Origin of the sequence: Streptomyces sp. NPDC016562, from assembly GCF_043076955.1 — a bacterium.
In the GTDB taxonomy this organism is placed as follows: Bacteria; Actinomycetota; Actinomycetes; order Streptomycetales; family Streptomycetaceae; genus Streptomyces.
On sequence record NZ_JBIBRZ010000004.1, the window covers coordinates 1 to 226674 of the forward strand.

General features: G+C 71.5%; 201 protein-coding genes, 2 tRNA genes, 1 rRNA gene and 4 pseudogenes (1 of these 208 only partly in view). 91 read left to right on the top strand and 117 right to left on the bottom strand.

The window, feature by feature from the left end:
* Nucleotides 1-710 precede the first annotated feature (710 nt).
* A complete protein-coding gene (gene trpS, locus ACF059_RS18455) occupies nucleotides 711-1712 on the top strand; it encodes a tryptophan--tRNA ligase (RefSeq protein WP_361949501.1) in 1002 nt (333 codons plus the stop codon).
* Nucleotides 1713-1780: 68 nt separating this feature from the next.
* Here trpS and proC read toward each other — a convergent pair whose 3' ends face one another.
* The 5 genes from proC to ACF059_RS18480 form a co-directional block, all read right to left on the bottom strand.
* Nucleotides 1781-2590, bottom strand: a complete 810-nt coding sequence (gene proC, locus ACF059_RS18460) for a pyrroline-5-carboxylate reductase (protein WP_361949498.1) — start codon at nucleotides 2588-2590, stop codon at nucleotides 1781-1783.
* Nucleotides 2591-2714: 124 nt separating this feature from the next.
* Nucleotides 2715-3479, bottom strand: a complete 765-nt coding sequence (locus ACF059_RS18465) for an ABC transporter permease (RefSeq protein WP_392058184.1) — start codon at nucleotides 3477-3479, stop codon at nucleotides 2715-2717.
* A complete protein-coding gene (locus ACF059_RS18470) occupies nucleotides 3476-4300 on the bottom strand; it encodes an ABC transporter ATP-binding protein (RefSeq protein WP_392058187.1) in 825 nt (274 codons plus the stop codon). The genes ACF059_RS18465 and ACF059_RS18470 overlap by 4 nt, the downstream gene beginning before the upstream one ends.
* Nucleotides 4301-4386: 86 nt before the next feature.
* Complete coding sequence (locus ACF059_RS18475) at nucleotides 4387-4929, bottom strand: hypothetical protein (protein ID WP_392058190.1); 543 nt, start codon at nucleotides 4927-4929, stop codon at nucleotides 4387-4389.
* A 58-nt stretch (nucleotides 4930-4987) separates the two neighbouring features.
* Nucleotides 4988-5302: a peptidase gene (locus ACF059_RS18480; protein WP_392058193.1), complete on the bottom strand. Its 315-nt coding sequence runs from the start codon at nucleotides 5300-5302 to the stop codon at nucleotides 4988-4990.
* A gap of 105 nt (nucleotides 5303-5407) precedes the next feature.
* Here ACF059_RS18480 and ACF059_RS18485 point away from each other — a divergent pair, with 105 nt between their 5' ends.
* Nucleotides 5408-7540 carry a PQQ-binding-like beta-propeller repeat protein gene (locus ACF059_RS18485; protein ID WP_392058196.1) on the top strand — a complete coding sequence of 711 codons (2133 nt, stop codon included), beginning with the start codon at nucleotides 5408-5410 and terminating at the stop codon, nucleotides 7538-7540.
* 48 nt (nucleotides 7541-7588) lie between these two features.
* Here the strand turns inward: ACF059_RS18485 and ilvD are convergent, their stop codons facing one another.
* The 4 genes from ilvD to ACF059_RS18505 all read right to left on the bottom strand — a co-directional run bounded on the left by ilvD (nucleotide 7589) and on the right by ACF059_RS18505 (nucleotide 11769).
* Nucleotides 7589-9439 (bottom strand): dihydroxy-acid dehydratase, encoded by a 1851-nt coding sequence (gene ilvD, locus ACF059_RS18490; RefSeq protein ID WP_392058199.1) that lies wholly within the window; start codon nucleotides 9437-9439, stop codon nucleotides 7589-7591.
* Nucleotides 9440-9573: 134 nt separating this feature from the next.
* Complete coding sequence (locus ACF059_RS18495; protein WP_392058201.1) at nucleotides 9574-10188, bottom strand: TetR family transcriptional regulator; 615 nt, start codon at nucleotides 10186-10188, stop codon at nucleotides 9574-9576.
* Nucleotides 10189-10214: 26 nt separating this feature from the next.
* On the bottom strand, nucleotides 10215-11060 hold the full coding sequence (locus tag ACF059_RS18500) for a sugar phosphate isomerase/epimerase family protein (RefSeq protein WP_392058204.1): 846 nt from the start codon (nucleotides 11058-11060) through the stop codon (nucleotides 10215-10217).
* Between the two features lie 58 nt (nucleotides 11061-11118).
* Nucleotides 11119-11769, bottom strand: a complete 651-nt coding sequence (locus ACF059_RS18505; protein ID WP_392058207.1) for a hypothetical protein — start codon at nucleotides 11767-11769, stop codon at nucleotides 11119-11121.
* Nucleotides 11770-11850: 81 nt separating this feature from the next.
* Here ACF059_RS18505 and ACF059_RS18510 point away from each other — a divergent pair, with 81 nt between their 5' ends.
* Nucleotides 11851-12375, top strand: a complete 525-nt coding sequence (locus tag ACF059_RS18510; protein ID WP_392058209.1) for a hypothetical protein — start codon at nucleotides 11851-11853, stop codon at nucleotides 12373-12375.
* A gap of 72 nt (nucleotides 12376-12447) precedes the next feature.
* Here the strand turns inward: ACF059_RS18510 and ACF059_RS18515 are convergent, their stop codons facing one another.
* Nucleotides 12448-13377: a Ppx/GppA family phosphatase gene (locus tag ACF059_RS18515; RefSeq protein ID WP_392058212.1), complete on the bottom strand. Its 930-nt coding sequence runs from the start codon at nucleotides 13375-13377 to the stop codon at nucleotides 12448-12450.
* 63 nt (nucleotides 13378-13440) lie between these two features.
* On the opposite strand from ACF059_RS18515, the gene ACF059_RS18520 reads away from it, so the two are divergent.
* Nucleotides 13441-14301, top strand: a complete 861-nt coding sequence (locus ACF059_RS18520) for a hypothetical protein (RefSeq protein ID WP_392058215.1) — start codon at nucleotides 13441-13443, stop codon at nucleotides 14299-14301.
* Nucleotides 14302-14368: 67 nt separating this feature from the next.
* Here ACF059_RS18520 and ACF059_RS18525 read toward each other — a convergent pair whose 3' ends face one another.
* Nucleotides 14369-16132: a hypothetical protein gene (locus ACF059_RS18525; RefSeq protein ID WP_392058218.1), complete on the bottom strand. Its 1764-nt coding sequence runs from the start codon at nucleotides 16130-16132 to the stop codon at nucleotides 14369-14371.
* Nucleotides 16133-16338: 206 nt separating this feature from the next.
* Here ACF059_RS18525 and radA point away from each other — a divergent pair, with 206 nt between their 5' ends.
* Both radA and disA read left to right on the top strand, forming a co-directional pair.
* Nucleotides 16339-17751 (top strand): DNA repair protein RadA, encoded by a 1413-nt coding sequence (radA, locus tag ACF059_RS18530; RefSeq protein ID WP_392058221.1) that lies wholly within the window; start codon nucleotides 16339-16341, stop codon nucleotides 17749-17751.
* A gap of 182 nt (nucleotides 17752-17933) precedes the next feature.
* A complete protein-coding gene (gene disA / locus ACF059_RS18535) occupies nucleotides 17934-19058 on the top strand; it encodes a DNA integrity scanning diadenylate cyclase DisA (protein WP_361949463.1) in 1125 nt (374 codons plus the stop codon).
* A gap of 21 nt (nucleotides 19059-19079) precedes the next feature.
* Here disA and ACF059_RS18540 read toward each other — a convergent pair whose 3' ends face one another.
* Nucleotides 19080-19898: a hypothetical protein gene (locus ACF059_RS18540; RefSeq protein WP_392058225.1), complete on the bottom strand. Its 819-nt coding sequence runs from the start codon at nucleotides 19896-19898 to the stop codon at nucleotides 19080-19082.
* Between the two features lie 158 nt (nucleotides 19899-20056).
* Here ACF059_RS18540 and ACF059_RS18545 point away from each other — a divergent pair, with 158 nt between their 5' ends.
* The 7 genes from ACF059_RS18545 (at nucleotide 20057) to ACF059_RS18575 (ending at nucleotide 26571) form a co-directional block, all read left to right on the top strand.
* Nucleotides 20057-20653: a phosphatase PAP2 family protein gene (locus ACF059_RS18545; RefSeq protein WP_392058228.1), complete on the top strand. Its 597-nt coding sequence runs from the start codon at nucleotides 20057-20059 to the stop codon at nucleotides 20651-20653.
* A gap of 29 nt (nucleotides 20654-20682) precedes the next feature.
* Nucleotides 20683-21660 (top strand): A/G-specific adenine glycosylase, encoded by a 978-nt coding sequence (locus ACF059_RS18550; protein WP_392058231.1) that lies wholly within the window; start codon nucleotides 20683-20685, stop codon nucleotides 21658-21660.
* Between the two features lie 260 nt (nucleotides 21661-21920).
* Nucleotides 21921-22481 (top strand): SigE family RNA polymerase sigma factor, encoded by a 561-nt coding sequence (locus tag ACF059_RS18555; RefSeq protein ID WP_360894841.1) that lies wholly within the window; start codon nucleotides 21921-21923, stop codon nucleotides 22479-22481.
* A gap of 125 nt (nucleotides 22482-22606) precedes the next feature.
* A complete protein-coding gene (locus ACF059_RS18560; RefSeq protein WP_392058235.1) occupies nucleotides 22607-23242 on the top strand; it encodes a hypothetical protein in 636 nt (211 codons plus the stop codon).
* Between the two features lie 34 nt (nucleotides 23243-23276).
* Complete coding sequence (gene cseB / locus ACF059_RS18565; RefSeq protein WP_392058238.1) at nucleotides 23277-23999, top strand: two-component system response regulator CseB; 723 nt, start codon at nucleotides 23277-23279, stop codon at nucleotides 23997-23999.
* A complete protein-coding gene (gene cseC, locus ACF059_RS18570; protein ID WP_360894851.1) occupies nucleotides 23996-25312 on the top strand; it encodes a two-component system sensor histidine kinase CseC in 1317 nt (438 codons plus the stop codon). The genes cseB and cseC overlap by 4 nt, the downstream gene beginning before the upstream one ends.
* 71 nt (nucleotides 25313-25383) lie before the next feature.
* Nucleotides 25384-26571, top strand: coding sequence for a LamG-like jellyroll fold domain-containing protein (locus tag ACF059_RS18575; RefSeq protein ID WP_392058241.1), 1188 nt, complete (start codon nucleotides 25384-25386; stop codon nucleotides 26569-26571).
* A 64-nt stretch (nucleotides 26572-26635) separates the two neighbouring features.
* On the opposite strand, the gene ACF059_RS18580 is transcribed toward ACF059_RS18575, so the two are convergent.
* Together ACF059_RS18580 and ACF059_RS18585 are read right to left on the bottom strand one after the other, a co-directional pair.
* Nucleotides 26636-27241, bottom strand: a complete 606-nt coding sequence (locus ACF059_RS18580; protein WP_392058244.1) for a M23 family metallopeptidase — start codon at nucleotides 27239-27241, stop codon at nucleotides 26636-26638.
* Nucleotides 27242-27646: 405 nt separating this feature from the next.
* Entirely contained in the window at nucleotides 27647-30172 is a 2526-nt protein-coding gene (locus ACF059_RS18585) for an ATP-dependent Clp protease ATP-binding subunit (protein WP_266603452.1), read from the bottom strand.
* 476 nt (nucleotides 30173-30648) lie between these two features.
* Here ACF059_RS18585 and ACF059_RS18590 point away from each other — a divergent pair, with 476 nt between their 5' ends.
* Nucleotides 30649-31260 carry an SCO3374 family protein gene (locus ACF059_RS18590; RefSeq protein WP_392058247.1) on the top strand — a complete coding sequence of 204 codons (612 nt, stop codon included), beginning with the start codon at nucleotides 30649-30651 and terminating at the stop codon, nucleotides 31258-31260.
* On the opposite strand, the gene ACF059_RS18595 is transcribed toward ACF059_RS18590, so the two are convergent.
* From ACF059_RS18595 to ACF059_RS18625, 7 genes are all read right to left on the bottom strand, one after another.
* Nucleotides 31239-31577 carry an Lsr2 family protein gene (locus ACF059_RS18595; protein ID WP_360894862.1) on the bottom strand — a complete coding sequence of 113 codons (339 nt, stop codon included), beginning with the start codon at nucleotides 31575-31577 and terminating at the stop codon, nucleotides 31239-31241. The two genes, ACF059_RS18590 and ACF059_RS18595, sit on opposite strands and share 22 nt — an antisense overlap.
* Nucleotides 31578-31742: 165 nt before the next feature.
* Complete coding sequence (locus ACF059_RS18600; RefSeq protein ID WP_361949429.1) at nucleotides 31743-32273, bottom strand: amino-acid N-acetyltransferase; 531 nt, start codon at nucleotides 32271-32273, stop codon at nucleotides 31743-31745.
* 11 nt (nucleotides 32274-32284) lie between these two features.
* The gene (locus tag ACF059_RS18605; protein WP_392058250.1) at nucleotides 32285-32803 is read right to left on the bottom strand and encodes a BlaI/MecI/CopY family transcriptional regulator; all 519 of its coding nucleotides are present in this window, start codon (nucleotides 32801-32803) and stop codon (nucleotides 32285-32287) included.
* Nucleotides 32804-32936: 133 nt separating this feature from the next.
* Nucleotides 32937-33101, bottom strand: a complete 165-nt coding sequence (locus ACF059_RS18610; protein ID WP_366866351.1) for a hypothetical protein — start codon at nucleotides 33099-33101, stop codon at nucleotides 32937-32939.
* A gap of 13 nt (nucleotides 33102-33114) precedes the next feature.
* Nucleotides 33115-33717 carry a hypothetical protein gene (locus tag ACF059_RS18615; RefSeq protein WP_392058253.1) on the bottom strand — a complete coding sequence of 201 codons (603 nt, stop codon included), beginning with the start codon at nucleotides 33715-33717 and terminating at the stop codon, nucleotides 33115-33117.
* A 48-nt stretch (nucleotides 33718-33765) separates the two neighbouring features.
* On the bottom strand, nucleotides 33766-33957 hold the full coding sequence (locus tag ACF059_RS18620) for a DUF397 domain-containing protein (RefSeq protein WP_361952262.1): 192 nt from the start codon (nucleotides 33955-33957) through the stop codon (nucleotides 33766-33768).
* 123 nt (nucleotides 33958-34080) lie between these two features.
* Nucleotides 34081-35211 (bottom strand): threonine aldolase family protein, encoded by a 1131-nt coding sequence (locus ACF059_RS18625; protein ID WP_392058257.1) that lies wholly within the window; start codon nucleotides 35209-35211, stop codon nucleotides 34081-34083.
* 110 nt (nucleotides 35212-35321) lie between these two features.
* On the opposite strand from ACF059_RS18625, the gene ACF059_RS18630 reads away from it, so the two are divergent.
* The 7 genes from ACF059_RS18630 (at nucleotide 35322) to ACF059_RS18660 (ending at nucleotide 43730) form a co-directional block, all read left to right on the top strand.
* On the top strand, nucleotides 35322-36254 hold the full coding sequence (locus tag ACF059_RS18630; RefSeq protein WP_392058260.1) for a Rossmann-like and DUF2520 domain-containing protein: 933 nt from the start codon (nucleotides 35322-35324) through the stop codon (nucleotides 36252-36254).
* A complete protein-coding gene (gene panC, locus ACF059_RS18635) occupies nucleotides 36251-37243 on the top strand; it encodes a pantoate--beta-alanine ligase (protein WP_392058263.1) in 993 nt (330 codons plus the stop codon). The genes ACF059_RS18630 and panC overlap by 4 nt, the downstream gene beginning before the upstream one ends.
* Nucleotides 37240-38991 (top strand): L-aspartate oxidase, encoded by a 1752-nt coding sequence (locus ACF059_RS18640; protein ID WP_366866346.1) that lies wholly within the window; start codon nucleotides 37240-37242, stop codon nucleotides 38989-38991. The genes panC and ACF059_RS18640 overlap by 4 nt, the downstream gene beginning before the upstream one ends.
* 2 nt (nucleotides 38992-38993) lie before the next feature.
* Nucleotides 38994-39962 carry a carboxylating nicotinate-nucleotide diphosphorylase gene (gene nadC / locus ACF059_RS18645; protein WP_366866345.1) on the top strand — a complete coding sequence of 323 codons (969 nt, stop codon included), beginning with the start codon at nucleotides 38994-38996 and terminating at the stop codon, nucleotides 39960-39962.
* Between the two features lie 3 nt (nucleotides 39963-39965).
* Nucleotides 39966-40775: a type III pantothenate kinase gene (locus tag ACF059_RS18650; protein ID WP_360894895.1), complete on the top strand. Its 810-nt coding sequence runs from the start codon at nucleotides 39966-39968 to the stop codon at nucleotides 40773-40775.
* A 141-nt stretch (nucleotides 40776-40916) separates the two neighbouring features.
* Nucleotides 40917-42041, top strand: coding sequence for a DUF5937 family protein (locus tag ACF059_RS18655; RefSeq protein WP_392058267.1), 1125 nt, complete (start codon nucleotides 40917-40919; stop codon nucleotides 42039-42041).
* A gap of 141 nt (nucleotides 42042-42182) precedes the next feature.
* A complete protein-coding gene (locus tag ACF059_RS18660) occupies nucleotides 42183-43730 on the top strand; it encodes a M28 family metallopeptidase (RefSeq protein WP_392058270.1) in 1548 nt (515 codons plus the stop codon).
* Between the two features lie 120 nt (nucleotides 43731-43850).
* On the opposite strand, the gene ACF059_RS18665 is transcribed toward ACF059_RS18660, so the two are convergent.
* A complete protein-coding gene (locus ACF059_RS18665; RefSeq protein ID WP_392058272.1) occupies nucleotides 43851-44843 on the bottom strand; it encodes an SAM-dependent methyltransferase in 993 nt (330 codons plus the stop codon).
* A gap of 106 nt (nucleotides 44844-44949) precedes the next feature.
* Between ACF059_RS18665 and ACF059_RS18670 the strand changes: the two genes are divergently transcribed.
* Together ACF059_RS18670 and ACF059_RS18675 are read left to right on the top strand one after the other, a co-directional pair.
* A complete protein-coding gene (locus ACF059_RS18670; protein ID WP_392058275.1) occupies nucleotides 44950-46152 on the top strand; it encodes a sensor histidine kinase in 1203 nt (400 codons plus the stop codon).
* 17 nt (nucleotides 46153-46169) lie between these two features.
* Entirely contained in the window at nucleotides 46170-46844 is a 675-nt protein-coding gene (locus ACF059_RS18675; protein ID WP_360894910.1) for a response regulator transcription factor, read from the top strand.
* Between the two features lie 16 nt (nucleotides 46845-46860).
* Here ACF059_RS18675 and ACF059_RS18680 read toward each other — a convergent pair whose 3' ends face one another.
* Entirely contained in the window at nucleotides 46861-48219 is a 1359-nt protein-coding gene (locus ACF059_RS18680; RefSeq protein ID WP_392058278.1) for a PH domain-containing protein, read from the bottom strand.
* A complete protein-coding gene (locus ACF059_RS18685) occupies nucleotides 48216-48707 on the bottom strand; it encodes a PH domain-containing protein (RefSeq protein ID WP_392058281.1) in 492 nt (163 codons plus the stop codon). The genes ACF059_RS18680 and ACF059_RS18685 overlap by 4 nt, the downstream gene beginning before the upstream one ends.
* A 31-nt stretch (nucleotides 48708-48738) precedes the next feature.
* On the opposite strand from ACF059_RS18685, the gene ACF059_RS18690 reads away from it, so the two are divergent.
* The 3 genes from ACF059_RS18690 to ACF059_RS18700 are packed head-to-tail and all read left to right on the top strand — an operon-like array spanning nucleotide 48739 to nucleotide 51012.
* On the top strand, nucleotides 48739-49881 hold the full coding sequence (locus tag ACF059_RS18690; protein WP_392058289.1) for an NADH-quinone oxidoreductase subunit D: 1143 nt from the start codon (nucleotides 48739-48741) through the stop codon (nucleotides 49879-49881).
* 17 nt (nucleotides 49882-49898) lie between these two features.
* Entirely contained in the window at nucleotides 49899-50747 is an 849-nt protein-coding gene (locus tag ACF059_RS18695) for an arylamine N-acetyltransferase (protein ID WP_392058291.1), read from the top strand.
* 49 nt (nucleotides 50748-50796) lie between these two features.
* Nucleotides 50797-51012, top strand: a complete 216-nt coding sequence (locus tag ACF059_RS18700; RefSeq protein WP_360894922.1) for a hypothetical protein — start codon at nucleotides 50797-50799, stop codon at nucleotides 51010-51012.
* 56 nt (nucleotides 51013-51068) lie between these two features.
* Here ACF059_RS18700 and ACF059_RS18705 read toward each other — a convergent pair whose 3' ends face one another.
* The 4 genes from ACF059_RS18705 to ACF059_RS18720 all read right to left on the bottom strand — a co-directional run bounded on the left by ACF059_RS18705 (nucleotide 51069) and on the right by ACF059_RS18720 (nucleotide 54616).
* Nucleotides 51069-52106, bottom strand: coding sequence for a hypothetical protein (locus ACF059_RS18705; RefSeq protein WP_392058294.1), 1038 nt, complete (start codon nucleotides 52104-52106; stop codon nucleotides 51069-51071).
* 107 nt (nucleotides 52107-52213) lie between these two features.
* A complete protein-coding gene (locus tag ACF059_RS18710; RefSeq protein WP_392058297.1) occupies nucleotides 52214-53206 on the bottom strand; it encodes an ABC transporter substrate-binding protein in 993 nt (330 codons plus the stop codon).
* Nucleotides 53207-53238: 32 nt separating this feature from the next.
* Nucleotides 53239-53913, bottom strand: coding sequence for an ABC transporter permease (locus ACF059_RS18715; RefSeq protein ID WP_361952214.1), 675 nt, complete (start codon nucleotides 53911-53913; stop codon nucleotides 53239-53241).
* Nucleotides 53914-53917: 4 nt separating this feature from the next.
* Nucleotides 53918-54616 carry an ABC transporter permease gene (locus ACF059_RS18720; protein WP_361952211.1) on the bottom strand — a complete coding sequence of 233 codons (699 nt, stop codon included), beginning with the start codon at nucleotides 54614-54616 and terminating at the stop codon, nucleotides 53918-53920.
* A gap of 130 nt (nucleotides 54617-54746) precedes the next feature.
* Between ACF059_RS18720 and ACF059_RS18725 the strand changes: the two genes are divergently transcribed.
* A complete protein-coding gene (locus tag ACF059_RS18725) occupies nucleotides 54747-55709 on the top strand; it encodes an ABC transporter ATP-binding protein (RefSeq protein WP_392058300.1) in 963 nt (320 codons plus the stop codon).
* A gap of 77 nt (nucleotides 55710-55786) precedes the next feature.
* On the opposite strand, the gene ACF059_RS18730 is transcribed toward ACF059_RS18725, so the two are convergent.
* Nucleotides 55787-56896: an alpha/beta hydrolase-fold protein gene (locus tag ACF059_RS18730; protein ID WP_361946660.1), complete on the bottom strand. Its 1110-nt coding sequence runs from the start codon at nucleotides 56894-56896 to the stop codon at nucleotides 55787-55789.
* A 152-nt stretch (nucleotides 56897-57048) separates the two neighbouring features.
* Between ACF059_RS18730 and ACF059_RS18735 the strand changes: the two genes are divergently transcribed.
* The 6 genes from ACF059_RS18735 to ACF059_RS18760 all read left to right on the top strand — a co-directional run bounded on the left by ACF059_RS18735 (nucleotide 57049) and on the right by ACF059_RS18760 (nucleotide 61952).
* Nucleotides 57049-58896 (top strand): phosphatidylglycerol lysyltransferase domain-containing protein, encoded by a 1848-nt coding sequence (locus tag ACF059_RS18735; RefSeq protein ID WP_392058303.1) that lies wholly within the window; start codon nucleotides 57049-57051, stop codon nucleotides 58894-58896.
* An 81-nt stretch (nucleotides 58897-58977) separates the two neighbouring features.
* On the top strand, nucleotides 58978-59850 hold the full coding sequence (folP, locus tag ACF059_RS18740; RefSeq protein WP_392058305.1) for a dihydropteroate synthase: 873 nt from the start codon (nucleotides 58978-58980) through the stop codon (nucleotides 59848-59850).
* A 25-nt stretch (nucleotides 59851-59875) separates the two neighbouring features.
* Nucleotides 59876-60319 carry a nuclear transport factor 2 family protein gene (locus ACF059_RS18745; RefSeq protein ID WP_361946651.1) on the top strand — a complete coding sequence of 148 codons (444 nt, stop codon included), beginning with the start codon at nucleotides 59876-59878 and terminating at the stop codon, nucleotides 60317-60319.
* Nucleotides 60320-60449: 130 nt separating this feature from the next.
* Nucleotides 60450-60809 carry a dihydroneopterin aldolase gene (gene folB, locus ACF059_RS18750; protein WP_360894955.1) on the top strand — a complete coding sequence of 120 codons (360 nt, stop codon included), beginning with the start codon at nucleotides 60450-60452 and terminating at the stop codon, nucleotides 60807-60809.
* Nucleotides 60806-61414 carry a 2-amino-4-hydroxy-6-hydroxymethyldihydropteridine diphosphokinase gene (folK, locus tag ACF059_RS18755; RefSeq protein WP_392058308.1) on the top strand — a complete coding sequence of 203 codons (609 nt, stop codon included), beginning with the start codon at nucleotides 60806-60808 and terminating at the stop codon, nucleotides 61412-61414. Before folB ends, folK begins: the two co-directional genes overlap by 4 nt.
* A gap of 52 nt (nucleotides 61415-61466) precedes the next feature.
* Entirely contained in the window at nucleotides 61467-61952 is a 486-nt protein-coding gene (locus tag ACF059_RS18760) for a DUF3180 domain-containing protein (protein ID WP_361946645.1), read from the top strand.
* Between the two features lie 38 nt (nucleotides 61953-61990).
* Here the strand turns inward: ACF059_RS18760 and folE are convergent, their stop codons facing one another.
* From folE to dacB, 6 genes are all read right to left on the bottom strand, one after another.
* The gene (gene folE / locus ACF059_RS18765; RefSeq protein ID WP_392058312.1) at nucleotides 61991-62599 is read right to left on the bottom strand and encodes a GTP cyclohydrolase I FolE; all 609 of its coding nucleotides are present in this window, start codon (nucleotides 62597-62599) and stop codon (nucleotides 61991-61993) included.
* Nucleotides 62600-62712: 113 nt separating this feature from the next.
* A complete protein-coding gene (gene ftsH / locus ACF059_RS18770; RefSeq protein ID WP_361946639.1) occupies nucleotides 62713-64728 on the bottom strand; it encodes an ATP-dependent zinc metalloprotease FtsH in 2016 nt (671 codons plus the stop codon).
* Nucleotides 64729-64932: 204 nt separating this feature from the next.
* On the bottom strand, nucleotides 64933-65493 hold the full coding sequence (gene hpt, locus ACF059_RS18775; RefSeq protein ID WP_030010907.1) for a hypoxanthine phosphoribosyltransferase: 561 nt from the start codon (nucleotides 65491-65493) through the stop codon (nucleotides 64933-64935).
* A 66-nt stretch (nucleotides 65494-65559) separates the two neighbouring features.
* Nucleotides 65560-66627, bottom strand: a complete 1068-nt coding sequence (tilS, locus tag ACF059_RS18780) for a tRNA lysidine(34) synthetase TilS (protein ID WP_361946635.1) — start codon at nucleotides 66625-66627, stop codon at nucleotides 65560-65562.
* Nucleotides 66628-66803: 176 nt separating this feature from the next.
* Nucleotides 66804-67949, bottom strand: coding sequence for a zinc-dependent metalloprotease (locus ACF059_RS18785; RefSeq protein ID WP_392058316.1), 1146 nt, complete (start codon nucleotides 67947-67949; stop codon nucleotides 66804-66806).
* 56 nt (nucleotides 67950-68005) lie between these two features.
* Nucleotides 68006-69475: a D-alanyl-D-alanine carboxypeptidase/D-alanyl-D-alanine-endopeptidase gene (gene dacB, locus ACF059_RS18790; protein WP_392058319.1), complete on the bottom strand. Its 1470-nt coding sequence runs from the start codon at nucleotides 69473-69475 to the stop codon at nucleotides 68006-68008.
* Nucleotides 69476-69617: 142 nt separating this feature from the next.
* On the opposite strand from dacB, the gene ACF059_RS18795 reads away from it, so the two are divergent.
* Together ACF059_RS18795 and ACF059_RS18800 are read left to right on the top strand one after the other, a co-directional pair.
* The gene (locus ACF059_RS18795; protein ID WP_008742522.1) at nucleotides 69618-70112 is read left to right on the top strand and encodes an inorganic diphosphatase; all 495 of its coding nucleotides are present in this window, start codon (nucleotides 69618-69620) and stop codon (nucleotides 70110-70112) included.
* Between the two features lie 199 nt (nucleotides 70113-70311).
* Nucleotides 70312-71955, top strand: coding sequence for a threonine/serine exporter ThrE family protein (locus ACF059_RS18800; RefSeq protein WP_392058322.1), 1644 nt, complete (start codon nucleotides 70312-70314; stop codon nucleotides 71953-71955).
* Between the two features lie 72 nt (nucleotides 71956-72027).
* On the opposite strand, the pseudogene ACF059_RS18805 reads toward ACF059_RS18800, so the two are convergent.
* From ACF059_RS18805 to ACF059_RS18830, 6 genes and pseudogenes are all read right to left on the bottom strand, one after another.
* Nucleotides 72028-72699 (bottom strand): annotated as a pseudogene (locus tag ACF059_RS18805) (VTT domain-containing protein); the annotation flags it as partial.
* Between the two features lie 129 nt (nucleotides 72700-72828).
* Nucleotides 72829-73587: a MerR family transcriptional regulator gene (locus tag ACF059_RS18810; RefSeq protein ID WP_392058325.1), complete on the bottom strand. Its 759-nt coding sequence runs from the start codon at nucleotides 73585-73587 to the stop codon at nucleotides 72829-72831.
* Between the two features lie 78 nt (nucleotides 73588-73665).
* Nucleotides 73666-74178 (bottom strand): DinB family protein, encoded by a 513-nt coding sequence (locus ACF059_RS18815; protein ID WP_392058328.1) that lies wholly within the window; start codon nucleotides 74176-74178, stop codon nucleotides 73666-73668.
* 120 nt (nucleotides 74179-74298) lie between these two features.
* A pseudogene (gene mrdA, locus ACF059_RS18820) lies at nucleotides 74299-76380 on the bottom strand (penicillin-binding protein 2); the annotation flags it as partial.
* A gap of 40 nt (nucleotides 76381-76420) precedes the next feature.
* Nucleotides 76421-77878 carry an aldehyde dehydrogenase family protein gene (locus tag ACF059_RS18825; RefSeq protein WP_392058331.1) on the bottom strand — a complete coding sequence of 486 codons (1458 nt, stop codon included), beginning with the start codon at nucleotides 77876-77878 and terminating at the stop codon, nucleotides 76421-76423.
* 86 nt (nucleotides 77879-77964) lie between these two features.
* Nucleotides 77965-78825 carry a helix-turn-helix domain-containing protein gene (locus tag ACF059_RS18830; RefSeq protein ID WP_392058334.1) on the bottom strand — a complete coding sequence of 287 codons (861 nt, stop codon included), beginning with the start codon at nucleotides 78823-78825 and terminating at the stop codon, nucleotides 77965-77967.
* Nucleotides 78826-79212: 387 nt separating this feature from the next.
* Here ACF059_RS18830 and ACF059_RS18835 point away from each other — a divergent pair, with 387 nt between their 5' ends.
* Nucleotides 79213-79722, top strand: coding sequence for an ATP-binding protein (locus ACF059_RS18835; RefSeq protein ID WP_360894994.1), 510 nt, complete (start codon nucleotides 79213-79215; stop codon nucleotides 79720-79722).
* 130 nt (nucleotides 79723-79852) lie between these two features.
* Here the strand turns inward: ACF059_RS18835 and ACF059_RS18840 are convergent, their stop codons facing one another.
* Together ACF059_RS18840 and ACF059_RS18845 are read right to left on the bottom strand one after the other, a co-directional pair.
* Complete coding sequence (locus ACF059_RS18840) at nucleotides 79853-80098, bottom strand: DUF397 domain-containing protein (RefSeq protein WP_361946608.1); 246 nt, start codon at nucleotides 80096-80098, stop codon at nucleotides 79853-79855.
* A 207-nt stretch (nucleotides 80099-80305) separates the two neighbouring features.
* Nucleotides 80306-81487, bottom strand: coding sequence for a DUF2786 domain-containing protein (locus ACF059_RS18845; RefSeq protein WP_392058337.1), 1182 nt, complete (start codon nucleotides 81485-81487; stop codon nucleotides 80306-80308).
* A gap of 362 nt (nucleotides 81488-81849) precedes the next feature.
* On the opposite strand from ACF059_RS18845, the gene ACF059_RS18850 reads away from it, so the two are divergent.
* Complete coding sequence (locus tag ACF059_RS18850; RefSeq protein ID WP_392058340.1) at nucleotides 81850-83601, top strand: bifunctional 3'-5' exonuclease/DNA polymerase; 1752 nt, start codon at nucleotides 81850-81852, stop codon at nucleotides 83599-83601.
* Nucleotides 83602-83604: 3 nt separating this feature from the next.
* On the opposite strand, the gene ACF059_RS18855 is transcribed toward ACF059_RS18850, so the two are convergent.
* The 5 genes from ACF059_RS18855 to ACF059_RS18875 form a co-directional block, all read right to left on the bottom strand.
* Entirely contained in the window at nucleotides 83605-84879 is a 1275-nt protein-coding gene (locus tag ACF059_RS18855) for a hypothetical protein (RefSeq protein ID WP_392058343.1), read from the bottom strand.
* A gap of 111 nt (nucleotides 84880-84990) precedes the next feature.
* Entirely contained in the window at nucleotides 84991-85506 is a 516-nt protein-coding gene (locus tag ACF059_RS18860; RefSeq protein ID WP_392058347.1) for a SigE family RNA polymerase sigma factor, read from the bottom strand.
* A gap of 56 nt (nucleotides 85507-85562) precedes the next feature.
* Complete coding sequence (locus ACF059_RS18865) at nucleotides 85563-86057, bottom strand: GNAT family N-acetyltransferase (protein ID WP_392058350.1); 495 nt, start codon at nucleotides 86055-86057, stop codon at nucleotides 85563-85565.
* A gap of 626 nt (nucleotides 86058-86683) precedes the next feature.
* Nucleotides 86684-87676, bottom strand: coding sequence for a hypothetical protein (locus ACF059_RS18870; RefSeq protein ID WP_392058353.1), 993 nt, complete (start codon nucleotides 87674-87676; stop codon nucleotides 86684-86686).
* Nucleotides 87677-88455: 779 nt separating this feature from the next.
* Nucleotides 88456-89454, bottom strand: coding sequence for a hypothetical protein (locus ACF059_RS18875; RefSeq protein WP_392058356.1), 999 nt, complete (start codon nucleotides 89452-89454; stop codon nucleotides 88456-88458).
* Nucleotides 89455-89613: 159 nt separating this feature from the next.
* Between ACF059_RS18875 and ACF059_RS18880 the strand changes: the two genes are divergently transcribed.
* Nucleotides 89614-91035: a hypothetical protein gene (locus ACF059_RS18880; RefSeq protein ID WP_392058359.1), complete on the top strand. Its 1422-nt coding sequence runs from the start codon at nucleotides 89614-89616 to the stop codon at nucleotides 91033-91035.
* A 13-nt stretch (nucleotides 91036-91048) separates the two neighbouring features.
* Here ACF059_RS18880 and ACF059_RS18885 read toward each other — a convergent pair whose 3' ends face one another.
* Nucleotides 91049-93115 carry an ATP-binding protein gene (locus ACF059_RS18885; protein ID WP_392058362.1) on the bottom strand — a complete coding sequence of 689 codons (2067 nt, stop codon included), beginning with the start codon at nucleotides 93113-93115 and terminating at the stop codon, nucleotides 91049-91051.
* Between the two features lie 363 nt (nucleotides 93116-93478).
* Here ACF059_RS18885 and rrf point away from each other — a divergent pair.
* Nucleotides 93479-93595: ribosomal RNA gene (gene rrf / locus ACF059_RS18890) — 5S ribosomal RNA — on the top strand.
* A gap of 58 nt (nucleotides 93596-93653) precedes the next feature.
* On the opposite strand, the gene ACF059_RS18895 is transcribed toward rrf, so the two are convergent.
* On the bottom strand, nucleotides 93654-94631 hold the full coding sequence (locus tag ACF059_RS18895; RefSeq protein WP_392058365.1) for a BsuBI/PstI family type II restriction endonuclease: 978 nt from the start codon (nucleotides 94629-94631) through the stop codon (nucleotides 93654-93656).
* Nucleotides 94632-96179 carry an Eco57I restriction-modification methylase domain-containing protein gene (locus ACF059_RS18900; protein ID WP_392058368.1) on the bottom strand — a complete coding sequence of 516 codons (1548 nt, stop codon included), beginning with the start codon at nucleotides 96177-96179 and terminating at the stop codon, nucleotides 94632-94634.
* Between the two features lie 351 nt (nucleotides 96180-96530).
* Between ACF059_RS18900 and ACF059_RS18905 the strand changes: the two are divergent.
* Together ACF059_RS18905 and ACF059_RS18910 are read left to right on the top strand one after the other, a co-directional pair.
* Nucleotides 96531-97207, top strand: a pseudogene (locus tag ACF059_RS18905) (amino acid--tRNA ligase-related protein); the annotation flags it as partial.
* Between the two features lie 369 nt (nucleotides 97208-97576).
* Complete coding sequence (locus ACF059_RS18910; protein ID WP_392058371.1) at nucleotides 97577-99436, top strand: AAA family ATPase; 1860 nt, start codon at nucleotides 97577-97579, stop codon at nucleotides 99434-99436.
* Nucleotides 99437-100120: 684 nt separating this feature from the next.
* Here ACF059_RS18910 and ACF059_RS18915 read toward each other — a convergent pair.
* Both ACF059_RS18915 and ACF059_RS18920 read right to left on the bottom strand, forming a co-directional pair.
* On the bottom strand, nucleotides 100121-100603 hold the full coding sequence (locus ACF059_RS18915) for an NUDIX domain-containing protein (RefSeq protein WP_392058374.1): 483 nt from the start codon (nucleotides 100601-100603) through the stop codon (nucleotides 100121-100123).
* Between the two features lie 10 nt (nucleotides 100604-100613).
* On the bottom strand, nucleotides 100614-101837 hold the full coding sequence (locus ACF059_RS18920; protein WP_392058377.1) for a helix-turn-helix domain-containing protein: 1224 nt from the start codon (nucleotides 101835-101837) through the stop codon (nucleotides 100614-100616).
* Between the two features lie 206 nt (nucleotides 101838-102043).
* Between ACF059_RS18920 and ACF059_RS18925 the strand changes: the two genes are divergently transcribed.
* The 6 genes from ACF059_RS18925 to ACF059_RS18950 are packed head-to-tail and all read left to right on the top strand — an operon-like array spanning nucleotide 102044 to nucleotide 108246.
* Nucleotides 102044-103291, top strand: a complete 1248-nt coding sequence (locus ACF059_RS18925) for a methionine adenosyltransferase (RefSeq protein ID WP_392058380.1) — start codon at nucleotides 102044-102046, stop codon at nucleotides 103289-103291.
* Nucleotides 103291-104217, top strand: a complete 927-nt coding sequence (locus ACF059_RS18930) for an aminoglycoside phosphotransferase family protein (protein ID WP_392058381.1) — start codon at nucleotides 103291-103293, stop codon at nucleotides 104215-104217. The genes ACF059_RS18925 and ACF059_RS18930 overlap by 1 nt, the downstream gene beginning before the upstream one ends.
* The gene (locus tag ACF059_RS18935) at nucleotides 104214-104927 is read left to right on the top strand and encodes a histidine phosphatase family protein (RefSeq protein WP_392058383.1); all 714 of its coding nucleotides are present in this window, start codon (nucleotides 104214-104216) and stop codon (nucleotides 104925-104927) included. Before ACF059_RS18930 ends, ACF059_RS18935 begins: the two co-directional genes overlap by 4 nt.
* The gene (gene serS / locus ACF059_RS18940; RefSeq protein ID WP_392058386.1) at nucleotides 104920-106212 is read left to right on the top strand and encodes a serine--tRNA ligase; all 1293 of its coding nucleotides are present in this window, start codon (nucleotides 104920-104922) and stop codon (nucleotides 106210-106212) included. Before ACF059_RS18935 ends, serS begins: the two co-directional genes overlap by 8 nt.
* Nucleotide 106213: 1 nt before the next feature.
* On the top strand, nucleotides 106214-107236 hold the full coding sequence (locus ACF059_RS18945; protein WP_392058389.1) for a glycosyltransferase: 1023 nt from the start codon (nucleotides 106214-106216) through the stop codon (nucleotides 107234-107236).
* The gene (locus ACF059_RS18950) at nucleotides 107230-108246 is read left to right on the top strand and encodes a hypothetical protein (RefSeq protein ID WP_392058392.1); all 1017 of its coding nucleotides are present in this window, start codon (nucleotides 107230-107232) and stop codon (nucleotides 108244-108246) included. Before ACF059_RS18945 ends, ACF059_RS18950 begins: the two co-directional genes overlap by 7 nt.
* 612 nt (nucleotides 108247-108858) lie before the next feature.
* Here ACF059_RS18950 and ACF059_RS18955 read toward each other — a convergent pair.
* The 10 genes from ACF059_RS18955 to bldG all read right to left on the bottom strand — a co-directional run bounded on the left by ACF059_RS18955 (nucleotide 108859) and on the right by bldG (nucleotide 125294).
* Nucleotides 108859-108932, bottom strand: a tRNA-Thr gene (locus ACF059_RS18955).
* Between the two features lie 165 nt (nucleotides 108933-109097).
* Complete coding sequence (locus ACF059_RS18960; RefSeq protein WP_392058395.1) at nucleotides 109098-110666, bottom strand: alpha/beta hydrolase; 1569 nt, start codon at nucleotides 110664-110666, stop codon at nucleotides 109098-109100.
* A 237-nt stretch (nucleotides 110667-110903) separates the two neighbouring features.
* Nucleotides 110904-112118, bottom strand: coding sequence for a DNA polymerase III subunit delta' (locus tag ACF059_RS18965; protein WP_392058398.1), 1215 nt, complete (start codon nucleotides 112116-112118; stop codon nucleotides 110904-110906).
* 71 nt (nucleotides 112119-112189) lie between these two features.
* A complete protein-coding gene (gene tmk / locus ACF059_RS18970; protein ID WP_392058401.1) occupies nucleotides 112190-115474 on the bottom strand; it encodes a dTMP kinase in 3285 nt (1094 codons plus the stop codon).
* A 332-nt stretch (nucleotides 115475-115806) separates the two neighbouring features.
* A complete protein-coding gene (gene topA / locus ACF059_RS18975; RefSeq protein WP_392058404.1) occupies nucleotides 115807-118620 on the bottom strand; it encodes a type I DNA topoisomerase in 2814 nt (937 codons plus the stop codon).
* Between the two features lie 565 nt (nucleotides 118621-119185).
* Complete coding sequence (locus tag ACF059_RS18980; RefSeq protein WP_392058407.1) at nucleotides 119186-120712, bottom strand: methyltransferase; 1527 nt, start codon at nucleotides 120710-120712, stop codon at nucleotides 119186-119188.
* A gap of 226 nt (nucleotides 120713-120938) precedes the next feature.
* The gene (locus ACF059_RS18985) at nucleotides 120939-121505 is read right to left on the bottom strand and encodes a small secreted protein (RefSeq protein WP_392058410.1); all 567 of its coding nucleotides are present in this window, start codon (nucleotides 121503-121505) and stop codon (nucleotides 120939-120941) included.
* A 162-nt stretch (nucleotides 121506-121667) separates the two neighbouring features.
* Nucleotides 121668-124070, bottom strand: coding sequence for a sodium-translocating pyrophosphatase (locus tag ACF059_RS18990; protein WP_392058413.1), 2403 nt, complete (start codon nucleotides 124068-124070; stop codon nucleotides 121668-121670).
* Between the two features lie 317 nt (nucleotides 124071-124387).
* Complete coding sequence (locus ACF059_RS18995; protein ID WP_360895053.1) at nucleotides 124388-124828, bottom strand: ATP-binding protein; 441 nt, start codon at nucleotides 124826-124828, stop codon at nucleotides 124388-124390.
* A 124-nt stretch (nucleotides 124829-124952) separates the two neighbouring features.
* Nucleotides 124953-125294 (bottom strand): anti-sigma factor antagonist BldG, encoded by a 342-nt coding sequence (bldG, locus tag ACF059_RS19000; protein ID WP_030028781.1) that lies wholly within the window; start codon nucleotides 125292-125294, stop codon nucleotides 124953-124955.
* A gap of 81 nt (nucleotides 125295-125375) precedes the next feature.
* Between bldG and ACF059_RS19005 the strand changes: the two genes are divergently transcribed.
* Nucleotides 125376-127847 (top strand): DEAD/DEAH box helicase, encoded by a 2472-nt coding sequence (locus tag ACF059_RS19005; RefSeq protein ID WP_392058416.1) that lies wholly within the window; start codon nucleotides 125376-125378, stop codon nucleotides 127845-127847.
* 76 nt (nucleotides 127848-127923) lie between these two features.
* Here the strand turns inward: ACF059_RS19005 and ACF059_RS19010 are convergent, their stop codons facing one another.
* The 7 genes from ACF059_RS19010 to ssd form a co-directional block, all read right to left on the bottom strand.
* The gene (locus ACF059_RS19010; RefSeq protein ID WP_392058419.1) at nucleotides 127924-128277 is read right to left on the bottom strand and encodes an Rv3654c family TadE-like protein; all 354 of its coding nucleotides are present in this window, start codon (nucleotides 128275-128277) and stop codon (nucleotides 127924-127926) included.
* Nucleotides 128274-128660, bottom strand: a complete 387-nt coding sequence (locus ACF059_RS19015; protein ID WP_392058422.1) for a TadE family type IV pilus minor pilin — start codon at nucleotides 128658-128660, stop codon at nucleotides 128274-128276. Before ACF059_RS19015 ends, ACF059_RS19010 begins: the two co-directional genes overlap by 4 nt.
* Complete coding sequence (locus tag ACF059_RS19020; RefSeq protein ID WP_366866376.1) at nucleotides 128647-128844, bottom strand: DUF4244 domain-containing protein; 198 nt, start codon at nucleotides 128842-128844, stop codon at nucleotides 128647-128649. The genes ACF059_RS19015 and ACF059_RS19020 overlap by 14 nt, the downstream gene beginning before the upstream one ends.
* Before the next feature lie 85 nt (nucleotides 128845-128929).
* Nucleotides 128930-129706, bottom strand: coding sequence for a type II secretion system F family protein (locus ACF059_RS19025; protein ID WP_392058425.1), 777 nt, complete (start codon nucleotides 129704-129706; stop codon nucleotides 128930-128932).
* On the bottom strand, nucleotides 129706-130590 hold the full coding sequence (locus ACF059_RS19030; protein ID WP_392058428.1) for a type II secretion system F family protein: 885 nt from the start codon (nucleotides 130588-130590) through the stop codon (nucleotides 129706-129708). The genes ACF059_RS19025 and ACF059_RS19030 overlap by 1 nt, the downstream gene beginning before the upstream one ends.
* On the bottom strand, nucleotides 130587-131735 hold the full coding sequence (locus tag ACF059_RS19035) for a TadA family conjugal transfer-associated ATPase (RefSeq protein WP_361946033.1): 1149 nt from the start codon (nucleotides 131733-131735) through the stop codon (nucleotides 130587-130589). Before ACF059_RS19035 ends, ACF059_RS19030 begins: the two co-directional genes overlap by 4 nt.
* Entirely contained in the window at nucleotides 131732-132934 is a 1203-nt protein-coding gene (gene ssd, locus ACF059_RS19040; protein WP_392058431.1) for a septum site-determining protein Ssd, read from the bottom strand. Before ssd ends, ACF059_RS19035 begins: the two co-directional genes overlap by 4 nt.
* Nucleotides 132935-133384: 450 nt before the next feature.
* On the opposite strand from ssd, the gene ACF059_RS19045 reads away from it, so the two are divergent.
* Nucleotides 133385-134263: an HAD family hydrolase gene (locus ACF059_RS19045; protein ID WP_392058433.1), complete on the top strand. Its 879-nt coding sequence runs from the start codon at nucleotides 133385-133387 to the stop codon at nucleotides 134261-134263.
* A 370-nt stretch (nucleotides 134264-134633) separates the two neighbouring features.
* Here the strand turns inward: ACF059_RS19045 and ACF059_RS19050 are convergent, their stop codons facing one another.
* The gene (locus ACF059_RS19050; protein ID WP_392058436.1) at nucleotides 134634-135455 is read right to left on the bottom strand and encodes an oxidoreductase; all 822 of its coding nucleotides are present in this window, start codon (nucleotides 135453-135455) and stop codon (nucleotides 134634-134636) included.
* A 109-nt stretch (nucleotides 135456-135564) separates the two neighbouring features.
* On the opposite strand from ACF059_RS19050, the gene ACF059_RS19055 reads away from it, so the two are divergent.
* Nucleotides 135565-136644 (top strand): ATP-binding protein, encoded by a 1080-nt coding sequence (locus tag ACF059_RS19055; protein ID WP_392058439.1) that lies wholly within the window; start codon nucleotides 135565-135567, stop codon nucleotides 136642-136644.
* Here the strand turns inward: ACF059_RS19055 and ACF059_RS19060 are convergent.
* Nucleotides 136598-137908 (bottom strand): hypothetical protein, encoded by a 1311-nt coding sequence (locus tag ACF059_RS19060; protein WP_392058442.1) that lies wholly within the window; start codon nucleotides 137906-137908, stop codon nucleotides 136598-136600. The two genes, ACF059_RS19055 and ACF059_RS19060, sit on opposite strands and share 47 nt — an antisense overlap.
* A 235-nt stretch (nucleotides 137909-138143) precedes the next feature.
* Here ACF059_RS19060 and ACF059_RS19065 point away from each other — a divergent pair, with 235 nt between their 5' ends.
* The 5 genes from ACF059_RS19065 (at nucleotide 138144) to ACF059_RS19085 (ending at nucleotide 145826) form a co-directional block, all read left to right on the top strand.
* On the top strand, nucleotides 138144-140450 hold the full coding sequence (locus tag ACF059_RS19065) for a SulP family inorganic anion transporter (protein ID WP_392058444.1): 2307 nt from the start codon (nucleotides 138144-138146) through the stop codon (nucleotides 140448-140450).
* Between the two features lie 176 nt (nucleotides 140451-140626).
* On the top strand, nucleotides 140627-142624 hold the full coding sequence (gene acs / locus ACF059_RS19070) for an acetate--CoA ligase (RefSeq protein ID WP_392058447.1): 1998 nt from the start codon (nucleotides 140627-140629) through the stop codon (nucleotides 142622-142624).
* Between the two features lie 217 nt (nucleotides 142625-142841).
* A complete protein-coding gene (gene nhaA, locus ACF059_RS19075) occupies nucleotides 142842-144275 on the top strand; it encodes a Na+/H+ antiporter NhaA (RefSeq protein WP_392058450.1) in 1434 nt (477 codons plus the stop codon).
* Between the two features lie 133 nt (nucleotides 144276-144408).
* Complete coding sequence (locus ACF059_RS19080) at nucleotides 144409-144870, top strand: phage holin family protein (protein ID WP_361946059.1); 462 nt, start codon at nucleotides 144409-144411, stop codon at nucleotides 144868-144870.
* Entirely contained in the window at nucleotides 144867-145826 is a 960-nt protein-coding gene (locus ACF059_RS19085; protein ID WP_360895097.1) for an alpha/beta hydrolase, read from the top strand. The genes ACF059_RS19080 and ACF059_RS19085 overlap by 4 nt, the downstream gene beginning before the upstream one ends.
* A gap of 367 nt (nucleotides 145827-146193) precedes the next feature.
* On the opposite strand, the gene ACF059_RS19090 is transcribed toward ACF059_RS19085, so the two are convergent.
* Genes ACF059_RS19090 through nth form a run of 3 tightly spaced genes read right to left on the bottom strand, consistent with a single transcriptional unit; the run spans nucleotide 146194 to nucleotide 149064 of the window.
* Nucleotides 146194-147396: a MarP family serine protease gene (locus tag ACF059_RS19090; protein WP_392058455.1), complete on the bottom strand. Its 1203-nt coding sequence runs from the start codon at nucleotides 147394-147396 to the stop codon at nucleotides 146194-146196.
* A gap of 13 nt (nucleotides 147397-147409) precedes the next feature.
* Nucleotides 147410-148132 carry an NUDIX hydrolase gene (locus ACF059_RS19095; protein ID WP_392058458.1) on the bottom strand — a complete coding sequence of 241 codons (723 nt, stop codon included), beginning with the start codon at nucleotides 148130-148132 and terminating at the stop codon, nucleotides 147410-147412.
* Between the two features lie 59 nt (nucleotides 148133-148191).
* On the bottom strand, nucleotides 148192-149064 hold the full coding sequence (nth, locus tag ACF059_RS19100) for an endonuclease III (protein WP_392058461.1): 873 nt from the start codon (nucleotides 149062-149064) through the stop codon (nucleotides 148192-148194).
* 250 nt (nucleotides 149065-149314) lie between these two features.
* Here nth and ACF059_RS19105 point away from each other — a divergent pair, with 250 nt between their 5' ends.
* Together ACF059_RS19105 and ACF059_RS19110 are read left to right on the top strand one after the other, a co-directional pair.
* Nucleotides 149315-149989 carry a Crp/Fnr family transcriptional regulator gene (locus tag ACF059_RS19105; protein ID WP_003981529.1) on the top strand — a complete coding sequence of 225 codons (675 nt, stop codon included), beginning with the start codon at nucleotides 149315-149317 and terminating at the stop codon, nucleotides 149987-149989.
* Between the two features lie 158 nt (nucleotides 149990-150147).
* Entirely contained in the window at nucleotides 150148-150966 is an 819-nt protein-coding gene (locus tag ACF059_RS19110; protein WP_392058464.1) for a nucleotidyltransferase, read from the top strand.
* A gap of 38 nt (nucleotides 150967-151004) precedes the next feature.
* Here ACF059_RS19110 and ACF059_RS19115 read toward each other — a convergent pair whose 3' ends face one another.
* The 5 genes from ACF059_RS19115 to ACF059_RS19135 all read right to left on the bottom strand — a co-directional run bounded on the left by ACF059_RS19115 (nucleotide 151005) and on the right by ACF059_RS19135 (nucleotide 153789).
* A complete protein-coding gene (locus ACF059_RS19115; RefSeq protein ID WP_392058467.1) occupies nucleotides 151005-151304 on the bottom strand; it encodes a hypothetical protein in 300 nt (99 codons plus the stop codon).
* Complete coding sequence (locus ACF059_RS19120) at nucleotides 151301-152146, bottom strand: MBL fold metallo-hydrolase (protein ID WP_392058470.1); 846 nt, start codon at nucleotides 152144-152146, stop codon at nucleotides 151301-151303. The genes ACF059_RS19115 and ACF059_RS19120 overlap by 4 nt, the downstream gene beginning before the upstream one ends.
* Nucleotides 152143-153045, bottom strand: a complete 903-nt coding sequence (locus ACF059_RS19125) for an NUDIX hydrolase (protein ID WP_392058473.1) — start codon at nucleotides 153043-153045, stop codon at nucleotides 152143-152145. The genes ACF059_RS19120 and ACF059_RS19125 overlap by 4 nt, the downstream gene beginning before the upstream one ends.
* Before the next feature lie 112 nt (nucleotides 153046-153157).
* Nucleotides 153158-153631 carry a RidA family protein gene (locus ACF059_RS19130; RefSeq protein ID WP_392058476.1) on the bottom strand — a complete coding sequence of 158 codons (474 nt, stop codon included), beginning with the start codon at nucleotides 153629-153631 and terminating at the stop codon, nucleotides 153158-153160.
* On the bottom strand, nucleotides 153628-153789 hold the full coding sequence (locus ACF059_RS19135; protein ID WP_007264966.1) for a DUF4177 domain-containing protein: 162 nt from the start codon (nucleotides 153787-153789) through the stop codon (nucleotides 153628-153630). The genes ACF059_RS19130 and ACF059_RS19135 overlap by 4 nt, the downstream gene beginning before the upstream one ends.
* A 71-nt stretch (nucleotides 153790-153860) precedes the next feature.
* Between ACF059_RS19135 and ACF059_RS19140 the strand changes: the two genes are divergently transcribed.
* Together ACF059_RS19140 and ACF059_RS19145 are read left to right on the top strand one after the other, a co-directional pair.
* The gene (locus tag ACF059_RS19140; RefSeq protein ID WP_392058479.1) at nucleotides 153861-154844 is read left to right on the top strand and encodes an ArsA family ATPase; all 984 of its coding nucleotides are present in this window, start codon (nucleotides 153861-153863) and stop codon (nucleotides 154842-154844) included.
* A complete protein-coding gene (locus ACF059_RS19145; protein WP_392058482.1) occupies nucleotides 154841-156151 on the top strand; it encodes an ArsA family ATPase in 1311 nt (436 codons plus the stop codon). The genes ACF059_RS19140 and ACF059_RS19145 overlap by 4 nt, the downstream gene beginning before the upstream one ends.
* Before the next feature lie 29 nt (nucleotides 156152-156180).
* Here ACF059_RS19145 and ACF059_RS19150 read toward each other — a convergent pair whose 3' ends face one another.
* Nucleotides 156181-156531, bottom strand: coding sequence for a WhiB family transcriptional regulator (locus ACF059_RS19150; protein WP_030648100.1), 351 nt, complete (start codon nucleotides 156529-156531; stop codon nucleotides 156181-156183).
* A 385-nt stretch (nucleotides 156532-156916) separates the two neighbouring features.
* Here ACF059_RS19150 and ACF059_RS19155 point away from each other — a divergent pair, with 385 nt between their 5' ends.
* On the top strand, nucleotides 156917-159187 hold the full coding sequence (locus ACF059_RS19155; RefSeq protein WP_392058485.1) for a transglycosylase domain-containing protein: 2271 nt from the start codon (nucleotides 156917-156919) through the stop codon (nucleotides 159185-159187).
* A 99-nt stretch (nucleotides 159188-159286) separates the two neighbouring features.
* On the opposite strand, the gene ACF059_RS19160 is transcribed toward ACF059_RS19155, so the two are convergent.
* On the bottom strand, nucleotides 159287-159748 hold the full coding sequence (locus ACF059_RS19160; protein WP_392058488.1) for a GatB/YqeY domain-containing protein: 462 nt from the start codon (nucleotides 159746-159748) through the stop codon (nucleotides 159287-159289).
* 68 nt (nucleotides 159749-159816) lie between these two features.
* Here ACF059_RS19160 and ACF059_RS19165 point away from each other — a divergent pair, with 68 nt between their 5' ends.
* The 3 genes from ACF059_RS19165 to ACF059_RS19175 all read left to right on the top strand — a co-directional run bounded on the left by ACF059_RS19165 (nucleotide 159817) and on the right by ACF059_RS19175 (nucleotide 162659).
* Complete coding sequence (locus ACF059_RS19165; protein WP_360895144.1) at nucleotides 159817-160755, top strand: metallophosphoesterase; 939 nt, start codon at nucleotides 159817-159819, stop codon at nucleotides 160753-160755.
* A gap of 120 nt (nucleotides 160756-160875) precedes the next feature.
* Nucleotides 160876-160949: transfer RNA gene (locus tag ACF059_RS19170), tRNA-Pro, on the top strand.
* Between the two features lie 195 nt (nucleotides 160950-161144).
* Complete coding sequence (locus ACF059_RS19175; RefSeq protein WP_392058491.1) at nucleotides 161145-162659, top strand: SulP family inorganic anion transporter; 1515 nt, start codon at nucleotides 161145-161147, stop codon at nucleotides 162657-162659.
* On the opposite strand, the pseudogene ACF059_RS19180 reads toward ACF059_RS19175, so the two are convergent.
* Nucleotides 162645-163048 (bottom strand): annotated as a pseudogene (locus tag ACF059_RS19180) (SRPBCC family protein). The gene ACF059_RS19175 and the pseudogene ACF059_RS19180 sit on opposite strands and share 15 nt — an antisense overlap.
* 284 nt (nucleotides 163049-163332) lie before the next feature.
* Between ACF059_RS19180 and ACF059_RS19185 the strand changes: the two are divergent.
* The 3 genes from ACF059_RS19185 (at nucleotide 163333) to ACF059_RS19195 (ending at nucleotide 166177) form a co-directional block, all read left to right on the top strand.
* Entirely contained in the window at nucleotides 163333-163749 is a 417-nt protein-coding gene (locus tag ACF059_RS19185) for an SRPBCC domain-containing protein (RefSeq protein WP_392058494.1), read from the top strand.
* 11 nt (nucleotides 163750-163760) lie between these two features.
* Nucleotides 163761-164204 (top strand): SRPBCC family protein, encoded by a 444-nt coding sequence (locus ACF059_RS19190; protein WP_392058497.1) that lies wholly within the window; start codon nucleotides 163761-163763, stop codon nucleotides 164202-164204.
* A gap of 353 nt (nucleotides 164205-164557) precedes the next feature.
* Entirely contained in the window at nucleotides 164558-166177 is a 1620-nt protein-coding gene (locus tag ACF059_RS19195; protein ID WP_392058500.1) for an MFS transporter, read from the top strand.
* Here the strand turns inward: ACF059_RS19195 and ACF059_RS19200 are convergent.
* Both ACF059_RS19200 and ACF059_RS19205 read right to left on the bottom strand, forming a co-directional pair.
* Nucleotides 166137-166952: a helix-turn-helix transcriptional regulator gene (locus tag ACF059_RS19200; RefSeq protein ID WP_361942543.1), complete on the bottom strand. Its 816-nt coding sequence runs from the start codon at nucleotides 166950-166952 to the stop codon at nucleotides 166137-166139. The genes ACF059_RS19195 and ACF059_RS19200 overlap by 41 nt on opposite strands.
* 217 nt (nucleotides 166953-167169) lie before the next feature.
* A complete protein-coding gene (locus ACF059_RS19205) occupies nucleotides 167170-168225 on the bottom strand; it encodes a M4 family metallopeptidase (RefSeq protein WP_392058503.1) in 1056 nt (351 codons plus the stop codon).
* A 140-nt stretch (nucleotides 168226-168365) separates the two neighbouring features.
* Here ACF059_RS19205 and ACF059_RS19210 point away from each other — a divergent pair, with 140 nt between their 5' ends.
* The 4 genes from ACF059_RS19210 (at nucleotide 168366) to ACF059_RS19225 (ending at nucleotide 173015) form a co-directional block, all read left to right on the top strand.
* On the top strand, nucleotides 168366-169187 hold the full coding sequence (locus tag ACF059_RS19210) for an RNA polymerase sigma factor (RefSeq protein WP_392058506.1): 822 nt from the start codon (nucleotides 168366-168368) through the stop codon (nucleotides 169185-169187).
* A complete protein-coding gene (locus tag ACF059_RS19215; RefSeq protein ID WP_392058509.1) occupies nucleotides 169184-170101 on the top strand; it encodes a hypothetical protein in 918 nt (305 codons plus the stop codon). Before ACF059_RS19210 ends, ACF059_RS19215 begins: the two co-directional genes overlap by 4 nt.
* A 14-nt stretch (nucleotides 170102-170115) precedes the next feature.
* A complete protein-coding gene (locus tag ACF059_RS19220) occupies nucleotides 170116-170661 on the top strand; it encodes a hypothetical protein (protein WP_392058512.1) in 546 nt (181 codons plus the stop codon).
* 71 nt (nucleotides 170662-170732) lie between these two features.
* Entirely contained in the window at nucleotides 170733-173015 is a 2283-nt protein-coding gene (locus ACF059_RS19225) for a bifunctional polysaccharide deacetylase/glycosyltransferase family 2 protein (RefSeq protein ID WP_392058515.1), read from the top strand.
* A 27-nt stretch (nucleotides 173016-173042) separates the two neighbouring features.
* On the opposite strand, the gene ACF059_RS19230 is transcribed toward ACF059_RS19225, so the two are convergent.
* The 6 genes from ACF059_RS19230 to ACF059_RS19255 all read right to left on the bottom strand — a co-directional run bounded on the left by ACF059_RS19230 (nucleotide 173043) and on the right by ACF059_RS19255 (nucleotide 179643).
* The gene (locus tag ACF059_RS19230) at nucleotides 173043-176378 is read right to left on the bottom strand and encodes a HEAT repeat domain-containing protein (RefSeq protein WP_392058518.1); all 3336 of its coding nucleotides are present in this window, start codon (nucleotides 176376-176378) and stop codon (nucleotides 173043-173045) included.
* The gene (locus ACF059_RS19235; RefSeq protein ID WP_392058521.1) at nucleotides 176375-176803 is read right to left on the bottom strand and encodes a hypothetical protein; all 429 of its coding nucleotides are present in this window, start codon (nucleotides 176801-176803) and stop codon (nucleotides 176375-176377) included. Before ACF059_RS19235 ends, ACF059_RS19230 begins: the two co-directional genes overlap by 4 nt.
* Nucleotides 176804-176843: 40 nt before the next feature.
* Nucleotides 176844-177356, bottom strand: coding sequence for a DUF5956 family protein (locus ACF059_RS19240; protein WP_392058524.1), 513 nt, complete (start codon nucleotides 177354-177356; stop codon nucleotides 176844-176846).
* Between the two features lie 120 nt (nucleotides 177357-177476).
* The gene (locus tag ACF059_RS19245; protein WP_392058528.1) at nucleotides 177477-178061 is read right to left on the bottom strand and encodes an HD domain-containing protein; all 585 of its coding nucleotides are present in this window, start codon (nucleotides 178059-178061) and stop codon (nucleotides 177477-177479) included.
* 6 nt (nucleotides 178062-178067) lie between these two features.
* Nucleotides 178068-179417 (bottom strand): cytosine deaminase, encoded by a 1350-nt coding sequence (codA, locus tag ACF059_RS19250; RefSeq protein ID WP_392058530.1) that lies wholly within the window; start codon nucleotides 179415-179417, stop codon nucleotides 178068-178070.
* A gap of 58 nt (nucleotides 179418-179475) precedes the next feature.
* Entirely contained in the window at nucleotides 179476-179643 is a 168-nt protein-coding gene (locus ACF059_RS19255; protein ID WP_361942569.1) for a hypothetical protein, read from the bottom strand.
* 100 nt (nucleotides 179644-179743) lie between these two features.
* Here ACF059_RS19255 and ACF059_RS19260 point away from each other — a divergent pair, with 100 nt between their 5' ends.
* Both ACF059_RS19260 and ACF059_RS19265 read left to right on the top strand, forming a co-directional pair.
* Nucleotides 179744-181549, top strand: coding sequence for a S9 family peptidase (locus ACF059_RS19260; RefSeq protein ID WP_392058534.1), 1806 nt, complete (start codon nucleotides 179744-179746; stop codon nucleotides 181547-181549).
* Between the two features lie 34 nt (nucleotides 181550-181583).
* Entirely contained in the window at nucleotides 181584-182351 is a 768-nt protein-coding gene (locus ACF059_RS19265) for an SURF1 family protein (protein ID WP_392058537.1), read from the top strand.
* Nucleotides 182352-182428: 77 nt separating this feature from the next.
* Here ACF059_RS19265 and ACF059_RS19270 read toward each other — a convergent pair whose 3' ends face one another.
* The 7 genes from ACF059_RS19270 to ACF059_RS19300 form a co-directional block, all read right to left on the bottom strand.
* Entirely contained in the window at nucleotides 182429-183517 is a 1089-nt protein-coding gene (locus ACF059_RS19270) for a hypothetical protein (protein WP_392058540.1), read from the bottom strand.
* Nucleotides 183514-184248 (bottom strand): SigE family RNA polymerase sigma factor, encoded by a 735-nt coding sequence (locus tag ACF059_RS19275; protein ID WP_392058543.1) that lies wholly within the window; start codon nucleotides 184246-184248, stop codon nucleotides 183514-183516. The genes ACF059_RS19270 and ACF059_RS19275 overlap by 4 nt, the downstream gene beginning before the upstream one ends.
* 170 nt (nucleotides 184249-184418) lie before the next feature.
* Complete coding sequence (locus tag ACF059_RS19280) at nucleotides 184419-185492, bottom strand: aspartate-semialdehyde dehydrogenase (RefSeq protein ID WP_392058547.1); 1074 nt, start codon at nucleotides 185490-185492, stop codon at nucleotides 184419-184421.
* A complete protein-coding gene (locus ACF059_RS19285) occupies nucleotides 185489-186763 on the bottom strand; it encodes an aspartate kinase (RefSeq protein WP_360900612.1) in 1275 nt (424 codons plus the stop codon). The genes ACF059_RS19280 and ACF059_RS19285 overlap by 4 nt, the downstream gene beginning before the upstream one ends.
* 139 nt (nucleotides 186764-186902) lie before the next feature.
* Nucleotides 186903-187550 carry a DUF5063 domain-containing protein gene (locus ACF059_RS19290; RefSeq protein WP_392058550.1) on the bottom strand — a complete coding sequence of 216 codons (648 nt, stop codon included), beginning with the start codon at nucleotides 187548-187550 and terminating at the stop codon, nucleotides 186903-186905.
* Nucleotides 187543-188142, bottom strand: coding sequence for a recombination mediator RecR (gene recR, locus ACF059_RS19295; RefSeq protein WP_073917308.1), 600 nt, complete (start codon nucleotides 188140-188142; stop codon nucleotides 187543-187545). The genes ACF059_RS19290 and recR overlap by 8 nt, the downstream gene beginning before the upstream one ends.
* A gap of 66 nt (nucleotides 188143-188208) precedes the next feature.
* The gene (locus ACF059_RS19300; RefSeq protein ID WP_392058554.1) at nucleotides 188209-188553 is read right to left on the bottom strand and encodes a YbaB/EbfC family nucleoid-associated protein; all 345 of its coding nucleotides are present in this window, start codon (nucleotides 188551-188553) and stop codon (nucleotides 188209-188211) included.
* 254 nt (nucleotides 188554-188807) lie between these two features.
* Here ACF059_RS19300 and ACF059_RS19305 point away from each other — a divergent pair, with 254 nt between their 5' ends.
* Nucleotides 188808-189554, top strand: a complete 747-nt coding sequence (locus ACF059_RS19305) for an SLATT domain-containing protein (protein ID WP_392058557.1) — start codon at nucleotides 188808-188810, stop codon at nucleotides 189552-189554.
* A 236-nt stretch (nucleotides 189555-189790) separates the two neighbouring features.
* Here the strand turns inward: ACF059_RS19305 and ACF059_RS19310 are convergent, their stop codons facing one another.
* The 3 genes from ACF059_RS19310 to ACF059_RS19320 form a co-directional block, all read right to left on the bottom strand.
* A complete protein-coding gene (locus tag ACF059_RS19310; RefSeq protein ID WP_392058560.1) occupies nucleotides 189791-190441 on the bottom strand; it encodes a hypothetical protein in 651 nt (216 codons plus the stop codon).
* Nucleotides 190442-190562: 121 nt separating this feature from the next.
* Nucleotides 190563-191228, bottom strand: a complete 666-nt coding sequence (locus tag ACF059_RS19315) for a GntR family transcriptional regulator (RefSeq protein ID WP_361942593.1) — start codon at nucleotides 191226-191228, stop codon at nucleotides 190563-190565.
* A gap of 167 nt (nucleotides 191229-191395) precedes the next feature.
* Entirely contained in the window at nucleotides 191396-192757 is a 1362-nt protein-coding gene (locus ACF059_RS19320; protein WP_392058563.1) for an aspartate aminotransferase family protein, read from the bottom strand.
* A gap of 185 nt (nucleotides 192758-192942) precedes the next feature.
* On the opposite strand from ACF059_RS19320, the gene ACF059_RS19325 reads away from it, so the two are divergent.
* The 4 genes from ACF059_RS19325 to ACF059_RS19340 all read left to right on the top strand — a co-directional run bounded on the left by ACF059_RS19325 (nucleotide 192943) and on the right by ACF059_RS19340 (nucleotide 195328).
* Nucleotides 192943-193572 carry a DJ-1/PfpI family protein gene (locus tag ACF059_RS19325; RefSeq protein ID WP_392058566.1) on the top strand — a complete coding sequence of 210 codons (630 nt, stop codon included), beginning with the start codon at nucleotides 192943-192945 and terminating at the stop codon, nucleotides 193570-193572.
* Nucleotides 193565-194044: a MarR family winged helix-turn-helix transcriptional regulator gene (locus ACF059_RS19330; RefSeq protein WP_392058569.1), complete on the top strand. Its 480-nt coding sequence runs from the start codon at nucleotides 193565-193567 to the stop codon at nucleotides 194042-194044. Before ACF059_RS19325 ends, ACF059_RS19330 begins: the two co-directional genes overlap by 8 nt.
* A 256-nt stretch (nucleotides 194045-194300) precedes the next feature.
* On the top strand, nucleotides 194301-194690 hold the full coding sequence (locus tag ACF059_RS19335) for a nuclear transport factor 2 family protein (protein ID WP_366866250.1): 390 nt from the start codon (nucleotides 194301-194303) through the stop codon (nucleotides 194688-194690).
* Between the two features lie 17 nt (nucleotides 194691-194707).
* Nucleotides 194708-195328 carry a LysE family translocator gene (locus ACF059_RS19340; protein WP_392059535.1) on the top strand — a complete coding sequence of 207 codons (621 nt, stop codon included), beginning with the start codon at nucleotides 194708-194710 and terminating at the stop codon, nucleotides 195326-195328.
* Nucleotides 195329-195374: 46 nt separating this feature from the next.
* Here the strand turns inward: ACF059_RS19340 and ACF059_RS19345 are convergent, their stop codons facing one another.
* On the bottom strand, nucleotides 195375-195854 hold the full coding sequence (locus tag ACF059_RS19345) for a diadenosine tetraphosphate hydrolase (protein ID WP_392058574.1): 480 nt from the start codon (nucleotides 195852-195854) through the stop codon (nucleotides 195375-195377).
* Nucleotides 195855-196011: 157 nt separating this feature from the next.
* On the opposite strand from ACF059_RS19345, the gene ACF059_RS19350 reads away from it, so the two are divergent.
* From ACF059_RS19350 to ACF059_RS19380, 7 genes are all read left to right on the top strand, one after another.
* Nucleotides 196012-197097, top strand: a complete 1086-nt coding sequence (locus ACF059_RS19350; protein WP_392058577.1) for an alpha/beta hydrolase — start codon at nucleotides 196012-196014, stop codon at nucleotides 197095-197097.
* On the top strand, nucleotides 197090-198304 hold the full coding sequence (locus tag ACF059_RS19355) for an acyltransferase (RefSeq protein ID WP_392058580.1): 1215 nt from the start codon (nucleotides 197090-197092) through the stop codon (nucleotides 198302-198304). The genes ACF059_RS19350 and ACF059_RS19355 overlap by 8 nt, the downstream gene beginning before the upstream one ends.
* Nucleotides 198297-199658: a sensor histidine kinase gene (locus tag ACF059_RS19360; RefSeq protein WP_392058583.1), complete on the top strand. Its 1362-nt coding sequence runs from the start codon at nucleotides 198297-198299 to the stop codon at nucleotides 199656-199658. The genes ACF059_RS19355 and ACF059_RS19360 overlap by 8 nt, the downstream gene beginning before the upstream one ends.
* Nucleotides 199655-200326, top strand: a complete 672-nt coding sequence (locus ACF059_RS19365) for a response regulator transcription factor (RefSeq protein WP_360900571.1) — start codon at nucleotides 199655-199657, stop codon at nucleotides 200324-200326. The genes ACF059_RS19360 and ACF059_RS19365 overlap by 4 nt, the downstream gene beginning before the upstream one ends.
* An 89-nt stretch (nucleotides 200327-200415) precedes the next feature.
* Nucleotides 200416-201765, top strand: a complete 1350-nt coding sequence (locus tag ACF059_RS19370) for a sensor histidine kinase (protein WP_392058586.1) — start codon at nucleotides 200416-200418, stop codon at nucleotides 201763-201765.
* Nucleotides 201762-202421 carry a response regulator gene (locus ACF059_RS19375; protein ID WP_392058589.1) on the top strand — a complete coding sequence of 220 codons (660 nt, stop codon included), beginning with the start codon at nucleotides 201762-201764 and terminating at the stop codon, nucleotides 202419-202421. Before ACF059_RS19370 ends, ACF059_RS19375 begins: the two co-directional genes overlap by 4 nt.
* A 41-nt stretch (nucleotides 202422-202462) precedes the next feature.
* Nucleotides 202463-203671, top strand: a complete 1209-nt coding sequence (locus ACF059_RS19380) for a cytochrome P450 (RefSeq protein WP_392058592.1) — start codon at nucleotides 202463-202465, stop codon at nucleotides 203669-203671.
* Between the two features lie 24 nt (nucleotides 203672-203695).
* Here ACF059_RS19380 and ACF059_RS19385 read toward each other — a convergent pair whose 3' ends face one another.
* A complete protein-coding gene (locus ACF059_RS19385; protein WP_392059538.1) occupies nucleotides 203696-204529 on the bottom strand; it encodes a diacylglycerol kinase in 834 nt (277 codons plus the stop codon).
* Nucleotides 204530-204713: 184 nt separating this feature from the next.
* Between ACF059_RS19385 and ACF059_RS19390 the strand changes: the two genes are divergently transcribed.
* The 4 genes from ACF059_RS19390 to ACF059_RS19405 all read left to right on the top strand — a co-directional run bounded on the left by ACF059_RS19390 (nucleotide 204714) and on the right by ACF059_RS19405 (nucleotide 208688).
* Nucleotides 204714-205997, top strand: a complete 1284-nt coding sequence (locus ACF059_RS19390; RefSeq protein ID WP_360900559.1) for an adenylosuccinate synthase — start codon at nucleotides 204714-204716, stop codon at nucleotides 205995-205997.
* 168 nt (nucleotides 205998-206165) lie between these two features.
* Entirely contained in the window at nucleotides 206166-206654 is a 489-nt protein-coding gene (locus tag ACF059_RS19395; protein WP_392058594.1) for a carboxymuconolactone decarboxylase family protein, read from the top strand.
* A gap of 130 nt (nucleotides 206655-206784) precedes the next feature.
* On the top strand, nucleotides 206785-207690 hold the full coding sequence (locus ACF059_RS19400; protein WP_392058597.1) for a PP2C family protein-serine/threonine phosphatase: 906 nt from the start codon (nucleotides 206785-206787) through the stop codon (nucleotides 207688-207690).
* A gap of 44 nt (nucleotides 207691-207734) precedes the next feature.
* Nucleotides 207735-208688 (top strand): MASE1 domain-containing protein, encoded by a 954-nt coding sequence (locus ACF059_RS19405; RefSeq protein ID WP_392058600.1) that lies wholly within the window; start codon nucleotides 207735-207737, stop codon nucleotides 208686-208688.
* Nucleotides 208689-208698: 10 nt separating this feature from the next.
* Here ACF059_RS19405 and ACF059_RS19410 read toward each other — a convergent pair whose 3' ends face one another.
* From ACF059_RS19410 to ACF059_RS19460, 11 genes are all read right to left on the bottom strand, one after another.
* A complete protein-coding gene (locus tag ACF059_RS19410) occupies nucleotides 208699-209583 on the bottom strand; it encodes an alpha/beta hydrolase family protein (protein ID WP_392058603.1) in 885 nt (294 codons plus the stop codon).
* Between the two features lie 171 nt (nucleotides 209584-209754).
* Complete coding sequence (kynU, locus tag ACF059_RS19415) at nucleotides 209755-211032, bottom strand: kynureninase (RefSeq protein WP_392058606.1); 1278 nt, start codon at nucleotides 211030-211032, stop codon at nucleotides 209755-209757.
* Nucleotides 211025-211873 (bottom strand): tryptophan 2,3-dioxygenase, encoded by an 849-nt coding sequence (locus ACF059_RS19420; protein ID WP_361942644.1) that lies wholly within the window; start codon nucleotides 211871-211873, stop codon nucleotides 211025-211027. The genes kynU and ACF059_RS19420 overlap by 8 nt, the downstream gene beginning before the upstream one ends.
* Before the next feature lie 165 nt (nucleotides 211874-212038).
* The gene (locus tag ACF059_RS19425) at nucleotides 212039-212452 is read right to left on the bottom strand and encodes a DUF3151 domain-containing protein (protein ID WP_361942647.1); all 414 of its coding nucleotides are present in this window, start codon (nucleotides 212450-212452) and stop codon (nucleotides 212039-212041) included.
* 102 nt (nucleotides 212453-212554) lie between these two features.
* The gene (locus ACF059_RS19430; protein WP_392058610.1) at nucleotides 212555-213268 is read right to left on the bottom strand and encodes a ScbR family autoregulator-binding transcription factor; all 714 of its coding nucleotides are present in this window, start codon (nucleotides 213266-213268) and stop codon (nucleotides 212555-212557) included.
* Nucleotides 213269-213422: 154 nt separating this feature from the next.
* Nucleotides 213423-214445: a class II fructose-bisphosphate aldolase gene (gene fbaA / locus ACF059_RS19435; protein WP_360902484.1), complete on the bottom strand. Its 1023-nt coding sequence runs from the start codon at nucleotides 214443-214445 to the stop codon at nucleotides 213423-213425.
* A 270-nt stretch (nucleotides 214446-214715) separates the two neighbouring features.
* Nucleotides 214716-215255 (bottom strand): orotate phosphoribosyltransferase, encoded by a 540-nt coding sequence (gene pyrE / locus ACF059_RS19440; protein ID WP_366866232.1) that lies wholly within the window; start codon nucleotides 215253-215255, stop codon nucleotides 214716-214718.
* Nucleotides 215256-215286: 31 nt separating this feature from the next.
* A complete protein-coding gene (locus tag ACF059_RS19445) occupies nucleotides 215287-216075 on the bottom strand; it encodes an aldose 1-epimerase (RefSeq protein WP_392058613.1) in 789 nt (262 codons plus the stop codon).
* 60 nt (nucleotides 216076-216135) lie between these two features.
* Nucleotides 216136-216996, bottom strand: a complete 861-nt coding sequence (locus ACF059_RS19450) for an SRPBCC domain-containing protein (protein ID WP_392058616.1) — start codon at nucleotides 216994-216996, stop codon at nucleotides 216136-216138.
* A gap of 48 nt (nucleotides 216997-217044) precedes the next feature.
* Nucleotides 217045-218691: a polyamine aminopropyltransferase gene (locus ACF059_RS19455; protein ID WP_392058619.1), complete on the bottom strand. Its 1647-nt coding sequence runs from the start codon at nucleotides 218689-218691 to the stop codon at nucleotides 217045-217047.
* A gap of 153 nt (nucleotides 218692-218844) precedes the next feature.
* The gene (locus tag ACF059_RS19460; RefSeq protein ID WP_361949685.1) at nucleotides 218845-219393 is read right to left on the bottom strand and encodes a DUF2617 family protein; all 549 of its coding nucleotides are present in this window, start codon (nucleotides 219391-219393) and stop codon (nucleotides 218845-218847) included.
* Nucleotides 219394-220083: 690 nt separating this feature from the next.
* Here ACF059_RS19460 and ACF059_RS19465 point away from each other — a divergent pair.
* Together ACF059_RS19465 and ACF059_RS19470 are read left to right on the top strand one after the other, a co-directional pair.
* Nucleotides 220084-221274 carry a pyridoxal phosphate-dependent aminotransferase gene (locus ACF059_RS19465; protein WP_392058622.1) on the top strand — a complete coding sequence of 397 codons (1191 nt, stop codon included), beginning with the start codon at nucleotides 220084-220086 and terminating at the stop codon, nucleotides 221272-221274.
* A 133-nt stretch (nucleotides 221275-221407) separates the two neighbouring features.
* Nucleotides 221408-222598 (top strand): hypothetical protein, encoded by a 1191-nt coding sequence (locus tag ACF059_RS19470; protein ID WP_392058625.1) that lies wholly within the window; start codon nucleotides 221408-221410, stop codon nucleotides 222596-222598.
* A gap of 3 nt (nucleotides 222599-222601) precedes the next feature.
* On the opposite strand, the gene ACF059_RS19475 is transcribed toward ACF059_RS19470, so the two are convergent.
* Both ACF059_RS19475 and clpB read right to left on the bottom strand, forming a co-directional pair.
* A complete protein-coding gene (locus tag ACF059_RS19475; protein ID WP_366866226.1) occupies nucleotides 222602-223144 on the bottom strand; it encodes a YbjN domain-containing protein in 543 nt (180 codons plus the stop codon).
* 214 nt (nucleotides 223145-223358) lie between these two features.
* A complete protein-coding gene (clpB, locus tag ACF059_RS19480) occupies nucleotides 223359-225959 on the bottom strand; it encodes an ATP-dependent chaperone ClpB (protein WP_392058628.1) in 2601 nt (866 codons plus the stop codon).
* Nucleotides 225960-226095: 136 nt separating this feature from the next.
* On the opposite strand from clpB, the gene ACF059_RS19485 reads away from it, so the two are divergent.
* Nucleotides 226096-226509, top strand: a complete 414-nt coding sequence (locus ACF059_RS19485) for a TIGR03618 family F420-dependent PPOX class oxidoreductase (protein ID WP_361949700.1) — start codon at nucleotides 226096-226098, stop codon at nucleotides 226507-226509.
* A 134-nt stretch (nucleotides 226510-226643) separates the two neighbouring features.
* Here ACF059_RS19485 and ACF059_RS19490 read toward each other — a convergent pair whose 3' ends face one another.
* Nucleotides 226644-226674, bottom strand: partial view of a (2Fe-2S)-binding protein gene (locus ACF059_RS19490; RefSeq protein ID WP_051734285.1) — the 3' portion only. It continues 251 nt past the right edge of the window; 31 of the gene's 282 nt are visible here — the last part of the coding sequence; its start codon lies beyond the right edge, outside the window; the stop codon is at nucleotides 226644-226646.

Below are 226674 nucleotides of genomic sequence, written 5' to 3' on the forward strand. Positions count from 1 at the left end.
TTGAGTTCTCAAGGAACGGACGCTTCCTTTGTACTCACCCTCTCGGGCTTTCCTCCGGGCTTTCGTTCTGTTCTTGCGTTTCCGACTCTATCAGAGTCAGTCCCGCTTGCTTTCCAAGTTCTCGCTTTCGCGTTTCCCTTTCCGGCGATTCCGACTCTATCAGATCCTTTCGGGCCTGACCCCCGGTCAGCGGGGTTTGCGTTCCGGGCTGTTGGGCCCTTCCGGCGAGTGAGACAGTAGCGGATTCCTTGCCCCCGAACCTAATCGGCGGCTGCGTCCAGTGGACGCGGATTCCTCATTCGCAAATACGCATGAAAACGAGACGACACGGTGCGTCGTTCGTTCGAATGTGTAGTGCGGGATGGTCGTCCGGGGACCGACCGGGGGTCGGCGCTCACTTCGGACAACTCGAAGAACCTTACGGATCGGGCACACCCGTGTCAACCCCCGCCTGACCTGCCCCACGAGATGAAAGAACTTCCCCCCTTCCTCCCGACCATCCGTCTACGCTGGGCCCCATGACGACGCATGCGCTCACGCTCGACCTGCGCTGGTGGCCCGCCTGACGGCGGCCCATCTTCTGCGCGAGCACGCATGCGCTCACGGCCGCCGCTACGGCGGCCGTTTTTCTTTCTCCCCTCCCGGGAGCGGCTCGGTCGCCGCACACAGTGGCCTCGGCACGACTCACACGGGACAGAGGAGAGCGGGACATGACGAAGAGGATCTTCAGCGGGATCAAGCCGACCGGGCACCTGACGCTGGGGAACTACCTGGGGGCCGTGCGGCAGTGGGTCGCCGCCGACCGCGAGCCGGACGAGGCGCTGTTCTGCGTCGTCGATCTGCACGCGCTGACCGTCGAACACGAGCCGGCGCGCGTACGACGGCTGAGCCGGCAGGCCGCGACGCTGTTGCTCGCCGCCGGGCTCTCACCCGAGAAATGCACCCTGTTCGTACAGAGCCATGTCGACGAGCACACGCGGCTGGCCTACCTGATGGAGTGCACCGCCAGCGACGGTGAGCTGCGGCGGATGATCCAGTACAAGGAGAAGGCGGCGAGGGCGCAGGCCACCGGGGAGGGCGTGCGGCTGTCGCTGCTCACCTATCCCGCGCTGATGGCGGCCGACATCCTGGCGTACGGGGCGTCGGAGGTGCCGGTCGGGGAGGACCAGCGCCAGCACGTCGAGCTGACCCGGGATCTGGCCGTGCGGTTCAACCAGCGCTACGGGCACACCTTCACCGTGCCCAAGGCCACGCTGCCGACGGTTGCCGCGCGGGTCATGGACCTCCAGGACCCGACGTCGAAGATGGGGAAGTCCCACGAGAGCGGTGCGGGGATCGTCTACCTGCTCGACGAGCCGGCGGTCATCGCCAAGAAGGTGATGCGGGCGGTGACCGACAGCGGGGACGGCGGGGTGGTCTACGACCGGGAGGCGCGGCCGGGGGTCGCGAACCTGCTGGACATCCTGGCGGCGTGCTCCGGGGGTGACCCGGCCGTGCTCGCCGACGGGTACAGCGGGTACGGGGCGCTCAAGCGGGACGTCGCCGACGCGGTGGTGGAGCTGCTGCGGCCGGTGCAGGAGCGCCACGCCGGGCTGGCGGCCGATCCGGGCGCCGTGGAGAAGGTGCTGCGGGAGGGCGCCGGGCGGGCCCGGGCGCTGGCGCGGCCCGTGGTGAACCGGGCGTACGAGGCCATCGGCCTGCTCGCGCCGTAGGGGATAGGGGGACAGAGGGATAGGGGGTACGGGCTCCGCGTGCGGGGCCCGTACCTGTGGCTCCTGGGTCAGCTGTTGCCGGAGGCGAGCTCGCGGCTACGGTCGCGGGCCGCTTCGAGGGCGGCGATCAGGGCCGCGCGTACCCCGTGCTTCTCCAGCTCCACGATGGCGTTGATGGTCGTACCGGCCGGGGAGGTCACCGCCTCGCGGAGCTTGACCGGGTGCTCGCCGCTGTCGCGGAGCATCACGGCGGCGCCGACGGCGGCCTGGACGATCAGGTCGTGGGCCTGGGCGCGGGGCAGCCCGAGGAGGATGCCGGCGTCGGTCATGGCCTCGACGAGGTAGTAGAAGTACGCGGGCCCCGAGCCGGAGAGGGCGGTGGCCGCGTCCTGCTGGGACTCCGGGACGCGCAGGGTCTTGCCGACGCCGCCGAAGATCTCCTCGGTGTGGGCGAGGTGCTCGGCGGTGGCGTGGCTGCCGGCGGAGATGACGGACATGGCCTCGTCGACGAGGGCGGGGGTGTTCGTCATGACGCGCACGACGGGGGTGCCGGGGGTGAGCCGCTCCTCGAAGAAGGAGGTGGGGATGCCGGCGGCGCCGCTGATGACCAGGCGGTCGACGGGAACGTGCGGGGCGAGCTCGTCGAGGAGCTTGGCCATGTCCTGGGGCTTGACGGTGAGGATGAGGGTGTCGGCGCGCTTGGCGGCCTCGGCGTTGGAGACGGCCTCGACCCCGTAGCGGCTGCGGAGCTCCTCGGCGCGGTCGGGGCGGCGGGCGGTGACGAGGAGTTTGGAGGCGGGCCGGCCGCCGCGGATCATTCCGCTGAGCAGGGCCTCGCCGATCTTGCCGGTACCGAGGACTGCGACTGTCTGGGTCATGCCCGATTCACCTCGCCGAACGGTTCTTGCGCGTGAGCTGCGTATGCGTCCTCATCCTCCCACCCGGGCCCGGGGCGGGGCGGAGTTGTCCGGAGTGCGGTCAGGCGGTCACGCAGTCACCGAGTCAGGTGGTGCGGCGGCGGAGGGTGGCCGCGCCGAGGACGAGGACGAGCAGGGCGCAGGCGGCGACGACGACGGCGTCGCGTACGAAGTCGGCGGTCATGTCGGTGTGGGTGAGGACCTGGTTCATGCCGTCGACGGCGTAGGACATGGGCAGGGCGTCGGAGATCGATTCCAGGACCGGGTGCATGGTGTCGCGGGGCGCGAAGAGTCCGCACAGGAGCAGCTGGGGGAAGATCACCGCCGGCATGAACTGGACGGCCTGGAACTCGGACGCCGCGAAGGCGGAGACGAAGAGGCCGAGCGCGGTACCGAGGAGTGCGTCGAGGAGCGCGACGAGCAGGAGCAGCCAGGGCGAGCCGACGACGTCGAGGCCGAGGAGCCACAGGGCGAGGCCGGTGGCGAGGAGGGACTGGACGACGGCGACGGCGCCGAAGGCGAGGGCGTAGCCCGCGATGAGGTCGCCTTTGCCCAGCGGCATGGCGAGGAGTCGTTCGAGGGTGCCGGAGGTGCGTTCGCGCAGGGTCGCGATGGAGGTCACCAGGAACATGGTGATGAGGGGGAAGATCCCGAGGAGTGACGCGCCGGTGCCGTCGAAGGTGCGGGGGCTGGCGTCGAAGACGAAGCGCAGCAGGGTGAGCATCAGGACGGGGACCAGGAGCATCAGCGCGATGGAGCGCGGGTCGTGGCGGAGCTGGCGCAGGACGCGTGCGGCGGTGGCGAGGGTACGGGCGCCGCTCATCGCGGTCACGGCGGTCACGGCGGTCATCGGGCGCTCTTTTCTGCGGTGGGGGTGCTCGCGGTGGTGTCGGCGGCTCGGGCGTTGGCCTCGTCGACCAGGCGCAGGAAGCCCTCCTCGACGGTGGCGCTGTGCGTACGGGTGCGCAACGCGTCGGGTGTGTCCTGGGCGAGGATGCGGCCCTCGCGCATGAGGAGCAGGTCGTGGCAGCGCTCGGCCTCGTCCATGACGTGCGAGGAGACGAGGAGCGTGGCGCCGCGGGTGGCGACGATCTCGTGGAAGAGGTTCCACAGGTCGCGGCGCAGGACGGGGTCGAGGCCGACGGTGGGTTCGTCGAGGACGAGGAGCTCGGGGGTGCCGAGCAGGGCGACGGCGAGGGAGACGCGGCTGCGCTGGCCGCCGGAGAGGTTCCCGGCGAGGGCGTCGGCGCGGGAGGTGAGGTCGACGTCGGTGATGGCCCGCTGCACGGCCGCGGCGCGGCGGTCGGCGGCGCGCCGGCCGGGGTCGAGGATCGCGGCGAAGTAGTCGAGGTTCTGCCGCACGGTGAGGTCGTCGTAGACGGAGGGCGCCTGGGTGACGTAGCCGATGCGGGAGCGGAGCGTGGGGTGACCGGCGGGGTGGCCGAGCACGTCGAGGGTGCCGGTGACGTGGGCCTGGGTGCCGACGATGGCGCGCATGAGGGTGGATTTGCCGCAGCCGGAGGGGCCGAGGAGGCCGGTGACGCGGCCGCGGGGGACGTCGAAGGCGATGGCGTCGATGACGGTGCGGGGGGTGCGGCCGGCGCCGCGGCGGACGGTCAGGCCGTGGGCGTGGACGGCGGCCGGGTCTCCCTCGGGCTTGTTATTCATCATGTGATGAATAATGCTCCTGGCGGCGCCCGGGCGTCAATCACCTGGAGGCGGGAGTGTGGACCGGCGGGCTCCCCGGCCCGCAGGCCCTACTTCTTGCGCTTGGAGCGGCGGGCGGCCGGGTTGCCCGTACGGGTGCTGCGGCGGCGGGCGAATTCGGCCTGCGCGCGCTCGTACTCGGCGCGGCGGAGCTTCTCGCCCGGGGCCTCGACGAGGCAGCGCAGGAAGTACGCGATGAGGGAGCCGATGAAACCGATCGTCTTGAGGCCCTTGAGGGCCGCCTCGTCGGAGGACGGGGCCGGGCGGCGGCTGAAGGAGTCCCAGGTCTTGACGAAGGCGATGGAGCTGGCGATCGCGAAGAGGATGACGACGGAGATGCTGAGGAAGGGGCCGACGTTCCCGATCTCCAGGCCCTCGTAGGACAGCCGGAGCAGGACGGCCGCGGCGACGGCGGTGACGAGCGAGCCGACGGCGACGCCGGCGCGGCGCAGGGCGTAGCCGCCGTCGTGGTGCACCCAGGTGGTGCCGAAGAACCGGATCGGCTCGGGCTCGGGGCCGGTGGGAACCGGGGCCGGGCCGGGGGCCGGGGCCGGGGCGGCGGGGGTCTGGTCTCGCTGGTCGTCGTCGCTCACACCGGCGATTATCACCCCCGGTGACCGCCGCGGCCCCCCGCCGCAGGGCGCCGGAGCGTCAGCCGCAGCGGTTGGCGACGTAGCCGTCGCTGCCGGTCTTGACGTACGCGTCGGAGACGAAGAGGCCGTTGCCGATGCAGTCCCAGATGTCGGTGGTGCCGTAGGGGCCCGAGATGGTGGTTCCCGGGCACTGGCAGCGGATGCCCACGGTGGCGTCGTAGGGCAGCACCTTCATGATCGAGTACTGGGTACCCGGGCCGCTGCGGACGTTGACGCGGTACCCCGGGGCGACCGGGAAGTACTCGATGCCGTCCTCGGCGAGGCTCTGGACCGACGCCTCCACGGACGCCTCAGTCAGCTTGTCAACCGACATGCAAAATCTCCCCCTTGCGCATGACGCTCTGCAACTCGCGCAGGGTAGCAGGACCTTACCGATTCATATGCGCCATCGACTAGGCTCCGGCGGGGGTGGTCGGCAGTGCATTCGCTGTGCGCGGAACGGGCCGGATTTCCGGAATACGCCGGGCAGTACCGGCTGGAGTCCGTGCTGGGATCCGGCGGCATGGGGGTGGTGCATCTGGCCACTTCAGCGTCCGGTCTGCGCCTCGCCGTGAAGGTCGTACACGCCCAGCACGCGGTCGATCCGGAGTTCCGGGCCCGCTTCCGGCAGGAGGTCGCCGCCGCCCGCCGGGTGAGCGGGGCGTTCACCGCGCCGGTCGTGGACGCCGACCCCGACGCCGAACGGCCGTGGATGGCCACGCTGTTCATCGACGCCCCGACGCTCGCCGAGCGGGTGCGGGAGCGGCCCCTCGACGCGGGCGAGGCGACCCGGCTCGGCGCCGGGCTCGCGGAAGCGCTGCGGGACATCCACCGGGCGGGCGTGGTGCACCGGGACCTGAAGCCCAGCAACGTCCTGATGGCGCCCGACGGGGTACGGGTCATCGACTTCGGGATCTCGCGGCCGGTGGACAGCGATCTGCGGACCGAGACGGGAAAGCTGATCGGGACACCGCCGTTCATGGCGCCCGAGCAGTTCCAGCGGCCGCGGGAGGTCGGACCGGCGGCGGACGTGTTCGCCATGGGCGCCGTACTCGTCCACGCCGTGACGGGACGCGGGCCCTTCGACTCCGACAGCCACTACCTCGTCGCCTACCAGGTGGTGCACAGCGAGCCCGATCTGACCGGCGTCCCGGACGTGCTCGCGCCGATCGTCGAACGCTGCCTCGCCAAGGACCCCGCCGACCGGCCCACCCCCGGCGCCCTGCTCGGCGAGCTGCGGGCCGCCGCGTACCCGACGGGCGACGAGACCCGCGCCTTCATCCCACAGCCGCGCCGGCCCCTGGCCGCCGGGGCGAAGCCGGCGGCCGAGGAGGAGACCCACCGGCGGGTACGGGTGGAGGCGCCGCCCCGGCGCACGGCGCGCCCGCGGCCGTGGCGCACCGCCGCGGCGCTCGCCACGGGCCTGCTGCTCGCGGGGGGCGCGGTCGGCGGGTACCTCCGCATGCACGAGGAGCCCGCCGGGCCGGCCGTACGGACCTCCGCCGCCGAGCCGTCGCGGCGAGGACAGCCCGTCAGCGCCTGGGCGACCTCGCTGGAGAGCCAGGGCCGTGCGAACCTCGTCGTGTCCTGCTCCCCGGCGGCCGGCGCCCTGTACTGCTCGACGCCCGCCCTGGCCGCCGCGCGGCTGAACCCGACGGACGGCTCCGTCACCTGGTCGGCGCGGGCGGCGGCGCCGGACGCGGACAGCCAGGCCCCGCTGCACGTCGGCGGGCTCGTCGTGACGGCGACGCCGGGCAGCGGCACGGTGCAGGCGCTCGACCCGGCGACCGGTGCGCGGCGCTGGCAGAAGCCGATGCCCGGCGGCGGGCGGATCCTGCCGGCCGCCGGAAGCGTCCTGGTGACCGGCGGGGACGGCAGGGCGAGCGCGCTCGACGCCGCCACGGGAGCCACCCGGTGGACGAAGCAGATCGGTGGCGTGGGATCCCTCTGGCTCGCCGAACCCGAAGGCCCCGACGGCTGCCTCCTGTACGTGGCCACCCCGGCGGGCGACGGCCGCTCGACCCAGGTCTCGGCCCTGGACTGCGCGAGCGCGGCGGTGCGGTGGCAGCAGCGCACCCCGGGCACGGCCGAGCCGGTCGGGGTCGCGCAGGGCGCGCTGCACCTGCTGCGCACCGACTCCGACGGGCGGACCCGCGCGGTCCTGCGGGTCGACCTGCGGACGCGGGCCGTGAAGGAGACGCCGCTGCTGGGCCTGCCGCAGGCGCAGGCGGCGGTCGACGCCCACGGGACGGTGTACGTCTTCGGCATGTCCGGCGCGCTGGCGGCGGTCGGCGCGGACAAGGAGGAGTGGCGGCTGGAGACCGGGGTGTCGGTCGCCTCGCGGCCCGTGGCCGACGGCGGCCGCGTCTACCTGAGCGCGGTGGACGGGCGGCTGCTCGCGGTGGACGGGGCCGCCGGGCGGCTCATCGGCCAGACGAAGCCCCGTATGGGCACGGGGCACGCCTATACGGCGACGGTGCCCGCCCCCGTCGTCGCGGACGGCAGGGTCTTCGGGAGCGCGCCCGACGGGTCCGTCTTCGCGGTGGACGCGGCGGACCCCGCCGGCTGGTGAGCGCGGCGGGGTCCGTGGTGCGGCGTCGGCAGATTGCGTGAAGCCGGTTCAGCCCAGGCGGGAGACGTCGCGGACCGCGCCCTTGTCGGCGCTGGTGGCCATGGCGGCGTAGGCGCGCAGGGCGGCGGAGACGGTCCGCTCGCGGTTCTTCGGGGCGTAGACCCCGCCGAGGGCGGCGTGACGAGCGGCCAGGGTGGCGTCGTCGACCAGGAGCTGGATCGAGCGGTTCGGGATGTCGATGCGGATCAGGTCGCCGTCCTCGACGACGGCGATGGTGCCGCCCGAGGCCGCCTCCGGGGAGGCGTGGCCGATGGAGAGGCCCGAGGTGCCGCCGGAGAAGCGGCCGTCGGTGACCAGGGCGCAGACCTTGCCGAGGCCGCGTCCCTTGAGGAAGGACGTCGGGTAGAGCATCTCCTGCATGCCGGGGCCGCCGCGCGGGCCCTCGTAGCGGATGACGACGACGTCACCCGCCTTGATCTCCTTGCGGAGGATCTTGTCGACGGCCTCGTCCTGCGACTCGCAGACGACCGCCGGGCCCTCGAAGGTCCAGATCGACTCGTCGACGCCCGCCGTCTTGACGACGCAGCCGTCGGCCGCGATGTTGCCGCGCAGGACGGCGAGGCCGCCGTCCTTGGAGTACGCGTGCTGCACGGAGCGGATGCAGCCGCCCTCGGCGTCGAGGTCGAGGGTCTCCCAGCGCTCGGACTGGGAGAAGGCGGTCGCGGAGCGCTTGCAGCCGGGGGCCGCGTGCCACAGCTCCATGGCCTCCTCGCTCGCCGTGCCGGAGCGGGCGTCCCACTGCGCGAGCCAGTCCTCCAGGTTCGCCGAGTGGACGGTGGTGACGTCCTTGTTCAGGAGGCCGCCGCGGTGGAGCTCGCCGAGGATGGCGGGGATGCCGCCGGCGCGGTGGATGTCCTCCATGTAGTACGTGCCGCCGGGTGCCACGTTCGGGGCGACCTTGGCCAGGCACGGGACGCGGCGCGAGACGGCGTCGATGTCGGTGAGGTCGTAGTCCAGGCCCGCTTCCTGCGCCGCGGCCAGCAGGTGCAGGATCGTGTTCGTGGAGCCGCCCATCGCGATGTCCAGGGCCATGGCGTTCTCGAAGGCCTCGCGGGTGGCGATGTTGCGCGGCAGGACGGACTCGTCGCCGTCCTCGTAGTAGCGCTTGGTGATCTCCACGACCGTGCGGCCGGCGTTCTCGTACAGGGCGCGGCGGGCGGTGTGGGTGGCCAGGACGGAGCCGTTGCCGGGCAGGGCCAGGCCGATGGCCTCGGCCAGGCAGTTCATCGAGTTGGCGGTGAACATGCCCGAACACGAACCACACGTCGGACAGGCGTTCTCCTCGATGCGGAGCACGTCCTCGTCCGAGACGTTCTCGTTGGAGGCGTCGACCATGGCGTCGATCAGGTCCAGCTTGCGGACGGTGCCGTCCACCAGCGTCGCCTGCCCGGCCTCCATCGGACCGCCGGAGACGAAGACCACCGGGATGTTCAGGCGCATGGCGGCCATGAGCATGCCGGGGGTGATCTTGTCGCAGTTGGAGATGCAGATCAGGGCGTCGGCGCAGTGGGCCTCGACCATGTACTCGACGCTGTCCGCGATGAGGTCGCGGGAGGGCAGGGAGTACAGCATGCCCGCGTGGCCCATGGCGATGCCGTCGTCGACGGCGATCGTGTTGAACTCGCGCGGGATGGCTCCGGCGGCCCGGACGGCGTCGGAGACGATCCGGCCGACGGGCGCCAGGTGCGTGTGGCCGGGGACGAACTCGGTGAAGGAGTTGGCGACCGCGATGATCGGCTTGCCGATGTCCTCGCTCGCTACGCCCGACGCGCGCATCAGCGCACGAGCGCCTGCCATGTTGCGGCCGTGGGTGACGGTGCGGGACCTCAGCTCGGGCATGCGGTTTCACTCCCCATGAGTGCGGCTGTACGGGTCAGCCGCGACTGCGGATATGGCTCAGATACGAGGCTACGCCCCCTGCCCGCGATCCGGACGGCTCGTCCGGATGTCGGGACGGCGGGCTCACTCCTCGGTCAGGCCTCGGTCAGGTAGCGCTGGAGCGTGGGCGCCACCAGGGCCACGATGTCCTCCGGGTCCGCGGACGCGAGGGGCTCGACCTGGACGACGTAGCGCAGGATCGCGATGCCGACCATGTGGGAGGCGGCGAGCTCGGCGCGGAAGGTCGGGTCGGGGACGTCCAGGTCGGCGGCGACGCGCTCCAGGACCCGCCGCAGGACCAGCCCGCGCAGGACCTTCGCGGCGGCCTCGTGCGTGAGCGCCGAGCGGATGACGGCGAGCAGCGGAACGCGCGTGACCGGGTTCTCCCACACGCCCAGGAAATAGCGGGCGAGCCGCTCGCCGATGCCGTCCGGGCCCTCGCCGAGGATCGCCGGGACCACCAGGGCGGGCTCCAGGCTCACCTCGATGGCGGCGGCGAAGAGGTCGTCCTTGCTGCCGAAGTAGTGGTGGACCAGGGCCGGGTCCACCCCGGCCACCTTCGCGACGCCGCGCACGGAGGTCTTGTCGTACCCGCGCTCGGCGAACACCTCACGGGCGGCGAGCCGGATGCGCTCCTGCGTCCCGGGCCCCTCGGTCTCATCCTGACGCGGCCGCCCGGGCCCACGCCGACGCGGCTTCGCAGGCGGCACGGGCCCCGCGGACCCTGCGGGCTCCGTCACGGCCGGTGGACCCCGTCGCGCTCGTCCCGCCCGGCGCGCGCGGCGGTGGCGAGGTGCAGCCGCGTGAAGGCCAGGGCCTCGGCGAGATCGGCCTCGCGTTCGGCGGAGGACATGGCGCGCCGGGTGTTCACCTCGATGACCACGTGCCCGTCGAAGGACGTCCGGGCCAGCCGCTCCAGCAGCTCGGCGCAGGGCTGCGTACCGCGCCCCGGGACGAGGTGCTCGTCCTTGGCGGAACCGTTCCCGTCGGCGAGGTGGACGTGCGCCAGCCGGTCGCCCATCCGGTCGATCATGGCGAGGGCGTCCGTACGGGCGGTCGCGGTGTGCGACAGGTCCACGGTGAAGTGCCGGTAGTCGTCCTTCGTCACGTCCCACTCGGGCGCGTACGCGAGCACCTCGCGGTCGCGGTAGCGCCACGGGTACATGTTCTCCACGGCGAACCGGACGTCGGTCTCGTCGGCCATCCGCCAGATGCCGCTGACGAAGTCCCGGGAGTACTGGCGCTGCCACCGGAACGGCGGATGCACGACCACGGTGGACGCCCCGAGCCGCTCGGCCGCCGCCTTGGCGCGGCGCAGCTTGGTCCACGGGTCGGTCGACCACACCCGCTGGGTGATCAGCAGACAGGGCGCGTGGACGGCCAGGACCGGCACCTGGTGGAAGTCCGAGAGCCGGCGCAGGGCGTCGATGTCCTGGCTGACCGGATCCGTCCAGACCATGACCTCGACGCCGTCGTACCCGAGGCGCGCGGCGATCTCGAAGGCCGTCGCCGTGGACTCCGGATAGACGGAGGCCGTGGAAAGCGCGACTTTCGCGGTCGGGACGCGGACTGGTTCTGCCACGGAGACAGGGTACGGGGCCGCCGCCCGGGCGGTACGTGACGACCGCCACGCGGGCCCGTCAGGTGAGCTTGAAGAAGAGGGTGTCCTGCGTGTACCAGTCGACGGCCTTCGTGGCGAACTCCCACTCGCGGTGCTCGAACTCGAGCTTCTCGATCAGCTCCTGGACGTCGTACCGGAAGTCCCGGTCCATCTCCTCCAGGACGGCCCGGTAGGCGTCGGCGGCGGGCTTGGCCTTGGCGAGCGGCAGGTGGCCGATGGCCGGGTACCCGTCCATCGAGAAGGGGATGTAGGGGAACTCGTCGGGCGGCCCGCCGTAGAGGAACCCGTGGGGCAACAGGTCGGCGGGCACCCCCAGCCGGCGCATCTCGTCGTCCACCAGACCGAAGAAGGTGCTGGGCTTGGAATAGGTGCCCAGCTGGCTGGGGTCCGAGGCGTTGTGGTCGATGACGTGCTGCAGGGCGGCGTGGTACGCGTTGCCCGCGCACGGCGCGTCCGAGTCCGTGCGCCCGGCGATGAGGTGTTCGAGCGCCTCGGGCACGGACAGCCCCCAGTCGACCTCCTGCCGGTCGAGGTCGTCCTGCTGGACCTGGGCGGCCCGGCGCATCTTCCCCAGAAGGCGCTGCTGCTCCGCCGTCAGGTCCCCGTTGCTGCCCAGGAAGGCCAGCACATGGGCCTTGTCCGCCGTCGAGTACGCGATGTTGTGACTCATGATCGCCATGGTGCCAACCACCACTGACACTGTCAGCGGCCGCCCCTACGATGCGGGCAGGATCCAACATGGGGGGACAGCATGGGTTTTTCAGGTCAACTGGTCTTCGCCCGCAGCGAGCGTCCGCTGCTGGAGGCGCCGGTGTTCGCCGGCGCGCAGCAGGACGACGGGGGCGACGTCACCGCCTGGTGGCCGCGGCCGGGCGGCTGGCAGACGCTGCAGTTCCACGACGCGCTACCGCCCGACGTCCTGCGCGCCGTGGTCGAGTGGACCGGCGCACCGGCCTGCGTGGCCCGCGTGCACGACAGCGACGTCGCGCTGGTGAGCGGCCTGGAACCGGGCGGCGACCGCTGGCAGACCTGGCTGAACCTCGACATCGCCGCCGAGATGACCGACCGCCCGCCGGCCGAACTGGACGCCCGCGTCCCCGACGACGCCGCCCGCATCCTCGCGTGGGCCTGGGACGCGGATGCCGGCGAAGGCGTGGAGTCGGCGGCGATCGCCCAGACCCTGCGCTCCCACGAACCATGCGTGGAAAACCTCTTCACCACCCTCCTGGACCGCCTGGGCTTCCCGCCCGCCACGCCCCCGCAACCTCAGGGCTGACGCCCGCCGTCCTCGCGAAGCGCGTACCGACCTGTGGCGGGTCTGTTCCCAGCCCCGGACGGCCGCCGGACGCTAAGTAGGCAAGTGGTCCAGCCTCCGCAGGATCACGCCCTCCCGCAGCGCCCACGGGCAGATCTCCAGCTCGTCGACCCCGAAGAGGTCCATCGCGCCCTCCGCGACCAGCGCGCCCGCCAGCAGCTGGTTCGCCCGGCCCTCCGAGACGCCGGGGAGGGCAGAGCGCTGGGCCGTGCTCATCGCGGCCAGGCGCGGGACCCACTCCTCCAGCGATTTGCGGCTCAGGTCCCGCTGCACGTACAGGCCGTCCGCCGAGCGGGCCGCGCCCGCGATGCGGGCCAGCTGCTTGAACGTCTTCGACGTCGCCACCACGTGGTCCGGGGCCCCGAAGCGCCGGAACTCGCCGACCGTGCGGGCGATCTCCGCCCGCACGTGCCGCCGTAGCGCCCGGACGTCCAGGGAGTCCGGCGGGTCGCCCGGCAGCCAGCCCGCCGTCAGGCGACCGGCGCCCAGCGGGAGGGAGACGGCCGCGTCCGGGTCCTCGTCGATGCCGTACGCGATCTCCAGCGAGCCGCCGCCGATGTCCAGGACCAGCAGTTTTCCGGCGGACCAGCCGAACCACCGGCGCGCCGCCAGGAACGTCAGCCGGGCCTCGTCCTCACCGCTGAGCACCGGCAGGTCGACGCCGGTCTCGCGCTTCACCCGCGACAGGACCTCGTCGGCGTTCGTGGCCTCCCGCACGGCACTGGTCGCGAAGGGCAGGACGTCCTCGCACCCCTTGTCCTCCGCGGCCTGCACCGCGTCGGCGATCACCGACACCAGCCGCTCGACGCCCTCGGGGGTCACGGCGCCGCCCTCGTCGAGCAGCTCCGCCAGCCGCATCTCCACCTTGTGCGAGTGCGCCGGCTGCGGGCGCGCGCCGGGGTGCGCGTCCACCACCAGCAGGTGGACCGTATTCGAACCCACATCCAGGACACCGAGTCTCATAGGGGGAAACGCTACTGCGACGAACGCGCGGGGGTTGAGGAAGGGGCGCTTACGCTTGGGTTTGTGCCACATACGAAGAAGGCCAACAAGACCCGCTCGAAAAACGACACGGACACGGGCAAGGCCAAAGCCACCAAGGCCAAGACCAAGACCAAGAGCCTGGTCGAGACCCCCGTCGTAGACGACGAGAAGGGCCTCGACTTCCCCCGGGCCTGGGTCGAGTTCCCCGACCCCGCCGACGACGAGCAGGTCTTCCGCTGCGACCTGACCTGGCTGACCTCCCGCTGGACGTGCATCTTCGGCAGCGGCTGCCAGGGCATCCAGGCGGGCCGCGCCGACGACGGCTGCTGCACGCTCGGCGCGCACTTCTCCGACGAGGACGACGAGAAGCGCGTCGCCGAACACGTCGCCCGGCTGACGCCCGACCTGTGGCAGTTCCACGACGTCGGCAGCGAGACCGGGTGGACGCAGCTCGACGACGACGGCGAGAAGCAGACCCGTCGCTGGGACGGTGCGTGCATCTTCCTGAACCGGCCCGGCTTCCCCGCCGGGGCCGGGTGCTCCCTGCACATCCTGGCCTTGAAGAGCGGCCAGGAGCCGCTGGAGACCAAGCCCGACGTCTGCTGGCAGCTGCCGATCCGCCGGACGTACGACTGGATCGACCGGCCCGACGACACCCGCGTGCTCCAGGTGTCGATCGGCGAGTACGACCGCCGCGGCTGGGGGCCAGGCGGCCACGACCTGCACTGGTGGTGCACGTCGGCCACCTCCGCGCACGGCGCCGGGGACCCGGTGTACGTGTCGTACCGCGCCGAGCTGACGGAGCTGATGGGCAAGGAGGGGTACGAGGCGCTCGTGAAGCTGTGCGAGCAGCGGCTGTCCTCGCTCCTCCCCATGGCACCGCACCCCGCCGACCCGGCCTGAGGCGCGCGGCACACGGCCGTACGACCCGCCAGCCCGCCGGCCCGCCGGCCCGCCGCCAGTACGCCTGCTACGCCGGTGACGCCGTCGCCCCCGGCCCCGGCGCGTCCGTCGCACCCGAGCCCTCCGTCGGCGACGGCGCGGGCGTCGGGGACGGCGGCGGGATCGTCGGCTCCGTCGCCGTGGGCGTCGGGGTGGGACTCGGGGTCTGCGGCTCCGTCGGCGCCGGCGTAGGCGTCGGCGTGGCCGGCTGCGTCGGCTCCGGCGGCGGCGTCTGCGCGGGGCGGCCGCGCCCCTGGATGGAGACCACCGCGCCGCTCGGGTCCACCCCGACCCGGGCCGTCCACGCGCCCACGGGCTGCGCCTCGCGGTCCACGGCGATCCGCAGGGTGACCGATTCTCCGGGGGCCAGCGTGCCCGCGGTCCGGCTCGCGCGCAGCCACGGCGCGTCGGACCACAGCCGCCAGTGCACCGGGGCGCCGCCCGCGGCGGTGAGGGTGATCAGGGTGCTGGACCCGTAGGAGGTCGCGCTCACGGTCAGGTGGCCCGCGGTCCCCGCGGGGTCGGGGGACGCCGGGCCGCCGGAGCTGATCACCTCGACGGACACGTCGGGCGCCCCGCTGTCCTGGAGGAAACCGGGGCTGCCGGTGGTGCTGGCGGTGTTCCCGGCGATCTCGTAGGCGGTCAGCGGACGGCCGTCGGTCCGCGCCGCCGGCGACTCGGACCCGCTCGCGGAGATGCGCGACGCGTCGCCGCCGATGGGCTCGCCCGTGCTGGGCGCCCCCCGGTACGCCGCCCACAGCGCCAGCACCGGGGCCGCGACGACCGTGGCGACCACGGTGGTGGTCACCGCACGGGCGCGGAGCCGGTCGCGGCGGGCCGCGCGGTCCCGCGGGTCCATCGGGAAGCCGGTGCGGTCGAAGCGTGGGCCGGGTGTGCGGCCGCGGCCCCGGCCGGAGCGGAGCATCGCGGCGTGGACGGCGGTGCGGGGCGCCGGTACGAGGGGGAGCGCGGCGGTGTCGAGGCCGCCGGAGCCCGGCCACGGGGCCGCGGCGCCGACCCGTTCGGCGACGCGGCGGCACCGGGGGCAGTCGTCGACGTGGCGGACGAGCTCGGCGCGCAGGGTGGTGGACAGCAGGACCTGCCCGTCCCCGGTGAGCCGGGAGACGGCGGGACAGCTGCCGGTCTCCACGACGGCGAGGGCGGTACGCGTCCGCTCCACCTCGCAGGCGGCGCCGGACAGCAGCTCCCGGGCGGCGGCCGGCGGGGTGCCGAGGACGGCCGCGAGTTCGGGGACGCCGAGGCGGTGGCGGACGGCGAGTTCGAGGGCTTCGCGCTGCTCGGGGGTGGTCCCGGCGGCCTCGGGCCAGGCGAGCCGGGCCAGCTCGGTACGACGGTACGCGTTCACGTCAAGGGCGCGACGGGCGGTGGGGGCGGGGCTGGTATGGGCATCGGGGCCCATGTCACCCCCCGGCGCACGGCCGTCCGCCGTGTGCTCCGGCGCGCGCGGGGCGCAATGCGCTCCCTGTCGCGTGCGCCTCCGCTCCGCCAGCCGGCGCAGGCAGCCCCAGCGGGCGAGCGCGTAGAGCCAGGCCCGCCGGTCCCCCTCGTCGGGGCAGCGGCCGGGATGCCGTTCGGCCACGGCGAGGACGTCGCCGAGCACGTCGGTCGCGGCGTCGTGGTCGCACAGGACCGAAAGGCAGTAGGTGAACAGACCGTCGAGATAGGGCTCGTGCCGGAAGGGGGGCGGGAGCGCCCCCTCACGGGGTGTGCGCCCGTGCGCCCGGTGTGCGCCGGTGCGCGCTGAGGGGTGTGCCTGGCTGCTGCTGTTCACCTGGCGACCGTAGGCGGCACGCCGGTGGCGCCCCGGAAGCCTTCAGCACATTTAGTCCTTACGGGTGAACAGATCGGTGGTGTGCTGACCCGGGCCCTGACGCGGGGCGCCGCACAGCGGCCCCCGGCTCGTCCCCTCAGCTCACCACCACCGCCACCCCACCACCGCCGCCCCCGCTGTCAGTGCGGGCGGCTACGGTGAACGCCATGGCTGCCCGCACTGCTCGTTCATCCGCCAAGGACCGGCCGTCCTACCGCTGTACCGAGTGCGGCTGGACCACCGCGAAGTGGCTCGGGCGGTGTCCCGAATGCCAGGCGTGGGGCACCGTCGAGGAGATGGGCGCGCCCGCCGTGCGGACCACCGCCGCGGGCCGGGTGTCGACCGCCGCGGTGCCGATCGGGCAGGTCGACGGCCGGACGGCGACCGCGCGCAGCACCGGCGTGGACGAGCTCGACCGCGTCCTCGGCGGCGGGCTGGTGCCCGGGGCCGTCGTCCTGCTCGCCGGTGAGCCCGGCGTCGGGAAGTCCACGCTGCTGCTGGACGTCGCGGCGAAGGCGGCCAGCGACGAGCACCGCACGCTGTACGTCACGGGCGAGGAGAGCGCGAGCCAGGTGCGGCTGCGCGCCGACCGGATCAGCGCCCTCAGCGACCACCTCTACCTGGCAGCCGAGACCGACCTGTCGGCCGTGCTCGGGCACCTCGACGCGGTGAAGCCCTCGCTGCTGATCCTGGACTCCGTACAGACCGTCGCCTCCCCCGAGATCGACGGCGCGCCCGGCGGCATGGCCCAGGTGCGCGAGGTGGCCGGGGCGCTGATCCGGGCCTCCAAGGAGCGCGGGATGTCCACGCTCCTCGTCGGCCACGTGACCAAGGACGGGGCCATCGCCGGACCCCGGCTCCTGGAGCACCTCGTCGACGTGGTGCTCAGCTTCGAGGGCGACCGGCACGCCCGGCTGCGGCTCGTGCGCGGCATCAAGAACCGGTACGGGGCCACCGACGAGGTCGGCTGCTTCGAGCTGCACGACGAGGGCATCACCGGGCTCGCCGACCCGAGCGGGCTGTTCCTGACGCGGCGCGCCGAGGCGGTGCCGGGGACCTGCCTGACCGTGACCCTGGAGGGCAAGCGTCCGCTGGTCGCCGAGGTGCAGGCGCTGACCGTGGACTCGCAGATCCCCTCTCCCCGGCGGACGACCTCCGGTCTGGAGACCTCGCGCGTCTCGATGATGCTGGCGGTGCTGGAGCAGCGCGGGCGGATCACGGCGCTCGGCAAGCGCGACATCTACAGCGCCACCGTGGGCGGGGTGAAGCTCACCGAGCCGGCCGCCGACCTGGCGATCGCGCTCGCGCTGGCCTCCGCGGCCAGTGACGTCCCGCTCCCGAAGAACCTCGTGGCCATCGGGGAGGTCGGGCTGGCCGGCGAGGTGCGGCGGGTGACCGGCGTCCAGCGACGGCTCGCGGAGGCGCACCGGCTGGGCTTCACGCACGCCCTGGTGCCGTCGGATCCGGGCAAGGTGCCGGCCGGGATGAAGGTCATCGAGGTGGCGGACATGGGCGACGCGCTACGGGTCCTGCCGCGCGGGCGGTCCCGCACGCCGGCCAGGGAGCGGACCTCCGAGTAGCCCCACCGGGGGCCCTGCCCGGGCTCTGTACGGCCCCCGCCCGGGCCCCGTCGGGACCGGCCTGGTCAAGCCACCGCGGGCTCACAGCGCACGCCGGTAGACTTCTGGATGGTCCGCCCGGCCGTACGCACTCCCTCGTGCCCGCGTCGCAGGGCGGCGCAACCCGCGACCGGAGGAGTGCAGTGGCAGCCAAGGACGGGGCAGCAGCATCCGGCAAGTCGGGCGCCGGCTCCAAGCAGGAGGCCATGATGCGCGCCTCGCTGAGCGCGGTCGCACCTGGTCAGCCGCTGCGTGACGGCTTGGAGCGGATCGTCCGCGGCAACACCGGCGGGCTCATCGTCCTCGGCATGGACAAGAGCGTCGAAGCGATGTGCACCGGCGGTTTCGTGCTGGACGTGGAGTTCACCGCGACCCGGCTGCGCGAGCTGTGCAAGCTCGACGGCGCGCTCATCCTCGACAAGGACATCACCAAGATCCTGCGGGCCGGTGTGCAGCTGGTGCCGGACGCGTCGATCCCGACGGAGGAGACCGGCACCCGGCACCGTACGGCCGACCGCGTCTCCAAGCAGTGCGGCTTCCCGGTCGTCTCGGTGTCCCAGTCGATGCGGCTGATCGCGCTGTACGTGGACGGGGAGCGCCGGGTCCTGGAGGAGTCCGGGGCGATCCTGTCGCGGGCGAACCAGGCGCTGGCGACGCTGGAGCGGTACAAGCTGCGCCTCGACGAGGTCGCGGGCACCCTGTCGGCGCTGGAGATCGAGGACCTGGTGACGGTCCGCGACGTGACGGCGGTCGCGCAGCGGCTGGAAATGGTCCGCCGGATCGCGACCGAGATCGCCGAGTACGTGGTCGAGCTGGGCACCGACGGGCGGCTCCTGTCGCTCCAGCTGGACGAGCTGACGGTCGGGATCGAGCAGGAGCGCGAGCTGGTCATCCGGGACTACGTGCCGGAGCCGACGGCGAAGCGTTCCCGCACGGTGGAGGAGGCGCTGCCCGCCCTGGACGCGCTGTCGCACCCGGAGCTGCTGGAGCTGGCGATCGTGGCGAAGGCGCTCGGGTACACGGGGTCGCCGGAGACGCTGGACTCGGCGGTGTCCCCGCGGGGGTACCGGCTGCTGGCGAAGGTCCCGCGGCTGCCGGGGGCCATCATCGAGCGGCTCGTGGAGCACTTCGGCGGCCTGCAGAAGCTGCTCGCCGCGAGCGTCGACGACCTCCAGACGGTGGACGGCGTGGGCGAGGCCCGTGCCCGCAGCGTCCGCGAGGGCCTGTCGCGCCTCGCGGAGTCCTCGATCCTGGAGCGGTACGTCTAAGGGGCCGGGGCTCCGGCCCCTCTAGTTCGGCTTCAGGACGAACGAGGTGCGGGCCACCGGCATGCCGGGCGCCTTGACCTCGACCACGTACGTGTCCGCGGCCGCCGACCCCGCCGGAGGCGCCTGGCACTGGTCGGCCGCGCTGAACCTGCGGTCCCACTCCAGCGACGTCTTCGTCTCGCCCTGCGCCGGGACGCGGTAGAAGGCGTTGCCCGCGCCCGTCGGGCAGTCCGCCGAGGACCACACCGCCTTGCTGCTGCTCGCCTGAAGGATGGTCAGGACCGCCTGCCTGGGGCCGAGATCGACCTTGCAGGTGGTTCCGGAGACGTTCCGGGCGACCAGTTCGAGGCGGGGCTTCTCGTTCGCCTCGTACTCGTTCTTGACGCTCTTGACCTCCCACTGGAGCGCGGCCGGCGCACACGTGGGGAGCGGGGAGTCCGCCGGGACCGGTGCCGGGGCGGCTCCGGCGCCGCCGGCACCCGCCGCGCCACCGGCACCCGCGGCGCCGCCCGAGCCCGCCGCGCCGCCCGGTTCGCCGTTCTTGCCGGAGCCGCCCGTGGAGGCGCCGTCGGAGCCCGCGGCCGCGCCGCCGCCCGACTCCGCGCGTCCGCCGGGGGCCGCGCTGATGGCCGGTCCCGTACCGGACGGGCCCGGGGTGATGGAGGCGACGGGGTCGGGTCCGCCGCGGCCCTTCCCGTTCGTACTGGTCTTCCCCCCACCGGAACTGACGGTCCATACGGCGAGGAGCGCGAGGAGCGCGACGACGGACGCCAGCACAGCCCTCCGTCGCCAGTAGATGGAGGAGGGGAGCGGCCCGACCGGATTGCGCAGAGATCCCACGGACGGAACTTTACGAGAGTTCGCGGGCCGATCAGTGCCCCCCATGCCGCACGACAGGCGCGATTTGCCGATGATCATCTCGGTGGCGTACTCGGAACGTCGAAAACCAGCCAAGGGCCGGATGCGTAGATTATCCGCTTTGAGTATTTTTAGTGACCATGAACACCTCCGGCCTCTACCGCGGCGTCACCGGCTTCGCCCAGTCCGCGCCCACCTGGGTGCAGTCGGCGTTCCAGGCCTGGACGGCGTACGGGCTCCTGCTCTTCGGCGTGCTCTTCACGGCCGTCTGGTGGCGCTCGCGCGGCCGGGGCGGCCCCCGCCCGGTGGCCCTCGCCGTCCTCGCGCCGTCGGCCACCGCCGCCGCCTACGCGACCTCCGAGGTCGTGAAGAACACCGTGGACGAGGAGAGGCCCTGCCGCGCGCTCGCCGGCGCGGCCGCCTCGCTGGTCCCGTGCCCGGCGTCCGGCGACTGGTCCTTCCCCAGCAACCACGCGGTCATCGCGGGCGCCGCCGCCGTGGCCCTGGCCATGGCCGTACCCCGGCTCGCGCTGCTGACCGTCCCGCTCGCGCTGCTGATGGCCTTCTCCCGCGTGTTCGTGGGCGTGCACTACCCGCACGACGTGGTGTGGGGCCTGCTGCTGGGCGGTGCGGTGGCCGCGCTCCTCGTCCTCGCGCTCACGGGCCCGGTCAGTGCGCTCATCGCCGCCGTGCGGGCGAGGGGGCCCCGCGCCGCTGTCTGGTTCACGGGCCCGTAGGTCCGAAACGTGCCAGGATGCCGTCTGCCATGACTGCATCTCCCGTATCCCCCGCCACCGCCGAGTCCCCCGACGCCTCCCCCTCCTCCCACGCGCTGCACTCCCCCGTCATCGCGTGGTTCGAGGAACACGCCCGCGACCTGCCCTGGCGCCGCCCCGAGGCCGGCCCCTGGGGGGTCATGGTCAGCGAGTTCATGCTCCAGCAGACCCCCGTCAGCCGGGTCCTGCCGGTCTACGAGCAGTGGCTCGCCCGCTGGCCCCGCCCCGCCGACCTGGCCGCCGAGGCCCCCGGTGAGGCCGTACGGGCCTGGGGGCGCCTCGGCTACCCCCGCCGGGCCCTGCGGCTGCACGGCGCGGCCGTCGCGATAACGGAGCGGCACGGCGGCGACGTACCGCGGGAGCACGCGCAGCTCCTCTCGCTGCCCGGGATCGGGGAGTACACGGCGGCCGCCGTGGCCTCCTTCGCGTACGGGCAGCGGCACGCCGTCCTCGACACCAACGTCCGGCGGGTCTTCGCGCGCACCGCCACGGGCGTCGAGTACCCGCCGAACGCCACCACCGCCGCCGAGCGGCGCCTGGCCCGGGCCCTGCTGCCCGAGGACGAGCACACCGCGGCCCGCTGGGCGGCGGCCTCGATGGAGCTCGGTGCGCTGGTGTGCACCGCCAAGAGCCCGGACTGCGCCCGCTGCCCGGTGGCCGGCCTGTGCGCGTGGCGCCTCGCCGGGAAACCGGCGCACGAGGGACCGCCGCGCCGCGGGCAGACGTACGCCGGGACCGACCGGCAGGTGCGCGGCCGGCTCCTCGCGGTGCTCCGGGAGGCTGTGGGGGCCGTTCCGCAGGCCGTGCTCGACACGGTCTGGGACGAGCCGGTGCAGCGGGCCCGCGCACTGGACGGGCTGGTCTCCGACGGGCTCGTGGAACCGCTCGACGGCGGCTTCTACCGGCTCCCGCAGAGCACACCGCAGAGCGCGGCGCGGATCTCGCCCCAGAGCCCGTCACCCAGCTAGCCGCACCGCCGGGCGGCGTCCCGGTGACGCCGCCGTGACGCCTCCGTGACGGCTCGTCAACCGCTCGTAGTCGACCTTGGAACTGACGCCCTGATTCCGCTTTTCGCCGCTAAACCCCAGCTCACGGCACTGTTACACAACCTATGGGTGTCCGTGCGCCCACCGAAGGCTGGCCCGCACAGGCCCGTGACAACCCCTCCGTACCTTCAGGTCCGTAAGGCAGGGGATGAACGGGTGGACGGTAGCGGAGGCGGTCTGAGATGGCGCACGGCGAGGTACTCGAATTCGAGGAGTACGTACGCACCCGGCAGGACGCGCTGCTGCGCAGTGCCCGGCGCCTGGTCCCGGACCCGACCGACGCGCAGGACCTCCTGCAGACCGCCCTCGTGCGCACCTACGGCCGCTGGGACGGCATCGCCGACAAGTCCCTCGCCGACGCCTACCTCCGCCGGGTCATGATCAACACGCGGACCGAGTGGTGGCGCGCCCGCAAGCTCGAAGAGGTCCCCACCGAGCAGCTCCCGGACGCCTCCGTCGAGGACGGCTCCGACCAGCGCGCCGACCGCGCCCTGCTGATGGACATCCTCAAGGTGCTCGCGCCCAAGCAGCGCAGCGTGGTCGTACTGCGACACTGGGAGCAGATGAGCACCGAGGAGACGGCCGCGGCGCTCGGGATGTCGGCGGGAACCGTGAAGAGCACCCTGCACCGCGCGCTGGCCCGTCTCCGGCAGGAACTGGAGAGCCGGGACTTGGACATGCGGGCGCTGGAGCGCGGTGACCACACCAGCCGGCACGAGGGGCGTGAGCGGTGCGCGGCCTGAACGGCCAAGGTCGAAGCGGCCACGTTCTGAACGGCCGAGGTCCGAACGGCCAAGGTCGAAGCGGCCACGGTGGAAGCGGCAGGAGCTCTCCCCTGGCTGGCGCCGGCAGGGGGCCCCTGGTACTGATGTCGGCGGGGACGGTCGTCCTCGTCGGCATCGCCGTGTTCGCGGTCGGCTGCGCCACCGGCGGCACCGGTCTGCGCGACGGCGGTCCCGCCCGCAGCGGCGAGGCCGTGGCCAGGGCCACCCCGAACGCCCCCTCCCCCGACGCCTCCTCGGCCTCCTCCTCCGGCGCCTCCCTCAAGAAGGTCGACCCGGTGGCGCTGCTCAAGGCGGACCCCAAGGTCAGCTCCGAGATCAAGCGGGACCTCAAGCCCTGTACGGGCAAGGAGTACCCGGTGGACGTGAGCTACGGGAGGGTCACCGGCAGCCCCGTCGTCGACGTCGTCATCAACGTCCTGTCCTGTGCCGACGCCCTGGGCCGCGGCAGCTTCGTGTACCGGGCGGACGGCGCGAAGTACGAGAATGTGTTCTCGGACGAGCAGCCACCCGTCTACGCGGAGATCGACCGGGGCGACCTGGTGGTCACGAAGCAGGTCTACGGAAAGAGCGACGCGCTCGCCTATCCGTCGGGCGAGGACGTGATCACGTACCGCTGGAACGGGGAGAAGTTCACCGAGCAGGACCGAGTGCACTCGGAGTACAGCAACGTGGCCGACGGCGGTGTGCAGCCCGCCCCGGCCACGAGTCAAAAGAACTGAGCACAGCAGAGAAGAACTGAGGCGAGGCTTCCGCATGGCCGAGACCCATGTCCTGTTCGTGGAGGACGACGACGTCATCCGTGAGGCGACGACCCTGGCGCTGGAGCGCGACGGGTTCGTGGTCACCGCCATGCCCGACGGCCTGTCCGGCCTGGAGTCCTTCCGCGCCGACCGCCCCGACATCGCGCTGCTCGACGTGATGGTCCCGGGCATGGACGGCGTGAGCCTGTGCCGCCGCATCCGCGACGAGTCCACCGTCCCCGTGATCATGCTGTCGGCGCGCGCCGACTCCATCGACGTGGTGCTGGGCCTGGAGGCGGGCGCCGACGACTACGTCACCAAGCCCTTCGACGGCTCCGTGCTCGTCGCCCGGATCCGGGCCGTCCTGCGCCGCTTCGACCATTCGAGCGGGCCCCGCAACGGCGGACCGGGCGCGGCGGGCTCCGCCGACAGCGGTCCGGACGCGGAGCGCGGGGTGCTCTCCTTCGGTGACCTGGAGGTGGACACCGAGGGCATGGAGGTGCGCAAGGCGGGCGCCGCCGTGGCGCTGACGCCGACCGAGATGCGGCTGCTGCTGGAGTTCTCCTCCTCGCCGGGCACCGTACTGTCGCGCGACCGCCTGCTGGAGCGGGTCTGGGACTACGACTGGGGCGGTGACACCCGGGTCGTCGACGTCCACGTCCAGCGGCTGCGCACCAAGATCGGCCAGGACCGGATCGAGACGGTCCGGGGCTTCGGATACAAGCTCAAGGCATGAGACGGTTCACCCTGCGCACGGGGATCCGCTGGAAGATCACGCTCGCCATCGCCGCCGTGGGCGCCCTCGTGACGGTCGCGCTGAGCCTGGTCGTGCACAACGCTGCCCGCGTGTCGATGCTGGAGAGCGCCCGCGAGGTGCAGCTCGACCGCGTGCAGTTCATCTCCCGCAACGCCGAGGCGGGACGCAAGCCGCCCATGGGCGCCAAGCTCAACGACCCGGAGCTGCCCGCCGAGCTGCGGCGCAAGGTGCAGTCCGGGCGGCGCGGTACGTACATCCAGGAGCCGGCGCACGGGCGGCCCGAGGTGTGGGCCGCCGTGCCGCTCGGGAACGGGCAGGTGCTCTCGCTCCACACGCAGTTCCAGAGGAACACCGATCTGATCCCCGACCTGGACCGCGCCCTGCTCGTCGGCGGCCTCGCCGCCGTGATCGGCGGTTCGGCGCTCGGCGTGCTCATCGGCGGGCAGATCTCCAGCAGGCTGCGCAAGGCGGCGGCCGCCGCGCGGCGGGTGGCGCACGGCGATCCCGACGTACGGGTGCGGGACGCGGTCGGCGGCGTCGTGCGCGACGAGACGGACGACCTCGCGCGGGCCGTGGACGCCATGGCCGACGCCCTCCAGCAGCGGCTCGAAGCCGAGCGGCGGGTGACCGCGGACATCGCGCACGAGCTGCGCACGCCGGTGACGGGCCTGCTCACGGCGGCGGAGCTGCTGCCTCCGGGGCGCCCGACCGAGCTGGTGCGCGACAGGGCGCAGGCCCTGCGCGCGCTCGTCGAGGACGTACTGGAGGTGGCCCGGCTGGACAGCGCGTCCGAGCGGGCCGAGCTCCAGGACGTGGCGCTGGGCGAGTTCGTGAGCCGGCGCGTGACCTCGCTGATGCCGGAGGCGACCGTACGGGTCGTGGCGGACGAGATCGTCAGCACCGACCCGCGGCGCCTGGAGCGGATCCTGGGGAACCTGCTGGCCAACGCCGCGCGCTACGGCCGGCCGCCGGTCCAGGTCGACGTCGAGGGCCGGGTCGTACGGGTCCGGGACCACGGGCCGGGCTTCCCGGAGGCGCTGCTGCGCGAGGGGCCGAGCCGGTTCCGCACCGGGTCGACGGACCGCGCGGGCGTGGGCCACGGGCTGGGGCTGACGATCGCGGAGGGCCAGGCGCGGGTCCTGGGCGCCCGGCTGACCTTCCGCAACGTGGCGGCCCCGGGCGGCATCGACCGCGAGGGGGCGGCGGCGGGCGCGGTGGCGGTGCTGTGGCTGCCGGAGCACGCGCCGACGGCGACGGGCAGCTTCCCGGTGATCAAGCTGCCGCAGGGCTGAGGGGCCGGAGCGCCGGCCACGGCCGGGCCCGGGCGGTCCGGTCCGGCGGGTCGTGTTTTAGCATCCGTGGCATGACCGACGCCGTGAACCCCCCGAGCAACCCGCAGCCCGAGCCCGCTCCCGGGAGCGGCGGATACGGGTTTCCGCCGGGGCCGCCCGCACAGGGCGGCGGCTACGGCTTCCCGCCCGGCCCCTCCGCACCGGGCTCCGGCCAGGGTGGCTACGGCTACCCGTCGGGCGGCGCCGGCTACGGCTACCCGCAGCCCGGCCAGCAGCCGAACCCGTACCAGCAGGCCTCCGGAGGCCAGTGGCCCCCGACCCAGGACCTCCCCACCCAGGACGCCCACCCGGCCCTGTCCCCGACCCCGCAGCCGGACTGGGAGGCCATGGCCGACCGGTCGGCCGCCGAGCGGCGCAAGAAGCGGCTGTGGATGGTGGGCGGAGCGGTGACCGTACTGGCGCTGCTGGCCGGCGGCGGAACGTTCTTCCTGCTCGGCCGCAACGGCGACGACTCCGGCGGGGCCGACGCCCAGCCCTCGGCGACGGCCGAACCGGAGCCGGGCGGGTCGAAGTCCCCGGCGGCCTACACCGCCACCGTCGAGGGTGACGCGACCCTGCTGCGCGACAGCTACGGCAAGACCGGCATCCGGCTGGGCCCCGACCTGCAGGTCGGCCCGCTGGGCAAGCGGTTCCAGATCGTCGGGAAGGGCACCGGGAACTCCTACGCCCAGTCCGCCGAGCCGGTCGTGGACGTCACCAAGAGCTTCACGCTCACGGCGCGCGTCTACAGCTCGGGGGCCAAGGGCTCGCGGATCGCGATCAGCCAGGGCGACGGGGAGTCGTTCTCCTTCGAGCTCGGCGTGAACGAGGTGAACGGCAAGCAGGCCTGGATCTTCCGCGTGCAGACCGGCGACAAGGGCGCCGCGGCGACCACGAGAACCGTCACCGCCGAGGGCGTCACCGTGCTCAAGACGCCCACGATGCTGATGGCCACCTACGACGCCGAGAAGAAGAACATCGCCCTCTACGTGGAGGGCAAGAAGGCCGGCGAGACCCCCGTCCCGCCGATCTGGCAGGCACCCGGCCCGCTCCAGCTGGGCCGGTCCAAGCACCACAACATCTGGACCGGCCCCTGGCAGGGCGCCCTGCACAACATCAAGATCTACGACACGGCCTTCACGCCGGAGCAGGCCGCCGCCTACAAGGAGGGCAAGCTCGGCCCGGAGACGAAGCCGGTCCACGCCTGGCTGCTCACCTGACCCGGCCGGCTCGGACGGGTCGGGAGGCTCGGACGGGTCAGGCCGCTCGGGCCGCTCGGGCGGGTCAGATGGTGACGCCGGCCTTGCGCAGGAAGGCCACCGGGTTCACGGCCGAGCCGTAGTTCGGGGTGGTCCGGATCTCGAAGTGCAGGTGCGGGCCGCTGGAGTTGCCGGTGTTGCCCGACAGGGCGATCCGCTGCTCGACGGCGACCTTCTGGCCGATCCGGACCTGGATCCGCGAGAGGTGCGCGTACTGCGAGTACGTGTTGTTGGCGTGCTTGATCACGATGGCGTTGCCGTACGCCGGACCGTCGCCGCCACCGTTCGGGCCCGCCTTGACGACGACGCCGGCGGCCACGGCCTTGACCGGGGTGCCGACGGGGACGGCGAAGTCCTGGCCGGAGTGCTTGCGCGACCACATGCTGCCGCCCTTGCCGAAGGTCGCCGACAGCGTGTACTTGTCGAGCGGCTTGTCCCACAGGCCGCTCTTCGCGGAGGCGGCCTTGTCGGCGGTCACGGCGGCCTGGACGGCCTGAGCGGCCTGAGCCGCCTGCGGCGCGGTGTCGGCGAACGCGGCGGTCGTGCCCGCCCCGAGGGCCAGCGCCGCACCGAGAGCGGTGGCGCCGACGGCGATACGGGTACGACGGGTGCTGACGCGCTTCGCGGACATGAAGCAGACCTCCGGGGCCGGGAACGAGGACGGGTCATGCCCGACGGGGCATGAAGCGACCCGGCACGATGCGGCGTGTGCCGGGTTGGCTCACCTTTGGTACCCCGAGGTCCTGGACTTCCCCAAATGTCCCGGTTACTACCGGAGCTCGTAGCCGGGGCGGTGTGACGTGGCCCGTTGACGGCTCCCGCCGTGGACCCAGGCAGGCCCTCAGCCGCCGCCACCCCCATTGGATCTACGAAACCACCTAGTACGTCCGATTTGCCCTGTGCGGCTTGTCACCGGTTCAGGACCTCGGTGGTGGGGAACCAGGAGGAGTCCCAGCCATGACATGACGAAGGGGCGGCCCGGAACCTGGTGGGTTCCGGGCCGCCCCTTCGTACCGCTCTGGTCGGCGCCTAGCGCTTACGCACCCTTGGAGAGGTCCGGGCCGGAGCCCGTGGCCTCGATCGGGGGCAGGTCCGGCAGGGCCGACTTCTCCTCGCCGCGGAAGGTGAACTTGGCCTCTTCGCCCTCACCCTCCTTGCCGACGACCACGATGTGACCGGGGCGCAGCTCGCCGAAGAGGATCTTCTCCGACAGGATGTCCTCGATCTCGCGCTGGATGGTCCGGCGCAGCGGCCGGGCACCCAGGATCGGGTCGTAGCCCCGCTTGGCGAGCAGGAGCTTCGCGTCACCGCTCAGCTCGATGCCCATGTCGCGGTCCTTGAGGCGCTCGTCGACCTTGGCGATCATCAGGTCGACGATCTGGATGATGTCTTCCTCGGTGAGCTGGTGGAAGACGACCGTGTCGTCGACACGGTTGAGGAACTCGGGCCGGAAGTGCTGCTTGAGCTCTTCGTTGACCTTCGCCTTCATCCGGTCGTATCCGGTCTTCGTGTCGCCCTGCGCCGCGAAGCCCAGGTTGAAGCCCTTCGAGATGTCCCGGGTACCCAGGTTGGTCGTCATGATGATGACCGTGTTCTTGAAGTCCACGACCCGGCCCTGGGAGTCGGTCAGGCGACCGTCCTCCAGGATCTGGAGAAGGGAATTGAAGATATCCGGGTGGGCCTTCTCGACCTCGTCGAAGAGGACGACGGAGAACGGCTTGCGGCGCACCTTCTCGGTGAGCTGGCCGCCCTCTTCGTAGCCCACGTAGCCGGGGGGCGAACCGAAGAGACGGGAAACCGTGTGCTTCTCGCTGAACTCCGACATGTCGAGGGAGATCAGCGCGTCCTCGTCGCCGAAGAGGAATTCGGCGAGCGTCTTGGAGAGCTCGGTCTTACCGACACCGGACGGACCGGCGAAGATGAACGAGCCACCCGGGCGCTTCGGGTCCTTCAGACCCGCACGGGTACGACGGATCGCCTGGGAGAGCGCCTTGATGGCGTCCTTCTGGCCGATGACCCGACGGTGGAGCTCGTCCTCCATGCGGAGCAGTCGCGAGGACTCCTCCTCGGTGAGCTTGAAGACGGGAATGCCGGTCGCGGTCGCGAGGACTTCGGCGATGAGCTCGCCGTCGACCTCGGCGACGACGTCCATGTCGCCGGCCTTCCATTCCTTCTCGCGCTTGGTCTTCGCCGCCAGCAGCTGCTTCTCCTTGTCGCGGAGGGAAGCTGCCTTCTCGAAGTCCTGGGAGTCGATGGCCGACTCCTTGTCGCGGCGCACGCCCGCGATCTTCTCGTCGAACTCGCGGAGGTCCGGCGGCGCGGTCATCCGGCGGATGCGCATCCGGGAGCCGGCCTCGTCGATCAGGTCGATCGCCTTGTCCGGGAGGAAGCGGTCCGAGATGTACCGGTCCGCCAGCGTCGCCGCCTGGACGAGGGCCTCGTCCGTGATGGAGACGCGGTGGTGGGCCTCGTACCGGTCGCGCAGGCCCTTGAGGATCTCGATCGTGTGGGGGAGGGAAGGCTCCGCCACCTGGATCGGCTGGAAGCGGCGCTCGAGGGCCGCGTCCTTCTCGAGGTGCTTGCGGTACTCGTCCAGCGTGGTCGCACCGATGGTCTGGAGCTCACCACGGGCCAGCATGGGCTTGAGGATGCTGGCGGCGTCGATCGCGCCCTCGGCGGCGCCCGCACCCACGAGGGTGTGGAGCTCGTCGATGAACAGGATGATGTCGCCGCGGGTGCGGATCTCCTTGAGCACCTTCTTCAGGCGCTCCTCGAAGTCACCGCGGTAGCGGGAACCGGCGACCAGGGCACCGAGGTCAAGCGTGTAGAGGTGCTTGTCCTTGAGGGTCTCGGGGACCTCGCCCTTGACGATCGCCTGGGCCAGGCCCTCGACGACGGCGGTCTTGCCGACGCCGGGCTCGCCGATGAGGACCGGGTTGTTCTTGGTACGGCGGGACAGCACCTGCATGACCCGCTCGATCTCCTTCTCGCGCCCGATGACCGGGTCGAGCTTGGATTCGCGGGCCGCCTGGGTGAGGTTGCGGCCGAACTGGTCCAGGACGAGCGAGGTCGAGGGCGTGCCCTCGGCCGGGCCGCCGGCCGTGGCCGACTCCTTGCCCCCGCCGGTGTAGCCGGAGAGCAGCTGGATGACCTGCTGCCGGACTCGGTTGAGATCGGCGCCCAGCTTCACGAGGACCTGGGCGGCGACGCCCTCGCCCTCGCGGATCAGGCCGAGCAGGATGTGCTCGGTGCCGATGTAGTTGTGGCCGAGCTGGAGGGCCTCTCGGAGCGAAAGCTCCAGGACCTTCTTCGCCCGCGGGGTGAAGGGGATGTGGCCGGACGGGGCCTGCTGCCCCTGACCGATGATCTCCTCAACCTGCTGGCGAACAGCCTCGAGCGAAATCCCGAGGCTCTCCAGGGCCTTAGCGGCGACACCCTCACCCTCGTGGATCAAGCCCAGGAGGATGTGCTCGGTGCCGATGTAGTTGTGGTTGAGCATCCGGGCTTCTTCCTGAGCCAGGACGACAACCCGCCGCGCGCGGTCGGTGAACCTCTCGAACATCGTTTATCGCTCCTCAGAGCGGTCGGGCAGTTCGGGGTCGGTCCCCGCCCTGTCCTTCCGCATGCTAGTCCCGTGAGGCGGGACAGCTCATTCCAACTGCCGACATCCGTCCACGGCTCACCCCTGCATCAGCGGGAAAACCGGCTTGAAGAGCCGACAACTGCTCCAACTCGATGGTGCGAGACGATGTTCCCGCAGGCCAGGCAGATACCCGTCATGCGTGTACGCCGACGGCGAACGGAAGCCGCTCAAATCAGCGTGTCGCCCCGATCCACTAGGCAATGTCTTACCCGTAAGGGCTGACACTCCATGCCGATCGCACCACTTCCCTCCGCTGAGGGCGAACACGCCGCCGTCCCGAATGTGGGACTCCGCCGCCGCGGACGTTTACGTTCCGCGCGCGAGCGGGTGCGGTGTGTCACTGCGGTGTGTCACCACGACCGTAACCCCGGGGCGATTGCGCAGTTGCTCCGGGCATGGCCGTAACCGTTCCGCCGAGCGCACCGCCGACCGTCCCGACGCCCCGCCTCCCGCCCGAGGGCGACGCGTACGCCTCCTGGTACGGGAGGGTGCTCGGCTGGGCCGTCACCGCGGGCCCGCCCGCCCAGCTCGTGACCGGGGTCGGCTTCGACGTGCTGGAGCTGCCGTCCGATGCGGGGGCGGCGGTGCTGCGCAGGCCGGTCGCCACGGGCCCGGTGGCGCTCATGGGGCGCCGGATGCGGTTCCTGGTGGCCGCGGGGAGCGCAGAGGAGCTGGACGGGCTGCTCGACTGGCTCGAATGGGGCGGGGTCGCCCTGGATCTCACCGCCCTGGGTGCGGGGGGCAGGATCACCGCCCCGGCTCCCCCGGGCACGTCCGTGCGGGACAGCCCTCGGGGAGCCGCCGTGTGGCTGCGACCCCCCGAGCAGGGGTGTGAGGCACTGCTGCCGGCCCTGCCCGGGCAGGGAAGGGCCGTCGGGCCTCGTCCTGGGAAAGGCACGGCCGGGCCCGATCTCGTACGCCTGGTGGCCGCGGCGGCGACGGAATGCCACCGGGCCCGCCTGGGGCGTCGTACGTCAGCGGCTTGTCAGCCGTTGGCCTTCTCGTAGGCCTCGCGGATCTCGGCCGGGACGCGGCCGCGGTCGTTCACGTTCCAGCCGTTGTCCTTCGCCCACGCCCGGATGAGCGCGGTGTCCGGGTTGGCGGCCGTCGCGCCGCCGCGGCCCTTGGCGCGCGCCGCGGTGGCACGGCCACCGGTGCGGCGGCCGCCCTTGGTGTACGGGTCGAGCAGACCGCGGAGCTTTTCAGCGTTGGCGGTGGTGAGGTCGATCTCGTAGGTCTTGCCATCCAGAGCGAACGTCACCGTCTCGTCCGCCTCGCCACCGTCGAGGTCGTCGACAAGAAGGACCTGAACCTTCTGTGCCACCGGGATTTCCTTTCATCGAAAAGCAGTACGCGGAAAGGAAACCGCTTTTGCGTGGAAAACACAAACCCCCGGGGAGAGGTTCGAGACCACTACGGGGCGGGAAACGTGCGCGATTCGGACATAGGCCACAGGTGCGCCGAGGGCGGGAAAAGCCAAGGCCATCGATCAGAGGTGCAGAAGCATCCGACTGTTGCCCAAGGTGTTCGGCTTCACTCGTTCGAGACCGAGGAACTCCGCGACGCCCTCGTCATAGGAACGCAGCAGCTCCATGTACACATCGGTCTCGACCGGAGTCTCACCGATCTCGACGAAGCCGTGCTTCGCGAAGAAGTCCACTTCGAAGGTCAGGCAGAAAACCCGGCTCACCCCGAGGGTGCGGGCCGTCCGCAACAACTGCTCCAGCACCCGGTGACCGACGCCGGCGCCCTTCAACGCGCGGTCGACGGCGAGAGTGCGCACTTCGGCCAGGTCTTCCCACATCACGTGGAGAGCGCCGCAGCCGACCACCTGACCGTCGCTGTCGCGTTCCGCGACCCAGAACTCCTGGATGTCCTCGTAAAGGACGACCGGCGCTTTGTCGAGCAGGATCCGCTGCTGCACGTACTGGTCGAGGAGGCGACGCAGCGCGGGAACATCACCGGTGCGGGCACGGCGGATCGTCACTGTTTCTGCATGTGCAGTGGAAAACTCTCCCATGGCTGCGGACGTTATCGCCCCGGCTCCGTCGGGCGCTCGGCGGAGTCCCCCCGGACTTCACCGGGAGCGGCGGCTTCACCGGCTGCGGGGGATGCGGTGGGAGGCGCGGCGGGGGGTGCGGCCGGGGCTCCCGCGGGGGGTGCGGCCTGGGCGTCGGCGGCGGACTCGTCGTCGTGCTGGACGACCCGTACGGCGTCGCGGAGGGCTTCGCGCTGTTCCGCCGACATCATGCCGAAGAAGGCGACCAGGGCGGCCGCCGGGTTGTCGCTCGTCGACCAGGCTTCGTTCATCAGTGCGGCCGAGTAGGCGGCGCGGGTGGAGACCGCCGTATATCGATAGGCGCGGCCTTCGGCTTCCCGGCGGACCCAGCCCTTCTGATGAAGATTGTCCATAACGGTCATGACCGTGGTGTACGCGATGGACCGTTCCTGCTGGAGGTCTTCCAGCACTTCGCGAACAGTGACCGGGCGGTTCCACTGCCACACCCGCGTCATGACGGCGTCTTCGAGTTCTCCCAAGGGGCGAGGCACAACAGCACGATAGTGCGAGTTGTGCGGAATTGCCCGACTATTCACCCGGTAACGCGCGGCGACATTCCGGGGACGCCCCGTCGAACTCGGGCGGGGAGTACGGCCGCTGCGGCCGCACTCCCCGCCCGGAGGCTTACTTCTGCTGCTGGGCGGCTTCGGCCCGGGCGAGCACGGCGTCGACCGCCGCGTCCTCCTTGGCCTTGTTGGAGCCGCCCTGGCTCTTCACGATCGTCACGACGAGAGCGATGAAGAACGCGGCCATCGCGATGGGGGGCACGAGCGCGGAGACGTAGTCCATGCCCCCAGACTAACTACCCGTATGCCAGCCCGGCCGCCGGGGGCGCGGCGGGCTTGCGCCGCGGCGGGAAGACCTCGCCGGGGGTCGGGACCGGCCGCTCGGGGCGCGGCGGCTCCTTCGGCTGCGGGGCGGGCCGCGACGGCTCCTCCTTGCGGCCGGCCAGGGCGAGCAGCCGCGTGCGGGGCGCGGGGGTCGTCGACAGGCGACGGCGTACGGAGCGCTCCGCGACGCCCTGGGCCCGCTCCAGCAGCGCGGCCGCGACCGGATTGGCGCGCAGCGCGCGCAGGGCGGCCAGGTCGTCGGGGACCGGCTCGTAGCCGGCGGCCAGGGCGTCCTGGAGCAGCTCCAGGTAGCCCGGGAGGCTGCCGGGCAGGGCGGCCCGGTAGCGGACCAGATCCGCCAGGAGGAAGGCTCTGAGCCGGCCCGCCTCCAGGACCGCGTCGTCCACCGACTGCGCGAGGTGCAGGCAGTCCTGGACCTCCGCGGCCGTCAGGGCCGACGGAGTCGTCAGGGGGGCCGAGGAGGGCTGGAGGGCGTGGGCGAGGAGGCGCCTGAGCAGGTGCAGCTCAGCCGCGCTGAACGCCATGCCGCCGCGGGATCCGTAGGGCGTGGGCATGGGCCGAAGATACGCGCTAATCGGACAAAACCCCCTCATGGTGAGGGGTTACGGCGCGGCGGTCTCCTTGACGGCGCGCAGGAAGTCGGCCCAGGCGGCCTGGGTGGTGGCGAGCACGAGATGGGCCGGGTCGACGCGGTCGGCGACGCGGACGAGGGCGCCGGGGGCGGTGGCGACGTAGACGCAGGCGTCTCCCTCACCGCAGAACGAGGACTTCTGCCACGCGGTCGGTGCGGTCATGGTGTCTCCTCCGGGCACGGTGGCCGGTCATTTCCGTGAAGGGACGGTATCCCCACGACCGGCCCGGGCCGGTGACTTTCCCGGAATTCGGTGTTTCGTGGCTCCGCCGCCCCCCGGTACCGACTACAGCCGGGCCACGAAGGCCGCCACCGCCTCCTTCACGTCGGACTCCGTCCAGGACAGCCCCGGCGCGGTGATCTCCAGTTCCGTCACCGACAGGCCCGGCGGTCCGTCGGGGGACCACCGGCGGAAGAGGACGGTGCCCGTCTCCTCCGCCTGGCGCAGGCCCGCATCCGTCAGACGGTCCGCCTCGTACGGGAGCCACACCTGGAACTGGTGGGTGTGCGGCTCCTGCGGGTGGATCCGGGACCACGGGACCCCCGACTCCGCGAACGCCGTGCCGAGCGCGCCCGCCACCACCCGCGCCTGGGCCACGTACTGCGGCAGGCGCGGCAGCTCCCGCTCCAGTCCCGCCAGCGCGGACAGGGCCTGCGGGAACTGCCGGAAGATCTGGCCGCCGTACCGGTGGCGCCAGACGCGGGTCTCCTCCACGAACTCCCGCGAGCCCGCCAGCGCGGCCCCGCTCAGGCCGCCCAGCGACTTGTAGAAGGAGACGTACACCGAGTCCGCCAGTCCGGCGATCTCCGGCAGGGTGCGCCCGAAGTGGACGGTGGACTCCCACAGCCGGGCCCCGTCGAAGTGGACCACCGCCTCCCGCTCGCGGGCCGCGTCGACCAGGGCCTCCAGCTCCTCCCAGGAGGGCAGGAGGAAGCCCGCGTCCCGCAGGGGCAGCTCCAGCATCAGCGTGCCGAAGGGCTCGCGCAGCTCCGCGACCTCCGCGGGCGTCGGCTGGCGCGCCTCCGTCGTCGGGTGCACCACCCGCAGCCCGGACACGGCCGACAGAGCCTGGCCCTCCCACTTCTCCGGATGGCTCAGCGGGTGCAGGGCCACCACCGGGTTCCCGGTCCGGCCGGCCCAGCACCGCAGGGCGATCTGCTGCGCCATCGTCCCCGTCGGGAAGAACGCGGCGTCCTGGGTCCCCAGCAGCTGCGCGACCCTGCGCTCCAGCGCCTCCACGACCCCGTCGCCGTACACGTCGGCGGGTGCGTCCATGTCGTACGGGGCTCCGGCGAGCGGGGCGAGCAGCTCCCCGACCGTGGGTTCCAGCAGGCTGCGGGAGAGCTTGCGCTCCGCCCCGCGCCAGGCCGCCACCAGCCGCCTCGTGCGTTCCGTGTTCTCGGTGTCGTCGCTCATGGGGCCCGATCCTCGCCCCTGTCGCCGCCGACCCGCCAATGGGCCAGGAGCTAGCATGGCCGCGTAACGTCCGGTACCCCCCGCGGACTGGAACGGAAGGCCCTCCCCGCGTGAACTCATCACAGCAGCCGCGCCCTGCCCGGCTCGCCGTCGGCGTCGTCGGAGCCGGCCGCGTCGGTCCGGCGCTGGCCCGCGCGCTCCAGCAGGCCGGGCACCGGCCCGTCGCCGTCTCCGGAGTCTCCGACGCGTCCGTGCGCCGCGCCGCGCGGATGCTGCCCGACGTACCGCTCGTACCGCCCGCCCAGGTGCTGGAGCTGGCCGACCTGGTCCTGCTGACCGTGCCCGACGACGCGCTGCCGTCCCTCGTGGAGGGTCTGGCCGAGACCGGCGCGGTCCGGCCCGGGCAGCTCCTCGTCCACACCTCGGGGCGGTACGGGACCGCCGTGCTGGACCCGGCGCGGCGCGCGGGCGCCCTGCCGCTGGCCCTGCACCCCGCGATGACCTTCACCGGCACCGAGGTCGACGTGCAGCGCCTGGCCGGCTGCTCCTTCGGCGTCACCGCCCCCGAAGAGCTGCGGCTCGCCGCCGAGGCCCTGGTCATCGAGATGGGCGGCGAGCCCGAGTGGATCGCGGAGGAGAGCCGTCCGCTCTACCACGCGGCTCTCGCCCTCGGCGCGAACCACCTCGTCACGCTGGTCGCCCAGTCGATGGAGCTGCTGCACAAGGCCGGGGTCGAGCACCCCGACCGGATGCTCGGCCCGCTGCTCGGCGCGGCCCTCGACAACGCCCTGCGCTCCGGTGACGGCGCCCTGACCGGGCCGGTGGCCCGCGGTGACGCCGGTACGGTCGCCGCGCACGTCTCGGAGCTGCGCAAGCACGCGCCCGGCACGCTCGCCGGGTACCTGGCGATGGCCCGCACCACCGCCGACCGGGCCCTCGCGCACGGTCTGCTCAAGCCCGAACTCGCCGAGGACCTGCTCGGTGTCCTCGCGGACGACGCCGGCCCCGCCGCCGCCCCCGGCACCGGAGGCGGTGACCGGTGAGCGAGCTGCTGATCGACACCGCCGGGGAGCTGCTGGCGCTCCCGCGCACCGGCCGCCGGGCCGTGGTGATGACCATGGGCGCCCTGCACGAGGGCCACGCCACCCTGGTGCGCACGGCGCGCGAGCTGGCCGGGCCCGAGGGTCAGGTCGTGGTCACCGTCTTCGTCAACCCGCTGCAGTTCGGGGCGGGCGAGGACCTCGACCGCTATCCGCGCACCCTCGACGAGGACCTGCGGATCGCCGAAGGGGCGGGCGCCGACGCGGTGTTCGCGCCGTCCGTCGAGGAGGTCTACCCGGGCGGTGACCCGCAGGTGCGGATCAGCGCCGGCCCCATGGGCGAGCGACTCGAAGGGGCCACCCGCCCCGGCCACTTCGACGGGATGCTGACCGTCGTCGCCAAGCTGCTCCACCTGACCCGCCCCGACCTGGCCCTCTTCGGCCAGAAGGACGCGCAGCAACTGGCCCTGATCCGGCGGATGGTGACCGACCTGAACTTCCCCGTCGAGGTGGTCGGCGTGCCGACCGTCCGCGAGGAGGACGGGCTCGCGCTGTCGTCCCGCAACCGCTACCTCTCCCCCGCCGAGCGGCAGACCGCCCTGGCCTTGTCCCGCGCCCTGTTCGCCGGGCAGGACCGGCTCGCCGCGCAGGCGGCGCTGCGCGCCCGCGCCGAGGCGGCCCCGGCCAGCGACGAGCGGGCCACCGCGCTGGCGCGGCTCGGCGAGATCCGCGCCTCCGCCGACGCGCACGCCGTCTCGGCGGCGGGCGGCGGGCTGCCGGACGCCGTACGGGCCGCCGCGCGCCACGTCCTGGAGGAGGCGGGCCGCCACGAGCCGCCGCTCGTACTGGACTACCTGGCGCTGGTGGACCCGAAGGACTTCACCGAGGCCGGACCCGACTTCACCGGGCAGGCCGTGCTGGCCGTCGCCGCGAAGGTGGGCACGACCCGGCTGATCGACAACATCCCATTGGAGTTCGGAGCACACTCGTGAGCACCCCAGGCAGAGGCATCCCCTCGGACGGCGCGGGAGCGGGCACCGGCATACGGCTGCACGCACCGGCCCCCGGCTGGTCCCTCGACGCCGATGTCGTGGTCGTCGGTTCCGGCGTGGCGGGCCTGACGGCCGCGCTGCGCTGCGCCGCCGGCGGCCGCCGTACGGTCGTGGTCACCAAGGCCAGGCTCGACGACGGCTCCACCCGCTGGGCCCAGGGCGGCATCGCCGCGGCCCTCGGCGAGGGCGACACCCCCGAGCAGCACCTGGGCGACACCCTGGTCGCGGGCGCGGGCCTGTGCGACGAGGCGGCCGTGCGGCTGCTCGTCACCGAGGGCCCCGACGCGGTGCGGCGGCTGATGGCCGCGGGCGCGGTCTTCGACACCTCCGAGGAGACCGGCGAGATAGAACTGACCCGCGAGGGTGGCCACCACCGCCGCCGGATCGCGCACGCGGGCGGCGACGCCACGGGAGCCGAGATCTCGCGGGCGCTCGTCGAGGCGGTGCAGGCCGCGGGCATCGAGACGGTGGAGAACGCGCTCGTACTGGACCTGCTCCAGGACGCGCAGGGCCGTACGGCCGGCGTCACGCTGCACGTCATGGGCGAGGGCCAGCACGACGGGGTCGGCGCGGTCCACGCGCCCGCCGTGATCCTGGCGACCGGCGGCATGGGCCAGGTCTTCTCGGCCACCACCAACCCGTCGGTGTCCACCGGTGACGGCGTGGCGCTCGCGCTGCGCGCCGGCGCGGAGGTCTCCGACCTCGAATTCGTGCAGTTCCACCCGACGGTGCTGTTCCTCGGCCCGGAGGCCGAGGGGCAGCAGCCGCTGGTGTCGGAGGCGGTCCGGGGCGAGGGCGCGTACCTCGTCGACGCGGACGGCGTGCGCTTCATGGTCGGCCAGCACGAGCTCGCCGAGCTGGCGCCGCGTGACATCGTCGCCAAGGGCATCATGCGCCGCATGCAGGAGCAGGGCGCGCAGCACATGTTCCTGGACGCACGGCACTTCGGCGCCGAGATGTGGGAGCAGCGCTTCCCCACGATCCTCGCCGCCTGCCGGGCCCACGGCATCGACCCGGTGACCGAGCCGATCCCGGTCGCGCCCGCCGCGCACTACGCGTCCGGCGGCGTACGGACCGACCTGCAGGGGCGGACCACCGTCCGCGGCCTGTACGCCTGCGGCGAGGTCGCCTGCACCGGGGTGCACGGCGCGAACCGGCTCGCCTCCAACTCCCTGCTGGAGGGCCTGGTCTTCGCCGAGCGGATCGCCGAGGACATCATCACGCAGCGGTACGACAGCGCCGGCCCGGTCGTCCCGGTGCCCGCGACCGGCCCGCTCCAGCCCGCCACGGCGCGGCACGAGATCCAGCGGATCATGACGGACGGCGCGGGCGTGCTCCGGTCCGCCGCGTCGCTGAGCACGGCGGCCGGCGCCCTCGAAGCGCTGTACGCGACCGCTCTGAACGACCTCGAAGCGCACGGCAAGACCGCCGAGCCGGGCGTGGACACCTGGGAGGCCACGAACCTGCTGTGCGTGGCGCGGGTCCTGGTCGCCGCCGCCGAGCGGCGCGTGGAGACCCGCGGCTGCCACTGGCGCGAGGACCACCCGGACCGCGACGATGCCGACTGGCGCCGCCATCTCGTCGTGCGCCTCTCGGCGACCGAGAAGCGGGCCCTGGTCGTCATCCCCACCGACTCCGCGGACTTCCCCGCAGTGGAACCCCTGAACCCCCCGAGCCTGGAGCAGTGACCGTGAGCACCCCCGAACTTCCCCTGATCGACCAGAACGACGGCGGCTGCGGCGACGACTGCGGCTGTGGCGACGGCGAGGAGAGCGGCCTGGACCCGGCGCTGGCCCAGCTGCTCGCCGACGCGGGCCTGGACCCCATCGAGGTCGAGGACATCGCCCACATGGCGCTCTCCGAGGACCTGGACGGCGGCGTGGACGTCACCACCGTGGCCACGGTGCCCGAGGACGCCGAGGCCGTCGCCGACTTCGTCGCCCGCGAGAACGGCGTCGTGGCCGGTCTGCGCATCGCCGAGGCCGTGTTCTCGGTGGTCTGCACCGAGGCCTTCGAGGTGGAGCGGCACGCGGAGGACGGCGACACCGTCGAGGCCGGGCAGCTGCTGCTGTCCGTCCGCGCGCACACCCGCGACCTGCTCACGGCCGAGCGCAGCGCGCTGAACATCCTGTGCCGGCTGTCGGGCATCGCGACGGCCACCCGCCGCTGGGCCGACGTCCTGGAGGGCACCAAGGCCAAGGTGCGCGACACCCGCAAGACCACGCCGGGCCTGCGCGCGCTGGAGAAGTACGCGGTCCGCTGCGGCGGCGGCGTCAACCACCGGATGTCGCTGTCGGACGCCGCGCTGGTCAAGGACAACCACGTGGTGGCGGCCGGCGGCGTCGCGCAGGCCTTCGAGGCCGTGCGGGAGGCCTTCCCGGAGGTCCCGATCGAGGTCGAGGTCGACACCCTGGAGCAGGTCGGCGAGGTGCTGAAGGCGGGCGCCGACCTGATCCTGCTGGACAACTTCACGGTGGAGCAGACCGCCGAGGCCGTGGCCCTCGTGGCCGGCCGCGCGGTGCTGGAGTCCTCGGGCCGCCTGACCCTGGACACCGCCCGGGCGTACGCCGAGACCGGCGTGGACTACCTGGCCGTCGGCGCCCTGACCCACTCCTCGCCGATCCTGGACATCGGTCTCGACCTGCGCGAGGCGGTGTAACAGGTGCTCCTCACCATCGACGTCGGCAACACCCACACGGTCCTGGGCCTGTTCGACGGTGACGAGATCGTCGAGCACTGGCGCATCTCGACCGACCCGCGGCGCACGGCGGACGAGATGGCCGTGCTCATGCAGGGCCTGATGGGGACGCACCCGATGCTCGGCAGCGAGCTGGGCGACGGCATCCACGGCATCGCGATCTGCTCGACGGTGCCGGCGGTCCTGCACGAGCTGCGCGAGGTGACCCGCCGCTACTACGGCGACGTGCCGGCGGTGATCGTGGAGCCCGGCACGAAGACGGGCGTGCCGATCCTCATGGACAACCCGAAGGAGGTCGGCGCGGACCGCATCGTCAACGCGGTCGCGGTGGTCGAGCTGTACGGGGGCCCGGCGATCGTGGTCGACCTCGGTACGGCGACCACCTTCGACGCGGTGTCCGCGAAGGGCGAGTACGTGGGCGGGGTGATCTCCCCGGGCATCGAGATCTCGATGGAGGCCCTCGGGCTGCGGGGCGCCCAGCTGCGGAAGATCGAGCTGGCCCGGCCGCGCAACGTGATCGGGAAGTCGACGGTCGAGGCGATGCAGTCGGGCGTGGTCCACGGGTTCGCGGGCCAGGTGGACGGGATCGTGACCCGGATGGCGAAGGAGCTCGCGGGACCGGCCGGCAACCCGGACGACGTCCGCATCATCGCCACCGGCGGGCTGGCCCCGGTCGTCCTCGGGGAGTCCGCGGTGATCGACGACCACGAGCCGTGGCTGACACTGATCGGCCTGCGCCTGGTGTACGAGCGCAACGCGCCGAACTTCGGCTAGGCCGGGCGGAGGACCCAGTACGGGGCCTGCGCGCCGCTTTCCCGGCGCCGCGGGCCCCGTCCGGCGGCGCGCCGTGCGAACCACCCGTCCGCCACCTCGCGCCCCCCATTCCTCACATCATCACACCGGCAGAATGGCCTGATGAGCGTCACCATCGACATCGCGGGCCTGCCACCCGAGCGGATCGCCTTCGCGCCCTCCCCTCTCGCAGAGCTCAGCATGGCGCTGCACGCGCTCTCCCAGCCCGCCCACCACCCCGGGCTCACCTCCTGGACCACCGCCACCGCCGCCTCGCTCGACCCGGCCCTCGCGGACCGGCTGCTGGAGGGCGACTTCATGTGGCGGAGCTCCCTCTCCGACATCTTCATGGCCTTCGCCGGTGTCCCGGGCGGCACGGGGCTGCCCGCCGCGACCCTGGCCGAGGAGCTCGACGTACTCGACCGGATGGACGACGAGCGGTTCGTGACGGCCGCCCTGGAGCACTGCTGGCTGGCGCTCTACGACGAGGGCGGCTGGCCCTCGCCGCTCCACGACCCCGCGGCCCGGGCCAGGGCCCTGGCGACGGCCGCCGCCCGCGGCCCGCGCCAACGCGACTTCTCCCTGCGGCTGCTGGACGACCCGCCGGGCGTACGGGTCTGGCTGCGGCGGCTCCTGGAGGACTGTGACGAGGCCTTCTTCGCCGAGACCTGGAAGCGCGTCGAGCCCGCGCAGAGCGCCGACGCCCGGCACAAGACCGGGCTGCTGCGGCGCAAGGGGCTGCCGGCCGCGCTGAAGGAGGTCTCGACGGCGCTGAGCGTCGACGAGGACCGCACCACCATCACCGTCGACAAGATGGTGACCGGGTCGACCAGCGCGACCGACACCCGAATAGGCACCGGCGTGGTCTTCGTGCCGACCCACTTCGGCTGGCCGCACCTGCTCGTGCTGCACGCGCCGGGCTGGCGTCCGGTGGTCCACTACCCGCTCGCCGCCCCCGAACCGGCCTCCCCGCCGGGCTCGGTGGAACTGCTCCAGCGGCGGATGGAGGCCCTGGCGCACCCCCTGCGGATGAGGCTGTGCCGCAGTCTGGCCCGGGCGCCGTACACGACGGGCGAACTGGCGCGCGTGTACGGGATCAGCGCGCCGGAGGTGTCACGGCATCTGGCCGTCCTGAAAAGGGCCGGTCTGACGCATACGCTCCGCGAAGGCCGCTATGTCCAGCACCAGTTGGACCTGGCCGTGGTCGCACGCATCGGCTCGGACCTCATCGAGGGCCTCCTGCGCTGACGCGCACCCGAACGCCCCTCGCCGATATGCGGAATTCATAAACCGGAATCAGTTGAAAGTCTGGTCAGAGTGGCTGGTTGCTGCTTAACGTGCGTCCACTGCTCCTCCCTGCTCGCATTTTTGCCGTGGAAGGACCCCTGCATGCCCTCACGCCGTATAGCCGCAGCAACCGCCGCCCTGGCCGCAGCGGCCCTCGTCTCACCTCTGCTGCTCGCCGGACCGGCCGGTGCCACCAGCCCGCAGAGCGATGCCGCCCGGGGTGACGCGCTCGCCAGGAAACTGGTCAAGGACGCGACCGGCAAGGGCGCGTACAACCACCTGAAGGTCCTTCAGTCGATCGCCGACTACAACAACGGCACCCGCGTGGCCGGTTCCAAGGGTCACGTGCAGTCCGCCCAGTACGTCGAGGCGGTCATGAAGGCGGCCGGCTACGAGGTCACGAAGAACGAGTTCGACTTCGTGTACGTCGAGACCATCGCCGAGAAGCTCACGGTGAACGGCGCGAACAGCCGCGACGTCCCGATCCACCTGATGTCCTACACGACGAGCACCCCGGAGGGCGGCATCACGGCCCAGGTCGCCGTCGCCCCGGTCGACGCGGACGGCACCCACGGCTGCGAGCCCGGCGACTTCGCCGCGGGCACCTTCACCGGCAAGATCGCCCTGGTCAAGCGCGGCGGCTGCCCCTTCGCGGCGAAGCAGGCCAACGCGGCCGCGGCCGGCGCGGTCGGCGCGGTCATCTACAACAACACCGCGGGCGCCCTCAACGGCACCCTCGGCGGCCCCGACGCGGGCAAGGTCCCGACGGGCGGCGTGACCCAGGCGGAGGGCGAGAAGCTCGCCGCCGAGGCCACGGCCGGGCCGGTCGAGGTCACCCTCGACATCCGCCAGCTGCGGGAGAACCGCAAGACGTACAACGTCATCGCGGAGACCCGGGGCGGCGACGAGGACAACACCGTCTTCCTCGGCGCGCACCTCGACTCGGTAGCGGCGGGCCCGGGCATCAACGACAACGGCTCCGGCTCGGCCGGCATCCTCCAGGTGGCGCAGCGCCTGGCGAGCAGCCAGTCGAAGATCAAGAACAAGGTCAAGTTCGCCTGGTGGTCGGCGGAGGAGTTCGGCCTGCTCGGCTCGGAGGCGTACGTCGCCGGGCTGACGGACGAGCAGAAGAAGCAGATCAAGCTCTACCTGAACTTCGACATGATCGCCTCGCCCAACTCCGCGTACTTCGTCTACGACGGCGACGACTCGGACGCGACCGGCGCGGGCCCCGGCCCGGAGGGCTCCGCCCAGCTGGAGAAGGGGATCACCGACTTCCTCGACTCGAAGAACATCCCGCACGAGGGCACGGACTTCTCCGGCCGCTCGGACTACGGTCCGTTCATCGAGGTGGGCATCCCGTCGGGCGGCACCTTCACGGGCGCCGAGGGCATCAAGACGGACGCCCAGGCCGCGCGGTTCGGCGGCCAGGCGGGTGTCGCCTACGACGTGAACTACCACGGCAAGGGTGACGACCTCACCAACATCGACCAGAAGGCGCTCGACATCAACGTGGACGTCATCGCGGACGCGGTCGGCCACTACGCCTTCGACCTGGCCCCGCTGGCGAAGCCGGTCGTCTCGACGCCGACGGACGGCACGGGCAGCGGCGGCGGCCTGCACGACGGCCACGACGAGGTCCAGGAGTAACCCCTCGCCCCACCCGCCGGGCGAGGCCGACCACCGGCCTCGCCCGGCACATCCAGCCCCGCCGGCGTCTGAGGCGCGGGGCCCGGGGCAGCGCCCCCGCAGCGGTGCCGCAGGGCCGCGTCAGCCGGTCGCCGCCCCCGGCCAGGCCGCCCCGATGCCCACCGGCTGGCAGAGCCACAGGAAGTCCCCCAGCCCGCCGCGGGCGGTCAGCTCCGCCGCCTCCCCCGCCGCCGCCAGCCCCCGCACGTACGCCGCCGGATCCGCGGAGGCCAGGGCGAGCGGCGGCCGCGCCCCCGAGACGCCCAGGTCCGCCAGCGCCTCGCGCTGGGTCAGCAGCGCCGCCCCCGGCCCCGCGCAGGCGTCCAGCGCCACGTGCGCCGTGACGTCGCAGCTGCCGTCCGGGACCGGCGGGACCTCCCGGCCCGAGCGGAAGCCCGTGAGCGTGCCGTACGGGGGCCTCGCCTCGCGGGTGTGGGCGTAGTCCACCGCCACGGCCAGGCCCCGCTCCAGGGTCCCGACGGCCGCCGCCCAGGCCTCGTCGCGCGTCCGGCCGATCTCCGCGCGGCCGCCGCCCGGCCACCACCGCTCCAGCCAGGCCCGGTCCGCGCCCTCCAGGGGGCCGCCCGCGCTCTCCGTACCGTCGGGCGCGACCAGGACGTAGCGCCCGTCCTGCGCGATCTCCAGCGGCACGTTGTCCAGCCACTCGTTCGCGAAGAGCAGCCCCGTCGTCCGTTCGGGCGGTTCGGCGACCCAGCGGATCCGCGGGTCGGTCCCGTCGGGCCGCCGCGCGCGCTCCACGGCGTACGGACGCACCCGCGCGGCCAGCTCCGGCTCCGGCTCCAGCGCGGCGAGCACCCCGGCCAGCAGCTCCCCGCGCCCGGCCCCCACGTCGACCAGGCCGAGCTCCGCCGGGTGCCCCAGCTGCGCGTCCACCCACCGCAGGAGCCGGGCCACGGCGCGCGCGTACAGGGGGGAGGCGTGCACCGAGGTGCGGAAGTGCCCGGCGGGACCCGGCCCGCCGGGTCGCACGTAGAAGCCTCCGGGCCCGTACAGCGCGGTTTCCATCGCACCGCGCCACCGGACCGGCGCCTCGGATCGGTCCTGAGTGCTCATCCCCCACAGACTAAGGTCGCCTCCACCTTCGGGAGTACGCCCCGGATGTGAGGTTCGGACCTCTGGTTGACTCCAGCACCTATCCCCGTTCCCTACGCTGGGTTACGTGCAGCGCCTCTACGACTTCCTCCGCAGACACCCGACGGGCGTCGACGGCTTCTGGGCCGTCCTCCTGTTCGGGTTCTCGATGCTGGACGTGGCGGCCGACACGCCGGCGAGCACCTCCGTGAAGCTCGCGACCGTCCCCGCGGTCCTCGCGCTGAGCACCGCCGTGGCGCTGCGCCGCAAGTGGACGCAGGCCATGTTCTGGCTCACCCTCGGGGCGGGCGTCTACCAGCTGGCCGTGGGCGTCATGGCGGGCGTCTGGGACGTCGCCGTGTTCGTCGTCCTCTTCACCGTCGCGGCGAGCGACGTCCCGCGGTGGGTCTCGCGCACGGCGCTGGGCTGGGGGGTGGCCGCCGCCCCGCTGTACTTCGTGCGGTTCGGCGTGGACAAGGGCACCAACGCCGTCGACAACGCCCTCTTCGCCCTCTTCATGATCGTCCCCTTCGTCCTGGCCTGGGTGCTGGGCGACTCCCTGCGCACCCGGCGGGCCTATTACGCCCAGCTGGTCGAGCGCAACCAGCGGCTGGAGAAGGAACGCGAGGCCCAGGCCAAGGTGGCCGTGGCCGCCGAGCGCGCCCGCATCGCCCGCGAGCTGCACGACGTCGTCGCGCACAACGTCTCGGTGATGGTGGTCCAGGCCGATGGCGCCGCGTACGTCATGGACGTCGCCCCCGAGCAGGCCAAGGAGGCCCTCCAGACCATCTCCGGCACCGGCCGCCAGGCCCTCGCCGAGATGCGCCGGCTGCTGGGCGTCCTGCGCACCGGCGAGCCGCAGGAGTCCGAGGACTACGTGCCGCAGCCGGACGTCGAACAGATCGAGGTCCTGGTCGAGCAGGTACGGGCCGCCGGGCTCGCCGTGGACTTCGAGGTCGAGGGCGCCCCCCGGCGGCTGCCCAGCGGCGTCGAGCTGACGGCGTACCGGATCGTGCAGGAGGCGCTCACCAACACCCGCAAGCACGGGGGCCCCGACGCGCGGGCCAGCGTCCGGCTGGTCTACTTCGACGACGGGCTCGGCCTGCTGGTCGAGGACGACGGCCGGGGCGCGGCCCACGAACTGTACGAGGACGGCGGCGCGGACGGCGCCGGGCACGGGCTGATCGGCATGCGCGAGCGGATCGGTATGGTCGGCGGAACCCTGGACGCCGGGCCGCGGCCCGGCGGCGGCTTCCGGATCAGCGCGCTGCTTCCCCTGAAGAAGATATGACGAGGACGAGGTAACCGATGTCCATCCGAGTGATGCTGGTCGACGACCAGGTGCTGCTGCGCACCGGCTTCCGGATGGTGCTCGCCGCCCAGCCGGACATGGAGGTCGTCGCCGAGGCGGGCGACGGCCTGGAGGCGCTGGAGGTGCTGCGGGCCACGAAGGTGGACGTGGTGCTGATGGACGTGCGCATGCCGAAGCTCGACGGGGTCGAGGCCACGCGGCGGATCTGCGCGCCGGACGAGCACCCGAAGGTGATCATCCTGACCACCTTCGACCTGGACGAGTACGCCTTCTCGGGCCTGAAGGCGGGCGCGAGCGGCTTCATGCTGAAGGACGTGCCGCCGGCCGAACTGCTCGCGGCCATCCGCTCGGTGCACAGCGGGGACGCGGTCGTCGCCCCGTCCACGACGCGGCGCCTGCTGGACCGTTTCGCCCCGATGCTGCCGAGCACGACGCAGGAGCCGCAGAACAAGGAGATCGAGCGGCTGACGGAGCGCGAGCGCGAGGTCATGCTGCTGGTCGCCCAGGGCCTGTCGAACGGTGAGATCGCGGCCCGGCTGGTGCTGTCGGAAGCCACGGTGAAGACCCACGTCGGCCGCATCCTGACGAAGCTGGGGCTGCGCGACCGGGTCCAGGTGGTGGTCCTGGCGTACGAGACGGGCCTGGTGCGCGCGGGCGGCGGGGCCGGATAGCCCGCCCCCACCCCTTCTACGTCATCCAGCGGTCGGGCCGGGCCGAGGCCCGGGACGTACGGGCGCGGGCGGCCTGGGCCGCCAGCAGGGCGGTGGCTTCGGCGGCCCCGCGCAGGCGGGCCGTGACCGTGCCGTTCGCGCCGGTGTCCACGTGGACGTCGGCCACGCCCCGGGCGCGGGCCCAGGGCCCCTGGGTGAGCCGCACGCTCTGCACCTTGGCGTGCGGGACGATCTCCGTACGGCGGCACAGGCGGCCGTGGCGCGCCGCGAACACCTCCGGGGACACCGCCAGGGCGTAGCCCTTCCACCACACCGGGACCACCCAGCGCGCCCCGGCCCCCGGAGAGCCCGAGAAGACCAGCGCCGCCAGGTCCACCCCGGGCAGGACCCGGGCGATCACGGCGTACGCGGCGGCCCGGGAGGCCACCGGGACCAGGACCTCGTTCTTGGAGCCCGCCACGGCCAGCTCGACGCGGACCAAGTCCCGCCGCCGCCACAGCAGCGGCTCCACGATCCGTACGCTCTGCACGCGCCCCGGCGGCACGGTCTCGTGGGCGCGGTCCAGCAGGCCGTGGTCCAGGCGCAGCCCGTCCGGGGATTCGGCGACCCGCCAGTCGTACTCCGCGAGGAAGCGGCCCGCGGTGCCCGCCCAGACCGCGCCGAGGATCGGGAGCAGGGTGATGACGGCGGCCCACGGGCTGGAGCTGAACCACCACACGGCCACCGGCGCGACCAGCCCGCCGGCCAGCGCCGCCGGCACACCGAGGCTGAGCAGCAGCGAGACGGCGAGCTCGCGGGGGCTCACCCGCAGCAGTTCGCGGTCCGGGGCCTCGCCCAGCCGCACGGCCTCCTCGGGGGCGAAGCCCGCCGCCCGCGCGAGGAGCTCGGCGCGCAGGGCCACGGCCTCCTTCTCCCCGAGGAAGGCCAGCTGGTCCTTGTCCTCGGTGCCGATGACGTCGAGGCGCAGCGAGGCGACGCCGGTCAGCCGGGCCAGCAGCGGCCGGGTGACGTCCACGGCCTGGAGCCGGTCGAGGCGGATGTGCGCGGTGCGCCGGAAGAGCAGTCCGCTGCGGATGCGCAGTTCGGTGTCGGTGACGGCGTAGTGGGTGTACCACCAGCTCAGGAAGCCGTACGCGCCGAAGACCAGGACCAGGCCCGCGAGCGCCGCGAGCCGCAGGAGGGCGGACTGGTCCGCCACCCACGCGGTGGCCCGGTCGCCCTGCTGCGCGATGACGCCGACGGTCGCGGCGATCGGCACCCAGGCGCGCCGCAGCGGGGTGAGGGGATGCAGCCGCTGGCCGGTGGCGGGCGCGGTGTCGGGACCGACATCAGCGGGCACGGGGGCGGGGCCGTCGCCCGCCGGGCCGGTGCTCACAGGCCCGCCGACCGTGCCTCGCCGAGGGCGGTGAGCCGGTCGCGCAGCCGCTCCGCCTCGGCCGGCGCCAGCCCGGGGATCTTGGCGTCGGTGGCCGCGGCGGCCGTGTGCAGCTGGACGGAGGCCAGGCCGTAGCGCCGCTCCAGCGGGCCGGAGGTCACCTCGACCAGCTGCATCCGCCCGTACGGGACCACGGTCTCCTCCCGCCACAGCACACCCCGGCTGATCAGCAGGTCGTCCGCGCGCTCCGCGTACCGCCAGGACCGCCAGTTCCGCCCGAGCAGCACCCAGCCCCAGGCCGCGGCCGCCGCCCAGAGCAGCGCGAGGGCCGCCCACACCGGGCCCGCGACCAGGCCGAGCAGGACGCCGGTCGCCACCGCGAGGAGGACCGTCCAGAGCGCCAGCAGCATCCGCCGCAGGGCGAGCAGCCCGCCCGGCAGCCCCACCCACTCGGGCCCGCCCGTCTCACCCGTCGTCCCCGTATCCATGTCTCCACCTTAGGACTGAGACAATGCCCGCATGACGGAGACCACGGTCGGCATCGGCGGGGCGGCGGAGAGCACCGACATGGTGCTCAACATCGGCCCCCAGCACCCTTCCACGCACGGCGTGCTGCGCCTGCGCCTCGTCCTGGACGGCGAGCGGATCGTCAGCGCCGAGCCGGTGGTCGGCTACATGCACCGCGGCGCCGAGAAGCTCTTCGAGGCCCGCGACTACCGGCAGATCGTGATGCTGGCGAACCGCCACGACTGGCTGTCCGCCTTCTCGAACGAGCTCGGCGTGGTCATGGCGGTCGAGCGGATGCTCGGCATGGAGGTCCCCGAGCGGGCCGTGTGGATGCGGACCCTGCTGGCCGAGCTGAACCGGGTGCTGAACCACCTGATGTTCCTCGGCTCGTACCCCCTGGAGCTGGGCGGCATCACCCCGATCTTCCACGCGTTCCGCGAACGCGAGGAGCTCCAGGCCGTCATGGAGGAGATCTCCGGCGGCCGCATGCACTACATGTTCAACCGCGTCGGCGGCCTCAAGGAGGACCTCCCGGCCGGCTGGCTCGGCCGGGCCCGCGCCGCGATCGCCGACGTCCGCACCCGGATGGACGTCTACGACAAGCTGGTCCACGGGAACGAGATCTTCCGCGCCCGCACCCGCGGGGTCGGCGTCCTGTCCGCCGAGGCGGTGCACGCGTACGGGGTCTCCGGCCCGATCGCCCGCGCCTCCGGCGTGGACTTCGACCTGCGCCGCGACGAGCCGTACCTGGCCTACGGCGAGCTCCAGGACGTCCTGAAGGTGGTCACCCGCCCCGAGGGCGACTGCCTGGCCCGCTTCGAGGTCCTGCTCGACCAGACCCACAACGCGCTCGACCTGGCCGTGGCCTGCCTGGACCGGATGGCCGAGCTCCCGCCGGGCCCGGTCAACCAGCGCCTGCCCAAGGTCCTGAAGGCGCCCGAGGGGCACACGTACGCCTGGACCGAGAACCCGCTCGGCGTCAACGGCTACTACCTCGTCTCCAAGGGCGAGAAGACCCCGTACCGCCTGAAGCTGCGCAGCGCCTCCTTCAACAACATCCAGGCGCTGGCGGTGCTCCTGCCGGGACAGCTCGTCGCGGACATGGTGGCGATCCTCGGCTCGCTGTTCTTCGTCGTGGGCGACATCGACAAGTAACCGCATACGCTGGCCAGATGATCTCTGGGATATACACCGACTATCTGCGCCGACTCGGGATCGCCGACCACGGATCCCCGTCCGCCGAAGGCCTGTTCGCGCTCCACCGCGCCCATCTGGAGCGCGTTCCCTTCGAGAACACGGACATCCAGCTGGGCCGTCCGCCGGGCATCGAGCCCGAGCTGTCCGTGCGCCGTCTCGCGGCCGGGCGGGGCGGGTACTGCTTCCACCTCAACGGCGCCTTCGCGGCCCTGCTGGAGCACCTCGGGTACGACGTGACACGGCACGTGGGCGGCGTGTACGGGGAACCGGACGCCCGGGGTGTGAGCGGTGACCACCTCACCCTGACCGTACGAGTCGACGGGCGGGCCTGGTTCGTGGACGTCGGCCTGGGCGACGGGCCCCACGAGCCGCTGCCCCTGAGCGAGGGCCGGTACGAGCAGGGCTTCGGGTACGGCCTGGAGCCGCTGGCGGGCGCGGTCGGCGCCGAGGCGGGCTGGACCTTCCGCAACGACGCGAGCCCCTTCCCGGTGATGAACTTCCGCTCCGCGCCCGCGTCCATGGCGGACTTCGCCGCCGAGCACCTGCGGCTGTCCACGGCCCCGGACTCCCCCTTCCAGCAGTCGTTCTTCATGCTGCGGCGCGACGGCGGGGGCGTGCACCGGCTACACGGCAAGGTGCTGCTCCACTTCGGCACGGACGGCGGGCGGGACAAGCGGGAACTGGCCTCGCAGGAGGAGTTCTTCGAGGTCGTCGCCGGTGTCTTCGGGCGGGAGCTCGACGACCTGACCCCCGCCGACCGGGCGGCCCTGTGGGACCGGGTGGAGCGCGCGCACGAGGCGTGGCTCGCCACCCAGCAGGGCTGAGGCCGCTGCGGCGGAGCCGATGTCGGTGCGGCAGGGCAGACTTGGCGGCATGTCCCACTCCCCCCGCCGGGCCTGCCCCTCCTGCGGCCGTGACTGCGCCGTCACGGCCGGCCGCATCGCCCGCCACGACCCGCCCGCCGGGCGTGGCCGCGGCGACCTGGTGTCCTGCCCCGGCTCCCGGGCCCGGGTGACGCTCGGCGCGAGCGCGCCGACGCTGGACGGCTTCGTCCTGCCCGAAATCCCGGGCCAGCTCCCGCTGTTCTGAGGACAGGGCGTGTCCGGTGGGTCAGGCCGGAGCCCGGCGTGATCCGCCGGACACCCCTAGGAGATCGCGGTGCGCAGCCGGGCCACGTCGATCGGCTCGGTCTCGTCGTGGGCCGTCAGGTCGATGACCTGGCCCACCGTGTGGGTCTCGGCCGTCGCCGCCTCGGCGGTGGCCTCGTCGGCCGCCGGTGCGGCGGGGGCAGGCTCGGCGGGCGGCTGGGCGGACTCCGCCTCGTGGACGGCCAGGGCCTCCGCGCCGACCACGTCGGCCAGGTCCTCGTTCTGGACCGCCTCGATCACCGCACGGGCCTGCTCCGCGTTCTTGGTGCCGAAGAAGTCGAAGCCGCCCTCGACGCGGGAGGCCGTACGGCGCTGCGCCGCGTACGGGGCCACGGCCGAGGGGGCACGGCGCGCCGGGACCGCGGAAGCCCCGGGAGCCTTCACAGCCGCCGGAGCGGCTGTGGCGGACGGGCCCGACGGGCCGCCCGGACGCGGGGGCAGCCCCTGCGTCCCCGCCTTACGGGCCAGCGCGTCCAGGGCCGCATGGGCGCGGGCGTAGCCGACCGAGGTGGGCGCGCCCGCGGAGTTGCGCTCCTGCGAGACGGCGGGGAGTTCCTTCGGCGGGAGGGCCGGGGCGGCGGCCGCCTCGATGGCCAGCAGCCGGCGGCCCTCCAGGGCGCTGGCGCGCTCGGTCTCGGCGGTCGCGTACCGCCGCAGCAGCGCGGCGTGCTCGCCGCGCAGCCCCGCCAGTTCGACCCGCTTGGCGCGCAGCTTGGTGTCGAGCCGCGCGCGCAGCATCCGGGCCTCTTCGAGGTCGGATTCGAGCTCGGCTATGCGCTCGTCCGTCTTCCACTCGTCCTTGATCCGCTCGCGCGCGAGCTCCGCGACGCGGCGGCCCGCCGAGCGGTCCCAGGCGCGCATGACGACGGCGCCGGCGACCCCGGCGGCGGCGGTGACGGCCACGAGCAGCCTCAACGCCATCGGTTCCGCGAGGAGCCAGGCCGCTGCGGCGCTGGTGACGGACACGCCTGCGACGGTCGTCGGCGTGAGCAGCCGGTGCAGGGGTTCGGGATTGCGGTGGCGTCCACGGGGCATGGCCCGAAATTTACAGGGCCGCGAGGTCAAGTGCAGTACCCGCCCGGCAATCTCTTTGCCGCTCTTCCCGGGCGGGTCTCCACATTTCTCACTCGACCCCGTGACGGCTACTTCTTCAGGAGGCCCTTGGACTCCAGATAGGCCTTCGCCACGTCCGCCGGCTTGGCGCGCTCCGCGTCGACCTTCCGGTTCAGATCGACCAGGTCGGCCGTCGTGAGCGCCTTGGTCAGCTTGTCGAGCGCGGCCGCCACCTCCGGGGCGCCCGCGTCCTTGGCGTTGACCACCGGCAGGACGTTGTCGGCGTTCTGGAGCTTCTTGTCGTCGTCCAGGAGGACCAGGCCGTAGCTGTCGAGCGTCGCGTCCGTGGTCGTGGTCAGCACGAGCTGGTCGGCGCCGTCCTTGACCGCCTGCTTGGCCTGCGGGGTGCCGACGCCCTTCGGGTCAATACCGGAAACCTGAATTCCGTATGTCTTCGTCAAGCCCGGTGCGCAGAACGGCCGGACGGAGCATTCGTCGCCCGCCGCGACCTTCACCTTCAGTCCGGACTTCCCAAGATCGGAAAGGGTCTTCAGGTTGTTCTTCTCGGCGAATTCCCGGGACACCGCGAATGCGTTCTGGTCGACCGCCGCCCCCGCGGGCAGCGCCTTGAGGCCGAGCGGGCCCGCGAGCTTGTCCAGGGCCGCCACCGTCGCGGCGACGTCGCTCGACGCGACCGGCTTCTCCTCGGGCGCCTTCGCACCGTTCACCTTGGCGTTGAGGAACTCCGCCAGCGTGGCCGCGTACTCCGGGACGACATCGATCTCGCCCTTCTCCAGCGACGGTTCGTACAGCTCGCGGTTGTTGACCGTCTTGACCGACGTGCTGTAGCCCGCGTCCTTGAGGACCTGCGCGTACAGCTCCGCCAGCACGTTCGACTCGGTGAAGCCGGCCGCGCCGATCACCAGGCTGCCCTTGGCGCCCCCCGAGCCGGAGGAGGACTCGGGGGCGGCCGAGCCACCGTCCTTGCTCTTCTCCAGGCTGTCGCCGCCGCACGCGGCCAGCGACACCGTCAGGGCGAGGGCGCCCAGGGACGCGCCGAGGACGCGCGTGGTCTTGGTCATGGAGATACTCCGTTCGAGGCGAGGGACAGGGATCAGCGGGACGTCGCGGACCTCGGCAGCAACCGGTCCGCCGCCACCAGCGCGCCCTCCACGAGCAGGGCCAGCGCCGCCACCAGCAGGGCGCCCGCGACGACCTGCGGGGTGTTGTACGTGTTGAAGCCGGCGGTGATGATCCGCCCGAGGCCGCCCTGGCCGACCATCGCGGCGATGGTGGCCGTGGCGACGACCTGCACGGCGCCCGAGCGCAGTCCGGTCATCACCAGGGCGCGCGCGAGCGGGAGTTCCACGCGCAGGAAGAGCTGACGGCCGGACATGCCCATGCCCCGGGCGGCCTCCACCACGGAGCGGTCCACCTCGCGCATGCCGACGTACGCGTTCGTCAGCAGGGGCGGTATCGCGAACAGCACCAGTGCGGCGATGGTCGGCAGATAGCCCGCGTTGCGCAGCGGGGAGACCATGAACAGCGCCAGCACCGCGAAGACGGGCACGGCCCGTCCGGCGTTGGAGACGTTGACGGCGAGGGCCCCGCCCTTGCCGAGGTGGCCCAGGAACAGGCCGACGGGCAGCGCCACCGCGCAGGCGATCGCCAGCGCGACCCCGCTCACGTAGACGTGCTCGCCGAGCCGGTGCCAGACGCCGCTCTCCCCCGACCAGTTGGCGCCGTTCGCCAGCCAGTCCCACGTCTGCGCCAGTACGCCCGCGCCCATGGCGTCAGGCCCCCTTCCCCGGAGCGGCCGGCCGGGCACCGGCCCGGGTCCACGGCGTGAGCAGCCGTCCCACGCCGAGCAGCAGCAGGTCGGCGACGAGCGCGAGCAGCACGCACAGCACGGAGGCGGTGAGCACCTGCGCCTTGAAGGAACTGTTCACGGCGGGGGCGATGAGGTTGCCCAACCCGCCCTTGCCGACGATGGAGCCGACCGTCGTCAGCGCGACCGTCGAGACCGTGGCGATCCGCACGCCGGCCAGCAGCGCGGGCAGCGCCAGCGGCAGTTCGACCTGCCACAGCAGCCGGCCCGGGCCGTACCCCATGCCGCGCGCGGCCTCCCGTACCTCTTCGGGGACGGCTTCCAGCCCTGCCAGCACGTTGCGGACCAGGATGGTCAGCGAATACAGCACCAGCCCGGTCACCACCAGCGCGGCGGACAGGCCGAAGAACGGCAGCAGCAGGGAGAACATGGCCAGCGAGGGGATCGTGTAGAGCAGGGTGGTGAAGGCCAGCACGGGCGCGGCCCAGCGGCGGCCGCGGCGGGCCAGCAGGGCGAGCGGAAGAGCCACCGCCAGGCCGATCAGCACCGACACGCCTGTGATCCAGACGTGTTCGAGGGTGGCGTCGGTGAGCTCCTGCGACCGGGAGGAGACGTAGTCCCAGCAGATCCAGTCGTTCGCCACCAGACAGCTCTGCGCGGCCATGCTCCTCACCCCCCGTCACCGAACACATGTGGGATCGACCTTAACCCCCGGCACTGTCAATGGCCGGAATCCTTCACATGGGAAACACGCTCTTCACCTTCGGGCCGGGACGGTAGGGAAGGATGGCGGTGTGATCCGATTCGAGCACGTGACCAAGCGGTACCCCGACGGGACGACAGCCGTCGAGGACCTGTCCTTCGAGGTGGCGGAGGGCGAGCTGATCACGCTCGTGGGACCGTCCGGCTGCGGCAAGACGACCACGATGAAGATGGTCAACCGGCTCATCGACCCGACCTCCGGCCGGATCCTCCTGAACGGCGAGGACATCGCGGCCGCCGACCCGGTCGAGCTGCGCCGCCGGATCGGCTACGTCATCCAGCAGGTCGGGCTCTTCCCCCACAAGACGGTGCTGGAGAACACGGCGACCGTGCCGCAGCTGATCGGCACCCCGAAGGCCAGGGCCCGCGCACGGGCGGCCGAGCTGCTCGAACTGGTGGGGCTGGATCCGGCCGTGTACGGGAGCCGGTACCCCGAGCAGCTGTCGGGCGGGCAGCGCCAGCGCGTCGGCGTGGCGCGCGCGCTCGCCGCCGATCCGCCGGTGCTGCTGATGGACGAGCCGTTCGGCGCGGTGGACCCGGTGGTGCGCGAGCGGCTGCAGAACGAGTTCCTGACGCTGCAGAAGACGGTGCGCAAAACGATCCTGCTGGTCACCCACGACCTGGAGGAGGCGATCCGGCTCGGCGACCGCATGGCGGTCTACGGGACGGGCACCATCGAGCAGTTCGCCCGCCCGGCGGCGGTGCTCGGGGCGCCGGCCACCGCGTACGTGGCCTCCTTCGTCGGCTCCGACCGCGGGCTCAAGCGGCTCGCGGTCACCGCCGTCGAGGCGGCCGACCTGTCGCAGGCGCAGGGCCCCGCCCCCGCGGCGTCCGTGGCGCTGGGGGCGACGCTGCGCGAGGCCCTCGCGGCCCTGCTCCAGGAGGATTCGGGCCGGATCGGGGTCACCGATCCGGACTCCGGCGCGCTGGTCGGCGTACTGACCCCGGAGGGCGTCCACCGGGCGCTGCGCCGGGCCCAGCTCCAGGAGGCGTAGGCCCCGGAAACGGCTGTGACCGGCCCCTGAGGGGGCCGGTCACGGGTTACTCGCGCTGCCGGTCAGACCTGTACGCCTCAGGCCTGGATGCGGCCGCTCATCCACATCAGCATGGGCGGGATCTCGCGCCGCCACGTGTTGAAGTTGTGGCCGCCGCTGTCGAGGATGATCGAGGAGACCCGGTCCGGGCCCTTCACCTTCTTGATGAACTTGCGGGTGTCCCCGAGGTTCGGCTCGCCCTTCTCGCTGCTCGTGACGAGGAAGGACGTACCGCTCGGCTTCTTGTTCTCGATGCTGTGCAGGACGTTCGCCCGCTTCTTGAGCTGCTCGTCCCCGTGGAACAGGTCACCGGTCGTCGGGTCGTCCGGGGCGTCGTAGTACGCGGACAGGCCGGCGGCCGCGCCGAAGGTCTGCGGGTAGTGCGCGGCGATCTTCAGGGCGCAGTAACCCCCCGTCGAGTTGCCGATGAAGCCCATGTTCTCCGGCTTCTTGCCGACCCGGAAGGTGCTCTGGATGGCCTGCGGCAGGTCCTGGCCGAAGAAGGTCTCGGTCTGGGGGCCATCGGGTATATCGACGCACTCGGTGTCACGCGGCGGCGCGACGGTCGGGCGCAGCATGACCAGGATCATCGGCTTCATCTTGCCGGCCTTGGACAGGCTGAAGGCCTTCATGGGGTAGTCGAGCCCTTTGATCAGGTTCTCGGCGGTGCCCGGATACCCCGTCAGCACGATGGACGCGGGGAAGTTCTGGTCCTTGTGCTGCGGCTGGAAGTATTCGGGCGGGAGCCACACGTAGCCGGGACTCGTTATCTTCGACTTCTGCCCCGTTATGGCAACCTTCAGGATCTGACCGCCGACCTGCGGCTTGGCACCACCGGGCACGTCAAGCTGCTGCTTGTCGACGACCTTGATGTCCTTGCTGTTCATCGAGTGGTCGACGACCTTGCCGATGGACGTCTCCTGGCCGAACAGGTCGGCCCAGGAGCCGTAGAAGAGGAACGACTTGTTAGCCGCGAGCCCCACAGCCGAGAACAGCGCCAGCTGGGTCGCCAGCAGCAGCCCGATCCGGCCGGCGAATGCGCGCCAGGTGCGGCCCGAGAGCTTCGGCCAGAGCCAGACCGTGGCCGCGAACAGCAGCACACCGGCGAGGATGGCCAGCGCCAGAACCGTAGTACTCGTGAGACCCATGAGCAGTCAGTCGACTTTCTGGTGGCAGGACAGTTTTTTTACGACGAAAGAGTGAACCCGCTCCTCGTCGCTGTCGTCCTAAGGGACGCACCACACACCGGAGGCTGTCGCAGCCTTCGGCCACATGATCTCTCGCGGAGCAACGGGAAGCGATGTCTAGCAGGATAGATGGCGATAAGTCGGGACAGGTTCCGAGCAGGGCCCGCCGAATCCTCCGAGGCCCACAGCCGGAGTCGGTGCCCGGACTGGTAGGTACGGCCGTCATGATCGTCGGCCTTCTGGACATCGCGGCGGGTGTCTTCCCGCGCTTCCGGTACAGCCGGATCCACGCGGTCGCCGAAGTGCTGCCGGTGTTCGGCCCCTTCGCGGCGGCCCTCGCCATCAGCGCGGGCGTGCTGCTCCTGTTGCTCGCGCACGGCCTCAAGCGGCGCAAGCGCCGGGCCTGGCGCGCGGCGGTGGTGCTGCTGCCCGCCGGCGCGGTGGCGCAGTTCGCGTACCGGCACTCGATCGTGGGCGTGGTCATCGCGGCGGTGCTCTTCGCGCTGCTGCTGCGCCATCAGGGTGAATTCAAGGCGCTGCCGGACCCCCGCAGCCGGTGGAAGGCCCTCACCAACTTCGTGCTGATGAGCGCCGGATCCATCGGCCTGGGCCTGGTCATCGTCAACTCCCACCCGAGCCGGGTCGTCGGCAACCCCGGACCGTACGAGCAGATCACCCACGTCATCTACGGCCTCTTCGGCTTCGAAGGCCCCGTGGACTACGCGGGGAAGGTGTCCTGGACCGTCGGCTACTCCCTCGGCGCCCTCGGCATGCTGACCGCCCTCACCACCATCTACCTGGCCTTGCGCCCCGAGCACCCGGCCGCGCGGCTGACCGCCGACGACGAGGCCAAGCTGCGCGAGCTGCTCGCCCGGCACGGCGGCCGCGACTCGCTCGGCCACTTCGCGCTGCGCCGCGACAAGGCCGTCGTCTTCTCCCCCAGCGGCAAGGCCGCCGTCACCTACCGCGTCGTCTCCGGTGTGATGCTCGCCTCGGGCGACCCCATCGGTGACGTGGAGGCCTGGCCGGGCGCGATCGAGCGGTTCATGGAGGAGGCCAAGGCCCACTCCTGGACCCCGGCCGTCATGGGCTGCAGCGAGACCGGCGGCGAGGTCTGGACCCGCGAGACCGGCCTGGACGCCCTGGAGCTGGGTGACGAGGCGATTGTCGATGTCAAAGACTTCTCCCTCTCGGGCCGCGCCATGCGCAATGTCCGCCAAATGGTGAAGCGCATCGAGCGCAACGGCTACACCACCAAAGTCCGCCGGGTCAGCGAGCTGACCGAGGAGGAGCTGGAGCAGGTGCGCGGCGCCGCCGAGGCCTGGCGCGGCACCGACACCGAGCGCGGCTTCTCGATGGCGCTGGGCCGGGTCGGCGACCCGGGCGACGGCGACTGCTTCATCGCCACCGCCCACCGGGTGGAGGAGGGCGACACGAGCCCCTTCGGCGACCTGAAGGCCGTGCTGCACTTCGTTCCGTGGGGCACGGACGGCATGTCGCTGGAGCTGATGCGCCGTGACCGCGCGGCCGACCCCGGCATGAACGAGCTGCTGATCGTGGCCTCCCTGGAGGCCGCCCCCGCGCTGAAGATCGAGAAGGTCTCCCTCAACTTCGCGATGTTCCGCTCGGCCCTCGCCCGCGGCGAGAAGATCGGCGCCGGCCCGGTGCTCCGGATGTGGCGGAACCTGCTCGTCTTCCTCTCCCGCTGGTTCCAGATCGAGTCGCTCTACAAGTTCAACGCCAAGTTCCGCCCGCGCTGGGAGCCCCGCTTCGTGGTCTTCCGCACCACCCGCGACCTGCCCCGCATCGGCTTCGCCGCGATGCAGGCCGAGGGCTTCGTGACGCTCGCCCTGCCGCGCCTGTTCGCCAGCCGCCGCCGGCCCAAGCCGGTCCGCGCCTGCGCCCACCACCAGGTGGCGGCCGTGCCCCAGCAGGCCGAACGCGAGGTCCAGGCCGCGTAGGCACCCGTACGAGCATCAGGGCCCCGTCCGCCGGAAGGCGCCGGGGCCCTGCCGTATCCAGGTCAGCCCTACCCTTGACCCATGAACACGAAGCGCGGAGCCACCGGCAGGGGCCGGGTCGCAGGTCTGCCGGAGTGGGACCGCTGCGGGGTCATGGGCGTCGTCAACGTCACCCCCGACTCCTTCTCCGACGGCGGACGCTGGTTCGACACCACCGCGGCCGTCAAGCGCGGCCTCGAACTCGTCGCCCAGGGCGCCGACCTCGTCGACGTCGGCGGCGAGTCCACCCGCCCCGGCGCCACCCGGGTCGACGAGGAGGAGGAGCTGCGCCGGGTCGTCCCCGTCGTGCGCGGCCTGGCCTCCGAGGGCGTCACCGTCTCCGTGGACACCATGCGCGCGGCCGTCGCCGCCCAGGCCGTCGCCGCCGGCGCGGCCCTGGTCAACGACGTCAGCGGCGGGCTCGCCGACCCCGGGATGATCGCGGCCGTCGCCGCGGCCGAGGTGCCCTTCGTGGTGATGCACTGGCGCGGTTTCAGCGCCGACATGAACAGCCTCGCCGTCTACGAGGACGTGCTCGCCGAGGTCACCACCGAGCTCCGGGCCCGCATCGACGCCGTCGTGGCCGGCGGTATCGCCCCCGAGCGGCTCATCGTCGACCCCGGCCTCGGCTTCGCCAAGAACGCCGAGCACGACCTGGCGCTGGTCGCCCACCTGGCCGAGCTGCGCGCCCTCGGCTTCCCGCTGCTGGTCGCCGCGTCGAGGAAGCGTTTCCTCGGCCGGGTCCTGGCCGGCGGGGCCGACGCCGCCCCGCCGCCCGCCCGCGAGCGCGACGCCGCCACGGCCGCCGTGTCCGCCATCGCCGCCCACCAGGGCGCCTGGGCCGTACGGGTGCACGAGGTACGGGCGACCGCGGACGCGGTTCGGGTGGCCCGCGCCGTGGAAGGGGCACTCTGATCCCCGTCAACCGAGAAGGAGCCACGTGAGCAGAACCGACATCGAAGCCGTCGAAGAGGTGAACACGGCCTTCTACGAGGCCATGGAGCGGGGGGACTTCGACTCGCTGTCGGCGCTCTGGCTGGAGGACGAGATCTCCTGCGTGCACCCCGGCTGGCCGGTGCTCTCCGGCCGCGGCGAGGTGCTCCGCTCGTACGCGCTGATCATGGCGCACACCGATTACATCCAGTTCTTCCTCACCGACACCAAGGTGGCCGTCATAGGTGACACCGCCCTGGTGACCTGTACGGAGAACATCCTCAGCGGCGGGCCCGCCGAGGACGGCGGGGAGCTCGGCCCGCTCGTCGGCCAGCTCGTCGTCGCCACGAATGTGTTCCGACGCACATCCGAGGGCTGGCGGCTCTGGTCCCACCACGGTTCTCCCGTCCTGACCGAATCCGACGAAGAGGACGAAGAGGACACCGCCTGACCCCCGTGGGCGGGGCCGCGGATATTTCGCAGGTAAATTCGAAGACGGACGACGCCGACCGCACTCGGCGTAGGCCCATGGTTTCGGGGAGTCCCGGACCGGAAGCACCTACGAAACAGGAGTGATTCGCGTGGATCGTGTCGCGCTGCGCGGCCTCAAGGCTCGCGGGCACCACGGCGTCTTCCCCCGGGAGCGCGAGGAAGGCCAGACCTTCATCGTCGACCTGGTGCTGCACCTCGACACCCGGCCCGCGGCGGCCGGGGACGACCTGGCGAAGACCGTGCACTACGGGGTCGTCGCCGAGGAGGTCGTCGACGTGGTCCAGGGAGAGCCCGTCGACCTGATCGAGACCCTCGCCGAGCGGATCGCCCAGCGGTGCCTCAAGCACGAAGCGGTGGCGCAGGTGGAGGTCGTCGTCCACAAGCCGGACGCCCCCATCACCGTCCCCTTCGACGACGTGACCATCACGATCACCCGGAGCCGCGCATGAACAACGGACTGAGCGCTCAGAGCGACCCCACCGTCCAGCCCGTCCCCGCCTCCGTCGTCGAGGCGGTCGACGCGGCGGACGTGACGCTGTCGAACCCGAAATGGGCCGTCATCGCGCTCGGCGCGAACCTCGGCAACCGGCTGGAGACCCTCCAGGGCGCCATCGACGCCCTCGGAGACACCCCGGGCCTGCGGGTCAAGGCCGTCTCCCCCGTCTACGAGACCGCGCCGTGGGGCGTCGAGCCCGGCTCGCAGCCCTCGTACCTCAACGCGGTCATCGCGCTGAAGACCACCCTGCCGCCGTCCTCGCTCCTGGAGCGCGGCCACGCCATCGAGGAAGCCTTCGACCGCGTCCGCGAGGAGCGCTGGGGGCCGCGCACGATCGACGTCGACATCGTCGCCTACGCCGACCGGGTCTCCGACGACCCCGTCCTCACCCTCCCGCACCCGCGCGCCCACCAGCGCGCGTTCGTGCTGGCCCCCTGGCACGACATCGACCCGGAGGCCCAGATCCCGGGCCACGGCCCGGTCGCCACCCTCCTGGCCGACATCGGCCTGAGCGGCGTGACGCCGCGCCCCGACCTGGAACTCCACCTCCCGGAGTAATCGTTACCCTGTGGACTGCTGACGGACGGCGCGGGAAGCGGGGAACGGGCAAGTGAAGCAACTGAGGCCGGCGGTCCTGGCGGGCATCTTCGTGGTCGCCGGGGTCCTGTCCTGGGCGGGCGCCCGCCTGTGGAACGCGTACGGCACGCTGCCGGGCGTTCCCCTGGCCGCGCCGATCGTCCTCGGGGTCATCGCGGTCGTCCTGCTGGCCACGGCCCTCTCGCTGCGCGCCCGCCTCAAGGCCCAGCGCGAGCGGCGCCCCGGGGCCAAGGGCGTGGAGCCGCTGATGGCGGCCCGCGCGGTGGTCTTCGGGCAGGCCAGCGCCCTGGTGGCGGCGCTGGTGGCGGGCATGTACGGCGGCGTCGGCGTGTTCCTGCTGACCGAGTCCCTCGACGTGCCCGCCCGCCGCGACCAGGCCTGGTACGCCGGCTTCTCGGTCCTGGCGGGCGTGGCGGTCATCGCCGCCGCCCTCTTCCTGGAGCACGTACTGAAGCTCCCCGAGGACGACGACACCCCGGAGGCGGCGGCCCGGGCCTGAGCCCGGGCCGGATCCACCCGGCACCACCGTGGGAGGCTCTAGCGGGCCATGATCAGGCTCATGGCTTCGTTGCGGGTCGCCGGGTCGCGGAGCTGGCCGCGGACCGCCGAGGTGATGGTCTTCGCGCCCGGCTTGCGGACCCCGCGCATGGTCATGCACATGTGCTCGCACTCGATGACCACGATGGCCCCGCGCGGATCCAGGATCTCCATCAGGGAGTCCGCTATCTGGGTCGTCAGGCGCTCCTGCACCTGGGGCCGGCGGGCGTAGACGTCCACCAGCCGGGCCAGCTTGGACAGCCCGGTGATCTTGCCGTCCGTGGACGGGATGTACCCCACGTGGGCCACGCCGTGGAACGGCACCAGGTGGTGCTCGCAGGAGCTCATGACCTCGATGTCCTTGACCAGGACCATCTCGTCGTGACCGATGTCGAAGGTCGTCGTGAGGACCTCCTCGGGCTTCTGGTACAGGCCCGCGAATATCTCCTTGTACGCCCGCGCCACGCGTGCAGGGGTCTCCAGGAGACCCTCGCGCTCCGGGTCCTCGCCGACCGCGATCAGGAGCTCTCGGACGGCCGCCTCGGCGCGCTTCTCGTCGAACTCGCCGATCGTGCCCTCGCCACCGGTCAGGGTCACTGGGTCGGTCATCTCATCCTCGTTCCTGTGTGCACCGCGCTCACGGCCGGTGAAAAAAGGGCCGCGCCCCCCAGGCTAGAACCTGGGGGGCGCGGCTTCCATTCCGGGTGTGCGCAGGTCACGGACTAGTCCGTGAGCTCCTCCGGGGCGGCCTCGGGGGCCTTCTCCACCGACACGGCCGTGGTGCCGTTGGCCGCGTTCGTCAGCTGGAGCTCCTTGGGAGAGAGCACCGGCGGACGGGTGGAGGGGGTGCGGCGGGCGGAACCGGTCCACGCGGGGCGGGCCGGACGCTTCACGATCGTGGAGAAGATCTCGGCGATCTGCTCCTTGTTCAGCGTTTCCTTCTCCAGCAGCGCGAGGACCAGGTTGTCGAGGACGTCGCGGTTCTCGACGAGGATCTCCCAGGCCTCGTTGTGCGCGGTCTCGATGAGCTTCTTGACCTCTTCGTCGACCAGCGCCGCGACCTCTTCCGAGTAGTCCCGCGGGTGCGCCATCTCGCGCCCGAGGAACGGCTCGGTGTTGTCGCCGCCGAACTTGATCGCACCGAGACGCTCGGTCATGCCGTACTGCGTGACCATGGCCCGCGCCGTGGCGGTGGCCTTCTCGATGTCGTTCGCCGCGCCCGTCGTCGGGTCGTGGAAGACCAGCTCCTCGGCCGCGCGCCCGCCCAGCATGTACGCCAGCTGGTCGAGCATCTCGTTGCGCGTGGTCGAGTACTTGTCCTCGTCGGGCAGGACCATGGTGTAACCCAGGGCCCGGCCGCGGGACAGGATCGTGATCTTGTGGACCGGGTCGGAGTTCGGGGAGGCCGCCGCGACCAGGGCGTGTCCGCCCTCGTGGTACGCGGTGATCTTCTTTTCCTTGTCCGACATGATCCGGGTCCGCTTCTGCGGGCCCGCCACGACGCGGTCGATCGCCTCGTCCAGCGAGTGGTTGTCGATCAGCTTCTTGTCCGAGCGGGCCGTGAGGAGCGCGGCCTCGTTCAGGACGTTGGAGAGATCGGCACCGGTGAAGCCGGGCGTGCGACGGGCGACGGCGCCCAGGTCGACGTCCGGGGCGACCGGCTTGCCCTTCTGGTGGACCTTGAGGATCTCCAGACGGCCCTGCATGTCCGGGCGGTCGACCGCGATCTGCCGGTCGAAGCGGCCCGGGCGCAGCAGCGCCGGGTCGAGGATGTCCGGACGGTTCGTGGCGGCGATCAGGATGACGCCGCCCTTCACGTCGAAGCCGTCCATCTCGACCAGCAGCTGGTTGAGGGTCTGCTCGCGCTCGTCGTGACCGCCGCCGAGGCCCGCACCGCGGTGCCGGCCGACGGCGTCGATCTCGTCGACGAAGACGATCGCCGGGGCGTTGGCCTTGGCCTGCTCGAACAGGTCGCGGACACGCGAGGCACCGACACCGACGAACATCTCGACGAAGTCGGATCCGGAGATCGAGTAGAAGGGCACACCGGCCTCGCCCGCGACGGCACGCGCGAGCAGGGTCTTTCCGGTGCCGGGCGGGCCGTACAGCAGCACGCCCTTGGGGATCTTGGCGCCGACGGCCTGGAACTTCGCCGGCTCCTGGAGGAACTCCTTGATCTCGTGGAGTTCCTCGACGGCCTCGTCCGAGCCCGCGACATCGGCGAACGTGGTCTTCGGGGTGTCCTTGGTGATCAGCTTGGCCTTGGACTTCCCGAAGTTCATGACCCGGGAGCCGCCGCCCTGCATCTGGTTCATCAGGAACAGGAAGACAACGACGATGAGGACGAAGGGCAGGAGCGAGAGCAGCACGCTCAGGAACGGGCTGGTCTTGTCCGGGGTGACGGAGTATCCGTCGTGGATCTGACCGGCTTCGTACTTGGTCTGGAGGTTCTGGGCGAGCTGGACGCCCTGTTCCCCGATGTAGTTGGCCTGGAACTTGGTGCCGTCGTGCTTGCCGAGCTTCTGGCCTTCGCTCAGCTCGATCTTGATCATCTGGCTGTCGCCGGTGGTCAGCTTCGCTGTCTCCACCTGGCCACTGTTGATCGCCTTGATGACCTCGCTGGTGTCCACCGACTTGTAGCCGCCGCCGGAGCCGACGACATTCATCAACACGACCACGGCGAGGACGGCCAGCACGATCCACATGACCGGCCCACGGAAGTATCGCTTCACGTCCATCCATACGGGGCGCCAGGCACCCCGTCCCTCCTGCCCGTAGGTAAATGCTGCTGTGAGTAAAGACTGTTCTTCGGAATGTACCCCTGAATTGTCACCCGCGGCCTCGTGGGACGGCTGACAAACCCGCCTTCCCCTGCTCCAACGGCGGGAATCGCCCCCAGGTTCCCCGGAGCGCGCCGGTTGTTCCCGGGGGCGGCGGCGGGATCAGCCGCCGTAGACGTGCGGGGCGAGCGTGCCCACGAACGGCAGGTTGCGGTACTTCTCCGCGTAGTCGAGGCCGTAGCCCACGACGAACTCGTTCGGGATGTCGAAGCCGACCCACTTCACGTCGATCGCGACCTTCGCGGCCTCGGGCTTGCGCAGCAGCGTGACGACCTCCAGGGAGGCCGGCTGGCGGGAGCCCAGGTTCGACAGCAGCCAGGACAGCGTCAGGCCCGAGTCGATGATGTCCTCGACGATCAGGACGTGCTTGTCCTTGATGTCGGTGTCCAGGTCCTTGAGGATCCGCACCACGCCGGAGGACTGGGTCCCGGCGCCGTACGAGGACACCGCCATCCAGTCCATGGTGAGCGGGGTGGACAAGGCGCGCGCCAGGTCCGCCATCACCATCACGGCGCCCTTGAGCACACCGACGATGAGCAGGTCCTTGCCCGCGTACTCCGCGTCGATCTTCGCGGCCAGCTCCGCCAGCTTCGCGTCGATCTCTTCCTTGGTGATGAGCACCGACTGGAGGTCGTTGCCCATGTCCTTCTCGTCCACCCGCATCACTTTCGTTGTCGGCCGGGGCTCCGGGGGGTGCCCCCGGAGGACTCAGCCGTGTTTCAGCACCAATCAGCCCTGCCGGATGACAAGTCTGCCACCCTGCCGCTGGGCCTCCACCCTGCCGGGCAGGTTGATGGCGCCCTGACCGCGCCATCCGGTGATGAGCCGGTCGACTTCCTCGATGTGGCGGGCGAAGAGGGAGCCCGCGGGAGAGCCCGCGGCGACCACGGCCCTGCGCAGCACCCGGCGGCGGACGGCCGGGGGCAGGGCGTACAGCTTGGCGCACTCCAGCCGGCCGTCCGCGTCCCGTACCCCGGTCTCCGCCTCGGCGGCCCAGGCGTCCAGGGCGTCGGCGTCGTCGCGGGAGAGCTGGGCGGTGCGGGCCAGTGCCTCGACGACCCCCTTGCCCAGCGCCTTCTCCAGGGCGGGCAGTCCCTCGTGGCGCAGGCGGGAGCGGGTGTAGGCGGGGTCGATGTTGTGCGGGTCGTCCCAGACGGGGAGGGACTGGACCATGCAGGCCTTGCGGGCGGTCTGCCGGTCGATCTGGAGGAAGGGCCGGCGGTAGCGGTGACTGCGGCCGGGTCCTCCGCTGACCTCCGCCATGCCGGAGAGCGAGCGGATGCCCGAGCCGCGGGCGAGGCCCAGCAGGACGGTTTCGGCTTGATCGTCCCGGGTGTGGCCGAGCAGCACGGCGGCGGCGCCGAGCCGGTCCGCGGCCTCGTCCAGGGCTCCGTAGCGGGCGTCGCGGGCGGCGGCCTCGGGTCCGCCGTCGCGGCCGACGCGCACGGCTACGGACTCCACCGGATCCAGGCGGAGCGCGGTCATGCGGGTGACGACCTCGGCGGCACGCAGGTCGGAGCCGACCTGGAGCCCGTGGTCGACGGTGATGCCGCCGGCGCGGATGCCGAGCTTGGGGGCCTCGAAGGCGAGGGCCGAGGCGAGGGCCATGGAGTCGGCGCCGCCGGAACAGGCGACGAGCACCAGGGGCGGGGTGCCGGCCGCGGTGCGGGGGCCGGCGCCGGGGGCGGCCCCGGACCGGGTCCGGGAGTCGGTGGGATCGGTGAGATCGGTGAGGACGTCGTGGAGTACGCGGCGGACCGCCAGGCGTATCGCCGCGACCGCTGGATGGGGACCCATGTCCGGTGCCCTTCGATGGAGTTCGGAGTTCGGATGCCGCGAGGCTTGCTCGGATCGAGATGTCACTCAGAGTGCGTTGATGGTGACAGAACCGAGCCGTTCCCCGAGCATCGCACGCCCTTCATGCGCTCACGGTCCCTCGGACGGGTGACGCTGCTTCCCCCAGAGGGACATGTTTACGCCTCTTCTCCCGGCGCCTTGCGGTGCACGCGGGCGACCCAGTCCGCGGGCTTGGCGATCTCGGCCCTGGTCGGCAGCGTGTTCGGGGAGGTCCACACCCGGTTGAAGCCGTCCATCCCGACCTGGTCGACGACGGCCCGCACGAAACGCTCGCCGTCGCGGTACTGGCGCAGCTTGGCGTCGAGGCCGAGGAGCTTGCGCAGGGCGACGTCGAGGCGGCCCGCGCCGCTGGCCCGGCGCTGCTGGAACTTCTCGCGGATCTCGGCGACCGAGGGCACCACCTCGGGGCCGACCCCGTCCATGACGAAGTCGGCGTGCCCCTCCAGCAGGGACATGACGGCGGTGAGCCGGCCGAGGATCTCGCGCTGCTCGGGGGTCTGCACCAGCTCGACGAGGGAGCGCCCCTCCTCCCCCCGCTCCGCGTCGGGGCGGGCGCCGGCGAAGGACTGGGCGGCGTCCCGGATGCGCTCCAGGATGGTCATCGGGTCGACCTCGGTGGCGCCGAGGAACGTCTGGATTTCGCCTTCGAGGTGGTCGCGGAGCCACGGGACGGCCGTGAACTGCGTACGGTGCGTCTCCTCGTGCAGGCAGACCCACAGCCGGAAGTCGTGCGGGTTCACCTCCAGCTCGCGCTCGACGTGCACGATGTTGGGCGCGACGAGCAGCAGCCGCCCTCCCCCGGCCGAGGCCGGCAGCTCGCGGGAGGCCGGCGCGAAGGTCTCGTACTGGCCGAGGACCCGGGAGGACAGGAAACTCAGCAGCATGCCCAGCTCGACGCCGGTGACCTTGCCGCCGACCGCGCCGAACACGGCCCCGCCGGGGGTGCCCGCGCGGCGCTCCTGCATCTTGCCGAGGAGCGGCTGGAGCAGCTCGCGGAAGCCGGCCACGTTGGCCTTGACCCAGCCGGCCCGGTCCACGACGAGGACGGGCGTGTCGGGGGCGGTGACCCCGTCGGGCAGCAGGCCGATCATCCGGGTGAACTCGCGTACGTGCCGTTCCGAGGTCCTGGCGTACCCGCGCAGCTCCGCGACGACGGCCCGGGCTTCGTCCCGGGTGACCTCCGGGCCGGGCCGCACCAGCCGGGTCGCGGTCGCCACCGCGAGGTTCCAGTCGACCATCTCCGCACCACTGATGCTCGTCATGCGTCAACGGTACGTGGACCGGGCGTCCGGCGGACCCCCTGCGGCCGGGTCCTGCCCTACGGTGTGGCCGCGACGGCCGCGGCCAGCCTGTCGAGGGCCCGCTCGGCGCCCTCGGGCCCGGGGCTGTTCGCGGTCAGGAAGGCGAAGGCGAGGACGCGGCCCGAACGGTCGACGACGGTTCCGGCGAGGGAGTTCACGCCGGTCAGGGTGCCGGTCTTGGCGCGGATGAGGCCCGCGGCCGGCGAGGTGCCGGCGTTGCGGGCGCGCAGCGTGCCGGTGAATCCGGCGACGGGCAGTCCGGTGAGGACCGGCCTCAGCTCCGGGCGCTGGGGGTCGGCGGCCTTGGTGAGCAGTCCGGTCAGCAGCCCGGCGCTGACCTTGTCGGCGCGGCCCAGGCCGCTGCCGTCGGCGAAGCGGGAGCCGGCCACGTCGACGCCGAGGGCGGCGAGCCGGGCGGTGACGGCCTTCTCGGCGCCCTCGAAGCTCGCGGGCTGGCCGGAGGCGAGGGCGGTGTGCCGGGCGAGGGCTTCGGCGATGTCGTTGTCGCTGTTGGTCAGCATCCGCTCGACCAGTCCGGCCACCGGGGTGGAGAGGGTCGCGGCCAGCGGCTGGGCGCCCGCGGCGGCCTTGGCCCGGGCCGGTTCGCCGGTGACCTTGATGCCGCGTTCGGCGAGGAGGGTGCCGAAGGCGCGGGCCGCGTCCTCGGAGGGGGTCTCGGTCCGTTCCACGGGCCCGGAGGCCGAGTCATCGGGGCGCCCCTCGTCGGCCGTCAGCGCGGTCACGGGGGCGATGTTGGGGTTGTCGCCGATGGGGTGGCGGACGGGGCCGGTGTAGAGGCTGTCGTCGTAGCCCAGGGTCACGGTGTCGGTGCCGGCGGCCTTGAGGGCCCGGGCGGTGTCCGCGGCGAGGACGATCAGGCTGCCGCCGGCACCGGCGGGGCCCTTCTTCTTGGCGGTGAGGGAGGGATCGCCGCCGCCGACCAGGACGATCTGTCCGGGGCCCGCGCCGGGCACGACGGTGGTCCGGATCCGGTGCTCGGGCCCGAGGGCGGCCAGCGCCGCGGCCGCCGTGGCGATCTTGATGGTGGAGGCGGGGGTCATCGGGTCGCTCGCGCCGGTCTCGAACAGCACCTGCCCGGTGGCGGTGTCGACGACGGAGGCGGTACGGACGGTGCCGAGGGCGGAATCGGCCAGCAGCGGCTTCAGGGCCGCGGCGAGGCCCTCGGAGCCGTCGGCGGCCTGCGGGGCCGCGGGCTGCGTGCGCGGGGCTCCGGGGCCGATCGCGCCGAGCACCCCGGGGGCGCTGGGGGCGGCCTGCGGCAGGGGGCCGGCACCGTGATCTGCGCCACCCGTACGGCCCCAGGAGGCGGCGCTGACCCGCTCGGCCTTACGCTGGCCGGAGTCCCAGGGACCGGCGGCGGCCGCCACTGCCACCGACAGGGCCAGGCCGGCGACGGCCGAACCCGCGATGAGCTGCCACGTCTTGACCAATGGCACCTCGGACCAGCCCCTTTCGCGATCACACATATGCGTGAGGGACACTTAACCACTGCGTCTTGCCGCGAGCATGGCACCCACCCCGCTGGGGTGGGCCGGACGCGCGCGTATTGAATCAAATGCGGTCCCGAGGCGATTCGGACCGCTGAAGCTGATCATGGAGGAGCAGGACGTGGAGTTCGACGTCACCATCGAGATCCCCAAGGGTTCGCGGAACAAGTACGAGGTGGACCACGAGACCGGCCGGATCCGTCTGGACCGTCGCCTCTTCACCTCGACCAGCTACCCGGCCGACTACGGCTTCGTCGAGAACACCCTCGGCGAGGACGGCGACCCGCTGGACGCGCTGGTCATCCTTGACGAGCCGACCTTCCCGGGCTGCCTGATCAAGTGCCGCGCCATCGGCATGTTCCGCATGACGGACGAGGCGGGCGGCGACGACAAGCTGCTGTGCGTGCCGGCCTCCGACCCGCGTGTCGAGCACCTGCGCGACATCCACCACGTGTCCGAGTTCGACCGCCTGGAGATCCAGCACTTCTTCGAGGTCTACAAGGACCTGGAGCCGGGCAAGTCGGTCGAGGGCGCGAACTGGGTCGGCCGCACCGAGGCCGAGGCCGAGATCGAGGCCTCGTACAAGCGCCTGGAGGCGCAGGGCGGCCACCACTAGGCTCCGCCGGTGAGCGGGGTCGGCGGGATCCGACCCCGCCCCTATCGGCATGACAGCGGGCGGTACCCCCGACGGGGGTGCCGCCCGCTGCGCGTCGTCCGGGGCCGCGCGCCGCGCACGGCCGCCGCGGCCCGCTTTGGCCACGGATGAAACGGTTCCGCATACTGATACTCCGGGTGATCACGAACTGGAGGGGCGCGTGGCGGAGGCCGATGGGGCAGAGGACAGGAAGCCCCAGTCCGACGAGGCGCACAGCGCCTTCACGCCGCCGCCCGGGATGGAGCCGGAGGTCCCCGACGAGGACCAGCCCACCTCGGAATTCGCCCGTCCGGCAGGCGCCGAGCCGCCCCACCTGGAGCCCGGGGGCTCGGCCTTCGCGACGCCGGCCACCTACAGCGCCGCGCACTCCCCGCCCGCCTACACCCCCGGCCACGGCTTCCCCGTCGCCAAGCTGACGGAGTCCCCCTGGCAGGACCGCATGCGCACGATGCTGCGCATGCCGGTCGACGTGCGTCCCGTACCGGACCTCGTGCAGCGGCCGAGCGAGACCGGGCCCGCCGTGGGCCGCGTGCTCGACCTGACCCTGCGCATCGGCGAGCTGTTGCTCTCGGGCGGCGAGGGGTCCGAGGACGTGGAGGCCGCGATGTTCGCCGTGGCCCGCTCGTACGGGCTGGACCGGTGCGAGCCGACCGTCACGTTCACGATGCTGTCGATCACCCACCAGCCCTCCCTGGTCGACCACCCGGTCTCCGCGAACCGGACCGTACGCCGCCGCGGCACCGACTACACCCGCCTGGCGGCCGTGTACCGGCTGGTGGCCGACCTCAGCACCCCCGAGACCGACGTCTCGCTGGAGGAGGCCTACCGGCGCCTCGCGGAGATCCGCCGCAACCGGCACCCGTACCCCACCTGGGTGCTCACCGCCGCCGCCGGACTGCTCGCGGGGGCCGCCTCCGTCCTGGTCGGCGGCGGGGTGATCGTCTTCTTCGCGGCGGCCCTCGGGGCGGTCCTCGGGGACCGGCTGGCGTGGCTGAGCGCCGGGCGCGGGCTGCCGGAGTTCTACCAGTTCGTCGTCGCCGCGATGCCGCCCGCCGCGTTCGGGGTCGCGCTCAAGCTCGCCGAGATCGAGGACATCAAGGCCTCCGCGGTGATCACCGGCGGGCTGTTCGCGCTGCTGCCCGGGCGGGCCCTGGTCGCGGCCGTCCAGGACGGTCTGACCGGCTACTACATCACCGCGTCCGCCCGGCTGCTGGAGGTCATGTACCTCTTCATCGGCATCATCATGGGCGTGCTGGTCGTGCTCTACCTCGGGCTCCAGCTGGGCGCCTCCCCCAAACCGGAGGAGGTCCTCCAGATCACCCAGCGGCCGCTGATCCAGATCGCGGCCTCGATGGCGCTGGTGTTCACCTTCGCCATCCTGCTCCAGCAGGAGCGCTCCACCGTCTGGATAGTGACCCTCAACGGCGGAGTGGCGTGGGTGACCTTCGGGGCCCTGCACTACGCGGGCGGGATCCCTCCCGTGCCGTCCACCGCCGTCGCGGCCGGGCTGGTGGGCCTCTTCGGGCAGCTCTTCTCCCGCTACCGCTTCGCGTCCGCGCTGCCGTACGTGACGGCCGCGATCGGGCCGCTGCTGCCCGGCTCGGCGACCTACTACGGGCTGCTGCTCATCGCCGAGGACCGGCTGAACGAGGGGCTCGGCTCTCTCGTGAACGCCGCGGCCATCGCCCTGGCCATCGCGATCGGGGTCAACCTGGGGTCGGAGACCTCCCGGCTGTTCATGCGCATCCCGGGGGCCGCGAGCGCCGCCAAGCGCGGCGCCGCGAAGCGGACCCGCGGCTACTAGCCTGCGGCCGGGGCCGGGGCTGCGCCCCGTGCCCCCGCCTCACCACCTCTAGCGCTTGGCGTGGCGGCCGCGCTGCGGGCCCGCCTCCTCGGCCGCGCCGACGGCCGCGGCACCGGCGCCGGCCGCCTTGCCCTCCTTGCGGGCCTTGAGGACCTCGAAGATCACCGGGATGACCGACAGGAGCACGATGCCCACGAGGATCGCCTCGACGTTGGTCTTGATGAACTCGATCTGTCCGAGCCAGTAACCCGCGACCGTGACGCCCGCGCCCCAGCCGATGCCGCCGATGATGTTGTACGTCAGGAAGGTGCGGTACTTCATCGAGCCGGCGCCCGCGACCATCGGCGCGAAGGTGCGGATGATCGGCACGAAGCGGGCGAGCACGATGGCCTTCGGGCCGTGCTTGTCCATGAACTCGTGCGCCTTGTCGAGGTTCTCCCGCTTGAAGAGCTTCGACTTCGGCCGGTTGAAGATCTTCGGCCCGAAGAACTTGCCGATCAGGTACCCGACCTGGTCACCGATGATCGCGGCGGCCACGATCAGGGTGCAGACCAGCCACAGCGGCTGCTTGATGTACTGCCCGTCCGCGACCAGCAGACCCGCCGTGAACAGCAGGGAGTCGCCCGGCAGGAAGGCGAAGAGGCCCGACTCCGCGAAGACGATGACCAGGATGCCGATCAGGCCGAAGTGCGAGATCAGATAGTCCGGGGTGAGCCACTCAGGGCCGAGCGCAAGCGTATACACGGGTTCCGGGCTCTCCTGGATCAGGGGGTGTGCGGCGGGGCGGGCGGTTTCAATTATCAACGCACACGACCCCCGCCCGGTTCCAGGGACCGGACGGGGGCCGTGTGCGGCCTTCCGCTCGCGCCGCGCCTACGCCTTGCGCACCGCGTTGGCGAGGATCGCGTCCCGCAGGTGCTCGGCGAAGCCCGGCTTCATCGCGTCGTAGTGCTGCTTGAACCGCTCGTCCGACACGTACATCCCGCCGAGACCCGTGTGGATCTCGTACGAGCAGTCGTAGAACCACGTGCTGATGTGCCGGCGGTGCTCCTCGGCCAGGTCCATCGCGCGCTCGCCGTCCGCGGGCTCGCCCGCCTCCAGGAGGGCCGTGTACCGGGCCCCCCAGTCGGCGGCCTCGTCCTGGATCCGCTTCCAGTCGTCCTTCGTGTAGGACGCGGTCCTGCGCTGGGACTGCGCGTAGGCCTCGGTGGCGCCCCAGCGCTCCTCGACCTCCTGCGCGTACTGCTCCGGGTCGTTGTCCCCGAAGACCTCGAACCTCTCCTCGGGCGTGAGGTTGATGCCCATCTTCTTCGCCTCCATGGCGTGCTCAACGGCCTTGGCCATCTGCTGGAGCCGGGCGATCCGGTCGGTCAGCAGGGCGTGCTGCCGGCGCAGATGCTCCCGCGGATCCGATTCCGGGTCGTCCAGCAGGACCGCGACCTCGTCGAGGGGGAAGCCGAGCTCCCGGTAGAACAGGATCCGCTGCAGCCGGTCCAGGTCGGCGTCGTCGTACCGCCGGTGACCTGCGTGGCTGCGGCCGCTCGGGGAGAGCAGGCCGATCTCGTCGTAGTGGTGCAGGGTCCGCACCGTGACTCCGGCGAATCCGGCGACCTGGCCCACGGAGTAGCCCATCGCTTCCGCTCCTCTGGTTGGGTACGCCCTTCACTGTGGTCCCTCACGCCGCGTGAGGTGCAAGTCCCCGCCGGAGGGTCAGCCCATCGCCTTGGTGCCGTCGAGGGACTCGCGCACGATGTCCGCGTGGCCGGCGTGCCGGGCGAACTCCTCCACCAGGTGCAGGAGCATCCAGCGCATCGAGACCTTCCCGTCCTTGGGGAACCAGGGCGCCGGCGGCAGCGGGAAGGTGTCGTCCAGGCTGGGGACGGCGGCGATGAAGGCCTCCGTCTCCTGGCGGACCTCGTCCCAGAACGCCAGCACCGCCGGGACGGACTCGTTCTCGACCAGGCGGAACATCTCGTCCCGGGTCTCCTGCGTACGGTGGCGCTCGTTCGGCCGCTGCTGCGCCATACGCAGCCAGGCCAGCTCGACCTCCGCCACGTGCTTGAGCACCCCGGACAGGGTCAGCTCGCTGGCGCTGGGGCGGCTCGCGGCCTGCTCCTCGCTCAGGCCGAGCAGGCTTTCGCGGATCGCCGTGCGCTGGGCCTCGACGAAGGACAGGAGCGTGCCGCGCTCGTCGCCGGGAACCTCGGTGGAAATCTGGGCCATGACCAACCGCCTCATGCGTGTGGGGTGTTGCCCCCGGACGGGGGCTTCTTCCTGACACCTCACACGCTACAAACCATTGCGGTCAGATCCTGTCCTCGATCTGTTTTTCGGCCGTCAGTTGGCGGAGATCTCCCCATCCGGGCGGATCGCCGGCAGGGCGGTGGCGGGCTGGGGGAGCAGGGCCTTGGACAGGTCCTGCTTCCCCGTCGGGTCGAGCCCGTACATCGCCTCGTAGATCTTGCGGACCGCCGGTCCGGAGGCGCCGGAGCCGGTGCCGCCCTGGGAGATCGTCATGATGATCGCGTAGTCCTCGGTGTACGAGGCGAACCACGAGGTCGTCTGCTTGCCCTGGACCTCCGCCGTGCCCGTCTTGGCGTGCATCGGGATCTGCTTCTGCGGCCAGCCGCCGAAGCGCCAGGCGGCGCTGCCGTTGGTGGCCACGCCGGCGAGGGCCTCGTCGATGTCGTCGCGGGTCTTCTCGTCCATCGGGAGCTTGCCCCGCACCTTGGGCGCGATCTCCTGGACGGACGTCCCGTCGGCGCTGACGATGGCCTTGCCGACGCTGGGCTGGTGGAGGGTGCCGCCGTTGGCGATGGCCGCGTAGACGGAGGCCATCTGGACCGGGGTGACCAGGGTGTCGCCCTGCCCGATGGAGTAGTTGATCGCGTCGCCCTCGCGCAGCTGGTTGCCCTGGCGGCAGTTCTCGTAGGCGATCTTCTCGGCGAAGGTGCCGTTCTTCTTGCCGTCGCGGCACCAGGCGGCCTTGTTCGCCTCGAAGAAGTCCTGCTTCCACTTGCGGTCGGGGATCCGGCCGGTGACCTCGTTGGGCAGGTCGATGCCGGTGGCCTTGCCCAGGCCGAACTCGTGGGCGGTCTTGAAGAACCAGTCGTTGGGGGGCTTCTTCGGGTTGATCCCGCCGTCCTTCTTCCACTCCTGGTCCGCGATGGAGTAGTAGACGGTGTCGCAGGAGACCTCCAGGGCCCGCCCGATGGTGATGTCGCCGTGGCCCTGGGACTCGAAGTTCGTGAAGGTCTGGTTGCCGACCGAGTACGAGCTGGGGCAGGGGTAGCGGTTGTTGAACGGGTACCCGGCGTTGACCGCGGCAGTGGAGGTGACCACCTTGAAGATGGAGCCGGGCGCCGCCTGGGCCTGGATCGCCCGGTTCAGGAGCGGATAGTTCGACTCCTTGTCGGTGAGCCCCGCGTAGTCCTTGGCGGAGATGCCGCCCACCCAGGCGTTCGGGTCGTAGGTCGGGTTCGAGGCCATCGCCACGACGCGGCCGGTCTTGGTCTCCATCACCACGACGGCGCCCGAGTCGGCCTCGTAGTTCCTGCGGGTGTTCTTGTCGTACGTCTTGCGGGCCTCGACCATCGCGTTGTTCAGCTCGCGCTCGGCGACCGCCTGCACCCGGGAGTCGATCGAGGTCACGACGTTCGAGCCGGGCTGCGCCGGGTCCGTCTGCCCCTGCCCGATGACCCGGCCCAGGTTGTCCACCTCGTAGCGGGTGATGCCGGCCTTTCCGCGCAGCTCCTTGTCGTACGTGCGCTCCAGGCCGGAGCGGCCGACCTGGTCGGAGCGCAGGTACGGGGAGTCGGACTTCTTGGCCTTGGCGATCTCCTCGTCGGTGACCGGCGAGAGGTAGCCCAGCACCTGGGAGGTGTTGGCCTGGTCCGGGGCCGCGTACCGGCGCAGGGCGGTCGCCTCGGCCGTGATGCCCGGGAAGTCCTCGGGGTGCTCGCGGATCTGCAGGGCCTGCTCGGTGGTGGCCTCGTCACTCACCGGGATCGGCTGGTAGGGGGAGCCGTTCCAGCAGGGCTGCTTGGTCTTGGCGTCGCAGAGCCGGACCTTGTCGATGACCTCCTGGGCGTCCATGCCCAGCACCTCGGCGAGGCGGGTCAGGACGGACCGGCCCTTGTCCTTCATCGTGAGCAGCTCGGTACGGCTGGCGGAGACCACGAGGTGGGTCGCGTTGTCGGCCAGCGGGACCCCGCGCGCGTCGAGGATCGAGCCGCGCACGGCGGGCTGGACGACCTGCTGGACGTGGTTGTTCTTCGCCTCGTCGGTGTACTCCTGGCCATTGCGTATCTGGAGGTACCAGAGGCGTCCGCCCAGGGTGAGCAGCAGCGAGAAGACCACGATCTGGATGACGACGAGCCGGTTCTGGACCCGAGGGGTCCGGCCGGTCTCCGGTATGTTGCTCAACTTGCTCTCCCCCGGACGCATGCCGTACGCCCGGCTGAGTCTAGAACGGGAAGTGGGTCCGCCCGTGCTGCACCGAGATCCACTTCTGGGTGGTGAAGGCGTCGACCGTGGCCTCGCCGTTCAGACGGCCCAGGCCGGAGGCCTTCTCGCCGCCGAAAGCGGCCAGGGGCTCGTCCCCGATCGTGGAGTCGTTGACGTGGATCATGCCCGTCTCGATCCGCTGGGCGAAGCGCACGCCCCGCTCCACGTCCCGGGTGTGCACGGCGCCGCTCAGCCCGTACGGGGTCGCGTTGGTCAGCCGTACGGCCTCGTCCTCGCCGTCGAAGACCACCAGCAGGGCCACCGGGCCGAAGATCTCCTGACCCAGCAGCGGGGAGTCCTCCGGGAGGCCGGCCAGGACGGTCGGCTCGACGAGGTTGCCGCGCGTAGAGCCCCGTACGAGCGCCTGCGCGCCCTCTTCCATGGCCCGGTCCACGAGCGCGGTCAGGGCGTCGGCCTGGAAGGAGTTGATCAGCGGGCCGATGTGGGTGTCGGCGTCGTGCGGGTCGCCCGTCCTCAGGCCGCGCACGCGGGCGGTGAACTTCTCCGTGAACTCCTCGGCGACGGAGGCGTCGACCAGGATCCGGTTGGCGGCCATGCAGACCTGGCCCTGGTAGACGAAGCGGCTGAAGACGGCCGCCTCCACCGCGTAGTCCAGGTCGGCGTCGTCGAGGACGACGAGCGCGCTGTTGCCGCTGAGCTCCAGGACCGTGCGCTTGAAGTGGCGCGCGGCGACGGCCCCGACGTGCCGGCCGACCCGGTCCGATCCCGCGAAGGAGATGACCTTGGGGACGGGGTGGGTCAGGAGCGCGTCGCCTATCTCGGCGATGTCGGTGACGAGGACGTTCAGCAGACCGGCGGGCAGTCCGGCGTCCTCGAAGATCTTGGCGATGACGCCGCCGCCGACCACGGGCGCGTTCTGGTTCGGCTTGATCACGACCGCGTTGCCCAGCGCCAGGGCGGGGGCGACCGACTTCAGGGTGACCAGGAAGGGGAAGTTGAAGGGGCTGATCACGGTGACCACGCCCACGGGCAGGCGCTGGACCCGGTTCTCCTTGCCCTCGACCGGCGAGGCCAGGATCCGGCCCTCGGGCCGGACGGCGAGCTGGATGGACTCGCGGAGGAACTCCTTGCCGAGGTGGACCTCGTACTCGGCCTTGGGACGGGTCCCGCCGAGCTCGTCGATCATCGCCTCGATGATCTCCTTCTCGCGGAGCTCGGTGATCCGCAGGGCGCGCTCCAGGACCGCGCGTCTCGTGTAGGGGCTGGTGGCGGCCCATTCCCTCTGGGCGCGCTCGGCGCCGCGGTAGGCCTGGTCCACCTGCTCGACGGTGGCCACGGTGATGGCCGCGAGCTTCTCCCCGTTGTACGGGTTCACGTCGATGATGTCCCACGAACCGTTGCCGGCCAGCCATTCGCCGTCGATGTACTGGTGAGCCAGGTCGCTGAATATGGACATGCCATCCCTTACTGCGAGCGCGCACCCGTGCGCTGCACCGGAGACCGATCGGTCATGCACTGATCAGGCGTCATACTACGTGCGAATCAAGACAGTTGGAGCAGGCCACGAAGAAGATCCCTGGTCCTGTCCGCGTCAGGGCAGTCGGCCTGGAGGCGCTCCATCGCCCGCCCGTACTGCCCCACTTCCTCGTCCTTGTCCAGGTAGAGGGCGCTGGTGAGCTGTTCCAGATAGACGATGTCCTGGAGGTCGGACTCGGGGAAGCGCAGCAGGGTGAAGGCTCCGCTCTCGCCCGCGTGGCCGCCGAAGGAGAAGGGCATCACCTGGAGCTGCACGTTGGGCCGCTGGGAGACCTCGATGAGGTGCTCCAGCTGACCACGCATGACCTCGCGGTCGCCGTACGGGCGGCGCAGGGCGGCCTCGTCGAGGACGGCGTGGAAGACCGGGGCGTTCTCGGAGACGAGGACCTTCTGCCGCTCCAGGCGCAGGGCCACGCGGCGGTCGATCTCGGCGGCGGTGGCGCCGGGCATGCCGCGGCTGACGACGGCGTGGGCGTAGGCCTCGGTCTGCAACAGACCGTGGACGAACTGGACTTCATAGATCCGGATGAGCGACGCGGCGCCCTCCAGACCGATGTACGTCTGGAACCAGCCGGGCAGCACGTCGCCGTAACTGTGCCACCAGCCCGTCGCGTTGGCCTCGCGGACCAGCCCCAGGAGCGACTCGCGCTCGGTGCTGTCCGTGACTCCGTAGAGCGTGAGGAGGTCCTCGACGTCTCTGGCCTTGAAGCTCACCCTTCCCAACTCCAAGCGGCTGATCTTCGATTCGGATGCGCGGATCGAGTAGCCGGCCGCCTCACGGGTGATGCCGCGGGATTCTCGGAGTCGCCTGAGCTGGGAGCCCAGCAGGATGCGGCGCACCACAGAACCGCTTGCCTCTGCGGTCACTAGTACTGCCCTCCCCATCGCGTGGATGTGCGCGTGGCGTGCGCGTGTGCTCCCCCGTAGCCTCCGGCACGGCTCCCCGGTGGGGGAAGTCCGTACCCAGAGGCCGCAGTCTGCCACCAAAACGCATCGGCCCGTACTCGTTCTGTAACGGAATCCGGCCTCCGGGAAAAGAAGTGCGCAGGGATGCGTAGGAAGAAATGAGCAAGAACCGTCACGGGAGCGGACAGGTCCGGCGCGTGCACGTGCATCTGCCCTTGCATCCGGCTCCGCCATTCGGAACGATGGTCCCCGCGCACCTGCGTGCTCTTAGCGCCGGAGCCGGACCACCCCGCAGTTCTTTCTGGACGGAGTTGACCGCTCCGCCCGCGAATCCCGGGAGTGCCTCGCATGGGGACGAATGGATCGACCATGCTCGAGCCGTTACGGCAGGGGCTGCCCCCGGTCGACCCCACGGCCGTCTCCGGGTCCGCCTCATGCGCCCTGCCCGCCCGTTACGAGGCGGTGCGGGGAGCGCGCTCCTTCTGCCGGTCGACCCTGTCCCAGTGGGGTCTCGACGACCGCTTCGACGACGTGGCCCTGGTCGTCTCCGAACTCGTCACCAACGCGCTGCGCCACGCCCTGCCGGACGACGCGCGGGGCGCGGACGCCGAGTCGGAGCCGTCGGTACGGCTGCACCTGATGCGGTGGAGCACCCGGCTGGTGTGCGCGGTGCGCGACCCGAGCGAGGACCGGCCCGGCGGGGCGTTCTCCCCGGAGCGCACCGAGGAGAACATCGACCTGGAGTCCGGCCGCGGGCTCTTCCTGGTGGACTCCTACAGCGACAGCTGGGGCTGGCACCCGCTCGCGGGGCGGCTGACCGGGAAGGTGGTCTGGGCGCTGTTCCTGCTCCAGGACTGAACCGCGGCGGGGGCGGGGGCCGGAGCACGGAACGCACTCGGAGCGACGCACCACGACGACTGGCCGGGACCGATCATTGCGATCAGTCCCGGCCAGTGCACGTGCATGGCTTGATGGATGCGCTGTTCCCTCAGCCGATCAAGTGATCGAACTCGCCGTCCTTGACGCCCAGGAGCAGGGCCTCTATCTCGGCCGGCGTGTAGACGAGCGCCGGTCCGTCGGGGAAGCGCGAATTGCGCATCGCCACCTCGCCCCCCGGCAGCTTGGCGAACTCCACGCAGGAACCCTGCGAGTTGCTGTGTCTGCTCTTCTGCCACGTCAGCTCATACAAGGAAGCGAGCTCGGCACCTGCCATCCCGTTGTACGCGTGGTCCACAGGAAGCCCCCGATAGTGCAGATGTCAACTCCACCGGATCATAGCTGTGTTCACTTGCTGCTGCACGGGCAGATGCACGTGCACGCGGGGTGGTGCGTTGATCACAGACAGGTCCACCCGGACCGCCCGAAAGGCGGAACACCCACGTCTTTGTTCTAGTCGCCTTGACGGTGGTGTTCGGTTGCAGGTCGGGCGCGGGAAATCGCCTCAGGGCAGGGACTTCCGCCCGCGCCCCACGTGCGCGCGGTCGGCGGCCGCCGTGCCGTCCTCCCAGCCCGCGTGGTCGGTGGCGCCGCGCAGGCGGGTCGTCGTGGTCCTGGGGAACATCTCCTCCGCCCGGGAGGTGACCGCCACGTCGCGGGCCACCAGGGCCGGCAGGTTGTCGGGGGCCTGCGTGGCCGCGTGCTCGGCCGTCTCGGCGAGCCGCTGGCCGAGCCGGCTGGCGTAGGCGAGGAGGAAGGACTGCCTGAAGGTCTTCGTCCGCTTGCGCCCGCCCGAACGCTGGGCGGCCTCGGCCCGGGTCATCGCCGCCGTGCCCTGTACGAGGAGCGAGGTGTACAGCAGCTCCACCGCCTCCAGGTCGCTCTCGAAGCCGACCACCGTGGAGAACTCGAACCCGCTGTTCCACACCGCCCGGCAGCGGTTGGCCGTGGCCACCGCGTCGAGCAGCACCGCCTTGGCCTCCTCGTACGGCGGCTCGACCCCGATCCGGCAGGCGGCGGGGACCTGGGCCGGCCCCTTGCCGCTGGCCACGAGCACCGCCTCGTCGACGGTGTGCCGGGCCATCAGCTCCTGGGCCTTGGCGCTGAGCGCCTCCGCCTCCTCCGGGAAGGTGGTCGCCTCGGCCTTGGCGAGCAGGGCCCGGATCCGGCCGAGCATGCGCGGCTCGATGTGGGCGTGCTCGGCGAGGGCGTCGACCGGGTCGCCGGGAAGCGGACCCACCGGCTCGATCGAGGGCAGCCGGATCAGCAGCCGCAGAACCTCCAGGAAGGCGGTCGCCAGGGTGAACCGGTCCGCCCTCTCGCGCTGCGCGAGCTGCTCGGCGTACGCGTCGTCGCCCGTCCACCAGACCTCGGTGTCGTGCCACCGCTCGGGCAGCCGGGCGTAGCGGCGCGCCTCGGCCGCGATCAGGTCCCCGGTGATCCGCACGTGCCGCTCGTCGAGGTCCCGGCGCACGAGCCGCAGCACGTCGGCCGGCTGCCAGCCCCGCTCCCAGCCCTGCCGTACGTACGCCTCCCCGCGCGCCAGCAGCTCCCGCCCGACCCCGGCCCAGCGCCCCTGCTCGGCGACGAGCAACGAGGCCCCGGTGTCCAGCCCGGCGTCGTCCTGGGCGTAGAGGGCGGCGGCGAAAGCTCGGTCGACGGTCTCGGCTAGGTCTCTCACACCCATCAGCTTGGCATGTCCGCCTTCGCGTCCCCTTCCCGGCGGGCGGCCTCGATGTGCGGGCGGTGCGCGAGCGCCTCGACCAGGCCGGTCAGACTGCGGCCGAGCTCGGTCCCCATCCCCCGGCCCGGCACAGCAGGGGACGCACCCTGACCCGACACGGCGGCCCGCCCACACCATCCAGCCCCGCCGCACCATCCAGCCCCGCCGCACCCTCCAGCGCCGCCGCACCATCCAGCCCCGCCGGCGTTTGAGGCGCGGGGGCCCGGGGGCGGCGCCCCCGGCAACGGCGCCGCACCGCACCGCGCAGCGAACGGCACCGGCCCGGCACCCCGGCTCTGTCAGACCCCGGTGGGACACTCGCACCCGTGAGCGAAACACCCGGACGCTGGGCCCTCGCCGAAGACGGCGACGGCTGGTGGCACGCCGCCCCAGTGAACCCCGCCGACGGAGCCCGGCTCCGCGTCCGCGACCCCGCCGAGGCGATCGCCGCCGCCCCGCCCGGCACCCGCTGGATCTGGCGATCCACCGCCGCGGTGTACCCCCGCCTGCTCGCGGCCGCCAGCGCCAGCGCCACGGCCACCGCCCCCGTAGACCGCTGCCACGACATCGAAGCCGCCGAACTCCTCCTCCTCGCCCACGAAGGCCGCTTCGGCGAACCCCGCTCGGCCGCCGCCGCCTGGGCCCGCCTCACCCACGCCCCCGTACCGCCCGACCCCCGCCCCCGCGGCCCCCGCGCCGCCCCGCACCGGACCCAGGACTCCCTCTTCGACCCGCAGCCCACCCCCGTACCCCTGGACGCCCTGCTCGCCGTCCACGCCGACCAGGCGAAACGGATCGCCGCCACCGCCCACCCCGACCGGATGCGGCTGCTCATCGCCGCCGAGTCCGCGGCCTTCCTCATCGCCGCCGAGATGAACCGCGCGGGCCTGCCCTGGCGGGCCGACGTACACCGCGCCCTGCTGACGGAACTGCTCGGCGAGCGGTACGCGGGCGGCGGCGAGCCCCGGCGCCTCGCCGAGCTCGCGGACCAGATCTCGGCCGCCTTCGGCAGACGCGTACGCCCCGACCTGCCCGCCGACGTCATCAAGGCCTTCGCCGAGGCCGGCATCAAGCTCAAGTCCACCCGCCGCTGGGAGATCCAGGAGCTCGACCACCCCGCCGTCGAGCCCCTCCTCGCGTACAAGAAGCTGTACCGGATCTACACCGCCCACGGCTGGGCCTGGCTCGCGGACTGGGTCCACGACGGCCGCTTCCGCCCGGAGTTCATCCCCGGCGGCACCCTCACCGGCCGCTGGGTCACCAACGGCGGAGGGGCCCTGCAGATCCCCAAGGTGATCCGCCGGGCCGTCGTCGCGGACCCGGGCTGGCGGCTCGTCGTCGCGGACGCCGATCAGATGGAACCGCGCGTGCTCGCCGCGATCTCCCGCGACCCCGCCTTCATGGAGGTGGCCGGGCGGCCCGAAGACCTCTACACCGCCGTCTCCCGCCAGGGTTTCTCCGGCGACCGCGACAAGGCCAAGATCGCCGTCCTCGGCGCCGTCTACGGCCAGACCTCCGGGGACGGCCTGAAGAACCTGGCCGCGCTGCGCCGGCGCTTCCCCCAAGCCGTGGCGTATGTGGACGACGCCGCCAAGGCCGGCGAGGAGGGCCGGCTCGTACGGACCTGGCTCGGCCGCACCTGCCCCCCACCCGCCGGCTCCGGCGACGAGGACTCCGGCGAGGGCGTCACCGCGGGCGACGACGGCGGCAGCGACGCGGGCGGCGGCGAGGCCGGACTCCCCCAGGACCGGGACGACGCCTGGACCCCGAGCTACGCCTCCACCAACACCCGGGCCCGCGGCCGCTTCACCCGTAACTTCGTCGTGCAGGGCAGCGCCGCCGACTGGGCCCTGCTGCTGCTCGCGGCCCTGCGGCAGGCCACCGCCGGGATGCGCGCCGAGCTGGTGTTCTTCCAGCACGACGAGGTGATCGTGCACTGCCCGGCCGAGGAGGCCGAGGCCGTCGTGGAGGCGATCCGCGCCGCCGGCGACCGGGCCGGCCGGATCGCCTTCGGCGACACCCCGGTCCGGTTCCCGTTCACCACGGCGGTCGTGGAGTGCTACGCGGACGCCAAGTGACCCCTAAAGGGTGTTCCACTGCGGGCTCAGCGCGATCTCCTTCAGCTGATCCATGGTCAGCAGCGGGGTCTTGCGCGTGGCGGGCTTGTTCTGGTCGCTCGTGTTGAAGGCGGAGACCACCACGCGGAAGCCGTCCGGGCGCAGGGTGTCCACGGTCCACCAGACCACCCCGGCGCCACCCTTCTCGCCCGGCTTCTGCTCCATCTTCACCTTGGTGCCGTCCGGCAGCGTGGTCACGTCGGGGCCCTGTATGTGAGCGCCCAGCGTCTTCGCCATGTTCGGCTGTGCGTTGACCTGGACCATCGACTTGCCCTTGCCGTCGTCGAGCACGGCGTACGCGTAATCGCTCTGAGCGCCCTGATCGCCCTGGGAGACGACCGGGATGCCCATCTTCGCCAGCAGGGACTGCAGGATCGGCCCGGCCTCCGGACCGCTCGGCGGAGCCTGGGGCGCCCGCTCCTGGGGTGCCGCCGGCAGGTCCTTCAGCGCCGGATGCCACTTCTCCGAGGTCACCAAGGCCTTCAACTGCGCCGTCGACAGGGGCGGGTTCGGCCGGGAGATGGCCGCACCCTTCTCGGCGGGCGCGTTCCACTCGGAGGCGTCGATCTGGAAGCCCTGCGGGGTCACGAGCACCGCCCGCCAGAGCTTGGTGTCCACCCGGCGGTCCGGGTACTCGTACCCCTTGTGGAGCAGGATCCGGGAGCCGTCGGGCAGCTGCTCGCTCAGGCAGTCGTCGTAGTCCTGGACGCTCTTGTCCCCGCACTGGGTCAGCTCACGGGCGCTGGTGCCGTTCGGGTCCACCCGGGAGAGGGCGAGGCTGATCGCCGCCTTGCCCGCGCCGTCGTCGTAGACGGCGGACACGTAGGGGGAGTCGTCGCTGCCGCGCGCCTCGGCGCCGGTCAGCTGCCCGCCGGGCAGCAGCTCCTTGAACAGGGCGATCATCTGCGCTGCGCTGACCGCGCCCGTCCCCACGCCCGGCGTCTTCGGCCCGGCGCTCCCTTCGGGCCGGCCGCTCGACGTGGTCGGCGGCGCGGCGACGTCGACGGAGCCCGACCCGTCGGAGCCGGAGCCGGAGCCGCCGAGCAGGCCGCCGGTGTAGGCGCTCGCCGTCCCGATCAGGGCCAGGGCCAGCGCGGATCCGCCGATCACGGCGGCCCGGCGGCGCGCCACCAGCTGCCGGCCGCGCCGCTCGCCGGCGTCGGTGAGGGCTTGCCGGTCGGGCGTGAAACCGTCCCCCGCACGCCCGAGGGCTTCTCGGAGCTCATCTTCAAGGGGCATGAGGAATCAGACCTTCCGCTTAAAGGGTGGAATGAATCAGGGACGGAGCACATCCACTGGGCCGGGCACCGGCTCGGCTCGGCTCAGCTCGGCTCAGCTCAACTGGCCGGCCTAGTGATCCGCGAACTCCGCGAGACTGCCCCCCAGCTGGTCCCGCAGCCGCGCCAGCGCCCGCGAGGTCCGGGTCCGGACGGCCGCCGAGCTGACGTTCATCGCGTCGGCGGTCTCCTCGACGCTGCGGTCCTCCCAGTAACGGAGCACCAGCACCGCCCGGTCCTTGGGCGCCAACCGCCCCAGCGCCTCCAGCAGCGTCAGCCGCAGCACCGGATCGGTACCGCCGGCCGCCGAGGCGCCCGACTCGGGGAACTCCCCGACCGGGCGCTCCTTCGACGACCGGCGCCGCTGGTGCGTGAGGAAGGCCCGTACGAGCACGGTCTGCGCGTACGCCGCCGGATTGTCGATACGGGAGATCCGCCCCCAGAGCAGGTACATCCGCCCCAGGGTCTCCTGTACCAAGTCCTCCGCGAGATGGGTGTCCCCGCTCGCCAGCAGACAGGCCGACCGGTACAGATGACCGGACCTGCCCGCCGCGAACTCACGGAACCCGTCTCTGCGACCCTGCCGCATTCGCTCCCCCTCGCGTCCGTCCCACCCTCTAGACGCGTCGGCGGCGAGGAAATGTTTCACCCCAGGTCGTGGAAGTACACGTGGAACTCCTCGCGGACGAAGCCCTCCGCCTCGTACAGCCCCTGCGCGACGGTGTTGTCGTACGCCGTCTCCAACTGGACCCCGACCACCCCGGCCTCACGCGCCCGCCGCAGCACCTCACGCAACAGCGCCCGCCCGGCACCGGTACGCCGGCCCGTCGGCGCCACGTACAGGTCGTTGAGAATCCAGGCAGTCCGCAGACTCAGCGAGGAAAACGCCCGATACACCTGCGCGAACCCCACCGTCCCGACCCCCGGCACGTCGGCGAGCAGCACGAGCGACTCGTCCTTGGCGATGCGCTCGGCGAGGAAGGCCCGCGGCGCATCGGGGTCCTGGACGTCCACCTCATAAAAATCGAGGTACCCCCGGAACAACGCGGCCGCAGCCTCGACGTCCCCCTCCCCAGCAACCCGCACCACAACCCCGCCGCCAACCTCCGCTGCGACGCCCTGCACTGACTGACCGTCCACGTAACTCTCCTAAAGCTCCAACCCCAAGCAACGAAGCCATTGTCCGCACCCCACCCCCAAGGAGCCCCAGGGACCCCACCCCCAACCCCCGCACACTTCTCACGCCCCAGGGGCGAGCGCGGCGGCGCGCAGCTTCGTTCCCCCGATCTCGGGCAGCGAGCCGGCGTGCGGTGGCTTCGGCCTCCAACTAAGGCTGGAACATCAGCCAGTGGGCGGGCACGGTGGGGAAAGGTTGGCGCGCCCGGAGCTGGTGGTGGCGTTAACCGAGGTGCCGGCTCTGCGGACGGCCTCTGCGTAGGCGTCGGCGCTCACCGAGGCGGAGCCGAAGAACATCGGCTTGCAGAAGATCGCCACAACCGGGGTGTTGTGGCCTTCGAAGACCACAACACCCGCGGGCCGTTGGGGCGGGCGGGCCGACGGTCGCGGGTGAGAAGGTCGTGCAGTCTGGTGAAGAGTGGCTCCAGTTTCAACCCCGAGCTTCAACCCCACCGGTTGGCCCGCCATATCCGGGTCGACCGCGAACCCAGTCGGGGGCGTCGGCAGTGCGGGCCAGTCATCGGGTAGGCACCCGTCCTGGGACGCCGCTGAACCGGAAGAGCGAAGCATCCGGATGAGGGCAGCGTGCCTTACCGTACGCCGCCGCTCGCGTGGAGGGCGCCGTTCTCAATGTCGTCGACATGGACGATGGCATCTGGAATTCCCTTGAAGTGCATGAGGGCCCTGACGGATACCTTGTAGCTCCACCCTGCCCTTGCCACGGGGAAAGGGAACTGTCCTGCCCTGATAAGTCGGTGCGCTGCAGATTCGGCGATCCCCATCACCACTGCGGCTTCGCGGAGCCCTACGAAAGACGGATAGAGGTCTGAAGCGTAGTAGTAGAGGTTCGAGTCGGAAATCCAGGAGCGGGGCAGCCCCGCCTTCAGCGCCTGGTTGATAGAACCCGAACGGCGGCCGGCACGCAGTTCACCGTGGAAGCTACGCGCAGCATTGAAGCACCCCTGCCTCTCAAGCAGAGCCCCGAGTCGCTCACCCCTGATCCGTTCTGCGACATTCACATCACGGACACTGCCTACATCAACAATAGACGACGCCTTCAATTCGGTCTCTTGGGTTGAGATTTCCGAACTGAGGAATATTTCGATGTCACCCATCGAGTACTCCGATGAATCAGCATTTCCTCGCCGGAAGGCCACGTCGAAGGCTGCCTTCACCATCCGATCCCTGACATGACGCGGAGGAACGCCCATGGCAGTGTCTCTCCATACCTCCAACGCGGTGGCCACCATAGCCGACCGGATTTCCTCGCGATCGACTCGGAAGTCGCGGGCGATTCTCGTCGACAGCGAACGGAAACATGGAATGATGCAGTCAAGGATGACTAATCGCCAGGTGTCGCCACCATCCAGGTCGCACAACCTCCCCATGGCGATCATGGATTCCCACAGACGGGAACTGGGAGCCGACCGCACTCCCGCCGCTAGCGCATCGGCGCGGAACTTGGAGTAAGTGGGATGACGCTTGATATCACACTGCTCTACATCTCCCACGTGGACACAGACCGGATCTTCCCTAAAGATCTTCCGAACGTCCCATTCAATTCGGTCGAAGACATCCACCATGACTCGAACCCCGATCCTTACCGACTCCGACTCTCGAGCATGACGGACGAGGAAGAATGTCAACGACCCTTCCAGGACCGGATCATCCAATCGTGTAAGGAATGTTTGTATTGAGAGTTTTCGGGTTCCATAACCGCACAGCAGCATGCTGAGCGGGCGTCTCGGGGCCGCGGTGCAGCGATCGCCCACGCATGTGAAGTGGGCGGCCAGGTTCCCGGGTCGACTGTCGCGCCGGTGTCACCGAATCCACCCAACCCGCTGGACTGTCGGGCTCCTGGCTACCAATGACGCAGCGTCGCGATCACGGACACCCACCACGACGTTCGGAGCAGCTGTAGGGCGTCACCCCGCCGACCCAGGTCAGCAGGAAGGCAAGCGGCGGCAGCCTCCCTTGGCCATCGCCCGACCCTCCGACCTTCGCGAGCAGGAGGGCCTCACGTCGGCCACTCATGAGGCGTGACGATCATCATGCTCGGGCCCCGCCAGACCAAAGGACATGAAAAAGCCCCAGGTCACGGCGAGTGAGTCCTGGGGCTAATCCGAGCCGCCTTCGGGATTCGAACCCGAGACCTACGCATTACGAGGGCCCGCAAGATCATCCCGGGTAGTGCCGGACGACGCCGCAGAATCCCGTTTTCCCAGGCCAGAGACATCCGACCGTGATCACCATGTCGCTGGATCCACCCTAGTGCCACCCAGTCCGCTCACGCAGCGCTCACGCAACTCGTCACCAGGTACGCCGGGGGGCTACCACCCCCAGCGTCCTTGTGCCTCCGCGATCAAGTCACACCATGAGGAGCAAGAGCTTCGAGGTCGGCAGCTACTGCGTCCCAGATAGCTGCGAACCCATCTGAGGCACGGGATGACTCCTCCCGCATTTTGGCGACCGTCCTGGCATGCGTCTCCTGGAACTCCACCGACCATGACGCTGTACCAAGCAACTCACGCAGGCGCCCAAGTACCTCATCGGGACTGCTGTGGTACTTCACCACCTCTGTCGCGCAGGTCACACTGAAGTCAGGATCTGTCGCGACTTGGCCATCCTCGTTGAGGAACAGCCCTTCCACAACGCCAGCGCGGTAGGCGTCAGGCCACCGGGTTGGGTCTACGGAGCATGCTTCCACGCCTTCAATGCGAACGTTGAAGGTGCTTCGAGCAGCTCGTTGCCCGACTGCGAGGCCCAAGCGTCGTTGATCGTGCTCCACAAGGTCTGGGATATTGGCAGCCCTCAGGCGCCCAGCGAGATCTCCGCCGTAGAAAAGATCCTCATGCAGAGCCCGCACTAGCGGCTCAACTGCCCCAAGTAGGACGGTCTGCAGCCGTTCCAAAGCCCATCGAGTCCACATGAGGGCGCCATGCACGACAACCTCGACCACTTCATCAGTGACGTTGTGTACGACCGCCCGCCCATGCCCAGTTCCATACTGATTCCGAAGCTCTCGAAGTTCTGCAGCCAGCTTCTTCGCCAGACTCGGAACCTTCCGCAGCAAGGGGTTCGCGGCGATGCCTGGTCCTGCCGCATGCTCGATAGCGCTGTGCGCCTGAGACAAGACCGTGTCGTAGGAGGTGTTGTCACCCACCACTTGGCCATGGGCAACGAGCGTGGCTCTCGCAACGGACTCCACTAGCTCCTTGGCCGAACCAACGATCAAAGGCCGATCGTCCTCGTTAACTGCGCGAACCAGCCTCTGGTGTGCGTCCGTGATCGCCGCCCACTGATCCGCTGCCAGCCACTCCGCCCGGGGAAGCTCCTCCCCCACCATGTGTCGAATCATCACGTGCCGATTCTCGGCGGCGGATGACCGCTGCCGTCAAGCTCCATGAGCTCAATGGCTCCCCTGCCCGTCGGGCGCCGGTAGTCGCCCTCTCCGGGCTTGAAGAAGCGACCACCCGTACGAGTCATTGCCCCTGGCTCGGCTCCGGGGTGAGCTGTTTCCATGCATCGCTGGTCTCCACTGAATGAACGACAGCTCGCCCTGCTCGACCGGCTCGCGAGCGGCAAGGAGTCCGAGGAGCCCTGGGACCCCGGTGAGTTCCGTACCGCCTACGCGCTGCGCGACCGAGGGCTGGTGACGATCAAGCGCAGCGGGGGTGAGGTGGAAGCCCAGGTCACCGAGGCAGGCACCTTCTACATCCAGCACGGCCACCACCCGGACGATCCCGCGCACGCCGGGGAAGAGAAGACCGCCAAGGGGAAGGCGACAGGCGGCACCCGCTCCGCGTCCTACGCCGACAGGCCAGTGGCACTCGCCCGTCGGGCCAAGGCGAAGGAGCTCATCGAACGACTCGTTACGGACAGGCGGGCCACCTTCACCAAGCCCGACGACGCCACGGTGACGGAGTGGCGACGCGTGATCGACTACGCGAAGCGCCACAGACTCATCCCTGAGGGCAAGCGCATCGAAAGTCTCCGTATGTGGAATCGCGACCTGCAGATCTCTCTGGTCGAGGGGCCACACCCCAACTCGCTGCGACAGAGACCGGACGAGGCGCCGCCCGTCCACGTACCCACTCAGTTGCGCTCTCCACATCCGGTCGTGGCCGCCCTGAGAGACGACGAGGGCCGACTCGTCATGCCCGCCCCACTGCGCCGCCGATCGTTGCTCCTGCTCCAGGGCCTCGCTGCCGAGGCAGTACGCCGAGGTCACAAGGTAGCGGAGCATGAAGTCCCCTCCCGCCGGCGCAGCCGTGCCTACACCACGTACGACGGGCGGCACCACCCCTCCAGCTACTCCCTCCGTGAGGGCGAACTGGACCTGGTCGTGGACGGCTTCACCTACACCGTCACCATCCAGCAGGAGTCTCCCCAATCCACCGACCCAGAGCGCTCGAAGAGCCTCGTGATCGAACTCGGCTACAGCCGATCCAGCAGGCAGTCCCGCTGGGCCGACCGCAAGCGCTGGGTGCTGGAGGACATCCTGGGAGCCATTCTCCGGGAGATCGAGACCCGCGCCCTAGAGGACGCGCAGCGCAAGGCGGACGAGGAGCGGGCGAAGGCCGAGCGCGAGGTCCGCTGGCGGGCGGCCATGGAAAAGGCGAAGGAGCTGGCCGCCCAGGAGCAATATGCCGAGGTGCTCCGCGCGCAGACCTGCCAGTGGCAGGAAGCGGCGGACCTGAGCGCGTACTGCGACGCCCTGGAGCGCCGACTGGAAGACCCGTCTGGACAAGATGAGACGGCGGTGGACTCGGCACAACGCTGGCTGACCTGGGCGCGCCGTTACGTTCAGAGCCTCGACCCACTGACTCGTCTACCCGCCATGCCCACCGCTCGCGAACCGAAGCCCGAGGAGCTGGCGCCGTACCTGAACGGCTGGAGCCCGCACGGCCCCGAAGCGCACCGCGGCTGGGGGGCCCGCTAAGGAGAAAGCCGGGCTACTCGCCGGCGATGCGCAGAGGAAGGCGGATACGGAACGACGCGCCCCCCAGCTCCCCGTACGCGTCCGCCGCGAGATCCCCATCCTCAACCACCGAACTCCTGCCACACATGTCAGCAACGGCGTCACGGATGACGGTCAGGCCGAGTCCGACGCTCTCAGCCCCCGCCCCAGTTACACCAGGACGCCACATGTGTGCGACGTCGACGTCGACAATCCCCGGACCTGAATCGGAGAAGTCGAGAGCCGCGCGGCCCTCCTCAACCCGAGTCCGGACCTGCACGGCTCGGTCTCCCAACAGTTCGCCGGCACGTGCGAATGAGCTCATGGCATTGGCCGCCAGATTGAAGACGATCGCCTCCAGGTCCGACACCGCGGCCGCGACACGGACCGGCTCGTCCCAGTACTGCTCGTTGATGGAGATGCCGCGTCGCTCCAGCTGGGGGCGCACCGTGCCCAAAGCACGGCTGACCACTTCATTCAGGTCGACGATGTCAACGCGGAAGCCATCTGACCGGGCCGCTCGCGTAGCCATTCCCACAAGGTCGATCACCCCGCGACCTACTTCGCTGGCATCGCTTCCATCTGCTGTCTCACGCCCAAACGCGGAAGCAAGGATCCCGGCAGTGGCGAGGGACCGGTACAAGAGGTGCTCCGGTCGCGTCGCTGGCAAGGGTGCCTCTTCGCGCTGCGTAGGCAGACTCGGCACCAGCGTCAACAGCTCCGGCTGCGGTGCCGCGTCCCAAGCCCTACGGTCGTCCGAAGAGCTCCTGGCTGCCTCTGGGCGGTCAGTGATAGGGGCAAGCGCAGGGGGCTGGGCCGGCGAAGGGCGCTGAGCGGGCGAAGGAATCCCCAGCTTCTCACCGTCTCGGATCCTCTTTCGCTCCCTTGCTGCCCACTCCGTGGCACCTCGGGCGAAATCACGGAGTTCAATGAATGCGGCGTTCTCCTGGAAGCCCATCCGGTCTGTCTTCGGCATGAGAAGGCCATCAGGGTCATCGACCGATACACGCCCGATGCTGTTGTTGGTGGAGGGCCGAAGTTGCGGGTTACGAGCCCGCAAGAGGTTCAGGTCTAGCCAATCGAAGCCGGGATCCCCATAGGGATGCACACGCAGCCCTCGATGGAAGAGGTGAACGCCACCGACAACCTTGAGCCACGGACGCAGAGCAGCAAACTGGTTCTTCGAGCCCCGAAGTTCGAACGAGCGCTTGTCCAGCAGGAACATCCACAGCTCGAAGGACGCCGCCGGCGCCTGGTACCTCAGTGGGGGCTGGAGTCGCCCCTCGCGGCTATCCGGCGCAATATCGACATGCTCCCCTCGGGTAATTGCGCGGCCTTTCCAGTCGTAGAGGACGGTACTCGCGTACCCCTCTTCGTCGAGATTAGCTTCGAGTTTGTATTCATACTCGTCGAAGAAGCTTCGATTGACCGCGTCCGAGACCCGATCGAACTGGGGCGCGATGAGCGTCGCGGTGAAACCTGTGTCCTCGTCATTGAAGAACCCGGTGAGCAAGCGCATGGCACGAGCAAGCCGATCCATCTGCTCCTTGTCGAAGCCCTGCCGCAGCTGATGCACAGTCAGTGAAGTGCCGGGCTTCTTCGATGTCGCCTGGGTGACAACCGCGAGCTCGACCTCTTCGACCGAGCCAACCGAATCGTAGTCAGACCAGTCGATGACGAGCCTGTGCTCCACGCCGGGCTCGCTACGCGGGCGGGACAGCAGCTCCACCCGACGCCCAAGGCGCAGTGCCGCCAGGCGACCCAGCCCCTTCTCGCCGATGCGACGCCGCTTGGGGCTGCTGTCCGTTGCACTGGACTTCTGCGACCTCCCGATGAGGAGGAAACCCTCGCGGATGTCCTCGGCCGTCATGCCGTCGCCGTCATCCTCAACCACAAGGGTGCCGCCGGCTTGCGTCGCATTGTGGAGCTGAACGATGGCCTTCGTCGCATCCGCGTCATAGGCGTTACGGACGAGTTCGATCACCCCGAGGTCGGGGTGCGGGATCAGCTCCTCCCCCAGGCGGATCAGGATCTCCGGCGCAAAGCGCAGATGCGTGTTCAAGCGTCCTCCTTCGGGCTCAGATCCGCCCGCGTCACAAGATCTCGGGAGGCACGCAGCGTAGCCACCTGTACGCATAGCGCAGGCCGAGTGGCTAGATAACTTCGCTACCAAGCGGCACACTTGGCCGGTTCTCACCCATTTGCCGACACACGGACCACGACCGCCAGGCGATCACCTGCAACTTCGGGGACTTCCGGGAGCCAGGGGCGACCAGCCCCATCGGCTGGCCGGAACGCCGTCGCCCCCCTCCTGGCCAGCCCTGTCGGCCTTCGCGGCAGCGCAAGCGAGGTGCACAGCAGCCGCTATCCGCCTGTATACTCATCAAACGAAAGCGCTTCTACGCTAGGAAGCGCTCACCAGATTTTCGGTGACCATAGCGGCGAGGAAACGCCCGGTAACATTTCGAACCCGGAAGCTAAGCTTGCCAGCGCCGATGGTACTGCGAGGGGGACCTCGTGGGAGAGTAGGTCGTCGCCGAATTAAACGCAAAGGGGCCGTTCCGTAATTTTACGGAACGGCCCCTTTCTTTGCGTCAATCCTAGCTGTACGGACCCAAGAAGCGCTCACCGTTAAAGTGAATCAGGTGCGTGGGGTTGTCCGCGCACCAGACATCCGTCTCCCAAGCAATTTCCTTCAGGTACTTACGCAGTTCAGCGCGCGACGGCAGTGCCGAGATGAAGACGAGGCCAGCCGATGAACCTCGGAAGAGTTCGCTGAGCTCTCTGTGCCTTTTGGCATCCACCGGACCATGGGAGGACGCCGCTTCAATCAGGACGAGCCAGTTCCGATCCCGAAGAAAGACAACAACGTCCGGCATTTTTCCGTGCGAATCGACCTCGACACCAAGCTCCGCGAGTGAATCCTCTTCGAAGATCGCCCATTTGTTGTCGGCATCACCGACATAGAGCACCTCACCATTAGGCGTGTACCGCTCGCAGAACTCGTTTATGATCTGCACGATCAAGGTGTTCTGACCGCCGGGGCTGAGGTCAATCTTCTTTCCCCCAGGAAGCTGGACCGGGATCCTGTTCATCTCCCGCTCCCGCGCGTACAACGCTTGAAGACCAGGGCGCTCTGCAAGGTACTCAGCAAGCCGCTCATCGAACCCCTCCTGCCCGAACGATGTAATGAGGCCATAGGCAGCGGGCTCTATCTGGTAGCACCACTTCGGCGAGTTCACCGGCCGGTCCGGCTGATCGGGATTCTGCACAACGAGGCCAGCATCGACGAACTGGTGCAGCGTGAACCGGCGGATCGTCTCGCGGCTGTTTGCAGCGTAATCCTTCTCATAGAAGTCGCGCAACCACTGCATGATCTGCACAGTCCGAAGCATGGACCTTTCAGCTTGCGTCCAGTCCTGATCAGGGCCGAGTTCCAGAAGGGCTAGTAGTACATAGGCCGAGCGCTCATTGGAGCGCTCCGAGTCGAAACCAAGAAGCTGGAGAAGTCTACGAGCCTCCGTAAGCCTATTTTCACGCGCGCCTCCATCGAATTCAATGACGGTCTGCTCAGTCATTTAGCTTCCAGTCTCCGCTTTCTCGATATTCCGCTCTACGACTTCGTCGATTTTTTCCTGCCCCAGCCAGACACCACTATCCCAGCCTCGCCCCATTTCGGAGAGCTGCTTTCGGCTCGGATAGCGAAGGTTTCGCAGGTCTGTAGCATTTACCTGGGTGTGGCCGCTGAACCGTCGAATAAACCGGTCCAGCAGCGTTGAATTCAGCCACAAACAAAGGCCCCTAGCAACGTCTTCAGGCAAGCCTTCGCCACCCTCGTGGAAGACGTTCACATGATTCTCGAATCCAATCCTGTCGCAAGGAACCTGGCTCGGATCGAACACGGCAGCCACCACGCGACGCTTCTCCTCCTTGGAGGAGAGGCGCTTCACTACGACGTAATATCCGCGGGGGAACATCATCTTCTCGGTTTCCCCGTTAAGCATGATGGCATTGTTCTTCTTCGCACCCGGGACGGGCCATGAAATCCCACCCTCGCGCATATGCAAGGGATAGATCAAAGGAACAGACCCAGGGACGGGATCTGGCCGGAGGTGCTCCTTACTGCGAAAGTCGACCACACGCCCAGTAGAGACCTGACAGCGAAGGTCAGCAAGGGCGGCTGGCAGGCTGGCATGGGCCTGCGCAAGCTGCGTGTCCTCTTCGTCAGCGCTGATGTGAATGAAGAATTCTCGATCCTCCGGGTGGACCATTTCTGCATAACGAACACTGCGGCTTCGAACCTCGCTCGAGTAGCTCTTGCTGGTCGAAACCGTTACCGGGCCACGGTCACTTGCATCGGTTCGCGTTGCTGAGAAGATGACGTTCTCTTGCAGCACATCAGTGTCGGCGAAGACCTTATTGCGAGCTTCGAATACATGCACATGGTCAATGTGCATTCGATCCAGAAAATACTTCCGGAACGGACGGAAGTAGGGTCCATTAGCAAAGCTCCGAGGCGTGATCGCCACCAACTGGCCGCCGGGCGCCAGCAGATGGACACCAAGCGCCATGAAGGCCGAGTAAAGATTCGACGTCTCGGTGCATTTCTCCGTGACCGCCCTGCGCTCTCGGGAGTTTGCAGCCAGTTTCTTGTAGGGCGGATTCATGATCACCAGGTCGAAACGCTCTCGCGTCTCGGTGAACAAGCCTTCGTCCTCGGTCGCCCACGCGATGAAGTCGCCAAGTACGAGGTTCACCTCGACGGAACCGCCTACTGCCTCCGCCGTGCTGACGCAGTCGGCGAGCGTGGCAGCCAGAGTTGCATGCAGCTGCGGATCCACCTCGCATGCCGTGACCGAGATGTGCGACCGCGGTTGCTCGCGCAGGATCCGCATCACAAGGGATGCTGTGAGGGAGCCGGCACCAGCACCTGGATCCAGGACGCGGATCGTCTCAGACGCCTCCAACCTGGCGAGGGAGGCGATGAAGTCCGCAGCGGGGGCAGGGGTGAAGTACTGACCGAGCTTCGCACGCTGCTTAGCGTCCAACGCCGAGGATGATTCCTGCCTGCGCGCTTCCGTGCGGATCACAAGATCCGTTACCGCTGCTGGTGCTCCTGTTGCCATAGACACAGCCTAGCCAGCAGTGGCTCCGGTCCTATGCGCCTGTGGATATCACGAGGGGCTGGCGATCGTGGCGAGCCACGGGGAGCGGGTTACATCCCGAGCCGGTTTCGAAGATCACGCCAACCAGGGGCGAGGCGATGGCGCAGGCCAGCGCCGTGATTCCGTTGCGGGGGATTTGCGTGATCCCTATCCTCGTGCCCAACGCGTAGACGGAGACGAGTAGCCAAAGATCACGCAAGCAGAGAGAGCCGCCGGTAGCTGGGAAGGCGGACTCGCGCCCGAGGTGAAGACCCTCCCTCCTCGTCCGCACCCCGGAGGGATCATGACGACGCCCCTGCGGTGATCCACAACATGAGCCGCTTTTCTGGCCTCTGACCTACGCGGCCACATCGGCCTGACCGTCTCCGTGTCCGGCTGGGTGAACGCACTCCGGCTGCAGATCCTGCGCGACCACTCCGACATGGTCCAGGCGACCCACAAGCGCGACGGCGGCCCGCTGGTGGCCATGCTCGAGTCGGTCACTCCGGAGTCCGCGGTGCGGATCACTGGGCGTGTCGGATGCGCCCCAAGTCAAGCTCGGCGGTCTGGAGGCCGCGCCCGAGTCGGTCGAGGTGCTGGACCTGGCGGAGACGCCGCTGCCGATCGACGAGCACACCGAGCCTGAGCACCGACTGGACTGGCGGTTCCTGGACGTCCGCAAGCAGGAGACCGCGCAGTTGGTGTTCGCCGTACAGACGATCCTGGAGGAGGGGCTGCCAAGCTCGAGTACTTCGATCGGTCGGCGTACCTGGCGCAGTCGCCATAGTTCTACAAGCAGATGGCGGTAGCCGCCGGCATCGACCATGCCTTCGAGATCGGTCCGGTCTTCCGTGCCGAGCCGTCGTTCACCTCCCGGCACGCGACCGAGTTCACCCGGTGTGGCCGTGGAGCTGTCGTGGATCGACGGCGTCGAGGGCGTGATGGCCTCCGAGGAGCGGATGCTCGCTCACGCCAGCGCCAAGGTGGCCGAGGTCCACGGTGAGCGGATCCTGATGGTCATGCTCGGCCTGGGCTCCATCCGCGAGGCGGCCTTCCTCTTCCGCGGACCGAACGGCCTGACACCCTGACTGCGCCGTGCGCACAACCCCTCGCTGCGGCTCTCGGCGGTGAGGTTCCATGTCGAGGGCTGAGCAGGAACTTGTGTGCGCGGATCCCAAAGGGTCGCTTCGCTGGACGCGCGCCTGTCTGGATCGGTCTGTTCCAGTCAGATCCGCGCACAACTTCAACGAGCCATCTCCGCACGACATAGGATGATGCGCCTGGGAGATCCTCGTCCCAGCAATGGCTGTGGTGGGACGCTGAGGCAGCTTGTGGCTGACTCTCGGTGCAAGGGAACGGAGCGGCTGAGAACGGTGCACATGCACAGCTTCACCGTGTGTGGATTCCGGTCCCTGGCGGATGTACGCGACATCCCCGTGAGCACACCGACCATCCTCGCCGGGCAGAACGACGGCGGTAAGAGCGCTGTGCTCGCTGCTCTCGCCTTCCTCGTGGGGGACGAACAGCTGGCCGAGGACGACCGCACGTATGCGCTTGCTCCTTCCGCTGATGCGGAGGACATGACATCCCTGTCGCGGTGCTCGACTACCTGGGTGGAAGGGCTGTTTACTCTCGACGCTTGGGAGCAGGAAGAGTTCGGCCTTCCCTCGCAGCTGCGTGTACGGAGACGTTCTGCTGCTGACGAGTCCCCCCTCCTGGAATGCTGGGCGCCACTCGCAGACGATGATCGACTGCGCGACACCTCCAAGCTGTCCCTTGCCGAGGTCAGAACACTGGCCAAGGAGGTCCTACCCGACCTGACCTCCATCAAGCGCGGCGACATCGAGCCGGCGTTGCGCAAGTACGGCATGGCGCACGCCTCGACGGCGGCGTGGTTGCCCGCTCCGAAGGGTATGGAGCGCAGGCTGCCGCGGCTTATGCCATTCGATGGGAAGACGGCTGATCCCGATGGCGCCGTCAAGACGGCACTGATGGGGCGCTTTCAGGCCCACATGGCCGACCCCACGCTGCACGGAAGTCTGCAGGCGATCGAAGACGGCATCAAGGATCGACTCCAGAACGACGCCAAGTCCCTGTGCGAGCACATTCAGAGCCGCTGTGATGACTTGGCTGAGGTGTACGTCGAGCCCGAAGTCTCCTTCACCCATAACCTCCGGGGCACTCCGCTGCGCATCGCGCGCACCAAGGGTGAAGCCGTCGGCCTCAACCGCTCTGGTCTAGGTAGCGGTCGCCGCATCTCTCTTGCGATCTGGGAGTGGAACAGCCAGCTACTCGCGCAAGAGGAGCTCGGCGACGTGGACCTCGCGGCCGAGCCGAACTCTGCCGAGGACGCCCCACCGCCAGTGCAAACAATCGTGATCTACGACGAGCCGGATACACACCTCGACTACGGCCACCAGCGCAAGATCATGCAGCTGATCAGGGACCAGAGTGCCCTGCCTCATGTCAACGTCATCGTGGCCACCCACTCTATGAATCTGATCGACGGCGTCGACATCGCCGATGTCGTCCACCTGCGGTTGGAAAACGGGCGAACGCTGATAGAGCGGCTGGGGACTGACGCCCACGACGAGATTGACGGCCATCTGGGTCGTATCGCAGCAGCCGTGGGCTTGCGTAACTCCGTACTCCTGCATGAGCGCTGCTTCTTGGCCGTGGAAGGCGAGACCGAGCAACGGGTGATTCCCATGTTGTTCGGGCTGTCCGAGGGGCAGTCCCTGCAGTCGGCCGGCGTAGCTCTATGGGCGTGTTTCAACAACGAGGGGGCACTGCATCTGGCCCGCTATCTGGTCGAGCACGAGCGCTCGGTAATGCTCATGGTGGATGCTGACAGCCGCAGCTTGCCGAAGGGACTCTTCAAGGCGGCTCGTCTCCAACAGTTCTTCGGCAATGCCGTTGACGATGTGGTCCGCTTCGTCGGCGAACCGGACTCATTCAACGAGTTGGAGGAACTGTTCTCGGACGACCTGTGGGCCACAGCCGCGAATGAGCTCTGGCCGAAGAACGAGCCCTGGACAGCGAGCGACTTCGCAGCTCAACGTCCCGGTCAGAAGTTCAGCAAGGAAGTGCTGAACATGCTTCGCCAGGGAAGCCTCAATGGACCCAGCGGAAAGCCCGACATGATGTTCGAGCTCGTGACTACGCTGACCAGCCCGGATCAGGTGCCTGCACAGCTGCGAGAGATCTTTAGCGAGGTCAGAAAGCTGGCCGCAGGCTAAGTGCGCGTAACACCGCCCTAGCCTCGCCAGTCTTGCGCTTCCGCCGCGCGAGCATGCGCTCCTTCCGCTGCTCCAACGTCGGAGGCTCCCACTTATGCCACCCCACGGGCGGCTTCCACCGCTGCGCATGCTCCCGCGCTTCTATCCCGCACCAGCGACAGCCACCCGGAGCAGGAATGCGCTGGTCAGAGGCATTTTGCTCGTCAGTCATCAGTCTCCCTCCCCGCAAGAGATTCTTCCCTATGGCACTGACATCACCCCTGCTTCCAGGCGGGTCATTTCACCCTAAAACGAATCGAATTCGCTAGCCACTCACGGGCTCTGGGCGTGGCGCCATGGGCGCTGCATCGTTAAAGCGGAGAGTCCGACGTTGCTGTGTTGCGCGTCCCACGTCGGCCTTGTCGCAGTGCGCCCCTAGAGCTCCCGTAGTGCCGTCAGGGCCTGTCCGGCAGGAGCGGGGTCGTCTCCTGCCGGCTACTACGCTGATCACCGAGGACCTCCGTGAGTGCGTTGGGGCGCGGCCAGCGGCCGTGAAGGGACACTCGCGCTCTGTAGTGAAGACCCTCTCGAACGCTGGGAGCACGGCCTCCGGGACCGATGCTCCGCCGATTTGACCACGCTATCGGGGTGCATGCGGCTGCCGCTCTCTGGTGGGCGGCAAGGGTCTCCGGAGCACGAATGCGGTCAGGAGCCTGCTTCTGGCGGCTCCCCGTGCTCCAGGTAGGCAGTCAGGCCGTTCACTCGGGCCTCGATGCCTGCCGCGATTCGGCGCACCAGGCGGGGGATGGTGAGGTCCGGCACCTGGTCAGCGTCGTGGAAGTCGTAACTGCGAAGCTCGTCTGCTTGCAGGGTGATCTGGCGGCGGTCGTCTGCGCTCAGGCGGCCGCCGTCGAAGAGGTAGAGCACCTTGTCTCCCTCTCCGGGGTTCGGTGCCCAGTCGACGACTAGCAAGCGACCGATGTGCGGTGCGATGCCGAGCTCCTCCTGGACCTCGCGTACACAAGCTTGCCGCGGTGACTCCCCTTCTTCGACGTAGCCCCCTGGGATGTCGCGATAGTCCTTGTAGGACGGCTCGACGAGGAGGACCCGATCGGATTCGTCGAAGAAGAGAGCGCCGGCAGCCATGCGGGGGCGGGCCATCTTCGCTTCGTGCTCGTTCTCGCTCACGGTTCGGACTCTAGCTGCCGGCGACGACGCCCAGTCTGCGGGCCAGGTCTGCCACGGGATGGGAAGGCCGGCCCCTGGTGCCACGTATCCAGCCGATGACCAGTTCCCGGCTCAGGTAGTGGTGGCGCACCTGCTCGGGCGCTGCCTGTTCGGCTTCCAGCAGGACGGCCAGGGCTTCGTCGGTGCGGTTCCAGGAGCTCAGCGCCCTGGCGACTTCGAGGCTGTGTCGTACGCGCCGCTCCACCGGCAGGGCGGTCGTGTCGATTCGTGAGCCCAGATCTGCGGCGATCTGGATGTCGCCGAGTTCGCCGGCGGTGGCCACGCAGTGGATGGCCACGTTGGTCGGCCCGAAGGCCGTCCACATGTGATTGGCATCGGTGCCGAGTCTTTGTGCGGCCTCGTCGGCTTCGCGGAGGAAGGTGTGCGTGGTCGCCCGGTCATCGGCCCGCGCAGCAGCCATCGCGCCGGCGAGGAACAGCGTGCCGTACACCGAGAGGTACTCGTGATTGGCGTCGCCCAACTCCGGCTGCATGACGGCTGCCGCGTCGTTCACCAGCTGGACCGCGGCTGTGAAGCGCCCGGTGGCCAGGAGGCAGTGCGTGACTGCTCGGAAGAGCGATCCCGTAACCTCGCTGCGGCCGCTGGACTGCGCTGCTGCCAGGCCACGGTCCGCGGCGATCCATGCCAGCTCGGGCTCTCCCAGCTTGCCCAGCACCATGGCCGCCCCGTGGTAGGCGAGAGCGAGCAGCGCGTGGGCTTCCTCTGCCTCGTGCCCCGAGTAGGCGCGGGACGCGGCGAGGGCATCGGCCAGGACAAGGGGGAGACGTCGGGTGGCAAAGCCGTACCGGGATGCCTGGTAGGCATCGAGCACATCGCGCACGTTGCCTCGAAGGTCCTGCAGGGCAGGTGGCTCATCCTCGGCTGCGAGGCTCAGTAAAGGGGTGAGCTGCTTGTAGTCCATGAGTGTTTCACGCAGCGCAGGGACGGTCCGGCGCCCGCTGTCGGCCGACCACTCCATGAGGGTCGGCTCGGCGAGCAGGTCTCCGAGGGAGATGTCGAGCGCGTCGGCGAGTGAGGTGATCACCGAAAGGCGATCAAGCTCGATCCTGTTGTTCTCCGCCTTGCTCAGCCAGTCCGTCGTACGGCCGACAAGGCCGGCCAGGACCTCTTGGGAGAGGCCGCGCCGACGCCGGTACCAGGCGACGCGCTCCCCGATGGTCAGGTTCTGTGTCATCCCGCGCATGTCCTGATCGTCACCTCGTGGCCGAAGTGGACCCCGGAAGGATTTTCCGGGGTGCCCTGGGGTGCCCTGGCTACTGTCGCAGCAGACCGAGAACGCCGCAGGGCGATGCGAGCAACTCAGCCCGTGGCAAACGGATTTGACCAAGGACGTTCATCCGTCCCACCCGTCTTCCTCAGGCCGAGAGATCGGAGTTTGTCATGCGCGAAACCATCACGACCGAGGGTGGCTACCTGTCCATTGAGACGGGCGCCGCCAAGCCCGGTGCGACCACCATCGTCGAGCGGAAGGGGCTCGGTCACCCGGACACCCTGGCCGACCACCTCGCCGAGCGGCTGTCCCGCGCGTACAGCCGCTACACCGTCAAGCGCTTCGGCGCGGTGCTGCACCACAACTTCGACAAGCTCACCCTCCTCGGCGGTGCCAGCGAGGTCCGCTACGGCGCCGGCCGCATGACAGCCCCTGTGCGCGTCCTGGTCAACGGGCGGGCCGCGCCCATGTGCGGGAGCGAGAAGATCCCCGTCGAGGAGATCGTCGAGGCCGAGGTCGGGGCATTCTTCGCCGAGCGGCTCCCGGAGGTGTCGGAGCACCTCAACATCACCTTCAACATCACCAGCAACTCCAGCCCCGGAGCGGTCCTCACCGGTGACGCGGTGCCGGAACGCACCCGCTGGTTCAACCCCCGTTCCATCGACGACCTGCGTGAGCGCCGCGTCCGGCTGTCGAACGACACCTCCCTCGGAACCGGCTGGGCACCGGAGAACCCCTTCGAGTCGTTCGTCCGCGAGCTGGTGGACCAATTCTCCGGGGAGAGCGCCTTCACCCTCTCCCATGCCTGGTGCGGATCGGACGTGAAGCTCATGGGCTACTGGGACGGCGAGCAGGCGGACGTCGTCCTCTGCGTCCCGCAGAAGTCGCGGCTCGTCGCCAGCCGCGCGGAGTACGTGCGGAACACCGAGAGCGTCCTCGCCGAGTGCCACCGGCTGGCCGGCCTCCGTCTGCCCGGAGCCGAGACGCGCTTCCGGCTCAACGCGCGCGACGTGCCGGAGAAGGACGAGCTGTACCTCACCTACACGGGCAGCTCGATCGAGTCCGGCGACGAGGGAGTCGTCGGCCGCGGCAACCGCGTCAACGGCCTCATCACGCCCCTGCGGCCGATGAACCTGGAGGGCGCCAACGGCAAGAACCCCGTCTACCACGTGGGCAAGCTCTACAACATCGCCGCCCAGCGCCTGGCCCAGCGGCTGCACGAGGCCACCGACGGGCACGCGGAGGTGCACCTCGTCAGCACCACCGGCCAGCGCCTCGACCAGCCGTGGCGAATCCTGGTCCGGCTGTCCTCCCCGGAGGTCGAGACTGACAAGGTCCAGGCGCTCGTCGCCGAATCCTTGGAGGGCTTCCCCTTCCTCACGGACGAGCTGGTCTCCGACGGGATCGTGCTGAGCTGATGAAGAAGCGGACGCTCGGCGAGGTCTCCGAGGAATGCCAGCGGCGGCTGGTCACGCACTACGGCCCGGGAGTCTCCGGCTGGCTCGACGCCGTGCCCACCTTGATGGAACGCGCGGCGGAGCGCTGGAAGCTCACGCTAGGGGCTTACCACGACGCCGGACACGCCTCGGTGGTGGTCACAGCCGGAACCTTCGACGGGCGCCCGCTCCTTCTCAAGGCGTGGGCCGATCCGACCCGGTTCCGCAACGAGGTCACTGCGTTACGCCTGTGGGCGGGCGGGCCGACGGCGGGCGTCGTCGAGGCGGCAGACGACCTGGCCATGGCGGCTCTGGAAATGATCGGAGGGAGCCCCGGTGGCGGTGAGCAACCGCCTCCCGAGCTTCCGACCGTGGCCGCCGCGCTCCAGGGCCTCCACACCTTCGGCCGCCGTCGGCGCCGGCCTCGGGACCTTCCTTTCCTGACCACGTACCTCCACCGGGAGGTACGCCCCCGGGTGCGGCGCCGACTGGAATCGGTCGACGTCGGCCCGTGGCAGGAGCACGTTGATGCGGCCCTGCCGGCCCTCGTGACCTTGGAGGAGGACTCCGCTCGGTCCACGGTCCTGCACGCGGATCTCTACCGAGAGAACGTCCTCTTCGACTGGCTGGGCCACCCGCGCCTGATCGACCCGCTCCCGATGGTGGGCGACGCAGCCTTCGACTGGGCCTTCTGGACCGTGTACTACGACCTCGGGCGCGGCACGGACGCTCGCTTGGCCACAGCCGCCCGGATCTCTCGCATCCCCGTGCCCGTCCTGGCGCCATGGTGCAGGGCCCTGGCCCTGGACGGCCTGCTCTTCTACCTCGACACCGGTGATCCGCGCGCGCCAAGGATGGCCGACGTCCTCGCGTGGCTGTCGGCGCCGACCCCAAGGAACCAATCATGACGACCTACGTCCTCCGTCACGGACAGACGAACTACAGCCGGCGCTATCTCGTCAACGGCGATCCGACCAAGCCCATCCGCCTGAGCGAGGAAGGCCGCCGATCGCTGAACAGGGGATGGAGCAGCGTCCCTCTCCACAGCGTGAAGACGTGGCTGGCCAGCGAATTCCCCCGCGCTCAGCAGACCGCCAACCTCCTGATGGGAGTCCCCGGGCCGGAACTGATCACCGATCCTCGGCTGAACGAACTCGACTACGGGGAATTCGAGGGAAGCCCGTTCCTGGAGTACGCCGTCTGGCTCGACGGGCACGGCGCCCACGAGCGGCCGCCCGGCGGCAGCGAGTCACAGCGCGAGGGCATCAGCAGGATGCTCACCGGGGTGCTCGCGGCCCTGGAGCACCCCGGCCCCCGCGTCCTGGTGGCCCACGGCCTGCTGGTCTCCGTGCTTCTGTGGCACCGCGAGCGGACTCCTGGTGGGGCCATGCCTCTGTTCTTCCCGGAAGCCCCGTACATCGAGCCCGTCGCCATCCCCGATGACGAGCTGCCGGGATTCATCGGAGCCCTGATAAACGATCTTGAAACTGGTGTTCTTGATCGCGCCGTCGGCTCCGGTGACAGGGAGGTAATGCGGATCGACGAAGGGGCCGCGGTTGCTACCGTCGATCCCGTATCCCACCACTCGCCGGATCAGAAGGATCTTCCCCATGCATGATGCCCGCGCCCTGATTGAAATGGGTGCCGAAGCGGTTCGTCGGCTCGCTCGTCGCGGTTACTCCCTGGACCTGTCCGAGCTGGAGTCCCTCCAGTCTCGTCGCAACCAGAACATCCGCTCGGCCGACGAGCTGCGGGCAGAGTCCAAGCGGGTGGCGAGCGAGGTCCAGCAGACGGCCAAGCAGGGCGGCGACATCAGCAAGCTGAAGGAGCGCGCACGCGAGATCAAGGACCAGGTCCGCGACATCGAGGCCGGCCAGGAGGAGATCGAGGCCCAGCTGCGCGACCTGCTCCTGAGCATCCCGAACCTGCCGGACGACTCGGCCCCCGACGGCAACTCCGAGGAGTTCGCGGTCGAGATCCGGCGCGTCGGTACTCCCCCCGCCTTCGCGTTCGAGCCGAAGGACCACGTCGACCTCGGCGAGGCCACCGGCATCCTCGACTTCGGCAGGGCGACGAAGCTGTCGGGGCCGCGCTTCGCGGTCTCGCGCGGCGCTGGCGCCGCCCTGGAGCGGGCGCTGGCCACGCTCTTCCTCGACATCCACACTCGCCGCCACGGGTACACCGAATACGCGGTCCCCTACCTGGTCACCCGCAAGACCATGACCGGCACCGGCCAGCTCCCGAAGTTCGAGGAGGACCTGTTCAAGACCGGCGTCGCCGACCGCGAGCTCTTCCTCATCCCGACGGCCGAGGTTCCGCTGACCAACCTCTACGCGGACGAGATCATTCCGCCCGCCGAGCTGCCGCTGGCCATGACCGCGCACACCCCGTGCTTCCGCTCGGAGGCTGGCTCGTACGGCCGGGACACCCGCGGTCTGATCCGCCAGCACCAGTTCGCCAAGGTCGAGATGGTCAAGATCGTCGACCCGGAGACGGCGGACGCCGAGCTGGAGGAGATGGTCGGCCACGCCGAGGCGTGCCTCAAGGAGCTCGGCCTCGCCTACCGGGTCATCAAGCTGCCCGCCGGCGACACGGGCTTCTCCGCCCAGCTCACGTACGACCTCGAGGTCTGGATCCCGAGCCAGAACACGTACCGCGAGATCTCCTCGGTCTCCAACTTCGGACCCTTCCAGGCTCGCCGGGCGAACATCCGGACCCGCGGCGAGGACGGCAAGCCCAAGCTTGTCGCCACCCTCAACGGCTCCGGTCTGCCCGTCGGCCGCACCCTGGCCGCGCTCCTTGAGCAGTGCCAGCAGCAGGACGGCTCGATCGTCCTGCCCAAATCACTCTTCCCGTATCTCGGCTTCCGCCGTATCTCGGCGGACGGAACACCGGAGGCATAACGTGCTCGTCGGCGTCTGCGACTTCCCTGGTAGCTACGCCTTTCCACCCGCCGGATACGGCGGGATCGAACGATGGCTGTGGGCGGTCGCCGTAGGCGCCCGTGCCGCAGGCGCCGACGTACACCTCCTCGGGCCGGGCTGGCTCACGGACCTGGAGCACGACTGGGTCCGCAAGCCGGTCCGCCTGGAGGACATCTCCACCGGATCGCTCGCCGAGCGCGAGCTGCGCGACACGGGTTACGACCTCCTGGTCGTCGGCCACGAGCACCCGTCGCTTCCGGCGTGGACACGCACCTGGAACGAGCTGGACTGCGACGTCGCCACCTTCCAGCACTCGCCCGTCTTCCAGCACAACACCACCGCCTTCGACGGCCAGCGTTCGCGGCTCTACTGCTACTCGCCCGAGATGATCGAACGGTACGCGGATCACCGGCCGATCCCTGAGCTGGCCGTCCATCTCGGCCTCGACGAGGAGGAGCCGCCGGCCACCGCGGGCACCGATCTCGTCTGGCTCGGCCGGATCGACGAGGAGAAGGCACCGCACATCGCCGTGCGGGCGGCCCAGATCCTCGGTCGCCGCATTCGGATCGTCGGTCCCGTCTTCGACGAGGCGTACGTGCGGCGCCACGAACGGCTCTTCAGCGCCGACCACGTGAAGTGGATCGGCGAACTCGGCGGCCCTGCCAAGACTGCAGCCATCGCCGACGCCTCGGTCTTCGTCTACACGTACGCCCGCACGTACGTGGAAGCCGGCGCCGCGGTCTTCGGTGAGTCCCTCCGCGCCGGCACTCCTATGGCCGCCCTGACCTGGCGCGAAGGAACCTGCGCCCACGCCGCCCTGTGCGAAGAGACGGGCGCGGTCGCGGTCGTCGACCCCAGGGAGGAGGATGAGACGGCGGCACGAAGGCTTGCCGACGCGATCGAACGGGCGGAAAGCCTCGATCACCAGCGTGTCCAGGCGATCGGGATGCAGCGCTTCGACCCGGCGTGCCACTTCCAGGCGATGTCGGCCCGATCGTGCTGACCCGCGCGGCCGGCACCGTCGGAGACGACCTGGCCCAGCGGATACCCGGCGTATTGAGCGCCGCGTTAGGCCCCCACTGGGAGTTCACCGCCGACGGCCCCCACATCGAGATTCTTCACCCGCACCGGGGGAGCCCCTACCGGCCGCCACGCAGATCACCCACGTGGAGGGCGATCCTCAACTCTCTGGAAGCCGGCTTCGCGCGGGACGGCGCCCCACGTGACGCCTGCCTCCCACTCCGGTGGGGCAGGGAGACCGAACTGACGATCTCCGCCATCCAGGCACTGGACCCGGTCCTCAAGGACGGCCAACCCCGCACGTATAGAAGCGGATTCATCCCGCAGCCGGTCGTCCGCTTGACCGGCCAACGGGACGCGGAAGGCCAGTTGATGGACGGCTTCCTGACATCCTTCGTCAACGTCTCCCGAGTCCAACCCGTAGGCGGCCTCGACGAGTACGGCACCATCCTCGACGGCTGGCTGACTGTCCTCTCCCAACTCGGCTTCCACGCACGGCACCTGAGCATCTACGGAATGGTCACGCCGTGGTGCCGACGGCAGGTCGAAGGCATCACACTGCGCTTCCGCCACCTGGACCTCACCCTCGGCGACATCGTCCTCCTGTGGAACACGGATCACCCGGACCGGATGGTCGTTGACCTCGGCACTGGGCTGGAACGCCTGGTCTGGGCGCGTACCAGGGCGAGCTGGCACCCCCTGATCTTTGGGCGCTTCGCGCAGATGGCGACCCCATCGACGCTGGATGCGATCCGTACCGCCACGCTCCTGCTCGGCCACGGGATCGCCCCAGCGGCTCGGGGTGCCGGCGGAATCACACGGCGCGTCATAGGCGCCATCGATCCCGAAGCCACCCCCCTCGGCGTCAGCGCCATGGTTCGAGCCGCCTACGACTACTGGTCGCTCTTCGGTGCCTTGCGTGCTCCATGGCCGGAGATCGCTCGCGTCATCGAAGGAGAGGGAGAGGCGACGCGCTCGGCCCCGGCGGCATAGAAGTTGCGTGCAGCGCTCGTTCTCCCCCAAGCCTCGAAACGGCTGAAGCTGGTAGGTCGAGCCGAAAACGCGCAGGTCGACTGATGGGGTGCGGGGTTCTTCTGACCGAAAATCCATCACTCACGGTGATCAATTTTTTACATGCTGTCGGTGGTGCGTGCTGTCATACGACCGGCGCGGGGATGCACCAACGGTCTTGGACAGAGGGGGAATTCCTTCATGGCGGTTCAGCTTCGGACCACGTTCGGGGTGACGTTCCGATGTGGGCGCCGACACGGTGGCATGTGGAATCAGCCGCGGTAGGCGTTGCCGCGTGCACGGCGCACCTGTCCGCTTCCTCCGGCTCGGCGCAGCTGGGCGGGACTCGATGAGCCGCCGCCCGGCGCGGCGCACTGCCCGGCGTCGACGGGCCCTTGCGCTGGGTTCCGTCGGCGATGCGGACGTTGCCGGGCTTGATGCCGAGCTGCGGCAGCATCGAGCCGAGGGCTGACAGCCGCTCCGCTCACGCATCGCTCACGCAAGCACTTCCACGGCCTCCCCGTCGTGCGGCTCGGTATGCCCCGGGCATGAAAAAACCCCAGGTCACGGCGAGTGAGTCCTGGGGTAATTCCGAGCCGCCTTCGGGATTCGAACCCGAGACCTACGCATTACGAGTGCGTTGCTCTGGCCAACTGAGCTAAGGCGGCACCGCTGGGAGACAAGCATTCCCTTCGAGAGGGGCGCTCATCAGCAGCGGCGCTAAGTCTACAGGGTGTGAGGGGGTGCCCTGAACCGGGTTCTGGTCGGGTGAGGCGCACGTCACCTATGGGGGCAGTCTGCGCATATCCGGCTTGCGGCCGTGCGCCCGCGGCTCAGCACTTCTTGCCGTCCGTGGGGGCCTTGCCCTCCAGGAGGTAGCGGTTGATCGAGGAGTCGATGCAGTCGCTGCCGCGCCCGTACGCCGTGTGGCCGTCGCCGTCGTAGGTGAGGAGGGTGCCCGACTCCAGCTGGGCCGCCAGTGCCTGCGCCCACTTGTACGGGGTCGCCGGGTCCCGGGTGGTGCCCACGACCACGATGGGCGGGGCGCCCTCGGCCTTCAGCGGCTTCGCCTGGCCCGTGGCCTTCACCGGCCAGTACGTGCAGTTCAGCGAGGCCCAGGCCAGGCCCTCGCCGAAGACCGGGGAGGCCTTCTCGAAGGAGGGCAGGGCGGCCTCGACCGCTTCCGGGCCGGTGAAGGCCGGGGGCTGGTCGAGGCAGTTCACGGCGGCGTTCGCGAACATCAGGTTGGCGTACTTGCCGTCCGGCTCGCGCTCGTAGTAGCTGTCGGCCAGGCTCAGCAGGCTGGAACCGTCGCCGTTCATCGCGGCGGTGAGCGCCTCGCGCAGCTGCGGCCAGGCGCTCTCGTCGTACAGCGCCGCGATCACCCCGGTGGTCGCGAGGGATTCGCCCAGCGGGCGGGCCGCCTCCCCCGTGGGCACGGGCTGCGCGTCGACCTTGTGGAAGAACTCCTTGAGGCGCGCCGCGACCTCCCGGGGGCCGCCCTTGCCCAGCGGGCAGTCGGGCTGCTTCGCGCAGTCCTCGGCGAAGGCGGTGAAGGCGGTCTCGAAGCCCTCCGTCTGGTCCCGGTTCAGGTCCACCGCGGACCGCGCCGGGTCCATCGCGCCGTCCAGGACCATCCGGCCGACCCGCTGGGGGAAGAGATCCGCGTAGGTCGCCCCCAGGAAGGTGCCGTACGAGGCACCGACGTACGTCAGCTTCTTGTCGCCCAGCACCGCGCGGAGCAGGTCCATGTCCCGGGCGGCGTCGACGGTGGAGACGTGCGGCAGGATCCGCTGCGAGCGGCTCTGGCAGCCCGCCGCGAACTCCTTGAAGGCGCGCACCAGCTCGGCCCGCTCCGCCGCGTCGTCCGGGGTCTGGTCCACCTGCGTGTACGCGTCCATGGCCGGGCCGGTCAGGCACTCGACGGGGCTGCTGCGGTCCACTCCGCGCGGGTCGAAGGAGACCATGTCGTACCGGGCGCGGACCGGCGCGGGATAGCCGATGCCCGCGTACGCCTGGAGGTAGCCGATACCGGAACCTCCCGGGCCACCGGGATTGACCACCAGCGAGCCGAGCCGCTTGCCGGGGCCCGTGGCCACCCGGCGCGCCAGCGCGATGTCGACGTCCTGGCCGGAGCCGGGGTTCGCGTAGTCCAGCGGGGCCTTCATGGTCGCGCACTGGAAACCGGGGACGCCGCAGTCCCGCCAGGCCAGCTTCTGCTGGTAGTACGGGCGCAGCGCGGCCTCGTCGGGGGACGGCTGCGGCGACGGCGTGCCGGAGCCTCCCGCGGAAGACGCGGCGGCCCGGGGTCCTCCCGGCCCGCCCGAGGTGCACCCGGAGAGCAGCAGCCCGGCGGCTGCGATCACGGTCCCGGTGGTACGCAGCAGGCGACTGGTGTCCATCCTCGGAGCGTACGGCCTGTCGGCGCGGGTCCGGCGGCTCCCCGCACCGGTCCGCCGCGCGCCTTCCGTGGACCGCGCCGGGCAGGACACGGACGCGGCCCGTCCCGGTGCGGCGGCCGGTCCGCCCGTACGGGTGAACCCGTCAACCGGGCATGGACCCCCGGTCGGGGCGGGGCGGCCCGTGCGAGGCCGCGCCCCTCGCCAGGCCAGCCCTTGCCGAGGCCATCCCTTCGCGGGTCAGCCCGCGCGCAGGGACATCGTCATCGCCTCGACGGCGAGGAGCGGGGCCACGTTCCGGTCGAGGGCGTCCCGGCAGGCGATGATCGCCTCGATCCGGCGCAGGGTCCGCTCGGGACCCGAGGCCCGGGCGATCCGGTCGAGGTCCGCCCGTATCTCCTCGTTGGCGATGGCCACCGACGAGCCGAGCTGGAGCGCCAGCACGTCCCGGTAGAAGCCGGTGAGGTCCGTCAGCGCCAGGTCGAGGGTGTCGCGCTGCGTCCGCGTACGGCGGCGCTTCTGCCGGTCCTCCAGCTCCTTCATCACGCCCGCCGTGCCGCGCGGCATCCGGCTACCGGACCCGCCCGATCCGGCCCCGAGCGCGGCCCGCAGCTCCTCGGTCTCCTTGGTGTCGACCTCCTCCGCGACCTGCTTGGCGTCCTCGGCGGCGGCGTCGACGAGCTCCTGCGCGGCCTTGAGGCAACCGCCCACGTCGTCGATGCGCAGCGGGAGCTTCAGGACGGCGGCGCGGCGCGAGCGGGCGGACTCGTCGGTCGCGAGCCGCCGGGCCCGGCCGATGTGCCCCTGGGTCGCCCGGGCGGCGGCCGCGGCGACGGCGGGCTCGATGCCGTCGCGCCGGACGAGCACCTCGGCGACGGCGTCGACGGGCGGCGTGCGCAGCGTCAGGTGCCGGCAGCGGGAGCGGATCGTCGGCAGCACGTCCTCCAGCGAGGGCGAGCAGAGCAGCCAGACCGTCCGCGGAGCGGGCTCCTCCACGGCCTTCAGGAGCACGTTGCCGGCGCCCTCGGTGAGCCGGTCGGCGTCCTCCATGACGATGACCTGCCAGCGGCCCACGGCCGGCGAGAGCTGCGCCCGGCGGACCAGGTCGCGGGTCTCCTTGACGCCGATGGACAGGAGGTCGGTGCGGACGACCTGCACGTCGGAGTGCGTGCCGATCAGGGCGGTGTGGCAGCCGTCGCAGAAGCCGCAGCCGGGCTCACCGCCGAGGGCGCGGTCGGGGCTCGTGCACTGCAGGGCGGCCGCGAAGGCCCGGGCGGCGGTGGACCGCCCGGAGCCGGGCGGTCCGGTGAACAGCCAGGCATGGGTCATCTTGGACGCCGCGGGCGGTGCGGTCCCGTCCGTGATGGCCGTGACCAGCGCGTCGGCGTCGCGGGCGGCGGCGGCCAGCTGCGTCTGGACCCGCTCCTGTCCCACCAGGTCGTCCCATACGGGCATCCCGCCCACCACCTTTCACTCTCCGTGCACCCATTGTGGCGGGCGCCACTGACAATCCGGTCCCGCCGAGGTCAGCGGCGGCGGCGCGGTCCGCGTTCGCCGTGTCCGGCGTCGTCGCCGTCCTCGTCGTCCCGGTGACGACCCAGCAGCTCGTCCGCGAGCGTCGGCAGATCGTCCAGCGGGGTCTCCTCGGCCCAGTCCGGGCGGGCGCGGCGCGGGCGGCCGTCCTCACCGAGGACGGGAAGCTCCCGCGTGCGGTCGTTGCCCGAGTCCCGGACGTCGTTGCCCGAGTCCCGGAAGATGTCCGACGGCACCCGGTCGGCCGGGTTCTCCTCGGAGCGCCGGGCCGTCGGCCGCGAGGCGGACCGCGCCTGGCCGGCGCCGCTGCCGGTGCCGGTGCCACGGCCACTGCCGCTCCCGCTGCCGCTGCCGCTGCCGCGTGAACCGGTCTGACCGCCCGTCTGCGGGCCGTCCGGGCGCACAGGCGGCAGCACCGCCGTCTCATCGGCCGGGCCGACCCTCGGCAGCACCGAGGTCTCGGCGGCGGCCTCGGAAGCGCCGTCCCGGCCGGCCGCCGGGTCGGCCTTGGGCACCGGCACGGTCTGGGTGACGTCGTCCGGCCGGACGACCCGCTTGACCAGCGGGGTCTCCACCGTCACCGCGTCGTCCGGGTGCGGGTACTGCGGTTCCTTCGTCATGGGCACCTTCGGAGCGGGCTCCGCCACGGGAGCCGCCGCGGCGGCCGCAGCAGCAGCGGCCGCGGCCTTCGCCGCCGCCTCCGCCGTCGCCGCCTCGACCAGCCGGCGCTCCTCCTCGGCCTTCAGCAGGGCCTCCTCGGCGCGCCGCTGCTTCTCCAGCCGCCGCTCCTCGGCCTCGGCCCGCAGCCGGGCCTCCTCCTCGGCCTGCTTGCGCAGCCGCTCCTGCTCCGCCGCGCGCGCCTTCTCCTCGGCCTCCCGGCGCAACCGCTCGGCCTCGGCCCGGGCCCGGGCCTCCTCCTCGGCGCGCAGCCGCTCCTCCTGCGCCCTGCGGGCGGCCTCCGCCTCGGCCTTGATGCGTGCTTCCTCGGCCTCGCGGGCCTTACGGGCCTCCTCCTCGGCCCGCAGCCGCTCCTCCTCCGCCTTGCGCGCCGCCTCTTCCTCGGCCTTGCGCCGCGCCTCCTCCTCGGCGCGCCGACGGGCCTCCGCCTGCGCGGCCACTTCGGCCTCGGAGAGCGGAAGCATCCGGTCCAGCCGGTGCCGTACGACGGTGGTCACCGACTGCGGATCCTGACCGGCGTCGACCACCAGATAGCGGCCGGGGTCGGACGCGGCGAGCGTCAGGAACCCGGACCGCACCCGCTGGTGGAACTCAGCCGGCTCCGACTCCAGCCGGTCGGGCGCCTCCGTGAACCGCTCCCGCGCCGCCTCCGGCGACACGTCGAGCAGCACGGTGAGGTGCGGAACGAGCCCGTCGGTCGCCCAGCGCGAGATACGGGCGATCTCCGTCGGGGACAGGTCGCGGCCGGCGCCCTGGTAGGCCACCGAGGAGTCGATGTAGCGGTCGGAGATGACGACGGCGCCGCGCTCCAGGGCCGGGCGCACCACCGTGTCCACGTGTTCGGCGCGGTCGGCGGCGTACAGCAGCGCCTCGGCGCGGTTCGAGAGTCCGGCGGAGGACACGTCGAGCAGGATCGAGCGCAGCCGCTTGCCGACCGGGGTCGCCCCCGGCTCGCGCGTCACCACGACCTCGTGGCCCTTGCCCCGTATCCACTCGGCCAGTGCCTCGACCTGGGTGGACTTGCCGGCTCCGTCGCCGCCCTCCAGGGCGATGAAGAAGCCGGTGGCGGACGGGGCCTGTACGGGCTCCCCGCCGCGCAGGGCCTCGCGCAGGTCACGCCGCAGCGGGACGCCGCTGCGGTCGTCGGCCTTCGTCAGCACCACCACGGCGACCGGCAGCAGCAGGGCGCCGACCAGCATCAGCGTGAAGGCGGCGCCGCCGTGCGCGAAGACGATCTCGGCACCGGTCAGCCGGTGCGGGCCGATCACCGCGGCCAGGACCGGGGCGATGACGGCGCCGAGCGCGATGGCGACCCGTACGGCCGCGTGGAGGTGCTCGGTGACCCGGGACCGGCGCAGCTCCTCGGTCTCCTGGTCCAGCAGCGTGTGACCGGTGTTGGCCGCGACGCCCGCGGCGGCGCCGGCGAGCAGCGACAGGAACAGCACGGTCGCCGTGTCCGGGACGAGGCCCGCCAGCAGCAGCGCGACGCCGACCACCGCTATGGCCAGCGCCAGCTGGCGGCGCCGGGACAGCCCGGGCAGCACCTTGCCGGCCTGGTTCGCGCGGATGCCGACGGCGGTGCCGCCGACCAGCGCGAGGACGAACAGCGCGAACGCGGCCGGGCCGCCGCCCAGGTCGAAGGCGTGCAGGACGGACACGGCGACGGCGCTGGACACCGCTGCGGCGACCGCGGCGCAGGCCAGCACGAGGAGCGGGATGGCACCCGTACGGCCCTTGTCCGGACGGTCGCCCGCCTTCGGGGCGCGCAGGCCCTCCAGCGGGGACCTCGGCCGCGGGGTCGCCGCGGCGGGCAGCACGAGGGGGAGCAGCAGCGAGACCGAAGCGGCGAAGAGGCCGGAGGCGACGTACGAGCCGAGCGCGGCCTGGTTCGCGGCGAACCAGTCCACGCCGAGCCCGAGCGCCTTGCCGACCAGGGTCGCGGCGAGCAGTGCGGCGGCGGCGACGGGCAGCGCCGCGAAGGCCGTACGCAGCGTCAGGCGCCGCAGCGCGTCCAGGTGGTCCGGGAGCGGCCGCACGGCCGCCCCCTCCGGCGGCGGCGCGGGCAGCAGGGCGGGCGCCGCGCTCTCCTTGGCGAGCGTCCACAGCCGCTCGGCGGCGCCGGAGACGAAGACGGTGGCCAGCAGCGCGGTGAGCGCGTGGGCCGGGATCCAGTCGAGCCACAGCGGGGCGACGACGAAGAGCCCGAGGCGGACCCCGTCGGCTCCGATCATCGTCCAGCGGCGGTCCAGCTTGCCGCCGGGGGCGAGGAGCCCGGAGAGGGGGCCGAGGAGGACCGCGCCGAAGATCAGGGTGGCGAGGATCCGGACGCCGAAGACCGCGGCGACGGCCAGGGCCGCGCCTCGGTATCCGCCGCCGAAGCTCGCTTCGGAGGCCGCTGCCTGGAGTGCCAGGAGGACCAGCACCAGGAGGGCGAGGGCGTCGCCGATTCCGCTCACCAGCTGGGCGCTCCACAGCCGGCGCAGCCGGGGAGTGCGCAGCAGTGCGCGCACCGCACGCTCGCGGGAATCCGCGGCTAGGGCTTCGTCGTAGGTGGGGTTCGCCGGGGCGGTCACGACCGCCGGCTGCTCGGCTCGCGTCATCCGCCCAGCCTATCCGCTGCGCTTGGCGGGTGCGGAAGGCTGTGGACAAGGTCCGCTGTGACCTCGGCCCGGGGCTGCGCCCCTTGGCCCCGGCGCGGTCGACGCGTGCGGCGCCGCCGCGCGAGCGGCCCGGGCTGCGCCCGGCTTTCGGGGCTCCGCCCCGGACCCCGCGCCTCAAACGCCGGCGGGGCTGGAATGACCCAGCCGGCCTGGGCTGCGCCCGGCCTTCGGGGCTCCGCCCCGGACCCCGCGCCTCAAACGCCGGCGGGGCTGGAATTGCGCTCCGCGCAACCCAGCCCCTAGCGTCCAGCCGCTGGCGGTGCCGCGAGCGGCTACTCGTCCGCCGGGGTCGTGGCCGCCTTCTTCGCCACGGTCTTCTTGGCCGTCGCCTTCTTGGCGGTCGTCTTCTTCGCCGCCGTCGTCTTCTTCGCGGCGGCCGTCTTCGTCGCCGTCGCCTTCTTCGCCGGGGCCTTCTTGGCCGGGGCCTTCTTCGCCGTCTTCTTGGCCGGGCCCTTGGCCCGCTTCTCCGCGAGCAGCTCGTAGCCCCGCTCCGGCGTGATCGTCTCGACGTCGTCGTCCCGCCGCAGCGTCGCGTTCGTCTCGCCGTCCGTCACGTACGGCCCGAAGCGGCCGTCCTTGACCACCACCGGCTTCTCGCTCACCGGGTCCGTGCCCAGTTCCTTCAGCGGCGGCTTGGCCGCGGCGCGGCCGCGCTGCTTCGGCTGCGCGTAGATCGCCAGGGCCTCGTCCAGCGTGATCGAGAAGAGCTGGTCCTCGGTCTCCAGGGACCGCGAGTCCGTGCCCTTCTTCAGGTACGGGCCGTAGCGGCCGTTCTGGGCCGTGATCTCCACGCCCTCCGCGTCGACGCCGACCACGCGCGGCAGCGACATGAGCTTCAGCGCGTCGTCCAGCGTGACCGTGTCCAGGCTCATCGACTTGAAGAGCGAGGCCGTCCGCGGCTTGACCGCGTTCTTGCCCGTCTTCGGCGTGCCATCGGGCAGGATCTCCGTCACGTACGGCCCGTAGCGACCGTCCTTCGCGACGATCTCGTTCCCGCTGACCGGGTCCTTGCCGAGCGCGAACTCGCCGCTCGGCTTCGCGAACAGCTCCTCCGCGTACTCGACCGTCAGCTCGTCCGGAGCCATGTCGTCCGGCACGTCGGCCCGCTGGTGGCCCTCCGCGTCCTTCTCGCCCCGCTCCACGTACGGCCCGTAGCGGCCGACCCGCAGCACGATGCCTTCGCCGACCGGGAAGGAGGAGATCTCCCGGGCGTCGATCGCGCCGAGGTCCGTGACCAGCTCCTTCAGGCCGCCGAGCGCGTCACCGTCGGCCGGTACGACCTCCGAGGCGTCCTCCGCGCCGAAGTAGAACCGCTTCAGCCACGGCACGGACTGGGCCTCGCCCCGCGCGATGCGGTCGAGGTCGTCCTCCATCTTCGCGGTGAAGTCGTAGTCGACGAGCCGGCCGAAGTGCGTCTCCAGCAGGTTCACCACGGCGAACGAGAGGAAGGACGGCACGAGCGCCGTGCCCTTCTTGAAGACGTAGCCGCGGTCCAGGATCGTGCCGATGATCGACGCGTACGTCGACGGGCGGCCGATCTCGCGCTCTTCGAGCTCCTTGACCAGCGAGGCCTCGGTGTAGCGGGCCGGCGGCTTGGTCGAGTGGCCGTCCGCCGTGATCTCCTCGGCGGCGAGCGCGTCGCCCTCCCCGACCTGCGGAAGGCGCTTCTCGCGGTCGTCGAGCTCCGCGTTCGGGTCGTCCGCGCCCTCGACGTACGCCTTCATGAAGCCGTGGAAGGTGATCGTCTTGCCGGAGGCGGTGAACTCGGCGTCCCGGCCGTCCGACGCGGTGCCGCCGATCTTCACGGTGACGCTGTTGCCGACCGCGTCCTTCATCTGGGAGGCGACGGTCCGCTTCCAGATCAGCTCGTAGAGGCGGAACTGGTCGCCGGTCAGACCCGTCTCGGCGGGCGTGCGGAAACGATCACCCGAAGGCCGGATCGCCTCGTGCGCCTCCTGCGCGTTCTTGACCTTGCCGGCGTAGACGCGCGGCTTCTCCGGCAGGTAGTCGGCCCCGTAGAGCTGCGTGACCTGCGCCCGAGCCGCCGACACCGCGGTGTCGGACAGCGTGGTGGAGTCCGTACGCATGTAGGTGATGAAGCCGTTCTCGTACAGCTTCTGCGCCACCTGCATCGTCGCCTTCGCACCGAAGCCCAGCTTGCGCGAGGCCTCCTGCTGGAGCGTCGTCGTACGGAAGGGCGCGTACGGGGAACGGCGGTACGGCTTGGACTCGACCGACCGGACCGCGAACGAGGTGTCCGCCAGGGCGGCGGCGAGCGCCCGCGCGTTCGCCTCGTCGAGGTGCAGCACCTCGCTCTTGAGCTGCCCGTTCGAGCCGAAGTCGCGGCCCTGCGCGACTCGCTTGCCGTCCACCGTGTTCAGGCGGGCGGTCAGCGTCGAGGGGTCGGACGCGTCACCGGCACGCCCGGTGGAGAAGGTTCCGGTCAGGTCCCAGTACTCGGCGGAGCGGAAGGCGATGCGCTCGCGCTCCCGCTCGACGACGAGGCGGGTGGCCACCGACTGGACGCGCCCGGCGGACAGCCGCGGCATGACCTTCTTCCACAGGACCGGCGAGACCTCGTAGCCGTAGAGGCGGTCGAGGATGCGGCGGGTCTCCTGGGCGTCGACCATGCGCTGGTTGAGCTCGCGCGGGTTGGCGACGGCGTCGCGGATCGCGTCCTTGGTGATCTCGTGGAAGACCATCCGGTGGACGGGGACCTTGGGCTTGAGGACTTCCTGCAGGTGCCACGCGATGGCTTCGCCCTCGCGGTCCTCATCGGTGGCGAGGAAGAGTTCGTCGGACTCGGCCAGCAGCTCCTTGAGCTTCCTGACCTGGGCCTTCTTGTCGGCGTTGACGACGTAGATCGGCTGGAAGTCGTGCTCGACGTCCACGCCGAGGCGGCGGACCTCGCCGGTGTACTTGTCGGGAACCTCGGCCGCGCCGTTCGGGAGGTCGCGGATGTGCCCGACGCTCGCCTCGACGACGTATCCGGGGCCGAGGTAGCCCTTGATCGTCTTCGCCTTGGCTGGGGACTCGACGATGACGAGTCGGCGGCCGCCCTTTGCGGTCTCGCTAGTCGGGGACAACTTGGCTCTTCTCTCCGGTCGGCACTCGGTCGCAGTACGGCGACGCTGCGGAGTGTGACGGTACAACCCGCCCCCGTGTCAAACGGCAGAAGCCCGCAACGGCCACTCGAACGGTAACCCGACAAGTGCGGTTTCTGCCGCCCGGATGTCGCGGCGGAGCCTTCCCGATCACCGGGCCGGGTGGCCGGGGGGCCGTCTGGCCCCGCTCCCGCGCCGCCCCCGAGGGCCCGATCCGGGCCGGTCGCAGCCCCGCACCGCCCCCGCGCGGCGCGCCGTGGCGCGAGGACCCGGCCGGAGCCGCCGACCGGCCGCGGCCGCGGTACGACCACGACGGGGCGCGCGCCTCCCGCCACCGGTGCACGGTGTGGGGCGCGCGCCCCCGTCCTGGCCTGCTGAGCGGCCCCGAACTGCGGGAACACCGTCGCGGCGAAGATCGCCGGACCGTTTCCCCGCGGTTCCCCTCTTCCCCCGGGCCACCCTCGGGATCCCCCCGGATCCCGCTGCGCAGGACACTGCCAGCCGGGGGGATACAGCGGGCGAACCCCGGGTTACATTCCGGTGCCGGCTACTGCGCGGGCCCCGCCACGGGCTCCAGGAAACCCTGCTCCACGAGCATCCGGATGGCCTCCGGGGTGCGGTCCCGCAGGACGATGGGGTCCTCCTGCATCAGCTGCGCGATCGCGTCCAGGATCCGGCCGGCGGGCAGTGAGCCGTCACACACTCCGGCGAAGCCCGCGCCCACGGTGTCGACCTTGGTGGCGCGCCGCATCCCGCGGTGCTGCCGGAGCACGACGTGCTCCGGGTCCTCCGCGCCGGGCGCGCCGACCTGCTCCTGGACCACTTCCGCGGCCAGGGTGAAACGGGCTTCCAGCAGGGCCGCGTCGTCGTGCTCGCGCAGGTAGTCCTGGCGGGCGAAGTGGGCCAGGACGCTGTCGCCGAGCGGCTGCTCCACCGTGTGCGGCCACTCCTCGATCACGATCGAGGGCTCGGGCGCGTCGGAACGCCGCAGGGTGATCCAGCCGAAGCCGACGGACTTCGTCTTGCGCGCCTCGAACTCGTCCAGCCAGTCCTCGTACCGGCGCGCGTACTCGGCGGGGTCGCTCTGGTGGTCGCCCGCGTCGCGCAGCCACAGCTCCGCGTACTGCGTGACGTCCTGTACGTCACGCTGCACGATCCAGGCATCGCAGCCGCGCGGCACCCAGGAGCGGAGCCGGTCCTGCCAGTCCTCGCCGTCCACGTGCTGCCAGTTGCCGAGGAACTGCGCGTAGCCGCCCGGGTTGAGGTGGGCTCCGGCCTGCTGGACCAGGGTCCGGCACAGGTCGTCGCCGCCCATGCCGCCGTCGCGGTACGTCAGCCGGGCGCCGGGTGAGATCACGAACGGCGGGTTCGAGACGATCAGGTCGTACGTGGCCTCGCCGACCGGCTCGAAGAGCGACCCGGTGAGGAGCTCGGCCTCGGGCGCGCCGGACAGGGCCAGCGTCAGACGGGTGAACTCCAGGGCCCTGGGGTTGACGTCGGTGGCGGTGACCCGGGTGGCGTGCTGGGCGGCGTGCAGGGCCTGGATGCCCGAACCGGTGCCGAGGTCCAGGGCGGAGCCGACCGGGGTGCGGACGGTGATCCCGGCCAGGGTGGTGGAGGCGCCGCCGACCCCGAGGACCACCCCCGTGCCCGGCTGGCGACCCCGGCTGCCGATGCCGCCGGCCCCGCCGACGGCGCAGCCGAGGTCGGAGACGATGAACCAGTCCTCGCCGTCGGGGCCCCCGTACGGGCGTACGTCGACGGTGGCGTGCACCTCGTCGCCCTCGCTGCGCAGCCAGCCGTCGGCCAGGGCCGCCTCGATGGGCAGCGCGGCCGCGGCGTGCACGTACGGCACGGGCTGCTGGAGCAGGAACAGCAGGACCAGGCTCGCGAGCGGGCTGTCGCCGCCGCCACGGGTGGCGCGCAGGGCGGGCACCGTCTCGCTGCGGGCCAGCGCGGCGTAGGCGGGGGCGCCGAGCAGGTCGAGCAGGCCGTCGGCGGTGAAACCGGCGGCCAGCAGGGCGCTGCGGAGCTCGGCGGCGTGGGCGGGCGTGGGAAGGCTGCTGGTACTCACGGGTCCATTGTGTCCGCTGGGGCCCGTCCTGCGGGTCAGCCCGGGCCCGGACGTGCGAAAGGGCGGCCGCGGGCCCCTTGCGGGACCCCGGCCGCCCTGACGGACGTACGCGGCGGGCCTGGCGGGCGTACCGGCCGGGCTGACTCGGTGTACCGGCCGGGCTGACCGGCGTACGGCCGACCCGACCGCGTACCGGATGCCCTGACCGGCGTACCGGCTCGGCGCGTTACTTCGGCGAGGGCGACGGCGCCGCGACCTGGCAGCCCTTCTGGCTGTTGATCGCCTTGTCCAGACCGCCCGCGTTCAGCGTGGCCGCCGCGTCCTTGCCGCCCTTGGTGGCCTCCTCCAGGCCGCCCGCGACCTCCTTGAGGCCGTCGGCGAACTTCGTCTGGTCCTTGGGGTCGAGGGCGTCCATCTTCGTCTTCAGGTCGGCGTAGCCCTTGGAGGCCGCCTCGAAGCCCTTGACCGCCGAGTCCAGCGTCGCCTGGCCGTTCTTGACCGGCGGAACTCCCGCCTCCCGCAGGGCGCTCCCCATCTCCTTGTACGACTCCGTCATGGTCCCGAACGCCGCCGAGTCGGCCTTCTGGACCTCCTCGGGCTTACTGCTCTCGGTCGCCACCCGCTTGATCTCGGCGTTGGCCGTCTCGATCTTCTTGAGTTCGGGCTGCCACTGGTCGCAGACCTTCTTGGCCCAGGCGTTGGCCTTCTCGTCGCCGTCGTCCCCGCCGCAGCCGGACAGGACGAGCATCAGCACCGCACTGCCCGACAACGCGGCCGCAAGCTTCTTGTTCACCGGATTGGTCCCTTCGAAGGCTCTCGGCCCGGAAGATACACGGCCGCCATCAGGCCACGCACAAAGGCGGACAGACGGCGCGTCAGTCCGCGCCGCCTGTCCGCCGTTCGGGCGTACGGCCGGCCCTGCCCGGCTCTGCCCGTCCTGCTGCCCGTGCTCGGGTCAGGAGACCGTCGCGGGGTCGGCCGACTGGGCCACCCGCTCGGCGGCTCCGCCGTCGGACTCCTCGCCGACGGCGATGCCCCGGCGCTTGGAGATGTACACCGCGCCGATGATGACGGTGATCGCGAGGACGGCGACCACGGCCCGTACGGCCGGGCTGGTGTCCTCGCCGTAGCTGAACTGCACGACGGCGGGGGCGATCAGCAGCGCCACCAGGTTCATGACCTTGAGCAGCGGGTTGATCGCGGGACCGGCGGTGTCCTTGAACGGGTCGCCGACCGTGTCACCGATGACGACCGCGGCGTGGGCCTCGCTGCCCTTGCCGCCGTGGTGACCGTCCTCCACGAGCTTCTTCGCGTTGTCCCACGCGCCACCGGAGTTGGCGAGGAACACCGCCATCAGCGTGCCCGTGCCGATGGCGCCGGCGAGGAAGGAGCCGAGGGCGCCCACGCCGAGGGAGAAGCCCACGGCGATGGGGGTGAGGACGGCGAGCAGGCCGGGCGTGGCGAGCTCGCGCAGCGCGTCCTTGGTGCAGATGTCGACGACGCGCCCGTACTCCGGCTTCTCGCTGTAGTCCATGATCCCCGGGTGCTCGCGGAACTGGCGGCGCACCTCGTAGACCACGGCGCCCGCGGAGCGGGAGACCGCGTTGATGGCCAGGCCGGAGAACAGGAACACGACGGCCGCGCCCAGGATGAGCCCGACCAGGTTGTTGGGCTGGGCGATGTCGAGGCTGAGGTTCATCTCCCCGGCCTTGGCGCCGACGTCCTTGACCGCGGTGGCGATGGCGTCGTTGTACGAGCCGAAGAGCGCGGCCGCGGCGAGCACGGCCGTGGCGATGGCGATGCCCTTGGTGATGGCCTTGGTGGTGTTGCCGACGGCGTCCAGGTCGGTCAGGACCTGCGCGCCGGCGCCCTGGACGTCGCCCGACATCTCCGCGATGCCCTGGGCGTTGTCGGAGACGGGCCCGAAGGTGTCCATGGCGACGATGACGCCGACGGTGGTGAGCAGGCCGGTGCCGGCCAGGGCCACAGCGAAGAGCGCGAGCATGATCGACGTACCGCCGAGCAGGAACGCGCCGTAGACGCCGAGGCCGATGAGCAGCGCCGTGTAGACGGCGGACTCCAGGCCGACGGAGATGCCGGCGAGGACGACGGTGGCCGCGCCGGTGAGGGAGGACTTGCCGATGTCCCGGACGGGGCGCCGGTTGGTCTCGGTGAAGTAGCCGGTGAGCTGCTGGATCAGGGCCGCGAGCACGATGCCGATGGCGACGGCGACGACGGCCAGGACGCGCGGGTCACCGGAGTGGTTGGTGATCGCGGGGTTCTCGACGCCCGCGAGCTCCTTGTAGGTGGCCGGCAGGTAGGCGTAGACGGCGATCGCGACCAGCACCAGGGAGATCACGGCGGAGATGAAGAAGCCGCGGTTGATGGCGGTCATGCCGCTGCGGTCGGACCGGCGCGGGGAGACCGCGAAGATGCCGATCATCGCGGTGATCACGCCGATCGCGGGGACGATCAGCGGGAAGGCGAGGCCCAGGTCGCCGAAGGCGGCCTTGCCGAGGATGAGCGCGGCCACCAGGGTGACGGCGTAGGACTCGAAGAGGTCGGCCGCCATTCCGGCGCAGTCTCCGACGTTGTCGCCCACGTTGTCGGCGATGGTCGCGGCATTGCGCGGGTCGTCCTCCGGAATGCCCTGCTCGACCTTGCCGACCAGGTCGGCGCCGACGTCGGCGGCCTTGGTGAAGATGCCGCCGCCCACGCGCATGAACATCGCGATCAGGGCGGCGCCGAGGCCGAAGCCCTCCAAGACCTTGGGTGCGTCGGCGGCGTAGACCAGGACGACGCAGGAGGCGCCGAGGAGGCCGAGGCCGACGGTGAACATGCCGACCACGCCGCCCGTACGGAAGGCGATCTTCATCGCCTTGTGGGAGACCTCGGTCAGGTCCTTGGCGGGTTCGCCCTCGGCCGGGGTGGCCTCGCGGGCGGCCGCGGCGACGCGGACGTTGGCGCGGACCGCGAGGCGCATGCCGATGTAACCGGTGGCCGCGGAGAAGAGGGCGCCGACGAGGAAGAAGGCGGATCGTCCGGCCCGCTGGTTCCAGTCGTCGGCGGGGAGCAGGAAGAGAAGGAAGAAGACCACGACGGCGAAGACGCCGAGGGTGCGCAACTGCCGTCCCAGGTAGGCGTTGGCGCCTTCCTGGACGGCGGCGGCGATCTTCTTCATGCTGTCGGTTCCCTCGTCGGCGGCGAGGACCTGGCGGACCAGGATCTGCGCGACGACGAGCGCGGCGAGTGCCACGACCGCAATGACGATCACGATGAGCCGATTGTCATCGGTGAGTACTGCGGCTGCCAGATCAGTGGTGCGGTCCGGCGCGATAGGGGTGAAGAGCCCCGTCATTCGTCCTCCTTGACGTGATGAGCTCAAGATGTGGACGGATTGTAGGGAGCGTTCCCCGATCAAAACAGTGCGCAGGAAGCGGAATTGGCGCGCTCTCGCTTCTCAGCAATAGATCGCGTCACTCCATTACCCTCGAAAGCGGTAATGGGGCAAAGGCATTGACGCCTGATCATTTGATCTAGAGAAATGAAAAAGGCCCTGCTCGGCAGGGCCTTGATAAAGATCCGAAGATACGATGGTCGCGCGCGCGGCGGATCTTACGGGCGGCTGTGCGCGGCGGATCTCACGGAAGGGCGGACCTCACGGAAGGGCGGACCTCACGGAAGGTCGGAGGCTCCGGAGACGGGCCAGCTCATGCGGATGGTCCCGCCCGACTCGCCCGTGGTCACCTCGACGTCGTCGACGAGCCCGCTGATCACGGCGAGACCCATCTCGTCCTCGGCTTCGACGTCGGCGTCCAGGACGGCGTCGATGCCCGAGACGGTGTCGCCCGGGCCGCCGCCCGGACCGGGCACCTCGTCGCCGACCTCGATGGAGAACAGCTTGTCCTCCTCGGTCAGCACCACCCGGACGGGCGCGGTCAGTCCGTTGCTGCGATGCAGTCCGACGGCACGCGAGCAGGCCTCGCCCACGGCGAGGCGGACCTCGTCGAGGACGGCTTCCTCCACACCGGCCCGGCGCGCCACGGCGGCCGCGACCAGGCGGGCCGTCCGGACGTGTTCGGGCTGGGCGCTGAAGCGCAGTTCAACGGTGGCCATGCGCGTCCCCCTCGGACTACGGGCGTGCCTTGACAGGGGCCCGGGCCACCCGTGGCCCGGTACCCCTTCTCTCCTCGTCGGTTCCCCGGGGGCCCGCAGGCCGCCGGAAGACCGCCTGGAGCCGTCAGTCGGTGGCGTTGACGGCGTCGTCCACCGTGGTGTGGATGGGGAACACCTTGGTCAGACCGGTGATTCGGAAGATCTTCAGGATGCGCTCCTGGTTGCACACCAGACGCAGCGAGCCCTCGTGCGCACGAACGCGCTTGAGGCCTCCCACGAGCACACCGAGGCCGGTGGAGTCGAGGAAGTCCACTCGCTCCATGTCGACAACCAGGTGGTAGCTGCCGTCGTTCACCAACTCGACCAACTGCTCGCGCAGCTTGGGCGCGGTATACACATCAATCTCGCCACCGACCTCTACGACCGTACGGTCGCCGACAGTGCGAGTCGACAGGGACAGGTCCACGGATCCTCCAGCACCTTGCTATCGAGCGGCGCCCCCCAGGGGCCTCCCCACCCGAAGGTGGGCGAGGGATTGGCTGCCGCGATGGCATTCAATCACTTACCGGCAGGCGCGCACGACGCCTTCGGACCATTGTCCCGCAAGCCGGTGACACACTCGGTTCCGATGGCCCATACTCACCGTCCCGGTCGGCCCACGGCAACCGCGGACCACCGACCCACCCCCGGCACGGTCCTGGACCGCCTGTCACGGGGGCCTTCCCGAGCTGCGCGCATCACCCATACGGAGCACTTGCCCCCTCGGGAGGGTCGTCATGCAGTGTGGCCCGACCGCATCCGAGCGGATGTCGTAGCCGCCATCCAGGCCGCCGGAATCGAACACCCGTGGGAGCACCAGGCCGCGGCCGCCGAGCACGCCCTGGACGGCGCATCCGTGGTCGTCGCCACCGGCACCGCCTCCGGCAAATCCCTGGCATACCTGGCGCCCGTGCTCTCGGCCCTGGCGGACGGCGCCGAGGCCCCGAACGGCCGGGGCGCGACCGCCCTGTACCTGGCCCCCACCAAGGCCCTGGCGGCCGACCAGCGGCGCGCCGTACGGGAGCTGGCCGCCCCGCTGGGCAACGCCGTACGGCCCGCGGTCTACGACGGGGACACGCCCGTCGAGGAACGCGAGTGGGTACGCCAGTACGCGAACTACGTCCTGACCAACCCCGACATGCTGCACCGCGGGATCCTCCCGGCCCACCCCCGCTGGTCCTCCTTCCTGCGCTCCCTGCGCTACGTCGTGATCGACGAGTGCCACACCTACCGCGGGGTCTTCGGCTCGCACGTGGCCCAGGTCCTGCGCCGGCTGCGGCGGCTGTGCGCCCGCTACGGCTCGCAGCCGGTCTTCCTGCTGGCCTCCGCCACCGCCAGCGACCCGGCGGCGGCCGCGTCCCGGCTGACCGGCATGCGGGTGATCGAGATCACGGACGACGCCTCCCCGCGCGGCGAGGTGGTCTTCGCCCTGTGGGAGCCCCCGCTGCTCACCGAGCTGCGGGGCGAGAGGGGCGCCCCGGTACGCCGCACCGCCACCGCCGAGACCGCCGACCTGCTGACCGACCTGGTCGTACAGGGAGTCCGCACGGTCGCCTTCGTCCGCTCCCGGCGCGGCGCCGAGCTGATCTCCGTGATCGCCCAGGAACGGCTCGCCCATGTGGACCGCTCCCTCGTCCGGCGTGTCGCCGCCTACCGGGGCGGCTACCTGCCCGAGGAGCGCCGGGCCCTGGAGCGGGCCCTGCACTCCGGCGAGCTGCTGGGCCTGGCCGCCACGACCGCCCTGGAGCTGGGCGTGGACGTCTCGGGCCTGGACGCCGTCCTGATCACCGGTTACCCGGGCACCCGTGCCTCCCTGTGGCAGCAGGCCGGCCGCGCCGGACGGGCGGGCCAGGGCGCCCTGGCCGTGCTGATCGCCCGGGACGACCCCCTGGACACCTACCTCGTCCACCATCCCGAGGCGCTGTTCCGCCAACCGGTGGAAGCCACCGTCCTGGACCCCGACAACCCGTACGTCCTGGCCCCCCACCTGTGCGCGGCGGCGGCGGAGCTGCCGCTGACGGAGGCGGACCTGGAACTGTTCGGCCCGGCGACCGAGGACCTCCTGCCCCAGCTCGAAGCGGCGAAGCTGCTGCGCCGCCGGGCGACGGCCTGGCACTGGACCCGGCGGGAGCGCGCCTCGGACCTGACCGACATCCGGGGCGGCGGTGGCCGCCCGGTGCAGATCGTCGAGGCCGCGACCGGCCGGCTGCTGGGCACGGTCGACGAGTCGGCGGCCCACACCGCCGTCCACGACGGGGCCGTCCACCTGCACCAGGGCCGCACCTACCTCGTGCAGCACCTGGACCTGGAGGACTCGGTGGCTCTCGTGGAGGAGGCGAACCCGCCCTTCTCCACCACCGCCCGCGACACCACCTCCATCTCCATCCTGGAGACCGAGACCGAGATCCCGTGGGGCTCGGCCCGGCTCTGCTTCGGTTCCGTCGAGGTCACCAACCAGGTCGTCTCCTATCTACGGCGCAAACTGATCACCGGCGAGGTCCTGGGCGAGGCCAAACTGGACCTTCCGCCCCGGACCCTGCGCACCCGCGCCGTGTGGTGGACGGTGACCGAGGACCAGCTCGACGAGGCCCGGATCAGTCCGGAGATCCTCGGCGGCGCCCTGCACGCCGCCGAGCACGCCTCCATCGGCCTGCTCCCGCTGTTCGCCACCTGCGACCGCTGGGACATCGGCGGCGTCTCCGTGCCGCTGCACCCCGACACCCTCCTGCCCACGGTCTTCGTCTACGACGGCCACCCCGGCGGCGCCGGCTTCTCGGAGCGCGCCTTCCACACGGCCCGCGCCTGGCTGACGGCGACCCGCGACGCGATCGCCGCCTGCGAGTGCGAGGCGGGCTGCCCTTCCTGCATCCAGTCCCCCAAGTGCGGCAACGGCAACGACCCCCTCCACAAGCGCGGCGCCATCCGCCTCCTCTCCCGGCTCCTCGCCCAATCCCCGGACACCCCTCCTCCCGCGCTCTGAACGGGCCCTGACCCCCTCCTGGCCCACCGGTCACCCCATGGGCCCGCTGCGACCCCCTGGCCCCTGAGCCGGGCGCTCAGGGCGCCGCCGCCAGCGGCGGACCCGCGCGCGCCCCCATCGTGGCGGTGAACGGTCCCACCGCGATCCGGGCCCTGACCTCGGCGACCTCACCCCCCAGGCGGCATACGCCGAGCTCCGCTCCCTGCGCCCGCGCCACCCTGAGCGCCGCGGCGCAGGCCTTCTGCGGCCCGTGGGCCCAGCCGGCCGCCGCCGCGAGCGCCGCCAGGTCGGCGGCCGCCGCCGCGCGGTGGCGGGCCACGACGGCCTGGCCGAGGAGCAGCACCCCGCCGAACACCGCGCCCAGCACCGTCGCCACCAGCGCCGCCCAGACCGTGGCCGAGCCCCGGTCCCGGCCCCCGTACCGGCTCACGGCGGCGGCCCCACGCTGTCCTCCGCCAGGGCGACCGCCCGGGCGCCCAGGCGCACCGGCAGCCCGTTCGGCCCCGGCGCGGGCGCCGCCACCCGGACCTGCCAGAGGTCGCCGACCCGCTCCAGCTCCACCCGCGCCCCCGGCGGGGCGGCCGCCCGCGCCGCCGCCACGGCCACCTCCACCGGCTCCGATCTGGCCGCCGCCCGGGCGCCGGCCCGCGCCGCGTCCACGCACCGGATCTGGGCCGCGGCTGCCATCAGCGCCCACACCAGCAGCGCCGCGAACAGCACCAGGGCCGGGATCACCAGGGCTGCCTCAGCCGTCACATATCCGCTGTCCCGCATTTCGTGAACGGCCCGTGACCTACCCTCAGAACGGCACATCGAGCGCCTTCCCGATGGTCGACTGAAGGGCTGTGGCCACGACTTCACTCGTCACCACCTTGTAGAGAACGGCAGCGAATGCGCACGCCGCGATCGTGCCCATGGCGTATTCCGACGTGGACATCCCCGCGTCGCTTCCGTGACGGCTCAGCGCCGTCCGTACGCGAAACCAGATGATCCTCATGGCAACCTCCTGTGGATTTCCGTTGTCGATGTTGTTGATGTCGCTGATGTAGGCCATGCAGGTGATGGAGGCGATCAATGGGACTTCAGGTGTTCGAAAGGAGTCCTGAGGCCATACCGATCACCACCGGCGCGACCCCGATCGCGAGAAAAGCGGGGAGAAAACACAAGCCCACCGGTGCGGTGACCAGCACCGCCGGCCGTTGCGCCCTGGCTCCCGCCCGGCGCGCCCGGTCCTCCCGGAGCGCCGACGCGAGCCGTGAGACCGGTTCCGCCGCGGGCGCCCCCGTCCAGGCGGCCCGTTCCAGGCATTCCGCGAGCTCCCGGGCGCCGGGTATCTGCGCCAACCTCCCCCACCCGGCGCCCGGTTCGCCGCCGAGCCGCAACTCCGCCCCGGCCCGCGCCAGCCGCTCGCCCACCGGACCGCCCAGCGACTCGCCCACCACTTCCGCGGCCTCCACCGGACCCGCCCCGGCCGCCAGGCAGGCCGCCAACAGATCGGCCGCGAACGGCAGCTGACGCTCCGCCTCCCTCGGATCCACACCGACCGGGGGCCGCGCCCGGGCCTGCCACCGGCGCACCCCGAGCGCGGCCAGGGCTCCGGCGGCCAGGCCCGTCACGCCGCCGATGAGCAGCCAGCCCGCCAGCAGCGCCCCGGCGGGCCCGGCCCATGCCATCAGTGCGTCCCGCACTCCGGCGCCGAGCACCGGCCTCCGTAGGGGCACCGGCGCACCCAACAAGGCCCTGGTCCGACACCGGACGGCCCGGCCCCGGATCCGCGCCGTCACCGCCGAGAGGATGCAGAGCGCCACCACCGCCAGGCACAGCGCGATCCCCAGCCTGTGGACGACGAAGCCGGCCATCACCGCTCCCCCGCCCGTACGATCCGCCGGCACCACAGCAGCCCCAGCGCCTCCAGGACCGCACCCGCCAGCAGACAGCCCCACCCCATCGGGGTGTGCAGCAGCACCCGCAGAGGATCCGCGCCCAGACCCGTCCCGATCAGCAGGCCCACCAACGGCAGCAGGGCCAGGACCACCACCGTCGACCTCGCTCCCGCCAGCTGGGCCCGCAGCGACTCCTGCCGGTCCCGCTCGGCCCGCAGGGCCCCTTCCAGCCGGTCCAGTCCGGCGGCCAGTCCGGCGCCGCCGTCCACCGACACCCGCCAGCAGGCGGCCATACCGGCCAGCCCTTCCGCGCCCGGCTCCCGCGCCGCCTGACGCAGCGCCCCGGGCACGTCCCCGCCGAACGCGGCGGCGGCCAGCACCCCCGCCTCGGCCGCCCCCGGCCCGCCCGGGCCGGCGGCCGAGCGCCGCATCGCCGCCGTCAGCGCCTGCCCGGGCTGGGCTCCGGCCCTGAGCTCTCCCGCCGTCGCCCCGCACAGGGCCACCACCTCGGTGGCCCGCGCGGCCCGGGCCCGCTCCCGCGACCGCACGCGCAGCCACCGCCGCACCAGCGGCATCGCGACCGCTCCCGCCACCAGCGGGAGCACGGAACCGCCCAGCGCCGCGACCACCAGCCCGGCCACGAGGCAGGCCCACTCCCGCCACCGCACCGCCCGTACCCGTACGGCGACGAACAGGCGCTCCCGCTTTCCCGGTCCAGGTGCGATCTGCGGGCCGCCCCCGGCGAGCACCAGCCGGGCCCGCCGGGAGACCCGGTCACCCCCGGCAAGCCCCCACGCCGCCGCGCCGGCGCACAGCACCCCGGCGAACACCGGCACCGGCAGCGCCGCCACGGCGCTCATCGGGCACCTCGCAGCAGCGGCCGCAGCCGCTCCCAGCCCCGCTCCCGTACGAAGCCCCGAGCGGCCCAGCGCAGCGCCGGTACGGTGACCACCAGGCCGGCGGCGTCCCGTTCCAGCACGTGCACCTCGGCCACCCGGCGCCGCCCTTCCCGGTCCCGGACCAGGTGGAGCACCAGGGTCAACGCCGCCGCCAACTGGCTGTGCAGGGCCGCCCGGTCGAGCCCCGCGGCCGTTCCGAGGGCCTCCAGCCGGGCCGGGACGTGGGCCGCGGCATTGGCGTGGACCGTGCCGCATCCGCCCTCGTGCCCGGTGTTGAGGGCGGCGAGGAGGTCGGCCACCTCGGCGCCCCGGACCTCTCCGACCACCAGCCGGTCGGGCCGCATCCGCAGCGCCTGGCGGACCAGATCGGCCAGGGTGACCAGGCCCGCCCCCTCCTGATTGGCCGGCCGGGTCTCCAGCCGCACCACATGCGGATGGTCGGGGCGCAGCTCGGCCGAATCCTCGGCCAGGACGATCCGCTCCCCCGGGCCGACCAGCCCCAACAGGGCGCTGAGCAGGGTGGTCTTGCCCGTGCCCGTCCCACCGGAGACGAGGAACGACAGCCGGGCCTCCATCATGTCGCGCAGCAGCCGGTGCCCGCCGGGTGGCAGGGTCCCCGCCGCGACGAGCTCCTCCAGCGTGAAGGCCCGCGGCCGCACCACGCGCAGCGAAAGGCAGGCCGATCCGACGGAGACCGGCGGCAGTACCGCGTGCAGCCGGGTGCCGTCCGGCATCCGGGCGTCCACCCAGGGCCGGGCGTCGTCCAGCCGCCGCCCCGCCACGGCCGCCAACCGCTGGGCGAGCCTGCGCACCGCCTCGGCGTCGGCGAAGGTCACGCCGGTCAGCTCCAGCCCGCCACCGCGGTCCACCCACACCCGGTCCGGGGCCGCCACCAGCACATCGGTGACCTCGGGATCGGCGAGCAGCGCCTCCAGCGGGCCGGCGCCGACCAGCTCGGACCGTAACTCGGCGGCCACACCCAGCACTTCCGCGTCCCCCAGCAGTCGGCCCTGGGCCCGCAGGGCCGCCGCCACCCGCGCCGGAGTCGGTTCCGCCCCGCTCTCGGCGAGGCGCCGGCGCACCGCGTCCAGCAGCACCGCGCTCATGCCGGCACTCCCTGGGCGGGGCCGAGCGCCCGCTGCCAGAAGCCGTCGCAGAACCGGGCCAGCGCGCCCCGCCCCTGCGCTCCCGGCGGTTCCCCCTCGGCCACCCGCCCCGGGAGCCCCACCTCGACCGGCACCTCACCGGCGAGCGGCGCTCCCAACAGCCGGGCCACGGCCTCGGGATCGAGTCCGGCCGGGCAGCGGCCCCGTACGACGACCCGCACGTCCCGGGCCACCATGCGCACCCCGGCCGCCACCCGGCCCGCGGCAGCCACCGCGCGAAGCTCGCCCGGCACCACCATCAGCACCAGGTCGAGCTGCGCCAGCACCTCGGCCACCGCTTCGTCCACCCGCCGCGGGAGGTCGACCACCACGACCCCGCCCCGGCGGCGCGCGGCGGCCACCACCGACCGGATCGCGGCGGGCGGCACCACCACCCGGTCCCCGCGGTCCCAGCTCAGCACCCGCAGGGCGTGCATCTCGGGGAGGGACTCCTCCAGCGCTCCGGCCCCCACCCGTCCCCGCGAGCCCGCGAAGTCCGGCCAGCGCAGGCCCTCGGCGCCCTCGCCCCCGAGCAGTACGTCCATGCCCCCGCCCAGCGGGTCGCCGTCGATGAGGATGGTGCGCTCTCCGGCGCGGGCGGCCCGGACGGCGAGGGCACACGCGAGGGTGGAGGCTCCCGCCCCGCCACTGCCGCCGATCACCCCGACGGCGAGGGCGGGCCGTCCGGCTCCCTCGACCACGTCGGCGATGCGGTCGACGAGCCGGCTCTCGGCGTCGGGGAGCCGCAGCACCTCCTCCGCGCCGATCTCCACGGCGCGCTGCCATACGAGGGGGTCGTCCAGGTCCCGGCCGACGAGGAACACCCCGGTCCTGCGCGGGGCCCCGCGCACCCGCCGCGCGGCGTCGTCCCCGACCAGTACGAGGGGGGCGGACTCCCACCCGACTCCCGCGACCTCCCCGGCACTTGCGCCGGGGCTGCCCCCTGCCCCGCTCTGCTCGGGCAGGCCGTGGTGCACGTGCGGTTCGGCGCCCGCGGCCGCGCACAGCCTCAGCAGGTCGTCGAGCAGCAGCGGATCCTCGGTGATGATCAGGGGCCGCCCGCCACCGGCTGCGGATACGGTTGCCGCCCCCGTCCCGGCCCCCGGGCTGCTTCCGGCCGCCCCGGACCCCGGCGTTTCGCACGACTTCGATCGAGCCATGATCTCCGCCTCCCTCTCCCTGCAAATCCAGCGCCACGGACTTCGCGGCTGGAATCACCGTGCAGCGATCAGGAAAAAGAAGTGGATCTTGCTCGATAACTGTGGACAACCGGCCGATTGTGAATAACCCGGTCACCCTCACCGGTGAGTTCCAGAGCGCTGCGGAACCACTACGCAGCGTCACGGGTTGGAGGGGGTGAGGGCCTTCGCCGCGTCGGCCCGCACAAGAGGAAGGGCCGGAGAGATGGTCACGTGGGACCGAAGGCAGGGACGCGAACCGCGTCCGGACATGCGACGACCCCCGCCGGGGGGGAGAGCGGGGGTCGTCCCCACGGTCCGACTCGGGGGGGAGGAGCCAGACCGGGTTAGCACGGTCGCGAACGATCCGTGACTTCCATGGTGTACCCGAGAGCCTTCTCAGGCAAACCCACGCGCCACACCTTACGCCGAATGGTGGGCGCATATGCTCGGGGCGTGGAAAATCAGCCCTTGCCGCACTCCTCGCCTCGCACCGCCGCCTTCTTCGACCTGGACAAGACGGTCATTGCGAAGTCGAGCACCTTGACGTTCAGCAAGTCCTTCTACCAAGGCGGCCTGATCAACCGGCGAGCCGTCTTGCGCACCGCGTACACGCAGTTCATCTACCTGGCCGGCGGCGCCGACCACGATCAGATGGAACGCATGCGGGAGTACCTGTCCGCCCTCTGCAAGGGGTGGAACGTGCAGCAGGTGCGGGAGATCGTCGCGGAAACCCTGCACGACCTCATCGACCCGATCATCTACGACGAGGCCGCGTCCCTGATCGAGGCCCACCACATGGCGGGCCGCGACGTGGTCATCGTGTCGACCTCCGGCGCGGAGGTGGTCGAGCCGATCGGGGAGATGCTCGGTGCGGACCGGGTCGTCGCCACGCGCATGGTCGTGGGCGAGGACGGTTGCTTCACCGGCGAGATCGAGTACTACGCCTACGGACCGACCAAGGCGGAGGCCGTGCGCGAGCTCGCGGAGTCCGAGGGCTACGACCTCTCCCGGTGCTACGCCTACAGCGACTCGGCCACCGACGTCCCCATGCTGGAGGCGGTCGGACACCCGCACGCCGTCAACCCGGACCGGGCACTGCGGCGGGAAGCGGTCGCGCGCGAGTGGCCGGTCCTCGTCTTCAGCCGGCCCGTACGGCTGAAGCAGCGACTGCCCGGACTGTCGATGCCGACGCGTCCGGCGCTGGTCGCCGCGGCGGCCGTCGGTGCGGCCGCCGCCACGGCCGGGCTGGTCTGGTACGCCAGCCGGCGCCGGGCCAGCGCTCTGGCCGCCGCCGCCCGCTCCGCCTGAATGTCCCGGCCTGCGGAGATAAGGGCTGTCCGGTTCGCCGGACTCGCCCCGAAAGTAAAAAGTGGAGCCAGGGCTTTCGCATGGCTCCCAAGCGGAGTACAAATAAAGCAACGGCCCGCGAGACCAAAGAACATCCGAGAGGATCATCTTTAAAACGCAGTAAGGCCCACGGACCGAAGCATGAACGCCTGGCACCCACGCGACGTCGACCCGTCGATTACGGGCCAGCCGCACCAGGTAACGGGCAAAGTCCCCGACCTGATGGGCAACCATCGAGGACGCTTGGTAACTAGGCGTAAATGCCAGCGGCGACACCACAGCAGTACGGTGTCGCCGCAACCCATGTCCGGGCGAAATCGGTCGTGAAACCTCAGGCCGCGCCGCGCTGCAGGGCCTCGCAGACCGCGGTCGACTCGCGGACACCGAGCTCGATCGCCCGCCCGCAGTGGGCGATCCAGGCACCCATCCCCTCCGGAGTGCCGGAGACGTAGCCCCCGAACGCCGCCAGGTACGCCTCGCGCCCCTGTTCCGCGTGGCCGACCTCCGCCGGGCAGATCGCCTTCGGGTCCAGACCGCTGTTGATCAGGACGATGCGCTCGGCGGCGCGGGCGACCAGCCCGTTGTACGAGGCGAACGGGCGCAGGGCCAGCAGTTCGCCGTGGACCACCGCCGCCGTGACCAGGGCCGGGGCGGAACCGCCCGCGATGATCAGGCGCGACAGGCCGTCCAGGCGGCCCGCGACTTCCTCCGCACTGGGCAGCGGGAGGTCCACGAGGGGCTCCACCACCGACTCGCCGGCCAGGCGGGGGCGGCCCACGACGTCTCCCTGGGCCGTCGAACCGGATGCCACCAGGTGCAGGCGCGCCAGCACCCGCAGCGGCGACTGGCGCCAGATGCTCAGCAGCTGCCCGGCCTCCGCCGTGAGCCGCAGGGCGGCGCCCACCGTCAGCGCCTCCGGCTCCGACCCGAAGTCGGTCCGTCGCCGCACCTCCTCCAGCGCCCAGTCCGCGCCGGACAGCGCCGCGCTTCCGCGCGCCCCGCGCAGGGCGGCCTCCGAGGTGATCTCGCCGCTGCGGCGGCGCATCACCCGGTGTCCGTAGACCCGGTCCACGGCCTTGCGTACGGAATCCACGGACTCGGCGACACCCGGCAGCCCGGCCAGGGCGACCAACGGGTCAGAAGCGCTACTCATAAGTAGGGAGCCTACGCACTGCGCACCCCCGGCACCGACCCCTCCTTGGAGTGGTCTTCTTCACTCGCCTTGACAACACCCAGCTACGAACCCACTACCCTTGGTGAACATGAAGATCGCTTTCGTAGGAAAGGGCGGCAGCGGCAAGACCACGCTGTCCTCCCTCTTCATCCGCCACCTGGCCGCCAATGAGGCCCCCGTCGTCGCGGTGGACGCCGACATCAACCAGCACCTGGGCGCCGCGCTCGGCCTCGGCGAGGACGAGGCCGCCGCACTTCCCGCCCTGGGCGCGCACCTCCCGTTGATCAAGGAGTACCTGCGGGGCTCCAATCCGCGCATCGCGTCCGCCGACACGATGATCAAGACCACGCCGCCCGGCCGCGGGTCGCGCCTGCTGCGGGTCACCGAGGACAACCCGGTGTACGAGGCGTGCGCGCGGACGGTGCTGCTCGACGGGGAGCCCGTACGACTCATGGCCACCGGGCCGTTCACCGAGTCCGACCTGGGCGTGGCCTGCTACCACTCCAAGGTCGGCGCGGTCGAGCTCTGCCTGAACCACCTCGTCGACGGCCCGGACGAGTACGTGGTCGTCGACATGACGGCAGGCTCCGACTCCTTCGCCTCGGGCCTGTTCACCCGCTTCGACGTTACCTTCCTGGTCGCCGAACCGACCCGCAAGGGCGTCTCCGTCTACCGCCAGTACAAGGAGTACGCCCGGGACTTCGGGGTCGCGCTCAAGGTCATCGGCAACAAGGTGCAGGGCCCCGAGGACATCGAGTTCCTCCAGGACGAAGTGGGCGAGGACCTGCTGGTCACCGTCGGACACTCCGACTGGGTGCGGGCGATGGAGAAGGGCCGCCCGGCTCCGTTCGAGCTGCTGGAGGCGACCAACCGGCTCGCGCTCCAGGAGCTCCAGAACGCCGCCGACGACTCCTACGCGCACCGCGACTGGGTCCGCTACACCGAGCAGATGGTGCGCTTCCACCTCAAGAACGCGGAGAGCTGGGGCAACGCGAAGACCGGGGCCGACCTGGCGGGCCAGGTCGACCCCGATTTCATCCTGCGCGAGGACCGCGAGGACCACGAGGACCGTGCAGACCGCGAGGACCGCGCGGACGCCGAGGGGACGAAGGCGCAGGCCGTCAGCCCTCGTCCGTGCCTTCAGCAGCCGGCTCCGCAGCCGGCTTGACCCCGGCGGGGGCCGTCGGCGGTGCGGGCGGCGGCCCCGCGGTCAGGAACTTCGTCCAGCCCTCCTTCGGCGCCTCGCCGACGTCGAGCGTGCGCATCCACTCAAGAGTCTTCGGGTCCTGGGCGTCCAGCCAGTCCGCCAGCTCGCGGAACGGCACGCAACGGACCTCCTTCTGGGTGCACATGGACTTGATCGACTCCTCGACGGCGCGCATGTAGGTGCCGCCGTTCCAGGACTCGAAGTGGTTGCCGATGATCAGCGGGGCGCGGTTGCCCTGGTAGACGCGGTCGAAGGCCTGCCGCAGGCCGTCGCGCATCTGGTCGCCCCAGTACTTGTGCTGTGCCGGGTCGCCCTGGGAGGTCGTCCCGGACTGGTTCGTCATGAAGTTGTAGTCCATGCTCAGCGTTTCGAAGGCGCGGCCCGGCACGGGCACCAGTTGCAGCGGGATGTCCCACAGACCGTCGGTCTTCTTGGGCCAGATCTGCTTGCTGATGCCGCTGGAGTCGTAGCGGAAGCCCATGTCCTTCGCCGCCAGCATGAAGTTCTTCTGGCCTTCGAGGCAGGGGGTGCGGGCCCCGACGAGCTCCTTGTCGTAGTCGAAGGGGAGCGCTTCCATGCTCTTCAGGCCGGCGTTGGTCTTCCAGTTCTTGACGAACGCCTTGGCCTGGTTGATCTCGCTCTTCCACTCGGCCACGGACCAGGTCCCGACGCCGCCGTCGGGTCCGCAGAAGTGGCCGTTGAAGTGGGTGCCGATCTCATTGCCCTCCAGCCAGGCGCCCCTGACCTGGGTGGCGGTGTCCTTGATGCCCTGGAGGTCGCCGAAGCCGATGTCGGAGCGGCCGGACTCGTGCTGCGGGGCGGTATAGAGGGAACGTTTCTCCTCCGGGAGCATGTACACGCCGCTGAGGAAGTACGTCATCCGGGCGTTGTACTTCTTGCCGACCTCGCGGAAGTGCGAGAAGAGCTTCTGGCTGTCCTCGCCCGCCCCGTCCCACGAGAACACCACGAACTGCGGCGGCTTTTCGCCGGGCTTGAGCTTCTGCGCCTTCTGTACGTTCGGCTGCGGGCCGGTGTAGGCGGTCGAGCCGTCTCCGATGGGCCGGTTGACGCTGCCGGGAGCCTCCGGGGCGGCGGCGCCCTCCTTCGCCTTCGGAGCCCCGGGAGCCGGGGACTTGGCGGGCTCCGAGGCGCCGCACCCGGCGGCCCCCAGGATCAGCGCCGTGGCGGCCAGGCCGCCGGCGATCTTCTTCGTGGCGGCGATCATCCGCCCCACCTCTCCCTCGCAGTTCCAACGCAGGACTTCCGCGCCGCAACGTCCCACGGGGTCCGCCGCGAGAAAGGTGTGACAAGCCGGACAAAATGCTTATTCACTCGTGAGTGCTAATCCATCGGCCATTTGCGCGCATTGCTCTCCACACGCCTTTACTCTCCATTACCATCCATTTACTGAGTGTTGAGACTCCCGCCGCTTCATCCCTCCCCCGAGGAGACGGGAACCGATGACAGACACCTCCCCCAGGCCCACGACCGGAACGCTCCGCAAGGACTTCCACGCAGACCTCTCCGCCTCGATCGCCGTCTTCCTGATCGCCCTGCCGTTCTCGCTCGGCATCGCCCTGGCCACCGGCGCCCCGCTCCAGGCCGGGCTGGTCGCCGCGGCCGTCGGCGGGATCGTCGCCGGACGGCTCGGCGGCGCCCCGCTCATGGTCAGCGGACCCGCTGCCGGACTCACGGTGGTCAGCGCCGAGTTGATCCAGCACTACGGGTGGCGCACCACCTGCGCCGTCACCGTCCTCGCCGGCCTCTGCCAGCTCGGCCTCGCCGCCCTGCGCACCGCCCGGTCGGCGCTCGTCGTCAGCCCCGCCATCGTGCACGGCATGCTCGCCGGCGTCGGCGTGACCATCGCACTGGCGCAGCTGCACATCGTGCTCGGCGGCACCCCCCAGAGCTCCGCCCTGGCCAACGTCCGCGGGCTGCCCGACCAGTTGGCCGACCTGCACCCGGTCGCGCTCGGCGTCAGCGTGCTGACCCTGCTCGTCCTGTTCAGCTGGCCGAGGCTGCCCGGGCGGACCGGCCAGGCCCTGCGCAAGGTGCCGGCGGCGCTCGCCGCCGTGGCGACGGCCACCGCGGTCGCCGCCGTGGCCGGCCTCAGCCTGCCGCGGGTGGACCTGCCGTCATGGCGCAGCCACGCCCTGCCCGAGCTTCCCGAGGGCCCGGTCCTCGGGATCATCGCCGCCGTCCTGACCGTCACCCTGGTCGGCAGCGTCGAGTCCCTGCTCTCCGCGGTGGCGACCGACAAGCTGATCGTCTCCGACCGCGGTACGGGCAGCCGTCCGCCGCGCGCCGACCTGAACCGGGAACTGAGGGGGCAGGGCGCGGCGAACATCGTCTCCGGCGCCCTGGGCGGCCTGCCCGTCGCGGGCGGGGCCATCCGCAGCGTGGCGAACGTGAAGTCCGGCGCCGTCAGCAGGCGGTCGGTCATGCTGCACGGCCTGTGGGTCCTGCTCGCGGCGGGACTGCTCGTTCCCGCCCTCGACCTGATCCCGCTGGCCTCGCTGGCCGCACTGGTGATGGCGGTGGGCGTGCGGATGGTGAGCGCCACGCATCTGCGCACCGTCACCCGGCACGGCGAGGCCGTGGTCTACGGCACGACCATCGTGGGAGTGGTCCTCGGCGGCGTCCTGGAAGGCGTGGCCATCGGCATCGCGGTGGCGGTCGCGCTCGCCCTGCACCGGCTCGCCCGGACCCGGATCACGGTGGAGCAGCTGGACGGCGGCGCCTTCCGGGTCTGTGCGCGCGGCCAGTTGACCTTCCTCGCCGTGCCGCGGCTGAGCCGGGTGCTGAGCCAGATCCCGCCCGACGCGCCCGCCCTGATCGAGCTGGACGGCTCCTTCATGGACCACGCGGCCTACGAAACGCTGCAGGACTGGCAGGACTCCCACCGCGCCCACGGCGGATCCGTGGAGGTCACCGGACGCCGCACCGACGGGGCGCACCGCTCCGGCGCCCCGGCCCCGCGCGGCCAGCAGCGCGGCGGGCACCAGTGCTGCCGCCCCTGGACGCCGTGGAAGAACCACTGCGACCACCGCACGACGGACACCCGGCCCCCTGCCGACACGGTCACCCCGGCGGCCAAGGGCGCCGGCCAACTGGCCAACGGGATCAGCGCCTTCCAGCGCGATACCGCACCCCACGTGCGCGAGGAGCTGGCCCGGCTGGCCCGCGAGGGGCAGCGCCCCTCGCAGCTCTTCCTCACCTGCGCGGACTCCCGTCTGGTGACGAGCATGATCACGGCCAGCGGCCCGGGCGACCTGTTCACGGTCCGCAATGTCGGCAATCTGGTCCCGCTGCCCGGAGCGGAGTCCACGGACGACTCGGTCGCGGCGGCCATCGAGTACGCGGTGGACGTGCTGAAGGTGGACAGCATCACCGTGTGCGGGCACTCGGGCTGCGGGGCCATGCAGGCGCTGCTCAACTCGGCGCCCGGAGCCCCGATGACCCCGCTGCGCCGCTGGCTGCGGCACGGGCTGCCCAGCCTGGAGCGGATGGCCAGCCGTCACCACGCCTGGGCCCGGATCTCGGGCCGCCTCCCGGCGGACGCGGTGGAGCAGCTGTGCCTGACCAATGTGGTGCAGCAGCTGGAGCACCTGCGGGCCCACGAGTCGGTGGCGCGGCGGCTCGCCGAGGGCACCTTGGAGCTGCACGGGATGTACTTCCACGTGGGCGAGGCGCAGGCGTATCTCCTGTCCGAGGGCGAGGACTTCTTCGACTGCCGGGTCTTCGACACGGTCGGCCAGAACGCCTGAGGCGCAGCGACCCTGAACCGGTAGCCTCCGGTATCCGTGCAACCGTATGGCCTCTTCCCGCCCCCCTTCAGCGGGAAGGGGCCTTCGCGCGTCCTTCGCGGCCGTCCCGGATCGTGATATAGGTCTAAACCAATTCCCGGCTACCCCTTGTCACCCGGGCCGCCGACTGATGAGCTATGCCCGGGGACACAACGGACACCCTGGGATTGGGAGATGTCGTGAGCAATGAAAGCCTGGCCAATCTGCTCAAGGAGGAGCGGCGGTTCGAACCGCCTGCCGATCTGGCCGCCGCCGCCAACGTGACACAGGCTGCGTACGCACAGGCCGACGCGGACCGGCTGGGCTTCTGGGCCGAGCAGGCCCGCCGGCTGACCTGGGTCACCGAGCCGACGCAGACCCTGGACTGGACGAACCCGCCCTTCGCGAAGTGGTTCGCGGACGGCGAGCTGAACGTCGCCTACAACTGCGTGGACCGCCACGTCGAGGCCGGCAACGGCGACCGCGTCGCCATCCACTTCGAGGGCGAGCCCGGCGACAGCCGCGCCATCACCTACGCCGAGCTCAAGGACGAGGTCTGCAAGGCCGCCAACGCCCTGACCGAGCTGGGGGTCCAGGCCGGCGACCGCGTGGCCGTCTACCTGCCGATGATCCCCGAGGCGGTCGTCGCGATGCTCGCGTGCGCCCGCGTCGGCGCCGCGCACTCCGTGGTCTTCGGCGGCTTCTCCGCCGACGCCGTCGCCTCCCGCATCCAGGACGCCGACGCCAAGCTGGTCATCACCGCCGACGGCGGCTACCGCCGCGGCAAGCCGACCGCCCTGAAGCCCGCCATCGACGAGGCCGTCGCCAAGTGCCCGCAGGTCGAGCACGTGCTCGTCGTACGCCGCACCGGTCAGGACACCGCCTTCAGCGAGGGCCGCGACCTGTGGTGGGACGAGGTCGTCGGCCGCCAGTCCGCCGAGCACACCCCGCAGGCCTTCGGCGCCGAGCACCCGCTCTTCATCCTCTACACGTCGGGGACGACGGGTAAGCCCAAGGGCATCCTGCACACCTCGGGCGGCTACCTCACGCAGACGGCGTACACGCACCACGCGGTCTTCGACCTGAAGCCGGAGACCGACGTCTACTGGTGCACCGCCGACATCGGCTGGGTCACCGGGCACTCCTACATCGTCTACGGGCCGCTCGCCAACGGCGCCACCCAGGTGATGTACGAGGGCACGCCGGACACCCCGCACCAGGGCCGGTTCTGGGAGATCGTGCAGAAGTACGGCGTCACCATCCTCTACACGGCGCCCACGGCCATCCGCACGTTCATGAAGTGGGGCGACGACATCCCCGCGAAGTTCGACCTGTCGAGCCTGCGCGTGCTGGGCTCGGTCGGCGAGCCGATCAACCCCGAGGCCTGGATCTGGTACCGCAAGCACATCGGCGGCGACCGCTGCCCGATCGTGGACACCTGGTGGCAGACCGAGACCGGCGCGATGATGATCTCCCCGCTGCCGGGCGTCACGGCCACCAAGCCGGGCTCCGCCCAGCGCGCGCTGCCCGGCATCTGCGCCACCGTCGTGGACGACGAGGCGAACGAGGTCCCGAACGGCGGGGGCGGCTACCTGGTCCTCACCGAGCCGTGGCCGTCGATGCTGCGCACCATCTGGGGTGACGACCAGCGGTTCATCGACACGTACTGGTCGCGTTTCGAGGGCAAGTACTTCGCGGGCGACGGGGCCAAGAAGGACGACGACGGCGACATCTGGCTGCTCGGCCGGGTGGACGACGTGATGCTGGTGTCCGGCCACAACATCTCGACCACCGAGGTCGAGTCGGCGCTCGTCTCCCACCCCTCGGTCGCCGAGGCGGCCGTGGTCGGCGCGGCCGACGAGACCACCGGCCAGGCCATCGTGGCCTTCGTCATCCTGCGCGGCAGCGCCTCCGAGACGGAGAGCCTGGTCGCGGACCTGCGCAACCACGTGGGCGCCACGCTCGGCCCGATCGCGAAGCCGAAGCGGATCCTGCCGGTCCAGGAGCTCCCGAAGACCCGTTCGGGCAAGATCATGCGCCGCCTGCTGCGCGACGTGGCGGAGAACCGGGCGGTCGGTGACGTCACCACGCTGGCCGATTCCTCGGTCATGGACCTGATCCAGAGCAAGCTTCCGGCCGCCGGCAGCGACGACTGACAGGACCCGGGACCGGACCCCGGACCCCACTGAAAGGGGTACTCGACGCGCCGCGCCGGGTGCCCCTTTCGCGCATAAAGTGACGATCACCGGATACGTCCTCGCGTGCACCCTGTAAAATATTGAAAGCGTCAATAATGACCACAGGGTGCGCCGGGAAGTCTGGTCGGCAACGAGCTTCGCCATGCCGTCCAACCGACCCCGGAGGTCTCCCCTCGTGGCCGCACCCAGCCCCACCGACCACCAGAGCGGCACGTTCCTCGGACGGCTCTCGCTCCCCGAGCGCCGCTTCGTCGCCGACGCCCTGCGCACCGAGACGGTCGGCGGCGTGCTGTTGCTCGTGGCCGCCGTCGCCGCCCTGCTGTGGGCGAACGTCCCCGCCGTCTCGGACAGCTACGCCAGCGTCCGGTCCTTCCACATCGGCCCCGCCTCCCTCGGCCTGGACCTCTCGCTCCAGCACTGGGCGGCCGACGGGCTCCTCGCCGTCTTCTTCTTCGTCGCGGGCATCGAACTCAAGCGCGAGCTCGTCGCGGGCGATCTGCGCGACGCGAAGGCCGCCGCCCTCCCGGTGATCGCCGCCGTCTGCGGCATGGCCGTCCCCGCGCTGGTCTACGTACTGGTCAACACCTTCGGCAGCGGCTCGATGGACGGCTGGGCGGTCCCGACCGCCACCGACATCGCCTTCGCGCTGGCCGTGCTCGCCGTCATCGGCACCTCCCTGCCGTCGGCCCTGCGCGCCTTCCTGCTGACCCTCGCGGTGGTCGACGACCTCTTCGCCATCCTGATCATCGCGGTGTTCTTCACCAGCGAGATCGACTTCCTGGCGCTCGGCGGCGCGGTCGTGGGCCTGGCCCTGTTCTGGTTCCTGCTGCGCCGGGGAGTCCGCGGCTGGTACGTCTACCTCCCGCTCGCCCTGGTCATCTGGGGCCTGATGTACAACAGCGGCGTCCACGCCACCATCGCCGGCGTCGCCATGGGCCTGATGCTGCGCTGCACCCGCAAGGACGGCGAGGGCCAGTCCCCCGGCGAGCACATCGAGCACCTGGTCCGGCCCGTCTCGGCCGGTCTCGCCGTGCCCCTCTTCGCGCTGTTCGCCGCCGGGGTCTCGCTCTCCGACGAGTCCCTCGGGCAGGTCTTCACCCGCCCCGAGACCCTCGGTGTGGTCCTCGGCCTCGTCGTCGGCAAGACCGTGGGCATCTTCGGCGGGACCTGGCTGGCCGCCCGCTTCACCAAGGCGGAACTGAACGAGGACCTCGCCTGGCCCGACGTACTGGCCGTGGCCTCGCTCGCGGGCATCGGCTTCACCGTCTCCCTGCTCATCGGCGAACTCGCGTTCACCGGCGACGCGGTCCTCACCGACGAGGTCAAGGCCGCCGTCCTGATGGGCTCGCTCATCGCGGCCGTCATCGCGAGCGTCATGCTCAAGCTCCGCAACCGCCGGTACCGGGCGCTCACCGACGCCGAGGAGCGCGACGACGACCTCGACGGGATCCCGGACATCTACGAGGAGCACAACCCCGAGTACCACCTGCGGATGGCGAAGATCTACGAGGACAGGGCCGCGGAACACCGCCGCAAGGCGGAGAACGCGGCGGCGACGGCCCTGGAAAACACGGCCGGGTCCACCGCCCGGGGCGACCGTCCGGCATGATCTGACACAGGACACAGGACATAGGACCCAAGACGCAGCATGCAGGCCGCAGCACGCGGGCCCGCGGGCCACAGCACGCAGGCCGCGGACCGCAGCGCAGCCGCACGGCAGCAGACGACAAAGGGAGAGAGCGATGAGCGCAGTGGACGACGACGCGGCACGGGGAGCCGAGCGCACGCTCGGCCAACTGGTCGCCTCGGCCACCGCCGAGATGTCCGCCCTGGTGCACGACGAGATCGCCCTCGCCAAGGCGGAGCTGCGCCAGGACGTCAAGCGCGTGGGCATCGGCAGCGCCTCCATGGGGGCGGCCGCCGCGCTCGCGCTCTTCTCGCTCCCGGCGCTGACCATGGCCGCGGCCTACGGGATCCACAACCTCGGCCTCGGGCTCGCATGGTCCTTCCTGATCGTCGGCGGCGCGTTCCTGCTCATCGCGGGGCTGCTCGTGCTGCTCGGCGTACGGAAGTTCAAGAGGGTCAAGCCGCCGGAGAAGTCCATCGCCTCCGTCAAACAGACCGCCGCGCTGGTCGGGACCGTCAAGCCGCACCCGCGGCCGGTGAGTGACCAGGCTGTGGGTGTGGCACGCTCGTCCTCATGACAGCGCCCACGCCGGATTCCAGCATTCCCCCCACAGCGGCCACGGCGGTACGGCTCGACCTCCCCGGCGGGCAGGCGGTCACCCACCGGGACGTCGCCGCCAACGGCGCCCGCTTCCACGTCGCCGAGCTCGGTGACGGGCCGCTGGTGCTGCTGCTCCACGGCTTCCCGCAGTTCTGGTGGACCTGGCGGCACCAGATGGTCGCGCTCGCCGACGCCGGATACCGGGCGGTCGCGATGGACCTGCGCGGGGTGGGCGGCAGCGACCGCACCCCGCGCGGTTACGACCCCGCCAATCTGGCGCTCGACATCACCGGGGTCGTACGGTCCCTCGGCGAGCCGGACGCCGCCCTGGTCGGGCACGACCTGGGCGGGTACCTCGCCTGGACGGCGGCGGTGATGCGGCCCAAGCTGGTGCGCCGGCTCGTCGTCTCCTCCATGCCGCACCCGCGCCGCTGGCGCTCGGCGATGCTGTCGGACTTCGGGCAGACGCGGGCCAGTTCGCACATCTGGGGCTTCCAGCGGCCGTTCGTCCCCGAGCGGCAGCTCGTCGCCGACGGCGGGGCGCTCGTAGGGGATCTGATCCGGGACTGGTCGGGGCCGCGGCTGCCCGAGGAGGAGGACCTCGCCGTGTACCGGCGGGCCATGTGCATCCCGTCCACCGCGCACTGCTCGATCGAGCCGTACCGCTGGATGATGCGGTCGATGGCGCGGCCCGACGGACTCCAGTTCAACCGGCGGATGAAGCGGCCGGTGCGGGTGCCGACGCTGCATCTGCACGGCTCGCTCGACCCGGTGATGCGGACGCGCAGTGCGGCCGGCTCGGGCGAGTACGTCGAAGCGCCCTACCGGTGGCGGCTGTTCGACGGGCTCGGGCACTTCCCGCACGAGGAGGACCCCGTGGCCTTCTCGACGGAGCTGGTGAACTGGCTGAAGGATCCGGAGCCGGACCGCTGACCAGCCGCTGACCAGACCACTGAAGAGCTACTGACCGGCCCCTGAAGCGTGGGCAGTTGGCTCATCGGATCGTCCTACGAGCATTCAATTGCCCGGCGCATAGGCCAATTGGCCGCCGCTGACGGGATTACCGACCTTGGGGCCCGGGCAGAGCTCGGAGTATGAGCTGGACGCACGACCACGGTGAGACCGCGCACGAACGCCGCTCGGCAGCTACGCCGGGCGCTTACGAGAGGGCCGGCCGGCACGGCCACGACCTCCGCCTCGGAATTCCGCGCATCCTGCGCCGCCGCGCCCGCTGGGTCTCGGCGCGCCTGCGCCACCCGAGGACGTAGGAAGCCGGCGGCGGCCGCAGGCGGCGGGTGAATCAGAGCGCGCAGCCCTGGCTCTCGACCCGCCGGTCGGCGGCCTTGCCGATCCGGATGTCGTCGCGGATCTCGTCCACCGTCAGCGCGTAACCGGTGTTCGGATCGTCGAGGGACTTCGCGAAGACGACCCCGTACACCTTGCCGTCGGGCGTCAGCAGCGGGCCGCCGGAGTTGCCCTGCCGGACCGTCGCGAAGAGCGAGTAGACGTCGCGTCGGACGGTGCCGCGGTGGTAGATGTCCGGGCCGTTGGCGTTGATCCGTCCGCGGACGCGGGCCGAGCGGACGTCGTACGCGCCGTTCTCCGGGAAGCCGGCGACGATCGCGTCGCTGCCGCTCACCGCGTCCTTGTCGGTGAACTCCAGCGCCGGGGCCTTCAGCTTGGGCACGTCCAGGACCGCGATGTCGCGCTCCCAGTCGTAGAGCACGACCTTGCCGTCGTACAGCTTGCCCTCGCCGCCGATCTGCACGGTCGGCTCGCCGACCCCGCCGACGACGTGCGCGTTGGTCATGACCTTGCCGGGCGCGAAGACGAAGCCCGTGCCCTCCAGCACCTTGCTGCAGCTGGGCGCGGTGCCGACGACCTTCACGATCGAGCGCTTGGCCTGCTCGGCGACCGGGCTGGTGGCGAGGTCCGGGTCCGGTGCCTGCACCTCGGTGATGGGCTCGTTCGAGAACGGGGTGAACACCTGCGGGAAGCCGTTGCGCGCCAGGGCGGAGCTGAAGTCCGAGAACCAGGTGTTCGCCTGGTCGGGCAGCACCCTGGACACGCCGAGGAGCACCTTGGAGTTGCGCACCTCCTTGCCCAGCGTGGGCAGCGAGGTCCCGGCGAGCGCCGAACCGATCAGCCAGGCCACCAGCAGCATCGCGACCACGTTGACCAGGGCGCCGCCGGTCGCGTCGAGGGCGCGCGCGGGTGACCAGGTGATCTGGCGGCGCACCCGGTTCCCCAGATGGGTGGTCAGGGCCTGGCCGATCGAGGCGCAGACGATGATCACGACGACGGCGACGACCACGAGCGTGGTGGACACCTGGGTGCCGTTGTCCGTCACCCGGTCCCAGATCAGCGGGAGCAGGGACACGGCGACGAGGCCACCGCCGAGGAATCCGATCACCGACAGGATGCCGACGACGAACCCCTGGCGGTAGCCGACGATCGCGAACCACACGGCGGCGAGCAACAACAGGATGTCCAGCACGTTCACGTGGGTCACCGTCTCATGCGCGCCAGTCGAGCGGGACCTGCCGCGACCGGTCCCAGGGGCGCTCCCACCCCGCGAAGTGCAGGATCCGGTCGATCACTCCGGCGGTGAAACCCCAGACCAGAGCGGATTCGACGGTGAAGCCGGGCCCCTGGTGGCCGCCCGGGTGGACGGCCATGACCCGGTGCTCCGGGTCCGTGAGATCGGCCACGGGAACCGTGAAGACGCGGGCCGTCTCGGCCGGGTCCACGGCGCCGACCGGGCTCGGGGTGCGCCACCACCCGAGGACGGGCGTCACCACGAACTCGCTGACCGGGATGTAGAGCCGCGGCAGCACCCCGAAGAGCTGCACCCCGGAGGGGTCGAGCCCCGTCTCCTCCTCGGCCTCCCTCAGCGCGGCGCGCAGCGGGCCGGTGGTGTGCGGATCGCCGTCCTGCGGATCGAGGGCGCCGCCGGGGAAGGACGGCTGGCCCGCGTGCGAGCGCAGGGTGCCGGCGCGCTCCATGAGCAGCAGCTCGGGGCCACGGGCGCCCTCGCCGAACAGGACGAGCACAGCCGACTGCCGCCCGCGGCCGTCCTCGGGCGGCAGGAACCGGCTCAGCTGGCGCGGCTGGACCGTCTGGGCGAGCGCGACGACGGGGTCGAGCCACCCGGGCAGGCCGTCGGTGGTGAGGCTCGCGCCCCCGCCCTCGCGGGTGGCCGCCGCCGTCTCGTCCCGGGTACCGCTACCGCGCGTCATAGGCATCCCTGTCCGTGTGCTCCCACACCGCCAAACGCGGTACGGGTACCGATTCGTTCCTACGGCTGCTGCGGCGCCGCCGCCGGGGCCGGCAGGCCCGGGTAGTCCGGGGGCGGGCGCAGCCGCTGGCCCGGCTGGCCGCCCTTCTCGTACTTGAGCAGCTTCCGCGCCTTCTCCGGGTCCGTCTCGCCCTCCCCGTACGCCGGGCAGAGCGGGGCGATCGGGCAGGCCCCGCAGGCCGGCTTGCGGGCGTGGCAGATCCGCCGGCCGTGGAAGACGACCCGGTGCGAGAGCATCGTCCACTCGCTCTTGGGGAAGATCGCGCAGATCTCGGCCTCGACCTTCTCGGGATCCTCCTGCTCGGTCCACTTCCAGCGGCGCACCAGCCGTCCGAAATGGGTGTCCACAGTGATCCCGGGGACACCGAACGCATTGCCGAGGACCACGTTCGCCGTCTTGCGGCCCACTCCGGGCAGGGTCACCAGGTCCTCGATCCGGCCCGGCACCTCCCCGCCGAAGTTGTCCCGCAGGGCCTGCGAGAGGCCGAGCAGGGCCCTGGACTTGGCCCGGAAGAACCCGGTCGGCCGGATCAGCTCCTCCAGATGCGCGGGATCGGCCGCGGCCATGTCCTCGGGGGTCGGGTAGGCGGCGAAGAGGGCCGGCGTCGTCTGGTTCACCCGCAGGTCGGTGGTCTGCGCGGACAGCACCGTCGCGACGAGCAGCTCGAAGGGATTGCGGAAGTCGAGCTCCGGATGGGCGTACGGATAGATCTCGGCCAGCTCGCGGTTGATGCGGCGCGCCCTGCGCACCATGGCCAGACGCGATTCGGCGCGCTGAGCCGCGGGCGCCGTCTTCGGTTTCTTGGCCGAAACTTTGCTCTGGGGGGTGGCCGCGGCCTCCCCGGACGCCTTCAATGGGGCGTGTTCGCCCACGGCTGAATTCTGGGCGTCGCTCACTCCAGCGGACCCCTTGGCCTGTGCTCTCACCGGCTTATTGGACACCCAGCCAGCCTAAGGCCGACCGCTGACACCCGTCCGGACCTCAGGTAACACCACCCCGATTGGCTTCTCGCCGCACAGCACGCCCGTGCGTCCGGCATCCTTGTGATTGATCGCACTGTTTGAGCCGTCCGGCAAAATGGGGACACGGTCCCCTGAGCTGGTCGACATAGGAGAGAGACTCGTGGACGACGTTCTGCGGCGCGCCCCGCTCTTCGCGGCGCTCGATGACGAGCAGGCCGCGGAGCTCCGCGCCTCCATGGGCGAGGTGACCCTCGCACGCGGTGACGCCCTGTTCCACGAGGGCGACCCCGGCGACCGGCTGTATGTCGTGACCGAGGGCAAGGTGAAGCTGCACCGCACCTCCCCCGACGGTCGCGAGAACATGCTGGCCGTCCTCGGTCCCGGTGAGCTGATCGGCGAGCTCTCGCTCTTCGACCCGGGCCCGCGCACCGCCACCGCCACCGCGCTGACCGAGGTCAAGCTCCTCGGCCTCGGCCACGGTGACCTGCAGCCCTGGCTCAACGCCCGGCCCGAGGTCGCGACCGCGCTGCTGCGCGCCGTCGCCCGGCGCCTGCGCAAGACCAACGACCAGATGTCCGACCTGGTCTTCTCCGACGTCCCAGGCCGTGTGGCGCGGGCGCTCCTCGACCTGTCGCGCCGCTTCGGCGTGCAGTCGGAGGAGGGCATCCACGTGGTGCACGACCTCACGCAGGAGGAGCTCGCCCAGCTCGTCGGCGCCTCGCGCGAAACCGTGAACAAGGCCCTGGCCGACTTCGCGGGCCGCGGCTGGCTCCGCCTGGAGGCCCGCGCGGTGATCCTCCTGGACGTGGAGCGCCTCGCGAAGCGCTCCCGCTGACGCTCGTCACAGCCCTTCGAGGGGTCCCGCCCGGTGGGTGGGGCCCCTTTCGGCGTATCGGGGCGGACGCCGTCACGGACCGCGCCCCGCATCCCCGCTTCGAACGCCGGAGCGACCCCCGCGTGACCCCGCGCGCCCCGGAGCCGCACAGTGGACGCATGGAGCGCAGAGGCGTGGACGCGTACGGGTACATCGAGCGGGAGGGGTCGCTCGGCCAGGTCCAGAGCGAGTTCAGGGGCCTCGTCGCGGCCGCCCGGGAGCGGATCGCGCAGGCGTACGGGCGCCGGCTGCACAGCGCCTACCTGTACGGGTCCGTGCCCCGCGGGACGGCCCGGCCCGGGCGCTCCGGCCTCGACCTGCTGCTCGCCCTGCACCACGAGCCCGGCGCGGACGACCGCGACACGGCCGAGGTCCTGGCGCGCGGGCTCGACGAGGACTTCCCCGAGATCGACGGCGTCGGCATCCTGCTCCACGGCAAGGACACGCTGCTGAGCGAGGCCGAGCGGTACGACCTCGGCTGGTTCCTCGCCTGTCTCTGCACGCCGCTGCTGGGCGCGGACCTGGCCGAGCACCTGCCGCGCTATCGCCCGGACGGGCTGCTCGCCCGGGAGACCAACGGGGACCTGGCCGCCCTGCTGCCCCGGTGGCGCGAGCGCGTACGGGAGGCGTCGACCCCGCACGAGTACCGGCGGCTGGCCCGCTCCTACGCCCGGCACCTGGTGCGCACCGGATTCACCCTGGTCATGCCCCGGTGGGGCGGCTGGACCAGCGACCTCGCGGAGTCCGCGGAGGTCTTCGGCCGGTACTACCCCGAGCGTGCGGCCCAGAGGCGGGCCGCGGCCTCGGTCGCGCTGGACCCGGTACCGGACCCCGCCGTGCTGCGCTCGTACGTCGAGGACCTCGGCCCCTGGCTCGCGGAGGAGTACGCGGCCCGGCACGGCGTGAAGACGCCCCGCCAGGCCGCTGAGGCCCCCTGACAGGCCCTACGGACGCCCCCGCGGGCGCGAGTGAGCCGCTACGGCTGCTTGGTGAGCTCCAGGGCCTCGACCGCCAGCTTGGCCTCCGCCAGACCCGCCCCGGTGATCCGGCGGTACTCCTTGATCGCGGAGATCGTGCGGTCGGCCCTGAGCAGCGCGCGCACCTCGTCCATCCCCGCGGGCTCCGGCTCCTCGATGCCGAAGTGGTCCAGCACCAGGGCCAGACGGCGTTCCATGAGGTCCGCCTTCCGCTGGAGGCTCTGCACCCGCAGCGTCACCGTCGAGGTGATCCATCCGGCTGTGGCGACCAGCATGACCAGCAGGAACACGGTGTTCATTCGGGCCCTCCAGGGATCAGTCCGTGATCTTGAAGGTACTCCAGCTGCGCCCGCACGGACCATTCCGCGGCCGGCCACAGGGAACGGTCCACGTCCGCGTAGACATGGGCCACCACCGCCTCGGGGGTGACGAAGCCGTTCTCGACGGCGGTCTCGACCTGTGCGAGCCGGTGGGCGCGGTGCGCCAGGTAGAACTCGACGGCGCCCTGGGCGTCCTCCAGGACCGGACCGTGGCCCGGCAGGATGGTGTGCACCCCGTCGTCCACGGTGAGCGAGCGCAGTCGGCGCAGGGAGTCCAGGTAGTCCCCCAGGCGGCCGTCGGGGTGGGCCACGACGGTGGTGCCGCGTCCGAGGATGGTGTCGCCGGTGATCACGGCCCGGTCGGCGGGCAGGTGGAAGCAGAGCGAGTCGCTGGTGTGGCCCGGGGTCGGGACCACGCGCAGTTCCAGACCGCCCGTCCGGATCACGTCGCCCGGGGCCAGCCCCTCGCCGCCGAGGCGCAGGGCCGGGTCCAGGGCGCGCACGGGGGTGCCGGTGAGCTCGGCGAACCGGCCCGCGCCCTCGGCGTGGTCGGGGTGGCCGTGGGTGAGCAGGGTCAGGGCGATCCGCTTGCCCGCCCGTTCGGCGGCGGCGATGACCGCCCGCAGGTGTGCCTCGTCCAGCGGGCCCGGGTCGATGACCACGGCCAGGTCGGAGTCGGGCTCGGAGACCAGCCAGGTGTTGGTGCCGTCCAGGGTCATCGCGGAGGCGTTGGGAGCCAGGACGTTGACCGCGCGGGCGGTCGCGGGCCCGGAGGTGACGACCCCCCTGGGCTGGCCGGGCAGGGCTGCGGCGTCGGTCATGCGGGGCCTCCGGGGCGCACTCGCTTGGTGAACTCGTCGTGGCCCGGCCAGCTGAGCACCAGCTCGCCGTCCTCCAGCGCGGCCCGTGCCAGGACGGGGGCCAGGTCCTGCGCCCCGGCGGCCGCGAGCGCGTCGGCGGCGCTCCCGTACGGCTCCAGGGAACGCAGGGTGGAGATGGTCGGGGGCATCATCAGCAGCTCGCCCTTGTCGTAGCCGGCGGCCGCGTCGGCCGGGCGGATCCACACCGTCCGGTCCGCCTCGGTGGAGGCGTTGCGGGTGCGCTGCCCCTCGGGCAGGGCGGCCACGAAGAACCACGTGTCGTAGCGGCGCGGCTCGAACTCCGGGGTGATCCAGCGCGCCCAGGCGCCCAGCAGGTCGGAGCGCAGCCGCAGGCCGCGGCGGTCGAGGAACGCGGCGAAGGACAGCTCCCGCGCCACCAGGGCCTGCCGGTCGCCCTCCCAGTCGTCGCCCGTGGTGTCGCCCACGACCGTGTCCGGGGCCGGACCGGCGAGCAGGACGCCCGCCTCCTCGAAGGTCTCCCGTACGGCGCCGCAGACGATGGCCTGCGCGGTGAGGGGGTCCGTACCGAGGCGGTCGGCCCAGTCCTCCCGGGACGGCCCGGCCCAGCCGACCAGGTGCTCCTCGTCGCGCGGGTCGACCCCGCCGCCGGGGTAGGCGTACGCGCCTCCGGCGAAGGCCATGGAGGCGCGTCGGCGCAGCATGTGCACGGCTGGTCCGTCGGGGGTGTCGCGCAGCAGCATCACGGTGGCGGCGCGGCGGGGGGCCACCGGGGTGAGCGAGCCGTCCGCGAGCGCGCGGATGCGGGCGGGCCACTCCGGCGGGTACCACTGGCCTCCGGCGGGGGGCTCGGGCTGGGGCTGCTGCTGACCATTCGGCATGGCCGGATGCTACGGCCATCCGGGCCGATGTTCGAGGGGACCCGGGACGACGCCCCGGGCCCCGCGCGTCGAAAGCCGGCGGGGCTGAAGGATCCAGCCCCGCCCGCGGGGGTCAGGCTCCCGGAACGAGCTCGACCTGGAACTCGACCTCGACCGGCGCGTCCAGCGGCAGGACCGCCACGCCGACCGCGCTGCGGGCGTGGACGCCCTTGTCGCCGAAAACGGCGCCGAGCAGCTCGCTCGCCCCGTTGAGCACGCCCGGCTGGGCCGTGAAGTCGGGGGCCGAGGCGATGAAGCCGACGACCTTCACGACGCGCGCGACCTTGTCGAGGTCACCGATGACCGACTTGACGGCGGCCAGGGCGTTCAGCGCGCACGTGGCGGCCAGTTCCTTGGCCTGCTCCGGTGAGACCTCGGCGCCGACCTTGCCGGTGACCGGCAGGCTGCCCTTGATCATCGGGAGCTGGCCGGCGGTGTACACGTACGAGCCGGAGCGCACGGCCGGCTGGTAGGTGGCCAGCGGCGGGACGACCTCGGGCAGGGTCAGGCCGAGTTCGGCCAGCTTGGCCTCGACGACACCGCTCATGCCTTCTCCCGCTTGAGGTAGGCCACGAGCTGCTCGGGGTTGTTCGGGCCGGGTACGACCTGGACGAGCTCCCAGCCGTCCTCGCCCCAGGTGTCCAGGATCTGCTTGGTGGCGTGAACCAGCAGCGGAACCGTCGCGTATTCGAACTTCTTGGTCATGGGAGCGAGGGTAGTGCCTGTCTTGCGGGCTCTCGCGCGCCCCGGAAGCCGAGTGGTTAGGCTCGGACGCTGTGAGCAGGCTCCAGGTGGTCAGCGGCAAGGGCGGCACCGGCAAGACCACGGTCGCCGCGGCACTCGCGCTTGCCCTCGCACGCGAGGGCAAGCGGACTCTACTGGTGGAGGTCGAGGGCAGGCAGGGGCTCGCACAGCTCTTCGGCGCCGAGGCGCTCCCGTACGAGGAGCGGAAGATCGCGGTCGCGCCCGGCGGGAGCGGTGAGGTCTTCGCGCTCGCCATCGACGCCGAGCGGGCGTTGCTGGACTACCTCCAGATGTTCTACAAGCTCGGCTCGGCGGGCCGCGCGCTCAAGAAGCTCGGCGCGATCGACTTCGCCACGACCATCGCCCCCGGGCTGCGGGACGTGCTGCTGACGGGCAAGGCCTGCGAGGCGGTGCGCCGCAAGGACAAGACGGGCCGCTTCGTCTACGACCACGTGATCATGGACGCGCCGCCGACCGGGCGGATCACCCGGTTCCTGAACGTCAACGACGAGGTGGCGGGCCTGGCCCGGTTCGGGCCGATCCACAACCAGGCGCAGGCCGTCATGAAGGTGCTCAAGTCCCCCGAGACGGCCGTGCACCTGGTCACCCTCCTGGAGGAGATGCCCGTCCAGGAGACCGCGGACGGCATCGCGGAGCTCCAGGAGGCCGGGCTGCCCGTCGGCCGCGTCGTCGTCAACATGGTCCGGCCGCACCACCTGGACGAGGACACCCTGCGCACCGCGGCCGGAGACCACCGCGCCGGCGTCGCCCGGGCGTTGTCCCGGGCGGGCCTGGGCGGCGCGCGCCGCGGCGGGCTGGCCGAGCGGCTGGTGGACCCGCTGCTCGCGCAGGCCGCCGAGCACGCGAGCCGGGTGGAGCTGGAGCGCGAACAGCGCGCCGTACTGGCGGGGCTGGACCTGCCGACGTACGAACTCCCGCTGCTCGGGGCGGGGATGGATCTGGCCGGGCTGTACGAGCTGGCCAAGGAACTGCGCAAGCAGACGGTGGCCGAATGAGCGAGGGGGTGGACACCGTGGGCCTCGACACTCCGCCGAAGCTGGCGGTCGACGGGCTGCTGGACGACCCGCAGACCCGGATCATCGTGTGCTGCGGGGCGGGCGGGGTCGGCAAGACCACCACGGCCGCCGCGCTCGGCGTACGGGCGGCCGAGCGCGGGCGCAAGGCGGTCGTGCTCACGATCGACCCGGCGCGCCGGCTCGCGCAGTCGATGGGGATCGACTCGCTGGACAACACCCCGCGCAAGGTGGCGACCGTGGGGACGGGAGCCGCGGCGGGCGGCGGTGAACTGCACGCCATGATGCTGGACATGAAGCGGACCTTCGACGAGATCGTCGAGGCGCACGCGGACGCGGAGCGGGCCCGGGCCATCCTCGCGAACCCCTTCTACCAGTCGCTGTCGGCCGGCTTCGCGGGCACGCAGGAGTACATGGCGATGGAGAAGCTGGGGCAGCTGCGGGCCCGCGACGACTGGGACCTGATCATCGTGGACACGCCGCCGAGCCGGTCCGCGCTGGACTTCCTGGACGCGCCCAAGCGCCTCGGGTCCTTCCTGGACGGGAAGTTCATCCGGGTGCTGATGGCTCCCGCGAAGGTGGGCGGCCGGGCCGGCATGAAGTTCCTGAATGTCGGCATGTCGATGATGACGGGCACGCTCAGCAAGCTCATGGGGGCCTCGCTGCTGAAGGACGTGCAGACGTTCGTCGCCGCGATGGACACGATGTTCGGGGGATTTCGCACGCGCGCCGACGCGACCTTCCGGCTGCTCCAGGCTCCCGGCACGGCCTTCCTCGTGGTCGCGGCGCCCGAACCGGACGCCTTGCGCGAGGCGGCGTACTTCGTGGAGCGGCTGGCCGCGGAGCGCATGCCGCTGGCCGGGCTGGTGTTGAACCGGGTGCACACGAGCGGCGCCGGCCAGCTGTCGGCCGAACGGGCGTTGGCCGCCGCGGAGAATCTTGAAGAGGGCGGCATTGTCGATCAGGAGGCCGGGAAAGCTGGACTTCGTGACGCGGTCGATCCCGCATCCGATCCTTCGTCCGCTCCTCCGTCCGACCACGACCACGATCACGACCCCGACCCCGACGACTCACCCGATGTGGACGAGATCACGGCAGGACTGCTGCGTCTGCACGCCGAACGGATGCAGGTGATCGCGCGTGAGCAGCGCACACGCGATCGCTTCACCTCACTGCACCCGGAGGTGGCGGTGGCCGAAGTGGCCGCCCTGCCCGGCGATGTACACGACCTCGCCGGGCTGCGGGCCATCGGAGAGCGACTCGCGGCCGGGGTTCCGGCCGGAGCGTAGGCGTTCGTACGACGTGGCGGCCGTGTGATCTACCCGGCTGCCGCGTACGTCTCGTACGGGACGTCGATCTCCGCGTCTGCATCCATGGTGAGGATGCCCGTGCTGCGCTCGTACTCCGTTCGTGCGGTTTCGAGCAGCCGTCGCCACGAGGTGACGGTGGGACGCCGGCGCAACAGCGCACGTCGTTCCCGCTCGGTCATTCCACCCCACACGCCGAACTCGACACGGTTGTCGAGCGCGTCGGCCAGGCATTCGGTCCGCACCGGACATCCGGTGCACACCGCCTTGGCCCTGTTCTGTGCCGCTCCTTGAACGAACAGTTCATCCGGATCGGTAGTGCGGCAGGCTGCCTGCGCACTCCAGTCGGTAACCCAGCCCATCCCGGCGCCGTCCTCTCCCGAATCGAGGCTCCCCCACGGCGGTAGCGGCATATTCACCGCTGCCAGTTGAGGACGTTACGGAAGGCGGGCACGGTGCAACACCCCCGACGGGCCCAATCTTGAATGGTCCGAACGGACTATGGGTAAGCGGCAGATCACCCGACGGAGTGATCCGGCGACATGCCCGACCATTCCGGCAATTCGGGTGTAATCGGCGGCTCGGCTTCAGCTGGGGGGCGAGATTCGGACATGAGTCCACCCCATTCAGGAAGGGTGAAAATCAAGCCGCGGGGTTGATGTCGCACCACACCGCTGTGACAGTTGGGGACAGCTTAGGCCAAGGCATTCGCGCGTGTCCGGCGAATCAGAACGTAGGCTGCCCTCCATGGGAAAGAAGCGCTCGGGCGGCGGGCTCACGGGGAGCCAGCAGGCCGCCAAGTTCCTCGGTGTGTCCGTTCTCTCCGGAGTTGTGCTGGCCGGCATGGCGATTCCGGCCGCAGGCGCCCTGGGGCTGGCAGCCAAGGGCACGGTCGAGGGATTCGATGAGATCCCGGCCAATCTCAAGACTCCGCCACTGAGCCAGCGGACCACGATTCTGGACGCGGAAGGTGGCCTGATCGCCACCATCTATTCACGCGACCGTCAGGTGGTCCCGCTCACGGCGATCTCCCCGTACATGCAGAAGGCGATCGTCGCGATCGAGGACTCGCGTTTCTACGAGCACGGCGCCGTCGACCTCAAGGGCATCCTGCGCGCGGTCAACCAGAACGCGCAGGAGGGCGGCGCGGCCCAGGGCGCCTCCACGCTCACCCAGCAGTACGTGAAGAACGTGTTCGTCGAAGAGGCCGGCGACGACGAGACCAAGGTGCGCGAGGCCCAGGAGAAGAGCCTCGGGCGAAAGATCCGCGAGCTGAAGTACTCGATCCAGGTCGAGGAGGAGCTCGGGAAGAAGAAGATCCTCGAGAACTACCTCAACATCACGTACTTCGGCCAGCAGGCGTACGGAATCGAATCCGCCGCCCAGCGCTACTTCAGCAAGCCCGCCAAGGACCTGACGCTGGAGGAGGCCGCGCTGCTGGCGGGCGTCGTCCAGTCGCCGAGCCGGTACGACCCGGTGAACGACGCGCAGGAGGCGATGAAGCGCCGCAACGTCGTCCTCCAGCGGATGGCCGACACCAAGGATGTCTCGCAGGCGGAGGCGGACGCGGCGAAGGCGAAGCCGGTCACCCTGAAGGTGACCAAGCCCAAGAACGGCTGCATCACCGCGGTCAAGGGCGCGGGCTTCTTCTGCGACTACGTGCGCAACTCCTTCCTGACCGACCCGGTCTTCGGCAAGACGCGCGAGGAGCGGGCGAAGGTCTGGAACCAGGGCGGTCTGACCGTACGCACCACCCTGGACCCGCAGTCGCAGGACGCGGCCAACGAGTCGATCAAGGACCACGTCTACCAGGAGGACGCGATCGCGACGGCTGTGACCATGGTCCAGCCGGGCACCGGCCGCGTGCTGGCGATGGGTCAGTCCAAGCCGTACGGCTTCGGGAAGAACGAGACGCAGATCAACTACTCCGTGGACAAGCGGATGGGCGGCTCGAACTTCGGCTTCCAGGTCGGCTCGACCTTCAAGCCGTTCATCGCCGCCGCCGCGCTGGAGCGGGGCCTGCCCCCGACGAAGGTGTACGGGGCGCCGAACAAGATGGACTACCCGAGCGGGATCTCCCGCTGTGACGGCACGCAGTACGTCAACACCACCAAGGAATCGGCGGAGAACGAGACCGAGGACGAGATCGGCCCCTACGCGCTCAGGACCGCGATGGAGAAGTCGATCAACACCTACTTCGTCGAGATGATCTCCGAGATCGGCCTGTGCCCGGTGGCGGAGATGACGCAGAAGCTCGGCGTGGTGCCGGCGAGCGGCGCGAAGCTGGCCGACGGTCCCGCCATCGCGCTCGGCGCGGAGGAGATGTCCCCGCTGACGATGGCCAACGCGTACGCGGCCTTCGCCAACCGCGGCGTCTACTGCACCCCCGTCGCCATCGAGTCGATCACCGACGCGCACGGCAAGGCGCTCTCGGTCCCGAAGAGCAAGTGCGACCGGGCGATGTCGGAGACGACCGCCGACACCATCAACACCCTGCTGAGCGGTGTGGTCGACTCCGGCACCGGTGAGCGGGCCGGCCTGACCGACCGGGACAGCGCGGGCAAGACCGGTACGACGGACTCCCGCTACAACGCCTGGTTCGTGGGCTACACCCCGAACATCTCCGGCGCGGTGTGGGTCGGCTCCGGCGGGGCGAAGAAGATCACGATGGAGAACATCGTGATCGGCGGCAAGCCCTACGACAAGGTCTTCGGTGGCGGCCTGCCCGGCCCGATCTGGAAGGACGCGGTGACCGGTGCACTGTCCGGCCGTGAGGCCCTGCGCTTCACCACGGTCAGCATCCCGGAACCGAACGTCCCCTCCGGCGGCCCCCGCGGCAACAAGCCGTCCACCAACCCGACCAAGCCCGGCAAGCCCCATGACGGCAAGCCCGGCGGGCGGCCCGGTGGCCAGACCGCCGGAGCCACCGGCGGCACGGGCGGCACCGAACCGGAGACCCCCTTCCCCGGGATCACGATCTCCCCGGGCGGCCTGATCGGCGGCCGCGACGACCAGTAGGAGCGGTCGGCGCGCGACGCACTGCATGAGGGGAGGGCCCCGGCCGCAATCGGCCGGGGCCCTCCCCTCATGTTCTTAAGAGAACCGCTGCGGGCGCTGCTACGAGAGCTGCTGCTTGACGACGGCGGCGACGCGCCCGCCGTCCGCCAGCCCCTGGACCTTCGGGTTCACGATCTTCATGACGGCGCCCATGGCCCGCGGCCCCTCCGCGCCCGCCGCCTTGGCCTCCGCGACGGCCTGCGCCACGATCGCGATGAGCTCGTCGTCGGTGAGCTGCTTGGGCAGGTAGGTGTCGAGGAACTCGCCCTCCGCGGTCTCCCGGGCGGCCTGCTCGGGACGCCCGCCCTGGGCGAAGGCCTCTGCGGCCTCGCGGCGCTTCTTCGCCTCCTTGGCGATCACCCGGAGGACTTCCTCGTCGGAGAGCACGCGTGCCTCCTTGCCCGCGACCTCCTGGTTGGTGATGGCGGAGAGGGTCAGGCGCAGCGTGGACGAGTGCAGCTCGTTCCGCTCCCTGATCGCGGTCGTGAGGTCTTCCTGGAGCTTGGCCTTGAGCGTGGTCATGCACCTGAGTCTGCCAGGTGCGGGGCCGGTGGCGCCCATTGGTTTTCCGGGTCTGCGACGATGGGTCCATGCGTGCGCGTTACGGAGTACCCCTGAAGGCGGCTGCCGGAATCGCGGCGGTGGGGGCCGCGGGTGTGGCCTATGCCGCCGGTTTCGAAGCCCGGTCGTTCCGCCTGCGCCGGATCACGGTGCCTGTCCTTCCCCCCGGGATGCGCCCGCTGCGCGTCCTGCAGGTCTCCGACATCCACATGGTCGGCGGACAGCGCAAGAAGCAGGCCTGGCTGCAGTCCCTGGCGGGCCTGCGCCCGGACTTCGTCGTGAACACCGGCGACAACCTCTCGGACACCGAGGGCGTCCCGGAGGTGCTCGACGCCCTGGGCCCGCTGATGTCCTTCCCGGGGGTGTACGTCTTCGGGTCGAACGACTACTACGGCCCGCGGCTGCGCAACCCGGCGCGCTACCTGACCGAGAAGGTCCAGGGCCGGCACGGGCTCAACGGCAACAAGCCGGTCGTCGGCGCCGTCCACAATCCGTGGGAGGAGCTCCGGGACGCCTTCGACGCGGCGGGCTGGCAGAACCTCACCAACACCCGGGCGCGGCTGAAGCTGGAGGGCCTGGAGCTGGCCTTCACCGGCCTCGACGACCCGCACATCAAGCGCGACCGCTACGAGCGGGTCGCCGGTGGCCCGGATGCGGACGCCGACTTCTCGATGGCCGTGGTGCACGCCCCGTACCTGCGCGTCCTCGAAGCCTTCACGGCCGACCGGTACCCCCTGATCCTCGCGGGCCACACCCACGGCGGGCAGCTGTGCATCCCCTTCTACGGAGCGCTCGTCACCAACTGCGACCTGGACACCCGGCGGGTGAAGGGCCTGTCCACACACGAGGCGGGCGGCCACCGCGCGTACCTGCACGTCTCGGCGGGCTGCGGCACGAACCGCTTCACCCCGGTGCGCTTCGCGTGTCCGCCGGAGGCGACGCTGCTCACGCTCACCCCGAAGGCGTAGGGGCCCGCCCCGTCCGGCGACCGTCCCGCGACCGCTGCGTGAAAACCGGATTTCGTCTCCGGCGAGAGGTCCGCTAAAGTAATCGATGTCGCCAGGGCAGCAACGCTGCAAGGCGGCGATCGGGGTGTAGCGCAGCTTGGCAGCGCGCTTCGTTCGGGACGAAGAGGTCGTGGGTTCAAATCCCGCCACCCCGACTTCGTAAGACCAGGTCAAGGGCTTGATCCGCATCGCGGGTCAGGCCCTTCCTGCGTCTGCGGAGTTCGTTCGGAGATATCCGGAGAGGCGCGTGGTCGGCTTCTTCCAGGAACCCGGGCGGCCTTCGTCTTCGCGTCTTCTCCGCGCGCCCGCCCGCCGGTTGGGGTGTGCCCGAGCCTGAGGTCCGTATCGTCTTGTCTTCCTCCCCCTTCTCCGTGCCCTCGCGCCTGCGCGGCCCGCGTCGGCCCGCGTCGCCCGCCTGGCTGTCGCCGAAGGCGCTGCGCACCGAGGTGCTCGGTGGTCTCGTGGTCGCGCTGGCCCTGATCCCCGAGGCGATCTCGTTCTCGATCATCGCCGGGGTGGATCCCGCGATCGGGCTGTTCGCCTCGTTCACGATGGCCGTCGTGATCGCGGTCGTGGGCGGCCGGCCCGCGATGATCTCCGCCGCCACGGGCGCCGTCGCGCTCGTGATCGCGCCGCTCAACCGCGAGCACGGCCTCGGTTACATGATCGCGGCGGTGATCCTCGCAGGTGTCTTCCAGATCGTGCTCGGGGCGCTCGGGGTCGCGAAACTGATCCGCTTCATACCCCGTTCGGTGATGGTCGGCTTCGTCAACTCCCTCGCCATCCTCGTCTTCATGGCGCAGGTCACCGAGATGCGGGACGTGCCGTGGGCCGTCTATCCGCTGCTGGCCGCCGGGCTCGCGCTGATGGTGTTCTTCCCGAGGATCACCAAGGCGGTCCCGGCCCCGCTGGTGTCCATCGTCATCCTCACGGCGGTCACCGTCGCCGCGGGCATCGCGGTGCCGACCGTGGGGGACAAGGGCGCGCTGCCGTCCTCGCTGCCGGTTCCGGGGCTGCCGGACGTGCCGTTCACCCTGGACACCCTGACGCTCATCGCCCCGTACGCCCTGGCCATGGCGGTGGTCGGGCTGATGGAGTCGCTGATGACGGCGAAGCTCGTCGACGAGATCACCGACACGCGGTCCTCGAAGACGCGGGAGTCCGTGGGCCAGGGCGTCGCGAACATCGTCACCGGGTTCTTCGGCGGCATGGGCGGCTGCGCGATGATCGGCCAGACGATGATCAACGTGAAGGTGTCCGGCGCCCGGACCCGGCTGTCGACCTTCCTCGCCGGCGCCTTCCTGATGGTGCTGTGCATCGCCTTCGGACCGCTCGTCTCCCGGATCCCGATGGCCGCGCTGGTCGCCGTCATGGTCATGGTCTGCTTCGCGACCTTCGACTGGCACTCCCTCGCCCCGAAGACGCTGCGGCGCATGCCGGCCGGCGAGATCACCGTCATGGTGCTCACCGTCGGCTGTGTGGTCGCCACCCACAACCTCGCCGTAGGCGTCGTCGCCGGGTCCGTCACGGCGATGGTCATCTTCGCGAAGCGCGTCGCGCACCTCGTGAACGTCACGTCCGTCCTCGATCCGGACGGCGGCCAGGTCGTCTACTGCGTGACCGGCGCGCTGTTCTTCGCCTCGTCCAACGAGCTGGTCGGGCGGTTCGACTACGTCGGGGACCCGGACCGGGTCGTCATCGACATGTCGTCCGCGCACATCTGGGACGCGTCGTCGGTCGCCGCCCTGGACGCCGTCGAGACGAAGTACCGGCGACTGGGCAAGCGCGTGGAGATCGTCGGCCTGAACGAGCAGAGCGCCCGCCTGCACGGAACGCTCAGCGGCGAACTGTCACCGGGTCAGTGAGGGCCCGGGCCAGGGCCTGGCGGAACGCACCACGCGCCTGTCCGCCTTGAGGTCAGCCCGCGGGCTACGCATCCAGGCGTCCGGGCCGGGGTCGGTGCCTTCGGCGCTGGACGCGAGGCGGTCGACGTAGTGCTGCCAGCCCTCGGCGTGGGCGGCGCGGGCCTCCTCGGAGGGCAGGCCGCTGCGGACCAGGCGGAGCAGGGTGCCCTCGGCGGTGGGTTCGAGGGTGATCTCCACGGTGGTGGAGCCGGGCGGCACGGGCATGGAGCCGGCCTCCCAGCCCCACGTGAAGACGAGGCGAGGAAGCGGCCGGAGGCCATGTTCTCGCCGGTGACCCGGGTGCGGTACGCGCCCCCGGGCTCGAAGGAGAACGTGCCGTCGGCGCCCATCCAGGACAGCCACTTCTCGCGGTCGGTGAAGAAGCCGAAGACGGTCTCGGGGCGGGCCGCGATGCGTGACCGTGTCCGTGGGGGTGGTCATCGGGTGCCCTCGTTCCGTTCGGCCTCTTCGGCGAGCCGGGCCAGGGTGTCGAGCCGGTCGTTCCACATGCTCTGCAGGTAGGCGGCGAGCGGGCCCAGCGCCTCCCGGTCCGCGCGGTAGAACCGCTTGATCCCCTCCTAGTCTCGACTTAAGAAAGCCGTCGAACCTCACGCCCGGCCCTCGGGAGCACGTCATGACCGCGATCACCTACGAGACCGACATCGCCGCCGACCGGGCCGGCGTCCTGGAGGCGCTCGACACGCACGACGGCCTCACCGGCTGGTGGACGAACGACGTCCACCGCAAGGAGGACGTCTGGTACTTCAACTTCCCCGGCGTCCCCGAGCCCTTCCAGCTGCGCCGCGAACGGGCCGACGAGAACCGCGTCGTCTGGGCGAACACCGGCGTCTTCCCGCCCCACTGGGCCGGCACCACCATCAGCTGGGACCTGACACCGACCTCCGCCGGGACGCGGGTGGCCTTCGCCCACTCCGGCTTCCCCGAGGGCGAGGCCGAGGTCCCGATGATCAGCGAGACCTGGGGACTGCTGATGACCCGCCTGAAGCAGTACGCCGAGTCCGGCACGCCGAACCCGTTCTTCACCGTCTGAGGGGCGCACCGATGAAGATCGACGTGCTGACCGAGACCGTGATCGCCGCCCCGTGCGAGCGGGTCGCCGCCTACGCGGCCGACCCCTCGCACGCGCCGCAGTGGTACGCCAACATCACCTCTGCCGACTGGCGGACCCCTCCGCCGGTGGGGGTGGGCTCCAGGGTCGCGTTCGTCGCCCGCTTCCTCGGCAGGACGCTGGCCTACACGTACGAGGTCACCGCGTACGAGCCCGGTCGGCGGATGGTCATGCGGACGCAGGAGGGCCCCTTCCCCATGGAGACCACCTACACCTGGGAGCCGTACGGGGACGCCGCGGACCACACGCGCATGACCCTGCGCAACCGCGGCGAGCCCAGCGGCTTCGTCTCGCTCGGAGCCACCGTGATGGCCGCGGCCATGCGCCGCGCGCAGCAGAAGGACCTGGCGGCGCTCAAGGCGCTGCTGGAGGGGTGAGGCCGGCCCTCGTCCGGCCGGGAGACGGACATCCGATCGCGCCGAAATCACCGAAGCGGATGCCGGCCGGTCGGATCACCGTCATGCTCGTCCCCGTGCGCTGACCGGGCTCCGGGCCGGTGTCCGACCGGCATCCGACCGGTATCCGCGGCCCGTACGGACACGTGCGTGTCCGCTACGCGCAATCGGGCGGACAGGCCCGTTCAAAGTTGTCCGCTGCGCGACATTGGTCGTCCTCGTACGTCGTTCCCGTCCGCGCGATGGGCCCATAGCGTGAACGAGTGCGGCAGCGACCGCACATGGAGGTCTTCACTCCGCAACTGACACCCACGTTCAACCTTCAGGGAGCACTCATGTCCTCGACTGCGACGACGACGAGCACGGCACCACCGGGCGACCAGCAACGCCGGCCTGGGCTGGTGCTGTTCATGGTCTGCGTCGCGATCTTCATGCTGATGCTCGACGCGACGGTCGTCTCCGCCGCGCTCGCCGACATCCGCAAGGACTTCGACGCCTCCGCCGACGGCCTCCAGTGGGTCATCGACGCCTACTCGATCCCGCTGGCCGGTGTCCTGCTGACCTTCGCGACGCTCGGTGACCGCTTCGGCCGCCGACGGATGTTCATCATCGGCATGGCCGGCTTCACCGCCTCCTCGCTCGCCCTGGCCTTCGCGAACACCATCGTGGTGCTCGACGTCCTGCGCGCGGCGCAGGGCTTCGCCGCCGCCATGCTGTTCGCCACCGCGCTGCCGCTGCTGTCGGTCGCGTACCCCGAGAAGGCGGCCCGCGCGAAGGCGATCGGCATCTACGGCGCCGTCATGGCCCTCGCCACCGTCGCCGGCCCGGTCGTCGGCGGCGCGCTCGTCACCCAGTTCGGCTGGCGCTCGATCTTCACCATCAACGTGCCGATCGGCATCGGCATCATGGTGCTGGCCTGGCTGAAGATGCCCGAGTCCGCGAGCAGCCCCGAGCGCCGCGCCGACCTGCTGGGCTCGGTGCTCCTCACCGGCGGCCTCGTGGCCGGCGTGTTCGCCCTGACCCGGAGCAACGCGCTCGGCTGGACGTCGGGCACGGTCATCGGCCTGCTCGTCGCCGCGGTCATCCTGCTGATCGCCTTCCTGGCGTGGCAGGTCAAGGCCAAGCACCCGCTGTTCGACCTCGGGATGGCGAAGAAGCCCGGCTTCTCCGGTACCGCGATCGTGTCGGTCGCGCACATGGCCACGCTGATGGCCGCGTCCAACTACATCGCGCTGTTCCTCATCGGCACGCTCGGCTACTCCCCGCTGCAGATGGGTCTGCGCCTGCTGCCGATCAGCCTCGGCGCGATGATCGCCGCCCCGCTGACCGCGATCTTCGCCCGGCGCGTACCGCTGGCGCTCTCGCTCCCGGTCACCATGGCGCTGGTCACCGTGGGCATGTACCTGATGGGCAACTTCGGCCACGACAGCGAGTGGACCCACTTCGTCCCGGGCATGCTCATCGGCGGCCTCGGCCTCGGTGCGATCACCGCGGTCACCCAGGCCGCGTCGCTGACCTTCGCCTCGCAGGAGAACGCGGGCATGGCCAGCGCCACCTTCGGCACCCTGCGCCAGATCGGTATGGCCATGGGCATCGCCGGTCTCGGCGCGATGTTCAGCCGCGTCGCCGAGGACAAGACGGAGACCGGCCTCGCGGCGATCCCCGGTGTCGACGCGGTGCCGTCGGACCTGAAGGAGCAGTTCATCGAGGGGATCGGCTCCGGAGCCGGTCACCAGGTGGTCGAGGGAGTGCCGGCGCAGTTCGCGGACAGCGTGCCCGCCCTGACCCAGGTCGCCGACAGCGCGTCGATCGACGCGATGAACGCCCTGGCGAACCTCGGCGCGGTCATCGGTGCGGTCGCCGTGGTCCTCGCGGTCATCACCTTCGCGATCGACAGCCGCCGGTCCGGCAAGGTCAACGAGACGACGCGGGAACCAGAGCCGGCGTCGGTGTGACCTCGGAATCGGCACCGCTCCCGCCGAAGTACGCGGCGGGGGTGGTGCCGATTTCCCGTCGGAACGCGGTGATGAAGGCGCTCGCGGTCCGGTAGCCGACGGCGCGGGCCACCCGGGAGATCGGCTGGCCCTCGCCCAGCATCGGGAGCGCGGCGTTGAGGCGTTCGAAGGTCCGCCAGCTGCCGAAGCTGACCCCGGTCTCGGCGCGGAACCGGCGCGAGAGGGTGCGCGGCGACGCCCCCACCTCCCGACCCCAGTCCGCGAGGTCCCGCGGGTCGGCCGGGTCCTGTCTGATGGCGAGCGCGATGCGCAGGGCCAGCGGGTCGGTGGGGAGGATGGTCGGGATGATGGTGACCGACATGGGCTTCATCAGGTCCCACAGCACGTCCACGGCCCGGGCCCGGCGGTCCGCGGCGCGGCCGCCGAGCTCCACGATGTAGGACAGCAGCGGGCCGACCACCCCGGTGGCGTCGATGACGGTCGGGGTCTTCCAGTCCAGCGGACAGTCGCCCGGCTCGAAGTACAGCGAGTGCATGGCGCAGGACGAGTTGGGGATGACGGCGTGGTCTACGCCGCCGGGGATCCACAGGGCGCGCGAGCGCTGAACCACCCAACGGCAGTTGTCCACCGTCATCGTCAGCAGCCCGGACGGTGCCCAGGTCAGCTGGTGCTGCGGGTGGTTGTGGGTGGGCACATCGGTCCCGGCCTCAAGCGGGATGACGATGCTCGAATAGGCCGCATAATCGATCGTGGGGTGCATCTCACTGATGATCACAGGCTCCAATTCTACTGCCACCACCCTTTGTTGAGGCGGTTCGTCTAATTCGGGCCACCGCCGCGCGCAGCCCCCGCCGCCCGGCCCGGCCCCGCGAAACGCACGCGTGGGCCGGGGGGAACGCAGGTCAGGGGCCTGATCCCCGTAGTCGATCAGGCCCCTGCCCGGCGTGGGCGTCCGTCTCGGCGCGCGGACGCCACCGACTGGATCCGGACGATCAGACGCCCGGGATCTGGCGCGCCTTGAACGCGGCGCGGACGGCATCGGCCGCGGAGGTGCCGTACATGCGCTGCGCCGTCGCGATCGTCGTCCGGGCGGCGGCCTCGAAGCTGGTGTCCGGTGCGAAGCCGAACTGCGCGTTCACGATGATGCGGTCGGCGGTACGGGCCCCCAGGGCGCCCCGGATGTCGAAGAGGGCGCGGGACCAGATCTCGCCGTCGGCGTGGACCTCGCCCACCCGGTCCGCGTAGACCTTGTTCCCGTCGATGCGGCGCAGGCAGTGCGGTGCGTCGCTGTAGGAGATCGAGTCCCAGTCCGCGACGCACGCCAGGTCCGCCTTGCGCGGCCATCCGTAGACGGCGTCGGCGTGCGCGCCGACCTCCACGGCGAGGTAGTCGCCGAAGGCCTCGCCGATCGCGCCGGCTTCGGGCGAGGTGCCGAAGCCGGGGACCTGGGCGTGGTGCACGGCGTGCCCGTACTCGTGCACGATCACCTCGGCGTCCTCGGCGTCGTCGACGCTGCCCTTTCCGAAGCGTATTTCGGCCTTCTTGTCGGTGAAGAAGGAGTTGTCGGCGCCGAACTGGTTGATGCGGACCGGCTGGACCCGGTCGTTGGCGCCGGGGAGTTCGGTGCCGAAGCCGAGGCCCTGGAGGTACTCCTGTGCCTCGTTGACCCAGAAGTAGGCCATGACCTGCTCGAACTGGTCGTCGGCGCGGTTGTAGCGGGTGGCGGCCGCGACCGCCGCGGGGGCGCCCGTCTCCGACTTGACGTACGCCCACTTCCCGGACAGCCCGCCGCTGGCGTCCAGGTTGCGCAGGGCGGCCGTGGTGTAGGCGGACGCGGGCACGGCGCCGGCGGAGTCCTTGGCGTCGAGGAGGGTCTGATCGCCCGAGGACTGCACGGGGTTGACCATGAAGATGCTGCCCTGGGGCAGCGCCGCAGCGGGCGCGGGGGCGGGCGCGGGCGCCGATGCCGAGGCCGGTGCGGCCAGGGTGAGCAGGGCCGCGGCGGCGGCGGCCGCGGCGGTCAGGCCGCGGGGGGAACGGCGGGACATGGACATCCTCCTGTGATGGATGTGGCGCGCCGGAGATTTCACGGGTGGCGCGGTGCGGACGCGATCTTTGCTCAACGGGGCCGTCTTTGGCCAGACCTCGTACCCCCCTGCGTTCCGTGAAGTGCCGCATCATGTCCCGCGTGCACAGTGCGGAGGAGTTCGGTGAGGCCGGCGGCGGAGTGCGGATCCCGGGGGCGGTGCGGGACCCGGGAGCCGCGGCGGACATGTCCGGCGTGCTCGCGGCGGCGCGACGGGGGGACGACGCGGCCTTCCTGGCGCTGTTCCGGGCGGTGCAGCCGGGGCTGTTGCGGTACCTGACCCTGCTGGCCGGCGAGGAGGCCGGGGAGGTGGCGTCCGGGACGTGGCTGCGGATCGCGCGCGAGCTCGGGTCGTTCAGCGGGGACTACGACGCGTTCCGCGGCTGGGTTTCGGCCGTCGGGCGCAGCCGGGCGAGGGAACTGCCGCGGCGACGGCGGGGCGGGGGGTGGCGGGCGGCGGGCGGGCCGGGGGGCGAGGGTGCGGCGGTTGGGGGCATGGCGGGCGAGGGCATACCCGGCCAGGGTCCGCCGGGCGTGGGCATACCGGTCGAGGACATATCGGCCCAAGGCCCGCTCGACGGACTGGGATCCGGAGGCGACGAGGGCGCGGCACCCGCCTGCGTCGCCACCGCCGAGGCGCTCGCCCTGGTGGCCGCGCTGCCCCGCGTACAGGCCGAGGCGGTGCTCCTGCGGGTGGTGATGGGCCTGGACGCGCGGGGCGCGGCCCGGGTGATGGGCAAGCGGGCCGGTGCGGTCCGCAGGGCGGCGCACCGCGGCCTGCGCACGCTGGCCCGGCTGCTCGAAGAGCAGGGGGCGAGCCGGCCGGGGGGTACGGGTGGAGCGGTTGCGCCGCGGCCGCGCGGAAGGAATTTCCGGCGAGGAGTGACACCAGCGGCGGCTGCGACGCTGAAGGACACGAGATGAGCACCCACCGATCCCGCCGCATCGACCACGACACGGCCGAGCAGCTGCTCGGCGGTGCACGAGCCGATCTCGCACCCGGCCACGAAGCCCTCGCGGGGCTTCTCGCCGCCCTCTCGGCGCCGACGGCCGAGGGCGAGCTGGCCGGCGAGGAGCAGGCCGTGGCGATGTTCCGGGCGGCTCGTCTCCACCCCGCTCCCGCCCCGGCCCCGGCCTCCCGCCGATGGCGGTCCCGGTCCGCGCGGTCCGCGCGATCCACTCGTTCCAGGCGGTCCGTGCGCACGCCGGCGGTGGTCCTGAGCGCGAAGGTCGCCGCCGCCGCACTGGCCGCCGCCGCGGTCGGCGGTGTCGCCGTCGCGGCCGGCACGGGTCATCTGCCCGCCGCCCTCGGGGGCGGCCCCGCGAATGGCGGACCGACGCCCTCCGCCTCGGCCGCCGCCGGGAAGCCCGGGGAGTCCTCCGCGGGACTCCTGTCCCGTCCCTCGACCCCGGTCACGCCCGCTCTGGCCGACCTGTGCCGCGCCTACGCCGCGGCCGACGGCGCGCAGCCCGCCGTGGTGCTGGCCGACCACCGCTTCGCCCCCCTGGTCGCGGCCGCGGGCGGGCAGGGCGGCGTACCGGAGTACTGCGGCCCCGTCGTCGGCGTCCAGGACGCGGCACCCGACCGCTCACCGGACCCGCAGCCGACGGACAGCACGCGCGGCGCCGAGCCCACGAAGCCCGGCGGACGGGACGCGAGCAAGCAGTCCGACAAGCCGGGCCCGGGAGCCACCCGCACCCCGGACACTCCGGACACCCCGGGCACCCCGGGCACCAAGGGCGGCCACCCGACCGCCCCGGCGACCACCGAACCGTCCCCGCCCCGCAATCCCGCCCCGACCGGTCGCCCCACCTCGGTGCCCGGGGCGGCCCCCTAGGAGCCTGGCCACCGATGCAACCACCCACGGGTTACGCGGACGACGACACGATGCCGCTCCCCCGCCTCTACGCGGCCTCCCCGGGCCCGGCGGAACCGGACCCCGGGCACACAGCCGTGCCCGCGCCGGTCTTCGTGGACTCCTCGGGCCGACGCCAGCGCCGCGTCCGCCGCCTGGGGTGGCTGCTGGTCGTGCCCGCCGCCGCCTACGTCGTCCTCCTGCTCAGCTCGCTGTTCGGCGGACCCACCGTCCGCTCCCCCTTCCTGCCCGCACCGCGCACTCCGGACGCCGCCCCGAGCCGGCCACCCGCCGCCGAGGGCAAGCCCGGTGCCTCCGCCTCGCCGAAGCGCTCCGCCTCCCCCACCGGCAGCGCTCCGCAGGCCTCCCCCACGGGCCCCACAGGCCCCGCCGGCCCCACCGCCCCGCCCGGTACGCCCACGACCGGACCGGCGCCCTCCGCCACCACCGGGCCCGCCCCCACCCAGGCGAACGGCCAGAGCGGCCGCGGCAAGCCGACCTCGGCACCCGGCCAGGGCGGCAAGCCCACCACCCGCCCCTGACGGCTTCGTCCGCTGACGCCCCCCGCTCCTGACCTTCCGGCTCGCTCCCCACCGGCAGAAAGCTCGTCCCCTTGTCGAAGAACCGACGCCGCCTCCCCCGCGGTCGGCACAGCACGGTGCGCAACGTCCCGCTGCGCACCCACTGGCTGCTGCTGACCGTGCTCGTCGTCACCCTCTCGGCCGCGCTGCTCCTCCAGGGCTACGCCAAGCACATGTTCGACTCCACCGCCGACGGCGCGGCCCGTACGCCCGGCTCCTCCGCCTCCGTACCGGAGGCCATCCGCTCCGGAGGACCGGTCGTCGAGGGCGCCGCCGGGCGGACGGCCTCTCCCGCGCCCCGCACGATCGCGCTGACCTTCGACGACGGGCCCGACCCCGTCTGGACCCCGAAGGTCCTGGACGTACTGCGCCGCAACGACGTGCGCGCCACGTTCTTCACCGTCGGCGCCCAGGTGTCCGCCCATCCCGAACTGGCCCGGCGCATCGTCGCGGACGGCCACCAGATCGGCGTCCACACCTTCACCCACACCGACCTCGGCGCCGCCTCCGACTGGCGGCGCTCCCTGGAGCTGCGCGAGAGCCAGCTCGTCATCGCCGGCGCCACCGGCATCACCACCCCGCTGCTGCGCCCGCCCTACTCCTCCACCAACGAGGCGCTGGACGACGCCGGATGGAACACCGTCGTCCAGGCGGGCCTCGACGGCTACCTCACCGTCCTCACCACCCAGGACAGCGAGGACTGGCGCCGCCCGGGCGTCGCCGGGATCGTCGCCAACTCCACCCCCCAGGGCACGGACGGCCAGGTCCTGCTGATGCACGACGCGGGCGGCGACCGCTCGCAGACGGTCGCCGCGCTGGAGCAGCTGATCCCCCGCCTCAAGGCGGGCGGCTACCGTTTCACCACGGTCAGCGAGGCCGTCGGCCTGCCCGCGCCCACCCGGCCGGCCTCGGCCGTCGACCGGTGGCAGGGAACCGCCCTCATCAACGCGCTGCGCGCCAGCGACTGGGTCCTCGAAGCGCTCTCCTGGCTGCTGTGGGCGGCCGGAGCGATCAGCGTGCTGCGCGCCGTGGCGGTGTTCGTCGCCGCGCGCCGGCACGTACGGACGCGCCGCAAGCCGTGGGGCCGGGTGGTCACCGAACCGGTCAGCATCATCGTGCCCGCCTACAACGAGAGCGCCGGCATCGAAGCCGCCGTCCGCTCCCTGCTGGCGTCGGACCATCCGGTGGAGATCATCGTGGTCGACGACGGCTCCACCGACGGCACCGCGGACATCGTGGAGGCCCTGCGGCTGCCCGGCGTACGCGTCATCCGCCAGGAGAACGCCGGGAAGCCCGCCGCGCTCAACACCGGCATCGCCGCGGCCTCGTACGACCTGCTCGTCATGGTCGACGGCGACACCGTCTTCGAGCCCGACGCGGTACGCATGATCGTCCAGCCCTTCGCCCAGCGGCGCGTCGGCGCGGTCTCGGGCAATGCGAAGGTCGTCAACCGCGGCGGGCTGCTGGGCCGCTGGCAGCACATCGAGTACGTCGTCGGCTTCAACCTGGACCGGCGCCTGTTCGACCTCGCCGAATGCATGCCCACCGTGCCGGGCGCGGTCGGCGCCTTCCGGCGCGAGGCCCTCCTGCGCGTCGGCGGCGTCAGCGACACCACCCTCGCCGAGGACACCGACCTCACCATGGCGCTGTGCCGCGACGGCTGGCGCGTGGTCTACGAGGAGCGGGCCATCGCCTGGACCGAGGCCCCCGCCTCGCTCGGCGCCCTGTGGAAGCAGCGCTACCGCTGGTGCTACGGAACCCTCCAGGCCATGTGGAAGCACCGCGGCGCCCTGGCCCAGCGCGGCCAGGCCGGAAAGCTCGGCCGCCGCGGTCTGCTGTACCTGCTCATGTTCCAGGTGCTGCTGCCACTGCTCGCGCCCGTCGTGGACATCATCGCCGTCTTCGGGCTGGTCTTCCTCGACCCGGTCCGCATCCTCGGCCTGTGGTGCGCGTTCCTCCTGCTCCAGGTCCTGATGGGGCTGTACGCCTTCCACCTCGACAAGGAACGGCCCGGGGCGCTGTGGAGCCTGCCGCTCCAGCAGTTCGTGTACCGCCAGCTGATGTACCTGGTCGTCATCCAGTCCGTGTTCACGGCCATCGCCGGATCACGCCTGCGCTGGCAGCGCATGGAGCGCTACGGCAGCCTCCGCATGCCGGCGGCCACCCCCGCAGCCGCGGCAGCACCGGCGCCCACAGCCGCACCCGCACCCGCACCCGTACCGACTCCCGCACCGGCGCCCGTGGCCTACGACCCCGTCCAGCCCTGGTACCCGCAGCACGCCCACGAGGTGGCACCGTGGCCGCCGCAGCACTGACCGTCAGTGCCGTCGGCGGCAGGTAGGTCACCAGAGGCGTACGTGCACCGGCGCGTACGCCTCGGCCATATCCGCCGCCACCGCGACGGCTTCGCGGACTTCCGGGTCCGGGTCGTTCCCGGCGCGGGAGCGCAGGGCGGGGATGGTCCGCGGGTCGGCGGGCCACAGGGCGGCGAGCAGGCGGGCCGCCTCGATGCGCACCTTCGGATGTGGCGAGTTCGCGAGACGGTCGGCGAGGTGGTCGGCGGTCGCACCCGTCGCGTCGGCGCAGGCGCGTGAGCGGAGGTCCCGTACGAGGCCCTCGGCGGTGGGCTCCTCGGGCACGAGCCTCGCGAGCGCGTCGAGGGCACCCTGGCGCACACCGTCGTGAGCATCCTCAATGGCACGCGTCATCAGCAACTCGTGTACGCCCTCGTCATCGCCCCAATGCCGGGCGAGCGCGGCCAGAACACCTCGACGGACGGTCTCGTGGGGGTCTTCGACGGCACGCTTCGCGACCAGCCGACGCACTGCCGGATCATCACCCCAATGCTCGCCGAGCGCTGCGAGGGCGTCCCGGCGCACCACCTGATGCGGGTCCTCGACGGCCCGCTCCGAGACGAGCTCGCGCACCGCCAGGTCGTCACCCCAGTACTGGGCCAGCATGAGGAGGCCCGTCGCGCGCACGCGCACATCCGCGTGGCCAGTGGCCCACTCCCTCACCAACCGACGGACCTCGGCGTCGTCGTGCCAGAAGCTGGCCAGCAACACGAGGGCCTCGCCTCGCGAAGGAACGCTGGCGCCGTGAGTGACCTGATGGACGATCAGGTCCCGCACGGCCGGGTCCGCACGCCAGAAACCGAGGAGCGCGATCAGCGCGCCCTGCCGTCCGAGCGGATCGGCGTCGTGGACGGCTTGCTCCTCAATCAGCTCGCGCACGGTCGGATCGTCGTGCCAGAGTCCACTCAGGGTGATGAACCCGCTCTGACGGACGCTGGCATGGCCGTCTCGGACGGTGCGTTCCTTCACCAGCTCCCGCACACCCGGTTCACGGCCCCAGAAGCTGGCCAGCGTCGTCAGCGCCAGACCGCGCACCGTGTGGTGCTCGTCATCGGTGACCAGGTTCTGGACCAGCTCACGTACACCCTCTTCGCGTCGCCAGTGCATGGCCAACGCTTCGACGGCCCGGTTGCGGACGGCCTCGGCCCGGTCCCGGAGGGACACGTCAAGCACGAAGCGAAGAGTGCCGTGGTCCTCCGGCCATCTCCGCACGAGCTCGGCCAGGGCGTGGGCACGCGCGAGCGGATTCCAGGCCCGTGTCGCGATGGCTTCCAGGACGTCCCTGTCCTCGAACAGTCGGTAAGTGACGACCGAGGATTTGATGCCGCCCCCGGACGTGTGCAGCCAACGGCGCATGCGCCGGCTGCCGGACCACGCCGAACCCAGGGCGTGGAGCGAGGTTTCGATGTCCGAGCGGATGGCGCGCGGGAGAACGCTCCGGCGTTCCCAATAGCGGGTCACCGCGTCCGCCGTCCGCGCGCTCTGCTCCTCCAGCGCTCCGATCCTGCGTACCTCCGCCAGTGCCCGTAGCGCCAGCACCGCGGACGGCGCCTCGCACGACGGATCCTCCCCGGCCTCAAGATCCAGGACCCGGTCGATCGCCCGCCCCGCGGCCTTCTCACCCACCTGTCCCACGATCAGCAGCAGCACCTCGTGCCACGTCGGATCGGGCGCCCGCCGCGCGAAGATGCCGTCGAGGAGCTCCTCGTCCGTCAACTCCCGCTGCTCGTACCGGCGGACGATGTCAGCGGCGGCGAGGTACTCCAGGAAGGCCCGGTGCACGAAGCCGTAGACCTGGCTGCCGTAGCGGCTCAGGATGAAATTGCGCTCACGGAACTGCTTGACCATGGCGCGGGCGACCTTCTTCGCCGGTGCGGTGTCGAGTTGGAGCGTCTCGCGGAGGTGGGTCGTGAAGACCCGCTCCACGTCGTCGCCCAGCACGTGGTTGCCGGCGATGCCGCCCTCTCCGCTCTGCATGTGGCGAGCGAGCCGTTCCAGCATTTCGCGGCGGTCGCGGTCGTCGAGATCCGCGATGGCGCGTACGTCCTGCGTCAGGTCCAGATGCTTGGTGTCCTCGTCCCAATGCGCGATCAGTACGTTCACCGCGTGCTGGTACACCCCGGCGCGGTCCCGTGGCAGCCGCTGCCGACGGGCGATGATCGCGAGAATGGTCAGCAGGAGGGGGTTGCCCGCCAGTTCGCGCACCGGACGGGAACGCTTCACGGCATCGGTCAGACGGGTACGAAGCCGGACGGCTTCCTCCTTGTCGGCCGGGCAGACCGCCTGGTACCAGTGGACCGCGAACTGGTCGATCTGCTGGTCGTCAAGGCTCTGGATCATGTAGTGGCGGAAGTCAGCCGCGTCCAGCGCATGCCGCGTGTAGCCGATCAACCGCGAGGTGACGACGATGCGGACGTCCGGGTAGCGCGCGGCGAAGCCCGCGATGCGGCGGGTGACGTCGTCGCGGACCTTGGGGTCGAAGAGTTCGTCGAGCCCGTCGAAGACGACCAGTGCCTGCCCGTCTCCCAGGCGGCTGCGCAGCAGCGCCGGCGCCGGGGCGTTGCCCTCGTGCCGGTGCACGTGGTCGAGGAAGTCCTCGAAGGACCGCTCCCGCCAGTCGGCGTCCGCGTAACGGCGCAACTCGATCATGACGGGCAGCAGCCCGGACAGCGACTCCAGAGGGCCGCCGAAGGCGCTGGAGGTGAGGGCGAGCGCCAGATACCGGGCGAGGGTCGACTTGCCCGCGCCAGGATCGCCCAGCAGCACGACCCGCCCGGATTCGGCGGCGACCAGTGTCTCGAACAGGCCGACCGCAGGCCGGTCTCGGTAGGCCTGGCGCGCCTGTTCCCACATCTGACGGTCCACGCCCGGTACCGTCGGCACCTCGATCTGCGGGCCCGTCAGTTCACCGCACTCGACGAGCCGCCGGTGCAGCTCCACCGGCAGTTCGACCCGTGGGGGATCCGCACGCAGCAGCGGGGGCACGAAGACCTCCCGCAGTTCCACACGGGGATGCTCGCCCTCGGTGGTCGGCATGAGGACCTCCAGGTCGAGGCGGCCGTAGGCCGCCTTGATCTGCTGGGCGTAGGCGTCGAGAGCGTCGGCGGTCTGCTCCGCCGTCAGCTCTGCGGCCCCACTCGCCTCGTGGGTCCGCGCGTCGCTCACGATGACGAAGGTCCGGTTGTCCTGAACGCTGCTGCCCTTGCCGTTCGCGTTGTACGACGCGTCGCGCCCGGCGCCGATCGCCCCGGGTCCGCGGGCCGTGACCTGCTCCGGTACGTGCGCGAGGCGGCCGGCCCCGGACTCCTTGTCGGTGTCGGTCATCGCTCCTCGACCTGACTTCCCTCGCCGATCGCATTGTGCGTCACGTCCGTGCCCGCTGCCACGGCGCCGGCGCCCCGGGCCGTCACCTCGGGCTGTGTCACCGCGGGGGCGGGAGCGGCGGGCGCGGAGGGGTTCGCCGTACGCGTGACCTTGGCGTTCTTTCCGACGGCGTTCCCGGATACGCTGCCGCCGGCCGCCACCGCTCCACGGCCACGGGCGCGCACCGCACCGGAGCCGCTCGCGGAACCCCGCGTTCCGAAGTAGATGCTCAGCAGACAGCCGGCGAGTCCGATGACGGCGCCCGCGATGCTCGCCGTCCGGTCGCCCGTGTCCAGATCGACGAAGACGGCCACCATCACCAGCCCCACCGCGACGAGGCCGCACACGCCCCCGGCCACCCATACCGTCCGACCGGTTCCCGCCATCAGATCCGCTCCCCACCGCCACTGGTACGAGGAGCCGACTTTAGTCCTGCGGCCCTGCCAGCGCGGCGAGTTCGGCGCGGACCAGGGCCAGGAAGTCCGGGGAGGGGCGGGGCTGCACGGCGCGTTCGGCGGCCTGCGCGTCGAGGTGGTCGAGCACCGCGCTCACCGTCGGGAAGGGGCCGACCGGGCGGAGCAGCCAGAGGCGGCCGCGGGGCCGGGGCGGCAGGCGGAGGGCGGCGAGGGCCGCGTCGGCCTCTTGGTCGAGTTCGCGCAGGTCGGGTTCGGGGAGCGGGGCGCACTCGACGCCGGTGATGTGGCCGTGGCCGTCGAGCGCGGTGTCCACCGCCCAGTGGGTGGAGCGGTCCGGGATCCAGGTACGGGCCGCCGGGGGCCAGACGTACGGGAGGAACACCCAGCGCAGGTCCTCGGGCGCGGGCTCCCAGCCGAGCACCTCCAGCTCGCGGATCTCGGGCAGCCGGTCCGGCTCCAGCTCGCTGCGGCCGGTGCGGCGCAGCGCGAGCGGGTGGGGTGTTCCGTCCAGGTCCCACGACATGCGGGCACGCTATCCGACGCGGTGGCCGATGTGCGTGACCCGGCGCAGGTCCGGGCCGACGCCGTGGGTCCGCCGCCGGGACGCGGCGACGGACCGTCGGCCGCCCCACCGGCTACGCCGTCACGCGTCCAGCGGGTTCGCCGCGATGCGGGTGGCCGCGCCGCCCGCGACGTAGGCGGCGGCCGCGCAGGCGGGCTTGCGGGCCGCCTGGTCCTCGACCAGGGCCAGGAAGGACGGGCCGAAGCCCGCGCGGGGGTGGGACTTCAGCAGGGCTTCGGTGAAGGCGGGGTCGAACTCGCTCACGCGCAGGCCCGAGACGTCGGCGCTCGTGCCGACCTGGAGCAGGTGGCTCTCCACGTCCTCGGCCGCCGTCACGTCGTCCCGCATGTGCAGGACGATGATCTCTTCGGCGCGGGCCCGGCGGGCCGTCGGCCAGCCCAGCCCGGCCGTCAGGACGCGCGCGACGTGGCCGCCCGCCTCCTCGAACGGGAGGGTGTGGCTGTCGAACGGCGCGGTCAGGCCCAGGTCGTGGAGCAGCGCGCTGACGTAGAAGAGCTCGGCGTCGTACTCCAGGCCGTGCTGGTCGGCGTACTGCGCCCCGAAGGCGTACGAGCGGACCGAGTGGTTCAGGAGCGCCGTGTCCGCGTACTCCGATGCGATCTCGTAGGCGGCGCGGGCTGATCCGGTGTCAAGGCTCCATGTCATGGGGCGTCAGCGTAGGCGGCGTGCGAAGTCCACCTCGGACGGGGGCTCCCCCGGCCAGTTGAGCCGCGTCGGGGCGGGGGGCGTCTCGGCGAGGACCGAGCCGCGCGAGACGACGTACCGGGGGCGGACCTGTCGGCGTACGGCCTCCTCGGGCGACGGTACGGGCAGCAGGACGAAGGAGGCGGGCGCGCCCGCGGTGATGCCGTACTCCGCCGCGGACAGGCCCAGGACGCGCGCCGCGCGGTCCGTCACCATCGAGAAGGCCAGCGGGATCTCGTCCGCCCCGGTGAGCTGGGCGGCGTACAGCCCGACGAGGGCGGTCTGGAGCGGGTTGGCGGTCCCGAGCGCGTTCCAGGGGTCCATCACGTCGTCGTGGCCGAAGGCCACGTTCACGCCCGCGGCCAGCATCTCCTTGACCTGGGTGAGGCCGCGCCGCTTGGGGTAGTCGTCGAAGCGCCCCTGGAGGCCGAGGTTGGCGAAGGGGTTGGAGACCAGGTTGATTCCGGAACGGGCCAGCAGCCGCTGCAGCTTGTAGCTGTACGCGCCGTTGTAGGAGCCCATGGCCGTCGTGTGCGAGGCCGTGGCCCGCTCGCGCAGCCCCGAGCGCAGGGCCAGGGTGGCCAGCACCTCCACGAAACGGGACTGCTCGTCGTCGATCTCGTCGCAGTGCGCGTCCACCCGCAGGCCGTGCTCCTCGGCCAGCGCGAAGGCCGTGTGCAGCGAGGCCACCCCGTCCTCGCGGGTGTCCTCGAAGTGCGGGATCGCGCCGACGACGTCCGCCCCGCGGGCCACCGCCTCGCGCAGCAGCTCCTCGCCGCCGGGGAAGGAGACGACGCCCTCCTGCGGGAACGCCACGATCTGCAGCGTCATGAAGTCCCGCACCCGGTCGCGCACCTCCAGCAGCGCGTCGAGCGCGGTGAGGGACGGGTCGGTGACGTCGCAGTGGGTGCGGACGTGCAACACGCCCTGAGCCGCCTGCCAGCGCAGCACCTCGCTCGCCCGCCCGATCACGTCCTCGCGGGTCAGTGTCCGCTTGCGCTCGCTCCAGCAGGCGATGCCCTCCCAGAGGGTGCCGGAGGCGTTGGGGCGCGGTTCGCCGACGGTCAGCGCCGTGTCGAGATGGATGTGCGGCTCGACGAAGGGGGCGCTGAGCAGGCCGCCGTGGGCCTCGATGAGGACGCCGGTGGCCGGTGGTTCCTTCTGGTCGTCGTACGGGATCACGCGCGCGATCCGGCAGTCCTCCCCGACCTCGACGTCGAACAAGCCGGTGGACAAGCCGGTGGACGAGCCGGTGGCCGGGCCGGTGGACGGGCTCGTGGTGGGGAGCAGCCGGGCGCCCCGGACGATCATCCGCATGGCGCCAGATAAGCACGCCGCCCGCCCGTACGCGCGCCGTTACGCCCGGCCGTCGTGGTCAGCCGCGCTTCGCCTGAGCCTTCTGCTGCATGCCCCGCGTCTTCGCGGAGAGGGACTGCGCGTCCCGGGCGGCGGCCTTCGCACGGGCCTCGGCAGCCGTGTTCTTCGCGATCGCGCGCTCGGAGTCCTGGTGGAGGTGATGGCCGCCATGGGCCTTCTTGGCCATGATCACTCCTCCTCGGAGCGGAGTTCAGGCGTACGGGTTCACTGTGCGCCCGTTCGGAGCATTCGGCATCCCGGGGGCCGCTGCGGCAACAATGGGGCGCATGACCAGCGACAGCGAGATCACCCCCGAGATGCCCGACTGGGAGAAGCGGTTCCGGGCACCGCGCGTGGGCCTGCCCGAGTGGGCCGAGGACGCCCCCGACCGTGCGCTCTTCGTCTCCAACGCGACCGGCACCTTCGAGCTCTACGCCTGGGACCGTGCCACCGGCGCGCAGCGCCAGGCCACCGACCGTCCCAACGGCACCACCGACGGTGCGCTCTCCCCCGACGGGGAGTGGATCTGGTGGTTCTCCGACACGGACGGCGACGAGTTCGGCACCTGGGTGCGCCAGCCCTTCGCGGGCGGCCCCGACGAACCGGCCACCCCCGGCCTGGAGCCCTCCTACCCGGCCGGCCTGGCCATCGGCCGCGACGGGATCACGGTCGTGGGACGCTCCACCGACGAGGACGGCTCGACCGTGCACGTGGTCCGGCCGGACGGATCCGCGCCCACGGTGATCTACCGGCACCGGGAGTCGGCCGGCGTCGGCGACCTGTCCCGCGACGGAACGCTCGTGGCCGTCGAGCACACCGAGCACGGTGACGCCATGCACGCGGCCCTGCGCGTGCTCACCCTCGACGGGACCACCGTCGCCGAACTGGACGACACCCGCGGCGGCACCGAGGAGCTCGGCCTGGAGGTGCTGGGCTTCGCCCCGGTCGCCGGCGACACCCGGCTGCTCGTGGGCCACCAGCGCCGCGGCCGCTGGGAGCCGATGGTGTGGGACGTGGCGACCGGCGCCCAGCAGGAGCTCGCGATCGACCTGCCGGGCGACGTCAGCGCCGAGTGGTATCCCGACGGCTCCGCGCTGCTGGTCGTGCACAGCTTCGAGGCCCGCAGCGAGCTGTGGCGCTACGACCTGACCGGGCGCGACCTCGTACGCGTGGACACGCCGCCGGGCACGGTCTCGGGCGCGACCGCGCGGCCCGACGGGTCGGTGGAGTACCTGTGGTCCTCGGCCGCCGAGCCCTCGTCCGTACGGTCCACCGCGGGCGGGTGCGTCCTGGACCCGCCCGGTTTCCGGCCGCCCGGCTCGGTGCCGGTCGAGGACGTGTGGGTGGAGGGCCCGGGCGGGCGGATCCACGCGCTCGCGCAGCGGCCGGCCGGCCACGGCGAGGGCCCCTTCCCGACGGTCTTCGAGATCCACGGCGGGCCGACCTGGCACGACCACGACGCCTTCGCGGCGGCCCCGGCGGCCTGGCTGGACCACGGCTTCGCCGTCGTGCGGGTCAACTACCGCGGCTCGACGGGCTACGGCCGCGCGTGGACGGACGCCCTCAAGCACCGGGTCGGCCTGATCGAGCTGGAGGACATCGCTGCGGTCCGCGAGTGGGCGGTCTCCAGCGGCCTCGCGGACCCGGCGCGCCTGGTGCTGTCGGGCGGCTCCTGGGGCGGGTACCTGACGCTGCTGGGCCTGGGCACGCAGCCGGAGGCCTGGGCCGTGGGGCTGGCCGCCGTGCCGGTCGCGGACTACGTGACGGCCTACGAAGACGAGATGGAGGCGCTGAAGGCCCTGGACCGCACCCTCTTCGGCGGCACGCCGCAAGAGGTCCCGGACCGCTTCGAGGCCTCCTCGCCGCTGACCTACGTGGACGCGGTGAAGGCGCCCGTGCACATCGCGGCCGGCGTCAACGACCCGCGCTGCCCGATCCGGCAGATCGACAACTACGTGGACCGGCTCGCCGCGCGCGGGGCGGTGCACGAGGTGTACCGGTACGACGCCGGGCACGGCTCGCTGGTGGTGGAGGAGCGGATCAAGCAGGTCCGGATGGAGATCGATTTCGCGCTGAAGCACCTGCCCCGCTAAGGGAGGTCCGGTGCGCCCCCCGTACGGTGGTGGGGTGCACCGGTTTCTCCTGACCCCGCGCTGGTGGGGGATCAACGTCTTCGTCGCTCTCGCCGTTCCCTTCTGCCTGTTCATGGGGTCCTGGCAGCTCGGCCGGTTCGAGGACCGCGTGGACAGCCACCGGGAGGCGACCGCCGAGCGGCCCGCCGACCAGGCCGCCACCCCCCTGGACCGGCTGCTCCCGGTGGACAAGAAGACCTCCGGGCGGCTGGCTTCCGCGTCCGGGGAGTACGGCGAGCAGCTGCTCGTGCCCGAGCGGCGGCTCGACGGCGCGTCCGGCTTCTACGTCCTGACCCTGCTGAAGACCGACTCCGGCAAGGCCGTCCCGGTGGTCCGGGGCTGGCTGCCGGGGGTGGCCGACCCGGCGAAGGCGCCGGCGGCTCCGACCGGCCGCGTCGAGGTCACCGGGGCGCTGCAGGCCTCCGAGAACTCCGGCACCAAGGGGGCCCACGCCCAGGGCGGCCTCCCGGCCGGGCAGCTCGGGGTGATCGGGGCGGCCTCGCTGGTCAACCTCGTCCCGTACGACCTGTACGACGCCTGGCTGACCGTGCAGAGCCCGGCGGACGGCATGCTCCCGGTGCCCGCGCAGGCGCCGGTCAACAGCGGGCTGGACCTGAAGGCCTTCCAGAACCTCGGCTACACCGGCGAGTGGTTCGTCTTCGTCGCCTTCGTGCTCTTCATGTGGTTCCGGCTCTACCGGCGCGAGGTGGAGACCCTGCGCGACGCGGAGGCGGGCCTGCTGGAGCCCGAGCCCGCTCCCTGACCGGAGCCCGCCTGCTGACCGGGGCCGCTCGGTGACCGGAGACTGCCCGGTGACCGGGACTGCTCCGTGACCTCGGGCTACTCCGTGACCGGGATCGCGCCCGTGCGGTAGACCGTGCCCCCGCAGGCCTGCGGGATCGTCGTCTGCGTCGTGGGGGCACCCGCCGACGGGGTGTGCGAGACCGCGACCCCGCTCGGCGGGGCCGGGGGCGTGGCGCCCGTCTGCGTGCGCGCGCCCGTCCCGCTGCCGTCCGGTCCCGAGCCCGTCCCCGTCGCCGTGTCGGCGGGCGGCTTCGGGTCGCCGCCCGAGGTCGCCGCGGGGCAGGGGTCGCCCGAGGGGACCCAGGCGAACCGGACCTCGTAGGCGGTGTTCGGCGAGAGCATCAGCACCGGTTCCTGGGCCCGCGGATCCGGCAGACCCGCGGCCGGATCGCCCGCCGTGTGGCCGACGACCGGGACCCCTGCGGCGCCCTGGCCCGCCGCCACGCCCGCCGCCGTCACGGTGTCCGCGCCGGTGACGGCGCAGCCCTGCGCCGATACGTTGGTGACCTTGAAGCTGCCGTACACCTTGCCGTCGGCCTGGGGGGCGCGGGCCGAACCCACCACCCCCAGCTGCGCGGCCCCGCACACCGGCACTCCCGGCGCGGCCACCGGCGGCATCGCGCCCGAGCCCACGGCCGCGCCGGCCGCCCCCGCGAAGCCGCCCGAGGCGCCCGGGTCCGTCCCGCCCGCCGTCGCACCGCCGGCCGGGGAACCGCCCGCGGTGGCGTCCGGCTGCCCGGTGACGCCGCCGGCGTCCGGGACGCCGCCGAAGGAACCGCTGGACTTCGGCTGGGCCCCCGCGCCGTTCTGGTGCGGGTCGGACGGGACCGCGCCCGGCTTGTCACCGGAGTGCGCGCCGTGTCCCGCCATGGCCGGGTGGTCGGCGGGGGCGCCCTCGCCGCCCGTGAGGTGCAGGGCGGCCGGGATCGCGGTCCCGGCGAGCAGCGCGACCGCGGCCGCGCCCACGAGGGCCTGGCGCCGCAGGGTCCGGCGCGCGGGGACGGCGTACCGCAGTCGCTCCAGTGCGCCCGCGGAGGGCTCCAGGCCCTCGACCGCCCCGCGCAGCAGGCCCCGCAGGACCTCTTCCTCGCTCGCCCCGCCCGGCGGAGTGTGGTCGTCCCTCATGACTGCGCAGCCTCCATCGCCACCCTCAGCGCGGCAATGCCCCGCGATCCGTACGCCTTCACCGAGCCGAGCGATATCCCGAGCGTCTCGGCGACCTGGGCTTCCGTCATGTCCGCGAAGTAGCGCAGCACCAGCACCTCGCGCTGGCGGCGCTGCAGTCCGCGCATCGCCTTGATCAGGTCGTCCCGCTCCAGCTGGTCGTAGGCGCCCTCTTCGGCGCTCGCCATGTCCGGCATCGGCTTCGACAGCAGCTTCAGGCCCAGGATGCGGCGGCGCAGGGCGGACCGTGAGAGGTTCACGACGGTCTGGCGCAGGTATGCCAGGGTCTTCTCCCGGTCGCGCACCCGGTTGCGCGCCGAGTGCACGCGGATGAACGCCTCCTGGACCACGTCCTCGCAGGAGGCGGTGTCGTCGAGGAGCAGAGCGGCCAGGCCGAGCAGCGAGCGGTAGTGCGCCTGATAGGTGGCCGTGAGGTGGTCGACGGTGGTGCCGGCCACCACCTCGGCCGTCTCGCCCTTGCCGCTCGCGGCCGACTCAGCGCTTTCGCGCGGTGCGGGCACGAGGCCGCCCCGGATCGGTACGGCGGTCCGTACGGGCGCCTCGGAGGTCCCCGCCGGCGGGACGGGCACGATCACGGGAAGACCGCCGCCGGGCGCACGCGGCCCCCGGCGCGACGGGATGATCCCGGTGCGCGCCGGTAGGACGGCCCATTCGAGAAGTGCCTCTGCCACGCCTGTAGGACACGCGTCCCCCCGTCAGGGTTGTACGCGCGAGGCACCCTCACCAGCGAGATCCCTGTTGCCCTCATGCGTACCCGCTCTTCCCGATTGCCCCGTCTTATCGAGACGGCGGTCGGGCCATCACCTTGATCAAGGGATCAGCACCGATCCTACAAAGCGAATTACGCAAATTCACCCGCGATCAGTTCCGCGATCTGCGTGGCATTCAGGGCAGCGCCCTTGCGGAGATTGTCGGCGCACACGAAGAACTCCAGGGCGTGACGGTCGTCGAGCGAGGCCCGCACCCGCCCCACCCAGGCCGGATCCGTCCCGGCGGCGTCCGCGGGGGTGGGGAACTCCCCGGCCGCGGGGTCGTCCACGAGCACCACACCGGGTGCGGCCTCCAGGATCTCGCGGGCGCGCCGGACCTCCACCTCGTTCTCGAAGCGGGCCCGCACGGTCAGCGAGTGCCCGGTCAGCACCGGCACCTGTACGCAGGTCACCGCCACCGGAAGCTGCTCCAGCCCCAGGATCCGGCGGGTCTGCCCCCGTACGGCCAGCTCGTGCGAGGACCAGCCGTCCGCACGCAGCTCGCCGGACCACGGCACGACGTTGAGGGCGAGCGGAGCCGCGAAGGGGCCGGTGTCCTCGCCCACGGCGCGGCGTACATCACCGGTCTGCTCGCCCAGGGCGGTCCCGGCGACCAGCGCGAGCTGGCGGCGCAGCGCCTCGGTTCCGGCCCGGCCCGCGGCGCTCGCGGCCTGGTACGAGGAGACCACCAGGTCGGCGAGGGAGTACTCGGCGTGCAGCGCGCCCAGGGCCGCGATCATGGCGGCGGTCACGCACTCCGGCCCGGCGACGATCCCGCGCGGCCGGATCCGCGCGGCGTGCCCGTTGACCTCGGGCACCACCAGCGGGACCTCCGGGTCCTCCCGGAAGGCGGCGGACTGGTCGACGACGACGGCTCCGCGCGCGGTGACGAGCGGAGCCCACCGGGCCGAGACCGCGGCCGGGGTCAGGAAGACGACGACGTCACCGGGACCGAGGCCGTCGAAGGCGTCCTCGGTCAGGGCGAACACCTCGGTCTCCTCCGCGCGGACGGCCAGCATGCGGCCGGCCGAGCGCGCGGAGGCGATCAGGCGGATGTCGCCCCAGACGTCCGCCCGCTGGGACAGGATCTGGAGCAGGACACCGCCCACCGCTCCGGTCGCCCCGACCACGGCGAGTGCCGGGGCGGAGGACCGGACCCGGGTCATCGTCCTGTGCCTCCGTAGACGACGGCCTCGTCGCTGTCGGAGTCGAGGCCGAAGGCCGTGTGCACGGCGCGGACGGCTTCGTTCACGTCGTCCTGGCGGGTCACGACCGAGATCCGGATCTCCGAGGTGGAGATCAGCTCGATGTTGACGCCCGCGTCGGACAGCGCCTGGAAGAAGGAGGCGGTGACGCCCGGGTTCGTCTTCATGCCGGCGCCGACCAGGGAGATCTTGCCGATCTGGTCGTCGTAGCGCAGGGAGTCGAAGCCGATCGCGCCCTTCGCCTTCTCCAGGGCGTCGATGGCCTTGTGGCCCTCGGTCTTGGGGAGGGTGAAGGAGATGTCAGTGAGGCCCGTGGAGGCCGCGGAGACGTTCTGCACGATCATGTCGATGTTGATCTCGGCGTCCGCGATGGCGCGGAAGATCGCCGCGGCCTCACCCGGCTTGTCCGGGACGCCGACGACCGTGATCTTGGCTTCGGAGACGTCGTGAGCGACTCCGGAGATGATGGCGTGCTCCACCTGCTCGTCCCCTTGCGGCTGTTCGTTGCTGACCCAGGTGCCGCGCAGTCCCGAGAAGGACGAGCGGACGTGGATCGGGATGTTGTATCGGCGTGCGTATTCGACACAGCGGTGCAGCAGCACCTTGGAACCGGAGGCTGCGAGCTCCAGCATGTCCTCGGAGGAGATCCAGTCGATCTTCCGGGCCTTCTTCACGACGCGGGGGTCCGCGGTGAAGACGCCGTCGACGTCGGTGTAGATCTCGCAGACCTCGGCGTCCAGCGCCGCGGCGAGCGCCACGGCGGTGGTGTCCGAGCCGCCGCGGCCCAGGGTGGTGATGTCCTTGGAGTCCGCGGACACGCCCTGGAAGCCGGCGACGATGGCGATGTTGCCCTCGTCCAGCGCGGTGCGAATACGGCCCGGCGTGACATCGATGATGCGCGCTTTGTTGTGGACCGAGTCGGTGATCACGCCTGCCTGGCTGCCCGTGAACGACTGGGCCTCGTGGCCCAGGTTTTTGATCGCCATGGCCAGCAGGGCCATGGAGATCCGCTCTCCGGCGGTCAGCAGCATGTCGAATTCACGGCCGGCAGGCATCGGGGAAACCTGCTCGGCGAGATCGATCAGCTCGTCCGTCGTGTCGCCCATCGCTGAAACCACGACGACCACTTGGTGGCCGTTCTTCTTGGCGTCCACGATTCGCTTGGCGACACGCTTGATGCCCTCGGCATCGGCTACGGAGGAGCCTCCGTACTTCTGCACGACAAGGCCCACGTGCGCTCCTCGCTCAGTCCGTCTCATTGCTGGGGCAGTCTAACGACCGACCGCGATCCGACTGCTTCGTACCACATCATGAGACGAAAGGATCAAAGAATCGGTTCCTTCACCGGGCCCTTCCCGGCGGCACGGACCGTCACGTGTGGCCGTAACCGCCGAGCTCCTCGGCCATGACCTGTCCGGCCTGCTCCGCGAGGTCGTCCTCGCCCAGGTCCTCGTCCGTGTCCAGCCCGTCCAGGGCCGCCAGCGGCTGGTCCAGACGTACGTGGGCCACCAGGGACTGCAGGGCCCGCAGGGTCGCCGAGGCCGTCGGACCCCAGTTGGTGAAGTACGAGAACTGCCACCACCACAGGGCCTCGGTGGTCCGGCCCGCCCGGTAGTGCGCCAGCCCGTGCCGCAGGTCCGCCACCACGTCGGCCACGTCGTCGGAGATCCGGTGCGCGACCGGGGCCTTGCGCGGCTCGTAGGGGTCGAAGACCTCCGAGTACACGTCGACCGGCTCCAGCATGTACGCGAACCGCTCGCGCAGCTCGTCCACGTCCGGTTCCGGGCCGAGGTCGGGCTCGTAGCGCTCGTCGGGCAGCACGTCCTGGTACGCGCCCAGCCGGCCGCCCGCCAGCAGCAGCTGGGACACCTCCAGGAGGAGGAAGGGCACCGCGCTGTCCGGGTCCTCACCCTTGGCCACCTCGGTGACCGCGACGATGAAGGACTCGATCTGGTCGGCGATCTGGACGGCGAAGTCGTCCGGATCCTGACCCAGGGCGTGCAGCGTTGCGTCAGACATCGAGAAGTCGCCTTCCTTCAAAGGCCCGCCCGAGCGTGACCTCGTCCGCGTACTCCAGATCTCCCCCGACGGGGAGCCCGCTGGCCAGGCGGGTGACCTTCAGGCCCATGGGCTTGATCATGCGGGCGAGGTAGGTGGCGGTGGCCTCCCCCTCCAGGTTCGGGTCGGTGGCGAGGATCAGCTCGGTCACCTCGCCGTCCGCCAGGCGCGTCAGCAGCTCGCGGATCCGCAGGTCGTCCGGGCCGACGCCCTCGATCGGGCTGATGGCCCCGCCGAGGACGTGGTACTTGCCCCGGAACTCGCGGGTCCGCTCGATGGCGACGACGTCCTTGGGCTCCTCGACGACACAGATCACCGTGGTGTCACGGCGCGGATCGCGGCAGATGCCGCACCGCTCCTCCTGCGCCACGTTCCCGCACACCGCGCAGAACCGGACCTTGTCCTTGACCTCCAGCAGCGCGTGCGCGAGGCGGCGGACGTCGGTGGGCTCGGCCTGCAGGATGTGGAAGGCGATCCGCTGCGCGCTCTTGGGCCCGACGCCGGGCAGCCTGCCCAGTTCGTCGATCAGGTCCTGAACCACGCCTTCGTACAACGGACTGCCTTCTTTCGTTCTTCGTTCGCGGTGCGGATGGGGCTGCGGGTGTGGGTACGGCTGGGACTAGAAGGGAAGACCGGGGATGCCGCTGCCGCCGCCCAGCCCCTGGGCCAGCGGGCCCAGCTTCTGCTGCTGGAGGGCCTGGGCGTTCTCATTGGCGGCCTGGACCGCCGCGACGACGAGATCGGCGAGCGTCTCGGTGTCGGCCGGGTCCACGGCCTTCGGTTCGATCACCAGGGCGCGCAGCTCACCGGAACCGGTCACGGTCGCCTTGACCAGACCGCCGCCGGCCTGGCCCTCGACCTCGGTCCGCCCGAGCTCCTCCTGGGCAGCCGCGAGATCCTGCTGCATCTTCTGAGCCTGCTGGAGCAGCTGCTGCATGTTGGGCTGGCCACCACCGGGAATCACGGGGACTCACTCCATACTGTCGGGACGCTTGGTCAATCTGAGCCTACGTGCTCCCCGGGCGCCGCGCCCTACGCCGAGAGGACCAACTCTTTCGAGTGAGAGACGGGACGTGCGCGTACCTGCTGGAGACCTCCTTGCGGGCGGAAAACCCGGGAATCGTCGCCCATCGGGCGTCATTCGAAGGTAGGAAGAACCTGCGCATCATTGCGCACACGCGCACCACCACACGTCAGCGCAGGCAGAGGGAGTGCCGGGTGAGCCAGCCGGAGATGCAGCCCGAGGGGCCACCCCGGGATCCCCGGGAGGAGGGCGGCGGACCGATGGCGGCGGGCGATCTGACCGGCCGGCCGTTTCCTCTCGGGGACTGGGGCGAGCCCGCGGAGCGGCTCGACGAGCTCTACCGGCGGGTCGAGGCCGACGCGCTGCGCACCGCCGAGTGGTACCTGTCCGACCGGGCCTGGAAGCGCCGGGGCGCGCGCGTCCTGCGCGTCGGCGCGGCCGCGGGCGCGGTCGTGGGCGCCGCGATGCCGCTGCTGGAACTGACGGGCTCGGCGCCGGGCGCCTCCACGTACGGCTACCTGTCCCTGCTGCTGGCCGCGGCCTGCATGGCGTGCGACCGGTTCTTCGGGCTCACCTCGGGCTGGATGCGGGACGTGGCCACCGCGCAGGCGGTGCAGCGCCGCCTCCAGACGCTCCAGTTCGACTGGGCGACGGAGAACGTACGGGAGGTGCTCGGGCCGACGGAGGGCACGGCGAGCGAGGCGGCGGAGCGCTGCCTCACCGTGCTGCGGCGCTTCTCGGAGGACGTGACGGAGCTCGTACGGTCGGAGACCGCGGAGTGGATGGTGGAGTTCAGCTCGGGCCCCGCGCCGCTGGTCATGCAGTCGCTGGGCGCCAACGGCGCCCGCCCGGACGCGCACCTCCCCCCGGCCCGCTTCCCCCTCCCCCCGGGCACCCGCCCGAACATGCCCCGCCAACGCCCCCCGGAACAACCCCGCTGACCCCTATCCAGCCCCCGACGCGCACTTCCAGCCCCGCCGGCGTTTGAGGCGCGGGTCCGGGCAGCGCCCCACCCCCAGCCCCGCCGGCGTTTGAGGCGCGGGTCCGGGCAGAGCCCGGGAAACGGAGAAAGGGCGGGGCGGGGAGCAGCTCCGCGCAGCGGCACCCCCGCACCCCCGCCCACCCCGGCCCCGGCTCCCGCCCCGGCCCGCCCCACCGCACGGCCCCGCACCCGGCGTCAGCTGAAGATGATCATCGACCCCTGCCCCAGACTCCGCGTAGCCGCCGCATGCAGCCCCAACCACACATGCCGCTCCCGCGCGAACGGACTGTCGTCATAGGGCATCGGCCCCGCCGGCTCCTCCAACGACGTCGGCCGCCCCGGCGGCGCCGGCGCCGCCGGCGGATTCCCCGGGTCTATCCCGATCGCCGGCCCCACGAAGGCCAGCTCGCGCAGCAGCCCCTGCGCGGACCCCAGCGGCCCGCCCCCGGCCAACAGCTCCTCGTTCGCCAGCGGAGCCGGGAAGTCCACGGGGACGTACGCCCCCGCGTGGTCGTAGTGCCACACCAGGTGCGACTGCTGCGCCGTGGGTTCGAACATCTCCAGCAGCTGCTCGTAGTCCCCGCCCAGCTCGTCCACCGGGGTGACCGGCAGCCCGCAGACCTGGAGCAGGTACGCCCGCCTGAGGAAGTGCAGGGCGTCGTAGTCGAAGCCGGCGACCGGGGCGACGTCCCCGCTCAGGCCCGGCATGTAGGCGAACACCGGCACGGACGGCAGTCCGGCCTCTCCCAGCGCCTTGTCGTACGAGGCGATCTCCTCCGCGAACGGGTTGTCGGGGCTGTGGCACAGCACATCGACAAGGGGGACCAGCCACAGGTCACAGGCCACGCGGGCTCCGATCAGTCGTTGCCGCCGATCGAGCAAGCGTAGTGCTCCGAACACACTCCGCGAAGAGCTGCGCAGAACCTCAGGCCCGCCACCTCTGCACCAGACGCTGCCCTGGACGGCCCTAGATGCGCGCCACCCACTCCAGCGCGTGCTGGTTGTACCCCGCCACGATGCGCCGTACCGCGTCCGCGTCCGCCAGCGTCACCGCGTCCACCAGCTCGCTGTGCCCGTCCCACAGGTCCGCCCGCAGCCGCGGCTCGCGCTGGAGGTGGGGCACGGCGAAGACCCAGCACTGGACGCGGATGCGGTGCAGGAAATCGGAGATGTAGGTGTTGGCGACGAGTCCGCTGAGCTCGCGCCAAAAGCGCAGGTCGTAGCCGATCAGCACTTCGAGCGAACCGCTCTGGGCGGCCCGTCGCGCCTCCTCCGCCCGGCGGCGCACCGACACCAGCATCTCGCCGGAGCCGGGGGTGGTGCCGCGCTCGGCGAGGCGCCGGAAGATCCCGTCCACGACGAGCGAGCGGGCCTCGATCATTCCCCGGAAGTCGTCCACGGTGAAGATCCGCACCCGGAAGCCCCGGTGCTGGACCAGTTCGAGGAGTCCCTGCGCGGAGAGGTCCACCAACGCCTCGCGCACGGGGGTCGCGGAGACCTCGTACTGCTCGGCGATCTGCTTGACGGTGAACTCGGTCCCCGGAGGCAGGCGTCCCGCGAGCACCTCGTCCCGCAGCGCGTCCGCGATCTGCTGGCGAAGTGTGTTGCGGGTGACAGCGCCGCTGCCTGGCATAGGGGTCCGTCTCCTGTCGTAGAGCTCCGGACACCATAGGCCAGACAGCGAGGCTGAAACCGAGCGGTAGCTGATCGTTATGCGGACGTACGCCCCGCTATGCCCATGAGGCAGTCGCCCGACCGTTCGGCCGGTGGACGCCCGGCCGGTCGGCCCGCCCGCTCTCCCTAGCCGGCCGTGGTGTGCCGGTCCGCGACCGTCAGCGCCTCGTCCAGCAGCGCCAGGCCCTCCTTGGCCTCCGCATCCGAGATGGTGCACGGGGGCACGACGTGGGTGCGGTTCATGTTGACGAAGGGCCACAGGCCCGAGGCCTTGCAGGCTGCCGCGAACTCGGCCATCGGCGCGTTGTCCGGGCCCGAGGCGTTGTAGGGGACCAGCGGCTCGCGCGTCTCCTTGTCCCGTACGAGTTCCAGCGCCCAGAACGCGCCCAGACCGCGGACCTCGCCCACCGACGGGTGACGCTCGGCGATCTCCCGGAGGGCAGGGCCGATCACGTTCTCGCCCAGGTGGGCGGCGCGCTGCACCACGCCCTCCTCCTCCATCGCGTTGATCGTCGCGACGGCGGCGGCGCAGGCCAGGGGGTGGCCGGAGTACGTCAGTCCGCCCGGATAGGGGCGCGTGGCGAAGGTCTCGGCGATGGCGGCGGAGATGGCGACGCCGCCGAGCGGGACGTAGCCGCTGTTGACGCCCTTGGCGAAGGTGATCAGGTCGGGGGTGACGCCCCAGTGGTCGGCGGCGAACCATGCGCCGGTGCGGCCGAAGCCGGACATGACCTCGTCCAGGATGAAGACGATGCCGTGGCGGTCGCAGAGCTCGCGCACGCCCGCGAGGTAGCCGGGCGGCGGCGTCATGATCCCGGCGGTGCCCGGCACGCTCTCCAGGATGATCGCCGCGATGGTCTGCGGTCCCTCGAAGGCGATGGTGTCGGAGAGGTGGGCGAGGGCGCGGGCGCACTCCTCGGCCTCGGTGGTGGCGTGGAAGGCCGAGCGGTAGAGGTATGGGCCCCAGAAGTGCACGACGCCGGCGGCGGCCGTGTCGGAGGGCCAGCGGCGCGGGTCACCGGTCAGGTTGATCGCGGCGGCGGTGGCCCCGTGGTACGAGCGGTACGTGGAGAGCACCTTGGGCCGGCCGGTGTGCAGGCGGGCCATGCGGACGGCGTTCTCGACGGCCTCGGCGCCGCCGTTGGTGAAGAAGATCTTGTCGAGGTCGCCGGGGGTCCGCTCGGCGATGAGGCGTGCGGCCTCGGAGCGGACGTCGACGGCGAAGCCGGGGGCGAGGGTGCAGAGCCGGGCGGCCTGCTCCTGGATCGCCGCGGTGACCTTGGGGTGCTGGTGACCGATGTTGGTGTTGACCAGCTGGGAGGAGAAGTCGAGGAAGCGGTTGCCCTCGTAGTCCCAGAAGTACGACCCCTCGGCTCCGGCGACGGCGAGCGGGTCGATCAGGGCCTGGGCGGACCAGGAGTGGAAGACGTGCTTGCGGTCAGCGTCCTTCACTGCGGCAAGGGTGTGCGGGGTGACATGAGGGGTCATGGCGTCACGCTAGAAGTGCGCAGGTGGGGAGGGATATCGGCGGACTGTATGGGGGTGGGGGGCCGGTCTCGGCAGTCTGTCGGCGCACGACACGCTTCGCGGTCCATTGACAGCACGCTGTCGAAATGACAGTCTCTTGTCATAGGGATACGCACCGAGCCGGATCGACGCTGGAGGCGAACACCATGAGCGAGACCCCGCGCAAGCCCGTCCACCTCGCGGTCTACGACACGTACGCGGACTGGGAGACCGGCCACACCACCGCCCACCTCACCCAGCGCGGCCACGTCGTCCGCACGGTCGGCTTCGCCGCCGAGCGGCCCGTCACCACCATGGGCGGCGTCCACATCCAGCCCGACATGGCCCTGGCCGACCTGCGGCCACAGGACTCGTCGCTGCTGATCCTCACCGGCGCCTCGCTGTGGGACACGAGCGAGGAACTGGCGCCCTTCGCGGCGAAGGCGAGGGAGTTCCTGGAGGCCGGGGTACCGGTCGCGGCCATCTGCGGGGCCACCGCGGGCCTCGCCCGCGAAGGCCTGCTGAACGGCCGTGCCCACACCAGCGCGGCCTCCTTCTACCTGGCTCCGCAGCCGGGCTACGCCGGCGCCGAGAGCTACGTCGAGGCCGACGCGGTGACCGACGGCGACCTCATCACGGCAGGGCCGACGGAACCGGTGGCCTTCGCCCGCGAGGTCTTCACCCGGCTCGGCGTCTACAAGCCGGACGTCGTGGACGCGTGGTACCGGCTCTTCCACGACTCGGACGCGAGCGCGTACCCGGTCCTGATGGCGGCGGCGGAGGCCGGCGATGCCTGAGGCGCAGCCGCCCGCATCCACCCGGGCCCGCCAGGACCTGCTGAGCCGCACCGCGCTCGGGGTGTTCCGGCTGAACGGCCAGTTCCTCTCCGTCTCGGAGGAACTGGCCCGGCCGGCCGGGCTGACGGCGGCCTGGTGGCAGGTGCTCGGCGCGGTCCTGCACGAGCCGCTGCCCGTCGCGGGGATCGCCCGGGCCATGGGGATCACCCGGCAGAGCGTCCAGCGGATCGCGGACCTCCTGGTCGCGAAGGGCCTGGCCGAATACGTCCCGAACCCGGCCCACCGCCGCGCGAAACTGCTCCGCCCGACGGAGGAAGGCCGCGCAGCGGTCGCCCGCATCACCCCGGGCCACGCCTCCTTGGCCTCCCGCCTCGCCGCAGAACTGGGCGACCCCGCCTTCTCGGAAACGGTCCACGTCCTGGAACGCCTCTCCAAAGCCCTGGACACCCTGTCCCTCCCACCCGACGCCTAAATTCAGCCCCGCCGGCGTTTGAGGCGCGGGGTCCGGGGCGGAGCCCCGATCTTTCAGCCGCAGCAGTCCGCACGGCCCGCCCCAAATCCAGCCCCGCCGGCGCTTGAGGCGCGGGGTCCGGGGCAGAGCCCCGATCCTTCACCCGCACCAGCCCCAGCGGCCCGCGTTCCGCCTGCGCCGACCCGATTGTGTCGAAGTCAATAAGCCTGCGAGCAAAGCTTGTTGCACGCGACGCCCCTGCCGGACACTGCGGCACATGGAGCCGTCGAAGGTAGTGGCACAACTGTGGCAGCGAATCGAGGCACGCGACTGGACCGCCGTCGCCCAGCTCATCGCCGAGGACGCGGTCATCGAATGGCCCGTGAGCGGTGAGCGCATCGTCGGCCGCGCCAACTTCATCGCCGTGAACAGCGACGACGGCTACGCGGACGAAAGATCCGTACAACTGCTGCGCATCCTGGCCGACGGAGACCTCGTCGTCACCGAGGTGGAGATACCTCAGGACCACGTGGTCTACCGGGCCGTCTCCCTGTGGACCGTCCGGGAAGGGGAGATCGTGGAAGCGAGGGAGTACTGGACCAGCCCCGGCCAGGACCCGGCCCCCCGCTGGCGGTCGGGCTACGTCGAACCCCTCCTGGCAGACTGACGCGCGTGCTCACCGCTCTGCTCCCCGCCCTCCTCGGCGCGACCGGCATCCTGGCGCTCCTCACCGTCGTGCCCGGCCCCGACATGGCCATCGTCACGAGGCAGGCCGTCACGCGCGGCCGCGGCGACGGACTGCGCACGGTCGCCGGAATCGCCGTCGGGCTGCTGATCTGGGGCGCCCTGACCGTCGCAGGGCTCGCGGCACTGCTCGCCGCGTCGGCCGAGGTGTACCTGGTGGTGAAGCTCGCGGGCGCCGCTTACCTGTGCTGGCTCGGCATCCGCTGCCTCCGCGGACCGGCCCCGGAACCAGGCGCGGTGTCCACCGAAGACCAGCAGCAGGCGCGCGGCGGCGGAGGCGCCTGGCGCACCGGCCTCGTAGCCAACGTCCTGAACCCCAAGATCGCCGTCTTCTACACCGGGCTGCTGCCCACCCTCGCCCCGCCGGGCCTGCGGCCGGCGACCGGCATGGCACTGCTCGTCGTCATCCACGTCCTGCTGACCCTGGTCTGGCTGGGCACCTACGTCTACGTCCTCTCCCGCGCCCGGCGCTTCTTCGCGCGCCCCCGCGTCCGGCGAGCACTGGACCGGACGACGGGTGTCGTCCTGATCGGCTTCGGCGTGCGCGTGGCCACGACGTAACGCCGGCCTGACCACCACACGCGCCACCGCACGCGCCACCGACCCCTCAAGCCCCTCCGAGCCGGTCCAACTCCTCCCCGATGGCGGTCCGCAAGGGGTCGTGACGAGGTCCCAGCGCGTGCCGCGCGCCGCGCCAGCACTCCTCCCCGTACAACCACACGGGCAGCCGGACGCGCTCGGCCGGCTCCCAGTCGTAGCGGGGCCAGATGTGGGCATGGAGATACGTTTCTCTGTTGCCGAGGATCTCGATGTTCACGCGGCGAAAGGCCGGATCGAGGCGCGCGCAAGCCCGTTCGACGGCCTCGGCGAGCCGCTCCATGTCGCCGAGGTACGCGGCCCTGCGCGCCCGGGGGAGGTCCGAGAGCCGGGTCACGGCAGGGTCGTCAGCCAGCAACACCGAATACCCGGGCAGGAATTGCCGGTCCCCGATGACCGCGAATCCCGAACCGAGGCGACGCAGGACCGTGGGGTTCTCACCACGATGCGCGCTGCCGATGCGGTCGCGGCGCCAGTCGTCATCGCGCATCCCCGAACCGTACGCGTTCCCACGTACCCCTCGTCATACCTGAGAGCTACCTGCCAACACGGCTCCATGGCGTGACGCCGACCAGGGCTCCCGATTCCTAACTTCGGTAGCAGAACAGAAGGCTGACTGGCCTTCCGGCCGACCGAGGGAACACACCATGACGACGGGGACGACGGGTACGACCGACAGGGCGGGCACCACCGACACGGCGGGCAAGGCAGCAGGGGGGCCCGCCACGGCGCCCACCAACACGGCGCTCCCCACCGACACCGCACGCTCCACCCGTGCCCATGGCCGCCTGCGCCGCACCGCATTGGCCTCTCTGGTCGCCGCAGCGGTGGTCTTCCCCATATCGGCCGCAGCCTCCCCCGACGTCCCCGCTCCCACACCGGCGGCGTTCGCCGCGGACGCCACCCCGCAGACCCGGTACGCGGCCAACCGCGCCCATCTCGCCGAGGCGGCGCGTATGGCCCAGGACGCGGACCGGACCGGCCGGGCCTCCAAGCTCCGCACCATGGAGGCGGTGGAGGGGGTGGAGGCGGCCGGAGCGGCCCAGTTCCTCACCTTCGACGGCCGGGGCAAGGGCCGGGCCGTCGAGGTGTTCGGCGAGCTGGAGACCGCCGACCGGGTCACCGTCCTGGTGCCCGGATCGGACACCACCCTCGACACCTATGAGAGATTCCGTGCCGGGGCCGTCGCCCTCCAGCAGCGTCTCCAGACCGAGCATCCGCGTTCCGCGGTGGTGGCCTGGCTCGGCTATGACACCCCCGGCACGGTCAGCACGACCGTCCTGACCGCCGACCGCGCCGACGAGGCAGCCGCCGAACTGGCGCCCTTCCTCGACCGGTTGCGGGAGATGGCGGCGCCCGGCGCCCGTCTCTCCCTCCTCTGCCACTCCTACGGGTCGGTGGTCTGCGCCCGGACCACGACCGGGCCCGCGGTAGGCGACATCGTCCTGTTCGGGAGCCCGGGTACGGGGGCGGGTTCCGTCCGGGAGTTGCCGACCGGCGCCCGGGTCTGGGCCGGGCGGGGCACCGACGACTGGATAGCCAAGGTCCCGCACGTCCGGCTCGGGACGATCGGCTTCGGCGTCGACCCCGTCGACCCGGCCTTCGGCGCACGGGCCTTCGCCGCCGGCGCCGCCGGGCACAGCGACTACCTCAAGCCGGGCACCGAGTCCCTCGACAGCCTGGCCGCCATCGTCCTCGGCACCACCCCCGACCCGGAGGCCACCCATGCCTGAGCTCCGCGCCCGCTGGGCCGTCCTGGCGGCGGGTATCGACCGGGCCACCCCGGCCGGCCGTGACCGCACCGTGGACGCGCTGCGGGCCTTCGCGATCCTCGGTGTGGTGCTCGGCCACTGGCTCGTCACCGCCCTGACCTCCACCGACGGCGGCCTGCACACCACCAGCCCGCTGGCGCACATACCGTGGCTGGCGCCGGTGTCCTGGGTGTTCCAGACGCTGGCGGTCTTCTTCCTCGTCGGTGGTCATGTCGCCGCCCGCGGATATGCGGCGGCGCGCGGGCGAGGGGTCTCGTACGGCGCCTGGGTCGGCCAGCGGCTGGGCCGGCTGTTCCGTCCGGTCGCCGCGGTGCTCACCCTCTGGTCGGTCGTGGCGGGCGGGATGCTGATCGGCGGCGCGGAGCTGGACACCGTCCGGACGCTGGTCAGGCTGGTGATGTCGCCGCTCTGGTTCCTGCTGGTGTTCGCCGCGCTGACCGCCGCGACCCCGCTCGTGGCCCGGCTCCATCCCGTGTGGCCGTTGGCCGTGGTGGCAGGCGTCGACGTATGGCGCTTCGCCCTCGCGGGGCCCGAGTCGATCGGCTGGGTCAATGTGGCCGCGGGCTGGCTCGTCCCCTTCACCTTGGGCGCCGCCTGGTCCCGCGGGGCCCTCGCCGGGCCCAAGCGGCCCCTGTTCCTCCTGGGTGCGGGGACGGCGTCCACCGTCGCCCTGGTCCTGTGGGGCGGGTACCCGGCGTCGATGGTGGGTGTCCCCGGTTCCGCGCTGTCGAATCTCAATCCGCCGACGCTCGCCGCGGTGTCGTTCGGTCTGGCCCAGTGCGGTCTGGCCCTCCTGGTGCGCGAACCGCTGGCCCGGGCCATGCGGCGACCCTCGGCCTGGGCGAAGGTGGCTCTGGTAAACCTCTCCGCCATGACGATCTTCCTGTGGCACCAGACCGCCATGATGGCAGTCACCGCCCTCGGCCTGCTGGCCTCGACCGACCTGCCGGGACTGCACACCGTGCCCGACTCGGTGGGCTGGATAGCGGCCCGGCTGCTGTGGCTGCCGGTGTTCGCCGCCGCGCTGGCCCTGTGCTGGTCGGCGTTCCGGGCGTACGAGCAGCCCCGGCGCACCCGGCAGCCGGCGACCACCGTCCCGGGCGGTCGTGCTCCGCTCGCTGCCGTCAAGGAACCCCTGGCTCCCGTCAAGGAAAGCGTCCATGTCTAGGCCGGCGGGTGTGGACGGGCAGCGCGCGTCCTCGGCCGAGCCCTCGCCCGCCGGTTCCGGCAAGGGCCCCGCCCCGGCCGCGCCGCTGGCCCGTGAGCTGTTCACCCTGCGGCGCGATCCCCTGCCGAGGATGTCCCGGCCCCGGTGGCTGGCCCGGCTGCCGCACGCGCTGGTCGTCTATGCGGCCGCGTTCTTCGCCTTCCTCACCACCGAGCAGCTGCAGGACCACTACCACGTCCCCGGCGGCCCTCCCGTGGCGCTCGCCATCCTGACCGGCGTATCCATACTCCTCGCCATGTCCCGCCCGATCGCCGCCTGGTGGCTCGGCCTCATCACGGCGGCGCTGATGGCCTGGGCGCTCTACGGTCACGTGGGACAGGGACAGACCTGGCCCTGGACGCCCGGCGGGATGTTCGCGTTCGCCCCGCTGCTGTTGCTGGTCGCCCTGCGGGTACCGGCCCGGACCACGATCTGGGTCGTCGGCATCTCGGTCGCCTACACCGGGCTGGCCGAGTTGTCCTTCCGGCCGGACCACCACACGAGCACCGCCGTGGCGGCCACGCTCCTCTTCGGGTTCGTGGGTCTCCTCGGGTACGCGCTGCGCGCCCTGCGGCTGGCCCGCGGCGAACTGGTCGAGCAGGAAACGCTCACCGAGGCGGAGCGGGCCCGCCGCACCCTGCTGGAGGAGCGCAGCCGGATCGCCCGCGAGCTCCACGACGTCGTCGCGCACCACATGTCGGTGATCTCCATCCAGGCCCAGGTCACCCCGCACCTCGTGGAGAACCCGTCCGAGGAGCTCATGGAGAATCTGGCGGGCATCCGGGCGAACGCGCTGGAGGCCCTGACGGAGCTGCGGCGGGTGCTGGGCGTGCTGCGCTCCGAGCATCCGGACGATCCGGCGGCCCCGCCACATCCGCAGCCCACGCTGGCCGAGTTGGAGGGCCTCGTGGACAACGTGCGAGGGGCCGGGCTGGATGTCACCGTCGAGATCGCGGGCGCGCGCCGACCGCTGACTCCGGGCGTGGAACTCACCGCGTACCGGATCGTGCAGGAGGCCCTGAGCAACTGCCTGCGCCATGCGCCGGGTTCCCGGGTGGAGGTCGGCATCGCGTACGGGCCGCGCGACGTGCACCTGTGCATCGCCAACACCCCGCCGACCGGGCCGGTCCCGCCCTCGCACGGAGCGGGGCACGGGCTGCTCGGGATGCGGGAGCGGGCGGGCATGCTGGGGGGCGAGCTGGTCGCCGGCCCGCGCCCCGACGGCGGGTACGAGGTGGGGGCCGTGCTCCCGATGGATCCGCAGAACCTACCCGACGGCCCCGAGGCCGACCACGAGACGAAGAAGGCCCCATGAGCACCCCGATCAAGGTGATGATCGCCGACGACCAGATGATGGTCCGGCAGGGCTTCACCGTGCTTCTCAACGCCCAGCCCGACATCGAGGTCGTCGGCCAGGCCGTGGACGGGGCGGACGCGGTGAGCAAGGTCGCGGAGCTGGCGCCGGACGTGGTCCTCATGGACATCCGCATGCCGGGGGTGGGCGGGATCGAGGCCACCTCCGTCATCACCGGCGCTCCCGGCGCCACGGTGAAGGTTCTGGTGCTGACCACCTTCGATCTCGACGAGTACGTGTACGAGGCGCTGCGGGCCGGGGCCTCCGGTTTCCTGCTCAAGGACGCGTCGGCCGATCAGCTCGCCGAGGCGGTGCGCGTGGTGGCCGCCGGGGAGGCGCTGCTCTCGCCGAACATCACGAAGCGGCTGATCACGGAGTTCTCCCGGCTGGGGGCGCCGCGCGCGCCGTCGCGGGCCCGCATCGACGCGCTGACCGAGCGGGAGACCGAGGTGCTGTCGCTCGTCGCCCAAGGCCTGTCGAATGCGGAGATCGCGGCGCACCTGACCGTGGCGGAGCAGACGGTCAAGACGCATGTGGGGCGGATCCTGGTGAAGCTGGGTCTGCGGGACCGCACGCAAGCGGCCGTCTTCGCGTACGAGACGGGCCTGGTCCGCCCGACGGGCTACTGACCTGACCCGCGTAGTACTTGAGAGGGACTCCCCGAAATCCCCATCAGCGGCGACGCGGACGAGGGCGGCACAGACCTACGGTGGTGTGTATGACCGAAACGACCACCGGGGGGACCGCCCGGACGCCTGAGTTCCGACTGGCATCGGGGGTGATCGAGACCCTGCGCCAGGACCTCGTCACCGACGCCTTCGCCTACCGTCCCCTGCCCCCGCGGGAGACGCCCGGGTGGTTCATGCGACGTCTTCCCGAGGCGATACGCCGCCACTTCCCCTGGACGCGGTATGCGGCGGTGGGGGCGCTGGCCCTCTTCGTCATGGTGTTCACGGCGGGCTCGCAGTCGAGCTACCTCGGGGACACCGGGGAGTTGCTCATCGGGATGATATCGGCGGCCCCGGTCCTGATGACGCTGGTGCGGCCGATCGCCGCGTGGTGGGCGGCCGTCGCGATGACGGTGCTCTTCGCCGCTCTCGGCAGCGAGGCGAGCTGGCCGTGGGCCCCGGGCAGCTTCCTCGCGTACATCGCCGTCATGGTCCTCGTCACCCTGCGGACCGGGCCCCGCGTGGCGGCCTGGATGTGGACGCTCACCCTCGGACTCGGCTTCGTCGTCTCGGTGGTGCTCGGGAACGGGTACGCGTACGAGGTGGGGACGAATCTGCCCGAGATGGCCGTCACCTCGGCCTTCGCCCTGGCGATCGCCAGCAGTGTGCAGATACGCCGCCACGCGAAGGCGGAGGTGAGCGCGCAGCAGGAGGTCACCGCGGTCGAGCGGGACAAGCGCACGCTGCTGGAGGAGCGGACGACGATCGCGCGGGAGCTGCACGACGTGGTGGCCCACCACATGTCGGTGGTGGCGATCCAGGCCGAGGCCGCGCCGTACCGGGTGAAGAATCCGCCGCCGGAGCTGGAGGCGGCGTTCGTCACCATCCGGGAGAACGCGGTGGCGGCCCTGACGGAGCTGCGGCGGGTGCTGGGTGTGGTGCGCTCCGCGGACTACGAGGCCCCGGACGCCCCGCAGCCGACGCTGGCCTCGCTGGACGGGCTGCTGGCCAACGTCAGGGAGACCGGGCTCAGCGTGGAGAAGTCGGTCACGGGCGCGGTGCGGGAGCTGCCGCAGGGCGTGGAGCTGTCGGCGTATCGCATCATCCAGGAGGCTCTGAGCAACACGCTGCGGCACGCGCCGGGCGCAGCGGCCCGGGTGGAGATCGCCTATGTGCTGGGCGGGCTGGGGATACGGGTCGTCAATGAGGCGGCGACCGGGGACGCGCGGCCGTCGCCGGGGGCCGGGCACGGGATCACGGGGATGCGGGAGCGGGTGGCCATGCTGGAGGGGGAGATGACCGCCGGCAGGACGGAGGCGGGAGGGTACGAGGTGGCGGTGTTCATACCGGTGCGCACCCGTGCGGAGGTCCTGCCGGAGGCGGCGGAGGGGGCGGTATGACGATCAGGGTGCTGATCGTCGACGACCAGATGATGGTCCGCGAGGGCTTCTCCGTCCTGCTGAACGCCATGGAGGGCATCGAGGTGGTGGGCGAGGCCGTCGACGGCCGTGGGGCCATCGCGCAGGTGGCGGCGCTGCGGCCGGATGTGGTGCTGATGGACATCCGGATGCCCGAGATGAACGGGCTGGAGGCGACACGGGAGATCATGGCGGCCGACACGGACGCGAAGGTGCTGGTCCTGACGACCTTCGACCTCGACGAGTACGTGTACCAGGCGCTGCGGGCCGGGGCCTCCGGCTTCCTGCTCAAGGACGCGTCGGCCCGTCAGCTGGCGGACGGGGTCAGGGTGGTGGCCTCGGGAGAGGCCCTGCTGGCTCCGTCCGTGACCAAGCGGCTGATCGCGGAGTTCTCGAAGATCTCCCAGTCCCGCAGGCTCGCGGACCCGGACGGGGTCGGGGAGCTGACGGAGCGGGAAACGGAGGTGCTCGTGCTGATCGCGCAGGGGTTGTCCAACGCGGAGATAGCCGACCGGCTGATCGTCGCGGAGTCCACCATCAAGACCCACGTGAGCCGGATCCTGGTCAAGCTGGGCCTGCGCGACCGCACCCAGGCGGCCGTCTACGCCTACGAGACACGGCTGGTGACGCCCGCTTAGCCAGGGGACAGGCCGCGTGGTCAACCGCCTAGGCTGCGGGGATGGGCTTTGATCCGTGGGATGCCGCGTTCGTCGCCGATCCGTACCCGGCCTACCGGGAGCTGCGCGAGCAGGGGCGGGCCGTCTGGTGGGAGGCCACCGGGCAGTGGCTGGTACCGCATTACGCCGATGTGAGCGCGCTGCTGCGGGACCGGCGGCTGGGGCGGACCTACCTCCACCGCTTCTCGCACGAGGAGTTCGGGCGTGAGGCGCCGCCGGCCGAGCACGAGCCCTTCCACGTGCTCAACGGCAACGGCCTGCTCGACCTGGAGGATCCCGCGCACGCACGGGTGCGCCGGCTGGTGGCGAAGGCCTTCACCCCGCGGACGGTGGAGCGGCTCGTGCCCGCCGTGCGCCGGATGGCGGAGGAGCTGGTGGGGCAGCTGCTCGCCGACGGGGGCGGGGACCTGCTCACCACCGTCGCCGAGCCGCTGCCGGTGGCGGTGATCGCGGAGCTGCTGGGCGTGCCCGAGGCCGACCGGGGGCTGCTGCGGCCCTGGTCGGCGGACATCTGCGGGATGTTCGAGCTCCGGCCCGACGAGGAGACCGCCCGCCGGGCGGTGCGGGCGAGCGTCGAGTTCAGCGCGTACCTGCGAGGGCTGATCGCCGAGCGGCGCACGCGCCCCGGCGAGGATTTGATCTCCGGTCTGATCGCCGCCCACGATGAGGAGGGCCGGCTCAGCGAGCAGGAGATGATCTCCACCTGTGTGCTCCTGCTGAACGCAGGCCACGAGGCGACCGTCAACACCACCGTGAACGGTTGGTGGGCACTGTTCCGAAATCCCGGACAGCTCGCCGCGCTCCGCGAGCGCCACGATCCCGAAAAGTTGTCCACAGCTGTGGATGAACTCATGCGGTACGACACACCCCTCCAGATGTTCGAGCGCTGGGTGCTCGACGACATCCGGATCGGGGACACCGCCATCCCCCGCGGAGCCGAGGTCGCGCTGCTCTTCGGGTCCGCGAACCGGGATCCCGCGCGTTTCCACGAGCCGGACGCGCTGGACCTCGGGCGGGCCGACAATCCGCACCTGAGCTTCGGCGCCGGGATCCACTACTGCCTCGGCGCGCCGCTGGCACGAAGGGAGTTGGAGGCCTCGTTCGGCGCCCTGCTGGCGGACGGGGTCCCGCCGGTGCGGCTCGTCGAGGAGCCGCGGTGGCGGGACGGCTACGTCATCCGCGGACTGGAGCAACTCCTCGTGGAGTTCTGACCGTTACCGCACACGCTGCCCCGCTCAGCGGGGCAGCGTCAGCGACCATGCCCCCGGGCGCAGGGTCCAGGTGCGGCGGCGGACCGGGCCGGTCATCGCCGCGTCGGCGCGGTAGCGGAAGTCCGCGCCCGACACCGTCACCGTCTTCGCTCGGGCCGTCACCGTCGAGTCGGCGAAGCCGCCGCCCGTGCGGACCACGACCTCCGCCAGGCCGCCGTCGTCCCGCGTGCGGACCGAGAGGTCCTCCACCGGCTCGTCCACGTCCGCCAGCAGCACTCCGTCCGCCTCCACCCGCAGCCGGTGGCGCCCCGCGGCCGCGCCGCCCGCCGCCACCGCCGCCGGGCGGACGAGCGTCCGCACCAGCGAGCGGTACGCACTCCACACCGACGGCCCGGCCGGCCGCGGGACCCTCCCCGCCGGCGGGATCCGCAGCCCGCCCAGCACCACCCCGTCACTGTCGTCGACCAGCAGGTCACACATCCGTACCGACCCGTCGAGCACCGCCCGGGCCGCGGAGACGGCGGACAGCGGCACACCGAGGGACCTCGCCAGCCCCAGCGACCCCACGGGACCCACCGGAACCAGCGCCAGGGCTCCCTCCCCCAGCCCTCGCTCGCGGTGCAGCAGCCCCACGGCACGCACCAGGGCGCGGTCGTCGCCCACGATCACCGGCCGCCGATGACCCCTGCGGGCCAGAGCCCGCGCAAATTCCTCCGGTGAGTCCGGCAGGCAGATTTTCGCCGCCGCGCCTGCTGACAAGACATCCTTCGCGATCCGCACGGACTCGCCGTCAAGACGGCGGGCGACCGGGTCGACGAGCACGAGCAGGCCGCCTACCGGCGCGCCCGCATGGCTCATGGTGGGCTCTGGAGCCGACACCTCGGTCCTTCCTCGGGTAGCATCTTTGTGCAAGAGGCCCTTGCGCTATTGCGCCAGGGCCTTCGTCTATTCCGGGGTACCGGTCCGACGGCTCAGCCTGCGGTGTACATCGTCGTACGCCCCCTGACCTTGGACATGCCCCATCCGGAAGAGGTGTACGCCTGTGCCCGCTCTTGTGCTGCTCGGAGCTCAGTGGGGTGACGAGGGCAAGGGAAAGGCCACCGACCTGCTCGGTGGATCCGTTGACTATGTAGTGCGCTATCAGGGTGGCAACAACGCCGGCCACACGGTCGTCGTAGGCGACCAGAAGTACGCGCTGCACCTTCTCCCTTCCGGCATCCTCTCCCCCGGATGCACCCCGGTCATCGGTAACGGCGTCGTCGTCGACCCGGCCGTCCTGCTCTCCGAGCTGCGCGGCCTCAACGAGCGCGGCATCGACACCTCCAAGCTGCTCATCAGCGGCAACGCGCATCTGATCACGCCGTACAACGTCACCCTCGACAAGGTCGGCGAGCGCTTCCTCGGCAAGCGCAAGATCGGTACGACCGGTCGCGGCATCGGTCCGACGTACGCGGACAAGATCAACCGCATCGGTATCCGCGTCCAGGACCTCTACGACGAGTCGATCCTCACCCAGAAGGTCGAAGCGGCGCTGGAGGGCAAGAACCAGCTCCTCGCGAAGCTGTACAACCGCCGCGCGATCGACGCCGCCGCGATCGTCGAGGAGATGCTCCAGTACGCGGAGCAGATCAAGCCGTTCGTCGCCGACACCACCCTCATCCTGAACAACGCGCTGGACGAGGACAAGGTCGTGCTCTTCGAGGGCGGCCAGGGCACCCTGCTCGACGTCGACCACGGCACCTACCCCTTCGTCACCTCGTCGAACCCGACCGCCGGTGGCGCCTGCACCGGTACGGGTGTCGGCCCGACGAAGATCAGCCGCGTCATCGGCATCCTGAAGGCCTACACGACCCGCGTCGGCGCCGGCCCGTTCCCGACCGAGCTGTTCGACAAGGACGGCGAGGACCTGCGCCGCATCGGCGGCGAGCGCGGTGTCACCACCGGCCGTGACCGTCGCTGCGGCTGGTTCGACGCGCCGATCGCACGCTACGCCACCCGCGTGAACGGCCTCACCGACTTCTTCCTCACCAAGCTGGACGTGCTGACCGGCTGGGAGCAGATCCCGGTGTGCGTCGCGTACGAGATCGACGGCAAGCGCGTCGAGGAGCTCCCGTACTCGCAGACCGACTTCCACCACGCGAAGCCGATCTACGAATACCTCCCCGGCTGGTCGGAGGACATCACCAAGGCCAAGACCTTCGAGGACCTGCCGGCGAACGCCCAGGCGTACGTCAAGGCCCTGGAGGAGATGTCGGGCGCCCCGATCTCCGCGATCGGCGTCGGCCCCGGCCGCACCGAGACGATCGAGATCAACTCGTTCCTCTAGGCGGTTCCCCCGAAGGGGCGGCAGGCGCACCGGCGCCCGCCGCCCCTTCGGCGTCCCGCGGCAGCCCGCGCAAAAGAAATTTCCCGATCCCGGTCACACTCGGGCGCCGGCATCCGTCAGTGCTGTGAAGACCACAGCGACCACAGCACTGAAGGAGAGCACGCCGCCATGACGAACACCTCGATCTCGCGGATGCCCAACCCGGCCGAATTCGTCCCCGAGCTGAACGACATCAGCGCCGCCCTCTTCCGGGCCACCGGGAACCACTCGGTACCGCGCACCACCATGAGCCTCGTCCACCTGCGCGCCGGGCAGATCGTCGGCAACACCTACCTGACCGTTCTGAACACCGGCTTCCTGCGCAAGGCCGGGGTGGCCGAGGAGCGCATCACCGCCGTCTCCTCCTGGCAGGACGCCCCCTACTTCACCGCCGCCGAGCGCGCCGCCCTCGCCCTGGTCGAGGCCACCCTCCAGCCCGCCCCGCCCGGCCGGGAGCGCGTCAGCGACGCGCTGTACGCCGAGGTGGCCGAGCACTACGACGAGAAGGCGCTGGCCACGCTGACCATCGCGATCGGCCAGATCAACTTCTTCATCGCCCTGGCGGTCATCGGCAAGCCCCAGCCGGTCACCTCGCTCGCCCAGGAGCAGTGGGACTGACCAGCCCGTACGAGGCCCCGGACGGCTCTCGGCGGGCGGGTTCCGGGGGGCCGGAAATATGATGGGCACGGTCCTTTCGGGCAGTGGTACCAGGGACGGACGGGCGGATGGATGCACCTCGGAGCGTTCCATGACGCCGCGCCGTACCCCGCGGGTGGCCAGCGCCGACCTGCTGACCACGCTCGGGCGCCTGACCGCCGAGGCGCGCCAGGGCGTGGAGCTCCAGCAGGCCCGGGTGGAACTGGCCGAGGCCCTGCAGCGCGAGATGCTGCCGGCCTCGCTGCCCGTCGCGCCGGGACTGCGCACCGCCGCCCGGTACTCGCCCGCCCGGCACGGCCTGGACATCGGCGGCGACTGGTACGACGGCTTCCAGCTGCCCGAGGGCGCCCTCGCCTTCTGCATCGGCGACGTCCAGGGACACGACGTCGACGCGGCCGCCTTCATGGGGCAGGTCCGGATCTGCCTGCGCGCCGTGGCCGCGGTGGTCGTGGACCCGGGCGAGGTCCTGAGCCGGGCCAATGAGGTGCTGCTCTCGATGGACCGCGAGCTCTTCGCGACCTGCAGCCTGCTGCGCTTCGACCCGGACACCGGCGAGCTGGAGAGCGCCCGGGCCGGCCACGTGCCCGCGGTCTGGGCCACGGTCGACGGCCGGTACGGCGTGGTGGAGGACGACGGCGGGCTACCGCTGAACCTGCTGCCCGGGTCGGGGTACGCGGTGACCCGGCGGCGGCTGACGACGGCCGGGTCGATCGTCCTGCTCACCGACGGCGTGGTCGAGGGACCGAGGTTCCCGATCGAGGTGGGACTGGAGCGCGTGGTCCGCGTCGTCAGGGAGGCGGCGGGCACCGATCCCGACGAGCTCGCCGCGGAGGTGATGAAGGTGGCCGACTCCACCGGTCACGCCGACGACGCCGCGGTGCTCGTGCTCAGCCACGACGCGATCGAGCCGGCACCCGAAGCAGAAGCAGAACCAGAACGAGAAACAGAATCAGAAGCCTCAGGCACCGGAGCCGCCGCCGGACCCGAAGCCCCGTAGCGCGTGTCACTCCCCGCCCGGACCCGGCGCTGTTGTCTGATGCTGTGGTGCGCACCGAGCCATGGCGACGTCTCCCCGCGGTTGTTCTCCTGATCCTCGCCGTCGCCCTCGCCTACTACGCGACCGGGCGGCTCGGCCTGAGCCAGCGCGTGGTCGTCGACGGGGCGGAGGTCACGCCCCTGTGGCTGCCCACCGGCATCGCCCTCGCCTCCCTGCTCTGGCTGGGCCTGCGGATCTGGCCGGGGATCGCCCTCGGCACGTACCTCGCGATCGAGCGGATCAGTGAGTTCAGCGTGTCGGGCCTCGGCATCATCGCGGGGAACACCCTCGCGCCGGTGTGCGCGTACCTGATGCTGCGCCGGGCGGGTTTCCGCGTCGAGGTGGACCGGCTGCGGGACGCACTGGCGCTGGTCTTCCTGGGGGGACTGCTGCCGATGCTGATCAGCGCCACGGCCGGCACGTCGACCCTCGTCCTGACCGGGGACCTGCCGTGGAGCCGGTTCTGGCCGGTCTGGTCGGCCTGGTGGGCGGGCGATGCCATGGGCGTCCTCGTCCTGACCCCCCTGCTGCTCGTCCTGCGCAGGGCCCGCATGCCCCGGGACGGCTACCGGGGTGTGGAGGCGGCCGCCCTGGTGGTCACGTCCGTCGTCGTCACCCTCGTGGCGACCCGGAGCTCCCTGTCGGTGCTCTTCCTCGTCTTCCCGCTGCTGATCTGGGCGGCCGTGCGCTTCCAGCACGCGGGCAGCGCACCCTGCGCCCTGCTCGTGTCCGTCCTGGCGATCTCGGCGGCGACCGACCACACCGGACCGTTCGCCGACCACAGCCTCCTGGAGGTCATGGTCAACCTCCAGGCGCTCAACGGAGCGGCGGCCCTGACCGGGCTGCTGCTGTCGGCGCTCGTCACCGAGCAGAACAACATCCGGCTCAGGATCGAGCAGGTCTGCGAGGACCTGGCCGAACTGGTGGACCACCTCGCCCCCGACAAACGGGACCGGTGAGACCGCGCCGCTACCAGGCCAGTTGCGCGATCTCCTCCGACACCACCGCGCACGCGTCCGCCGCCGGGTCGATCAGCGGGAAGTGGCCGACCCCCGACAGCAGGGTCAGGCCGACCGTCTCGCCCGCCTTGGCGGCGGCGGCCACGTACGACTCCGCCACCTCCTGCGGCACCACGATGTCCTCCCGCCCCTGCACCACCGTCGTCGCGATGCCCGTCGGCAGCAGCGCCGCCGGGTCCGCGTACGGGAGGCGGCCCGCGAAGGACTCCTCGCCGCCCAGCAGTTGCCCGCTCGCGCCGCCGCACACACCCAGCTCCTGCGCCACCGTGAAGTCCGCGATCGGGGCCAGCGCCACCACGCCGCGCAGCATCGGCGGTGCGGGCAGCCGCCACCCGGCCGGGGCGTCGTACGGGAGCACGTGCCGGCCGGCGGCCCACAGGGCCAGGTGTCCGCCCGCCGAGTGGCCGGTGATCACGACGCGGCGGACGTCGGCCTGCGGCAGCGCGGTGGAGACCAGCGCCGGCAGGGCGTCCATCGCGGCGGCCACGTCGTCGAAGGTCTCCGGCCAGCGCCCGGCGACCGGTCCGTCCGCGCCCTGGTGCGGCACGGGACTCCCGCGGCGGTACTCGACGTTCGCCACGGCGAAACCCTGGCGGGCCAGGAAGTCCGCGAAGGGCGTGACGTGCTGACGGTCGTACGGGGCGCGCCACGCGCCGCCGTGCAGGACCACCACCAGCGGGGCGGGACCGCGGGCCGCGCCGCGCGGGGCGTAGAACTCGACGACCTGGTCGGGGTGTTCCCCGTACGCGGCGGCCGCATCCGGCGCCACGGACGGATGGGAGAAGGCCGAGGCGGCCTCGGCGGCGTCCCGTTCCACTGCGGCGGGGTCCGTCATCGGCTCAACCTCTCGGTAACGCGTGGGACAGCGGGGACAGGTGTTCCGGTGTTCCGGCAGAGCGGGACCGTATCAGTCTGGAACAGCCCCTTCCGTGCGGGGTCCGGAATGTGACCGGGCGGACGGAGCCGTAGCCCCGCCCGCCCGGTGATGTGACGTTTCGCTACTGAGTCACCCGAAAATGTGACCCAGCGTGCGCGCGGCACGCTCCGCGTCGGCGAAACCGACGTAGAGCGGGGTGAAGCCGAAGCGCAGGACGTCCGGCGGACGGAAGTCGCCGATGACGCCGCGGGAGATGAGCTCCCGCATGACCTCGCGGGCGTTCTCGGTACGCAGCGTGATCTGGCTGCCGCGGATCTCGTGCTCGGCGGGGGTGACCGACTCGACCTTGCCCTGCGGGACGTACGCCGCCACGCATTCGAGGAAGAAGTCGGTCAGGGCCAGCGACTTGTCCCGTACCGCCTCGATGGACACCCCGTCCCAGACGTCCAGCGCCGACTCCAGCGCCAGCATGGACAGGATGTCCGGGGTGCCGACGCGGCCGCGGGTGGCGCCCGGCGCCGCCTCGTAGGCCGGGGTCATCCCGAAGGGGTCCGCGTGACCGGTCCAGCCGGGGAGCGGGGAGTCGAAGCCGGCCTGGTGCCGCTCGGCGATGTACAGGTACGCCGGCGAGCCGGGGCCGCCGTTGAGGTACTTGTACGTGCAGCCGACCGCGAAGTCGACCGCGTGGGCGTCGACGCCGACGGGCAGGGCCCCGGCCGAGTGGCACAGGTCCCACACCGTGATCGCCCCGGCGGCGCGGGCCGCCGCGGTGAGGCCGGCGAGGTCGTGGAGGCGGCCGGTGCGGTAGTCGACGTGGTTGAGGAGGACCACGGCGGTGTCCTCGTCCATCGCCTGCGCCGCATGCGCGGGGTCCACCGGGGTGACGGTCAGGCCCGTCATCCGGGCCGCCGACTGCGCGATGTAGCCGTCGGTGGGGAAGGTGGCGGCGTCGACCAGGAGCCGGGTCCGGCCCGGGGCGGCGAGGCGGGCGGCGGCGACCAGGGCCTTGAAGAGGTTGACGCTGGTCGAGTCGCCCACGACGACCTGGCCCGCGGCCGCGCCGATGAGGGGGGCGATCTTGTCCCCGATGCGCTCGGGGGCGGTCCACCAGCCGCTCTCGTCCCAGGAGCGGATGAGGAGTTCTCCCCACTCGTGGGAGGCGACGTGCGCGAGGCGGTCGCGGACGCCCACCGACAGCGCGCCGAGGGAGTTGCCGTCCAGGTAGACGACCCCCTCGGGGAGGGTGAAGCGCTCGCGGAACGCGGCGAGCCCGTCGGCGGCGTCGAGCTCGGCGGCCCGGGCGCGCAGGTCCGCCGCGCCGGAGGCGTCGGGCAGGGCGGGGGAGGACGGCTCGGACAGGTGGGTGCGGAGGGCGTCGGGCAGGGCCGCGCGGAAGGTGTCAGACATGGCTGCGCGCCGTCCACAGCTCCGGGAAGACGTTCTTGGTCGCGCGCTTCTCCAGCCAGGCCACGCCGGCCGAGCCGCCCGTGCCCGTCTTCGCGCCCATGGCGCGGCGGGTGGCGACCAGGTGGTCGTTGCGCCAGCGCCAGACCAGCTCGGCGACGTCCGTCAGGACCTCGCCGAGGCGGTGCAGGTCCAGGTGCTCGTCCGGGTTCGCGTAGAGGCCCGTCCAGACGGCCTCCACCTCGGGCGAGGGCTCGTAGCGCTGGGCGAGGTCGCGGTCCAGGACGGCGGCCGGTACCGGGAAGCCGCGGCGGGCGAGGAGGCGCAGGACCTCGTCGTAGAGGCTCGGCTCGTGCAGGGCCTTCTCCAGCTCCGCGTGGACGCGCGGGGCGCCCCGGTGCGGGACCAGCATGGAGGCGGACTTGTCGCCGAGCAGGAACTCCATCCGGCGGTACATGGCCGACTGGAAGCCGGAGCCCTCGCCGAGCGCGGAGCGGTAGGCGTTGAACTGTCCCGGGGTCAGCTGGGCGAGCGGGCGCCAGGAGGCGTTGAGGGCTTCGAGTTCACGGAGGGAACGTTTCAGCGCGTCCATCGCGACCGGGATGCGGTCCTCGCGCAGGGCCTTCGCGGCGGTTTCCCACTCGTGGACGATGACCGTGAACCACAGCTCCATGACCTGGGTCGTGACAAGGAAGACCATCTCGCCCGGGTCGTCCGAGCGCAGGTGCTGGAGGTGGGTGAGGACGTCCGCCTGGACGTAGTCCTCGTACGGGGTCGTGCCGTCGAAGTCGAGGTTCGGGGTGTCCGACCCGCCGACTCCGGAGGCATCAAGGGTGTTCGACATCGCTGTCTCCTCGACACGTGCTTCCGGGTAGCGGTCCGCTCCTTCCGTGAGGTGAGTGGAGCCCCGGTCCCCTGCCCGCATCATAGGACCCCGTCGCGCCGGCGCTCCAGCGGTGAGTGACGCAGACCACACATTTCGGGCCGCGTCACTCCCCGCCGTACGGGCTCAGGCGCTCAGCGTGTCCGCCGCGGTCTCGGAGGAGTCGCGCAGGAAGGTCGAGCAGCGCTCGTACTCCTCCTTCTCGCCGATCGCGCCGGCCGCGCGGGCCAGTGCGTGCAGGGCGCGCAGGAAGCCGCGGTTCGGCTCGTGCTCCCACGGCACCGGGCCGTGGCCCTTCCACCCGGCGCGGCGCAGCGCGTCGAGGCCGCGGTGGTAACCCGTACGGGCATAGGCGTACGACTCGACCGTGCGGCCGGCGGCGAAGGCCTCGTCGGCCAGCAGCGCCCAGGCGAGGGAGGAGGTGGGGTGCGCGGCCGCCACCTCGACGGCGGGGGTACCGGCGGCGAGGGCCTCGCGGCCCGGCTCGTCGGGGAGGTGGGTGGGGGCGGGGCCCCCGAGCAGGTTCTGGTGAATGGACATGCCCCCAGTCTGCCGGTCCGCCGCCTCCGGGCCGAGCCTTGGGGCGCCCGGCGGGGGCGCGTGGTGTCCGGCGGCCGGGCTACGGCGGTCGGGTGGCGGCAGTCAGCCCGCGGCAGCCCTCTCCGCGGACTCGGGGCCGGGCGGGCTCGCACAGTCGCACGCCTCCGCCCCGTCCGGGCCGTGCAGCGCCCTGGCACCACGGCCGGGCGCGGTGTCGAGCCGGGCGGCCACGGCCGGGACCACCAGGCTCGGCAGCACGCTCGTGTAGAGCGCCGAGACCTCCCGGTCCAGTTCGAGACCGAGCGTCTGCGACATGACGTTGAGCCCCGCGAAGGCGCCCACCACCAGCCGCGAGGGCCCCGCCGGCTCCACGTGCGCGAGCAGTTCGCCGCGCTCCTTCGCCTCCGCCATCAGCGCGGTGTGCAGCTCTATCCACCCCTGGTACGGCCCCGCGCGGTCCAGCTCCCGGCCGCTCTGCTCCAGGGTGAGGCGCGCGCTGCCGCGCATCAGCACGTCGTGCCGCAGACGGTGGGAGAAGATCATGCCGACGTCGACGAACTCCTGCGCCTTGAACTCCTGCGGGGTGCACGGCGCGTGCGTGGTCACCTGCGCGTCGATGACGGCCTGCGCCAGGTCCTCCTTCGACTCGAAGTGGAAGTAGAGGGCGCCCTTGGTGACCTTGGCGAGGCTGACGATCTCCGTCAGCTTGGCCGCGTCGTAGCCACGGTCCTCGAAGACCACGGCGGCGGCTTCCAGGATCGCCCGGCGGGTCCGCACCGCGCGGTCCTGCTTCGCCTGCGGCCGTCCGGCTCTCATGTGTACCCGTCCCCTCTCCACGCCCACGCCCACGCGCATACCCCGTCCCCCGGCCTCGTCGGATTCGCCCGACGACGCCGGGGGTGACGCGGAAGGGCCCGGCCCCCGTCGTGAGACGGGAACCGGGCCCTCCACGCAGTCTGCCGGGAAACGACTACTTCAGCTTGGTACCGGTGGAGCGCAGGTTCGCGCACGCCTCGGCGACACGCGCGGCCATGCCCGCCTCGGCGGCCTTGCCCCAGGTGCGGGGGTCGTACTTGGACTTCGTGCCGACCTCGCCGTCGACCTTCAGCACGCCGTCGTAGTTGCGGAACATGTGGTCCACGACCGGGCGGGTGAAGGCGTACTGGGTGTCGGTGTCGAGGTTCATCTTCACGACGCCGTTCTCCAGCGCGGTGGCGATCTCCTCGGCCGTGGAGCCCGAGCCGCCGTGGAAGACGAAGTCGAACGGGGAGGCCTTGCCGTACTTCTCGGCGACACCCGCCTGGAGGTCCTTGAGGAGCTCGGGGCGCAGGACGACGTTGCCCGGCTTGTAGACGCCGTGGACGTTGCCGAAGGAGGCGGCCAGCAGGTAGCGGCCCTTCTCGCCCAGGCCGAGGGCCTCGGCGGTGCGCAGCGCGTCGTCGACGGTGGTGTAGAGCTCGTCGTTGATCTCGTGGCTGACGCCGTCCTCCTCGCCGCCGGTCGGGGTGATCTCGACCTCAAGGATGATCTTCGCGGCGGCGGCCTTGGCAAGCAGCTCCTGGCCGATGGCCAGGTTGTCGGCCAGGGTCTCGGCGGAGCCGTCCCACATGTGCGACTGGAAGAGCGGGTTCAGACCACGCGCCACGCGCTCGGCGGAGACCTCCAGGAGCGGACGTACGTAGCCGTCCAGCTTGTCCTTGGGGCAGTGGTCCGTGTGCAGGGCGACCGTGATGTCGTACTTGGCGGCGACGATGTGCGCGAACTCGGCCAGGGCGACGGCGCCGGTGACCATGTCCTTGTTGTGCTGGCCACCCAGGAACTCCGCACCACCGGTGGAGATCTGGATGATGCCGTCGCTCTCGGCCTCCGCGAAACCGCGCAGTGCAGCGTGCAGGGTCTGGGAGGAGGTCACGTTGATGGCCGGGTAGGCGAACTTGCCTGCCTTCGCCCGGTCGAGCATCTCGTTGTAGACCTCGGGGGTTGCGATGGGCATCTGTCCGCTCCTTGGATGTGCGGGGAGTGTGCTTATTGCGGGCCCTGACCTGGGGGCGACGTCATCGTCGCGCCTATCTTTCCAGACTCCGCCCGACACTCCACCCTGCCCGTCCCACAGTGCGGTCCGAACGGCTGGGATGTTTCACGTGAAACATCCCAGCGGCTCGAAAAAGCCCAGGTCAGGACCTCCCCGGCACCCCTGACAACCTTCGTCGCCAGTTCCGCGGGTGACCGGTCCGGAGCCCCGGAGGAGGTCCCAGAGGGGGTCCTAGGACAGGCCGAGGTCCTCAAGGTGGTAGCCGGTGAGGTACGGCAGACCGGCCGCGGCGATCGCGTCGGCCGCGCCGCGGTCGACGATCGTCGCGACGGCGACGACCTCGCCGCCGGCCTCGCGGACCGCCTCGACCGCGGTCAGCGGGGACCCGCCGGTGGTCGAGGTGTCCTCGACCACCAGGCAGCGCTTGCCCTTCACGTCGGTGCCCTCGATGCGGCGCTGCATGCCGTGCGCCTTCTGCGCCTTGCGCACGACGAAGGCGTCCAGCCGCTGACCGCGCGCGGCGGAGGCGTGCAGCATCGAGGTCGCGACCGGGTCGGCGCCCAGGGTCAGACCGCCCACGCAGTCGAAGTCGAGCTCCGCGGTCAGGTCGAGCATGACCTGACCGACCATCGGGGCCGCCTCGCCGTCGAGGGTGATCCGGCGGAGGTCGATGTAGTAGTCGGCCTCACGGCCGGAGGAGAGCGTCACCTTGCCGTGCACGACGGCCTTGTCCTTGATCTGCTGCAAAAGCGCATCGCGTACGTCAGTCATGGCCCCGAGCTTAGAGCCTGCCCCCCGGCGCCTAGCGAAGCCGCCGCCAGGTCCAGGTCGTGGAGATCTCCAGCGGGTCCACGGGGGTGACCAGGCGCGGGAGGGTGTTCAGCCCGTTCGGCGGGCCGGACTGGGGTTCCACGCAGACCGCCTCGGGGTCCTCGTCGTAGACGACCACCCATTCGTCCCGGCTGGTGAGCCTCAGCTCCAGCGCGCCGGGCCAGGTGAGGGTGACGTCGACCCCTTCCGGCATGCCGAAGCAGTCGTCCCAGGGGCCGGGCGTGGGGTCGATGCGCTTGCCGGTGGGGAGGTGGTCGGGGCCGCGCTCCTCCTGCCAGGCGGGCTCGAAGGCGAGCTGTACGTCCCCGCCGCCGGCGCCGAGGTCGCGCCGGAACCAGGGGTGCCAGCCGGCCTGGGCGGGGAAGGAGTCCCCGTACGTCTCGACGCCCAGGGTGAGGGTCAGCGAGTCCTCGGCGAGCGCGAAGACCTGGGTGACCCGGCCGGGGTACGGCCACGGCGCGACGAGGTCGTAGGTGAAGGCCGCCTCGGTCGCGGTGGCTCCGGCACCGCGCCAGGGCGCGTCGCGGCCGAAGCCGTGGAGGGCGTGCGGCGGGTGGTTGACCGGCATCTGGTGGACGGCCGCGCCGTCGCGGAACTGGCCGTTCTCGATCCGGCCGCACCACGGGACCATCGGAAAGGACCCGTAGTGGGGCCCCTGGCGCAGCAGTTCGGTGCCGTCGATGCGCAGGCTGCTGATCCGGCAGCCGTTCTCCTGGTCGACGGTCACCTCGGCGCCGCCGGCCGTCAGTTGCGTAGTCATACGGTGGAGGTTAGGCGGTGCACCGCCGTATCCCCGCAAGGAACCAGGGCCAGGCAGGGCCTAACGGCGGCGGCGCAGGGCGCGGCCGATGACGACGGCCGAGGCCAGGGCGAGGGCGGCGGCCGGGGCGATCCAGCGCAGGCTGTCCCCCGCCGTGGTGGAGCTGGGCGCGGGGACCGGGGCGTAACGGCCCCGCGGGGGCGCGTGGTCGACCTCCTCCGCGCTGCGGCCGATCATCGTGCGGCGGGCGTGGGCGGCCTCGGCCGGGGGCCGCGGGGCCCCGTCGAAGTCGTCGAACTCGCCCGCGAGGAAGGGGTCCAGGGTCGGCGGCGGCACCTCGGTCTCGAACAGCGAGGCGGTGACCTCCCCGAGCCCCTCGTCGAGCGCCTCCCCGGTCCCCGCGACGTCCTCGGACCCCTCGGCCTCCTCGGCGTCCGCCACGGGATCGCTCACCTCGGCAGCCGCCTCCTCGGCGGACAGGTCGTCCCCCGCGGCGGCGGCAGCGGCGAGCTGCTCGGCGGCCCGCTCCAGCATCCGCCGTACGGCCGCGCCCGCGGCCTCGGGGGTGAAAGCGGCGGCGCGCCCGTCGGCGGTGCCCCCGGCGGTGAGGTCCAGCCGGGTCCCGCCCTCGGCGCCGGCCAGCCGCAGGTCGAGGGAGAAGCTCACGGTCCCGCTGCCCCGGGCCTCCGTGCCCTCGCCGTCGACGGTGAAGTGGGCGGGGTCCCGCTCGGTGACGCTCAGGGCGCCCCGGTAGGTCACGGTGCTCCCGCCGACCCGGACCTTGAGCCGGCCCGCGAGCGGCCCCGTGCCCGTGTCGGCGTCCTGCTGCCATCCCGGCATGCATCCGGCCAGCCGGGCCGGGTCGCGCAGCACGGCGCGGAGATCGTCTGCCGGTACCGGAACGAACACCTGATGCTCCATGCGGTCGAGCCTACCGAGTGGGGGGTGTCCGGGGCGTCAGGTTGCCGGTCAGGAATACCTGGGGTGCGGCAGCGTCGACGGCGGCAGCCCGGGCACCCGGGTGCGCTCCGCGTCCCGTGCGGCGTCCTGCAGGGAGCGGGTGGACAGCGAGCGCAGCCCCGGCGTGTCGCGGTCCACGTGCAGCGGGGGGACCTCGTCGCGGGCGGCCAGGACGAAGCCCCAGTCCTGCGTGGGTGCGCCGGTCGCGCGCAGCGGGCTGCGGTCGGTCCCGGCGGCGAAGTCCGAGAGGCGTCCGCCCGCACTGTAGGGGGCGGTCCGCAGGCCCGCCGCGCGCAGGGTGGAGTCGACGGTCCAGTACGTACGGGGCCGCGTGGCCAGCGGCCCCGCGTGTACGGCGATCCGGCCGCCCGGGCGCAGGGCCCGCGCGGCCAGCCCGTAGAACTCCTGCGAGTACAGCTTCGTGTTGCTGGGGGTGATCCCGGGGTCCGGGAGGTCGCAGACGATGACGTCGAACCGGCCCCCGGCGGCCTGTCCCCTCAGCCAGCGGAACGCGTCCTGGTGGACGACGGCCAGGCGCGGGTCCTCGAACGCGCCGGCGTTGAGCGCGGAGAGCTTCGGATCGGTGCGGGCGAGCCGCACCACGCCCGGGTCGATGTCGACGACGGTGAGGGAGGTGACGTCCTCGTAGCGCAGCACCTCGCGCGCGGCGAGCCCGTCACCGCCGCCGAGGACCAGGACCCGGGCGTGCGGACCGGTCATCGCGGGGTGGACCAGGGCCTCGTGGTAGCGGTACTCGTCGTAGCCGCTGACCCGCAGCCGCCCGTCGAGGTACAGGTCGAGGGAGCGGGGGGAGCCGGCCGTGGGGCCGGTGAGCACCAGCTCCTGCACCCCGGTCTGGACGGCGACGCGGACCTCCTCGCCGTAGACGGCGCGCCGGGCGCCCCGCTCGAAGTCCTCGGCGAACAGCGTCGCGGAGGCGAGGACGGCCAGGACGGCCACGTTCGCGGTGATCAGCAGCCAGCGGCAGCGCCGGCTCAGGTCGCGGCGGAACAGCCACAGGACCAGCCCGCCGCCGACGATCACGTTGACCGTGCCGGTGAACACGGCTCCGGTGAGCTGGCCCAGCATCGGCAGCAGCAGGAAGGGGAAGGCGAGGCCGCCGACGAGGGCGCCCACGTAGTCGGCGGCGAACAGGTCGGCGACGGCCCCGCCCGCGTCCTGTCTGCGGATCCGCTGGATGAGGGCCATCAGCAGCGGGATCTCCGCGCCGATGAGCACCCCGATGGCGAAGGAGAAGGCGACCAGCGCGGGGCGGGACTCCCCCAGCCAGGCGAAGCTCGCGTACAGGGCCATGGCCGAGAGCCCGCCGAGGAGGGCGAGCCCGGCCTCGATGGCGCCGAAGCCGAAGGCCGGGCGGTGGCGCAGGCGTTTGGCGAGCAGGGAACCGACGCCCATGGCGAAGACCATGACGGACAGCACCACCGACGCCTGGGTGACGGAGTCGCCGATCAGGTACGTGCCGAGGGCGAGCAGCTCCAGTTCGTACACGAGACCGCAGGCGGCGCAGACGAACACGGTGGCCAGGACGAGGAGTCGGCCGGTCCGGGGCCGTACGGGCAGGGCGGCCGGGACGGTCTCCTTACCCGTGGGCTCCGGAGCCGGAAGCACCCGGCGCGGGACGGAACGGTCGATCATGCAGCGAACCGTACGTCACCGCCCACCGGCACCCGGTCACCCACATGGGTGCAAGTGGCGTGCTGGTTGGGCCAGTTGGCGTAGTCGATTCCCCACGATCACAACGATCGGGCAACGCCGCCACCCGGTCCGGTCTCTCCGCACGCCACCCCCTCAGAGCAGCGCGGGTGACTCCACGACGGCCGCCGCCGGGGCGGCCGTGCGCACCCCCACGCGCGTCCTGGTGGCCACGAGCTGGCCCTCCTGCGGGTAGGCGTGCCAGGTCCGCCAGCGCACCTGCCCCTCGTGGCGCTGCGCGAGCATGGCGGTGAAGGCGTGCGGACTGCCGGGAAAGGTTCCCGCTAGTCCGTTCGGGTGGTCCGCCACCAGTGCGAGCAATTCCTGCGCCCGCCCCGCGAAGGACCCCTGGGACAGGGTCTCGACCCGCGCGGCGAACTCGTACTCCCAGTCGCCCACCCGCTTGGCCACTCCCAGGGGCAGCGGCGTCCTGCTGCCGGGCATGCAGGCGACCGTCTCCGAGCACAGGACCTCGCCCTCCTCCAGAAGTACCTGATGGGAGGCGCCGAGCAGGCGCAACTCGACCTTCGCGCCGGACAGTTCGAGGTGCAGTACGGCCAGGGCGGGCAGCCGGTCCCGGCCCAGGGCCCAGGCGAGGTCGGCGGCACGCGTGTCGGTGTACGAGGTCTGGAGGGTCGTGAGCATGAGTCGGCTCCGCAAACGCGCGAGGGAGAGGGGCCGGGGCCCGCCAGCGGTAGTCAACGGGTGGGGGGACACCGGCACGGGTCCACAGGAAGTCCAGGGGGGTGGTCCGAGGACTGGTCTACTCAACCGAGGGAATCATGAAAGGCACGGCACTCACAGCGTTTTTACCCAACATGAAGTGGTTTACATCCCCCCGGGGGCTCCGCAGTTCAGGTGTTCAGGATGTTGCGTCCCGCGCGTCGTGGTGCATGGGCGCACGAGAGGGCGCACGACGGAGAGCAGACCGTCGAACGCCCTCGTCGGAACGGTGCCGCGGTCAGCTCGAACCGCACCCCCCGCCACCGCAGGACGAACCGCAGGAGGACGAACTGCCACAGGAGGACGAACTGCCGCAGGACGAGCCGGAGTGGCCTCCGGCGCCATCGCCACCGCCGGCCCACCAGCTGCTGCTGCTGCCGGAGGAGGAACCGGACGAGGATCCGCCGCCACCGCCGCCCCAACGCACCAGCATCATGACCACGAACGCGACGCCCAGCACTCCCAGTACCGCGAAGCCGTAGACCACGGCTGCCCCCTCTCTCACGCCCGGGTTGCCCGGGGGCGGGATCCCCGCGTCCCGCGTGCAGGGGGGATTCCCTCCGGCCGCTCGGCCCAAAGCACACTTGAGCAACTCCAGAGCTTGCCCGCAGGATGGCGCCCATGAGCGCACCCGTGAGCAGCGACCGCCCCTTCCTGAACCGCCGTCTGGCGGCCTTCGGCACGACGATCTTCGCGGAGATGTCGGCGCTGGCCGCCCGCACCGGTTCGATCAACCTCGGCCAGGGCTTCCCCGACACCGACGGTCCGGCGGAGATCGCGCAGGCGGCCTCGCGCGCCGTCCTCGACGGCCGCGGCAACCAGTACCCGCCCGGCCCCGGCGTCCCGGAGCTGCGCACCGCGGTCGCCGCCCACCAGCAGCGCTTCTACGGGCTCTCCTACGACCCCGACACCGAGGTCCTGGTCACGGCGGGCGCCACCGAGGCCATCGCCGCCTCCCTCCTCGCCCTCCTCGAACCGGGCGACGAGGTCATCGCCCTGGAGCCGTACTACGACTCGTACGCGGCCTGCATCGCGATGGCCGGCGCGGTCCGCGTCCCCGTCACCCTGCGGCCGCACGCAGGAGCCTTCGTCCTCGACCTGGACGAGCTGCGCGCCGCCGTCACCCCGCGCACCCGCCTGCTCCTGCTGAACACCCCGCACAACCCGACGGGCACCGTCCTCACCCGCGAGGAGCTGGCCGCCGTCGCCGCCCTCGCCGTGGAGCGCGATCTGCTGGTCGTCACGGACGAGGTGTACGAGCACCTGGTCTTCGAGGGCACCCACACCCCCCTGGCGGGCTTCCCGGGCATGCGCGAGCGCACCGTCACCATCTCCTCCGCCGGCAAGACCTTCTCCTTCACGGGCTGGAAGGTCGGCTGGGTCACGGCGCCCCCGGAGCTGGTCACGGCGGTCCGCTCGGCGAAGCAGTTCCTCACCTACGTCTCCTCGGGCCCCTTCCAGTACGCGATCGCCGAGGCCCTGGCACTGCCCGACACCTACTACGACGCCTTCCGCGCCGACCTGGCCGCCAAGCGCGACATCCTCGCCGACGGACTCACGGCCGCCGGCTTCGAGGTCTTCCGCCCGCAGGGCACCTACTTCATCACCACCGACATCACCCCGCTCGGCGAGAAGGACGGCCTGGCCTTCTGCCGCGCCCTGCCCGAACGCTGCGGCGTGGTCGCCATCCCGAACCAGGTCTTCTACGACGACAAGTCCGCCGGCGCCGCCCAGGTCCGGTGGGCCTTCTGCAAGCGCGAGGACGTCCTGCGGGAGGCCGCCGCCCGGCTGCGGCTGCTCTAAGGCGGCGCTGCCCCGTCCGCACCGTGCGTGCTTGCGGGGGCCCCGAAACCGGTGTGAAGCTGATCGCCTGAACGTGCCCGAAGCCCCCACCGCCCGGTGGGCGGACCAACCGAGAGCTGGAGTGTCGGGATAGATGGCAACGGGCAGAGCGACCGTGTCCGCGTCGCCCTTGGAGATGCGCGCGGTACGGGCCGTACGGTCGGCTGCGCCGACGACGGTGATCGCACTCGGGGTCTTCGCGGCCGTACGCGGGGCCGGCGTGCTGGTCCTCGCCCTCGGCTCCTGGTGGGCCGGCCGGGATCCGCTGCGGGTGCTCGGGCAGTCCTGGGACTCGGTCTGGTACCTCGGGATCGCCGCCAACGGCTACGGGCGGACCGTGATGTCGCCCAGCCCCCTGACCGGCACCGGCTTCGTCCAGAGCGACTACGCCTTCTTCCCGCTCTACCCGGCGCTGATACGGATCGTCTCCGAGATACTGCCCGGCGGGCTCGTCCCCGCCGGGCTCCTCGTCGCCTGGGTCTCCGCCGCCGTCGCCGCCGTCGGGATCTACCGCGTCGGGGAACAGGTCATAGGGCCGCGCGCCGGACTGCTCCTCGTGGGGCTGTGGGCGGCGCTGCCGCACGCGGTGGTCCTGACGCTCGTCTACACCGAGCCGCTGCTGGCCGCCTTCGCCGCGTGGGCGCTGTACGCGCTGCTGCGCGGCCGCTGGCTGTGGGCCGCGGGCCTCGCCGTGCTGGCCGGGCTGACCCGGCCCACCGGGCTCGCGGTGGCCGCGGCCGTGTCCGCCATGGCCCTGTACACGATCCTCGCGCGCAGGTCCCGCGCGCCCGAGGTGTGGCTGGCCGGGCTGCTGGCGCCGGTGGGGTGGGCGGCGTACGTCGTGGCCGTCGGGACGAAGGTGCAGGACCCCTTCGGCGGCTACTTCGCCGTGCAGCGCAACTGGGGTTCGCGCTTCGACTTCGGCGGCGGGGCGCTGCGCTCGGCGGAGCAGGTGCTGACCGGCGGGCACGTGCCGCTCGCCACCACGGTGACGGTGGTGCTGCTGGCCGTGGCGGGGCTGCTGGCGATGCTGCTGGTGCTGGACCGCACCCCGCTGCCGCTGCTCGCGTACACCGCGATACTGATGGTGATCACCTACGGCGGCGCCGGCTTCTTCGAGTCCAAGCCGCGCTTCCTGCTCCCGGCCTTCCCGCTGCTCCTGCCGCTGGCCGCCGTCATGGCGCGAGCCCGGCCGCGCACCGCGGTCGTGGTGACCGCGGTGGTGGCCGGGCTCGGTTACGGCTACGGGCTCTACCTGCTGCTGGTGGCCCGCGTACCGCTGTGACGGCTAGTTGCCGTCGCCGTTGCCCTCGTCGTCGCCCTCGGTGGAGTCGATCTCCTTCTCCAGGCCGAGCTGCTCCACGAGCCACTTGTCGAACTCGATGGAGGCGCGGACCCAGCTGACCGTGGAGGACACGAAGTGCTCCAGGTTGACGCCGGTGCCGATCAGCATCTGCGCCTCGCCGATCAGGCGGACCGAGCCGTCGTCGTGGGTGTGGCTGTAGACCTTCGGCCACAGGGTGCGGCGGTTCCAGTCGTCGATCGACTCCAGGAGCTGCGGCTTCTCGTCGATCTTGTGCGGGCGGTCGTAGAAGGTCCGCACGGAGAAGACCTGCTGCTCGTCTTCGCCGCGGAACATGAAGTAGGTGCGGAAGTCCTCCCACGGCGCCGCGAGGTCACCCTCGTCGTCGACGACGTACTTGAGCTCCATCTGCTCCAGCAGCTGCTTGACCAGATCCTGGTCGGGGACGACGGGGCCCGCCGGTCCTGTGGCCTGCGGATCGGGCTGCTGCCCTCCGAAGTTCGGAATCGAGGCCGGGTCGATGCTCACCGTGTACTTCCCTTCGTGCGGATACCTTCATCCTCCCCCATCCCGCCCACCCCGTGTCCACCCCGACGGCCGCGATCCGCCACGGGCGGACAGGGGGTGCGCCCGGCAAAGGGGGACATGGGAGCGTTCGAGGCCGCCGGGGCCGCGCCCGCAGGGCGGGCCGCCCCGGCCGGGAGGCCGCCTGACGGCCTCGGCTCCCGGCCGGGCGCCCGCGTTACGGGGCCTTGCCGACCAGGAGGTCCTCGCCGGCCACGTCCACGCGGACGGTGTCCCCGTCCCTGACCTCGCCGGAGAGGATCTCCTTGGCGAGGCGGTCGCCGATCGCCGTCTGGATCAGGCGGCGCAGGGGCCGGGCTCCGTACGCCGGGTCGTTGCCCTTGTCGGCCAGCCAGGCCAGGGCCTCCGGGGTGACGTCCAGGGTCAGGCGCCGGTCGGCCAGCCGCTTGGCGAGGCGGCCGATCTGGAGCCGGGCGATGCGCGCCAGCTCGTCCTCGCCCAGCGCGGAGAAGACCACGGTGTCGTCCAGCCGGTTGAGGAACTCCGGCTTGAAGCTCGCCCGGACCACCTCCAGCACCTGCCGCTTCTTCTCCTCCGCCGGGGTGGACGGGTTGATCAGGAACTGGCTGCCCAGGTTCGAGGTCAGGACCAGGATGGTGTTGCGGAAGTCCACCGTGCGGCCCTGGCCGTCCGTGAGGCGGCCGTCGTCCAGGACCTGGAGCAGGACGTCGAAGACCTCGGGGTGGGCCTTCTCGACCTCGTCCAGCAGGATGACGGAGTACGGGCGCCTGCGCACCGCCTCGGTCAGCTGGCCGCCCTCCTCGTAGCCGACGTAGCCGGGCGGGGCGCCGACCAGGCGGGCCACGCTGTGCTTCTCGCCGTACTCCGACATGTCGATGCGGACCATGGCCCGCTCGTCGTCGAAGAGGAAGTCGGCGAGGGCCTTGGCCAGCTCCGTCTTGCCCACGCCCGTGGGGCCCAGGAAGAGGAAGGAGCCGGTGGGGCGGTCGGGGTCGGCGATTCCGGCGCGGGTGCGCCGTACGGCGTCGGAGACGGCCCGTACGGCCTCGCTCTGGCCGATCAGACGGCGGCCCAGCTCGTCCTCCATGCGCAGCAGCTTCTGGGTCTCCCCTTCGAGCAGGCGGCCGGCCGGGATGCCGGTCCAGGCGCCCACCACGTCCGCGATGTCGTCGGGGCCGACCTCGTCCTTGACCATGCTGTCCTTGACCGCTCCGGCCTTGGACGCCTCGGCCTCGGCCTCGGTGGCCTCCGCCAGCTCGCGTTCCAGGGCCGGGATCTCCCCGTAGAGCAGCTTGGAGGCGGAGTCGAAGTCGCCGTCGCGCTGGGCGCGCTCCGCCTGCCCGCGCAGGTCGTCGAGGCGCTCCTTGAGCTCGCCGACGCGGTTGAGGGACTGCTTCTCCTTCTCCCAGCGGGCGGTCAGGCCCCGCAGCTCCTCCTCCTTGTCCGCGAGGTCCTTGCGGATCTTGTCGAGGCGTTCGAGCGAGGCCGGGTCGGACTCGTTCTTCAGCGCCAGCTCCTCCATCCGCAGCCGGTCCACCGCGCGCTGGAGCTCGTCGATCTCCAGCGGCGAGGAGTCGATCTCCATGCGGAGACGGGACGCGGCCTCGTCGACGAGGTCGATGGCCTTGTCGGGCAGGAAGCGGGAGGTGATGTACCGGTCGGAGAGGGTCGCCGCGGCGACCAGCGCGCTGTCGTTGATGACGACCTTGTGGTGGGCCTCGTAGCGGCCCTTGAGCCCGCGCAGGATCGCGATGGTGTCCTCGACGCTCGGCTCCGCCACCAGCACCTGCTGGAAGCGGCGCTCCAGCGCCGGGTCCTTCTCGATCCGCTCCCGGTACTCGTCGAGGGTGGTCGCGCCGACCATGCGCAGCTCGCCGCGGGCCAGCATGGGCTTGAGCATGTTGCCCGCGTCCATGGCCGAATCGCCGCCGGCGCCCGCGCCGACGACGGTGTGCAGCTCGTCGATGAAGGTGATGATCTGGCCGTCGCTGGACTTGATCTCGGCGAGGACGGTCTTCAGCCGCTCCTCGAACTCACCGCGGTACTTGGCGCCCGCGACCATGGCGCCGAGGTCCAGGGAGACGAGCCGCTTGTTCTTCAGGGACTCCGGGACGTCGCCCTTGACGATGCGCTGGGCCAGGCCCTCGACGACGGCCGTCTTGCCGACGCCGGGCTCGCCGATGAGCACCGGGTTGTTCTTGGTGCGGCGCGAGAGCACCTGGACGACGCGCCGGATCTCGTGGTCGCGGCCGATGACCGGGTCGAGCTTGCCCTCGCGCGCCGCCGCCGTGAAATCGGTGCCGAACTTCTCCAGGGCCTTGTACTGGCCCTCGGGGTCGGGGGAGGTCACCCGCCGTCCTCCTCGTGCGTTCTCGAATGCGGCCAGCAGCTTCTTCGCCGTCGCGCCCTGGGCGGAAAGGACCTCACCGGCCGGGCCGCCCTTGGCGGCGATGGCGATGAGCAGGTGTTCGGTGGAGAGGTACTCGTCCCCGAGCTTGCCGGCCCGCTCGTCGGCCTCGGCGAGGACGGCGAGCAGCTCCCGGGTGGGCTGCGGGGGCGCGACCGTGGAGCCCGTGACGCTGGGCAGGGCGGCGAGCAGCCGCTCGGCGCCGGCGCGGACGGCGGCCTGGTCGGCGTCGGAGGCCACCAGCAGGTCGATGACGTTCTCGTTGTCCTCGCCCGCGAGCAGGGCCAGCAGCAGGTGGGCGGGGGTCAGGTCGGCGTGGCCGTCCTTGACGGCCCTGCTCGTGGCCGCGTTCAGCGCGTCCCGGCTCTTGTTGGTCAGCTCGGCGTCCACGGCGTTTTCTCCTCTCCAAAGGGTGCGACTTCACTACGACGGAGTCACGACTGAGTCTGACAGAAACAGCGTCTGCAAAGTTGAGTCTATTCCACTCAAGACTGGGGAGGGTACGAGGGAGACGTACGCTTCGGCCATGTCCCATGACGTACTCAACCCGACGCCCGAGTACCTCGCCTTCTGGCAGGAGCGGCACGTCTGCACGCTGACCACCCCGCGCCCGGACGGCACGCCCCACGTGGTGCCGGTGGGCGTGACGTACGACCCGCAGGCCGGCCTGGCCCGGGTGATCAGCAACAAGCACAGCAAGAAGGTCCGCAACATCCTGGCGGCCCAGGCGGCGCAGCCGGGGGGCGCGCGGGTGGCGGTGTGCCAGATGGAGGGGCGCCGCTGGGCGACGCTGGAGGGGCGCGCGGTGATCCGTACGGACGAGGCGTCGGTCGCCGACGCGGTGGCGCGCTACGCGCAGCGCTACGGGCGCACGCCGTCGCCCAATCCGGACCGGGTCGTCATGGAGATCACCCTGGACCGGGCCATGGGGCGCGCGTGAGCCGTTGAGCCTTCATCTTGTCCGGTTCGACACCTGGACGCGGACATCACAACGGCGCCATCGTGGTCAGGTCCACGATGGCGCCGTTGTGTGGGGGTAGCGCCTGAGCGATCTGGGACGACGGGGGAATCGCTTCAGGCACTGCGGGGGGTGGCGGTGGTGATA

Excerpts from the sequence above, each read along its gene's own strand:
- ACF059_RS18615 (WP_392058253.1), bottom strand. The coding sequence starts at position 33,717 with ATGCCCACGCCCTACGGATCCCGCGGCGGCATGGCGTTCAGCGCGGCT.
- ftsH (WP_361946639.1), bottom strand. The coding sequence starts at position 64,728 with ATGGACGTGAAGCGATACTTCCGTGGGCCGGTCATGTGGATCGTGCTG.
- ACF059_RS19385 (WP_392059538.1), bottom strand. The coding sequence starts at position 204,529 with ATGAGCCATGCGGGCGCGCCGGTAGGCGGCCTGCTCGTGCTCGTCGAC.
- ACF059_RS19050 (WP_392058436.1), bottom strand. The coding sequence starts at position 135,455 with ATGAGTAGCGCTTCTGACCCGTTGGTCGCCCTGGCCGGGCTGCCGGGT.
- proC (WP_361949498.1), bottom strand. The coding sequence starts at position 2,590 with ATGACCCAGACAGTCGCAGTCCTCGGTACCGGCAAGATCGGCGAGGCC.
- ACF059_RS19345 (WP_392058574.1), bottom strand. The coding sequence starts at position 195,854 with ATGCGCGATGACGACTGGCGCCGCGACCGCATCGGCAGCGCGCATCGT.
- ACF059_RS18480 (WP_392058193.1), bottom strand. The coding sequence starts at position 5,302 with ATGTCGGTTGACAAGCTGACTGAGGCGTCCGTGGAGGCGTCGGTCCAG.
- ACF059_RS18880 (WP_392058359.1), top strand. The coding sequence starts at position 89,614 with ATGCATCGCTGGTCTCCACTGAATGAACGACAGCTCGCCCTGCTCGAC.
- ACF059_RS19330 (WP_392058569.1), top strand. The coding sequence starts at position 193,565 with ATGCCTGAGGCGCAGCCGCCCGCATCCACCCGGGCCCGCCAGGACCTG.
- ACF059_RS18990 (WP_392058413.1), bottom strand. The coding sequence starts at position 124,070 with ATGACGGGGCTCTTCACCCCTATCGCGCCGGACCGCACCACTGATCTG.
- dacB (WP_392058319.1), bottom strand. The coding sequence starts at position 69,475 with ATGTGTGATCGCGAAAGGGGCTGGTCCGAGGTGCCATTGGTCAAGACG.
- folK (WP_392058308.1), top strand. The coding sequence starts at position 60,806 with ATGAACAACGGACTGAGCGCTCAGAGCGACCCCACCGTCCAGCCCGTC.
- ACF059_RS19425 (WP_361942647.1), bottom strand. The coding sequence starts at position 212,452 with ATGTCCATTCACCAGAACCTGCTCGGGGGCCCCGCCCCCACCCACCTC.
- ACF059_RS18995 (WP_360895053.1), bottom strand. The coding sequence starts at position 124,828 with ATGGCCACCGTTGAACTGCGCTTCAGCGCCCAGCCCGAACACGTCCGG.
- ACF059_RS19145 (WP_392058482.1), top strand. The coding sequence starts at position 154,841 with ATGAGCGAGGGGGTGGACACCGTGGGCCTCGACACTCCGCCGAAGCTG.
- ACF059_RS18505 (WP_392058207.1), bottom strand. The coding sequence starts at position 11,769 with ATGAGTCACAACATCGCGTACTCGACGGCGGACAAGGCCCATGTGCTG.
- ACF059_RS19205 (WP_392058503.1), bottom strand. The coding sequence starts at position 168,225 with ATGTCCCGCCGTTCCCCCCGCGGCCTGACCGCCGCGGCCGCCGCCGCC.
- ACF059_RS18610 (WP_366866351.1), bottom strand. The coding sequence starts at position 33,101 with ATGGACTACGTCTCCGCGCTCGTGCCCCCCATCGCGATGGCCGCGTTC.
- ACF059_RS18855 (WP_392058343.1), bottom strand. The coding sequence starts at position 84,879 with ATGCCCCTTGAAGATGAGCTCCGAGAAGCCCTCGGGCGTGCGGGGGAC.
- ACF059_RS18675 (WP_360894910.1), top strand. The coding sequence starts at position 46,170 with ATGTCCATCCGAGTGATGCTGGTCGACGACCAGGTGCTGCTGCGCACC.
- ACF059_RS19240 (WP_392058524.1), bottom strand. The coding sequence starts at position 177,356 with ATGTCGTGGGACCTGGACGGAACACCCCACCCGCTCGCGCTGCGCCGC.
- ACF059_RS19395 (WP_392058594.1), top strand. The coding sequence starts at position 206,166 with ATGACGAACACCTCGATCTCGCGGATGCCCAACCCGGCCGAATTCGTC.
- ACF059_RS18695 (WP_392058291.1), top strand. The coding sequence starts at position 49,899 with ATGATCTCTGGGATATACACCGACTATCTGCGCCGACTCGGGATCGCC.
- ACF059_RS19270 (WP_392058540.1), bottom strand. The coding sequence starts at position 183,517 with ATGAGGGACGACCACACTCCGCCGGGCGGGGCGAGCGAGGAAGAGGTC.
- ACF059_RS18660 (WP_392058270.1), top strand. The coding sequence starts at position 42,183 with ATGCCCTCACGCCGTATAGCCGCAGCAACCGCCGCCCTGGCCGCAGCG.
- kynU (WP_392058606.1), bottom strand. The coding sequence starts at position 211,032 with ATGTCTGACACCTTCCGCGCGGCCCTGCCCGACGCCCTCCGCACCCAC.
- ACF059_RS18920 (WP_392058377.1), bottom strand. The coding sequence starts at position 101,837 with ATGACACAGAACCTGACCATCGGGGAGCGCGTCGCCTGGTACCGGCGT.
- ACF059_RS19085 (WP_360895097.1), top strand. The coding sequence starts at position 144,867 with ATGACAGCGCCCACGCCGGATTCCAGCATTCCCCCCACAGCGGCCACG.
- ACF059_RS19190 (WP_392058497.1), top strand. The coding sequence starts at position 163,761 with ATGAAGATCGACGTGCTGACCGAGACCGTGATCGCCGCCCCGTGCGAG.
- ACF059_RS18825 (WP_392058331.1), bottom strand. The coding sequence starts at position 77,878 with ATGTCCATATTCAGCGACCTGGCTCACCAGTACATCGACGGCGAATGG.
- ACF059_RS18550 (WP_392058231.1), top strand. The coding sequence starts at position 20,683 with ATGACTGCATCTCCCGTATCCCCCGCCACCGCCGAGTCCCCCGACGCC.
- ACF059_RS18960 (WP_392058395.1), bottom strand. The coding sequence starts at position 110,666 with ATGGACACCAGTCGCCTGCTGCGTACCACCGGGACCGTGATCGCAGCC.
- ACF059_RS18860 (WP_392058347.1), bottom strand. The coding sequence starts at position 85,506 with ATGCGGCAGGGTCGCAGAGACGGGTTCCGTGAGTTCGCGGCGGGCAGG.
- ACF059_RS19455 (WP_392058619.1), bottom strand. The coding sequence starts at position 218,691 with ATGATCGACCGTTCCGTCCCGCGCCGGGTGCTTCCGGCTCCGGAGCCC.
- ACF059_RS19235 (WP_392058521.1), bottom strand. The coding sequence starts at position 176,803 with ATGGCGGGAACCGGTCGGACGGTATGGGTGGCCGGGGGCGTGTGCGGC.
- ACF059_RS19025 (WP_392058425.1), bottom strand. The coding sequence starts at position 129,706 with ATGGCCGGCTTCGTCGTCCACAGGCTGGGGATCGCGCTGTGCCTGGCG.
- ACF059_RS19430 (WP_392058610.1), bottom strand. The coding sequence starts at position 213,268 with ATGAGAGCCGGACGGCCGCAGGCGAAGCAGGACCGCGCGGTGCGGACC.
- ACF059_RS19320 (WP_392058563.1), bottom strand. The coding sequence starts at position 192,757 with ATGACCCCTCATGTCACCCCGCACACCCTTGCCGCAGTGAAGGACGCT.
- ACF059_RS19350 (WP_392058577.1), top strand. The coding sequence starts at position 196,012 with ATGACGACGGGGACGACGGGTACGACCGACAGGGCGGGCACCACCGAC.
- ACF059_RS18665 (WP_392058272.1), bottom strand. The coding sequence starts at position 44,843 with ATGAGCACTCAGGACCGATCCGAGGCGCCGGTCCGGTGGCGCGGTGCG.
- ACF059_RS18910 (WP_392058371.1), top strand. The coding sequence starts at position 97,577 with ATGCACAGCTTCACCGTGTGTGGATTCCGGTCCCTGGCGGATGTACGC.
- ACF059_RS18845 (WP_392058337.1), bottom strand. The coding sequence starts at position 81,487 with ATGGGTGTGAGAGACCTAGCCGAGACCGTCGACCGAGCTTTCGCCGCC.
- ACF059_RS18900 (WP_392058368.1), bottom strand. The coding sequence starts at position 96,179 with ATGGCAACAGGAGCACCAGCAGCGGTAACGGATCTTGTGATCCGCACG.
- ACF059_RS18590 (WP_392058247.1), top strand. The coding sequence starts at position 30,649 with ATGGCCGTAACCGTTCCGCCGAGCGCACCGCCGACCGTCCCGACGCCC.
- ACF059_RS18935 (WP_392058383.1), top strand. The coding sequence starts at position 104,214 with ATGACGACCTACGTCCTCCGTCACGGACAGACGAACTACAGCCGGCGC.
- ACF059_RS19375 (WP_392058589.1), top strand. The coding sequence starts at position 201,762 with ATGACGATCAGGGTGCTGATCGTCGACGACCAGATGATGGTCCGCGAG.
- ACF059_RS19445 (WP_392058613.1), bottom strand. The coding sequence starts at position 216,075 with ATGACTACGCAACTGACGGCCGGCGGCGCCGAGGTGACCGTCGACCAG.
- ACF059_RS19215 (WP_392058509.1), top strand. The coding sequence starts at position 169,184 with ATGAGCACCCACCGATCCCGCCGCATCGACCACGACACGGCCGAGCAG.
- ACF059_RS18815 (WP_392058328.1), bottom strand. The coding sequence starts at position 74,178 with ATGGCCCAGATTTCCACCGAGGTTCCCGGCGACGAGCGCGGCACGCTC.
- ACF059_RS19255 (WP_361942569.1), bottom strand. The coding sequence starts at position 179,643 with ATGGCCAAGAAGGCCCATGGCGGCCATCACCTCCACCAGGACTCCGAG.
- ACF059_RS19065 (WP_392058444.1), top strand. The coding sequence starts at position 138,144 with ATGACAGACACCTCCCCCAGGCCCACGACCGGAACGCTCCGCAAGGAC.
- hpt (WP_030010907.1), bottom strand. The coding sequence starts at position 65,493 with ATGCGGGTGGACGAGAAGGACATGGGCAACGACCTCCAGTCGGTGCTC.
- ACF059_RS18720 (WP_361952211.1), bottom strand. The coding sequence starts at position 54,616 with ATGGCCGCGCAGAGCTGTCTGGTGGCGAACGACTGGATCTGCTGGGAC.
- ACF059_RS19280 (WP_392058547.1), bottom strand. The coding sequence starts at position 185,492 with ATGACCCGGGTCCGGTCCTCCGCCCCGGCACTCGCCGTGGTCGGGGCG.
- ACF059_RS19365 (WP_360900571.1), top strand. The coding sequence starts at position 199,655 with ATGAGCACCCCGATCAAGGTGATGATCGCCGACGACCAGATGATGGTC.
- pyrE (WP_366866232.1), bottom strand. The coding sequence starts at position 215,255 with ATGACTGACGTACGCGATGCGCTTTTGCAGCAGATCAAGGACAAGGCC.
- ACF059_RS18700 (WP_360894922.1), top strand. The coding sequence starts at position 50,797 with ATGTCCCACTCCCCCCGCCGGGCCTGCCCCTCCTGCGGCCGTGACTGC.
- ACF059_RS18870 (WP_392058353.1), bottom strand. The coding sequence starts at position 87,676 with ATGGTGGATGTCTTCGACCGAATTGAATGGGACGTTCGGAAGATCTTT.
- ACF059_RS19035 (WP_361946033.1), bottom strand. The coding sequence starts at position 131,735 with ATGAGCGCGGTGCTGCTGGACGCGGTGCGCCGGCGCCTCGCCGAGAGC.
- fbaA (WP_360902484.1), bottom strand. The coding sequence starts at position 214,445 with ATGCCCATCGCAACCCCCGAGGTCTACAACGAGATGCTCGACCGGGCG.
- ACF059_RS19125 (WP_392058473.1), bottom strand. The coding sequence starts at position 153,045 with ATGCCGAATGGTCAGCAGCAGCCCCAGCCCGAGCCCCCCGCCGGAGGC.
- ACF059_RS19120 (WP_392058470.1), bottom strand. The coding sequence starts at position 152,146 with ATGACCGACGCCGCAGCCCTGCCCGGCCAGCCCAGGGGGGTCGTCACC.
- ACF059_RS18705 (WP_392058294.1), bottom strand. The coding sequence starts at position 52,106 with ATGCCCCGTGGACGCCACCGCAATCCCGAACCCCTGCACCGGCTGCTC.
- ACF059_RS19185 (WP_392058494.1), top strand. The coding sequence starts at position 163,333 with ATGACCGCGATCACCTACGAGACCGACATCGCCGCCGACCGGGCCGGC.
- ACF059_RS18465 (WP_392058184.1), bottom strand. The coding sequence starts at position 3,479 with ATGACCGCCGTGACCGCCGTGACCGCGATGAGCGGCGCCCGTACCCTC.
- ACF059_RS19460 (WP_361949685.1), bottom strand. The coding sequence starts at position 219,393 with ATGCTCACGACCCTCCAGACCTCGTACACCGACACGCGTGCCGCCGAC.
- ACF059_RS19315 (WP_361942593.1), bottom strand. The coding sequence starts at position 191,228 with ATGCCAGGCAGCGGCGCTGTCACCCGCAACACACTTCGCCAGCAGATC.
- ACF059_RS18655 (WP_392058267.1), top strand. The coding sequence starts at position 40,917 with ATGAGCGTCACCATCGACATCGCGGGCCTGCCACCCGAGCGGATCGCC.
- ACF059_RS19045 (WP_392058433.1), top strand. The coding sequence starts at position 133,385 with ATGGTGGGCGCATATGCTCGGGGCGTGGAAAATCAGCCCTTGCCGCAC.
- ACF059_RS18730 (WP_361946660.1), bottom strand. The coding sequence starts at position 56,896 with ATGGGTCTCACGAGTACTACGGTTCTGGCGCTGGCCATCCTCGCCGGT.
- ACF059_RS18895 (WP_392058365.1), bottom strand. The coding sequence starts at position 94,631 with ATGACTGAGCAGACCGTCATTGAATTCGATGGAGGCGCGCGTGAAAAT.
- ACF059_RS19290 (WP_392058550.1), bottom strand. The coding sequence starts at position 187,550 with ATGTCTGACGCAACGCTGCACGCCCTGGGTCAGGATCCGGACGACTTC.
- ACF059_RS18930 (WP_392058381.1), top strand. The coding sequence starts at position 103,291 with ATGAAGAAGCGGACGCTCGGCGAGGTCTCCGAGGAATGCCAGCGGCGG.
- folP (WP_392058305.1), top strand. The coding sequence starts at position 58,978 with ATGAACACGAAGCGCGGAGCCACCGGCAGGGGCCGGGTCGCAGGTCTG.
- ACF059_RS19420 (WP_361942644.1), bottom strand. The coding sequence starts at position 211,873 with ATGTCGAACACCCTTGATGCCTCCGGAGTCGGCGGGTCGGACACCCCG.
- ACF059_RS19325 (WP_392058566.1), top strand. The coding sequence starts at position 192,943 with ATGAGCGAGACCCCGCGCAAGCCCGTCCACCTCGCGGTCTACGACACG.
- ACF059_RS18600 (WP_361949429.1), bottom strand. The coding sequence starts at position 32,273 with ATGGGAGAGTTTTCCACTGCACATGCAGAAACAGTGACGATCCGCCGT.
- ACF059_RS18575 (WP_392058241.1), top strand. The coding sequence starts at position 25,384 with ATGACCGACGCCGTGAACCCCCCGAGCAACCCGCAGCCCGAGCCCGCT.
- ssd (WP_392058431.1), bottom strand. The coding sequence starts at position 132,934 with ATGGCTCGATCGAAGTCGTGCGAAACGCCGGGGTCCGGGGCGGCCGGA.
- ACF059_RS19470 (WP_392058625.1), top strand. The coding sequence starts at position 221,408 with ATGGCAACGGGCAGAGCGACCGTGTCCGCGTCGCCCTTGGAGATGCGC.
- tilS (WP_361946635.1), bottom strand. The coding sequence starts at position 66,627 with ATGGGTCCCCATCCAGCGGTCGCGGCGATACGCCTGGCGGTCCGCCGC.
- ACF059_RS18545 (WP_392058228.1), top strand. The coding sequence starts at position 20,057 with ATGAACACCTCCGGCCTCTACCGCGGCGTCACCGGCTTCGCCCAGTCC.
- ACF059_RS19165 (WP_360895144.1), top strand. The coding sequence starts at position 159,817 with ATGCGTGCGCGTTACGGAGTACCCCTGAAGGCGGCTGCCGGAATCGCG.
- ACF059_RS19135 (WP_007264966.1), bottom strand. The coding sequence starts at position 153,789 with ATGACCAAGAAGTTCGAATACGCGACGGTTCCGCTGCTGGTTCACGCC.
- ACF059_RS18715 (WP_361952214.1), bottom strand. The coding sequence starts at position 53,913 with ATGGGCGCGGGCGTACTGGCGCAGACGTGGGACTGGCTGGCGAACGGC.
- ACF059_RS19195 (WP_392058500.1), top strand. The coding sequence starts at position 164,558 with ATGTCCTCGACTGCGACGACGACGAGCACGGCACCACCGGGCGACCAG.
- trpS (WP_361949501.1), top strand. The coding sequence starts at position 711 with ATGACGAAGAGGATCTTCAGCGGGATCAAGCCGACCGGGCACCTGACG.
- ACF059_RS19080 (WP_361946059.1), top strand. The coding sequence starts at position 144,409 with ATGAGCGCAGTGGACGACGACGCGGCACGGGGAGCCGAGCGCACGCTC.
- ACF059_RS19260 (WP_392058534.1), top strand. The coding sequence starts at position 179,744 with ATGACCAGCGACAGCGAGATCACCCCCGAGATGCCCGACTGGGAGAAG.
- ACF059_RS19400 (WP_392058597.1), top strand. The coding sequence starts at position 206,785 with ATGACGCCGCGCCGTACCCCGCGGGTGGCCAGCGCCGACCTGCTGACC.
- tmk (WP_392058401.1), bottom strand. The coding sequence starts at position 115,474 with ATGACGCGAGCCGAGCAGCCGGCGGTCGTGACCGCCCCGGCGAACCCC.
- ACF059_RS19155 (WP_392058485.1), top strand. The coding sequence starts at position 156,917 with ATGGGAAAGAAGCGCTCGGGCGGCGGGCTCACGGGGAGCCAGCAGGCC.
- ACF059_RS18620 (WP_361952262.1), bottom strand. The coding sequence starts at position 33,957 with ATGACCGCACCGACCGCGTGGCAGAAGTCCTCGTTCTGCGGTGAGGGA.
- radA (WP_392058221.1), top strand. The coding sequence starts at position 16,339 with ATGGCTGCCCGCACTGCTCGTTCATCCGCCAAGGACCGGCCGTCCTAC.
- ACF059_RS18515 (WP_392058212.1), bottom strand. The coding sequence starts at position 13,377 with ATGAGACTCGGTGTCCTGGATGTGGGTTCGAATACGGTCCACCTGCTG.
- ACF059_RS18735 (WP_392058303.1), top strand. The coding sequence starts at position 57,049 with ATGTCTAGCAGGATAGATGGCGATAAGTCGGGACAGGTTCCGAGCAGG.
- ACF059_RS19335 (WP_366866250.1), top strand. The coding sequence starts at position 194,301 with ATGGAGCCGTCGAAGGTAGTGGCACAACTGTGGCAGCGAATCGAGGCA.
- ACF059_RS19245 (WP_392058528.1), bottom strand. The coding sequence starts at position 178,061 with ATGACATGGAGCCTTGACACCGGATCAGCCCGCGCCGCCTACGAGATC.
- ACF059_RS19020 (WP_366866376.1), bottom strand. The coding sequence starts at position 128,844 with ATGAGGATCATCTGGTTTCGCGTACGGACGGCGCTGAGCCGTCACGGA.
- ACF059_RS19410 (WP_392058603.1), bottom strand. The coding sequence starts at position 209,583 with ATGACGGACCCCGCCGCAGTGGAACGGGACGCCGCCGAGGCCGCCTCG.
- acs (WP_392058447.1), top strand. The coding sequence starts at position 140,627 with ATGCCCGGGGACACAACGGACACCCTGGGATTGGGAGATGTCGTGAGC.
- ACF059_RS18785 (WP_392058316.1), bottom strand. The coding sequence starts at position 67,949 with ATGACGAGCATCAGTGGTGCGGAGATGGTCGACTGGAACCTCGCGGTG.
- ACF059_RS19015 (WP_392058422.1), bottom strand. The coding sequence starts at position 128,660 with ATGTGCCGTTCTGAGGGTAGGTCACGGGCCGTTCACGAAATGCGGGAC.
- ACF059_RS19230 (WP_392058518.1), bottom strand. The coding sequence starts at position 176,378 with ATGACCGACACCGACAAGGAGTCCGGGGCCGGCCGCCTCGCGCACGTA.
- ACF059_RS19160 (WP_392058488.1), bottom strand. The coding sequence starts at position 159,748 with ATGACCACGCTCAAGGCCAAGCTCCAGGAAGACCTCACGACCGCGATC.
- ACF059_RS19360 (WP_392058583.1), top strand. The coding sequence starts at position 198,297 with ATGTCTAGGCCGGCGGGTGTGGACGGGCAGCGCGCGTCCTCGGCCGAG.
- ACF059_RS18685 (WP_392058281.1), bottom strand. The coding sequence starts at position 48,707 with ATGGATACGGGGACGACGGGTGAGACGGGCGGGCCCGAGTGGGTGGGG.
- ACF059_RS18585 (WP_266603452.1), bottom strand. The coding sequence starts at position 30,172 with ATGTTCGAGAGGTTCACCGACCGCGCGCGGCGGGTTGTCGTCCTGGCT.
- ACF059_RS19380 (WP_392058592.1), top strand. The coding sequence starts at position 202,463 with ATGGGCTTTGATCCGTGGGATGCCGCGTTCGTCGCCGATCCGTACCCG.
- ACF059_RS19115 (WP_392058467.1), bottom strand. The coding sequence starts at position 151,304 with ATGAACACCGTGTTCCTGCTGGTCATGCTGGTCGCCACAGCCGGATGG.
- ACF059_RS18470 (WP_392058187.1), bottom strand. The coding sequence starts at position 4,300 with ATGATGAATAACAAGCCCGAGGGAGACCCGGCCGCCGTCCACGCCCAC.
- ACF059_RS19465 (WP_392058622.1), top strand. The coding sequence starts at position 220,084 with ATGGCGCCCATGAGCGCACCCGTGAGCAGCGACCGCCCCTTCCTGAAC.
- cseC (WP_360894851.1), top strand. The coding sequence starts at position 23,996 with ATGAGACGGTTCACCCTGCGCACGGGGATCCGCTGGAAGATCACGCTC.
- ACF059_RS19055 (WP_392058439.1), top strand. The coding sequence starts at position 135,565 with ATGAAGATCGCTTTCGTAGGAAAGGGCGGCAGCGGCAAGACCACGCTG.
- ACF059_RS19485 (WP_361949700.1), top strand. The coding sequence starts at position 226,096 with ATGTCCCATGACGTACTCAACCCGACGCCCGAGTACCTCGCCTTCTGG.
- ACF059_RS19150 (WP_030648100.1), bottom strand. The coding sequence starts at position 156,531 with ATGGGCTGGGTTACCGACTGGAGTGCGCAGGCAGCCTGCCGCACTACC.
- ACF059_RS19060 (WP_392058442.1), bottom strand. The coding sequence starts at position 137,908 with ATGATCGCCGCCACGAAGAAGATCGCCGGCGGCCTGGCCGCCACGGCG.
- ACF059_RS19355 (WP_392058580.1), top strand. The coding sequence starts at position 197,090 with ATGCCTGAGCTCCGCGCCCGCTGGGCCGTCCTGGCGGCGGGTATCGAC.
- ACF059_RS19110 (WP_392058464.1), top strand. The coding sequence starts at position 150,148 with ATGGAGCGCAGAGGCGTGGACGCGTACGGGTACATCGAGCGGGAGGGG.
- ACF059_RS19450 (WP_392058616.1), bottom strand. The coding sequence starts at position 216,996 with ATGGAGCATCAGGTGTTCGTTCCGGTACCGGCAGACGATCTCCGCGCC.
- ACF059_RS18510 (WP_392058209.1), top strand. The coding sequence starts at position 11,851 with ATGGGTTTTTCAGGTCAACTGGTCTTCGCCCGCAGCGAGCGTCCGCTG.
- serS (WP_392058386.1), top strand. The coding sequence starts at position 104,920 with ATGCATGATGCCCGCGCCCTGATTGAAATGGGTGCCGAAGCGGTTCGT.
- ACF059_RS18810 (WP_392058325.1), bottom strand. The coding sequence starts at position 73,587 with ATGGGCTACTCCGTGGGCCAGGTCGCCGGATTCGCCGGAGTCACGGTG.
- ACF059_RS19370 (WP_392058586.1), top strand. The coding sequence starts at position 200,416 with ATGACCGAAACGACCACCGGGGGGACCGCCCGGACGCCTGAGTTCCGA.
- ACF059_RS18580 (WP_392058244.1), bottom strand. The coding sequence starts at position 27,241 with ATGTCCGCGAAGCGCGTCAGCACCCGTCGTACCCGTATCGCCGTCGGC.
- ACF059_RS19005 (WP_392058416.1), top strand. The coding sequence starts at position 125,376 with ATGGCATTCAATCACTTACCGGCAGGCGCGCACGACGCCTTCGGACCA.
- ilvD (WP_392058199.1), bottom strand. The coding sequence starts at position 9,439 with ATGCCCGAGCTGAGGTCCCGCACCGTCACCCACGGCCGCAACATGGCA.
- ACF059_RS18555 (WP_360894841.1), top strand. The coding sequence starts at position 21,921 with ATGGCGCACGGCGAGGTACTCGAATTCGAGGAGTACGTACGCACCCGG.
- ACF059_RS19220 (WP_392058512.1), top strand. The coding sequence starts at position 170,116 with ATGCAACCACCCACGGGTTACGCGGACGACGACACGATGCCGCTCCCC.
- ACF059_RS18690 (WP_392058289.1), top strand. The coding sequence starts at position 48,739 with ATGACGGAGACCACGGTCGGCATCGGCGGGGCGGCGGAGAGCACCGAC.
- ACF059_RS19130 (WP_392058476.1), bottom strand. The coding sequence starts at position 153,631 with ATGAGCGGTGTCGTCGAGGCCAAGCTGGCCGAACTCGGCCTGACCCTG.
- ACF059_RS18835 (WP_360894994.1), top strand. The coding sequence starts at position 79,213 with ATGGGGACGAATGGATCGACCATGCTCGAGCCGTTACGGCAGGGGCTG.
- folE (WP_392058312.1), bottom strand. The coding sequence starts at position 62,599 with ATGACCGACCCAGTGACCCTGACCGGTGGCGAGGGCACGATCGGCGAG.
- codA (WP_392058530.1), bottom strand. The coding sequence starts at position 179,417 with ATGCGGATGATCGTCCGGGGCGCCCGGCTGCTCCCCACCACGAGCCCG.
- ACF059_RS18560 (WP_392058235.1), top strand. The coding sequence starts at position 22,607 with ATGTCGGCGGGGACGGTCGTCCTCGTCGGCATCGCCGTGTTCGCGGTC.
- cseB (WP_392058238.1), top strand. The coding sequence starts at position 23,277 with ATGGCCGAGACCCATGTCCTGTTCGTGGAGGACGACGACGTCATCCGT.
- ACF059_RS18625 (WP_392058257.1), bottom strand. The coding sequence starts at position 35,211 with ATGAGCGACGACACCGAGAACACGGAACGCACGAGGCGGCTGGTGGCG.
- ACF059_RS19030 (WP_392058428.1), bottom strand. The coding sequence starts at position 130,590 with ATGAGCGCCGTGGCGGCGCTGCCGGTGCCGGTGTTCGCCGGGGTGCTG.
- ACF059_RS19095 (WP_392058458.1), bottom strand. The coding sequence starts at position 148,132 with ATGACGCGCGGTAGCGGTACCCGGGACGAGACGGCGGCGGCCACCCGC.
- ACF059_RS18965 (WP_392058398.1), bottom strand. The coding sequence starts at position 112,118 with ATGCCCGTATGGGACGACCTGGTGGGACAGGAGCGGGTCCAGACGCAG.
- ACF059_RS18925 (WP_392058380.1), top strand. The coding sequence starts at position 102,044 with ATGCGCGAAACCATCACGACCGAGGGTGGCTACCTGTCCATTGAGACG.
- ACF059_RS18710 (WP_392058297.1), bottom strand. The coding sequence starts at position 53,206 with ATGACCAAGACCACGCGCGTCCTCGGCGCGTCCCTGGGCGCCCTCGCC.